Annotated in this window: 174 protein-coding genes, 3 tRNA genes and 2 pseudogenes (2 of these 179 cut by a window edge); 77 read left to right on the plus strand and 102 right to left on the minus strand. The window is 71.9% G+C overall.

The window, feature by feature from the left end; translation table 11 throughout:
* From WMF45_RS13980 to rodA, 7 genes are all read left to right on the plus strand, one after another.
* A protein-coding gene (locus WMF45_RS13980) for an RNA recognition motif domain-containing protein (RefSeq protein WP_437717394.1) crosses the window boundary here: on the plus strand, positions 1-408 show its end. It extends 537 nt beyond the left edge of the window; 408 of the gene's 945 nt are visible here — the last part of the coding sequence; its start codon lies beyond the left edge, outside the window; it ends in the stop codon at positions 406-408.
* 195 nt (positions 409-603) lie between these two features.
* Positions 604-765 (plus strand): 50S ribosomal protein L33, encoded by a 162-nt coding sequence (gene rpmG / locus WMF45_RS13985; protein WP_012235039.1) that lies wholly within the window; start codon positions 604-606, stop codon positions 763-765.
* Positions 766-878: 113 nt separating this feature from the next.
* Positions 879-1,913 carry a rod shape-determining protein gene (locus WMF45_RS13990; RefSeq protein WP_276598056.1) on the plus strand — a complete coding sequence of 345 codons (1,035 nt, stop codon included), beginning with the start codon at positions 879-881 and terminating at the stop codon, positions 1,911-1,913.
* A gap of 149 nt (positions 1,914-2,062) precedes the next feature.
* Positions 2,063-2,920, plus strand: coding sequence for a rod shape-determining protein MreC (mreC, locus tag WMF45_RS13995; RefSeq protein ID WP_437535265.1), 858 nt, complete (start codon positions 2,063-2,065; stop codon positions 2,918-2,920).
* 4 nt (positions 2,921-2,924) lie between these two features.
* A complete protein-coding gene (locus WMF45_RS14000) occupies positions 2,925-3,449 on the plus strand; it encodes a hypothetical protein (RefSeq protein WP_437717395.1) in 525 nt (174 codons plus the stop codon).
* Positions 3,446-5,401 (plus strand): penicillin-binding protein 2, encoded by a 1,956-nt coding sequence (gene mrdA / locus WMF45_RS14005; RefSeq protein WP_437717396.1) that lies wholly within the window; start codon positions 3,446-3,448, stop codon positions 5,399-5,401. Before WMF45_RS14000 ends, mrdA begins: the two co-directional genes overlap by 4 nt.
* A complete protein-coding gene (rodA, locus tag WMF45_RS14010; RefSeq protein ID WP_437717397.1) occupies positions 5,398-6,534 on the plus strand; it encodes a rod shape-determining protein RodA in 1,137 nt (378 codons plus the stop codon). The genes mrdA and rodA overlap by 4 nt, the downstream gene beginning before the upstream one ends.
* A gap of 36 nt (positions 6,535-6,570) precedes the next feature.
* Here the strand turns inward: rodA and WMF45_RS14015 are convergent, their stop codons facing one another.
* The 3 genes from WMF45_RS14015 to WMF45_RS14025 all read right to left on the minus strand — a co-directional run bounded on the left by WMF45_RS14015 (position 6,571) and on the right by WMF45_RS14025 (position 9,802).
* On the minus strand, positions 6,571-7,872 hold the full coding sequence (locus WMF45_RS14015; protein WP_437717398.1) for a GTP-binding protein: 1,302 nt from the start codon (positions 7,870-7,872) through the stop codon (positions 6,571-6,573).
* 130 nt (positions 7,873-8,002) lie between these two features.
* Complete coding sequence (locus WMF45_RS14020; RefSeq protein ID WP_437717399.1) at positions 8,003-8,704, minus strand: PA14 domain-containing protein; 702 nt, start codon at positions 8,702-8,704, stop codon at positions 8,003-8,005.
* Between the two features lie 93 nt (positions 8,705-8,797).
* On the minus strand, positions 8,798-9,802 hold the full coding sequence (locus WMF45_RS14025) for a rhomboid family intramembrane serine protease (protein WP_437717400.1): 1,005 nt from the start codon (positions 9,800-9,802) through the stop codon (positions 8,798-8,800).
* Between the two features lie 172 nt (positions 9,803-9,974).
* Here WMF45_RS14025 and WMF45_RS14030 point away from each other — a divergent pair, with 172 nt between their 5' ends.
* From WMF45_RS14030 to WMF45_RS14075, 10 genes are all read left to right on the plus strand, one after another.
* Positions 9,975-10,784 (plus strand): RNA polymerase sigma factor, encoded by an 810-nt coding sequence (locus WMF45_RS14030; protein WP_437717401.1) that lies wholly within the window; start codon positions 9,975-9,977, stop codon positions 10,782-10,784.
* Positions 10,781-11,635 carry a hypothetical protein gene (locus tag WMF45_RS14035; RefSeq protein ID WP_437717402.1) on the plus strand — a complete coding sequence of 285 codons (855 nt, stop codon included), beginning with the start codon at positions 10,781-10,783 and terminating at the stop codon, positions 11,633-11,635. Before WMF45_RS14030 ends, WMF45_RS14035 begins: the two co-directional genes overlap by 4 nt.
* Positions 11,635-12,237, plus strand: a complete 603-nt coding sequence (locus tag WMF45_RS14040; protein WP_437717403.1) for a hypothetical protein — start codon at positions 11,635-11,637, stop codon at positions 12,235-12,237. Before WMF45_RS14035 ends, WMF45_RS14040 begins: the two co-directional genes overlap by 1 nt.
* Before the next feature lie 84 nt (positions 12,238-12,321).
* Complete coding sequence (locus WMF45_RS14045) at positions 12,322-14,175, plus strand: DnaJ domain-containing protein (RefSeq protein WP_437717404.1); 1,854 nt, start codon at positions 12,322-12,324, stop codon at positions 14,173-14,175.
* 160 nt (positions 14,176-14,335) lie between these two features.
* Positions 14,336-16,165, plus strand: a complete 1,830-nt coding sequence (gene dnaK, locus WMF45_RS14050) for a molecular chaperone DnaK (RefSeq protein WP_012235052.1) — start codon at positions 14,336-14,338, stop codon at positions 16,163-16,165.
* A gap of 34 nt (positions 16,166-16,199) precedes the next feature.
* A complete protein-coding gene (locus tag WMF45_RS14055; protein ID WP_437717405.1) occupies positions 16,200-17,534 on the plus strand; it encodes a hypothetical protein in 1,335 nt (444 codons plus the stop codon).
* A gap of 106 nt (positions 17,535-17,640) precedes the next feature.
* The gene (locus tag WMF45_RS14060; RefSeq protein WP_437717406.1) at positions 17,641-19,665 is read left to right on the plus strand and encodes a M1 family metallopeptidase; all 2,025 of its coding nucleotides are present in this window, start codon (positions 17,641-17,643) and stop codon (positions 19,663-19,665) included.
* Positions 19,662-20,621, plus strand: coding sequence for a hypothetical protein (locus WMF45_RS14065; protein ID WP_437717407.1), 960 nt, complete (start codon positions 19,662-19,664; stop codon positions 20,619-20,621). The genes WMF45_RS14060 and WMF45_RS14065 overlap by 4 nt, the downstream gene beginning before the upstream one ends.
* A 145-nt stretch (positions 20,622-20,766) precedes the next feature.
* Positions 20,767-20,839: transfer RNA gene (locus WMF45_RS14070), tRNA-Phe, on the plus strand.
* Between the two features lie 335 nt (positions 20,840-21,174).
* Positions 21,175-21,660 carry a response regulator gene (locus tag WMF45_RS14075; protein WP_437717408.1) on the plus strand — a complete coding sequence of 162 codons (486 nt, stop codon included), beginning with the start codon at positions 21,175-21,177 and terminating at the stop codon, positions 21,658-21,660.
* Positions 21,661-21,884: 224 nt separating this feature from the next.
* Here the strand turns inward: WMF45_RS14075 and WMF45_RS14080 are convergent, their stop codons facing one another.
* The 7 genes from WMF45_RS14080 to WMF45_RS14110 all read right to left on the minus strand — a co-directional run bounded on the left by WMF45_RS14080 (position 21,885) and on the right by WMF45_RS14110 (position 29,893).
* A complete protein-coding gene (locus tag WMF45_RS14080) occupies positions 21,885-22,226 on the minus strand; it encodes a hypothetical protein (RefSeq protein ID WP_437717409.1) in 342 nt (113 codons plus the stop codon).
* A gap of 135 nt (positions 22,227-22,361) precedes the next feature.
* On the minus strand, positions 22,362-22,943 hold the full coding sequence (locus WMF45_RS14085; protein WP_437717410.1) for a hypothetical protein: 582 nt from the start codon (positions 22,941-22,943) through the stop codon (positions 22,362-22,364).
* 112 nt (positions 22,944-23,055) lie between these two features.
* Positions 23,056-23,970 carry an SH3 domain-containing protein gene (locus WMF45_RS14090; RefSeq protein ID WP_437717411.1) on the minus strand — a complete coding sequence of 305 codons (915 nt, stop codon included), beginning with the start codon at positions 23,968-23,970 and terminating at the stop codon, positions 23,056-23,058.
* Positions 23,971-24,040: 70 nt separating this feature from the next.
* Complete coding sequence (locus WMF45_RS14095; RefSeq protein ID WP_437717412.1) at positions 24,041-26,380, minus strand: DUF4340 domain-containing protein; 2,340 nt, start codon at positions 26,378-26,380, stop codon at positions 24,041-24,043.
* Positions 26,380-28,074, minus strand: coding sequence for a GldG family protein (locus tag WMF45_RS14100; RefSeq protein WP_437717413.1), 1,695 nt, complete (start codon positions 28,072-28,074; stop codon positions 26,380-26,382). Before WMF45_RS14100 ends, WMF45_RS14095 begins: the two co-directional genes overlap by 1 nt.
* Entirely contained in the window at positions 28,074-28,820 is a 747-nt protein-coding gene (locus tag WMF45_RS14105; RefSeq protein ID WP_012235062.1) for an ABC transporter permease, read from the minus strand. The genes WMF45_RS14100 and WMF45_RS14105 overlap by 1 nt, the downstream gene beginning before the upstream one ends.
* Positions 28,817-29,893 carry an ABC transporter ATP-binding protein gene (locus WMF45_RS14110; RefSeq protein ID WP_437717414.1) on the minus strand — a complete coding sequence of 359 codons (1,077 nt, stop codon included), beginning with the start codon at positions 29,891-29,893 and terminating at the stop codon, positions 28,817-28,819. The genes WMF45_RS14105 and WMF45_RS14110 overlap by 4 nt, the downstream gene beginning before the upstream one ends.
* A 294-nt stretch (positions 29,894-30,187) precedes the next feature.
* On the opposite strand from WMF45_RS14110, the gene WMF45_RS14115 reads away from it, so the two are divergent.
* On the plus strand, positions 30,188-30,655 hold the full coding sequence (locus tag WMF45_RS14115; protein ID WP_012235064.1) for a DUF3293 domain-containing protein: 468 nt from the start codon (positions 30,188-30,190) through the stop codon (positions 30,653-30,655).
* 129 nt (positions 30,656-30,784) lie between these two features.
* Entirely contained in the window at positions 30,785-31,225 is a 441-nt protein-coding gene (locus tag WMF45_RS14120) for a hypothetical protein (protein ID WP_437299476.1), read from the plus strand.
* A gap of 227 nt (positions 31,226-31,452) precedes the next feature.
* On the opposite strand, the gene WMF45_RS14125 is transcribed toward WMF45_RS14120, so the two are convergent.
* Genes WMF45_RS14125 through WMF45_RS14135 form a run of 3 tightly spaced genes read right to left on the minus strand, consistent with a single transcriptional unit; the run spans position 31,453 to position 34,608 of the window.
* Positions 31,453-32,157, minus strand: coding sequence for a response regulator transcription factor (locus WMF45_RS14125; RefSeq protein WP_437717415.1), 705 nt, complete (start codon positions 32,155-32,157; stop codon positions 31,453-31,455).
* 49 nt (positions 32,158-32,206) lie between these two features.
* Positions 32,207-33,238: a sensor histidine kinase gene (locus tag WMF45_RS14130; RefSeq protein ID WP_437717416.1), complete on the minus strand. Its 1,032-nt coding sequence runs from the start codon at positions 33,236-33,238 to the stop codon at positions 32,207-32,209.
* Between the two features lie 59 nt (positions 33,239-33,297).
* A complete protein-coding gene (locus tag WMF45_RS14135; RefSeq protein ID WP_437717417.1) occupies positions 33,298-34,608 on the minus strand; it encodes a thymidine phosphorylase in 1,311 nt (436 codons plus the stop codon).
* Positions 34,609-34,754: 146 nt separating this feature from the next.
* Between WMF45_RS14135 and WMF45_RS14140 the strand changes: the two genes are divergently transcribed.
* The 5 genes from WMF45_RS14140 (at position 34,755) to WMF45_RS14160 (ending at position 43,667) form a co-directional block, all read left to right on the plus strand.
* Positions 34,755-36,140: a cytochrome ubiquinol oxidase subunit I gene (locus WMF45_RS14140; protein ID WP_437717418.1), complete on the plus strand. Its 1,386-nt coding sequence runs from the start codon at positions 34,755-34,757 to the stop codon at positions 36,138-36,140.
* Positions 36,130-37,158 (plus strand): cytochrome d ubiquinol oxidase subunit II, encoded by a 1,029-nt coding sequence (locus tag WMF45_RS14145; protein ID WP_437717419.1) that lies wholly within the window; start codon positions 36,130-36,132, stop codon positions 37,156-37,158. Before WMF45_RS14140 ends, WMF45_RS14145 begins: the two co-directional genes overlap by 11 nt.
* Positions 37,159-37,458: 300 nt before the next feature.
* Positions 37,459-39,300, plus strand: a complete 1,842-nt coding sequence (locus WMF45_RS14150; protein WP_437717420.1) for an IgGFc-binding protein — start codon at positions 37,459-37,461, stop codon at positions 39,298-39,300.
* 206 nt (positions 39,301-39,506) lie between these two features.
* Positions 39,507-41,261 carry an integrin alpha gene (locus tag WMF45_RS14155; protein ID WP_437719538.1) on the plus strand — a complete coding sequence of 585 codons (1,755 nt, stop codon included), beginning with the start codon at positions 39,507-39,509 and terminating at the stop codon, positions 41,259-41,261.
* Positions 41,262-41,936: 675 nt separating this feature from the next.
* Positions 41,937-43,667, plus strand: coding sequence for an OmpA family protein (locus tag WMF45_RS14160; RefSeq protein ID WP_437719539.1), 1,731 nt, complete (start codon positions 41,937-41,939; stop codon positions 43,665-43,667).
* A 162-nt stretch (positions 43,668-43,829) separates the two neighbouring features.
* Here the strand turns inward: WMF45_RS14160 and WMF45_RS14165 are convergent, their stop codons facing one another.
* Both WMF45_RS14165 and WMF45_RS14170 read right to left on the minus strand, forming a co-directional pair.
* Positions 43,830-47,480: a PHP domain-containing protein gene (locus WMF45_RS14165; RefSeq protein ID WP_437717421.1), complete on the minus strand. Its 3,651-nt coding sequence runs from the start codon at positions 47,478-47,480 to the stop codon at positions 43,830-43,832.
* An 11-nt stretch (positions 47,481-47,491) separates the two neighbouring features.
* The gene (locus WMF45_RS14170; protein ID WP_437717422.1) at positions 47,492-48,814 is read right to left on the minus strand and encodes a porin; all 1,323 of its coding nucleotides are present in this window, start codon (positions 48,812-48,814) and stop codon (positions 47,492-47,494) included.
* 210 nt (positions 48,815-49,024) lie between these two features.
* On the opposite strand from WMF45_RS14170, the gene WMF45_RS14175 reads away from it, so the two are divergent.
* The 4 genes from WMF45_RS14175 (at position 49,025) to WMF45_RS14190 (ending at position 55,330) form a co-directional block, all read left to right on the plus strand.
* A complete protein-coding gene (locus tag WMF45_RS14175) occupies positions 49,025-50,701 on the plus strand; it encodes a hypothetical protein (protein ID WP_437717423.1) in 1,677 nt (558 codons plus the stop codon).
* A gap of 85 nt (positions 50,702-50,786) precedes the next feature.
* Complete coding sequence (locus WMF45_RS14180) at positions 50,787-52,847, plus strand: MopE-related protein (RefSeq protein ID WP_437717424.1); 2,061 nt, start codon at positions 50,787-50,789, stop codon at positions 52,845-52,847.
* 151 nt (positions 52,848-52,998) lie between these two features.
* The gene (locus WMF45_RS14185; protein ID WP_437717425.1) at positions 52,999-53,622 is read left to right on the plus strand and encodes a hypothetical protein; all 624 of its coding nucleotides are present in this window, start codon (positions 52,999-53,001) and stop codon (positions 53,620-53,622) included.
* Positions 53,623-53,851: 229 nt separating this feature from the next.
* On the plus strand, positions 53,852-55,330 hold the full coding sequence (locus WMF45_RS14190) for a WYL domain-containing protein (protein ID WP_437717426.1): 1,479 nt from the start codon (positions 53,852-53,854) through the stop codon (positions 55,328-55,330).
* A gap of 54 nt (positions 55,331-55,384) precedes the next feature.
* On the opposite strand, the gene WMF45_RS14195 is transcribed toward WMF45_RS14190, so the two are convergent.
* Complete coding sequence (locus WMF45_RS14195; protein ID WP_437717427.1) at positions 55,385-56,770, minus strand: KamA family radical SAM protein; 1,386 nt, start codon at positions 56,768-56,770, stop codon at positions 55,385-55,387.
* 251 nt (positions 56,771-57,021) lie between these two features.
* Positions 57,022-57,726 (minus strand): transglycosylase SLT domain-containing protein, encoded by a 705-nt coding sequence (locus WMF45_RS14200; protein WP_437717428.1) that lies wholly within the window; start codon positions 57,724-57,726, stop codon positions 57,022-57,024.
* A gap of 213 nt (positions 57,727-57,939) precedes the next feature.
* On the opposite strand from WMF45_RS14200, the gene WMF45_RS14205 reads away from it, so the two are divergent.
* The gene (locus tag WMF45_RS14205; RefSeq protein WP_437717429.1) at positions 57,940-58,425 is read left to right on the plus strand and encodes a hypothetical protein; all 486 of its coding nucleotides are present in this window, start codon (positions 57,940-57,942) and stop codon (positions 58,423-58,425) included.
* A gap of 83 nt (positions 58,426-58,508) precedes the next feature.
* On the opposite strand, the gene WMF45_RS14210 is transcribed toward WMF45_RS14205, so the two are convergent.
* Positions 58,509-59,522 carry a CPBP family glutamic-type intramembrane protease gene (locus tag WMF45_RS14210; RefSeq protein WP_437717430.1) on the minus strand — a complete coding sequence of 338 codons (1,014 nt, stop codon included), beginning with the start codon at positions 59,520-59,522 and terminating at the stop codon, positions 58,509-58,511.
* Between the two features lie 207 nt (positions 59,523-59,729).
* On the opposite strand from WMF45_RS14210, the gene WMF45_RS14215 reads away from it, so the two are divergent.
* The 3 genes from WMF45_RS14215 (at position 59,730) to WMF45_RS14225 (ending at position 62,999) form a co-directional block, all read left to right on the plus strand.
* On the plus strand, positions 59,730-60,098 hold the full coding sequence (locus tag WMF45_RS14215) for a hypothetical protein (RefSeq protein WP_012235084.1): 369 nt from the start codon (positions 59,730-59,732) through the stop codon (positions 60,096-60,098).
* A 229-nt stretch (positions 60,099-60,327) separates the two neighbouring features.
* The gene (gene speA / locus WMF45_RS14220; RefSeq protein ID WP_437717431.1) at positions 60,328-62,271 is read left to right on the plus strand and encodes a biosynthetic arginine decarboxylase; all 1,944 of its coding nucleotides are present in this window, start codon (positions 60,328-60,330) and stop codon (positions 62,269-62,271) included.
* A complete protein-coding gene (locus tag WMF45_RS14225; protein ID WP_437717432.1) occupies positions 62,271-62,999 on the plus strand; it encodes a heme exporter protein CcmB in 729 nt (242 codons plus the stop codon). The genes speA and WMF45_RS14225 overlap by 1 nt, the downstream gene beginning before the upstream one ends.
* A gap of 38 nt (positions 63,000-63,037) precedes the next feature.
* Here the strand turns inward: WMF45_RS14225 and WMF45_RS14230 are convergent, their stop codons facing one another.
* Entirely contained in the window at positions 63,038-64,312 is a 1,275-nt protein-coding gene (locus tag WMF45_RS14230) for a (2Fe-2S)-binding protein (RefSeq protein WP_437717433.1), read from the minus strand.
* A gap of 296 nt (positions 64,313-64,608) precedes the next feature.
* Here WMF45_RS14230 and WMF45_RS14235 point away from each other — a divergent pair, with 296 nt between their 5' ends.
* The 6 genes from WMF45_RS14235 to WMF45_RS14260 all read left to right on the plus strand — a co-directional run bounded on the left by WMF45_RS14235 (position 64,609) and on the right by WMF45_RS14260 (position 73,272).
* Positions 64,609-65,226, plus strand: a complete 618-nt coding sequence (locus tag WMF45_RS14235; protein WP_437717434.1) for a hypothetical protein — start codon at positions 64,609-64,611, stop codon at positions 65,224-65,226.
* Entirely contained in the window at positions 65,210-65,872 is a 663-nt protein-coding gene (gene nadD, locus WMF45_RS14240) for a nicotinate (nicotinamide) nucleotide adenylyltransferase (protein WP_437717435.1), read from the plus strand. Before WMF45_RS14235 ends, nadD begins: the two co-directional genes overlap by 17 nt.
* Positions 65,869-66,747, plus strand: a complete 879-nt coding sequence (locus WMF45_RS14245; RefSeq protein WP_437717436.1) for a DUF2520 domain-containing protein — start codon at positions 65,869-65,871, stop codon at positions 66,745-66,747. Before nadD ends, WMF45_RS14245 begins: the two co-directional genes overlap by 4 nt.
* A 96-nt stretch (positions 66,748-66,843) precedes the next feature.
* On the plus strand, positions 66,844-70,569 hold the full coding sequence (locus WMF45_RS14250; protein ID WP_437717437.1) for a sigma 54-interacting transcriptional regulator: 3,726 nt from the start codon (positions 66,844-66,846) through the stop codon (positions 70,567-70,569).
* A gap of 4 nt (positions 70,570-70,573) precedes the next feature.
* Positions 70,574-70,948: a hypothetical protein gene (locus tag WMF45_RS14255; RefSeq protein WP_437717438.1), complete on the plus strand. Its 375-nt coding sequence runs from the start codon at positions 70,574-70,576 to the stop codon at positions 70,946-70,948.
* Positions 70,949-71,055: 107 nt separating this feature from the next.
* Positions 71,056-73,272, plus strand: a complete 2,217-nt coding sequence (locus WMF45_RS14260; protein ID WP_437717439.1) for an ATP-binding protein — start codon at positions 71,056-71,058, stop codon at positions 73,270-73,272.
* A 77-nt stretch (positions 73,273-73,349) separates the two neighbouring features.
* Here the strand turns inward: WMF45_RS14260 and WMF45_RS14265 are convergent, their stop codons facing one another.
* Complete coding sequence (locus WMF45_RS14265; protein ID WP_437717440.1) at positions 73,350-74,432, minus strand: L-erythro-3,5-diaminohexanoate dehydrogenase; 1,083 nt, start codon at positions 74,430-74,432, stop codon at positions 73,350-73,352.
* 380 nt (positions 74,433-74,812) lie between these two features.
* Here WMF45_RS14265 and WMF45_RS14270 point away from each other — a divergent pair, with 380 nt between their 5' ends.
* Positions 74,813-75,721: a DUF4388 domain-containing protein gene (locus WMF45_RS14270; protein ID WP_437719540.1), complete on the plus strand. Its 909-nt coding sequence runs from the start codon at positions 74,813-74,815 to the stop codon at positions 75,719-75,721.
* Between the two features lie 167 nt (positions 75,722-75,888).
* Here WMF45_RS14270 and hisD read toward each other — a convergent pair whose 3' ends face one another.
* On the minus strand, positions 75,889-77,271 hold the full coding sequence (gene hisD / locus WMF45_RS14275) for a histidinol dehydrogenase (RefSeq protein WP_437717441.1): 1,383 nt from the start codon (positions 77,269-77,271) through the stop codon (positions 75,889-75,891).
* Between the two features lie 194 nt (positions 77,272-77,465).
* Here hisD and WMF45_RS14280 point away from each other — a divergent pair, with 194 nt between their 5' ends.
* A complete protein-coding gene (locus tag WMF45_RS14280; RefSeq protein ID WP_437717442.1) occupies positions 77,466-78,458 on the plus strand; it encodes a hypothetical protein in 993 nt (330 codons plus the stop codon).
* A 14-nt stretch (positions 78,459-78,472) separates the two neighbouring features.
* Here WMF45_RS14280 and WMF45_RS14285 read toward each other — a convergent pair whose 3' ends face one another.
* Positions 78,473-80,410 (minus strand): protein kinase domain-containing protein, encoded by a 1,938-nt coding sequence (locus tag WMF45_RS14285; protein WP_437717443.1) that lies wholly within the window; start codon positions 80,408-80,410, stop codon positions 78,473-78,475.
* A gap of 57 nt (positions 80,411-80,467) precedes the next feature.
* Entirely contained in the window at positions 80,468-80,956 is a 489-nt protein-coding gene (locus tag WMF45_RS14290) for an SMI1/KNR4 family protein (protein WP_437717444.1), read from the minus strand.
* Between the two features lie 243 nt (positions 80,957-81,199).
* Here WMF45_RS14290 and WMF45_RS14295 point away from each other — a divergent pair, with 243 nt between their 5' ends.
* Complete coding sequence (locus WMF45_RS14295; RefSeq protein WP_437717445.1) at positions 81,200-82,015, plus strand: uracil phosphoribosyltransferase; 816 nt, start codon at positions 81,200-81,202, stop codon at positions 82,013-82,015.
* A 70-nt stretch (positions 82,016-82,085) separates the two neighbouring features.
* On the opposite strand, the gene WMF45_RS14300 is transcribed toward WMF45_RS14295, so the two are convergent.
* Together WMF45_RS14300 and WMF45_RS14305 are read right to left on the minus strand one after the other, a co-directional pair.
* On the minus strand, positions 82,086-83,165 hold the full coding sequence (locus tag WMF45_RS14300) for a hypothetical protein (protein ID WP_437717446.1): 1,080 nt from the start codon (positions 83,163-83,165) through the stop codon (positions 82,086-82,088).
* Positions 83,166-83,175: 10 nt separating this feature from the next.
* Positions 83,176-86,013, minus strand: a complete 2,838-nt coding sequence (locus WMF45_RS14305) for a protein kinase domain-containing protein (RefSeq protein WP_437717447.1) — start codon at positions 86,011-86,013, stop codon at positions 83,176-83,178.
* 141 nt (positions 86,014-86,154) lie between these two features.
* On the opposite strand from WMF45_RS14305, the gene WMF45_RS14310 reads away from it, so the two are divergent.
* Entirely contained in the window at positions 86,155-87,741 is a 1,587-nt protein-coding gene (locus WMF45_RS14310; protein ID WP_437717448.1) for a hypothetical protein, read from the plus strand.
* A gap of 105 nt (positions 87,742-87,846) precedes the next feature.
* On the opposite strand, the gene WMF45_RS14315 is transcribed toward WMF45_RS14310, so the two are convergent.
* The 4 genes from WMF45_RS14315 to WMF45_RS14330 all read right to left on the minus strand — a co-directional run bounded on the left by WMF45_RS14315 (position 87,847) and on the right by WMF45_RS14330 (position 91,418).
* Complete coding sequence (locus tag WMF45_RS14315) at positions 87,847-89,034, minus strand: CaiB/BaiF CoA transferase family protein (RefSeq protein WP_437717449.1); 1,188 nt, start codon at positions 89,032-89,034, stop codon at positions 87,847-87,849.
* 210 nt (positions 89,035-89,244) lie between these two features.
* Entirely contained in the window at positions 89,245-89,589 is a 345-nt protein-coding gene (locus tag WMF45_RS14320) for an SCP2 sterol-binding domain-containing protein (RefSeq protein ID WP_012235105.1), read from the minus strand.
* Between the two features lie 199 nt (positions 89,590-89,788).
* Positions 89,789-90,946 carry an IMP dehydrogenase gene (locus tag WMF45_RS14325; RefSeq protein ID WP_437717450.1) on the minus strand — a complete coding sequence of 386 codons (1,158 nt, stop codon included), beginning with the start codon at positions 90,944-90,946 and terminating at the stop codon, positions 89,789-89,791.
* Positions 90,947-91,073: 127 nt separating this feature from the next.
* The gene (locus WMF45_RS14330) at positions 91,074-91,418 is read right to left on the minus strand and encodes a biotin carboxylase N-terminal domain-containing protein (RefSeq protein WP_437719541.1); all 345 of its coding nucleotides are present in this window, start codon (positions 91,416-91,418) and stop codon (positions 91,074-91,076) included.
* 217 nt (positions 91,419-91,635) lie between these two features.
* On the opposite strand from WMF45_RS14330, the gene xseA reads away from it, so the two are divergent.
* Genes xseA through WMF45_RS14345 form a run of 3 tightly spaced genes read left to right on the plus strand, consistent with a single transcriptional unit; the run spans position 91,636 to position 96,516 of the window.
* Positions 91,636-93,357 (plus strand): exodeoxyribonuclease VII large subunit, encoded by a 1,722-nt coding sequence (gene xseA, locus WMF45_RS14335; protein WP_437717451.1) that lies wholly within the window; start codon positions 91,636-91,638, stop codon positions 93,355-93,357.
* Complete coding sequence (locus WMF45_RS14340) at positions 93,344-94,330, plus strand: shikimate dehydrogenase family protein (protein ID WP_437717452.1); 987 nt, start codon at positions 93,344-93,346, stop codon at positions 94,328-94,330. The genes xseA and WMF45_RS14340 overlap by 14 nt, the downstream gene beginning before the upstream one ends.
* Positions 94,327-96,516, plus strand: coding sequence for an amylo-alpha-1,6-glucosidase (locus WMF45_RS14345; RefSeq protein ID WP_437717453.1), 2,190 nt, complete (start codon positions 94,327-94,329; stop codon positions 96,514-96,516). The genes WMF45_RS14340 and WMF45_RS14345 overlap by 4 nt, the downstream gene beginning before the upstream one ends.
* A gap of 25 nt (positions 96,517-96,541) precedes the next feature.
* On the opposite strand, the gene WMF45_RS14350 is transcribed toward WMF45_RS14345, so the two are convergent.
* A complete protein-coding gene (locus WMF45_RS14350) occupies positions 96,542-97,465 on the minus strand; it encodes a DUF4123 domain-containing protein (RefSeq protein ID WP_437717454.1) in 924 nt (307 codons plus the stop codon).
* Between the two features lie 242 nt (positions 97,466-97,707).
* Entirely contained in the window at positions 97,708-99,306 is a 1,599-nt protein-coding gene (locus WMF45_RS14355; protein ID WP_437717455.1) for a lipopolysaccharide biosynthesis protein, read from the minus strand.
* A gap of 57 nt (positions 99,307-99,363) precedes the next feature.
* Here WMF45_RS14355 and WMF45_RS14360 point away from each other — a divergent pair, with 57 nt between their 5' ends.
* Positions 99,364-100,110, plus strand: a complete 747-nt coding sequence (locus tag WMF45_RS14360; protein WP_437717456.1) for a class I SAM-dependent methyltransferase — start codon at positions 99,364-99,366, stop codon at positions 100,108-100,110.
* Between the two features lie 156 nt (positions 100,111-100,266).
* Complete coding sequence (locus WMF45_RS14365; RefSeq protein WP_437717457.1) at positions 100,267-101,511, plus strand: glycosyltransferase family 4 protein; 1,245 nt, start codon at positions 100,267-100,269, stop codon at positions 101,509-101,511.
* Between the two features lie 19 nt (positions 101,512-101,530).
* Here WMF45_RS14365 and WMF45_RS14370 read toward each other — a convergent pair whose 3' ends face one another.
* Positions 101,531-102,691 (minus strand): glycosyltransferase family 4 protein, encoded by a 1,161-nt coding sequence (locus tag WMF45_RS14370; RefSeq protein WP_437717458.1) that lies wholly within the window; start codon positions 102,689-102,691, stop codon positions 101,531-101,533.
* A gap of 355 nt (positions 102,692-103,046) precedes the next feature.
* On the opposite strand from WMF45_RS14370, the gene WMF45_RS14375 reads away from it, so the two are divergent.
* The 4 genes from WMF45_RS14375 to WMF45_RS14390 all read left to right on the plus strand — a co-directional run bounded on the left by WMF45_RS14375 (position 103,047) and on the right by WMF45_RS14390 (position 109,580).
* A complete protein-coding gene (locus WMF45_RS14375; RefSeq protein ID WP_437717459.1) occupies positions 103,047-105,884 on the plus strand; it encodes a cation-translocating P-type ATPase in 2,838 nt (945 codons plus the stop codon).
* Positions 105,885-106,009: 125 nt separating this feature from the next.
* A complete protein-coding gene (wecB, locus tag WMF45_RS14380; RefSeq protein WP_437535334.1) occupies positions 106,010-107,128 on the plus strand; it encodes a non-hydrolyzing UDP-N-acetylglucosamine 2-epimerase in 1,119 nt (372 codons plus the stop codon).
* Positions 107,129-107,307: 179 nt separating this feature from the next.
* Positions 107,308-107,928, plus strand: a complete 621-nt coding sequence (locus WMF45_RS14385; RefSeq protein WP_437717460.1) for a pilin — start codon at positions 107,308-107,310, stop codon at positions 107,926-107,928.
* Between the two features lie 11 nt (positions 107,929-107,939).
* Positions 107,940-109,580 (plus strand): pentapeptide repeat-containing protein, encoded by a 1,641-nt coding sequence (locus tag WMF45_RS14390; RefSeq protein ID WP_437717461.1) that lies wholly within the window; start codon positions 107,940-107,942, stop codon positions 109,578-109,580.
* Positions 109,581-109,694: 114 nt separating this feature from the next.
* Here WMF45_RS14390 and ptsP read toward each other — a convergent pair whose 3' ends face one another.
* From ptsP to dhaK, 3 genes are read right to left on the minus strand one after another with little or no spacing between them, the layout of a single operon-like run.
* Positions 109,695-112,142, minus strand: coding sequence for a phosphoenolpyruvate--protein phosphotransferase (gene ptsP, locus WMF45_RS14395; RefSeq protein WP_437717462.1), 2,448 nt, complete (start codon positions 112,140-112,142; stop codon positions 109,695-109,697).
* Positions 112,139-112,798, minus strand: coding sequence for a dihydroxyacetone kinase subunit DhaL (gene dhaL / locus WMF45_RS14400; protein ID WP_437717463.1), 660 nt, complete (start codon positions 112,796-112,798; stop codon positions 112,139-112,141). Before dhaL ends, ptsP begins: the two co-directional genes overlap by 4 nt.
* 3 nt (positions 112,799-112,801) lie before the next feature.
* Positions 112,802-113,803 carry a dihydroxyacetone kinase subunit DhaK gene (gene dhaK, locus WMF45_RS14405; protein WP_437717464.1) on the minus strand — a complete coding sequence of 334 codons (1,002 nt, stop codon included), beginning with the start codon at positions 113,801-113,803 and terminating at the stop codon, positions 112,802-112,804.
* 106 nt (positions 113,804-113,909) lie between these two features.
* Between dhaK and WMF45_RS14410 the strand changes: the two genes are divergently transcribed.
* Positions 113,910-114,653, plus strand: coding sequence for a YqjF family protein (locus WMF45_RS14410; RefSeq protein WP_437717465.1), 744 nt, complete (start codon positions 113,910-113,912; stop codon positions 114,651-114,653).
* Between the two features lie 28 nt (positions 114,654-114,681).
* Here WMF45_RS14410 and WMF45_RS14415 read toward each other — a convergent pair whose 3' ends face one another.
* From WMF45_RS14415 to WMF45_RS14455, 9 genes are all read right to left on the minus strand, one after another.
* On the minus strand, positions 114,682-115,638 hold the full coding sequence (locus tag WMF45_RS14415; protein ID WP_437717466.1) for a YheT family hydrolase: 957 nt from the start codon (positions 115,636-115,638) through the stop codon (positions 114,682-114,684).
* A gap of 47 nt (positions 115,639-115,685) precedes the next feature.
* Positions 115,686-117,485, minus strand: coding sequence for an MXAN_6577-like cysteine-rich protein (locus tag WMF45_RS14420; protein ID WP_437717467.1), 1,800 nt, complete (start codon positions 117,483-117,485; stop codon positions 115,686-115,688).
* 808 nt (positions 117,486-118,293) lie between these two features.
* Positions 118,294-119,670 (minus strand): hemolysin family protein, encoded by a 1,377-nt coding sequence (locus WMF45_RS14425; RefSeq protein ID WP_437717468.1) that lies wholly within the window; start codon positions 119,668-119,670, stop codon positions 118,294-118,296.
* Positions 119,671-119,897: 227 nt separating this feature from the next.
* Positions 119,898-120,965, minus strand: coding sequence for a 3-deoxy-7-phosphoheptulonate synthase (locus WMF45_RS14430; RefSeq protein ID WP_437717469.1), 1,068 nt, complete (start codon positions 120,963-120,965; stop codon positions 119,898-119,900).
* A 235-nt stretch (positions 120,966-121,200) separates the two neighbouring features.
* Entirely contained in the window at positions 121,201-121,995 is a 795-nt protein-coding gene (locus WMF45_RS14435) for an RNA polymerase sigma factor (RefSeq protein WP_437717470.1), read from the minus strand.
* A gap of 340 nt (positions 121,996-122,335) precedes the next feature.
* Positions 122,336-123,649, minus strand: coding sequence for an RNA polymerase sigma factor (locus tag WMF45_RS14440; RefSeq protein WP_437717471.1), 1,314 nt, complete (start codon positions 123,647-123,649; stop codon positions 122,336-122,338).
* Positions 123,650-123,746: 97 nt separating this feature from the next.
* Positions 123,747-124,676 (minus strand): hypothetical protein, encoded by a 930-nt coding sequence (locus WMF45_RS14445; RefSeq protein WP_437717472.1) that lies wholly within the window; start codon positions 124,674-124,676, stop codon positions 123,747-123,749.
* Positions 124,677-124,954: 278 nt separating this feature from the next.
* The gene (locus tag WMF45_RS14450) at positions 124,955-125,452 is read right to left on the minus strand and encodes a hypothetical protein (protein WP_437717473.1); all 498 of its coding nucleotides are present in this window, start codon (positions 125,450-125,452) and stop codon (positions 124,955-124,957) included.
* 554 nt (positions 125,453-126,006) lie between these two features.
* On the minus strand, positions 126,007-126,945 hold the full coding sequence (locus WMF45_RS14455) for a hypothetical protein (RefSeq protein ID WP_437717474.1): 939 nt from the start codon (positions 126,943-126,945) through the stop codon (positions 126,007-126,009).
* A gap of 795 nt (positions 126,946-127,740) precedes the next feature.
* Between WMF45_RS14455 and WMF45_RS14460 the strand changes: the two genes are divergently transcribed.
* The 3 genes from WMF45_RS14460 to WMF45_RS14470 all read left to right on the plus strand — a co-directional run bounded on the left by WMF45_RS14460 (position 127,741) and on the right by WMF45_RS14470 (position 132,538).
* Complete coding sequence (locus WMF45_RS14460; protein WP_437717475.1) at positions 127,741-128,526, plus strand: hypothetical protein; 786 nt, start codon at positions 127,741-127,743, stop codon at positions 128,524-128,526.
* A 220-nt stretch (positions 128,527-128,746) separates the two neighbouring features.
* Positions 128,747-131,860 carry an SNF2-related protein gene (locus tag WMF45_RS14465; protein ID WP_437717476.1) on the plus strand — a complete coding sequence of 1,038 codons (3,114 nt, stop codon included), beginning with the start codon at positions 128,747-128,749 and terminating at the stop codon, positions 131,858-131,860.
* A gap of 129 nt (positions 131,861-131,989) precedes the next feature.
* Positions 131,990-132,538: a hypothetical protein gene (locus WMF45_RS14470; RefSeq protein WP_437717477.1), complete on the plus strand. Its 549-nt coding sequence runs from the start codon at positions 131,990-131,992 to the stop codon at positions 132,536-132,538.
* Positions 132,539-132,565: 27 nt separating this feature from the next.
* Here WMF45_RS14470 and WMF45_RS14475 read toward each other — a convergent pair whose 3' ends face one another.
* Together WMF45_RS14475 and WMF45_RS14480 are read right to left on the minus strand one after the other, a co-directional pair.
* Entirely contained in the window at positions 132,566-132,919 is a 354-nt protein-coding gene (locus WMF45_RS14475; protein ID WP_437717478.1) for a response regulator, read from the minus strand.
* Between the two features lie 9 nt (positions 132,920-132,928).
* Positions 132,929-134,440, minus strand: a complete 1,512-nt coding sequence (locus WMF45_RS14480; protein WP_437717479.1) for a PAS domain-containing sensor histidine kinase — start codon at positions 134,438-134,440, stop codon at positions 132,929-132,931.
* Positions 134,441-134,737: 297 nt separating this feature from the next.
* On the opposite strand from WMF45_RS14480, the gene WMF45_RS14485 reads away from it, so the two are divergent.
* From WMF45_RS14485 to WMF45_RS14495, 3 genes are all read left to right on the plus strand, one after another.
* Entirely contained in the window at positions 134,738-136,327 is a 1,590-nt protein-coding gene (locus WMF45_RS14485) for an SDR family NAD(P)-dependent oxidoreductase (RefSeq protein ID WP_437717480.1), read from the plus strand.
* 265 nt (positions 136,328-136,592) lie between these two features.
* Positions 136,593-138,788, plus strand: a complete 2,196-nt coding sequence (locus tag WMF45_RS14490; RefSeq protein ID WP_437717481.1) for a cation:proton antiporter domain-containing protein — start codon at positions 136,593-136,595, stop codon at positions 138,786-138,788.
* Positions 138,789-138,793: 5 nt separating this feature from the next.
* Positions 138,794-139,663: a PTS sugar transporter subunit IIA gene (locus tag WMF45_RS14495; protein WP_437717482.1), complete on the plus strand. Its 870-nt coding sequence runs from the start codon at positions 138,794-138,796 to the stop codon at positions 139,661-139,663.
* A 27-nt stretch (positions 139,664-139,690) separates the two neighbouring features.
* Here WMF45_RS14495 and WMF45_RS14500 read toward each other — a convergent pair whose 3' ends face one another.
* From WMF45_RS14500 to rpmH, 13 genes and pseudogenes are all read right to left on the minus strand, one after another.
* Positions 139,691-140,830 (minus strand): hypothetical protein, encoded by a 1,140-nt coding sequence (locus WMF45_RS14500; RefSeq protein WP_437717483.1) that lies wholly within the window; start codon positions 140,828-140,830, stop codon positions 139,691-139,693.
* 1 nt (position 140,831) lies between these two features.
* Positions 140,832-143,654 (minus strand): TonB-dependent receptor domain-containing protein, encoded by a 2,823-nt coding sequence (locus tag WMF45_RS14505; protein WP_437717484.1) that lies wholly within the window; start codon positions 143,652-143,654, stop codon positions 140,832-140,834.
* A 4-nt stretch (positions 143,655-143,658) separates the two neighbouring features.
* Positions 143,659-146,763: an FHA domain-containing protein gene (locus WMF45_RS14510; RefSeq protein ID WP_437717485.1), complete on the minus strand. Its 3,105-nt coding sequence runs from the start codon at positions 146,761-146,763 to the stop codon at positions 143,659-143,661.
* A gap of 220 nt (positions 146,764-146,983) precedes the next feature.
* Positions 146,984-147,121: a hypothetical protein gene (locus WMF45_RS14515; RefSeq protein ID WP_437552344.1), complete on the minus strand. Its 138-nt coding sequence runs from the start codon at positions 147,119-147,121 to the stop codon at positions 146,984-146,986.
* A gap of 237 nt (positions 147,122-147,358) precedes the next feature.
* Positions 147,359-149,506, minus strand: a complete 2,148-nt coding sequence (locus tag WMF45_RS14520; protein ID WP_437717486.1) for a protein phosphatase 2C domain-containing protein — start codon at positions 149,504-149,506, stop codon at positions 147,359-147,361.
* A gap of 42 nt (positions 149,507-149,548) precedes the next feature.
* Positions 149,549-151,690, minus strand: coding sequence for an FHA domain-containing protein (locus tag WMF45_RS14525; protein WP_437717487.1), 2,142 nt, complete (start codon positions 151,688-151,690; stop codon positions 149,549-149,551).
* A 228-nt stretch (positions 151,691-151,918) separates the two neighbouring features.
* The gene (locus WMF45_RS14530; protein ID WP_437717488.1) at positions 151,919-152,740 is read right to left on the minus strand and encodes an FHA domain-containing protein; all 822 of its coding nucleotides are present in this window, start codon (positions 152,738-152,740) and stop codon (positions 151,919-151,921) included.
* 627 nt (positions 152,741-153,367) lie between these two features.
* The gene (gene rplS / locus WMF45_RS14535) at positions 153,368-153,721 is read right to left on the minus strand and encodes a 50S ribosomal protein L19 (protein ID WP_437552348.1); all 354 of its coding nucleotides are present in this window, start codon (positions 153,719-153,721) and stop codon (positions 153,368-153,370) included.
* Between the two features lie 322 nt (positions 153,722-154,043).
* Entirely contained in the window at positions 154,044-154,607 is a 564-nt protein-coding gene (locus WMF45_RS14540) for a protein jag (RefSeq protein WP_437717489.1), read from the minus strand.
* Positions 154,600-156,384 (minus strand): membrane protein insertase YidC, encoded by a 1,785-nt coding sequence (gene yidC, locus WMF45_RS14545; protein WP_437717490.1) that lies wholly within the window; start codon positions 156,382-156,384, stop codon positions 154,600-154,602. Before yidC ends, WMF45_RS14540 begins: the two co-directional genes overlap by 8 nt.
* A 318-nt stretch (positions 156,385-156,702) precedes the next feature.
* Positions 156,703-156,924, minus strand: a pseudogene (yidD, locus tag WMF45_RS14550) (membrane protein insertion efficiency factor YidD); the annotation flags it as partial.
* A 71-nt stretch (positions 156,925-156,995) separates the two neighbouring features.
* Positions 156,996-157,541, minus strand: coding sequence for a ribonuclease P protein component (rnpA, locus tag WMF45_RS14555; RefSeq protein ID WP_437717491.1), 546 nt, complete (start codon positions 157,539-157,541; stop codon positions 156,996-156,998).
* 10 nt (positions 157,542-157,551) lie between these two features.
* Complete coding sequence (gene rpmH / locus WMF45_RS14560) at positions 157,552-157,701, minus strand: 50S ribosomal protein L34 (RefSeq protein WP_012235155.1); 150 nt, start codon at positions 157,699-157,701, stop codon at positions 157,552-157,554.
* Between the two features lie 341 nt (positions 157,702-158,042).
* On the opposite strand from rpmH, the gene WMF45_RS14565 reads away from it, so the two are divergent.
* Together WMF45_RS14565 and WMF45_RS14570 are read left to right on the plus strand one after the other, a co-directional pair.
* Positions 158,043-159,728, plus strand: a complete 1,686-nt coding sequence (locus WMF45_RS14565; RefSeq protein ID WP_437717492.1) for an OmpA family protein — start codon at positions 158,043-158,045, stop codon at positions 159,726-159,728.
* Positions 159,729-159,768: 40 nt separating this feature from the next.
* On the plus strand, positions 159,769-160,026 hold the full coding sequence (locus tag WMF45_RS14570; protein ID WP_437717493.1) for a hypothetical protein: 258 nt from the start codon (positions 159,769-159,771) through the stop codon (positions 160,024-160,026).
* Here WMF45_RS14570 and WMF45_RS14575 read toward each other — a convergent pair.
* From WMF45_RS14575 to WMF45_RS14620, 10 genes are all read right to left on the minus strand, one after another.
* The gene (locus WMF45_RS14575) at positions 160,007-162,157 is read right to left on the minus strand and encodes a thioredoxin domain-containing protein (protein WP_437717494.1); all 2,151 of its coding nucleotides are present in this window, start codon (positions 162,155-162,157) and stop codon (positions 160,007-160,009) included. The two genes, WMF45_RS14570 and WMF45_RS14575, sit on opposite strands and share 20 nt — an antisense overlap.
* 56 nt (positions 162,158-162,213) lie before the next feature.
* On the minus strand, positions 162,214-163,542 hold the full coding sequence (locus tag WMF45_RS14580; protein ID WP_437717495.1) for a beta-ketoacyl-[acyl-carrier-protein] synthase family protein: 1,329 nt from the start codon (positions 163,540-163,542) through the stop codon (positions 162,214-162,216).
* 35 nt (positions 163,543-163,577) lie between these two features.
* Positions 163,578-164,453 carry an acyl-ACP desaturase gene (locus WMF45_RS14585; RefSeq protein WP_437717496.1) on the minus strand — a complete coding sequence of 292 codons (876 nt, stop codon included), beginning with the start codon at positions 164,451-164,453 and terminating at the stop codon, positions 163,578-163,580.
* The gene (locus WMF45_RS14590) at positions 164,450-164,701 is read right to left on the minus strand and encodes an acyl carrier protein (RefSeq protein WP_437717497.1); all 252 of its coding nucleotides are present in this window, start codon (positions 164,699-164,701) and stop codon (positions 164,450-164,452) included. The genes WMF45_RS14585 and WMF45_RS14590 overlap by 4 nt, the downstream gene beginning before the upstream one ends.
* Before the next feature lie 3 nt (positions 164,702-164,704).
* The gene (locus tag WMF45_RS14595) at positions 164,705-165,589 is read right to left on the minus strand and encodes a class I SAM-dependent methyltransferase (protein ID WP_437717498.1); all 885 of its coding nucleotides are present in this window, start codon (positions 165,587-165,589) and stop codon (positions 164,705-164,707) included.
* Positions 165,576-167,381: a fatty acyl-AMP ligase gene (locus WMF45_RS14600; protein ID WP_437717499.1), complete on the minus strand. Its 1,806-nt coding sequence runs from the start codon at positions 167,379-167,381 to the stop codon at positions 165,576-165,578. Before WMF45_RS14600 ends, WMF45_RS14595 begins: the two co-directional genes overlap by 14 nt.
* A gap of 479 nt (positions 167,382-167,860) precedes the next feature.
* Positions 167,861-168,937 carry a DUF4340 domain-containing protein gene (locus tag WMF45_RS14605; RefSeq protein ID WP_437717500.1) on the minus strand — a complete coding sequence of 359 codons (1,077 nt, stop codon included), beginning with the start codon at positions 168,935-168,937 and terminating at the stop codon, positions 167,861-167,863.
* A 27-nt stretch (positions 168,938-168,964) separates the two neighbouring features.
* Complete coding sequence (locus WMF45_RS14610) at positions 168,965-170,809, minus strand: GldG family protein (protein ID WP_437717501.1); 1,845 nt, start codon at positions 170,807-170,809, stop codon at positions 168,965-168,967.
* A gap of 9 nt (positions 170,810-170,818) precedes the next feature.
* A complete protein-coding gene (locus WMF45_RS14615; protein ID WP_437717502.1) occupies positions 170,819-171,553 on the minus strand; it encodes an ABC transporter permease in 735 nt (244 codons plus the stop codon).
* A 5-nt stretch (positions 171,554-171,558) separates the two neighbouring features.
* Positions 171,559-172,755: an ATP-binding cassette domain-containing protein gene (locus WMF45_RS14620; RefSeq protein ID WP_437717503.1), complete on the minus strand. Its 1,197-nt coding sequence runs from the start codon at positions 172,753-172,755 to the stop codon at positions 171,559-171,561.
* A 378-nt stretch (positions 172,756-173,133) separates the two neighbouring features.
* Between WMF45_RS14620 and WMF45_RS14625 the strand changes: the two genes are divergently transcribed.
* Positions 173,134-174,381 carry an aspartate kinase gene (locus WMF45_RS14625; protein WP_437717504.1) on the plus strand — a complete coding sequence of 416 codons (1,248 nt, stop codon included), beginning with the start codon at positions 173,134-173,136 and terminating at the stop codon, positions 174,379-174,381.
* Between the two features lie 195 nt (positions 174,382-174,576).
* Here the strand turns inward: WMF45_RS14625 and WMF45_RS14630 are convergent, their stop codons facing one another.
* The 7 genes and pseudogenes from WMF45_RS14630 to WMF45_RS14660 all read right to left on the minus strand — a co-directional run bounded on the left by WMF45_RS14630 (position 174,577) and on the right by WMF45_RS14660 (position 180,925).
* Positions 174,577-174,969, minus strand: coding sequence for a DUF4150 domain-containing protein (locus WMF45_RS14630; RefSeq protein WP_437717505.1), 393 nt, complete (start codon positions 174,967-174,969; stop codon positions 174,577-174,579).
* Between the two features lie 31 nt (positions 174,970-175,000).
* Positions 175,001-175,660 (minus strand): DUF3540 domain-containing protein, encoded by a 660-nt coding sequence (locus WMF45_RS14635; RefSeq protein ID WP_437717506.1) that lies wholly within the window; start codon positions 175,658-175,660, stop codon positions 175,001-175,003.
* Between the two features lie 18 nt (positions 175,661-175,678).
* On the minus strand, positions 175,679-176,743 hold the full coding sequence (locus tag WMF45_RS14640; RefSeq protein ID WP_437717507.1) for a pentapeptide repeat-containing protein: 1,065 nt from the start codon (positions 176,741-176,743) through the stop codon (positions 175,679-175,681).
* Positions 176,730-178,139 carry a pentapeptide repeat-containing protein gene (locus tag WMF45_RS14645; RefSeq protein ID WP_437717508.1) on the minus strand — a complete coding sequence of 470 codons (1,410 nt, stop codon included), beginning with the start codon at positions 178,137-178,139 and terminating at the stop codon, positions 176,730-176,732. The genes WMF45_RS14640 and WMF45_RS14645 overlap by 14 nt, the downstream gene beginning before the upstream one ends.
* 40 nt (positions 178,140-178,179) lie before the next feature.
* A pseudogene (locus tag WMF45_RS14650) lies at positions 178,180-178,671 on the minus strand (DUF2169 domain-containing protein); the annotation flags it as partial.
* 318 nt (positions 178,672-178,989) lie between these two features.
* A complete protein-coding gene (locus tag WMF45_RS14655) occupies positions 178,990-180,621 on the minus strand; it encodes a TROVE domain-containing protein (protein WP_437717509.1) in 1,632 nt (543 codons plus the stop codon).
* A 166-nt stretch (positions 180,622-180,787) separates the two neighbouring features.
* Positions 180,788-180,925: transfer RNA gene (locus WMF45_RS14660), tRNA-Arg, on the minus strand.
* A 345-nt stretch (positions 180,926-181,270) separates the two neighbouring features.
* Between WMF45_RS14660 and WMF45_RS14665 the strand changes: the two genes are divergently transcribed.
* From WMF45_RS14665 to WMF45_RS14685, 5 genes are all read left to right on the plus strand, one after another.
* On the plus strand, positions 181,271-182,578 hold the full coding sequence (locus WMF45_RS14665; RefSeq protein WP_437717510.1) for a hypothetical protein: 1,308 nt from the start codon (positions 181,271-181,273) through the stop codon (positions 182,576-182,578).
* Positions 182,579-182,723: 145 nt separating this feature from the next.
* Positions 182,724-183,764 (plus strand): alpha/beta hydrolase family esterase, encoded by a 1,041-nt coding sequence (locus WMF45_RS14670; protein ID WP_437717511.1) that lies wholly within the window; start codon positions 182,724-182,726, stop codon positions 183,762-183,764.
* A gap of 393 nt (positions 183,765-184,157) precedes the next feature.
* Positions 184,158-184,823 carry an RNA polymerase sigma factor gene (locus WMF45_RS14675; protein ID WP_437717512.1) on the plus strand — a complete coding sequence of 222 codons (666 nt, stop codon included), beginning with the start codon at positions 184,158-184,160 and terminating at the stop codon, positions 184,821-184,823.
* Positions 184,820-186,121, plus strand: a complete 1,302-nt coding sequence (locus WMF45_RS14680; protein ID WP_437717513.1) for a hypothetical protein — start codon at positions 184,820-184,822, stop codon at positions 186,119-186,121. The genes WMF45_RS14675 and WMF45_RS14680 overlap by 4 nt, the downstream gene beginning before the upstream one ends.
* Positions 186,122-186,411: 290 nt before the next feature.
* The gene (locus WMF45_RS14685; RefSeq protein WP_437717514.1) at positions 186,412-187,494 is read left to right on the plus strand and encodes a hypothetical protein; all 1,083 of its coding nucleotides are present in this window, start codon (positions 186,412-186,414) and stop codon (positions 187,492-187,494) included.
* 63 nt (positions 187,495-187,557) lie between these two features.
* Here WMF45_RS14685 and WMF45_RS14690 read toward each other — a convergent pair whose 3' ends face one another.
* Both WMF45_RS14690 and WMF45_RS14695 read right to left on the minus strand, forming a co-directional pair.
* On the minus strand, positions 187,558-189,801 hold the full coding sequence (locus tag WMF45_RS14690; RefSeq protein WP_437717515.1) for a type VI secretion system Vgr family protein: 2,244 nt from the start codon (positions 189,799-189,801) through the stop codon (positions 187,558-187,560).
* A gap of 45 nt (positions 189,802-189,846) precedes the next feature.
* Complete coding sequence (locus tag WMF45_RS14695) at positions 189,847-190,869, minus strand: hypothetical protein (protein WP_437717516.1); 1,023 nt, start codon at positions 190,867-190,869, stop codon at positions 189,847-189,849.
* Positions 190,870-190,988: 119 nt separating this feature from the next.
* Here WMF45_RS14695 and WMF45_RS14700 point away from each other — a divergent pair, with 119 nt between their 5' ends.
* Positions 190,989-191,714: a hypothetical protein gene (locus WMF45_RS14700; protein ID WP_437717517.1), complete on the plus strand. Its 726-nt coding sequence runs from the start codon at positions 190,989-190,991 to the stop codon at positions 191,712-191,714.
* Between the two features lie 131 nt (positions 191,715-191,845).
* Here the strand turns inward: WMF45_RS14700 and WMF45_RS14705 are convergent, their stop codons facing one another.
* The 8 genes from WMF45_RS14705 to WMF45_RS14740 form a co-directional block, all read right to left on the minus strand.
* A complete protein-coding gene (locus WMF45_RS14705) occupies positions 191,846-193,957 on the minus strand; it encodes a S9 family peptidase (protein ID WP_437717518.1) in 2,112 nt (703 codons plus the stop codon).
* A gap of 65 nt (positions 193,958-194,022) precedes the next feature.
* Positions 194,023-196,998: a hypothetical protein gene (locus WMF45_RS14710; RefSeq protein ID WP_437717519.1), complete on the minus strand. Its 2,976-nt coding sequence runs from the start codon at positions 196,996-196,998 to the stop codon at positions 194,023-194,025.
* A 161-nt stretch (positions 196,999-197,159) separates the two neighbouring features.
* Complete coding sequence (locus tag WMF45_RS14715) at positions 197,160-197,711, minus strand: hypothetical protein (RefSeq protein WP_437717520.1); 552 nt, start codon at positions 197,709-197,711, stop codon at positions 197,160-197,162.
* Between the two features lie 126 nt (positions 197,712-197,837).
* On the minus strand, positions 197,838-198,536 hold the full coding sequence (locus WMF45_RS14720) for a hypothetical protein (RefSeq protein ID WP_437717521.1): 699 nt from the start codon (positions 198,534-198,536) through the stop codon (positions 197,838-197,840).
* A 154-nt stretch (positions 198,537-198,690) separates the two neighbouring features.
* Positions 198,691-200,952, minus strand: coding sequence for a hypothetical protein (locus tag WMF45_RS14725; protein ID WP_437717522.1), 2,262 nt, complete (start codon positions 200,950-200,952; stop codon positions 198,691-198,693).
* 144 nt (positions 200,953-201,096) lie between these two features.
* Positions 201,097-201,945, minus strand: a complete 849-nt coding sequence (lipB, locus tag WMF45_RS14730) for a lipoyl(octanoyl) transferase LipB (protein WP_437717523.1) — start codon at positions 201,943-201,945, stop codon at positions 201,097-201,099.
* Between the two features lie 2 nt (positions 201,946-201,947).
* Positions 201,948-203,435 carry an HD domain-containing phosphohydrolase gene (locus tag WMF45_RS14735; protein WP_437717524.1) on the minus strand — a complete coding sequence of 496 codons (1,488 nt, stop codon included), beginning with the start codon at positions 203,433-203,435 and terminating at the stop codon, positions 201,948-201,950.
* 111 nt (positions 203,436-203,546) lie between these two features.
* The gene (locus tag WMF45_RS14740; protein WP_437717525.1) at positions 203,547-205,754 is read right to left on the minus strand and encodes a pseudouridine synthase; all 2,208 of its coding nucleotides are present in this window, start codon (positions 205,752-205,754) and stop codon (positions 203,547-203,549) included.
* Positions 205,755-206,186: 432 nt separating this feature from the next.
* Between WMF45_RS14740 and WMF45_RS14745 the strand changes: the two genes are divergently transcribed.
* Positions 206,187-207,830 carry a hypothetical protein gene (locus WMF45_RS14745; RefSeq protein WP_437717526.1) on the plus strand — a complete coding sequence of 548 codons (1,644 nt, stop codon included), beginning with the start codon at positions 206,187-206,189 and terminating at the stop codon, positions 207,828-207,830.
* Between the two features lie 27 nt (positions 207,831-207,857).
* Here WMF45_RS14745 and cyaY read toward each other — a convergent pair whose 3' ends face one another.
* The 12 genes from cyaY to WMF45_RS14805 form a co-directional block, all read right to left on the minus strand.
* The gene (gene cyaY / locus WMF45_RS14750) at positions 207,858-208,196 is read right to left on the minus strand and encodes an iron donor protein CyaY (protein WP_437717527.1); all 339 of its coding nucleotides are present in this window, start codon (positions 208,194-208,196) and stop codon (positions 207,858-207,860) included.
* A 57-nt stretch (positions 208,197-208,253) separates the two neighbouring features.
* Positions 208,254-209,702, minus strand: coding sequence for a phosphonoacetaldehyde dehydrogenase (gene phnY, locus WMF45_RS14755; RefSeq protein ID WP_437717528.1), 1,449 nt, complete (start codon positions 209,700-209,702; stop codon positions 208,254-208,256).
* A gap of 34 nt (positions 209,703-209,736) precedes the next feature.
* The gene (gene phnA / locus WMF45_RS14760; protein WP_437717529.1) at positions 209,737-211,035 is read right to left on the minus strand and encodes a phosphonoacetate hydrolase; all 1,299 of its coding nucleotides are present in this window, start codon (positions 211,033-211,035) and stop codon (positions 209,737-209,739) included.
* Between the two features lie 100 nt (positions 211,036-211,135).
* On the minus strand, positions 211,136-211,417 hold the full coding sequence (locus WMF45_RS14765) for a hypothetical protein (RefSeq protein ID WP_437717530.1): 282 nt from the start codon (positions 211,415-211,417) through the stop codon (positions 211,136-211,138).
* A 64-nt stretch (positions 211,418-211,481) separates the two neighbouring features.
* Positions 211,482-211,555 (minus strand) — tRNA-Arg (locus tag WMF45_RS14770).
* Positions 211,556-211,667: 112 nt separating this feature from the next.
* On the minus strand, positions 211,668-212,408 hold the full coding sequence (uppS, locus tag WMF45_RS14775; protein WP_437717531.1) for a polyprenyl diphosphate synthase: 741 nt from the start codon (positions 212,406-212,408) through the stop codon (positions 211,668-211,670).
* 315 nt (positions 212,409-212,723) lie between these two features.
* A complete protein-coding gene (locus tag WMF45_RS14780; protein ID WP_437717532.1) occupies positions 212,724-214,100 on the minus strand; it encodes a histidine kinase dimerization/phospho-acceptor domain-containing protein in 1,377 nt (458 codons plus the stop codon).
* Positions 214,101-214,103: 3 nt separating this feature from the next.
* Positions 214,104-214,805: a winged helix-turn-helix domain-containing protein gene (locus tag WMF45_RS14785; RefSeq protein WP_437717533.1), complete on the minus strand. Its 702-nt coding sequence runs from the start codon at positions 214,803-214,805 to the stop codon at positions 214,104-214,106.
* A gap of 128 nt (positions 214,806-214,933) precedes the next feature.
* Positions 214,934-215,521: a hypothetical protein gene (locus WMF45_RS14790; RefSeq protein WP_437717534.1), complete on the minus strand. Its 588-nt coding sequence runs from the start codon at positions 215,519-215,521 to the stop codon at positions 214,934-214,936.
* Positions 215,522-215,532: 11 nt separating this feature from the next.
* Positions 215,533-216,807, minus strand: a complete 1,275-nt coding sequence (locus WMF45_RS14795) for a hypothetical protein (RefSeq protein WP_437717535.1) — start codon at positions 216,805-216,807, stop codon at positions 215,533-215,535.
* Positions 216,804-218,027: a hypothetical protein gene (locus WMF45_RS14800; RefSeq protein ID WP_437717536.1), complete on the minus strand. Its 1,224-nt coding sequence runs from the start codon at positions 218,025-218,027 to the stop codon at positions 216,804-216,806. The genes WMF45_RS14795 and WMF45_RS14800 overlap by 4 nt, the downstream gene beginning before the upstream one ends.
* Positions 218,028-218,181: 154 nt before the next feature.
* Positions 218,182-218,961, minus strand: a complete 780-nt coding sequence (locus tag WMF45_RS14805; protein WP_437717537.1) for a tetratricopeptide repeat protein — start codon at positions 218,959-218,961, stop codon at positions 218,182-218,184.
* 363 nt (positions 218,962-219,324) lie between these two features.
* Here WMF45_RS14805 and WMF45_RS14810 point away from each other — a divergent pair, with 363 nt between their 5' ends.
* From WMF45_RS14810 to WMF45_RS14840, 7 genes are all read left to right on the plus strand, one after another.
* Positions 219,325-220,770, plus strand: a complete 1,446-nt coding sequence (locus WMF45_RS14810) for a sigma-54-dependent transcriptional regulator (RefSeq protein ID WP_437719542.1) — start codon at positions 219,325-219,327, stop codon at positions 220,768-220,770.
* A gap of 4 nt (positions 220,771-220,774) precedes the next feature.
* The gene (locus WMF45_RS14815; RefSeq protein WP_437717538.1) at positions 220,775-222,079 is read left to right on the plus strand and encodes a formylglycine-generating enzyme family protein; all 1,305 of its coding nucleotides are present in this window, start codon (positions 220,775-220,777) and stop codon (positions 222,077-222,079) included.
* A gap of 182 nt (positions 222,080-222,261) precedes the next feature.
* On the plus strand, positions 222,262-223,002 hold the full coding sequence (locus WMF45_RS14820; RefSeq protein WP_437717539.1) for a hypothetical protein: 741 nt from the start codon (positions 222,262-222,264) through the stop codon (positions 223,000-223,002).
* On the plus strand, positions 222,999-224,288 hold the full coding sequence (locus tag WMF45_RS14825) for an ABC transporter ATP-binding protein (protein WP_437717540.1): 1,290 nt from the start codon (positions 222,999-223,001) through the stop codon (positions 224,286-224,288). The genes WMF45_RS14820 and WMF45_RS14825 overlap by 4 nt, the downstream gene beginning before the upstream one ends.
* Positions 224,278-225,042 (plus strand): hypothetical protein, encoded by a 765-nt coding sequence (locus WMF45_RS14830; protein ID WP_437717541.1) that lies wholly within the window; start codon positions 224,278-224,280, stop codon positions 225,040-225,042. The genes WMF45_RS14825 and WMF45_RS14830 overlap by 11 nt, the downstream gene beginning before the upstream one ends.
* Positions 225,043-225,167: 125 nt before the next feature.
* Positions 225,168-225,587 (plus strand): hypothetical protein, encoded by a 420-nt coding sequence (locus WMF45_RS14835; RefSeq protein ID WP_157906649.1) that lies wholly within the window; start codon positions 225,168-225,170, stop codon positions 225,585-225,587.
* A 41-nt stretch (positions 225,588-225,628) separates the two neighbouring features.
* Positions 225,629-226,171 carry a hypothetical protein gene (locus WMF45_RS14840; RefSeq protein ID WP_437717542.1) on the plus strand — a complete coding sequence of 181 codons (543 nt, stop codon included), beginning with the start codon at positions 225,629-225,631 and terminating at the stop codon, positions 226,169-226,171.
* Here WMF45_RS14840 and WMF45_RS14845 read toward each other — a convergent pair.
* The 3 genes from WMF45_RS14845 to smpB all read right to left on the minus strand — a co-directional run bounded on the left by WMF45_RS14845 (position 226,149) and on the right by smpB (position 228,618).
* Complete coding sequence (locus WMF45_RS14845) at positions 226,149-227,624, minus strand: DUF362 domain-containing protein (protein WP_437717543.1); 1,476 nt, start codon at positions 227,622-227,624, stop codon at positions 226,149-226,151. The two genes, WMF45_RS14840 and WMF45_RS14845, sit on opposite strands and share 23 nt — an antisense overlap.
* Before the next feature lie 170 nt (positions 227,625-227,794).
* Entirely contained in the window at positions 227,795-228,097 is a 303-nt protein-coding gene (locus WMF45_RS14850; protein WP_437717544.1) for a hypothetical protein, read from the minus strand.
* Positions 228,094-228,618 carry an SsrA-binding protein SmpB gene (gene smpB / locus WMF45_RS14855; RefSeq protein ID WP_044968393.1) on the minus strand — a complete coding sequence of 175 codons (525 nt, stop codon included), beginning with the start codon at positions 228,616-228,618 and terminating at the stop codon, positions 228,094-228,096. Before smpB ends, WMF45_RS14850 begins: the two co-directional genes overlap by 4 nt.
* 188 nt (positions 228,619-228,806) lie before the next feature.
* Between smpB and WMF45_RS14860 the strand changes: the two genes are divergently transcribed.
* On the plus strand, positions 228,807-229,199 hold the full coding sequence (locus WMF45_RS14860; protein WP_437717545.1) for a hypothetical protein: 393 nt from the start codon (positions 228,807-228,809) through the stop codon (positions 229,197-229,199).
* Positions 229,200-229,385: 186 nt separating this feature from the next.
* Here the strand turns inward: WMF45_RS14860 and WMF45_RS14865 are convergent, their stop codons facing one another.
* Positions 229,386-229,688 carry a hypothetical protein gene (locus WMF45_RS14865; protein WP_437717546.1) on the minus strand — a complete coding sequence of 101 codons (303 nt, stop codon included), beginning with the start codon at positions 229,686-229,688 and terminating at the stop codon, positions 229,386-229,388.
* An 871-nt stretch (positions 229,689-230,559) separates the two neighbouring features.
* Between WMF45_RS14865 and WMF45_RS14870 the strand changes: the two genes are divergently transcribed.
* A protein-coding gene (locus WMF45_RS14870; protein WP_437717547.1) for a hypothetical protein crosses the window boundary here: on the plus strand, positions 230,560-230,686 show its beginning. 296 nt of this gene lie beyond the right edge of the window; the window shows 127 of its 423 coding nt (coding positions 1-127); it begins with the start codon at positions 230,560-230,562; the stop codon falls past the right edge of the window.

Consider the following 230,686-nt stretch of genomic DNA (forward strand, 5'->3'; position numbering starts at 1 on the left):
GCGGCGCGCGGCGCGATCGATGCCCTGCGCGGCGTGGACGTGCGTGGCCGGCGGCTCGTCGTCAACCTCGCTCACCCGAAGGGTGAGCGGCCGGCGCGCGAGGACCGTCCGGGCGGCTTCGGCGGTGGTGGCGGCGGCTTCGGCGGTGGTGGCGGCGGCTTCGCCGGCGGAGGCGGCGGCTTCGCCGGCGGCGGCGGCGGCGGCGGCGGCGGCTTCGGCGGTGGTGGTGGTGGTGGCGGAGCTCCTCCGCCGCCTGCGCGCAAGACGTTCGATGATCGCCGGCGGCGCGGCGCTCACGACGGGGACGGTCCTCCCGGGGCCGGTGGCGGCGCTGGTGGTGGCGGCCGGCGCAGCAACAACAAGAACTGGGATCGCGGCCGCACCGGTGACGACTGGGACGACGAATGAGCGCTCCCGGTTGACAACTGCATCGTTTCTCGTAGGGTAGCGCCCTCCAGACGGGCGGTCGGGCGTCGCTGATCCGACACACGTCCTCTGGTGCCCCCTGCCGGTTGCGGTGCTAGCGCTTCCCGTGCTGCCCGTGCCTAGGTTCAACCAGGGCCGCCTGTGGAAACAGGTCGGCCCTGTCTTCGGAGACCTCCGATGCGCGACATCATCAAGCTGACGTGCGGCAACTGTGGCCGCGCGAACTACCACACGACGAAGAACAAGCGGACGATGACGGACAAGTTCGTCATCAAGAAGTTCTGCCCGACCGAGCGCAAGCACACCGAGCACAAAGAAGGCAAGATCTCGAAGGGCTAGGCCACGCTGCACCGCTGGCCGCCGCCGCCGGGCCCGCGCAAGCGGGCGCCTGGTCGGGCTGCTGCATCCTCTGCGGTGCTCGGCTTAACCTTTTTCCTTTCTAGGGCGAAGCGATGATCTTCGACTGGCTCTACGGCCTGTTCTCGAACGATCTCGCGATCGATCTCGGCACCGCAACCACCCTCATCTACGTGAAGGGCAAGGGGATCGTGTCCTGCGAGCCCTCGGTGGTCGCCGTCCAGCGCGATGCTCGCGGCGGCAAGAAGGTGCTCGCCGTCGGCCGCGAGGCGAAGGAGATGCTCGGTCGCACCCCCGGCAACATCCAGGCGGTGCGACCGCTGCGCGACGGCGTCATCGCCGACTTCGAGATCACCGAGGCGATGCTCCGGTACTTCATCGCGCGCGCGCACAACCGCCGCACGCTCGTCAAGCCGCGCATCATCATCTGCGTCCCGTTCGGCATCACCGAGGTCGAGAAGCGGGCGGTGAAGGAGAGCGCCGAGGGCGCCGGCGCGCGCGAGGTCTACCTCATCGAAGAGCCGATGGCGGCCGCGATCGGCGCCGGGCTGCCGATCACCGAGCCGAGCGGCAACATGGTCGTCGACATCGGCGGCGGCACGACCGAGGTCGCCGTGATCTCCCTCGCCGGCATCGTCTACTCGCAGAGCGTTCGCGTCGGCGGCGACAAGATGGACGAGTCGATCATGGCCTACATGAAGCGCAAGTACAACATGGCCATCGGCGAGCAGACCGCGGAGCGCATCAAGATCACGATCGGCAACGCGTACCCGCTCGAGCAGCAGCTCACGATGGAGGTCAAGGGGCGCGACATGGTCGCGGGCATCCCGAAGACGGTCGTCGTCAACTCCGACGAGATCCGCGACTCGCTGAGCGAGCCGACGAACGCCATCGTGGACGCCGTGCTCATCGCGCTGGAGCGCACGCCGCCCGAGCTGGCGGCCGACATCGTCGACAAGGGCATCGTGCTCACCGGCGGCGGCTCGCTCCTCAAGAACCTCGACGTGCTCCTCCGCGAGGAGACGGGGTTGCCCGTGATGGTGTGCGACGACCCGATCAGCGCCGTGGTGCTCGGCAGCGGCAAGGCGCTGGATCACCTCGAGCTCTTGAAAGAGGTCACGATCAGCTGAGGGTCGTCTTCGTGTCCCGCCCGTGAGCACGCCGGCGGGGGTGTTTGCGGCGCGCGGCGAGCCGCCCCGCGCCGGGGTGGGCGCCGCGCGCGGCGTCGAGAGGGGTGGCCTCGCGGGGCGCCTCGTACTACCTGGGTCCGGGAGCCACGGTGAACCTCAAACGCTACCGCGACTTCGTGATCGTGCTGTTGGCGCTCGCGGTGCCGTTCTGGTTCCTGCGCGCCAGCATGCGCGACCCCAAGCAGAACACGGGGGCCGACCGGATCATCATCAGCATCGCGGCGCCGATCCAGTACGCGGCCGCGACGCTGGCGCGCGGGATCTCGAACCTCTGGGGCGACTACATCTACCTGGTCGACGTCAAGGAAGACAACGCCAGGCAGGCCTCGCAGATCGCCCGCCTCCGAGAGCGGGTGCGGAAGCTCGAGGCGCTCGAGGAAGAGAACCGCCGCCTGCGCAGGCTGCTCGACCTGCGCCAGAGCCTCCGGACCGACGTGGTGAGCGCCCAGGTCGTCGGCAAGAGCACGAACGATTTCTTCCGGGTGGTCCGCGTCACGCTCGATCGCGAGGCGCGGGACATCGGCTCCAACTTGCCGGTCCTCTCCGCGGACGGCGTCGTCGGCACCACGCTGAAGAGCGCCGGCGACACGGTCGACGTGCGGCTCGTCGTCGACGGGGGCAGCGGCGTCGACGTGGTGGTCGAGCGCACCGGCGCGCGCGGCTTCGTCCGCGGCACGGGCGACGAGAGCAAGTACTCCTGCAGCGTCGAGTACGTGCAGCGCACCGACGAGATCGAGGTCGGCGATCTGCTCGTGACGAGCGGCGTCGGCCGGCGCTTCCCGAAGGGGATCCCGGTCGGGACCGTGACGCAGGTCGTCCGTCGCGACTTCGGCATCTACCAGCAGGTGTACGTCGCGCCGGCGGTCGATTTCTCCCGGCTGGAGGAGGTGCTCATCGTGACGACGACACCTCCGGAGGAGACGCCCCCCCAGGCGCAGCGGAGGTGACGCGATGAGAAACTCCGCGTTCCTGGCGATGGGGGCCGCCCTGTTGATCCTTCAGTCGAACCTGTTCCGGCTCATCGGCAAGCTGAACATCCCGGGCTCCACGCCGAGCCTGCTCCTGCCGCTCGTCGTGTTCATGGGGGTGCACGAGTACTCGATCGCGCGGGGCGCCGCGCTCGCGTTCCTGCTCGGGTACCTGCTCGATCTCTTCACCGGCGCGCCGGTCGGCCTGTTCACCTTCATCACCGTCGCGACCTTCGTCGTCTCGCGGGCGGCCGGCGTGCGGCTCTCGGCGCAGACGCTCCTCACGAAGATCGCGCTGGCCTTCGTCTTCGGCCTCGTCGAGGGGGTGCTCATCGTGATCCTCACCGCCATCTTCGGGGGCGACGCGGCGCGCACCCGCGCGCTCGCCCGGCTCGTCGCGCCGCACGCCGTCTCGACGGCGCTGTTCGCGCCGTTCGTCTTCCGGCTGGCGGAGCGCGTGCACCAGGCGACGATCAACGTCCCGCGGCCAGGGGAGAGCCCGCGGTGAGCCTGCTCGTCCAGCGCTCCGACGTGAGCGAGTTCCGCCGGCGCTTCCGGTGGATCGCGCTCGGCATGGCCGTCGGATTCATGGTGCTCCTCGGGCGCCTGTTCTACCTGCAGATCCTCGAGGTCGACGAGAACAAGGCCATCGCTCGCGAGAACATCGTTCGGCGCGTGACGCTCGCGACCACGCGCGGGATCATCCGGGACAAGAACGGCAAGGTGCTCGCGGCGAGCCGGCCGTCGTACAACGTCTACGTCGTCCCGCGGCGCCTCGACATGGAGACGATCTGGCCGAAGCTCGTCGAGTACCTCGGCATCGGGATCGAGGAGCGCGCGCGGCTGGAGGCGCTGATCACCTCGATCCGCGCCGACGAGGGCCCGCGAAAGAACCAGCAAATCCTGCTCAAAGAGGACATCTCGCGCGACGCCGTGGCGACCTTGGCGACGCACGACGCCGAGCTGCCGGGGGTCGACGTGGTGCCCGTCCCGGTGCGCTACTACCCGTACGAGGAGGTCGGCTCGCACGTCCTCGGCTACATGGCCGAGGTGGACGCCGAGCGGCTCGCGTCGCTCCGCAGCGTCGGGTACATCGAGGGCGATCGCATCGGCGTCACCGGCATCGAACGCGCGTGGGAGAGCTACCTGCGCGGCACGCGCGGCTGGGAGAAGGTGCTCGTCGACGCCAAGGGGCGGCGCAGGACGGGCGGCGACGGGATCATCGAGGAGCCGCGGCGGGTGGACCCGATCCCCGGCCGCGATCTCCGGCTGACGCTCGACGCCGACATCCAGAAGGCGATCGACAAGGCGATGCGCGGCGAGCTCGCCGGCGGCGTCGCGGTCATCGACGTGCGCACCGGGCGGATCCTCGGGTTGTACTCGAAGCCCGGCTACAACCCGAACGCGCTCTCCGGCGGCTCGGGGAAGCAGGTCATCCGCGACGCGTTCCGGAGGCTCTACTCGGATCCGCTGAAGCCCGCGCTCGACAAGACGCTGTCCGGGGCCTACCCCCCCGGCTCGACGTTCAAGCCGTTCACCGCGCTGGCGGCGCTCGAGAAGGGGCTCATCGATCCCCGCCAGTCCTCGCGGTGCCGGGGCGCGCTGACGTTCGGCAAGCGCACCTTCCGGTGCACGCACGTGCACGGGCCGGTCGCGATGCAGCAGGCGATCGCCGAGTCGTGCAACGTCTACTTCTACCGGCTCGCGGCGGAGTACGGCGTCGGCATGGACGTCATCGCGGAGATGGGCCAGCGCTACGGGCTCGGCGCGCGGACGGGGCTCGGCATCAACGCCGAGGCGGGGGGCAGGATGCCCACCCGGGCGTGGATGACGCTCCGGAACAAGGGCCAGTTCCGCCTCGGGTTCGGCCTGAACGCGGCGATCGGCCAGGGCGCGACGACGGTCACGGTGCTCCAGCTCGCGCTCGCGTACGCGGCGCTCGCGAACGGCGGCACGCTGTACCAGCCGCAGATCGTGCGGGCCGTCGAGACGAGCGCCGGCACGGTCGTCCAGGAGTTCACGCCGCGCGTGCGCCGCCAGATCGACATCCGGCCGGAGAACCTCTCCCTCGTGCACCGCGCGATGGTCGCCGGCGTGAACGAGGAGGGCGGCACGGCGTTCAAGGCGCGCGTCGCGGGCGTGGAGATGGCGGGCAAGACGGGGACGGCGCAGGTCTCGCACCGGCTCACCCGCGGCGTCGAGGCCGAGCGGGTCTGGTACTTCAACCGCGAGCACGCCTGGTTCGCCGGCTACGCGCCGACGCGCTCGCCCGAGGTCGCCGTGGTCGTGCTCGTCGAGCACGGCGGCACGGGCGGCAAGCACGCGGCGCCGGTCGCCTTCGAGGTGGTCCGCGCGTACCAGGAGCTCGCGAAGGAGCGCCGCGGCGGCCCGAGCGAGGGGCCGCGCGCGGGCAAGAGCAGCGCGGGCCGCGCGCCCGCCGCGTCGGGGCGCACGCCATGATCCGGGGTGACTCTCTCTCTGCGCGCGATCGCGATCATTTCGACTGGCCGCTCTTCATCGCCGCGGTGGCCATCGCGGTGCTCGGCGTCGTCAACCTCTACAGCGCGACGAGCGTCTACTCCGGCGCGCGCGCGGAGCTCTACATCAGCCAGGTGTACTGGCTGTTCATGGGCGGCATCATCGGCGGCGTGCTGATCGCGCTCGACTACCGGCACCTCGAGCGCCTCGGCTACGTGCTCTACACGTTCGGCGTCTTCTCGCTGGCGCTCGTCTTCGTGCTCGCGCGCGACGTGCGCGGCTCCGCCCGGTGGATCGAGTTCGGCGCGTTCCGGTTCCAGCCCAGCGAGTTCATGAAGGTGTTCCTGGTCATCGCGCTGGCGAAGTTCCTGCACGACGATCCGCGCAACGAGGGCCGCACCCTCCGCGATCTGGCGATCCCGGCGGCGTTGACGGCGGTCCCTGCGCTCCTCGTGCTCAAGCAGCCCGATCTGGGGACGGCGCTCATCCTCGTGTTCGTCTTCCTGACGATCGCGGCGGTCACGCGCGTGCGGTGGAGGAGCGCCGCGCTGTTCGTCGTGTCCATCGCGGTGGCGATCCCGATCATCTGGGAGTACGTGCTGCTCGACTACCAGCGCGCGCGCGTGCTCGTGTTCCTCAACCCCGAGGAGGATCTCCTGCACCGCGGCTGGCACGCCCACCACTCGCGCGTCGCGATCGGCAACGGCGGTCTGTTCGGCAGCGGGTACCTGCGGGGCACCCAGAACCAGTTCCTCTTCCTGCCGGATCAGTTCACGGACTTCCCGTTCCCTGTCTTCGCCGAGGAATGGGGGTTCGTCGGGTGCATCGTCCTCGTGTGCCTCTACGCGTTCCTCGTCGTGTGGGGGATCCGCATCGCGTCGATGGCGAAGGATCGCTTCGGCGCGGTGCTCGGCGTCGGCTGCGCGGCGATCATCTTCTGGCACGCGGTCATCAACCTCGGCATGACGTCGGGCGTGCTGCCCGTCGTCGGTGTCACGCTGCCCCTGTTCTCGTACGGCGGATCGAGCGTGACCACGGTGATGGTGGCGATCTCGCTCCTCATGAGCGTGTCGATGCGCCGCTACTCCGGCGTCGCCTCGCTCGACCGGCTCTGAGGGCGCGGCGGGCGCGCTCCCGCCGTAGGGACCGCGTCAGATCGCGCTTTCGGCGAGCCGCGCCTCGAGGACGAACGCGAAGGCCTTGAGCGCGTCACGCTCGGTGATCTCGCCGCCCGCGCGCGCCCTGCGGACCACGGCACGAAAGCCGAGGTAGCGGCGCCCGTCCAGGCCGAGCAGCGCTGGCACCGTCGCTGGATCGCGCGCCGTGCCGCTCGAGCCCGCGAGCTCCGCCGCTTTGTCGAAGATCCCAGCGACGAGCGCGTCGCATCGCTCGAGCGCGAGGGCATACCGCTCCGCGGCGATCGTCGCCTCGATCTCCGCGATCGCCTCCCGCTCGGCGGTCGGCCAGAGCGCGACGAACGAGAGGGCCGGCTGGGCGAGGTGCCTCGTCGCCGCGGACGGGCCGTCCGCGCGCGCGGTCGCCGGGGCGTCCGCCGGCGCGGCTAGCCTCCGGGCGGCGAGCCGCAGCGACGGCGGGAGCCCGCGGCTCACCGGATCCCTGACGCCGGCGCTGCGCGGCGCGAGCTCGCCGCCAGGTGATGCGGCCACGCCGGGCGCGGCCGCACCCTCGCTCGGATCGCCGATCGTCGAGTCCGGTGGCATCGTCGACCACGGCTTGCTGGGCGGCGCGAGCCGCGAGATCACCGCGTCGAGCGGCGCCGACGGCGGCGGCGACGCGTCGCGCAGCGCGGTGGCGAGCCCGCCCTCGATCGCGTCGAACCCGCCCAGACCGCGCCCCATCGCGTCGGGCAGGCGGCTCTCGAAGGCGCGCAGGACAGCGGCGCTGATCTCCTCGAGCCCCTCGTAGAGGCCGAGCCCCGTCTTCGCCGACGTGGCCAGCGAGAAGACGCGGGACGGGTTCAACATCGCGTCGAGCTCCGAGAGCGGCAGCAAGTCGGGCAAATCGCGCTTGTTGTGCTGGAAAATGTGCGGGAGGTGCTCCAGCGCCCGCCCCTGCTCGGCGAGGTTCTCGCGCAGGTTCTCCATGCTCTCCATGTTGGCGTCGGCGCGAACGGCCTGCGAATCGCTGACGAACACGATCCCGTCGGCCCCCGTGAGCACCAGCTTTCGGGTCGCGTTGAAATAGACCTGCCCTGGCACCGTGAAGAGCTGGAGCCTCACGTTCATCCCGCGCAGCTGCGGGAGCCGGACCGGCAAGAAGTCGAAGTAGAGCGTTCGATCGACCGGCGTCGCGAGGGAGACGAGCTTGCCGCGGTACTCGGGCTTCGCCGTGGCGTGCAAGTACTCCAGCGTGGTCGTCTTGCCGCCCAGACCGGGCCCGTAATAGACGATCTTGAAGACGAGCTCGCGCGACAGTGGGTTCACCGACGCCATGGGCGGCGGCGACGATACACGAAAAGGCGAACGAGGGCGCCGCGGTGTGCGCGGGCACATGAAAACCGGCCGCGCGCCCCGCGTGCCCGCCAGGGCGGGGTGCGGCAGGGGCGGCCGGCGCGGCGCGCCGTCAGCGGAGGCCGACCAGCGGCTCGAACTTGTCCTTCTGGCCGATCTGGAGCATGAGCGCGACCTGGCCCCGCTGCGCCTGGAAGTAGTCGAGCCGCAGCCGGTGCGTCCCCTCCGTGAGGCGGGCCTCGCCGTCCACGGTCTTCGCGCTGTGGACTCCGTCGTTCGCGACCACGCGCTTGTCGTCGATGTAGAGGACCGCGCCGTCGTCCGAGGTGAGCCTGAGCTGGAACACGCCTTCCTGGGGCGCCTTGAACTCGCCCTCGAACCGGATCGCGAACCACTCGTTCTGCGCGAGCGCGCCCGGGAAGCCGCCGGTGAAGTCCTGCGACTTCACCTCGAACTTGTCCGTGAACAGCACGGCGAACGGCACGAGCCCGTCGAAGGTCGGGAGCTTCTGGGTGTTCTCGGGGATCACGTACGCGAGCCCCCGGAAGGCACCGCCCTCCCCGTTGCCGAACGCGTTCGGGGCGGTGAGGCGCGGCGCGTTGTTCGTGGGCAGGCGCCACTTCGGGGCCCTGCGCCGCTCGGGCTCCGGGTCGGGCTTGGCCGGCTTGCGCGATCGGGAGGCCTTCTTGGCGGGCGGCGGGGGCGGCGGCGAGGCCTCTGCCGGCGTGTTGCCGCTCTGGATGGTGACATGGCAGCCGCTGAGGAGAGACGCGGCAAGCACGCACGAGGCGATGTGCGATGAGGTTCGGACCATGACGTCTCCTGAGAGGGAACGGACGGATTGGCCCGCCCCCACGTGAATGCGAGGATGGCGCTTAGACGTTCGAGCCGTGCGCCGCAATCAGCGTCACGTCGCGTCAGGCGCCCCCGGCACGAGCGAGCCCGCCGGTCGAGCCCCGAGCGCCACGAGCGTGTCCTCGGGAAACCCCTTGGCCTGGCCGTGCAGCGCGGGCCCGGGCGCCTCCTGCCGCGCGTTCCCGTCGAGCGACTCCACGGCGCGCCAGACCGGCGAGCGCTGGGCGAGCGCGAGCGCGGCAAGGCAGGCGAGCACGCTGGCGAGCGCGCCGGCGTTCATCACGCCCTCGTACCGGCCCCGCGCGGGGCCCGCGTAGCTCAGCCCGAGCAGCGCGCCGCTCACAAGGCCCCCGATGTGCGCGGCGTTGTTGATGCGGACGCCCGTGCTCGACGCGTTCACGACGAAGCCGAAGAGGACGATGTAGAACACGGCCTGGAGCGCGAGGTCCTTCCATCGCGGGTCGCGGCGGCGGAGCAGCCAGCCGAGCAGGAGGCCCATCACGCCGAACACGGCGCCGCTCGCGCCCGCGGTGCACACGACCTCGGGCTGCACGAAGAGGTTCCATGCGGCGCTCGCGCCGAAGCCGAACAGGCCCGTGAGCACGTACGCGATGGCGAACCGCGCCGAGCCGACGGCGGGCTCGGCGGCGCGGGCGAGCATGCCGAGCGTCACCATGTTCATGCCGAAGTGGAGGACGCCCATGTGGACGAAGACCGCGGAGAGCAGCCGGAACGGCTCGAAGGGCACGCCTGGCGCGAGGAGGAGCGCGCCGAAGCGGAGGTAGCTCGACGTGTCCCACGCCGAGAGGAGGCCGAGATCGCGCGAGTGCGCGGCCATCAGCTGGCCGACGAACACGAACGCCGTGAGCCCGCCCAGGATCTTGGTCGCGAGCAGGCTTCGCCCGTCGAGGCGCCCTCGGGTCGGCGCGGCGTGGGCAGGAGGCGCGAGGAGCGGCGCGCCGCAGCGGATGCAGCGGCTGAAGTCGCCGCCGTTGAGGGCGCCGCAGCGCGCGCAGTGCAGCGAGCGCCTCCGTTCGTCGGACGGCCCGGCCGTCACAGGGCGGTCCCGAAGCGCTGCCCGACGCCGGGGTGTGGGGGAGACCTGAACGCTGTATCGAGGGTCACCTGGGCTCCTTTCACGCCGGACGCCCGGCGTGGAGGCCCGCACAATGTGGCGGCTCCTGGCCGTAAGGTCCACGGGTTTGGCCCGTTGTCGAGGGGTGAATGCCGTGGTCCTCCCGCGCTCGGTTCCGCCTGTCGCTGGCGAGCCGCCGCGCGCCCTCCTCGCGGGGGGCGCGCGGCGGCTCGCCGGCGGCGCGCAGGCGCTCCAGGACCGCGGGGCGCGCCGGTCCGAGAGGGGCGCGAGGCGGACACCGGTGCGCTCCGTTCTGCGTCCGGGTATCGTCGCCGCTGTGACGGCGGTGGCAGCAGCGAGGCCCGATCTCGAGGCGGAGCGCCTGCTGTGCGAGCGCGCGGCGCAGGGCGATCGCCTCGCGCTCGGGCAGCTGCTCCGCAAATACGGGCCAGCGCTGTACCGCGCGGTGCTGTTGCCCCGCCTCGGCTCCGACGCGGCCGCGCAGGACGCTCTGGCCGAGACGTATGCGCGCGTGATCGAGCGGTTCTACCAGTTCCAGTGGCAGAGCTGCGGCATTTATCCGTGGCTCCGCGTCATCGCGCTGCGCATCGCGCTCGACATGCTCCGCGCGCGCCGCCGTGAGGCGCTCTTCGAGCCCGAGGATCTTCAGCGCGAGATCGACGCCGCGGAGACCGACCTCACCGCGCGTGGAGAGGCCGAGCTCTGCGAGAAGCGCGATCTCGCCGACGCGCGGGCGCGCGTCGAGGACGCGCTCGGGCGCCTCAACCCCCGTTACGCCGAGGCGATCCGGCTACGGGTGCTCGACGAGCGGCCCCGCGACGAGGTGGCCCTCGCGCTCGGGGTCAGCGTGGCGACGTTCGATGTCGTCCTGCACCGCGCCATGACCGCGCTGAAGAAGGCGCTCGCCGCGCCGCGCGCGGAGCGCAAGGACGGAGCGCGATGAAGCCGCGGCTGCCCTCGGATCCGCGCTCGCCGCCCGCCGGCGACGGGCCTCTGGAGCGCCGCGCCGGCGCGGATCGCGGCCGGCGGCTCGCGCTCGTCGTGCCCGGCCCGGAGCCCCTCGCGCCTGCGTCCGACGACGAGTTGCGCGCGGCGCGCGCGCTCGCGGAGGCGCTCGATCGCGGCGAGGTCCCGCTCGCGGACGCGCTCAGGGCGGCGGCCCGCCCGGCCGGGCTCGACAGGGCGGATCACGAGGCGCTGCTCGCGCGCGCGCTCGGCGACGAGGGCGCGCCGCCGACCAAGGTCGAGCTGCGCGCCGCCGAGCGCCTGCGGGAGGCGCTGGAGCCCCGCGCCGCTTCCGGCAGCGGGCCGGGGCGGGGCGGCGGCTCCGGCGGCGAGGGGGCGCTCGGCTCGCCTGACGCGCGCGACGAGCTCGCGGAGCTCGCCGTTGCGCTCCGGGCCGCGTGGCGTCCGGCGGCGCTCTCGGAGCTCCCGGGGCGCGCGCTCGTCGACCAGGCCTTCCGCGCCTCGCCCCCGCGCGGCCCCCGGCGCATCGCGCCGGTGACGATGGCGGCGCTCTCGACCCTCGCCGCGGCCGCGGCGGCCGTGGCGCTGATCGTCGGCCAGATCAGGGAAGAGCGCGCCTCCGTCGCGCGCGCGCCCGCGGGCGCTGCTCCTGCCGCGGCGCTCGCCGCGCGGCCCCTGCTGATCGAGGCGCGCTCGACCGCCGCGCTCTTCGATCCGGCCGCGCCCTTTCCGCGGGAGGGCGGTCAGACGGAGCGGATCGATCGCATCGCCGCCGCGCGCGCGTCCGATCTGCGCCAGAACCGCTACGCGGCGTGGGGGGTGCGCTGATGCGGGGCTCGCACCTCGTCGCCGTCTGCCTGGGGCTCTTCGCGGCGGCGCACCTCGGCTGCGCCCCGGGCGACGAGCGGGCGCGCGCTGCCGGGGGCCCGGGCGATCCGGCGTGCGCGTGCGCCCCCGCCCAGGTCGTCGATCCCACGCTCCTCGCCTTCCTCTCCAGGGCGCGCGCGGCGCACCATGCCGCCGACGTCGCGCTCGGTGCGGGCGATCGCGCCGCTGCGCTCCGCGCCCTGGAGGGGATCATCGCCGCGCCGAGGCCGCCGGGGGCGCCGCCGGAGGTCGCCGAGGTGACGGCGGATACCTACGCCCGGCTGGCGGAGCTCCGGAGCGAGGCCGGCGAGTTCGACGCCGCGGCCCGCGATATCGACGCGGGCCTCCGGTTGGCGCCGGCGCCTTCTCATTATCAGGGCCACCTCTACGAGGTCGCTGGCGTGGTCGAGGAGCGCCGCGCGAAGGCGCTCGAAGCGAAGGGGGATCGCGAGGCGGCGACGCAGGCCCGCGCGCGGGCGGTCGGGCTGCTGGAGCGGGCGATCTCGATCCAGGACCAGGTGATCACCGAGGCCCTGACGGGCCCCGGGGAAAAGCCGCGCTGAAGGGCGCGCTCGCCGTGGTCTGCAATTGCGACGGGCGCGCGTTCGTCGCTAGACTCGAGCGGGAGGGGGCCGCCGCTCGACCCGATGACGTTCCGTGTTCCAAGGCCGAAGCCCGGGTACGATCTCAAATCGCTCCCGCTGAAACCCGCGGAGGCGTTCCTCCTGTCCCGCATCGACGGCGTCCTGACGGATCGGGATCTGTCCTTGATCACGGGAATGTCGCACGGCGACACCGTCGAGGCGCTGCGCCGCTTGCGCGACCTCGGCGCGATCCTCCTTGACGGGGAGCCCTCCGGACAGCCGCCGCCGCGGGACGCCGCGCGGCGCGCGGCCGCGGTGGATCCGGAGAAGACGATGCCGTCCGGGTCCGAGGCCGCTCCGCTCGGCCGGGACGCGCTGCAGCAGATGGAGTCCCTGCCGCTCTACGATCCTGCCGAGCTCGACGAGCCGGTCGAGCTCGCCCCCGACAGGAAGCGGCGGATCCTCGACCTCTACTACCGCCTCGAGGATCTCAGCTATTACGCGCTGCTCGGCGTCGCGGATCAGGCCGACAAGAAGCAGATCAAGAGCGCCTACTACCAGCTCGCGCCGGAGTTCCATCCGGACACCTACTTCCGGAAGCAGCTCGGCTCCTACAAGCCGAAGATCGAGGCCATCTTCACGCGCATCACGCTGGCGCACGACACGCTGACGTCGAAGCAGCGGCGCGCCGAGTACGACGCGTACCTCGAGCAGACCCACAAGAACCGGACGATGGCGGCGCTGATCGAGCAGACGCCGCGCGACATCGCCACGATAACGACCGCCGTCGACGCCACGGTGCGCGCCGCCTTCGCCGATCCGCGCGACATGGGCGCGTCGCCCGGGCGTTATTCCTCCGAGCGCGCGCCCGCAGGGCAGGGCGCGTCCGCTGTGTCCTCCGGTGCCGCCGCGCCGGTTCAGCCGTCGCCGGCGCAGCCGTCCCCAGGAGGAGGCTCGCCCGACAACGGAGGCGCGCCGGCGCGGAGCGCAGCGCCGGCCTCGCCTGTCGCGCCTGCTCCCACCGCCAAGGACCGGCGTGAGACGTTCGCGCGCAAGCTCACGGGAGGATTGAGGCGCGCTCCGCCGGGGGCGCCCTCTGCGTCGGCGGCCGCTGCGTCCGGGGCGGCTACAGCGCCGGCCGCGGTGACCGCTGCGCCTCGGGTGGCCACCGCGCCGGCAGTTGCGACCGCTGCGCCTCGAGGGGCCACCGCGCCGTCCGCGGCGATCGCTGCGCCTCGAGCGGCCACCGCGCCGGCTGCCTCGGCAGGCGCCCCTGCGGCGCCGCCGAAGACCCCTTCCGGCGTGCGTTCGCCGGAGTCGATTCGGGCGGTCGAGGCGCTCAAGGCGCGGTACGAGAACGCCCGCAACGAGGCGCTCCGGAGCCAGATCGCGCGGTACTCCGACGTGGCTCGGGCCGCGCTCGATCGGAGCGAGTTCGCGAGCGCGGCCAACGCCTACCGGATCGCCGCGTCGCTGGCTCCGGAGGACGCCGAGCTCCAGACGGCGTCGGCCGAGGTGGAGCGCCTCGCGGCGGTGGCGCTGGCGGACGGGTACCTCAAGCAGGCCGAGTACGAGGCACAGAACGGCCGCTGGGTCGAGGCGGCGCTGAGCTACGTGAAGGTGTGCAACGGCCGCCCGGACGACGCCGGCGCGCACGAGCGGGTCGCGCACGCGACGCTCCACGCCGGGGAGAGCTCGCGGCGGGCGGTGGAGTTTGCGCGGCGGGCGGTGGAACTCGTGCCGACCTCCGTGGAGTACCGGATCACGCTCGCGCTGTCGTACGCGGCCGCGGGGCTCGCGAAGAGCGCGGCCGGCGAGCTCGAGCGCGCCGCCGAGCTCGCAGGGAACGATGGTAGGCTGCGCGGTCTCGTCGCGCAGGCGCGCGAGCAGGCCAAACAGCAGGGGAAGCAAGTCTAGCGCCGGCCCTTGCAGAAGGCGCGCCGGCCTCGGGCAGGCCCGGGGCGGCGCCTTCCGCATGGGCGGCGCACGATTGGCCCGCTCGGCTCCGCGAAACGGTCTAGCATCGTGGCCTCAGCGGCCGTTCGGGCCGAAGATCACAAGAGGAGCAGCGGCATCGATGGAGCGTGTCATCGGCATTGACCTTGGCACCACGAACTCGTGCGTTGCCATCGTCGAGGAGGGCGTCCCGACCGTCATCCCGAATCGCGGTGGGTACAAGACGACGCCGTCCATGGTCGCGATCACCGAGGCCGGCAAGCGGCTCTGCGGGCACATCGCGAAGCGGCAGGCGATCACCAACGCCGAGAACACGGTCTACGCCGCGAAGCGGCTGATCGGCCGGAAGTGGTCGTCCCCGCAGGTGAAGAACGCGATCCTGACCGCCTCGTACAAGATCGTCGAGGGGCCGCACGGCGACGTCCGCATCCAGCTGCGCGACAAGACGTACTCGGTCCCCGAGATCAGCGCGATGGTCCTCCAGGAGATGAAGCTGTTCGCGGAGGACTACCTCAACGAACCGGTCTCGAAGGCGGTCATCACGGTCCCCGCCTACTTCAACGACAACCAGCGGCAAGCGACGAAGGACGCGGGCCAGATCGCGGGGCTCGACGTCATCCGCATCGTCAACGAGCCGACGGCTGCAGCGCTCGCGTACGGGTTCGGCAAGAACGTCGAGAAGACGATCGCCGTCTTCGACCTCGGCGGCGGCACGTTCGACATCTCCGTGCTCGAGATCGGCGCGGGCGGGGTCTTCAAGGTCATCGCCACGGCGGGGGACACGTTCCTCGGCGGCGAGGACTTCGACGCGCGCGTCATCGACTGGCTTGTGCAGGGCTTCAAGGAGCAGCACGACGTCGATCTGCGGCAGGACCGGATGGCGCTCCAGCGGCTCAAGGACGCGGCCGAGAAGGCGAAGTGCGAGCTGTCCAGCGTCCTGGAGACCGAGATCAACCTGCCGTTCATCATCTCGAGTGCGCGGAACGAGGCGCTGCACCTCCAGCGGACGCTCTCGCGGGCCACGCTGCAGGAGCTGTGCGAGGACCTCGTCGAGCGGTGCATCGAGATCTGCAGCCAGACGCTCGAGGACGCGCGGCTCGACCGCGACGAGATCGAGGACGTCGTGCTCGTCGGCGGCATGACGCGCATGCCGAGGGTGCAGGAGGCCGTCCGCGACTTCTTCGAGCGCGAGCCGTGCAAGGGGGTGCACCCCGACGAGGTGGTCGCGCTCGGCGCGGCGGTGCAGGGCGCCGCGCTCGTGGACGAGACGAAGCAGATGATCCTGCTCGACGTCACGCCGCACGCGCTCGGCATCATGACGTTCGGGTCGAACTTCGAGGAGCTCATCCCGCAGAACACCACGGTGCCCACGAGCCGATCGAAGATCTTCACGACGAGCCGCGACAACCAGACCGCCGTCAAGATCCTGGTCATGCAAGGCGAGCACCAGAAGGCGACGGACAACGAGCTGCTCGGCGAGTTCATCCTCACCGGCCTGCGCCGTGCGCCGAAGGGGCAGGTCGAGATCGAGGTCACGTTCGAGATCAACAGCGACGGCATCGTCTCGGTGAGCGCGAAGGATCTGGAGACGGGCCAGCAGCAGTCGATCCAGGTCACCGCGTCGAGCGGCCTCACGAAGGAGGAGGTCGGCGAGATGATGGAGGCGGCGAAGGAGTACCTCGTCGATCGCCGCGCGAGCGACCAGTTCGAGGGCGTCCGGCAGGAGGCCGAGAAGCTCATCGCAGAGATCGAGCGGATGTTCCCGCAGGTCGAGCAGATCGTGGCGTCCAGCGACTTCGGCCGCGACGCCATCGGCAAGGCGCGCGGGATCGTGGAGCGCTCGCGTCAGGCCATCGGCCGGCGCGACGCTGCCGCGGTCAAGGAGCAGATGGAGGCGCTCTCGCGCACCCACCGGATGTTCAAGGGTGTCGTAGCCAGGCCACAGGGGTGAGGGATGGCCGCGATGAGGGAAGACGATGCGGTCGGTGCCGCCTGACTCCAAGACCCTGGACTCCTCCTGGGGGCTCGACGAGGTGGACGAGCTCGAGGACACCCAACCGGTCGCCTCGGAGGAGCTCCTCGCGCTCGCCGAGCTCGCCCGCGAGGAGAGGGGCTCACCCCGCATGGAAACCCCGCCCGCCGGCACGCCTCTGCAGCCGGACGGCGAGGGCAAGATCACGCTCCCGCCGCCGATCCCGGTCAGCGACTACGTGGCAAAGATGATGACCCGCCGCTCTCACTCGAGCTCCGAGATCACCGCCCAGCGGCACCGCCCTCCGGAGGCCTTTCCGCCGGAGGGGTATCCGCCCGTCCCGCCGCCGCGCAGGACGATCCCCTGGGAGCCGCCGCCCGGCTCCTCGTTCTCGGGCAAACACGGCGCTCCCGGCCGAGAGACCGCGAGGCTCGGCCTGGAGTGCGACGAGCCCGGGGTCCCGTCGCGGCCCGGCGGGCGGATGGGGTTCGGATCGCTCGACGCCGAGCGCGACTTCGGGTCGGAGCTCGACGACGATCTCCTGCGCGAGCCGAGCCCGTCGTACCCGCGCAGCTTCGGCGAGATCGACGTCTTCGGTGGCCCGCCGGTCGATGCGCGGGACGTCCACGTCCCCCCGGCGGCGAAGGGGCGCGTGCCTCGTCCGGACGACGGCGGGCCGCTGGGCATCGATTTCCGCCTCGATCTGGGGTTCGAGGAGCCGGGCCCTCCGATGGACGAGCCGCCGATCACGCCGCCGCCCGGCACGCTCCGTTACGGCCTGCTCGTGGAGGACGACGAGCCCGCGTTCCGCGGCGGGACGGGGGCGCTCGCCGGTTCGACCTCGTACAGGGTCTCGGGCGAGGCGCAGGGCGCGGCGCGCGCTCCGCGCCGATCCGAGACCGAGCGCGCGCCTGCGGCCGTCGCGAAGGCGGACAAGGGGGTTCATTCACGCGCGACCGAGCCCCAGCTGAGCGCCCAGGGGCCGCGGGAGCAGATGCAGCACCGGTTCGATCAGGGCGATTTCGGCGGTGCGCTCATCCTCGCGGAGGGCCTGCTCGAGGAGAACCCGAAGGACCGGATGGCGCGGCAGTACGCGGACAGCTGCGTCGAGACGCTCCGGCAGATGTACCAGTCGCGCCTCGGGGACGGCTCGCGGGTGCTGCGGCTCGCGGTGTCGCCGGATCAGCTCCGCTCGCTGAACCTCGATCACCGCGCGGGCTTTCTTCTCTCGTGCATCGACGGCTACAGCTCGATCGACGAGATCCTCGACGTGTCGGGCATGCAGTCGCTCGAGGCCTTGCGGCTCCTGTACGAGCTCGTGCAGGAGGGCATCGTCTGCAGCGTCTAGGCGCCGGCCTCGCCTGACGTCGCGGCGTCGCCTCATCGCTCCGAGCGGACCGCCGCGACCCCAGACCCGCCTTTCCGCGATGCCGCAAGCTCGCTAGGTTGCACCGGTGCGCACGGCTCTCCAGGCCGCTGTCGGTCTCCTCCTCGCGCTGCTCGCCGGCCGCATGGGCGCGTCGCTCCTCTCGACGGTCCAGCCGATCGAGCCCGACGCTCCGGCTTGGCGGTCGCCGGCCGCTCCCTCCGGCGCGAGCGCCGCGACGGCGCTGGCACATCCGGCGCCCGCGCCTCCGCCGGCCGCCGAGCTCGCCCACGCCGACCCGATCGCGAGCTACACGCTGCGCGCGAGCCTCGATCCGGCGGAGCACACGATGCACGGCGAGGGCACGCTGGTCTGGCGGAACGCGTCGCGCGAGCCGCAGCGCGAGCTGTTCGTCCACCTCTACCTGAACGCCTTCAAGGACCCGCGCACCGTGTTCCTCCGCTCGTCCATCGACGGCTTTCGCGGCGGCGAACTGCTCTATGATTACGGGCATATCCGGGTGACCCGCTTCGCGGTTCGCGAGATGGAAGGCGCGGACGTGTGGCCCCGCGGGAAGCCCACGACGCCCGGCGATCCCGACGACGAGACCGACATCCGGGTGGAGCTGCCGCGGGCCGTGGCGCCGGGCGAGGCGATCACGATCGATCTCGCGTGGGACGCGGACCTCCCATCGCTCGCGCTCAGGACGGGTCACCACGGGAGCTTCCACATGGTGGGGCAGTGGTTCCCGAAGATCGCGCGCCTCGAGCCCGACGGGCGCTGGGCGCACTTCCCTTACCACCGGCTCTCGGAGTTCTACGCCGACTTCGGGGCGTACGACGTGACGGTCGACGTCCCCGAGCGCTTCGCGGTCGGGGCGACCGGCCGGCTCGTGGAGGAGCGGCGGGCCGACGGGCGAGCGGTCCGCCGGTTCGTCCAGGAGGACGTGCACGACTTCGCGTTCGCCGCGTGGGACCGCTTCCGCGAGCTGCGCGCCACGACCGGCGACGGCGTCGCGATCCGGTGCCTCTTCCCCGAAGGGAGCGAGCGCGAGGCGGCGCTGGAGGTCGACCTGGTCCGGTTCGGCCTCGAGCGCTTCGGCGCGGCGTTCGGCCGCTACCCGTACGGGACGCTCACGATCGTGCACCCGCCGGAGGGCGCCGAGGAGGCGGGCGGCATGGAATATCCGACGCTCATCACGACCGGCGGCAGCTGGCTCTGGCCCGCCGTGGGCGTGCGCTTCGTCGAGGCGGTCACGGTGCACGAGCTCGCGCACCAGTGGTTCTACGGCCTCGTCGCGACGAACGAGCACCGCTACCCGTTCCTCGACGAGGGCCTCACCACCTACGCGGAAGCGGACGCGCTGCGCGCGCGCTACGGCGACGGCTCGTGGGCGCGCCTGCTCGGGCTCGAGATCGACCTCCGCGCGCAGTACCGCGCCGACGCGCTCACGTCGGGCCACAACGGCGCCGTCGCCCAGCCGGCCGCGGGCTTCGTCGACGGAAAGGACTATCTCGGGCTCGTGTACGGGAGGCCCGCGGTGCTCCTCGCGACCCTCGCCGGCGTGTACGGCGAGGACCTCGTGCAGCGCGCCGTCGGCCGCTACGCACGCGAGAACCGGTTCCGGCACCCCGGCCCCGAGGCGCTGCTCGACGCGGTGCGGCGGGAGGTGGGCGACGAGGCGGCCGAGGCTCTCCGAGCCGGGCTCTTCGAGCGCGCGTGGGTCGACTACACCGTCGAGGCGTTCGACGCATGGCCCGCGGACAGCGCGGCGCCCGCGGCGGCCGAGGCCGGGATCGAGGCGGCGGGCTACCGCGGTCGCGCCGTCGTGCGGCGCCGCGGCTCGCTCGTGCTCCCCGTCGACGTCGCGCTGCACGGCGAGGACGGGAGCGTGCAGCGGGCGCGGTGGGATGCGCGCGAGAGCACCGCCGCGATCCCTTACGCCGGCGCCTCTCCGCTCGCCGCGGTGGTGATCGACCCCGATCACCGGGTGCTGCTCGACGAGGACCTCGCGAACAACGCGCGCCGAGCGCGCCCCGACCTCCTCGCGCCCGGCGTGCTCTCGCGCGCGAGCTTCGCCGTGGGGCTCGCGCTCACGCTCCTCGGACCATGAGCGCGCCGGCGGAGCGGGGCGCGAGCGATCCGGGCTCGCAGGGGGCCGCGGTGGCCGAGCCCGGGCGCACGCGGCGCGCGGTGGGGCGCCCCGCCGCGCACGAGCGGCCAGCCGCGGTCGCGCTGTACTTCGGCTACCGGGCGCTCGCCTCGCTCGTGGTCGCGGCGCCGCTGTCCGTCTTCGTGGCCGAGATCGTCGGCGGATACCCGCGCGGCGACGCGATCCTCTTCGATCCCGGCGGCCTGATGCTCAGCGAGCTCGCGCGTCTCTCGGCGCACGCCGCCGCTGCCCTCGCCACGCAGCTCGGCCTGGGAACCCTGCTGGCCGCCGCGCTCGGGCTGCTCCCGCTCGCGGTGCTCCTCGCCGCGCTGAGCCAGAAGGGACCGCTCTCTGCGCAGGACCTGGGAGGCCGCGCGGCGCGCGCCCTGGGCCCGCTCGCGCTGCTCTGGGGCGTCGCGCTCGCGGCGCAGGTCGCCGCTGCGGCGCTCGTCCTGCTCCCCGGGACGAAGCTCTGCGCGGAGCTCCCGATCCTGCCGCGCGGCCGCGATCTTGCGGCGATTGCCGTCGCCGTCGTCGCGCTGGTACCGGTCGCGGCCATCGGCCTGCTCCACGATCTCGCGCGGGTCGCCGTGGTCGGCGAGCTGCGTGGCTTCTATACCGCCGTCTCCAGAGGGCTCGACGCGCTGCGTGGTGCTCCGCTCGCGGCCGTCTGGGCCTGTGCGTACCGGGGCGCCCTCGCGGTCGTCGCGCTCGCCGGCGGGGCGTGGGGCATGCACCTCGCCGGGGTCAGCTCCGGCCCGCGCGTCGCGGCCGCGTTCGCCGCGCAGCTCGCGGCGCTCGCCGCCGCGGCCTACCTGCGCGCCTCGTGGCTCGCGGCCGCCTTCCGGCTGCTCGATCGCTCCGCGAGCTGGCACGAGCACGACCAGCACATCGCGCCCGACGACACGGCCGGGTGATCGCTCCGCTCCGCGCCCGCCGCAGGCGGGCGGCCCACGGGGAGCGCGGCGGAGCGCAGAAGAAATCCTTGACATTCAGCTACATCCGCGTAACGTAGCCCGCCCGTGACCGACGCTTCCGGCGTAAGCGCGGGGCCCGCAGCAAGCCCAGGTAGCTCAGTTGGTAGAGCAGAGGATTGAAAATCCTCGTGTGGGCGGTTCGATTCCGTCCCTGGGCACTACCGTTCTCTTGCTTAGACCGGCGAGCAAACGCCGCCGTACCGTCCTCACACGCTAGCGTGAGCAGCCGTTCTGCACGGCGCAGCCGCTTGTCGTGGGTTCGCAGGTTTGCGAGTAACTCCTCCTCTCGCCAGCTGGCCTCGGCGGCTCGCTGCGGGTGAGCGCGCAGCGGTCTGTTCAGGAGTACTTTCGCGGGTTTGGCCACATCGGGTGACAGTGGAACTTGGTTCCGGTGCGGTAGCGATCCTGATAAGGTGACAGGGGGATCACTCGTTGCAACCTGAACACTCGGGAGGCGCCCCAGGGAACGGCGCCTCCTCATGGAGGCTCCCTCATGGCCGATCGTCGTGTCGACTCCTCGCGAAAGAGCTCTCCGGAAACGGCCTCCGCTTCCGACTCGGCGCCGCGGAGCCGGCCGTCCGCGCCAAGTAGCCAGGCCAGCGAGACCGCTCGAAAGAAGAAGATCCTCGTCGTCGACGACTCGCTGACTTCGCTGCTGTCACAGCAGCTGACGCTCGGGGTGGACGACTACGACATCGTCATCGCGCGCAACGGCAAGGAGGCCATCGCGAAGGCGATCGCGGAGCGCCCCGATCTCATCCTGATGGACGTCGTCATGCCGGCGATGGACGGCTTCCAGGCCTGCAGGTGGCTCCGCGCGTTCGATGCGACGAAGACCGTGCCGATCATCATGATGACGACGAGGAGCGATCAGACGAGCATCAAGATCGGCTTCGCGAACGGGTGTACCGACTACCTCATCAAGCCTTTCGACAGCAATATGCTGCTCACGAAGGTCCGCACCCACCTCGGCGAATAAGCGATCTCGCCCTCTCGGCGCGCGCCGGGCGCTGCTTCGATCGAACCCTGGCGACCGGAAAGGCCCTCCGCGCGCGGGAGCAGCTGGCAGGAAGATGCGACGGTAGGCGCCGCGCGAGGCCTGCCGCAACGCAACCGCGAGCGCACCTCGCGCGAGGTGCCCTGTCACGAGGGGCGCAGAGCAGCCACGCGGGCGCGCGTGACAGGTTCGGCGCCGGCCGTCGATCAGAAGAAGAACTGGGCCACGACGGCGGCGGACACGGGCAGTCCGGCGCACTCGCGCAGGTTCTCTATCACCGTGTTACACCCGGCGATGGCGACGTCTCTGCCGTCGCACACGAACTCATCGTCGATGCAGGAGATGGCCTCGTCGAACTGGTCCTCGCAGCCGTCGTACTCCGCGGATCTCTCGGCGTCCTCGAGGGCGTCCACGCACTCCACCTGGTCTCTTTCGCTGCACGAGCCAGTGCAATCGCACTTGTCGTCGCACAGGCCGGACAGCGAAGCACCACAGCCCGGAAGCATGGCGAGCGCGAGGGCGATCGTGAACGAGGGGGCGAGCTTCAAGGGGTATCCTCCGACCTGGACGCGCAGCGCGCGAGCTACGATGACGGTGGCCCTCTTATCGCGTCCGCGGAGGAGGCACAAGCCGCACGTGCGCCAGGGAGCTGGCCAGTGTGCGATACCGTCTCCCTCTCCCTCTCAGTTCCGCTGGCCCCGTCTCGCTCCTTCGGACTGCGCCGGCCAGAGCCGGCGAAAGCCGACGCCGAGGAGGGTGCCATCGTCGCGCCGCACCAGGCCGCCGAAGCGGCACTTCTCCACCAGCGTGCCTTCGGCGAGATCGCCGCCGTCTTGAAACCGGATGCGCTGGCCCTCGCTCAGGGCCGCGAAGACGCGCGCGTCGGCCGCGATGGCGATCAGCGACTCGGGCGCAGCGACGCGCAACGGCGTGAGGTCGACAGGGCGCGCTCGGTGAACAACGCCCCGGCGGGTCACGGGGTTCGCGAGGCCCAGGCCTCGCGCTTCGTCCGGGGTGGATGATGCCGTTGTGGTGGTGTCAATCCACACATCGACGGTGGTGCCACCCCTGTACAGGACCACGCCGGGGAGCGCCTTGCCCGTGGCGGTGGTCAACAGGACCAGCTCGCCCACGCCGGGCTCGGTCGACGCGCGCCCGCCGAGGCGCTCACGCACCGCGTCCACCGTGGGCGTGGCCGACGCAGGCGCCGTCGCGCGGTCGGCGCGGGCGAGGTGGAGCAGGGGGAGCGAGAACTTGCGCGTCATCGGCCCCAACCATTCTACGCGAACCGACGCGCCCTCGCCCGGGTGCGGCCCTGGAATCCGCGCCTGAAGCCGCCTGCGCGTCTCCCCTCAGGCCGACGCTCGCGGCCCCCGGTTACAGGCCGATGGCGCCGCGGTACATCCACCCCGTCTTGCCGCGGTGCTCGATCTTGTACCAATCGTTCTGCCGGCCAACGAGCTTGACCCGAGTGCCACGCACCAGCCGCATCACCACATCACCCTCCTTGGGCGCGCCGCGGACGAGCGCAGTATCCCAGCTCACCGTGGCCAGGCCGCTCACGGCGGTCTCGCTCGTGGTCGTGCCGGCGGCCTGCTCCTGTTCGCCGCCGCCGGCCTCCGCCTTGGCGGTGTCGGACTGCGCGCCCGGGGGATAGAAGGTGGCAGTGTAAACGAGGGAGTACCGGCGGTACTTGTGCGGGACTTCCTCGAGGGACACGTTCGAGAACTCCCGCGCTGCGCACTGGAGAATGCCGCTGACCGTCGAGGCCGGCAGGCTCGTCTTCTTCCCCTTGACGACCTGGACCTCCTTCTTCTCGAAGTTGAGCTCGAAGCCGATCGGGAGCTTGCCGTCCACGCCGAGCGCCGCCGGGCACTGGGCGAGCTCCTTCAGCCGGGGCAGCGCGATCGGATCGAACTGGAGCTCTCCGCAGTCCTCGACCTTCTTGTTCTTCTTGTCGGAGCAACGCGTGATCCTGCCGGGGCCGACCACGACCTGCTGCTGGTTCTTCGCGGCGGCCTCGGGGGGCTTGGCCTCGGGCTCCGCGGTCCCGGGCGCCGCTGCCGCGGGGGGAGGGGACGCCGGCGCCGCCGTGGCCTCGGCCGTCGCCTTGACGTCGGAAGGCACGGTCGGGCCGATGCGGACGCCGGCGAGCTTGGGCCACGCGACGCCGACGACAAACCCCACCAGCGCGATCACCCCCACCCGCGACCAGACCGGCTGCTCATCGCCGGGACGGGGGATGTCGACCGTCAGCGGGCGCTGCCTCTTCGCCATGTCCGCCTTCGCCATGTCCAGCACGTCGCCTAGCACAGGTGAGCCATCAGAACGAAATAGTCCGTTCGATCGGGCCGCGGACCGCTCAGTCGCCCGCGATGCCCGCCGCCTCGAGGAGCGGTCGCACCCGGGACTGCGCGATGGCGTAGACCGCGCGCACGCCGTCGCGCCGGGCGTAGACGACGTTCGTGCCGCGGAAGGCGTCGCCGGCGCCGATCGCGATCGTGAACGACCCCGTCGGCGCCCGCGGCGGGACGGCGGCGCTTTCCTCCCCCGGGGCGGCCTGCGGCCGGGAAAGCTCGACGGTGACCCGGAGGCGCGGCGGGCTGAGGCCATGGTGCCGCTCCGGCTCGCCCAGCGCGACGGCGCTTTCGGCCCGAAGATCGGCCAGCGCGTCCCGGACGCTCGCGGCCAGCGCGGCGGCGCTCGCCTGAACGGCCGCTCCCGCGATCGTGAAGCCCTCCGGCGAGCGCTCGATCACGACCGGCTTCGCGCCCCGAGGGGCCAGCGTCACCCGCGCGATCTCGTGCGGCGGGACGAGGAAGACGTCGCGGCGGAGCAGCAGGCGACCGGCCGCGGCCTCCAGCGCCGGCGGCGCGACGAACACCGCAGCGCCGTCCCCGGCGCGCGCGAAGGAGCCCGCGCCAGCGCGTGCACCGAGCGCCACCCGGGCCGCGCGCGTCGCCGCGCCGGTGCTTCCACCGCCGGGCTCCGGAGCGGGGTCGAGCTCGGCCTCGACCACGAGCCGGGGCGCGCCGAGCCCGTAGCTCGGGCCAGCATCCTCGGCGATCCAGCGCTCGGCCTGGAGGCCGGCGAGCAGCTCGGCGAGCTCGTCCGCCAGCCCGCTGTCGGCCGCGAGGCCCTCGCCGGTCGGCTCGACGAGCCGCCAGGCGCCCTCGCCCGTCCGGCGGAGCCGCTGGACCAGGCCGGGGCGCTCGATCCGCAGCGCGATGACCTGATCGGGGGTGAAATCGAACACCTTCATGGAGCGCAGCGACACCTCGGAAGGGAGGAGCGCGCCGGCGGCCAGGGCCGGGATCTCGGCGATCGCGCCGTCCTCGAGCCGCCGGACGTGCACCACGCCGGCCTGCTCGGCGCCGATCTCGAGCGTCTCGATCCGCTCCTGCGGCTCGCCCTCGGCGACCGCGCCCGGCGGCGTCGAGACGACGCGGAGGGTGGTCCGAGGCGAGGCGAGGCCGAGCGCCGCGAGATCGCTCGCCCCGGGCAGGAGGCGCGTGGCGCGGACGTCGAGGATCGCCTGGACCAGGGCGCGGCCCGTCTCCGTGGGGACAGGCCGGTCCTGCGGGGCCCGCAGGTGCCACTCGCCGCCCGCACGCGCGAGCTCCAGCGAACGCTCGCCGGCGGCGAGCTTCACCTCGGCGACCTCGTCGAGCGGCGCGGCGACCAGCGCGTGATCGACGAAGCGCGACGCCTCCTCGGTGAGCGGCTCGAGCACGCTCGCGGGCACGCAGGCCACCGCGCGCGCGGGCTCGCGCCGCGCCGCGACGACGTGGTCGGGCCGACCCGGGCAGGCGCCGCCCACGTCGATCACGCCGCGCTTCGCCGCGGGATCGCTCGGCTCCAGCGTCAGCGTGACCCGGGGGCCGCCGGACGCCGCGGCCTGCTGCGCTTCCTCCTCGGAGAGGAAATCCTCGGCCTGCATGCGGCCGAGCGCCGAGAGCACGAGGTCGAGCGCCGGCGCGCTGACCCGGACGCCGCTGCCCTCGGGCGAGCCCTCCGCGAAGCGGAAGCCGGCCCCGCGGCCGCCGCCCCAGGGGGCGCGCGAGAACCGCCGCGATCCGCCGTCGCCGTCGAGCGTGAGGCCCGAGAGCTCCGCGGCGACGTAGGGGACGAAGCTCCGCGAGCGGAAGCGATCCGGCGCCACGTCGAGGGCCGAGGCGAGCTGCTTCGTGATGACGAAGACGCCTCGGCCCGCGACCTCGGCGTAGACCGCGCCGGGCGGCGTCGGGGAGCCGCCGCCGAGCAGCAGGCGCTCGCGGCGCGGGCCCATCGCGAGCGCGATCGAGAGCCTGGGCGAGGCCAGGCCGAGGGCGGCCGGGTCGCTCGCCTCCGCGGAGACGCGCCGCTCCGCGGTCGCGAACTCCAGCGTGCCGAGGAGCTGGTCGACCGTGGGCTCGTCGGCCGGGTAGCGCTGCCCGTCGATCTCGACGTTCCAGGGGCGCTGGCCGGCGTCGTCGACCTCGCCGCGGGTGAGCCGCGCGGTCCGCGGCGCGCCGGGCGCGGCCATCGTCACGGTGAGCTCGGTGATCTCGTCGGGCCGCCACGCCTCGATCAGGTGCTTCTTGCGGCGCTCGGCCTCGTCGGTGGACACCGAGCCCCGGTCGAGGACGAGCAGCGCGACGGCCGCCGCGGCGGCGAGCGCGACCAGGATCAGCGTCGTCGCGTGCCGGCGCAGCGGCCGCATCACGGCGATCCTTCGCGCTCGGCCTCGGCCGACGCGCCGCGCGCGCCGCGTCCGGCCGGCGCGCCGGGGCCCCCCTTGTCGCCGGGGCGGCGCTCGGAGCCGCGCCGCGCCAGGTACACGGCGAGGCCGAGCAGGGCCGCGGCGAGCGGCATGTACACGATGACGTAGCGGAAGATCCCGGCGAGCGAGTCCTCGCTGATCCGCAGGCCCGCCGTGAACGCCGGCTTGTCCGGGATGTCGAGCATGGGCGGGCTCGCCGCGAGCCAGGACAGCGCGCTCTCGACGAGCACGGCTGTCCCGCGGAGCTCGGGGCTCTGCCAGTTCGCGCCGTAGAGCACGCCGGGCGAGCCGACCACCACGACGCGCGGCCCGTGCGCTGCGCTGGACCCCGCGGGCTTCGGCAGCTCCGAGGCGCACGCGACCGTGAGCGGACCCGGGTGATCGCCGTCACGCGGCTTCGGCTCGGACGGATCCCGGGCCCAGCTGAAGAAATCGACCATGCCGAAGGCCTGGTCGCTCGTCACGAGCAGAGGCGCCGGGACCACCGGCCCGCTCGCCGTGGGCGCGAGCGAGCTCGCCACCGTGAGCACCGGGCCGAGCCCGAGATCGGCCGCCTTGATGAGCCCCTCGGTGATCGGGTGCGGCCTGATGATCGGCGCGAAGGTCTCGCCGAAGCCCTGCGTCGACCGGAGCTTCGGGTCGAGCTCGAACACGAAATCCGACCGGAGCTCGACCCCTGCCACGGCGAGCAGGCCCGAGAGCCCGAGGTCCACGTACCGCTGATCGCTCTCGTCCGGCACGGGCCCGAGCGCGATCAGCGCGCTGCCGCCCTTCTCGATGAACGCGCGGTAGCGGGCCACGTCGCTGGCCGGCACCGGCTGGCTCGGCCCGGCGAGGACGAGCACCCGGCAGCGGTCGAGATCGACCTCCGGCGCGGGCTCCGGCGGCGCGGCGAAAGCCTCCTCCTCCTCGTCGTGGCCGTGCCCATCCGCGCCGCGGCCGCCGCCGAGCGCCACGACCTCGTAGTTGTTCTTGTTGAGCCGGTCCTTCAGCGCCGCGAGCCCGCCGGCGCCGCCGGCCTCGATCGACTTCTCGCCGTGCCCGGCCGCGAAGCAGATCAGCGGCCGCTCGCTGCGCAGGACGCTCCTGAGCGCGCCGGTGAGCGCCTGCTCGAGCCGCGGGCGCGACCGCAGGTCGTCCTCGCCCTCGACCTCGACCAGGTCGCTCGCCGTCAGGAAATGGGGCCGATCGCCGCGCGCGACGATGATCGCCGCGTCCGTGACGATGCGCCCGTCGTCCGTCTTGCCCGCGACGACGCCGTAGCGCTGCTGCACCGCCAGGAACTCCGCCGGGCGCCGGTCGGGATCGGTCACCTGGACCTCGATCCGCGGGTTCTCGGCCCGGTACGCGTCGAGCAGGTGCCGCACCGAGAGCGTCAGGGGGTCGCCCTCCGAGAGCAGGACGTAGACGCGGATCGGCTCCTCGATCGAGCGCAGCGTCGAGACGGTCGCGTCGCTCAGCGTGTACAGGCCGCCCTGCGTCCAGTCCCAGCGCCTGTAGTGGCGGGCGACGAGCAAGTTGACCAGCACCGCGAGCACCATCGCCGCGATGATCCCGACGCTCGTCGAGAGCTTCTCGCCGAGCGAGGTGCCCGGCGGCGGAGCCCCAGCTTGCGCGGGCCGCTCCCCGGACATCAGCCCCACCTCCACGCGTCCACCGCGCGCACGGTCACGAACAGCGGCAGCGCGACCACCGTCCCGTCGAACACGAGGCGGCGCAGATCGACGATCCCGCGGGAGAAGTCGTTCATCTGCGTCCACACCGAGACGTAAGCGCAGAGGTCGTGGGCCGGGCCGTCCGGGAAGATGAACTCGCCGATGCCGAGGATGAACATGCCCATCACCGCCATCGTGCTGAGCACCGCGGCCATGAGCTGGCTCTTCGTGAGCGCGCTGGTCATCGTCCCGATCGCGAGGTAGCCGGCGCCGACCGCGAAGACGGCGAGGTAGCTCGACCCCACGACCCGCCAGTCGAGCTCGCCGGTCCTGCCGATGAGGACGACGTAGAGCAGCGTCGGCGCCCACATCGCGACGTACGTCACGAGGGCCGCGGCGTACTTCGCCAGCACCACGCCGGCGGAGCCGACCGGCGCCGTGAGGAGCGCCTCGATGGTGCCGCTCCTGCGCTCCTCCGCGAAGAGCCGCATCGTGAGCAGCGGGCAGACGAAGAGCAGCGGCAGGTAGATCAGGATCGTCTGGCCGAAGAAGACCTGCACCGGGCCCGTGTCGGCGGAGAGCTCCACCTCGCCGGCGAACTGCGTCGCGATCAGGAAAAAGTGCACGCCCTGCACCAGCAGGAACGTGGTGATCAGCACCCACGCGAGCGGCGTCACGAAGAGCGAGAAGAGCTCCCGCTTGAAGATCGGCCAGAAGCCCCTCACCGCTGCTCCTTCGCGCCGCCCTCGCCGCGCCGGGCCGCGCTGCCCTTCTTCTTCCGGTTCCCGGCCGCCGGCCGAGGCGCCTCGCCGCCCTCCGCCCCGGATCTGGCCGGCTCTCCGGCGCCGCCCCGCGCGCCGGCGTCGTCGGCCGCGGTCAGCTCGGAGAAGACCTGCTCCAGCGAAGGGGCCCAGGGGACGAGCTCGCGCACCCCGAGGCCCGCGGCGACCAGCGCGGCGACGAGGCGCTCGGCGGCCTCGCCCGCGTCGGCGCCGGCGTCGAACTCGACCGTGAGCCGCGCCGCTTCGCCGGCGTCCTCCGCCTCGGCCGAGCGGACCTGCGCCGCGCCGCGCGCCACCGCGAGCGCCGCGTCCGCCGTCCCGCGCACGACGACGCGCGCGCCGGACGACCGGCGCATCGCGCGGATCTCGTCGATCGAGCCCTCCGCCACGAGCCTCCCGCGGGCGATCACGAGCGCCCGTGTGCACGTCGCCTCGACCTCGGAGAGGATGTGTGTCGAGAGGAGCACCGTGCGGTCACGGCCGAGCCGGCGCACGAGCGCGCGCACCTCGCGGATCTGGTTCGGATCGAGGCCAGCCGTCGGCTCGTCCAGGATGAGCAGCGGCGGGTCGCCGACGAGCGCGTCCGCGAGGCCGACCCGCTGGCGGTAGCCCTTCGAGAGGTGGCCGATCAGGACGCTCGCGACGTCCTCGACGCGCGCGTCGCGGAGGGCGCGCGCGACGGCTTCGCCGCGCGCGCGCCGCGGCACGAGCTTCAGCTCGGCGCGGAACGCGAGGTACTCCGAGACGCGCATCTCCGGGTAGAGCGGCGAGGTCTCGGGCATGTACCCGAGCGAGGCCCGCGCGCGCATCGGCTCCTCGGTGATGTCGTGGCCGGCGATCCGCACCCGGCCGGACGTCGCGCCGAGGAACCCCGCGAGGATGCGGAGGGTCGTGCTCTTGCCTGCGCCGTTCGGCCCGAGGAATCCGACGATCTCCCCCTGGTTCACCTGGAACGAGAGGTCGCTCACCGCCTGGTGGGGGCCGTAGGACTTGGAGAGGTGCTCGACCTCGATCATCGTGGCATCGGGCGCAGGGGGTCAGGGCCGCCGGCGCGGTGCGCGCGGGCAGGCCGGTCGATCGCGCGGAACGCTTAGCGCACCGGGCGGGGCAGGGGAAGCGCGCGCCGGGCTCTGGCGTGGTCTGGCGTGGTCTGGCGACGAGCGGCGCCGGCGAGTAGCCAGAGCCGCGCGTCTCTGGTAACCCTGCGCCGTCGCGCCCGGCGGCCCGGGCGCTCACGCCACGGGCCCCTCTGCAAGGCGACGCACCCGGTGCGCCGAGCGCCGCGGCCCCCTCACACCCACCGCTGCACGATGGATCAGACGCTCCTCCGGTCGTATTTCTCGACCATCTACGAGTTCCCCACCCCGGCGGGGACGCTGCGCGTCTCGCTGGACGGCGAGATCGTCCAGGATCAGGCCGGGCTTCCCGAGCTCCTGACCCGCAAGTTCGCGGTGCTCACCGCCTACAACCCGCGCTCGATGCTCATCCCGCGCCGGGTCAACGATCAGCGCCACCACGTCCTCCGCGATCTCCTGATCCTCGGCTGTTACCGGGTGGAGCCGTGCGTCGGCTCCGAGGCGGAGCCGGAGGGCATCTGGCGCGAGCCGGCGTGGCTCGTCCACGGCATGGACCGGGACGAGGCGATCGCCTTCGGCCGCGTCTTCCGGCAGAACACGATCGTGTTCGCGCAAGGCGGGCGGCCGGAGCTCATCATCACCGATCCGACAGCCGACGACATCGGCCGAACTTTCCAGGGGAACTGGCGGGTGCGGTCCTGACCCACGCGGCGGCCGTGGACGCGGATCGCCGATTCCATGTTGAAACGTACCCGCAAAATGTGGGTTCATGCCTAGGCGTTTAGGGATGGGCGGACCCGCCTCGCTCACCACATGAGGAGACACAGCAGAATGCGCACCCAGGTCACCCTCGCAGCGCTCGTCGCGGCGCTCGGGCTCGTCGCCGGCGCTGGCGGCTGCGGCCAGAACAAGGTCTCGGAGTGCAACGCGCTCATCGAGGTCATCAACAAGGGCGTTCAGAGCATCGAGAAAGGCACCAAGGCCGGCACCGACCAGGGCGGGTCGAGCGAGCTGAAGGCGATGGCCGACGCGATGGACAAGGTGGCGGCCGACGCGGCGCAGGTGAAGCTGACCACCCCGGAGCTGCAGAAGTTCTCGGGCGAGTACCAGGCCATGGCGAAGGACGTCGCCAAGGCGGCGCGCGATCTCGCGACCGCGGCGGACGCCAACGACGCGGAGAAGAGCAACGCCGCCCAGGCGTCGATCGAGAAGGCGATCAAGCAGGAAGATCCCCTCGTCGACAACATCAACAAGTTCTGCCAAGCGCCCTGACGGGGCGCGCCCCCGGAGCGCTCGCCCTCCGACCGCCGCGGGCTCGGCCTTCCCGCCCGCCACGCGGCGCCGCCTTCAGCGGTTTCCGCCCGTATGCCGAACAGAGCGACGGTCTCCCGCACAGGAGACGGGCCCAGATCGGCGTTTTCGGCGCGCAAGCGCACTCCTGTGCGCTGAGCACCGAAAACGTCGAGGTGGGCCCGTATCCGAAGCGGGTGACCGTCGCTCTAGGGGACGAAGCGGTAGCCGACACCGCGCACCGTCAGCAGGTGGCGCGGCGTCGTCGCGTTCTCTTCCAGCTTGTTGCGGAGCTGGAGGATGAAATTGTCGATGGTGCGCGGGGTCCCGTGGTGCGTCGGGCCCCAGACCTTGGCCTGGATCTGCTCCCTCGACAGGACCCTGCCGCCCACCTCGGCGAGGCAGAGCAGCACGTCGAACTCGGTCGCCGTGAGCTCGATCAGCGCGTCGCCGCGGCGGACCTCGCGCGTCGCCGCGTTGATCACGATGTCGCCGGCGCGCAGCTGCGCCCCGTCGGCGCGCGCGATCGCGTCGCGCCGGAGCACGGCCTTCACGCGGGCGAGCAGCTCGGCCAGGCTGAACGGCTTCGTGATGTAGTCCTCGGCGCCGAGCTCGAGGCCCATCACCTTGTCCATCTCGGCGCCGCGCGCGGACAGCATGATCGCCGGCAGGGTGCGCCGCTCGTTCCGGAGCATGCGGAGCAGCTCGAAGCCGTTCAGCCGGGGGAGCATGACGTCGATGATGATGAGATCGATCCCGCCGCCGCGGGCCAGCGCGAGCCCGCGCTCCCCGTCCTCGGCCACGAGGACGCGGTAGCCCTCGGCGGTCAGGTTCATCTCGAGACCCATCGCGATGCTGGGGTCGTCCTCCACGAGCAGGACGGTCCGCGCCGGTGTCTGAGGGGTTCGGGTCATGCTGAGGAGGTCCTCTAGCATGTTCATGTCCTGACCGGCGGCGGCCGCGCTACGGCGGCGCGCTCGCGTCGGCGCCGTGATCCGACGCGTCGTTGTGCGCCGCGGCGACCGCGGGCGCCGCGTGCGCGGCATTTGGAGCGCGTCGCTCGGCGCTCGCCTTGGGCGCGCTCCGGAGCGGGAGCACGAGGGTGAACGTGCTGCCCTTCCCGGGCTCGCTGTCGACGAGGATCTTGCCGCCGTGCGCCCGGATGACATGCTTGACGATCGACAGCCCGAGCCCCGAGCCCTCCTGCTGCCGGGCCAGGAGATCGTCGACCCGGTAGAACTTCTCGAAGATCCGCTTGTGCTCCGCGCGTGCGATGCCCTTGCCGTTGTCGCGGACCGTGAGCAGCGCCGACCGCTTGAGGACGTGGGCGGAGACGCTGATCTTCCTCGGCTGGCCGCCGTACTTGTAGGCGTTCGACAGGAGGTTCACGATCGCGTCGACGAGCGCGCTGCGATCGCAGAGCACGGGCGGGAGGTTCGCGTCGATGGAGACGTCGAGGTCGACGCTCCGCTTCTCGCGCGTCGGCTCGAAGGCGTGGATCGCCTCGTCGGCGATCTCCCCGAGGTGGTGCTCCGAGAGCTCGTAGACGCGCCGGCCGCTCTCCATCCGCCCCCAGTCGAGCAGCCGATCGATGAGCTGCTGGAGGCGGGCGCTCTCCTTGGTGAGCGCCTCGATGCAGCGATCCTCGCTGATCGTGTCGCCGCGCCGGAGCGTGAGGGTCTCGGTGAACATCCGGATCGACGTGAGCGGGGTGCGCAGCTCGTGCGAGACCTTGGACACGAAATCGGCCTGGAGCTCGGACAGGTTGCGCTCGCGCCGGAGGAAGACCCACACGAGGATGACCCCGGTCGCGAGCGTCCCGCAGAACGTGAGGACGATGATCCCCATGATGAGGTTGTACTGGGCCTCGCCGAGGACGAGCAGGAGGAAGCCGACGCCCGACAGGAGCACGCCGGGGATGATCACCAGGTAGACGAGGAGCTGGATGATCCGCCGGTAGCCGAGCGTGGTGAGGTCGCGCCTCGGGGTCCGCATGCCGGCAGCTTAGTGGGGCCCCGCGCCGCCGGCGAGCCGCCGCGAGCGCCCGCGCGCGGCTATGCCTCGATCCGCTCCAGCACGAGCGCGGGCGCCTCGGCGGGCGCCGGGCCGATCCGGAAGGCGGCGCGGACGCGATCGGCCGCGGCCCGCGCGTCGTCCGCCCGGCGCGCGTGGATGCGGGCGAGGGGCGCGCCGCGGTCCACGCGATCGCCGCGCACCGCGGCGAGCTCGATCCCCACGGCGGGGTCCACGCGCTGGTCCGCGCGCGTCCGCCCGGCGCCGAGCGCGACCGCCGACAGGCCGATCTCCAGCGGATCGACGGCGGCGACGTACCCCTCGTCCTGCGCGGCGACCTCGACCACGACGGGGGCGCTGGGCAGCCGGCCGGCGTCCTGCACCACGGCCGGATCGCCCTTTTGCGCCGCGATCATCCGCGCGAGGACCTCGGCCGCCGCGCCGCTCGCGATGGCGGCCTCGAGCTTCGGCCGCGCCTCGGCCGCGCTCGCCGCCGCGCCGCCGGCGATCAGCATCTCCTCGCCGAGGGCGAGCGTGCACGCGACGAGGTCGCCCGGCCCGCGGCCGTGCAGCACCTCGATCGCCTCGCGGGTCTCGATGGCGTTGCCGACGGCGCGCCCGAGCGGAGCGCTCATGTCGGTGAGCAGCGCGGAGACGCGCTTGCCGGCCGCCGTCCCGACGCGCACGAGCGCGGTCGCGAGGGCGCGGGCGTCGCCGAGGGTCTTCATGAACGCGCCGCGCCCGACCTTGACGTCGAGCACGAGCGCGTCGATGCCCTCCGCGAGCTTCTTCGAGAGGATGCTGGCGACGATGAGCGGGATCGACTCGACCGTGGCGGTCACGTCGCGCAGCGCGTAGATGCGCTTGTCCGCGGGCGCGATCCGCGCGGTCTGCCCGATCATGCACGTCCCCACCTCGCGGACGATGCGCGCGAACGCGTCGACGTCGAGCGCGACGTCGAACCCCGGGATCGCCTCGAGCTTGTCGAGGGTGCCTCCGGTGTGGCCGAGGCCGCGGCCGGACACCATCGGGACGGGGACGCCGCAGGCGGCGACGAGGGGGGCGAGGCAGATCGAGACCTTGTCGCCGACGCCGCCGGTCGAGTGCTTGTCGACCTTCCGTCCGGGTACGCTCGACAGATCGAGCACGTCGCCCGAGTGGAGCATCGCGCGCGTGAGCGCGACGGTCTCCGCGTCGTCCATGCCGCGGAAGAAGATCGCCATGAGCAGCGCGGCCATCTGGTAATCGGCGAGCTCGCCGTCGCTGAGGGCGCGGATGATCCGCGCGATCTCGTCCTCGGACAGGCGCCCGCCGTCGCGCTTCTTCGCGACGAGCTCGACAAGGGTCTGCATCGGCGTCGAGCTTACCCGGGTTCGCCCCTATTTGTCCCTGGCGCGGGCCCCCCTATGGTCGGCGGGAGCGCGCGGACCGTCCCCGCAGGAGAGCGGACACGGCACAGGGAGCGGTCGCGCGGGAGAAGGGAGCCGCAAAGGGCCTCATGAACAGCCTCCTCTATGCCCGGGCCCAGATGGGCCTGTCGCTGGCATTTCACATGATCTTCGCCGCCGCCGGGGTGGCGCTGCCGCTGATCATGGTCATCGCGGACGCGCTCTGGCACCGGACGGGCGATCGAGACTACCTCGAGTTCTCGAAGCGCATGGCGAAGGGGACGGCGATCCTGTTCGCGGTGGGCGCCGTGTCGGGGACGGTGCTCTCGTTCGAGCTCGGGCTCCTGTGGCCGAGCTTCATGGGGACGTTCGGAGAGGTGATAGGGCTCCCGTTCTCGCTCGAGGGGTTCGCGTTCTTCACGGAGGCGATCTTCCTCGGCATCTACCTCTACGGGCGCGGCAAGCTCTCGCCGAGGCTGCACCTCCTCTCGGGCGCGCTGGTCGCGCTGAGCGGCGCGCTGTCGGCGTTCTTCGTGATCCTGGTGAACGCGTGCATGAACCACCCTGCCGGGTTCACGATGGTCGACGGGCGCCCGGCGGACATCGACCCGGTCGCGGCGATGTTCAGCCCGCCGTGGAAGCACGAGACGCTGCACGGCATCCTCGCGTGTTATCAGGCGACGGCGTTCGTGATGACGGGGATCCACGCGCTGGTGCTCCTGCGGCACCCGTCGAGCCCGCTGTTCCGCAAGGCGTTCGCGGTGACGTTCGCGGTCGCCGGGGTGACGGCGCTGGCGCAGCCGCTCGTCGGTCACTACGCGGCGGTGGAGGTCGGGACGGGGCAGCCCGCCAAGCTCGCGGCGATGGAGGCGCACTTCGAGACCTCGGCCCGCGCGCCGCTCCTCGTCGGCGGCCTGCCCGACGTGGAGCGGGGCGAGGTCGACTACGCGATCGAGATCCCGGCGGGGCTCTCGGTGTTCCTGCACGCGGATCCTGACGCGGTGGTGCCCGGGCTGGATGCGGTCCCGCGGGACGAGTGGCCGCCGGTCACCGCGACGCACCTGTCGTTTCAGGTGATGGTGGGCGCGGGCTCCGCGATGGCGCTGCTCGCGGTGGTCGGCGCGGTGCTCGCGTGGCGCCGCCGGGGGATCCCGGATCAGCGCCCCTTCCTCTGGGCGGCGATCCTGGCGAGCCCGCTCGGCATCGTGGCGATGGAGGCGGGCTGGCTGGTGACGGAGCTCGGTCGCCAGCCGTGGATCGTGCGGGGCGCGATGCGCACGCGCGACGCGGTGACCCCGTTCCCGCACCTCGCGGCGCCCTTCTGGACGTTCACGGCGCTCTATGTCTTTCTCGGCGTGGTGGTGGTCTACCTGCTCGTGCGCCAGCTCCGCGCGGCGCCGCTCGGGGTGACGGGCGGCGGCGGCGCGCCGCTCGGGGGGACTGGCGGCGACCGCGCGACGGGCGCGTCCGGGGGAGGCGAGGCCGATGCGCACTGAGTGGTTCATCGGCGGGGTGATGATGGCGGCGCTCGTGCTGTACGCGCTGCTCGGGGGCGCCGATTTCGGCGGCGGCGTGTGGGATCTGCTCGCCTCCGGCCCGCGGAAGCGGGAGCAGCGCGCCCTCATCGAGCGGGTCATCGGCCCGATCTGGGAGGCCAACCACGTGTGGCTCATCCTGGTCGTTGTGCTGCTCTTCACCGCGTTTCCTCCCGCGTTCGCGGCGATCTCGATCGCGCTGCACGTCCCCCTCACGCTGTTCCTCGTGGGCGTCGTGTTTCGCGGCTCGGCGTTCAGCTTCCGCAGCTACGATTCGCGGGGGGATCGGCGGCAGAAGCGCTGGGGTTTCGTCTTCTCGCTCGCGAGCGTCATCGCGCCGGTGCTGCTCGGCATGATCGTGGGCGCCGTGGCGTCCGGGCGGATCCGGGTGGCGTCGGGGGTGGTGACGAGCGGCTTCTTCGCGCCGTGGCTCTCCCTGTTTCCGTTCGTGGTGGGGCTGTTCGCGCTGGCGCTGTTCGCGTTCCTGGCGGCGGTCTACCTGACCAACGAGGCGAACGAGCCTGCGCTGGTCGACGATTTCCGGCGGCGCGCGCTCGCCGCGGGCTGCGTTGTGGCGGCGCTCGCGCTGGCGTCGTTCGCGGCGTCGTTCCAGGGCGCGCCGCGCATTCGAGAGGGGCTGACGGATCATCCGATCACGTGGCCGCTCCACGTCACGACGGGCCTCGCGGCCACCGCGGCGTTCTTCGCGTTGTGGACCCGCCGTTTCCGTCTGGCGCGCTTCGCGGCGGCGGCGCAGGTCACGCTCATCCTGCTCGGCTGGGCGGCCTCGCAGTACCCGTTCCTGGTGGTGCCGGACGTGACGCTCGAAGGCGCGGCGGCGAACCCGAGGACCCTGCGATTGCTTGTCTGGGTGCTGGGCGTCGGATCCGTGCTGCTGTTCCCATCGCTGTACGTGCTCTTCCGCGTCTTCGGCAGCGGCCGGGCGGGGGCTGCGTCGGACGGCGACGACGACCATTGAGCGGGAGTGGGGCCGACGTACGTGGAAGTCGCGGTGGCCAAATTTGATGCACCACCTCGACCTACCTGCAGGAGAGGCGTGAGGACGGCTGGCTGAACAGTGGCTCTGTGTCCGTCCGGGCGCTAGGGGGCGATGGCGCGATGCCGGTCGCCCATTGCCTTCCTGGGACCTGCAACCCGCTCTCGCGGCGCCCTCGAAAAAATGCGAACGCTTTCGCGAGCCTCCCCACGGCGGTCGAACCGTGTTACGCTCGAAGGCGCGAAGTTTCAGGATGCTTGTGGGGGAAGGAGCCCTGTAGAGATGGCGAACATGGCTAGATACCGTCGACACGCGATTGTGGGGTTACTTGCAGCGACAGCCGGTGTGACGGGCTCGTTCGCCGCGTGCACAGACTCGTACAGTCACGCGCTCACCGGCTCCGGCTCGGGCCCCACCGGGACCGGCGGCGGCGCCGGCACCGGCGGCGCGGGCGGGGAGGGGGGGAGCACGGGGACCTTCGGGGAGGGGGGTCGGTGCGATTCGACGTGCTCCAATGATCTGAAGAAGGTCATCAGCTGCAATGGCGTTGCGCTGGAGACTTGCGGCCCAAAGGAGGGCTGCGTCAACGCCGAGTGCGTGCCCAACCCGTGCGAGGCGGCGGAGAGGTCGAAGAGCTCGTATGGATGCGACTACTGGGCGTTGAAGACGGCCCTGATGCCGACCACCAAGGGCGCGTGCTTCGCCGCGATGCTCGCGAACACATGGGAGTTGCCGGTCAAGATCAACGTTGAACGCGACGGACAGCAGCTTCCGGTCGAAAACTTTGCCTACATTCCGACGTGGAATGAGGTCGAGAGCAAGGTAGATTACCAAAAATACAATGCGAACGACGGGCTTGCTGTCGGGCAGGTCGCGGTCCTTTTCCTTTCAAGGAAGTCTGCCGCGGCGAGCGTTGAAGACTGTCCCATGGAGGGAGCCCTCAATCTGGACAGCGGTGTGGCAGGGACCGGACGCGGAAGCGCGTTCCACATCACGACGGACTATCCCGTCGTAGCTTATCAGATGCTTCCCTATGGTGGTGGGAAGGCGGCCTTTACCTCAGCGACGTTGCTTCTGCCTACGAGCGCCTGGGCAACGAACTATGTTGCGATCAATGGGTACTCGGAGTCGGAGTCAGTGTCACCAGAGGACTACGCGGGCGCGTACCCATCGCTGGCTATCGTCGCCCACCAGAACGGTACCGACGTGACCATCCTGCCGAAGGTCGACGTCGTGGGTGGCACGAACGTCGAACCTGCCAGCAGCGGGGTAGCGAAGACGTACACGTTGAACGCCGGCGAATTCCTGCAGATAACTCAGAAAGAGGAGTTGACCGGGAGCCCCATCGAATCGACCAAACCTGTGGGCGTCTTCGGCGCCCATGCTTGCATGGTCGTGCCGAACACCACCGGCGATTGCGATTCAGGACAGCAGCAGATAGCGCCTGTCAGGGCCACTGGCAACGAGTATGTGGGGGTTCGCTATCGGAACCGCATCGCGGATCGCGAAGAGTCTCCCCCCTGGCGAATCGTGGGCATGGTCGACGGTACGGAGCTCACCTGGAAGCCGTCCAAGCCGGAGGGCGCTCCGGATGTCGTCAATCTCGGCGAGGTATATCAATTTGAATCCGGTGAGCCGTTCGTCGTCAAGAGCCAGGGGGTGAACGCTCCGTTCTATGTTGGTCAATATATGACGGGCGGGGACGCGTACATGACGATCGGCGATCCAGACTGGATCAATGTGGTTCCGCCGTCTCAGTTCCTGGATTATTACGTGTTCTTTACAGATCCGACCTACCCGGAGACGAGCCTCGTCGTCACCCGTACCCGGTCGAAGCTGAATGGCAATTTTGCCGACGTGGCTCTGGATTGCGTGGGCACGCTCAGCGGATGGAAGCCTATCGGCGACTACGAGTACACCATCGTCGACCTCACGACGGGGAACTTCGAGCCGGTCGGCGGCTGCGTGAACGGCCGGCACGAGATGCGGAGCGATCTTCCGTTCGGGGTCACGGTCTGGGGGTGGGGAGCAATCCAGCAGAATTACCGTGTGTCCTACGCTTACCCCGCCGGTGCTGGGTTCCTTCCGATCAACGACGTCGAGATACCTCCGACGGCAAACTAGTCGTGGCAGGTGTACCCAGCCTGCATCGGCATCAGCGATCGTTTCATTCTACAACGTACGACCGCCGAGCGATTGTCAGTTGGCCGAGCAAGCAGCCCTTTCTGCTCGAGCCAAGAGCGTCGGACACATTCATTCTGTGAAAACTGGGATGGCGCCTGCTTCTTCTGCTTGCGCAATACAGGGGACTGTGTTCCTCCTTGATTTCTATGGAAGCACGCAGGCGCGATGGCCATCTGTTCTCGATGAGCCTATCGATCGCGGTAATCATCTCCGTGTCCGGATGCGGTACGATCCTCGGCCTGGATGAGTTCTCTGATGCCGACCGCTCATCAACGGGCACCGGCGGCGGCGCAACGGGCACCGGCGGCGGCGCGATGCAAGGATCCGGTGGTTCCGGTGGTGGAGCAGGGACGTTTGAGGCACCGACAATGCCGATCCTCCGGCTTCCGCTAAATGATGCATATGTAGGCACCATGCGGAAGAATGGGTCCAGGCGGCCCACGTTCGTGTGGGAGGCCTCGACGGTGGCGGGCGACGTGCCCATCGAGTACGAATTGCAGTACAGCAGCGATCCGGCGATGACTCACGCCGTGTCGGTCGTTACTGAAGAGGTCGTACACAGGCCGGAGGCGGACTTGGAGGGGTCGCTGCTTCCTCCTGCCGGCCAGCGTTACTACTGGCATGTGCGCGCTTGCTCGCAGCGGCGGTGCTCGGATTTTTCTCCTGCTCGCTGGATTAACGTTGGCCGAACCAAATGCGATTTCAATGCCGATGGGTTCGATGACGTCGCGGTGGGCGCGGTCGGTCTGACCACGACGGCAGGTGCGACCTATTTCTACTACGGGGCGGCTGAGTCTCAGTTTGGTGGGCAGCCCAGCGGGGTAGTTTTCAGCCCCGATGGGGCGGGGGATGGCTTCGGCGCTTCTCTTGCGTGTGCAGGGGATGTCGATGGAGATGGCTACGCCGATGTCGTCGTAGGAGCTCCCCGTGGGGAATCCGGCAAGGCGATCATCTACCGGGGGAGCGGTCGTGACACCTTTCGCGGAGAGATCATCGCAACGCTTCCTGCTGCGGGGACTTACCTCGCCTCCGCCGGTGACGTCAACGCTGATGGTTTCGGTGATGTGATCGTCAGCAGGGAAGATCCTCCCTCCGGGTATCTCTATTTTGGTGGACCATCGGGGATCGAGAATCTGTCGAACCCCGTAATTTTGGAGGCCGACGTTGATGCGGGCACACAACTGTCCGGGGTAATCGTGTCGGCCGCGGGAGACGTCAACGGTGATGAATTCTCAGATGTGATCCTGGCGGTCGCAGCTCATGGACTTCGCGTCATTCGCCTGTATTTCGGGCATCCAGGTCAAGGGTTCGATGTCTCGCCGGCCGTCGAGCTTGAGGCGCCCCCTGACGATCCCGAGTTCTTTTCGTCGATCGCCGCGGCGGGTGATGTTAACGGTGACGGCTTCGGAGATGTTATCGTTGGGTCTTCAACGGCCGATCGCGCATACCTCTATTGGGGCGGCCCCGAAGGCATAGCCTCTACCCCGGATGTCACGCTTGTCGGGGGATCCCGTACTCGCTTTGGTACTGCTGTGGCCTCGGCGGGCGACATGAACATGGATGGCTTTGACGAAGTGGCTGTGGGGTCGTCTGACGCTGCATCTCGTCCAGGTGTCGTGTATGTGTACGAGGGCGGCCCTGGGGCAGCGTTTGATGGTGTGCCAGATGTTGCGATGTACAGGCCTGGTGACACGCAGCGGGGCTTTGGTAGCGTTCTGGGCTCGTCCGGCGATGTGAACGGCGACGGCTACGCGGATCTCACGGCAGGGGCTCCGTTTGCCAGTGTCGCGTATATATACTTCGGAAGGTCGGATCTCGTGGCTACTCCGGAGGCAGACGCGTCAGTGTCGCAGCCTCATGACTCTAGCCGGCCCTTTGGCGTGGCGGTGACGAAATGGTGACGCTGTAACTGCTGGACCAGCGATGGCCTCTCGCTGCTGGTTGCTCAGCGCTTCGGGGTCGACCCGCTCGGTGCGTAGCTACCTGTGTTCAGGCTCCGGAGCGGCTCCTGGACTCGTCTGATCACTCCATCGGCCCTTTGCTCAGACTGGCGTCTCTCCGCTGCAAGGCCGCTGGTGAACCCACTCCCCGTCTGCACACTGCCGGGGCGTATCGCCGACGCAGTCGCGCTCGCCGTGCGCGCAGCCCCCGGCGCCCGAGCTCGAGGCGCTGTCGCCGCCGGCTCCGCCTCCCCCAGCATACGCCCGCGGCGCGTCCTTGAAGTCGTCAAGCCCGAGCGCCAGGCCGCAGCTCGTCATCCCGGCCGCAATCGCCAGCGGAGCCATCCGCGCGCCCGCACCGTGGCCCGCTCGCCGCTTTTTCTCCGTCGCCACGCGGCCCACGCTACACACCGTACCGAGGACGCGGAAGCTCTGCGCGCCAAGCCCGCCGCCCCAACCCCGCGCGCCCTGGACACAGCCGCCCGCTTCCGCGGCGGTTCTCGCACCTCCTGGTTCGACCCAGGAGACATCCTCCCCCGGCCCGAGTAGGCTCCCGCCCGGACGCCGGCCCGCATGCGGCGGAACGCCCGCGTCAACCTCGTTTTTCGAGCGTTGCTTGGAGGACAGCTCACCGTGATGGATCGACGAAACCTGCCGGGCCGTGCGCCGCGACGCCCGTCGCGCCTTCGCTGCGCGCTGACCGCAGCGGCCCTGGCCGCACCGGCCCTCGCCGCGCTGGCGCCCTCCGCCGCCCGCGCGCAGGACCGGACCTTCTACCTCGATCGCCTCAGGATGGCCGGCGCCCCCGACGACGGGATCGGCGTCTGGCGCCCGCACATGGGGGAACGGACGCGCTTCTTCGGGCAGCTCGGGCTGGGGGTGTCAGTCCACCCGCTCCGCGACGACAACTACGTTGACAACCTCGCCCTTGAGGAGCGGCTCGAGGGCGACGGGCCCGTCACCTCCCAGCTCATCACGTACCTGAACGCGGGCGTCGAGATCCTCGGCCGCGGCGCCCTGCAGGTCGGGTTCCCCATCGTCCTGTTCCAGGACGGCAACCAGACCTACCACCGCGAGCTCGGCCTCAACCAGAGCGTCGACCTGAAGACCGCCACCCCGATGGACCTCCGGATCGACGCGCGCTTCGTCGCCCTGGAGCTCGACGAGCGCCGCTTCCGGCTGGGCCTCACCGGCGCGGTCTTCGTGCCCATCGGCAACAACTACTCCTTCGCCGGCGACCGGGGCGTGAGCAGCTCGTTCGGCCTCGGCGCCGAGTACGACTTCAAGGATTTCTTCGTCACCCTGAACACCGGCGTCGCCATCCGGCCGCGCGTGCAGCTCCACGAGCTCGTCGTCGGCAGCGAGCTCACGTACGGCGTCGGCGGCTACGTCCCGCTCCTCGACGGCAAGCTCCGCCTCGGGGCCGAGATCTTCGGCTCGTTCGGCCTCCTCAAGGAGACCGCGGGCGAGCTCGATGCCTCGCCCATCGAGTGGCAGCTCAACAGCAAGATGTTCCTCACCAAGGACAAGGCGGTCTACGTCGGCGCCGGCGTCGGCACCCGCATGAGCGGCGGCTACGCGCCCGATTTCCGGGGGGTCGCCCTCGTCGGCGGCTCGTTCGGCATCGCCGACTCCGACGCCCGCTCGCCCGGCTTCAACTACGTGATCACGGCGGAGAAGGACGCCGACGGCGACGGCTACCCCGACGTCATCGACCTCTGCCCGGAGGACCCCGAGGACGGCAAGCAGCCCAAGCCGAGCGACGGATGTCCGGACATGCCCGACCGCGACGGCGACGGCATCCCGGACGTCGTCGACAAGTGCCCGGACGACCCCGAGGACAAGGACGGCATCGACGATCGCGACGGCTGCCCCGAGGAGGACGCGGATCAGGACGGCATCCCCGACGCGCAGGACAAATGCCCGAAGGAGCCGGGGCAGGTCGTCGTCGAAGACCCGGAGAAGAACGGCTGCCCGTTCTACATCCGCAGGATCACGGGCTCCGCCGAGATCGAGATCATGAAGCAGGTCGAGTTCGAGTTCGACAGCTCCAGGATCCTCCCGCAGAGCTATCCGATCCTCGACGAGGTCGTGCGCCTGCTCAAGGCGAACCCCGAGATCAAGCTGCTCAGCATCGAGGGGCACACCGACAACCAGGGCACCATCGACTACAACGACCGGCTCGCGCACAACCGCGCCATCGCGGTCAGGGTCTACCTGATCAACAAGGGCGTTCAGTCGGAGCGGCTCACCTCCGTCGGCTATGGCTCCCGCCGGCCGCTCCTGTCCAACGACACGCCGGAAGGCCGGCAGCGCAACCGGCGCGTCGAGTTCCATATCAAGTCGCAGTCGATCGAGGGCCGGTAAGCTCCAGCCGGAGCGGCTGGCCGCTCCTCCCCCCGAGATCAAGCGACGTTTGCGTGCACGTGCCCCGGCGTGTGCACGCAAACGTCATCTCCTGCGAGCCGGCCGGATTCGGCCCGGCCACGCGGGCGCGTCCCACGCAAGCGCGCTCCCGGGGATCGGCGTTCAGTCGTCGCGGTGCGCGAGCGCCGGGCGACTGTGGTCGCACTTGCCGGGGATCGGAAAGCCGCAGACCGCCTCTTCCGTCAGGCAAACCTGCTCCGCGGGACACTGCTCCGGATCGAGGACGCCGGGATCGCAGGGACGAGAGCAGAAGTCGGGCCTCGCCAGCGGGGCGTCGTAGCGGCCGTTGCCATCGACATCGATGTATATCGGGTTGGTGATCGCGTAGGGCGGGACCGGCGACCAGTCGGGCACCGTCGGCGTGGGCGCGAACAGGGCGCTGAGCGCGGGGATCCTGCCGAACGCGTCGCCGGCCAGCCGGGAGAGCTGGATCTCACCGAAGGGGACGTCCAGGGAGACAGGGCTCATGAGGTTCCTGTCCTCGAGCCCCATGGCGATGATCACCACCCACGAGTCGCGATCCGGCGCCGTGAAGGTGACCTTGCCGCGCACGTCCACGATCGCGCTCGGCGGCATGGCCGGCTCCAGCAAGCGGACCATCCCGCCGTTCAGGTAGATCTCCACCCGATCGACGCCGAACCAGCTCGCCGTCTGGACATCGAACAGGAGCTCGAGCGACTCCCCGGCGCTCGCCGCCGCCACCTCACCGTACGTCTTGCCGCGGATCGTCGCGCGGATGAAGGGGCCGTACGTCGCGAAGGCGTGCGCGCCCCGCAGGCTCTCGACCGCGGCCGGCGTCTCGAGGGCGGCGGGGGAGTCGGTCGCGCTCCGGAAATAGGTCCGCGGGAAGCCCGGCTCCTTCGACCCGTCGTGGCTGTCGCTGCTGGCGATCTGCGCCGGGGCGAAGCCCCGCTCGAGGTAGCGGAAGTAGTCGTCCACCTGGCCCGCGCGGTACGTGCACGGCGCGTCGCGCGCGTCCTCGGGGACCGGATCGCCGCCGAGCGCCGCGGGCCCGCAGAGCTCCTGGCTGTCGGAGGTCGTTCCGGAGAAGCCCCAGTCGTTCGCCTGCTCGTCGGGTGTTCGGGCGAGGATGCGCTTCATCAGCGCCCACGCGAGCTCGGTGCGGGCGCGGCGCTTGCAATCGGAGTCGGAGACCGAGAGCGCGATAGCGGCGGCAGACGCGCCTGCGCCGGGGGCGCCGCCCGCCGCGGACGTCGCCGCGCACGGCGCGCGCAGCCAGCCCGCCACCTCGGGGCACGCCGCCTCGATCTCGGCGGCGCTCCCGGCGGCGTTCAGCCGCGCGAGGCAGCGGTTCCAGTCGACGACCTCGGCCACGCTCGGCGTGCGCACCAGATCGAACCGCTTGCCGTTGATGACCTCCATCGCGTCGAACGCGCAGCTCGCGGTCCGGAAGACGGGGTTGTTCTCCTCGAGGAACGTCGGCGTCCGGCCCATCGTGTAGGTGTCGACGCCGAGCTGGTCGATGTAGCCGAAGAAGCCGTCGCGCGGGTGCGCGACGATCGTCAGCGGCGCCACGGTGCCGTCGCCGGAGGCCCGGATGGCGTCGAGGATCGCCCCGCCGGGCTCGCACGTCCAGTCGTGCGCTCCGTGGCCCGGGACGTCGAGCTCGTCGTACCCGAGCGGGAACCCGATGAAATGCCCCTGCTCCAGCGTGGTGATCTCCGCCCCGATCGCCGTGGCGAGGTGAGGCGCGAGCCCGAGCGCGCGCGCTGTCGGCTGGTAGTCGGTCTCGACGTCGTGGTCGGTCGACACAGCGAGCTCCACGCCCTCCGCCGCCACCGTGGCCACCCGCCGCGACAGCGCCATGCCGCTGTCGAAGCTCGGCTCGGAGTGGAGGTGCATGTCGGCCGACATCCACCCGCTCGTGTCGACCTCGCGCACGAGCGTGGCGTCGAGATGCAACGTGCGGCCCGGCGCGAGCGTGACGTCGCGCTCCACGTAGATGCCGTACTCGATGCCGCGCGACACCGTGATCTGGTATCGCCCGGGCTCGATCTCGACCTCTCCCTCGCCGGTGGCCGTGATCTCGACGGCGCGGTTGCCGTTCCCGAGCCGGCCGTCGCCGAGGTAGACCCTGCGCCGGCCGTCGCCCGGGAGCCTCCGCCCCGCCTCGTCGAGCGAGGCGAAGGCGAGCTTGGCCGGCACCCGCTGGCCCGCCTCGTCCGCGACGCGGTAGCGCACCCTCGCCGGCGCGGGGAGGCGCGGCGACACCTCGACCTCCTGTCCGGCCCGCAGGCTCACCCGGATGGGCGCCGACATCGCCGTCCCCGCAGCGTTCCTCGCCACGAGCAGGTAGCTGCCGGGCGGCAGGGCGCCGCGGAAATCGCCGTCCTCGGACGGGTCGAGGCCGAGATCCGCGTCGATCTCGTCGACGAGGCCCACGTCGCCGCGCGCCTCCCGGTTGGCCGCCACGAGCTCGTCCAGCGAGGCGAAGGGCCGCGCGGGATCGGGATCGGCGAAGACGAACACCCGGGCGTCCGGCGCGCCCTCGAGGGTGTCCTCCCACAGCACGTGGCCGCTGACCGCGCCCGTCGCGGTCCCGCGGAGCCGGTGCATCACGCCGGTCACGCTCGAGACGTCGCCGTCGCCCACGGCGAGGTAGCGCTCGTAGCTGAACGCGCGGTGGGCGTCGCACGCCGCGTCGTCCTCCTCGCTGAACAGGCACGATCGGCTGGCGGACACGAACGCCGTCGCCGCGCTCGCGAAGAGGGGCACGTTGACCACCGATGGCGCGGCGCCCTCCGCTGCCTTCGTGAAGTAGCCGTAGCTGACGTCCCCGCCCGCCGCGGCCACGAAATCGAAGGTGAGCGGCGCCTGGAAGGAGTTCCGCCCCGCGTTCCACGCGTCCTGGACCGCCGTGTCCTCGTCGAAGCCCGCCCCGGGCGCGAAGACGTCGTTCTGGTTGCCGAAGAACACGAAATCTCCGGCGACGATGCCGGCGCGGCGCGACGACGCCTCCTGCGCAGCCTCCGGCGGATCGCCGAGGACGCCGCCGAACACCGAGACCGGGGCCGTGGCGTTGTCCAGCGGCAGGACGTCGCTGCACGCGCAGGTCAGGCAGCCGCCCGGATCCTGCCGATACCCGTCCGGGCACGGCTCGCAGCTCCTCTGGGGCTCGCAGCCGGGCGGCGGCCTGTCGTCGAGCAGGAGGACCGTGCGCACCGTCACGAACCGATCGCCCGGGTGAAGGAGGTAGTCTGTCCGGAAGCGGATCCTGGAGCGGACGCCGGGGAAGAAGAGGCCGAGCAGATCCTCCTGCGCCCGGAGCAGGCCTATCGCCTCGAACAGGAACTCGCCGTCTCCCTCGACGCGGATCCCGGCCTCCGCGCCGTCGGAGCCGTCCGCGAGCACGGAGACGTCGGTCGCCGTCGGGTCGGGCACGATGAGGTTGGCGAGCGAGAACATCTCCGCGAACCGGTCCCGCCCCTGTCCGCCCTCCTCGCCGATCCGGCCGCGCCGCCGGTCGACGTCGACGATGGCCCCGCCGAAGATCCCCGGCCCAGGCGAGTCCCGCCCGCCCAGGATCGCCACGCGGATCTGGTCGTTCTCGAGGAGGAAGTCGCCGATGTCCGCCATCGCCACAGGGCCGCCGACGAGCTCGGCGCGCTGCTCTATCCGCTTGGCGCGGAGCAGCCGATCGCCCCCGCAGCTCGGCAGCGCGGGGGCGGCGAGCGCGGCGGCGGCGAGCGGGACGAGCGCTACCCGGGTGAGCCAGCGGAGGGTTGGCCGCACAGAGATCTCTCCTACAGCGAGAGCTGGAGTTGCAGGAGGAGCACGTCGTTCGAGAGCGACAGCCCGCCGAGCTCCTCCCGGTGCGTGACCTCGATCTGCGCCTTCACCAGATCGTCGTATGCGTGGTAGCTCGCGCCGCCGGTGAGCACGACGTTGTCCCCTTCATCGTCGATATCCAGGTTGGGGTCGATCCACTCCACGCGACCCGAGACACCGAGCTTCCGGGCGATGAGCATGTAGCCTGCCTCGAAGACGAGCGCGAGCGACGAGACAGAGGTGATCTGCGCGATCGGCTGGGTGGGCACCGCCTTGGGGCTCGCCCCGGTCCAGAGCACCTCGCCGAGCGCGTGAAGCCCCGCGGCGTGCACCAGGACATCGGCGCTCGCGCCATAGAGCGTGCGCGCGCCGCCGTCGCTGAAGAAGCCGTCGGCGCCGACCCCGAGGCGGAAAGGCGAGCGGGCGACGTCCTGGAGCGTACGGCCGAGCGGGCCCCGCGGCTCGGTGGCGACCCGCCCGGCGACGGCGATCCCCTCGAAGCGGTTGCCGAGGGGGGCGAGGCTCTCGGAGGGACCTGCGTAGAACTGATCCGAGCGCTGGAAGGCGTTGTAGACGCCCGCGTGACAGCTGAAGGCGCGGTCCTGGAAATGCCCTTCGGCCTGGATCCCGACCTGCGTGAACGGGGCGATCGCGCGGACGGCGAGCGGCCGCTCGGCGAGGGCGCCATCGCCGGCGCCGGTCATCGCCGAGCGAGAGAAGGGTACGGTGCGCGCGCCCGCGATCACCTCGAGCGCGCGCGCCGCCGTGACGCCGGCCCACGCCTCGTGGATGCGCGCCGTCCCCGCGTCGTCCCCGGCGAGCTCCGTCGAGATGGCGAACCGCACGAGCCCCGCGACGTCGCCGCGCAGCCCGGCGCGGACCCGGCGCAGGCGGAAGCCGGGCTGCTCGGCGCTGTCGCCGGCCTGGCTCAGGGCGTCGTCGCCCACGTAGGGCGCGGCTTGCAGCGCGAGCAGCGCGATCGGCGCGATCTCGAGCGGCCCGAGCGCGACCCGCACCCGCTCCCGGAAGCCCGGCGGCAAGAGGTCGCCGCGGTCGCCGCTCGCGGGCGCCGGAGACGCGGGCGCTGGCGCCTCGCGCGCCCCCGGCTCCCGCGCCTGCGCGCTCGCCCGAGCGGCCGGCGCCGCTGCGCCTTCCGGCTCGGCGGCCACCTCGACCCCTTCTGCCTGCGCGTCGCCCGAGCTCACGACCGCGGCGGCGGGCTCGGGCTCCTGCGCGCGCGGCGTGGCGGCGGCGAGCAGGACTGCAGCGCCGCCTGCGACGCGAGCGAGGTGCCTCATGGATTCGGGTCTCCTGGAGGGCTGCGTGGAGCGCCCCTGCCGCTCCGGCTGGCCAGTGGTCGTCACCTCGTGCCGTGTCCACCCGGCGAGGTGCCCGGGAAACTAGAGGAAGACACGCGGCGCTGCAATCCGCGCGGCGCGCTGTGCTAACGCTCGCGGCCTGCCCGCTCCTCGCGCAGCAGCGCAGGGAAGGGGAGCGCCACACTTCTCATGGAAATGCCCGTTTCGAGCCCGCCCGACAGCGATCCCACGCCCCGGGCCGGCGCGCCCGCCGCTCCGCCGCCCCGACCTCCCGGCGCGGAGGCGCCTCCCGCGGTCGGGAGCGGGGATCGCTGGCCCTGCGACAGGGCGTTCGTGGCGACGTTCGTGCTCCTCGCCGTCGCAGCCATCGTGCCGATATGGCGAGTGCGGTTCCTGCCGCTGCTCGATCTGCCGAACCACCTCGCGGCCGTCCATATCTGGCACAGCTTCGATGAGCCGTGGACGCGCTTCAGGGACTTCTACGAGCTCAGCCTCCGTCCGGCCCCCTACGGCGCCTATCACATCCTGACGCACCTGATCGCCTATGGCGTCGGCCTCGAGAACGCGAATCGCGTCGTGCTCTCCGGTTATGTGCTCGCCATCCCCGCGGCGGCGCTCGGCTGGGCGCTCCGGACGCGGCGCAGCCCCTGGCTCTCGGTCCTCACCTTCCCGCTGGCCTTCACCCTCTCCTGGGCGTGCGGCTTCCTGCCGTTCCTCGTCGGCGTCGCGCTGCTGCTCGCCGGCGTGCTCGCGCTCGACGTCTACCTCGATCGGCCGAGCCCCTTGCGCGGGGCCGCCGTCGCGCTGCTCAGCGTCGGCTGCGGCCTCAGCCATCCGCTCATCCTCTTCGGCTACTACGTCTGCGTCGCCGTGCTGTTGCTCTGCCACGTGCCCCGGTGGTCGCGGATCGCCGTCGCGCTGCCGCTCTTCGCGCCCGCCGTCGCGCTCGTCCTGTGGCAGCTCGCCGCCTTCAAGAGCCCCATGGTCGATCTGCGGAGCGGCCCGCGGTTCCAGGGCGTCTGGGTGCCATGGCACGAGATGCTCCGATCGTTCCCCGAGTACACGCTCGACTCGGTATCGGGCGATCTCGACACCCGGGTCTTCTGGGTGCTCCTCGCGGTGGCGTCGCTGCTGGGCCTCTCTGGCGTCGCGCGCGTCGCCCGGCGCTTCCTCCTTGGCCGCGGCCTTCCCGCGCGCGAGCCAGGCCCGCCTGCCGGCTCGTTCCTCGACCGTCTGCATCGCCATCGCTCTCTCGCCCTCTGCGCTGCGATGGCGATCTGCTATTTCCTCGTGCCGCTTCACCTGGCTCGCCCCTTCGACTGGTGGTTCGTGAGCGGGCGCTTCTCGCCGTTCATCTGCTTCTTCGGCTTCCTGGCCATCACGGCGCCGCTCCAGGGCCGCTCGCGCCTCCTGATGGCCCCCGCCGTGGCGGCCGCGCTCGTGCTGCCGCTCCACCTCTCGGAGAAATACGCGCGCTTCGACGAGCGGGTCGCGCCGTTCGCCCGGATGGTGGAGCGGATCCCGCCGGGCGCCGAGGTCCTCTTCTTGACCTTGCCCCCACGGACCGATGAATCGCTGATCATCGAGGGCACGAACCACTTCTCGTCGTGGGTGCAGATCATGCACGGGGGCTTCAGCGCGGACGGCTGGCACAACGTGGGTTTCCCCTTCACGCTGAAGCGTCGCCTCCCCGCGCCGCCGTCGAACCGCGGTGAGTGGTTCAAGCCGGATGTCCATGGCGTCGCGTACGATTACGTGATCCTCCGGAACGAGCGGCCCGATAAGCCGGTGTTCACCGCGGCGCACCCCTCGTTTCGCCGGATCGAGCGCGATGGCGCCTTCACGCTCTACGAGCACACGCGTTGAGCGACGCCACCGACCGGGTAGTCTACGATCCTCGTGGTCGGCCACCCCTCGGGTGCGTCGCGCCGAGGAGGGGAGCCGCTTGCCGATGTCGACAAGAACCCGCGCAGTCCGTCGCCGCCCTCTGGCCTGGAGCGGAGGGCTCGCCGCCGTGGTCGGCCTCGCGCTGGCGTCCGGCGTGGCGCCGTCCTGCGCCGGCGCGGCAGGCCCCGACATCCCGCGGGGCGCCGGAGGCGAGGGCGCTTCCGGCTGTCCGGCCGACTGCGCCGCGGACCCGAGCGCCCCGCTGTGCGACCCGGAGACGGGCGACTGCGTGGCCTGTCTGCCTGGCCCTCTGGCGTGCCCGCCCGGTCAGTACTGCGATCCCGAGGCGAAGCGCTGCCTTTCTGGCTGTGAAGCCGAGTCCGACTGCGCAGCTCCGCTCACCTGCGATCCCGCGAAGCACGCCTGTGTTGCCTGCATCGTCGACGGCGACTGCCCCCTGGGCGCGCTGTGCACCGGAGAGGGCGAGTGCGTTCAGGGCTGCTCGGCGGCGCACCCGTGTGAGAGCGGCGCGGCGTGCTGCGATGGTGTCTGTCGCGATCTCCAGACGGACGCGCTGAGCTGCGGCGCCTGCGGTCGCGCCTGTCCGGAGCTCTCGCACGCCGGGATCGCCTGCGTCTCGGGCGCGTGCGCGCTCACCGCCTGCGAGGACGGGTTCCTCGACTGCAACCACGACCCGGCGGACGGGTGCGAGCACGACGAAGCGGAGCGCGGGCGCTGCTCGTGCACGCCGGGCGACACGAGGGTGTGTTACGAGGGACCGCCGGGCACCGAGGGGGTCGCCGCCTGCGCCCCCGGGGTCTCCACGTGCAGGCCGAGCGGCCTCTCGTGGGGGCCGTGCCTCCACCAGGTTTTGCCGGCGCTCGACGTGTGCGCCGACGATGTCGACAACGACTGCGACGGCACCGTCGACAACCCACCTGATCAGGACGGAGACGGGTGGACGATCTGCGATGGCGATTGCTGCGACTCCCCGTCGGACGGGTGCGGCACCCCGGCCCTCGTGAACCGCGGCGCGTTCGAGGTGGCGGGCAACGGGATCGACGACGACTGCGACGGCGTGGCAGACAACACCGCGCCTTGCGACGCCGGGCTCGCGAGCGACTCGCCGACCGCGCTCGATTATGCGAAGGCGATCGACCTCTGCGTCACCACGACGGCGAGCCCGCCGTCGCGCTCGCGGCGCACGTGGGGTGTCCTCTCCGCGAGCTTCCACCGTGCCGACGGCGCAAGCGCGCCGGCCGCGGCCCAGCGATCGATCCGCCAGGGCTTCGGCTCCGGCATCGCGCCGCTCCGGGGCGCGCGGCTCGCGGTGCTCTCGACCGGCGTCGCCGCGGCCGAGGCGGCGCCGAACAACACGAGGCCGAGCTTCGCCCCGTTCCAGGGCGGCCAGGACATGGGGACGTCGAGCAGGGTGCCCGCGGACTGGCTCGACGCGAACGGCGACAACCTCCCGAACGCGCCCGGGTGCCCTGACCCGCAGGGCGGCGCTACGGTCTACGATCCCGTGATGCTGAAGCTGCGCGTCCGCGTGCCGACGAACGCGAGCGCGTTCAGCGTCTCGACGTTCTTCCTCTCGTCCGAGTATCCGGAGTGGGTGTGCAGCCGCTTCAACGACTTCTTTCTGGCGCTCCTCGACTCGACGTTCGAGCCCTTTCCAGGCGAGACGGCGAACCCGGCGGACGGGAACCTCGCCTTCTATGACCCGCCGCCCGCCGGGGCGCCGGTCTACCCGCTGGGCACGAACCTCGCGTTTGGCGGCACCGGGCTCTTCACCCAGTGCGTGAACGGTCCGACCGGGTGCGGCGGCGGCGCCACCCCCGGCACGACGACCTCCTGCACGAGCATCACCCAGCTCCGCGGGACGGGGTTCGATGCCACCAGGCCGCCCGCCCACGTCAGCGGTGACCCTGGCTGGTGCGGATCGAGCGAGCGCGCGGGCGGCGGGACCGGATGGCTGGTCATGAGCGGCAATGTCACCCCAGGTGAGGTCATGGAGCTGCGCTTCGTACTTTGGGACACCGGCGATCCCTGGAACGATTCCGTGGCCCTCCTCGACAACTTCCAGTGGTCGACGTTTGCGTCGACGCCCGGCACGCGCGAGTGAAGCGCCGCGCAGGGCGCCCCGACCGAGGCGCGCGACCGCAGCGGACGGACGGCGACCCGATTACACTGCGCGGCGCACAGAGGACCGCGGCACGCATCCCTCGGCCTCGCGCTCGTCATGAGCGCTTCCGTTCATCACCCAAGGAGACTGCATGAGGAGAACGATCACGCCGCTCGCGCTGTTGCTCGCGAGCCTGTCTTTCGCCACGCTCGGTTGCGATAGCAAGGGGAGCGACGCGACGGCCCCCGGAGCGGTGGCCGAGGGCAAGCCGACCGAGAGCGCCGCCCCTGCGGCGACGACGGCCGCGCCGGCGGCGACGGCGGCCGTGCCGGCCGCGGCGACCGCCGAGCCGACGGCCGCTCCGGCGGAGACGGCAGCGGCGACCGCCGAGCCGGCGGAGACGGCCGCGCCGAAGGCGACGGCCGCTGCGTCTGCCGCCGCGGCCGCGGGGCCAGCGTCGACCGGCGCTGCGCAGGCGGGCGAGAAGAAGTTCGAGTGCGGGGCGAAGGGCCAGAAGCTCTGTCCGATGCAGGCCTGGATGAAGAGCACGATGGCCTCCGCGACCTCGAGCGGCGACGCCGCGAAGATCGCGACGGCGCTGCAGTACGTGGCCAGCAAGCCGCCGCCCGGCATGGGCAGCTGGGTGGCGATCACGAAGGCCGGCATCGCGAAGGCGAAGGCCGGCGACGTCGATGGCGCGAAGGCGAGCTGCAAGCAGTGCCACGACCTCTACAAGGAGCAGTACAAGAAGACGATGCGCGATCGTCCCTGGTGAGCCGCCCGCCGGCGGCGAGGCGTATCCGCTCCGGCCCGCGCCGCTCGCCGCTGCGTCCCCGCGGCTCGCTGCGGCGAAATTCCCGTAACCGAACGACATTTTCGCGGGCTCACGGCGCCGTGGCGAGCGCTGAGCGCCGCGAGCGGCGAGCGTCGCCGCCGCGCGCCCGGTCGGTGATCGCTGCTCGGTCGGCAGGGCGCGGGACAAACATCTTGGACGGGATGGGGTGATGCGATACAGCGCTGAGCTGATGGCGCGCGCTGTTCGCACAGGCCCTGGGGGTGCCCATGCGCCTGCCACCTCGTCGTCCACCCGCGCGCGAGGGGCCGGCAAATCGAGCGGGGCAGCGGCTGGTTCGCGCCCGCGCGTCGGCCAGACCGCCGACCCGTTCTCGAGCGGCGCGACGCCGCCCTCGAAGCCGCGCGCGGGCGCGGCGCCGCGGCTCACGGGGGACGCGGCCCTCGACGTCAGGTCGAGCACGGCGGCCCCGAGCGTGCGCCCTCCAGCGGCCCAGTCCGCGCCGAGCGTGCGCCCTCCAGCGGCCCAGTCCGCGCCGAGCGTGCGCCCTCCAGCGGCCCTGCCGCGGGCGGACGCGGGTGCTCCTGCGGCCGCCTCGAAGAGGCCTCCTCCGCCGGACGACGACGACGACGACGATGACGACGCGCCGGGCGGCGCGCAGCGCGGCCGGCCGCGCGGCCCGTTCACCCAGCACCGGCGGCTCGACTCGCTGCGCAGCCTGCTGCAGAAGCACCCTGCTGGCCTGACGATCTACGATCTCGCGCGCGAGCTCAACGTCACGCCGCGCTCGCTCCGGCGCTACCTTGTCGAGGTCAAGCGCGAGCTCGATCTCGTGTCGGTCGCCACGCGCCCCGGGGGCCCTCGCCTCTGGCGTCTATCTCCGAGCGAGGCGCCCCGGCGCGTCGAGGTGCGGCGGACGCAGGCGTACGCCCTGCTCGCCGCCCGCCGGCTGTTCGAGCCGATGCGCGGCTCGACCCTGTTCGAGGAGATCGACCTCGCCGCGCAGCGCCTCCTCGGCGTCGCGCGCAGGCCCGGGCGAGGGCCGAACGCCGGCGTGGCCGACGCGCGGCTGGAGGAGCGCTTCCTCTATCTCCCGTTCGCCCCGAAGGACTACGCCGCGCGCACCGAGGAGCTCGACGACCTGTTCCAGTCCGTCGCCGATCTGCGCCCCCTGCGGTGCCGCTACCGCCGCTCGCGGGACGGGCGTGAGGAGCGGGTGCTCATCCACCCCTACGCGCTCGTCCTCTACAAGGACGCGATCTACTGCGTGGGCCTCCACGTGGGGCGCGGCGAGGTGCGCACGTTCCTGCTCGATCGCATGCGCGACACGGAGTGCGCGGTCACCGAGCGGTTCGAGCTGCCCCCGGATTTCTCCATCGACGACTACTTCCAGGGCCAGTTCGGCATCTGGCGCGGGGGCGAGCCCCGGCGCGTCGTGATCGACTTCGACGAGCGCGTCACCGAGTTCGTGCGGACGCGCAAGGTGCATCCGTCTCAGGAGATCACGCCGCTGTCCGGCGGCGGCGTGCGGCTCACGATGCTCATCGGCGACATGACGGAGCTCGCGACGTGGGTCCTCGGCTTCGGCGAGACCGCGCGCGTCGTCGAGCCGGCCGACCTCGTGGACCGCGTGAAGCGCGAGCTCGCCGGCGCGCTCGCTCGCTACGAGGAGCCGCCGGCCGAGGCCTAGCTCCGCGGTCCAGCGATCCCGGGTGGGATCCCTGAGCCACGGAGCTGGCCCGCCTCAGCGCGAGGCCTGGAGCGCCTCGTCGATCATCCTCTGGTGCTCCGCCGGGTCCGCCCAGCGGGCGCGCCCCTCGGGCGGGAGCTGATCGATCGGATCGAAGTACGTGTACCGCTGCCCCGGCTTGACGCTCGGCGCCTCGAACACCGAGATCCCGGTCGTGCGGTCGTAGTGCTCGAACGAGTGCGCGTCGCGCTTGCCCCCGCCGCCGGGCGCGTCGACGACGAACGTCGGCGTGTTGAACCCGGCGGTCGAGCCGCGCACGTACTTCTCGATCGTGAGCCCGGTCGCCAGCGTGGTCCGGAGGTCCTCCACGCCGCGGACGAGGTCGTGGATGTAGACGTAATAGGGGTGCACGTGCACGTGCCCCAGGCGCTTCACGAGCAGCTTCATCGTCTCGGGCGTATCGTTCACCCCGCGCTGCAGCACGGACTGGTTCCTGACCGTGATCCCCCGCTCGAAGAGCTTGTTCATCGCGTCGCGGGTGACGCCCGTGATCTCGTTCGGGTGGTTGAAGTGCGTGTGGATCACGACCTCCTTGTGCAGCTTCCGGCCGAGCTCGACCGTGCGCGTGACCGCGTCGATCCACTCGTCGTCGGTCAGGATCTTCTGCGGCATCACGGCCGGGCCCTTCGTGGCGAGGCGGATGCGCTGGATGTTCGGCATCCTGAGGAGCGTCTCGCCGATCGCGCCGAGCTGCTCCGGCCGCAGGTTGTACGCGTCGCCGCCGGAGACGACGATGTCCTCCAGCTCGGGGCGCGACGCGATGTACGCGTACGCTCGCTTCCAGCGCTCCTCGTCGACCTTGAAGTGGGTCTTCTCGACCTCCTCCGTGTCGATCCCCACCGCGTAGCTGCGCGTACAGAAGCGGCAGTACACGGGGCACGTGTCGAGCGGCAGGAAGAGCGCCTTGTCGGCGTACCGGTGCGTCAGCCCGGGGACGGGCGCGTCCGCGCGCTCGTGCAGCGAGTCGAGCCCGAGCTTCGGGTGATCCGGCAGGAAGCGCGAGGCCAGCGGGATGAACTGCGTACGGAGCGGATCGCCGTACGGATCGTTCCAGTCGATCAGAGAGAGCATGTACGGCGAGACCCGGACGCTCATCGGCGCGCGCGCGAAGCCCTCGGTCGCGTCCCGGATGAAGTCGTCCGACACCATCCCGCGCAGCGTGTCGAGCAGCTTGTCGGGGCGGGTGATCGACTTCTTCGCCTGCCACCGGTGGTCCATGAACTGCTCGTCGGTCACGTCGGCGTAGGCCGGGATCCTCCGGAAATCGGGCAGCTCGAGCAGGTTCGCGTGGTGGAGGGACGCCGGGTCCACCGGCGGCTTGAGGGGCGCGATGTCGTGGCTTCGCTTGCTGAGTTCGATGAGGCTCGAGGTGGTCGTCATGTCGTGGACCCTTGCTCGCGCGGAGCAAAGAGAGCGTCGAGGGATGGCCGCGTGCCTGCGCCTGCGCGTCTCGGGGCCTGCCCGGGAGAGGCTGCGGCAGCGGTTCCTGGGAGCGTAGCATCGCGGTACCCCGTCGGGGGCGATGTGCGCCGCTTGTCGCCGCGCGGCGCCTCTGGCGGGCGGGCGGGGGGTTGGCGAGCGCGCTCGCTGTTCGCGGGCGCGCGGGCGCGATTGGCGGGCGCGCGAGCCGGTCAGGGTTCGATCGATGCGACCGTGGTGTCCCGGGTGGTGCGGTAGCGCGCGTAGTAGGTCCGGACGCGCGTCACGTAGGCCTGGGTCTCTTCGTACGGCGGGATGCCGCCGTGCCTCATGACCGCCCCTTCACCGGCGTTGTAGCCGGCGATGGTGAGATCGAGATCTCCGTTGAAGAGGTTGGCCAGGATGCGCAGGTACCGCGTTCCACCGAAGATGTTCTCGCGCGCGTCGAACGCGTCGCGCACCTGCATGCGGAGCGCGGTCTCTGGCATCAGCTGCATCAGCCCCTGCGCGCCGACGGGCGAGACGGCCCGTGGATCGTAGTCGCTCTCGCACTTGATCACCGCGCGGACGAGCTCCTCGGGGATCTGATAGAGCGCGGCGGCCTGCCGGATCCACGCGTCGTAGCGGCTGAAGCGCTCGAGCGATTTGTCGCTCGGCGCGACGGGCGTCACCCCTGTGCGCGTCGTCGAAGAGCGGCGCCCGTCGCCCTTGATGTACAGCTTGAACCGCGCGTCGCCGGTGGGGCGGTTCGCGAAGTGCACCGTTCCATCCGCGTCGGTGTACGTGAAGATGTCGGCGAGCGCGCTGCCCGGGTGCAGCGCGAGGACGGCGAGACCGAGCGCGGCGGCGAGGGCGCGCAGGGGCACGCGAAGGGAAGGCCCGGAGGTCGACGGGGCAGGCATCTCTCGGTTCAGCATAGGTTGCGATCGTCCGCTCGCGCAAACCGCACCGTATCGGCGGAAATCGTGCCGGTGGAATCGGAGGAAGCTGAAGCTGGATTGGAGAGCAACGCTCCGGGCACGCGCCGTCATCCCGAGGACGCCGTCGTGAGGCGATCCGGCGCGCCGCTCCCCCGTCGTGGAAGCTCGGTCTGGTGAGCACGTCCCGGGCGCTGTAGTAAGGCGGGCGCCATGGAGATCGGCTGGCGGCATGTGCTCGCGGGGGTTGCGGCCCTCTTCATCCTGTTCCTCATCGTCAAGATGCGCCCTGCCCGGCGGCGTCGGGACGCGCTGAGCGCCGAGGTGCAGGCCGCGCGGGAGCGCGCGCGGCGCGCCGCGACCCCGCGCGAGCGGGCCGAGGCCCTGTGCGACGCTGGCGTTCAAGCGATGCACGGCGGCCGCCGCGTCACGGCGGCCGTGGGGTTCTTCGTGCGCGCGATGCGCGCCGATCCGACCTCGGCTCGGGTCATCGAGCTAGCGAGCGGCGCGCTGGCCAGGCGCAAGCCCCGGCTCCTCGAGAAGATCCTCTGGCGGAGGCTCGCGGTGCTCCCCTGGGACGGCGAGCACCGCGACGCTGTGCGCGCGGCCGCCGGCGGCCTGGAGGCGCTCTACCGGCGCGGGATCCGTGACCGCAGCCGGGCAGAGATCATGCGCAAGCTGACCCGGACGCTCGGCTGAGCCAAGGCGTGAGGGGGCGTCATCGGGCGCGCCGCCGGCCGGCCGCGAAGACGTGCGAAGACGTCAGACGACGTCAGACGACGTCACGTCCCCCAGAACGATCGCGGCAGCGCGCCGCGGTTCGACAGCGCGACGAGGTCCATGAGCAGCGCGATCGTGACGTGGACCAGGAAGCCCGAGTAGATGCTCTTCGTGCGCATCGCAAGCGAGCCGAGCGCGATCCCGGCGACCACGGCGCCGGCGGCCTCCAGGTACGGCTTGCCGAAGTGGATCATGCAGTAGGGCACGATCATCGCGAAGATCGCGCCGGAGCCCAGCGTGTGCCGCAGGCCGGCGAGCCAGAAGCCGCGGAAGAAGATCTCCAGCGCGAAGAACTGGGCGAAATACATCGTCTCCCAGGCGATGAGGTCGAACCAGGAGCGGGAGGACTGCTTGTAGAACGGGTAATAGGTCCCGAAGTCGGGCGCGCTCGCGACGACGAACACCGCCGGGACGACGACGGCGAGGCAGAGCAGGTAGATCCACGCGTGCTTCGCGAGCCCCCGGACGCGCAGCCCCATGTCGAGCAGGCTGTCCTTCGGGAAGCAGGCCTTCCACGCGACCATCGGGATGGCGACGTAGCCGAAGACGCGGGTGAACGACCACCAGACGTAGCCGTAGAGCTCGTCGTAGCGGCGGATCGAGATGGGCAGCAGCGTCCCGGCCGGCGAGAGCGTCTGGGCGAGCTCGAGCTCGCGCAGCCACGGCCGGATGTGCTCGTCGTAGACGGCGCGGCCGCCGTAGTACTGCTGCAGCATGAGCACGACCGCGGTGATGGTGAACAGGACCGCGGGGCGGCGGTCGTAGCCGCCGGCGGCGAGGGTGCGCCGCTGGTGCTCGTGGGCCTCGACGTCGAGCTCCCGCCAGGTGCGCCGGAAGAAGAGCCAGAGGACGGGCGCGAGCGCGATGAACGCGACGACCGGGAACAGGGCCTTGAGGACGGTGCTCCCCAGGGCCGACGAGGGTGCGGCGAGGGGCGAGCTGACGTCCGAGAGGGGCGGCTTCAACGGTCGGAGCCGGTCGACGTGCGCCACGAGCCAGCTCCCCAGGTTGAGCATCGGCGCGCCGTGTACCACGATCCGCGGCCCAGCACAGCGGCGACACTCGGGCGACGCGGGATCTCGACCGCCGCCGGCGCCGCCCCTCCGCAGCGCGGCCTTGCGGCGCCCCGCCCTGCTCTGCTAGATCGCGCCCCTCTTCAAAGCCGCGCGAGTCATCTCGCGCATGTCCGGCGCAGGCCTCGCCTGCCCGTGGGAGTCTCAGCAATGGCCAGCAAAAATCCGCTTGCGATCGTGAAGGAGCGCTTCGGCGACAAGGCGAAGCTCGTCGAGGCCGTGAAAGGGTTCGCGACCGAGGACCTCTGGCTCGGGCGCGTCAGCTCCGATCGGGGCGGCACGAAGGGCCTGGATCACGTCTCGAACGCCAAGCTCCTCCGCCTCCACGCGACGTTCAGCGTTGTAAAGGAGAAGTTCGGGACGCGGGCGAAGCTCATCGACGAGACGTTGACCGTCCTGAACCGGTCGAAGGACCAGGGGTACAGGAAGCGCCTCGAGGCGTACCCCGTCCCGCGCCTCTACGATCTCTACCAGTCGGCCTCGAAGCGGGCGAAGGCGGCCTCGAAGGCCCAGGCCTGAGCGCGCGCTGCTCGGAGCCCCCCTCCCGCCGGTTGTGACCGGGCTGCCTGCCCTTGAAGGTCAGGCGTTCCTATCGTAATGAGCCGCGTCGCCAGCGCGCGGCGTCCCGCCGTCCTGCGTCGGACCGACGATCTGACGTCCCCCTGATGAGCCAGAAGCCCCCTCGTGGGGGCACTCCCAGAGAAGGTGTGGGTGCCGCCGGCCGCGGCCCCCGCCAAGGAGAACGACCGTGAGCAGCGCGCACGAGACCGAGACCGACGTCTGGACGACCGAAGACGCCAAGTCGCTCTACATGATCGACCGCTGGGGTCGTGGCTACTTCGACGTGAGCCCGGACGGCAACCTCACGGTCGCGCCGCTCCAGGAGCGCGGCAGCAAGATCGCGATCCGCGACGTCGTCGACGCGGCGCTCGAGCAAGGGCTCCGCACGCCGCTGCTCATCCGCTTCCAGGATCTCCTCCATCACCGGGTGCGGGCGCTCAACGAGGCCTTCAACAGGGCGATCGCCGAGAGCAAGTTCCGCGGGACCTACCGCGGCGTGTTCCCGATCAAGGTGAACCAGCTCCGGGAGGTCGTGGAGGAGATCCTCGACGCGGGAAAGACCTACCACTACGGCGTCGAGGTCGGCTCCAAGCCCGAGGTGTTCGCCGGCCTGTCGGTCCATACCGACCCCGAGTCGCTGATCGTCTGCAACGGCTACAAGGACGACAACTTCATCCGGACGGCGCTGATCGGGCGCAAGCTCGGCAAGAAGGTGATCCTCATCGCGGAGAAGCTCTCCGAGGTGCGGATGATCACCCGCGTCGCCAAGGAGATGAACGTCGAGCCGATGATCGGGCTCCGGGTGCGGCTGCTCACCGAGGGCGCGGGCAAGTGGAAGACGTCGGGCGGAGAGAACGCGAAGTTCGGGCTCTCCACCGCCGAGATCCTCGCGGCGATCAGGATCATGGACGAGGCGGGCATGAGCTCCTCGTTCAAGCTCCTCCACTTCCATATCGGCTCGCAGGTGCCGGACATCCTGATCATCAAGCGCGCCGTGCGCGAGGCGACGCGCTACTACGCGAAGCTCCGCAAGATGGGGCAGCGCATCGAGTACATCGACGTCGGCGGCGGGCTCGCCATCGATTACGACGGCTCGCGCTCGACCTTCCACTCCTCGATGAACTACTCGGTCGAGGAGTACGCGCGCGACATCGTGCACAACATCGCCGACATCTGCGACGAGGAGCGGGTGCCTCACCCCAACATCGTCTCGGAGTCCGGGCGAGCGATCGTCGCGCACCACTCGGTGCTGGTCGTCCAGGCGTTCGGCTCGATCGAGAAGACGCCGATGTCGCCGATCGACATCCAGACCGAGGAGCACAAGCTCATCCAGAACCTCCTCTACATCAAGGACAACATCTCCGGGCCGAACCTCGGCGAGTCGTGGCACGACCTCCTCCAGATCAAGGAGGAGGCGCAGAAGATGTTCGAGCTCGGCCTCCTCAACCTCGACGTGAAGGCCCGGGTCGAGATCCTCTTCTGGGAGATCGCCGAGGCCATGCAGAAGATCGCGTCGTCGCTCGAGCCGGAGGAGGTGCCGGACGATCTCGGCGAGCTCCGCAAGCAGCTCGCCGACCAGTACATCTGCAACTTCTCGGTGTTCCAGTCGCTGCTCGATCACTGGGCGCTCGGCGCGCTCTTCCCGATCGTGCCGATCCACCGGCTGAACGAGCGCCCCGCGGCCGACAGCACGCTCGTCGACATCACCTGCGACTCCGACGGCAAGGTGAGCAAGTTCATCGATCTCAACGACGTGAAGGACACGCTCCCGCTGCACCCGATCTCGGGCGATCAGCCGTACTACGTCGGCATCTTCTTGACCGGCGCGTACCAGGACATCATGGGCGACATCCACAACCTCTTCGGCCGGGTCAACGAGGTGCACGTCTTCCTCGATGAGGACGAGGAGAGCGGGTACTACATTGAGGAGACGATCGCCGGGAACAAGATCCACGAGGTGCTGGCGCTGACCCAGTACGACAACCGCGATCTCGTGGGGAAGGTGAAGGCCCAGGTGGACGGCGCGATCAAGCAGGACCTGCTCAAGCCGACCGAGGGCATGCGCCTCCTCGCCGACTACGAGCGGGGGCTCAAGGACCAGACGTACCTGAGCCTCACCTCCGCGACGTGATGTCGGAGAGCACGGCGCCCGCGGTCCGCGCGTCGCTCCCCCGGCGCCGGCCCGGGTGGGCGCGCCAGGCGGCGCTCGTCGCGAGGAAGGACCTCGCGATCGAGCTCGCCACGGGCGAGATCGTCACCACGAGCGGGTTCTTCGCGGTGCTCGTCGCCGTGATCGCGTCGCTCGCGTTCTACGCGGGCCAGGACGCGGCCGAGCGGGTCGCGCCCGGGGTCATCTGGGTGAGCGTGGCGTTCGCCTCGGTGCTCGCGCTGAGCCGCACGTGGCAGCGGGAGCGCGAGGACGGCGCGCTCTCGGGCCTGCTCGTGCTGCCCATCGCGAGGAGCGCGCTCTTCGCCGGCAAGGCGCTCGGGCTCTGCGCGTTCGTGATCGCGGTCGAGGTGATCATCATCCCGGTCGCGGCGCTCCTCTTCGCGGTGGATCTCGTGAAGACGGGCCCGGGGCTCGCGCTCTTCTGCCTCGCGGCGACGCCGGGCATCGCCGCGAGCGGCACCCTCTTCGGGGCCATGACCGTGCGCACCCGCGCCCGCGACCTCGTGCTCGCGAGCGTGCTCTTCCCTCTGCTCGCGCCCACCTTGCTCGCCGCGGTCGCGGGGACGCGGGAGCTCTTCGGCGGCGCGTCGATCGGCGAGCTCACCGACTACGTGGCGCTCATGGGCGTGTTCGACGTCGTGTTCCTCGCGGGCGGGCTCGGCCTCTTCGATCTGATCATCGAGGGCTGAGCCGCCGCGGATCGATCTCGACGTGCGCGCCCGCTGGCTCACGCGGGCGCGCCGCGCGCCGCGAGCACGTCGTCGGCGAGGATCGTCGCGGCCCGCTCGATGCCAGCGAGATCGAGCGAGGCGCCTGTGCACTCGCCGATCGCCCACACGCCGTCGCCGGCCTTGCCGCGCGCGTCCACCTGCACAGCGTACCCCGCGCGCGGGTCGATCTCGACGCGCGCGCCCGCCTGAGCGGCGACCTCGAACGCGGGCGCGGCCGGCGCGTCCACCGCGACGGCCACGACCCGGACGTCGCCCGTCGGGCTGGCGGGGGTGAACGGCGCGTCGCGCACCGTCACGCTCTTCACCTGCGAGATCCCGTTCACCGCGGCGAGCGCGGCGAGCGGGATCCGGACCGCGATGCGGTCGCCGAGGGCGCTCGCGAGCTCGTCGGCCCAGAGGCCCTCGCCCGCGAGCGCGACGGGGCCGGTCGGCTCGACGCCGCACGCGAGGAGCCGGCAGAGCGCGCGCGCCGAGAAGACCCCGGGCAGATCGTTGTTCGGGAACGCGGCGACGCCGTCGTGCGCCCCGGTGGCGAAGACCTTGGCGGGCGCCCTGATCACGGTCGCGCCCGCGTCGCCGGCGACCAGGAGCTCGCCGAGGTAAACGCCGGCGGCCACGTGACGGCGGAGCACGCGGACGCCGTCGAGCGGGTATCGCGCGAGGAGCTCCGCCGCGCGGCGCGGCGCGCCGGCGAGCGACCCGCCGGGGGCGAGCCCGTCGTCGACCAGCGCCACGCGGACGCCGCGCGCCGAGAGCGCCGACGCGGCCGCCACGCCTGCGGGCCCGGCGCCGATCACGGCCGCGTCCACGTCGAGCCGCGCGGCGCGCTCGGGGGGGAGCGCCGCGCTCGGCAGCTGCCCGAGCCCCGCCAGCTTGCGCGCGATCGACTGCATGATCCCGGACAGGCCGGGGACGCCCGCCATCAGGTGGTGGTGGTCGAACCCTTGCGGGAAGAACCAGTCGGTCACCTGGAGCAGGTCCGCCTGCCGCGAGCCCACGACGTTCTGCACCTCGATGCGCTCTCCACCGGCCGCCGGCCGCAGGCAGGTCATCACGTTGGGCACGCCATCGACCCGCGCGAGGCAGCCGTCGCAGCCTCCGCGCAGGCAGGTCGGCGCCCTGGGACGGTGCAGCTTCGGGCTCCGCGCGAGCGTCACGCGCCCGGAGGCGATCAGCGCCACGGCCAGGGGCTCTCCCCGCTCCGCCGGGACGTCCGCCCCGTCGAGGGTGATGGTGACCGGATGCTGGAGCGCGCGAGCTCGCCGAAACATGGGCGGACGCTAGCAGACGCGCGCCGCGCCGGCAGAGGAGGGCGCCGGAGCAAGCGGGAGGAGAGAGACGGAGAGAGGCCGGAGCAGGGAAAGACAGACGATCGCCGGCGGCATGAGCCCGGCGCGCGGAGGCGCACAATCACGGGAGGTGCGGGAGGCACGGGAGGCACGGGAGGCGCGGGAATCATGGGAGGCAAGGGGAGGCAATGGGAGGCAGCCGAGGCGCGGGTAGCGCGCAGAGCGGGCGGAGTGGAGAAGGTGTCCTCACCTTCGCGCGGTGATCTATGCTGTCCTCGATGCGCCTCGGCGTCCTCGGCCCTGCTCAGGGTGATCTGCCCGCGCTCGCTCGCGGCGCGCAGCACCTGCTCGACGAAGGCCACGCCGAGCGGGTCATCTACGTCGCCGAGGATGACGCGCTCGACCGGGTCGTCGTGGGCTGGGCGCAGCGCCTGGTCGGCGCGGACCCCACCGAGGGCGCGCTGTTCGATCGAGCCGCTCGGTGCGCGGCCGCGACCCCGGACCAGATCGACGCCTTCGTGGCGTCCGAGCGCGCTCGGATGCGCCTCCGGGTGCTGATGAGCCTGCCGTCGGGCCGGCGCACCATCGAGATCCTGGACGGGCGCGTCGCGCTCTTCGTGTTCGACAAGGCCGCGCTCGACGAGGAGGACATCGTGGCGGCGTCGCTCCTGGTCTTCGGCAAGAGCCCGGAGCCGCTCATCAAGAAGGTCGGCTCGCGGACGTTCTTCTCTCCGGGGCCGATCGGCTCCGACGGCGGCACGGCGCTCCTCGACGACGGGCAGGGCGGCGTGCGGATCGAGGTGATGAACGCGAGCGGCGCGGTGACGGCGCGCGAGCTCGTGGGCCCGTCCGCCGCCGGCCCCAGGCTGAGGGTTCAAGGTGGCTCGCACGGTTGATGCGCCCGCCCGCGCCCCGGCCGCGCGCGCGCCCGAGGCGCGCCGCGTCGCCATCTTCGGGGGCAGCTTCAACCCGCCCCACGTCGCGCATGTCCTCGCGGCCACCTACGCGATCTCCATCGCGCCGATCGACGAGGTGCTCGTCGTCCCTGTCTACCGCCACCCCTTCTCGAAGGAGCTCGTGCCGTTCGAGCATCGTCTGGCGATGTGCCACCTCGCGCTCGGGTGGCTCCCGGGCGTGTCGGTGTCACCCGTCGAGCGCGATCTCGGCGGCGAGAGCCTCACGCTGCGCACGCTGGAGCACCTCGCCGAGGCGCACCCGGACTGGGCGATGCGCCTGCTCGTGGGCGCCGACGTGCTCCCCGATCTACCGAGGTGGCATCGCTTCGACCGCATCGAGCAGCTCGCCCCGCCGATCGTCCTCGGCCGCTCCGGCGTCGTCGCGCCCGCCGCGGAGCGCCTCGATGCGGGGCAGGCCGATGCTCGTCCTCACCTGCGCCCCGCGGACGTGGAGCTCCCTCGGATCTCGAGCAGCGACATCCGCCGGGCGCTCGCGGCGGGCGATCATGAGGCCGTCCACCAGCGCGTGCCGCGCGCCGTGCTGGACTACGTGCTCGCGCACCGCCTTTACGGGAGCGACCCATGAGCGAGATGGACAGCACGCGCCCGTCGCCGGTGCACCCGGAGGACAACGCCCTCCTGGAGGTGTTCATCTACGGCGGCGGCAAGGTGGGCCGCGGGCTCGCGCGCGCGATCCGCGACGCGGGGCTACGGGTGACCCTCCGGCCGGCGCGGGACGGCCTGCCGTCGGAGCGCATCGAGGCGAACTTCGTGATCCTCGCCGTGCGCGATCGGGATATCGCGCCGTGCGCCGAGGCGCTGCGCGACCGCGGGCTCGTCGGCCACAGGGACGTCGCGGTGGTCCACTGCGCAGGCGCGCTCGGCCCGGAGGCGCTCGCGGCGGTGCGAGGCGGCCGCGTCTCGGTCGCCCAGATGCACCCGATGATCTCGTTCGCCTCGCCCTCGTTCGCGCCCTTCCTCGAGCGTGGCCAGCTCCACATCGACGGCGATCCGACCGCCGTGCGCGCCGCTCGCTCGCTCGGGGTGTGCCTCGGCATGACGCCGCGCACGTTCTCCGGTCTCGACCGCGTCGCCTACCACGCGGCGGCGGGCCTGGTCGCCAACGGCGCTGCCGCGCTCGCCGCCGCCGGCGTCGACCTGCTCGAGCGCGCGGGCATCGATCGGAGGACGGCGGCCGAGATGCTCGGCCCGCTGCTCCGCACGGTCGCGGACAACGTCGAGGTCCTCGGCGTGCCCGACGCGCTGACGGGGCCGGTGCGCCGCGGCGACGCGGCCGGCGTCGCGCGGCACCTCGAAGCGCTCTGTCGGCTCGCGCCGCACCTCGTACCGTTCTACGTCGCCGCCGCCGCGACGCAGCTCCCGCTGGCCCGCGTCCTGGGCGAAGCACCTGCGGATGCGTTCGACGCCATCCAGCGGGTCCTGGACGGAACACAGCAATAGAACTGTAATTTTCTTATGATGAGGTAAGCGCTTCATTATCTTCAACGGCGGGATCCATTGATGCGAGGTCCGGCGGAGAGGTACGCTTTTGTTGCCTTGGGATCCGTTGCCGCAGCCCGCGTTTCTTCTGTCATCACGAGCGACTCCGGGGGGTTCCGGGCGCTCGATGAGCGCGTCCGTGATGCCGCGTCGCGTGGGGTGCTCCACGTCCATGGACAGCGGCCGGTCCTGGACGCCGTTTGTTCCCACCTCGCGCGCCGCGCTCGAGGTGTTGGACGCTCGCTGATCTCGGCCGCGCACGCCGCGGATCGGGATCCCTGGCGCGATCTCGCGCTTCGCTGCGCTGTCACCTCCGCCGATCCGGCCGCGGCCGCGCAGGGCATCAGCGCCGCCGCGCAAGGCGCGATCCTGCTGGTCGCCGAGGGAGAGGCCACCAGCTGGGGGAGCCTGGTGCTGGATGAGGTCACGCGCCTCATCGCGGAGGGGTCGTGCTCCGCGCTGGTCATCGTGTGCAGCGACGGCGCGACGCGGCCCTGGACGAGCGCGCTCACGATCGACGGCATCGCGTCGCCGGACGATCTGCACCGCTTCTGGGACGCGTTCGCGGCGGACGCGGAGCGCCGGGTCGTCGCCAAGATCGAGCGGCTCGACGCGCTGGAGGGCTGGTGCTCCGCCGTGCTGGCCGCGCCGCCCGAGCAGCGCCCCGCGCGGCAGCCGCCCAGCCGCGAGGCCGCGCGCCTGCTCGATCGGCTCGCGCTGGGCCAGCGGCCCTGGCCGTTCGCGCAGCTCCGCCAGCTCGCGGCGCGGCGCGCGGAGCCCGGGCCGGGGGACGCGGCGTGCCAGGGGGTCGCCCAGGAGCTCGCCGCCCTCGGTCTGATCGAGGTCGACGATCGAGGGTGGGTCGCCGCGCGGCGCGCGGTCGTCGACCCGGCCAACGTCGACCGCGAGGATGTGTTCGCGATCGCGGCGGCGCTCGAGGAGCAGTCGTCCGACCCGTGGAGCCTCTCGCGCGCGAGCGAGCTCCTCGCCTCGCTGGGCCAGGACGACCGCGCCGAGGCCGCGGCGATGCTCGCGATCTCCTCGGTCGGCGAGCCGTCGGCGCGCGCCGATTTCTGGCAGCGCTGGGCCCGGACGATGCGGGCGCTCTCCGGCGGGAGCGCGGCGTCGGGCGAGCGGCTGCTCCGCGCGGCGGAGCTCGCGCTCCGGCTCGGCGACATCGAGTTCGCCATCGACTTCTCCTCCGCGGCCCAGCGCGAGCGGGAGACGTTCGCCGCGCTGCTCGTGCGCGGCCGCGCGACGAGCGCGCGCGGCGACCTCACGACCGCCGCGATGGTGCTCTCGCGGGCGCTCTCGCTCGCCGCCACGCCCGAGGAGCGGGTGCGCGGCGCCGTGGAGATGGCGGAGCTCTGCTGCAAGACGGGCGACCTCGCGGCGGCCAAGGCGCGCGCCGAGGAAGGGCTCGCCGGCGCGGGGGAGATCGCGACGCGCCTCCAGGCGCGCAACATCCTCGGCAAGCTGCTCCTCGCGCAGCAGGCCTGGGCCGAGGCGGAGCTGCACTTCGCGGCCGACGCGTGGGAGGCGGCGTGCGCGGGCGAGCACGTGAGCGAGCTGCGCGCCCGGCTGAACCGCGCCATCGCGCTGCTCTCCAGCGGGCGCCTCGACGAGGCGCGCACGATGCTGGCCGGCGTGCTCGAGGAGGGCGAGCGGCGCGGCGAGCGCGCGGCGACCGGCTATGCGCTCACGAACCTCGCGGTCATCGCCCACCTGAAGCACGAGTACCCGGAGGCCTTGCGCCTCTTCGAGCGCGCGATCGAGATCTTCCGGAGGATCGGCGACAAGGTCGCGCTCGTGAACCTCATCACGAACCTCGCCGAGATCCGGCTACAGCTCGGGCTGATCGAGGAGGCCGAGCAGGCGCTCGCGTTCGCGCGGAAGGCCTGCGGCCACGTCATCCCTGGCGTTCGGATCACGCACGTCGCCTACGTCGCGGCGCAGATCCACCTCGAGTGCCGCCGCACGGTGGACGCCTGGTCCGAGCTCACGGCCGCCTTCGCCTGCGGCGCCGGCTCGAAGCTCGGCGAGTGCTACGCGATCGCCGCGCGCATCGCGCTGCACGACGGCGACCTCCTGCAGGCCGGCCAGATGATCCAGCGGGCGCGCGCCGAGGCGACCTCCGACCGGCACCGCGCCGAGATCGCCCTCCTCGAGGCGATGTGCTCGCGCGCCGCCGGCGCGCCGTTCGGGCAGATCGCCGCGGAGGCGCTCGCGCTGTCGCGCCGGGCCCACAGCCACGAGTGCGCCCTGGAGGCGCACGTGCTCCTTCACCACGCGTCGTCCGCCGGGGACCGCGCGTCGCGCGCCCCCGAGGACGAGCCCATGGCGGCGCGCTCGCACCTGGAGGCGGCGATCGACCTCCGCGATCGCATCGCCGAGTCGCTCCCGCCCGAGATCTCGCGCAAGTTCCTCGCGCGCCGGAGCTTCGCCGAGCTCGCCCGGCTGGAGGCGTGCGCGCGCAGCGCCGCCGAGGCGGAGCCGAGGGGCTGCGAGCTCTGCGGCTCCAGCGCGTGCGCGGGGTGCGCCAGGGGGGCGGCTCGCGCCCCGCGGCCGGCGAGCGCGGGCCCCGCGATCAAGCGGATGGTCGGGACGACGCCGGCGCTGCTCAGCCTCATCCACCAGATCGAGAAGGTCGGCGCGAGCGACGCGACCGTGTTGATCCACGGCGAGAGCGGCACCGGGAAGGAGCTCGTCGCCGAGGCGATCCACGAGGTGAGCGCGCGGCGCGCGGGCCCGCTGATCAAGGTCAACTGCGCCGCCCTGGTCGAGACGCTGCTGCTCTCGGAGCTGTTCGGCCACGAGAAGGGGTCGTTCACCGGCGCGGCGTCGCGCCGCCGCGGGCGCTTCGAGCTCGCCGAGGGGGGGACGCTCTTCCTGGACGAGATCGGGGACATCTCGCCGCGCACGCAGGTCGCGCTGCTCCGCGTCCTGCAGGACAAGACCTTCGAGCGGGTCGGGGGTGTCACGCCGCTGCGCGCGAACGTACGGATCCTCTGCGCGACCCACCGCGACCTGCGTGCGATGGTTGCCCGGGGCGAGTTCCGGGAAGATCTCTATTACCGGCTCCGGCAGGTCGTCCTGGAGGTCCCCGCGCTGCGCCATCGGCCGCGGGATCTGCCCGCGATCGCGGCCGCGATCCTGGAGAGGATCGGCGGCGAGCGTGGCGTGGCGCCGAAGCGCCTGTCCAGCCGGGCCATCGAGGCGCTGTCGCGGCACTCCTGGCCGGGCAACGTGCGCGAGCTCGAGAACGCCCTGCGCGCCGCGGCGATCTTCGCGGACAGCGAGGTGATCGATCTCGAGGATTTCACGACGAACGTCGAAGGGCTGCGGGAGCTCGACGCCGCGGAGCTCGTGAGCGCTCCGATGACGCCGAGGGCTGGCATGCACCCTGCTTTAGAATCGTCGAGAGAATCGTCGAGAGAATCGTTGAAAGAATCGTTGAAAGAATCGTCGAGAGAGTCGTCCAGAGACGCGCCCAGAGAGCCGTCCAGCGGGCCACGCGCGTCGGCGCCCGATCAGGCGACGCTGGTCGCACATCCCCCGTCGATGCCTGTGGATCGCACGCCGCTGGAGCTCGCGTACGCTCATGTCCGGGGAGGGGTCAGCCTCAGCGACATGAAGCGCGAGATCGAGCGCGAGTGCGTTGCCAGGGCGCTCGACGAAAGTCGTGGGAACATCACACGCGCCGCCGTGCTCCTGGGCATGAAGCGCCCGCGGCTTTCCCAGCTTGTCAAACAGTATGGCTTTGGCGGGACTTCGGAGGATTGAAGTGATGCGAGGTTGCTGGAGGAGTTGGCTCTCGGGGGGCTTCGCGGCGCCTCTGCTGCTGGCGGGCTGCGCGATCGCGTCCCCAGAGCACGAGGAGCAGAGCGCCGAAGCGTGGAGCGATCTCGACCCGATGATCTCCGAAGAAGCGTCCGGATCGAGCGATGGCATCGACGGCGATGTCGTCGTACCCGTCACCGACTTCGTCACGCCTGCGTCGCTCCCGCCCCGCGACGTTGCGCCGCCGTCCAGCGGTGACGGCGCGCCCAGGACGATCGAGGTGCGATCGCAGGAGCGCTGCAACCCGGACCCGCTTCCCTGGAGCCCCAGCAGCGCGGACAGACACGACACCGCTCCCTCCGAGAGCGACGGGACGCGCTGAGCCGCGCGCCCGGGCGGCCTGAGCGCGTCCGCGCCCCGGCGCCGCCCGGCCCCGCTCCCCGGCGCGTTTTGCGGTCGCCGCGCGGCTCGCCGCGGTAGCCTTCGCGCGTGGCGCCGCTCGGGATCGATCTCCGCACACGGACGACCCTGGTCTGCGGGGCCCTCGCCCTCGCCATCGCGGCGTCGACGCTGCTGCGAGGTCGCGTCCGCCGCGTCCACCTCTTCTTCGCCGCGTTCGCCGCCGACGTCGGGCTCTGGTACCTCTCGCAGTCGCTCTTCGGCTTCTTCCAGGCCTCGATCTGGGAGCGCTTCACGGCGATCCTCGCCGTGCTGCTACCGCAGTTCGCGCTGCAGCTCTTCGAGGCGATGATCCCCCATGACCCGGATCGGCGCTCGCGGCTGCTCCGGTTCGCGGGGGTGCTCGTCATCCCGCTGTTCGTCCTCGTGCTGGTGAGCCGGGAGCCGGGCTCGTGGCTCGACTGGCTCACGCGCGGCTGCATTTTCCTCTACGTCTTCGCGCTGCTCACAGCGGGGCTGTACACGCTCGGCCAGCGCGGCAAGCAGAGCTCCTCGCGCGCGACGCAGCGCCGCGTGCGGTTCCTCGTGGTGATCGGCGCGCTCGCCGGGCTCGCCAGCGTCGCCGACTTCGCCTGGTTTCTCGGCGCGGAGCCGCCGCCCGTGGGCGCGGCGCTCTCGATCGTGTTCCTGTTCGTCCTCGCCCAGGCCCTCCGTCACGAGCGCCTGCTCGACGCCTACGAGATGCTCGCGCGCCTGCTCGTCGCCACGGCGGTCGCGTTCCTGATCGCGCTGATCTTCTATCTCCTGCTCACGTTCATCGGCGGCTTCAACACGATGTACCTGAACGCGGTGCTCGCCGCGATCGTCATCCTGGTGCTGTTCGACCCGCTGCGGGAGCGCGTCGAGGAGCAGCTCCAGCGCCTCTTCTTGCGGGAGCGGTTCGATCTCGACCGCTCGCTCGCGGAGGCCCGGCGGCGCCTCGTGCACACGCTCGAGGTGGACGAGATGGGCTCGATCGTGATGAGCGCGCTCGAGCAGTCGCGCCGGGTCACGGCGGCGGCGCTCTACCTGCGCGATCAGGACGGGACGGGCTTCGACCGGCTCGCCTCGCTCGGGCCGCGGGTCCCCGAGCGGATCGAGGTGGCGACCGCGAGGGCGCTGCTCGATCGCCTCGACCGCGGGCCGCTCGCGATGGAGGAGCTGGAGCGGGAGGCGCGCGAGCGGCGGGCGCGCCGCAGCCAGAGCGACGCGGACGACGACGGCAACTTCGCGCGGCGGACGGAGGTGCGGCCCCAGGTCCCCGAGGACGCGGTGCTCGCGGCGGCCGAGGTGCTCGGCAGCCTCTGCTCGGGCGTGGTGCTGTGCGCGCGCGACGAGCAGGGCGAGCCGATCGGGCTCCTGGTCGTGGCGGACACGCGCGTGCGCGACGCGTTCTCCCCCGAGGAGCTGACCCTGCTCGAGACGCTCGCCGCGCAGATCGGCGTCGTCCTGGAGAACTCGCGGCTCTACGCGCAGATGAAGGAGCGCGACCGGCTCGCGCTCCTCGGCCAGATGGCGGCCGGGCTCGCGCACGAGATCAGGAACCCGCTCGGCGCGATCAAGGGGGCGGCGCAGCTGCTCGCCGACCCCGTGCCGGAGGCGCAGATCGACGCGGCGTCGCGCGAGTTCCTCGGGATCATCCTCGAGGAGGTCGATCGGCTCGATCGCGTCGTGGGCTCGGTGCTCGATCTCGCGCGGCCGGCGCAGGGCTCGGTCGTCCCGACCGACGTGAACGCGATCGTGCGCCGCACCCTGCAGGTGCTCTCGATCGAGCGCAGGAACGACCAGCTCGAGGTCGAGGTCACGCTCGATCCCGATCTCCCCCGCGTCGCCATCGATCCAGAGCAGCTGCGGCAGGTGCTGATGAACCTGTTCCGCAACGCCGTTCAGGCCATGAAGGGCCGGGGTAAGGTGGTGATCTCGACGCGCGTCCGCTTCGGCCGAGGGACGCGGCCCGGCTCGGGCTCGGACGAGCCGTTCGTCGAGCTCAACGTCACCGACAACGGCCCCGGGATCTCCCAGAAGGTGCTCGCGAACATCTTCCTGCCGTTCTTCACGACGAAGGACAAGGGGACCGGGCTCGGCCTGTCCATCAGCCAGCGCATCGCGCAGAGCGCCGGCGGCCGCATCGAGGTCCGGTCGTACGAGGGGAAGGGGAGCACCTTCGCCGTGATCCTCCCCGCCGCCGTCGACAAGCTGAGCGCGCAGCAGCCGTCGCCCGCGGCGCTTTCGCCCGCCGAGCCGGCCCCTCAGGAGCGGCCCGGCTGAGGACGGTGACCCCGGAGGCGCCCGCGTCGTCTGGGCGCGTGCGCGCTCCGCGCGTCGCGTTGCGTCGTGCGGGGCGCTCAGCCGTAGCGCGAGGTCATGAGCCGCTCGAGCGCGGGATGCTCGCGCACGAGCGCGAGCGTGTGCTCGGCGTGTCCGTGCGCGTAGCCGTTGCCGATGTAGAGATCCACGTCCTTGCCGATCCCCTCGGCCCCCAGGGCGGCGGCGGTGAAGCTCGTGCTCATCGCGAAGAAGTACGTCTTGCCGCGATCGCGCGTGGCGACGATCGCGCTGAGCTCCACGCCCGGGACGTTCACGCACGAGAGCGTGAGGTCAGCGCCCGCGTCGCCGGTGAACGGCAGCACGGCGTCGCGCACGGCGAGGGGGTCGCGCGCGTCGAGGACCGCGACGTGGTCGCAGATCGCGAGCGAGCGCAGATCGGCGGCGAGCCCCGGCGACGCCTCGATCCCGATGACGCGCCCGGCGCGGCCGACGCAGCGCCGCGCCTCGGCCGCGCAAAGGAGGCCCGATTTTCCGCCCGCGCCGAGCACCACCACGCTGTCGCGCGGGCCGGCGAGGCGCGCCACCTGAGGCGCCGCGCCGGCGACGTCGAGCAGCGCGAGGGCGAGCCGCTCGGGCATGTCGGTCGGCATCCGGGCGAGCGGCGCCGACCCGAAGAGGATCGCGGTGCCCTCGACGTCGATCTGCGCGGACGCGGGCCGCACGGCGAGGATCCGGCGGAGCGAGAGCGGCGTGAGCGAGAGCGACGCGAGCGTCGCGATGCGATCGCCGACGGCGACGCCGCGGTGCTCGGCGAGCGAGCCGACCCGACGCACGACGCCGAGCAGCATCCCGCCCGAGCCGGTGACCGGGTTGTGCTGCTTGCCCCGGCGCGCCACCGTCTCGAGGACGAGCTGCGCGACGCCGTCCGGGCTGCCGCCGGAGGCCTCCTCCATCTGGCGGAAGCTCGCGGCGTCGATGTTCAGCGTCTGCACCTCGACGACGATCTCGGTCTCGAAGTGGCGCGAAGCGTCGGCGTCCAGCCGCTCTGCCGGCTGCGGCATGGCCCCCGGTGGATCGAGCACGCGGTGCGTGCCCAGCGGATCGCCTGCGGAGAGGGTGGGTCGCGTCGCTTCAGAGCTCACGCCGAGGCCGTTCAACATGCCGGGCACGAAAGCAAGGGCAATGAGCCGAGCGACCGCGGGATTCCTCGCTGAGCCGGCCCGGCGCACCGGCCCGGTAGGGGACCCGGCAACCGGCGGTGCCGAGCGTTTCGATGGAGTCGAACGCCCTCTTTCCCTCAAATCGGATACACTTGCGTGCGCCGAGGACGTCGGCCCGTACCCCCGCGGCGCGCCTCTGTGGCGGCCGAGGGAGGGGGGCCAGCGCGTCGCGTCAGGATCGAACGAGCCGACTCATTTGAAAGAACGGACCGGATCTCTTGACCACCTTTGCTCGGTGAAACTAAGCTTTGCCCCCTGCTGGCGCTCTCGTAAGCGCTCGAAGGTTTTTACTCCCTGCGATGGATAACCACGCTCCCAAGGTGTCGGCAACGCGGCAACTAGCGTTGCGCTTCATCTCCGGGAAGTACCAAGGCGGCGAATTCCCCCTCGGGGAGCAGCAGGAGATCGTCGTAGGTCGCTCCAGCGACCTCGACATGGTCCTCGTAGAGGACATGGTCTCCCGGCGCCATGCCCGGATTGCCTGCACCGAACAGTCGATTGTGATCGAGGATCTCGGCTCGACGAACGGAACGTTCGTCAACGGCGAGAAGATCAAGAAGACGACCCTGAAGGAGGGCGATCGGGTGCTCATCGGCACCAGCATCCTCAAGGTCGTCTCCACCGACCCTGGCGCGCCGCCGGCGCGGAAACGGATGGACGAGCCATCGCTGAGGAGCGGTCAGACCCGGTCGATGTCCGGGTCGATCGACGAGATCCCGCTCCCGGATCTGCTGCAGCTCTTCGGCACATCGAAGAAGAGCGGCGTCCTCGTGGTCCGCTCCGACGACGACGTCGGCAAGATCTACCTGCGCAAGGGCATCGTGACCTTTGCGACCATCAACGATCTGACCGACGTCCCGCCGCTGAAGAGCGTCTACCGGATCCTCACCTGGGTCGGCGGGACGTTCGACCTCGAGGCGGCCGAGGAGCGGGTCATGACCGGCGAGATCAGCGCGACGGTGCAGGAGCTCCTCATGGAGGGGCTCCGGCAGATCGACGAGCTGAACAACATCCGCCACCAGCTTCCGGACCTGTCGGCGCGGCTGATCATCCCCCAGCCGCTCAAGCCGCAGCTCCGCGATCTCTCGCCCGTCGATCTCGACGTCCTCCAGGTCGTCTACAACCACGGGCACCTCGCGATGGTCCTCAACAAGAGCCCCGCGACGGATCTGGAGACCGCGCAGTCCGTGTTGAAGATGATCAACGCGGGCTACCTCCGCGCCGAGTGAGCCTGGCGGGAGCGCATGGCGTCGCGAGGCCGCGCAAGGCGGCCGAACGCGGCGGCGCGCGCTGCGCTCGGCTGAACCGAGATCGGTAGATCAGGGGAGCGCGGTCGACAGCGCGTCCTCGCGCGCCGCGCTCCCGAGGGCGCGGCGCGCCGGGCGACAGCGCGGCGTCAGGACTGCGACGTGCCGCGCTTCGCGGGGTCGAGCGCCTTGCTCGCGAGGCGGAGCGACACGGCGCGGGCGTGGGCCTGCAGGCCCTCGGCGAGGGCCAGCTTCTCGATGATCGGGCCTTGCGCCCGGAGCGCCGCGCCCGAGTACCGGATGAGGCTCGCGCGCGTCACGAAGTCGTAGACCCCGAGCGGCGCGCCGAAGCGGGCTGAGCCGCCGGTCGGGAGGACGTGGGACGGCCCCGCGAGGTAGTCCCCCGCGGCGACCGGGGTGAGGTCGCCGAGCAGCGCGGCGCCGAGCGTGCCGATCTCCGAGAACAACCCCTCGGCGTCGGCGACGTGGAAGGCCACGTGCTCGACCGCGAGCTGATCGGCGATCTCGGCGAGGCGAGCGCGCGAGCCGACGACCAGCGCCGCCGCGTGCGTCGAGAGCGACGCCTGCACGATCGCGCGACGCGTGAGCTCGGGGAGCGCCGCGTCGAGCTCGCGCGCGACCGCCTCCGCCAGCTTCGCGGAGGTCGTCGCGAGCAGGGCGTAGGACGCCTCGTCATGCTCGGCCTGCGAGAGGAGATCGGCGGCGACGAGCCGGGGATCCGCGGATTCGTCGGCGAGCGCGAGGATCTCGCTCGGCCCGGTGATGCCGTCGATCGACACATCCCCGAAGACCAGCTTCTTCGCGCAGGCGACGTAGGCGTTGCCGGGCCCCACGATCTTGTCGACCGCCGCGAGCTCCGGGAGCCCGTAGGCCATGGCCGCGATCGCCTGCGCGCCGCCCGAGTCGAGCAGGGTCGTCACGCCGGAGAGGTGCGCCGCGGCGAGCGTGGCGTCGTCGGCCGACGGGCTCGCGAGGACGATCTCCTGGACGCCGGCGATGCGCGCGGGGATGGCCGACATGAGCACGCTGGAGGGGTAGCGGGCCTTGCCGCCCGGCGCGTAGACGCCGACCCGGCGCAGCGGGCGCACGCGCATGCCCAGCAGGACGCCCTCCTCCTCGTAGCTGAAGCCGGCCTGCAGCGCGGGCCCGTTCGCCGTCACGTTCGCCGGACCGAGGTCGCCCGCGTCGCGCTGCCGCTCATGGTAACGCGCGATCCTCGCTGCCGCGGTCTCGAGCGCGGCGCGGACCTCCGGCGAGAGCCTCGCGAGCGCCTCGGCTCCGCCGAAGCCGCCCTCCGCCTCGGGGCCTGCGTGGCGGACGAGCGCCTTCGACGTCCTCCGCTCGAACTTCTCGATGTAGCCGAGCACGGCGGACGTCCCCCCACGCCGCACGTTGTCGATGATCTCGGTCACGGCCGGCGTGACGTTCGCGAGGTCGCCCGTGCCGCGGGTGCGCAGGGCTGACAGGGTGGACTCGAACTGAGGCGAACCTTCGATGTAGATGGGCAGCATGGCTTGATATGGACCGGCGCGGTGGAATCTCCGCGTCGACGGCGACACCCCGTACCACACCACCCCGGCCGCTGGTACGTCGGCCGCGCGGCTGCGATCGCGGCGCGCGTCGCGGCCGCGGCAGCGCATCGCGGCGGCTGCCGCGCGTCGCTCCCTGAGTTCCCCGGCCCGAGCGGATCGAGTAGGGTCGCCCGATGCGGTCCGGCTCGTTTGGCCTCGCCTCCACCGCGCTCTCGGTCGTGCTCCTCGCGCTGGCGCCTGCCGTGCTCGTCGGTTGCCCGGAGAACTCCTGCTTCCTCAAGATCTGCCAGGGCAGCAGCTGCCGCTGCTCGATCTCGTCGTGCAGCGACGGCGCCGGCTTCGACACGAAGCAGAACCGCTGCCGATGCCTGAAGGGTTACCTCTCGGTCGCGGGACAGTGCCTCACGCCCCAGGCGGCGAACGCCTACTGCGGCGTGGGTCGCCACTACGAGGCCGGCGGGTGCGCTCCCGATCGCTGCCGGCCTGGCGACGAGATCGACCAGAGCACGGGCTACTGTGTGTCGCGCGAGCAGGTGGCGACCAACATCGGCGTCGCGGTCGGCGCCGGGCAGAAGCTCGGATGCCCGCCCGGCCAGGAGCTCATCGTCGACGGTCCGACCGCCGCGTGCGTACCGCTCTCGCAGACCTGCGCGCGCGACGAGGTCTGGACCGGGCAGGCGTGCGCGAAGGTAGGGCGCTGCCCAACGGGCGCGATGTGGGATCCCGCGCTCGCCCAGTGCGTCCAGTACGCGCAGGGCTCGGGTGAGAGCGGGCTCACGGTCAACGTCGGGCAGTGGGCGTCGGCGAACTACGGACCCGACGGCGGCATGGGCACGAGCGGCTTCTGCGGCGCTTTCGCGAAGAAGCCGTACAGCTTCGGGATCGTCGAGGGGGCCTCGGCCTACGTCCGCGCCACGGTGATGATGTCCTTCCCGGACGGCGAGATCGCCCGCGGCGTCGTGCAGGCGGTGACGGTGTTCGACGCGAGCGGGAACCCGGTGCCGCCGCGCGGCGCCGCGGAGGTCGATGCGGCGGCGCGCAACATCTTCGGCACGCTCGTCCTGGGTGGCGGGCGTGCGAGCGCGCCGACGTCGTCGACCACCGTCCGCTGCGCGGTCATCCACGCCGGAAAGCCGCAGCCGGTGCCCGCCGTTGGTGGACTTTAGCGAGGCCTGTCGGGCTACATCCGCGACAGCGTGCTCACGACGCGCGTGGCGGGTAGGGCGCTGAGGCCGACGCAGCTGACGACCTTGCCGCGCTCCACCACGAAGTTGCTCGTGGAGGGCTCGATCTTCGCGAACTCGACGCTCAGGCGGGCCCCGTCGAAGCTCGCTCGCAGGGGGTGGCCCTCCACCGCGCTGCGGACGTCCTGGCAGGTGCCCCTGGAGCGGGCCGGATCGAACTTGCGCGACTCGGGGGCGATGAAGCGGAGCCGGTCCTCGACGGCGAACACCCCGGTCTCGCCGGGGATCTCGCGCAGGGAGAAGCGGGCCTCGCCCTCGGCATAGTCCTGGGGCGCGAACTGCTCCGGGCGGCGGACCCGGAACTCGAGCGACTCGCCGGCAAGGACGGCCTCGAGCTCGCGCCCGTTGCCGACCCACAGCCCGGTCAGGCCGGCGAGCGGCGACGGCTGCGGCTGCTCCGCGCTCGCCGCCGGGGTGGTGCTGCTCGCGCTGGCCGCCGGGCGCTGCTCCCTCGACGAGACGGCCCGCCGGCGACCATCGCGCGGCCTGTCGAGCACGCCCAGCCCGAGCAGCGCGGCGGCGCCGCCGAACATCACGAGGGCCCCGGCGCCGATCGCGAGCCACGAGCCGCGTGCGCGCTGCGACCCCGCAGGCCCACTGGCCAGCGCAGCGCCCGACGGCGATCGCGGAGCCTCGCGGACCTCGTCGAGCGTCGTGGCCGCGGGCGGCGGCGGGCGGCTCGACGCGCCGAGCGGCGCGGCGGTCGCGGCCGGCGCAGGGTGGGCGATCGCGTCGAGCGCAGCGAGCAGCTCCTCGCAGCTGGCAAAGCGATCCGCCCGTTCCTTGGCGCACGCCTTCTGGAGGAAGGCGTCGAGCGCCGGAGGGACATCGTGACGCACGGCGCTGACCAGGGGGAGCGGCACCTCCGCGTGCTGCCGCATGATCTCGATGTCGCTCTCGGCGTCGAACGGCACCTGCCCCACCAGCATCTCGTAGAGCACGACGCCCAGCGCGTAGATGTCCACCCGCTTGTCGAGGTCGCGGCGCCCGAGGACCTGCTCCGGCGACATGTAATAGAGCGACCCGATGATCCCCTTGGTCAGCCCGCGCCCCGCGAGCGCGTCCGCCTCGGCCTTGGCGATGCCGAAGTCGGTGACCTTCGCGACGCCGTCCTTGCCGCGGATGAGCACGTTCGCCGGCTTGAGATCGCGGTGGATCACCCCCTCGCGGTGCGCGGCCGCGATGCCGGAGGCGATCTGGCGGAAGATCGAGAGCGCTTCGGGCAGGGGCATCCGCCGGCGCTCCTCGGCGTACCTGGCGAGCGTCTGCTCCAGGCTCTCGCCGTCGATGTACTGCATGACGAGCCAGAGGTCGTCTCGCTCCGCCACCACCGCCTTCAGGTGGACGACGTTCGGATGATCGATCTGCGCGAGCGCGCGGCCCTCGGCGAGCGTCCTCGCGCGCACGTCCGGCCGGTGCCCGAGCTCCTGGCGCACCGCCTTCAGCACCACGTGCAGGCCGGTGTGGACGTCCCGAGCGAGGTAGACGACGCCCATGCCGCCCTCGCCGAGCACCCGCTCGACCACGTACTTCTGATCGACGAGCGTCCCCGCCGGCAGGTGGCCGCCCGGGCCGCGCCGCGGCAGCGAGCCCGCCAGCGGCGCGGGGACGACATGAGGCGCGGGGACGTTCGCCGCGGGCCCGCTCGCGCCGCCGGCCGCGAGGGCCGAGAGGCTGGCCCTGTGCGCCGGCTCCTCGGGCACCAGCGCGCCCAGCAGCGGCTGCCCAGGGACTGTCGTCGGCGGGCCGGGCGCAGGAGGCGCCGAGGTCGCCGCGCCGACGCCCGCCTCCTTCGCGGTCATCGACGCGCCGCACGCCACACAGAACCGGGCGGAGCCCGGGTTCTCGGCGTTGCATGAAAGGCACCTGGCCATGGCGCTGTCAGCTCGATCCGCGGCGCGCCCGGCGAGCAGCGCGCCGTGGAGGCTACGTCAGGTCCAGTGGCCCGCGCGGAGCGCCGCGGAGTCGATGGTCTTGATCTTCGGGGCGAGCGCCTCGCGGAAGATGGCCTCGTCTTCGTCGTCGAGGCCGCTCTCTCCGAAGCCGGACGCGACCTCCATCGCGGTAGCGAGGATGCGCAGGAACTGCTGGAAGCTCGACGCACAGAGCTCCGGCTTGAGCGACTCGGTCCCCGTCATACAGGTGAACACGGGGCAGTCCCCCTCGGCGTCGAGCTTCGAGATGTCGAGGAAATAGGGATCTCCCAGCAGGGCGCTGCGAGCGATGAGGATCCAGCTCTTGCGCCAGCCCGGGAGGGAGCTGTCGCCGCCGTTCGCTTGCTGCTCGGCCGCGAGCTTCTCGGAGGGGATGAGGCGCACACGCTCGACCGGAGTCACCGTCTCGACGTCGAGCGGGTCGGCCTCCTGCAGGAAAGCGCGGTACCTCGCGGGCACCCGCAGCGTCTTGCGCAGCTCTTCCACCGCCGCTGGAGCCGCCTTTCCGAACCTCGCAGGGATGCCTCTTCGGACAAAGGCATCCTTGAGCGCCGTAACCGACTCGGCAAGGTCGCTATCCACCGAACATCCCTTCCTTTGCAAGTCCACCGGGACAGCCCGCTGGGCGGGCGCCCTCATCGCTTCGAAACCACTCCGCTCCCGGGGAGAGCACCGGCGCGCACCCGGAGGAATACCCCGCGCCGGGCCAGGTAGTGTAACAGAAAAACGATGGTCGACGTTGCGTACGCTGAGAGTCGATTCCGGCCCCCCGAAATCGCCCACCGGTACGGTCCGGGCGTGCACCTGCTCGATGACCCGCTCTCATGGACTCTGCTGGCTCGAGCCTGCTCCCCGGAGACGGTCCAGCCCGACGTCGGGCGTCTCGTCGGCGTTCTCTACCAGAACCTGGCGCGTGCCGTCCTCGCCGCCGAGCTGGGGCGCGCGCGCGTCGACATCCCGACCCGGATGATCTCCTCCCACCCGGAGGCCGTGTATCGCGGCGCCGCGCTGTCGCGCGCGACCAAGGCCGTCACCGTGGGCATCGCGCGCGCCGGGACGATGCCCTCTCAGGTCGTCTACGAGCTCTTGAACGAGGTCCTCGACCCCGCGCTGGTCCGGCAGGATCACCTGTTCATGAGCCGGCAGACGAACGAGCAGGGCGAGGTCGTCGGCGCGACCTGGCACGACGCCAAGATCGGCCGCGACGTCGAGGGGCGTCACGTGCTCTTCCCCGACCCGATGGGCGCCACCGGCTCGTCCATGGTCAGCGCCATGACGTACTACAAGACCGCGCTCGAGGGGCGGCCGGCCAAGTGCATCGCCATGCACCTCATCGTCACGCCCGAGTACATCCGCCGCGTCACCGAGGCTCACCCGGACGCCATCATCTACGCGCTCCGGCTCGATCGCGGCCTCTCGCCGGCGCGCGTCCTCAAGACCGAGCCGGGCACGCACTGGGACGAGGAGCGCGGCCTGAACAGCATCCAGTACATCGTCCCGGGCGCCGGCGGCGTCGGCGAGATCCTCAACAACGCCTGGCTGTGAGCGCGAGGGCGTCGCCGTGGCGGTGCCCCGCCGACGCCGGGGCCGGCGCGGCCACCTCGCACGCCCGCTGTCAGCGGCCGCGCTTCGAGCGGCGGTTGTGGCCGGCGGCGAGCGCGCGGTAGTCGATGTCAGCGTGCGGCCGGCTCACGGCGGGGCGCAGATCGCTGCAGAGCCGCGTGAGCTCCGCGACCATCGCGCCGAGATCACTCGCGCCCGCGGCCCTGCGCTGCGCGAGCTCGCCGTAGGCGGCCGCGAGGGACGCGATGCCCTTGCCGGAGACGTGCCCGCGGCGCGACAGATCGACGTAGCTCCGCGCGAGCGCGACGCTGTCGAAGTTGTGGGCGACGACCAGCGACTGCGCGACGCGGAGCACCGCGTGCGCCGCGATCCGGCTGTCCTCGTGGAGGACGAACGCCGCCTGAAGGTAGTTGTAGAAGGGGACGACCCGGTCGCCGAAGATCCGGAAATCCGAGGGCGAGGACTGGCGGTCGAGGTGGATCAGGATGCGCTCGACGACGGGGCCCTTCTCGACATAGCTCGCGAACCGGATCGCATCGACGATGGTGTCGTCGTACGCGTGCCCGAGCCGCATCACCTCGCCGAGCTCCAGCGGGGTGACCCGGCCCTCGCAGACGTCCGCGTACAGCGAGTAGACGAACGCGTCGGCCTCCGCGTCGTCCCCGAGCAGCACCTCGCGGATCAGCGCGCCGCTCTGGTCGCGCTGATCCGCGAGCTCGCAGCGCCGCTGGAGCAGCGCGGGCAGCTTGTAGCCGAGCTGCCCGCGCAGCGCGCGGAAGCGCAGCCGGAGGATGTTCTGCAGGTTGGGCTTCAGCGTGAGCGACGCCCAGCGCGCGCCGTCGAGCCGCAGCTTCTGCTCGATGCGGGAGCGGAGCTGCTCCGGGCTGCCCGAGAGGATGTGGGTCTCGACGCCCGCGCGGCCGAGTTCGCGCAGGAGCGACCCCGCGCCCGGCACGGTGCGCTTCTGATCCGGCCGCTCGATCGCGGTCCGCACGAGGTCGCGCAGCGTGTCGAAGTCGGTCCGGAGGTAGGTCTTGTCGAGGTCCCACCGCGCGATGAACGGCGCGCGCGGCGGCGACGCCGCTGCGTTCGCCGGTGATCCGGCCCCTCGCGATCGTTCCTCGTCGTTCACCGTCTCTCGCTCAGCGCGTCATCCACTCGCGCCGCATCTTGTCGAGCGACTGCACCACGTCGCTGTCGGCGCCCTGCCGGGCGAGGTCCATCGCCTCGCGGAGGTACATCGACGCCTCGCCCGTGCGATCGCGCTGGTGCGCCACGTGCGCCAGCGCGCCCAGGACGAGCGCGCGATCAGGCCCGCCTGGGCCGGCGAGGTCGAGCGCCTCGCGCAGCACGCCGTCGGCGTCGGTCAGATCACCGGCGCGCGCGAGCGCCTCGCCGAGCTTCCGGCTGAAGATCAGGACGGCGCGCACCGGATCGTCGAGCTCGCCCCGGAAGATCTCCCGCCGCGCCAGATCGAGGCCGCGGCGCAGCGCGAGCACGCTGCCGGCGCTGTCCCCGCGCGCGGCGGAGCGGTCCGCCGCCTGCTCGAGCAGCATCAGCGCGACGAACGCGTTCTGCGCGTGGTAGGCGTGGATCGCCTGCACCTCGAGCGGCAGCGCGAGCGGGTCGCCCGCGCTGTCGAACGTCGCCTTGGCGTGCAGATCGCGCCGGACGCCGGCCGGGATCGTCGCGAGCGTCACGTCGCGGAGCAGCGGGTGCGCCGTGCGGATGCCGCTCGAGTGCTCCTCGATCATGCCCGCCGCCGCGAGCTTGCCGAGCAGGTCGTCGAAGGCGCGGATGTCCGGGAGCAGGCGCTGCAGCGTGGCCCGGTCCGCCGCGTCGCCGATGACGGCGAGCGCCTGCAGCGTGCGGCGCGCGTCCTGCGGCAGCCGCTCGATCCGCGCGGCGACGAGGTCGGCCATCCGCGCGGGCGGATCGCTGCCCCCCTCGAGCGTGTAGCGGACCAGCTGGTCGATGTAGAGCGGCGGCACCGTCGCGGCCTCGCCGCCGAGGACGGCCGGGCTCGCCGCGCTCGGCGGCAGGGCCAGCGGGGTTTGATCGGCCGCGCCGTCCGACGGGTGGCGCCGCGGCGACAGCCGCAGGCCGCCCATGCTCGGCGGCGTCTTGCGGGCGGCGCGGTGGTCCAGGCCCACGCTGCTGCGGAGGAGCGAGAGCGCGATGTCCTTCGGCAGGCCGCCGAGCGCGCGCACGGCGCCGCCCCACTCGGGCTCGAAGCCCGGCGTGTGGCTGGCGACGATGAGCAGCGCCGCGAGCGGCGGCTCCGCGATCACGTCGGCGAACGCGTTCCGGCTCGCGCCGTCGACGGCGTGCAGGTCGTCGATCGCGAGCAGGACCCGGTGCGGGAAGGCGGTCTGCTGCGCGCGAGAGAGCGCCCAGCGCAGGGCCTCCGCGGCGATGAAGCGGCGATCGTCGGGCGACAGGCCCCCCGCCGTCGGCTTGTTCCAGGCGTGCCTGCGCACGTCGCTCCCGCGGTCGCCCTTGCCGAAGATCTCGAGCAGCCCGCGCCGCGCTTCCGGCGTCGCGCCGCTCCAGTTCGACGCGTTGCCGCCGTCGGGCGGGAGCTCGGCGAGCCCGGCGATCGCCCAGCGCAGCGCGTAGTAGCCGACCTCCGCGCCCCACGGGTCCGGGCCGGTCTGGATGACGATGTCGCCCCGGCTCGCGGCGACGTCGAGGAACTCGCGGAGGAGCCGGGTCTTGCCGACGCCGTGCTCACCGACGATGCGCGCGGCGACGACCGAGCCCTCGACGTCGGCGAGGCAGCTGTCGAGCCACGCGAGGTCGTCCTCGCGCGCCGCGAACGGGAGCGGGAGCGTGGGAGCCGAGGGGGCGCGATCGCGCCGGGCCGCCTGGGGCGCCGCTCGCGGCGCAGGGGCGGGCGAGTGCGCCTGCGCGATCCTGGCGCCGCACTCGCCGCAGAACTTCTGGCCGCGCGGCACGATGGCCCGGCACGAGCCGCAGATGACCGTCGCGTCGGCGAACGAGAAGCGCCCCGAGGGGGTGTCGAACGTCCCGAGCGCCGCGCGCAGCGCCGCCGCGAACTCGTCCGCCGACTGGTAGCGCCGCGCGGCGTCCTTCTCGAGCGCCCGGAGCGTGACCTCGACGAGCGGCTCGGGGATCTCGCGCTCCGGCGCGAGCAGGGCGGGATCGGGCGGCGGCAAGGAGAGGTGCATCAGCACCACCTGCGTCGGCGATTCCGCCTCGAACGGGAGCCGGCCGGTCAGCAGCTGGAACAGGATGACGCCGCACGCGTAGAGGTCGCTCCGCGCGTCGATCGGATCGCCGCGCCCCTGCTCGGGGGCCATGTAGTCCGGGGTCCCGCAGACGATGCCCGGGCTCGTGATGTTCGTCGTCGCGACCTCCCCCTTCAGCTTCGCGAGGCCGAAGTCGACGACCTTCACGAAGTCGCCGCCCGAGCGCATCGGCTCGAGCACGATGTTCTCGGGCTTGAGATCGCGGTGGATGATGCCGAGGTGGTGCGCCTCGGCGAGCGCCGCGAGCACCTGGCAGAGGATGTCGACGATGCGGCGGAACGGGAGCGGGCCGTCCTCGTAGACGACGCGGGCGAGGTCGCGCCCGCGCAGGAACTCCATGACGAGGTAGAGCTGCCCGCCGTTCTTACCGAAGTCGATGACCCCGACCGAGTTCGGGTGGTTGAGGCGGCTGGCGGCGCGCGCCTCGGTGATGAACCGGACCGACGCGCTCTCGTCGCCGAGCAGGTGGGGATGGATGATCTTGACGGCCACGGTGCGCCCCAGGGCCTTCTGCTCGGCCCTGTACACGCGGCCCATGCCGCCCACCCCGACGAGCTCCAGGATCACGTAGTTGCCAGGGAGCGTCGTGCCGATCAGCGGATCGTCGGACGTCCGGTTGAACTCCGAGATCGGGAAGCCGCACACCGGGCAGAATTTGTGCGCCTGCTCGCACGGATTCGCGCATTGCGGGCAGACCACTGTGGACACGCGCGGGACCTTACCACGTTCGGGATAGCGATTGGAGTCGAGGTCTCCCTCGGCCCGCGGGGGCGCCGTCTGGAGGGGGCGGTGGGGCTCGTCCAGCCGTCTGTTAGGTCCTGGATCCTTCTTGGGGTAACCTCGGGCGCGATGGTTACGCCTCGCCTACGTCTCGGTCAGCTCCTGGTCGACGCGCGGATGATCACCCAGGACGCCCTCGAGAGGACCCTGGAGCAGCAGCGCACGGATGGCCGGCGGCTCGGGACGCTCCTTGTCGAGCAAGGGCTCATCAACGAAACCCAGCTGACGCAGATCCTGTCGCACCAGCTCGCTGTCCCCTGGGTGTCGCTCCTGCACATCGAGTTCTCGCGGCAGCTGCTCAACCTCGTCCCGCACGACGTGGCCGAGCGCTACTGCCTCGTCCCGATCTACGTTCGCCACGTCCGCAACCAGGGCGAGACCCTGTACGTCGCGATGGACGATCCGACGAACGAGGACGGCATGAAGGAGTGCATGGCGTTCTCCGGCCTGCCCGTGCGCGCGATGATCGCTCCGCCGAGCGACATCCGGAACGCGATCCGGGTCTATTACGGAGCGCGCGCCCGCTCGGCGCCGCCGCCCGCGCCCGCGGCGAAGCAGGCCCAGGTGAGCGAGCCGCAGTCGCGGGCGCGCCCCGCCGACCCGCCGCCTTCGTCCGAGCTCTCCGGAGCACCCGAGACGGCGCGCCTTGCCGATGAGCCATCGTCGACGTCGACACCGATGCCGACGTCGACGCCGGAGCCCTTGCTGCTCACCAGGCCCGCGATGCGATCCGGGGCGCGGCTGGTCGAGGACGCGGGGCCGGCGATCGAGACCTCCGATGTCGACCCCTCCGACGTGGGCGTCATGGATGACGAGCTGGCGTGGGAAGCGCCTCGCCCCGTGGCCAAGGAAGTCCGCAGCTCCCCGGAGGAGCGGCAGATCCGCGGCCGACCGGACGAGCGCTCGCGGCCGACGTTGAAGGTCGCGCCGACGCCCGAGCTGCTCGCGGCGGCGCAGGCAGCACGAGCCGCGCAGCCCGCGCAACCTGCGCAGCCAGCGCAGGCGCAGTTCACGCAGGCGGCGCAGACGCAGTCCACGCAGGCGGCGCAGGCGCAGGCAGCGCAGCCGGAGCGCCGGAAGACGATGCGCCCGAGCTCCGCGCCCGGGCCCGTCGCGGCGTCCGCCGGCGACGCGGCGCCGAGCATGGACGGGGCGCCAGCGTCGAGCACGCCAGCCGCGGCCCTCCTCGGCGCGGTGCTCGGGCGCGCCAGCGTTGCGGCGCGCACCGTCCCGGAGAGCGTGCCCGACTACGGCGACGAGCCCCCGAGCGAGCGCGAGGTGCGCAACATCCCCGCGCCGCAAGGCCGCGGTCGCCGGCGGATGGTCTCGCTCACCCTCCTCGACGGGACGACGATCACGCTCCCCGCGCGCGGGTCCAAATCCCAGCAGCAGCAACCGCAGCAGCGGAAAGAAGCCCCATCCCCCCGCGCCACCGCGCAGTCGGAGCCGCCTCCTCCGCCCACGGCGGACGATTCGGGCCTCACCGCGCGCGATCTGGTTTCCGCGCTGCGCGCGGTGTCGCACGGCGCCGACGCGAGCGAGATCCTCGGCAACAACGTGCGCTGGGAGGCGATGTTCGCCGCGCTCCTGTCGCTGATGCTCAAGAAGCACCTCATCGCCGACTGGGAGTTCGTCGACGAGCTGAAGAAGATCTGACGCGAAGCAGGAGCTCGGTCGCCGCTGCCGGCGCGCCGCGCGCATCTTCAGCGTGGCGCGCGGCGCGTTCAGCGTCGCGCGCGGCGCGCTCGCGAACGGCGGCCGTCAGCGTGCCTCCCGCGCCGCGCCAGCGCGGATCAGCGCGTCGATCTCCTCTTCCGAGAAGCCCGCGTCGCGGAGCACGGCGCGCGTGTGCTCGCCGGCGCGAGGCGCCGGCGTGAACGCGACGCCCGCCGGCGTCACCGGCGTCCTCAGCTGGGGGATCCGACCGCGTGGCGAGGCGATCTCGAACAGGAGATCGCGCGAGGCGAGGTGGGGATCCGCCGCGGCGCTCCGGGGATCGAGGACCGGCTCGAGGCAGCAGTCGCGCTCGGCGGCGAAGGTCTCCCACTCGGCGCGCGTCCTCTCCCGAACGACGGCGGCCAGCTTGCGCTTGAGCTCGGCCTGGTGCGGCCCGGGGACGAGCGCGCTCGGGTCGGGCTCGAGCCCGGCGCCCTCGCAGAACGTGGCCCAGAACTTCGGCTCCAGCGCGGCGAGGGCCATCGCGTGCCCGTCCTTCGAGAGGTAGGTGTTGTACGGCGCGAGCCCGCCGGTGAGCGGCTCGCCGCCCGCCGCGCGCGCCGTTCCCCTGGCCGCTTCTCCTCCGCTCGCGAGCGCGGCGGCGAGCGTGGGAAGGGCGAAGCCGAGCACGCCGTCGGTCATGGCGATGTCGAGCACCGCGCCCTGCCCGGTCCGCTCCCGCTCGCGCAACGCGGCGAGGACGGCGATCACGCACCACATCCCGCCGCTCATGTCGGCGATCTGGAAGCCCGGTACCTGCGGCGGCCCCTCGGCGGGCCCCTGTGCGCCGAGGACCCCCGCGCGCGCGATGTAGTTCAGATCGTGCCCCGCGCGCGCCGCCAGGGTGCCCGTCTGACCGTAGCCGGTCAGCGCGCAGACGATGAGCCGCGGGTTGTCCGCGCGCAGCGCCGCGTGACCGAGTCCCAGCCGATCGAGCACCCCTGGGCGGAACTGGTCGAAGAGCACGTCGTAGCTGGCGACGAGCCGGCGGAAGGCCCCGCGACCCTCAGGCGTCTTCAGGTCGAGCAGGGCGCTGCGCTTGCCGCGGTTCAAGAGCTGGAACGCCGCGGATTCTCCGGCGATCTGCGGGGGGAGCTGGCGCAGGAAGTCCCCGCCAGCGACGTCCTCGATCTTGTCCACCGTGGCGCCGAGATCCGCGAGTACGAGGGTCGCGAAGGGGCCTGGCAAGAGCCTCGAAAGATCGAGGACACGCGTGTCGGTGAGCGGGCGCACGGCGGCTTTGCTGTCGTTGCGCGAGATCCGTCGAGGGATCGAGCGATCGAGGAATGATGGGCGAAGGGCGCGCCGCGCGCAGAAGTCACCCGAGGTTGGCTGGGGTGGACGCACGGGCCGCGATCCACCCGTGGGCCGTTCGCCCAGTGAGCCGTTCGCCCGCGCCGCGCGCGGCGGCGCAGGTGGGCTCGCCCCCCGCCGGCGCCCGGATCAGCCCGCGTTGAGCTGGAACAGCTTCGGGAGCTTCATCGCGAGCATCTGGTTGCCCGTGACCTTCAGCTTGCCCGCGAAGAAGAGCTGCATCGAGTTGGCCTGCGGGTTCTCGTGCAGCTTCTGGAAATCCTCGCTGCTGAGCGAGATCGTGACATCCGCGTTGCCAGGGTTGCCCGAGGAGAGCTTGGGCCCGCTGTCGGACAGGTCGATCAGCCACTCGCCGCCGCCCTCACCCGTCACGTTGATCTGGTACTTCCCGCCGATCTGCTTGGCCGCGTCCGAATGCTTCACCAGCGCAGCGGGCAGCTCCTCGTTGAACAGTTTCTGGATATCGACGGCCATGGATCGCCTCCGGATGTCGTGTGGGACGTGGTGACTCGAAATCGCCTGGATACCAAGCGCGGTTTACCCGTGCCCGCGCGCGGGAGTCAAGCGAAGCACGACGCCCGCGCGCTGTCTCCTCGCTCCGTCAGGGCAGCCCTGGCGCGCCGTCTCGTCGACCCATCAGGACAACCCTGGTGCTGGGTTCACCGTGGATGAGTTATGCGCGCGCGCGCGGCGCCTGCGCGGCGGGTCGGGGCGCCTTGTCCAGCGCGGATCGGATCGGGACCATCAGCAGGCGATCGATGGCGACGCGCTGATCGGCGGGCGGCGGGCTCTCCGGTATGCCCTGCATCAGCCGGAGGTCGCGGAGCGCGCCGCGATCGAGCGGGCCGAGCGATGCCCCCAGCCCGTCGAGCGGCGGCGTCATCGCGGGGAGCAGACAGACGAGGGAGATCTCGTTGGTACCCTGGCGTACCCACGTTCCCTGGTACACCGCGATCGCCTGCCCGAGCGCCTCCTGGAACACGAACGCGCGCCACTCGAGCGGCGCCGTCAGATCGAAGACGCGACCGCCGGCGCGGAGCTCCCGGCTGTCGAGGCCGAGGGCGGCGCCGCGCGCGTCGGTCAGGAGGAAGCGATCGAGGCACCCGGGAGAGCGCAGCGTCAGCTCCTCGAGGAGCGCGGCGAGCGCCGCGGGGCTGAGCGAGATCGGCTCGCCGTCCGGGCCGATCGCCTCGAGCCCGACCTCGTCGGAGCCCACGACGGACGCGTGGTCGAGCAGCGCGGCGAAGGTGCGCCTCGAGGCGCCGTCGAAGCCGGCCCCGATGGAGGACATCCCTGCGCTGGAGCTGAGCAGGGCGACGATACGATCCCGGCGCGGCGTCGCGAGGAGCGTGACGCCGAACCGCTCGCGGGTGGTGAGCAGCACGTGAGGAGCAGCGCTGCCCTGGCTTCGAAGGAGCAGCTGCTCGCCCTCGAGGCTCAGCCCGCGCCGGCTCACCTGCGGAGGGGGCACGAGCTGCCGCCGTCCCCGCGCGAGCAGCGTGACCGCCGCCGTCACGAGGGCGACCGGCAACAGCGCACGGAATATCAGGCCGCGCGCGGTCACGACCAGCACGAGCGCGGCCAGGAAGAGCGGGATCGCCCAGCGCCGCCGGGTGTCCGCGCCGCCCGCCGGCGTCACATCGGGAGCGGTCGCGTCGAACCACCGGGTCTGTGGGAAAGGCGTCACGGCGGCATCGCTCGCCGGCTCGCCCGCGCGCTGCGTCGCCGGCCTGCCTGTCGCAGAGGGAGGCTCGTGGGCTCGGACCTCGATCGACGGGACCATCGCGACGGACCCAAGCGGGTCCTTCTGGCCCTTCGCCTCGCGTCCCATCGCACCTCCACCCCGGCCGAAAGTTGGCGGTAGAATAGCATTGACCGAGGCCGGAGCGAGGGGACTTTGGGACAACGCGCTGCGTAGGGTGCTGCGCGTTGTTGACGACCCGCTCTGTTGCGACCTGTTACGACCGGTTACGACCGGTTACGACCTGCCGAGGACGTCCCCGGCGGGTCGCGGATGGCGCGCGCTGCGACGTGTCACGCCGCGTGGCGACCCCTCCTCGGCGACGAGGTACCCGACGAGGTCCGCTCGCATGCTTCCTCGAACTCGCGGTTTTCCGTACCCGAGTATGGATAGCGCTCGCCCCGGAACGCCTGGTGACGCGGCGGCTCCGGTCGAAGCGGAGGTAGCTCTCGGCCACAGGCGCGGGGCCGATGGCGTACGACGCGCTCGCGAGGCGGACATGGAGGTTGTCGCCGCCTGCGTCGCTGCGGACGGCGATGCCCCGGAGGCCGGCCTCATGCAGCGATCGGAGGACTCACACCGCGATCTCTCCGCGGTTGGGGAAGAGGACCTCGCGGATCACGAGCCGGCCCTCTCACACGAAATCGCCTCCGCGAACGGCCCGTCTCTCCGCCGCTCCGCGCCGAGCCTCGTCGCGCGCCCGACGGCGGGCTCGCCTGACGCGGGATCAGGCCCGCGAGAGTCTTTCCACAGGCCGAGCAAAAGGGTACGTCTGCCCTGTGCAGCGCCGCGATATCCCGCCCGAGCTCTCGTTCGCGGCCCTTCCCGTCGCCGAGCCTCGCGAGCTCACGGGCTCGCCGCCCTCGCGCCGCCAGCGGGGCGCCGAGCCGGAGGTGGTCTCGGTCGCGGAGCTGGATCGCCGGCTGAAGCGGATCCTCGAGGGGTCGACCGCGGACGTACGCGTCGAGGGCGAGATCTCGGGCCTGCGCGTCGTGGGCAGCGGCCACGCCTACTTCACGCTCAAGGACGAGAGCGAAGAGGCGGCCATCGACTGCGTGATGTACAGGACCGCGGCGCCGCGCGCGCGGAAGCTGCTCGCCGACGGCGCGCGCGTCGTGCTCACGGGCCGCGCCACGGTCTACGTGCCTCGGGGCCGGCTCCAGTTCTCCGCGGACGACGCGCGCCTCGCAGGCCGCGGCGCGCTCCTGGAGGCGCTCTTCCGCCTCAAGGAGAAGCTCGCCGCCGAGGGGCTCTTCGCGCCGGAGCGCAAGCGCAAGCTGCCCGTCGATCCGCAGATCATCGGCGTCGTCACGAGCGGCGACGGCGCGGCGATCCACGACATCGTGACCGTCGCGTTCCGCCGCGGCGGCGCGCGGCTGATCCTGGCGCGCACGCCGGTGCAGGGCGCCGGCGCAGGGCAGCGGATCGTGCGCGCGATCGCGCTGCTCGAGGAGTTCCCGGGCATCGAGGTGATCATCGTGGGGCGCGGGGGCGGCTCGGCCGACGACCTCAGCGCGTTCAACGAGGAGATCGTCGTCCGGAAGGTCGCGGCCGCGCGCGTGCCGATCGTGAGCGCCGTCGGGCACGAGATCGACGTCGCGCTGACCGACCTCGCCGCCGACGCGCGCGCCGCCACGCCCTCGCAGGCCGCAGAGATGCTCGTCGCGGACGCGGCCGCCCGGCGCGCGGCGCTGGAGCACCTCGAGGCCCGCATGCGCCGCGCGCTCGCCCACCGCCTCCGGGGCGCTCGGGCCGATCTCGACCGGCAGCGCGCCCGGCTCGGCTCGCCCGCGCAGATCCTGGCGGAGCCCCAGCAGCGCATCGACGACGCCATGGCGAGGCTCCGGCGCCGCATGGAACGCATCCTCGTCGAGGACGGCGCCGCGCTCCAGCGCTTCGAGCGGAGGCTCGCCGCGCGCCACCCGCGCGCGGTGCTCGCGGGCGCCCGCGGGGCGCTCAGGCCGCTGTCGGTGCGCCTCGCCGCCGCCGCGCACCGCCACGTCGCCCTCCTGCGGGAGGGCTTCGCGGGCGACGTGGCCCGGCTCGAGGCGATGTCGCCGCTCCGCGTGCTCGCGCGCGGTTACGCCATCGCGACGGACGCGTCGGGGCGCGCGGTCCGCGATCACCGCGAGGTCGCGCCGGGCGATCCGATCGCGGTGCGCGTGCACCACGGCGCGCTCCTCGCGCGGGTCGTCGTCACGGCAGGTCCGGACGAGCCGCTCGTCGCGGGCCACGCGCCGGCGCCGGCCGCAGCAGCGGCGGCAGCGGCGGCGCCCGCGCCGCCTGCGCGCCAGGGCGGCGGCCCGCGCGCCGCGTCCGGCCGCGCGCCGAGGCGCAAGAGGACGCAGCCCGGCGCGCCCCCGTGCGAGCAGCTCGGGCTCGGCTTCGCGGCCGAGGAGCACGCCCCGACCCTCGGTCGCGCGGGCGCTGTCGGCCAGGTCTCGGTGGGGCAGGGCGGCGCGGAGGCCGGCTCTGAGGAGAGGCACCATGTCGAACGCTGAGCGGCGAAGGTTCGGTCTCGTGGGGCACCCGGTGGGCCACTCGGTCTCGCCGGCGATGCACTCGGCCGCGTTTCGGGCGCACCACCTGCCGCACATCTACAGCGCTTTCGACGTGCCCACCGGCGCGGAGCTCGCGCGCTTCGTCAGCGACATCCGGAGCGGCCTTATCGCCGGCGCGAACGTCACGATCCCGCACAAGCGCGCGATCATGTCGATGGTGGACGACGTGGACGCGAGCGCGGCCGACGTCGGCGCCGCGAACGTCCTCTGCGCGACGGAGGCGCGCCGCGTGACGGCGTACAACACCGACGTGGTCGCGCTCCGCGACGAGCTCGCGCTGCTCCTGGGATCCGCCCCGCCCCGCGGGGACGATCCGGAGGGGCCGTACGGCGCGCGCTCGAGCCCGCGCCAGCGCGCGGTGATCATCGGCGCGGGCGGCGCGGCGTTCGCGGCGATCGCCGCGTGCAAGCTGCTCGGCTATCACCTCATCAGCGTGACCACCCGCTCGTGGACCAGCACCGAGGCGATGCTCGAGTCGCCCGCGGGGCAGCGCGCGTCCGAGCTCGGCGCGCTCACCGCGCCCTGGCCGATCCCGACCGACAGGTCGATCAGCAGCAAGTCCTCCGTGGCGCTGCGGCTCAACTGGAGCGAGTTCACCGTCGCCGCCGACCTGATCATCCAGGCCACGAGCGCCGGCATGCTCGGGGGGCCGCCCGGGGAGGAGGTCACGGGCATCATCCCGTGGGACGCGCTCTCGCCGAGCGTGTGCCTCTACGACCTCGTCTACAACCCCCCGGTGACGCCCTTCCTCCGGACGGCGCGCGAGAGAGGGCTCCGCGCCGAAGGCGGGCTCGGGATGCTGGTCGGCCAGGCGGCGCAGTCCTTCACGCTCTGGACCGGCCTCCCGGCGCCGGTCGAGGTGATGCGCGCCGCCGCCGAGGACTCGCTCAGGAAGGCAACCGGCGGTCGATGAGCTCGGACGGATCCCGGCGGAATTCCCCGACCCACGACGCGCTGTCGTCCACGCCCGCGGCGCCCCGCGGCCAGGGCGCCGCGCTCGAGCACGCCTCGCCGTGGCCGCACGTCGAGGTGCGGGGCCAGTTCTCGATCGCGCGCAAGGAGTGGCTGCACACGAACGGCGCGGGGGCCTACGCGAGCTCGACGATCGCCGGCATGCACACCCGCCGTTACCACGGCCTGCTCGTCGCGGCCCTCGACCCTCCGCGGCGCCGGCACGTCATGCTCTCGCACGTCGACGTCTGCGTTCGCCCGGTCCGGCAGCAGGGCGCGCCGTTCGAGCGCCGCGCCTCGTGGCCGCGGTGGGACCTCGCCAAGCACCAGTTCCCGGGCATCGATCCGGAGAGCAGCTCGTTCTACCTCGAGCGCTTCGATCAGGATCCGCTCCCGCGCTGGGCGTACGCCGTCCCGGGCGGCGAGCTCGAGGTGACGCTCGGCCTCGTGCGCGGCGAGAACGCCGCCGTCCTCCGTTATGCCTGGAGCGGGGCGGATCCGGTGATGTTGACGCTGCGCCCGCTCCTCGCCGCCCGCCACATTCACCAGCTGCTCCGCGAGAACGGCGGGATCTCCCAGAAGGTCGAGCTGCGCGCAGGGGCGGCGCGCGGCGAGCCCGGCTCGGGGCGAGACCGCCCCGTGATGGGCGAGGTCCGGGTGCAGCCGAACCGCGCGCTGCCGAGGATCTGCTTCCGCTACCAGGGCACGTTCGTCGGCTCGCAGGACTGGTGGCGACGCTTCGAGTACCTCGGCGAGCAGGATCGGGGCCTCGACTTCCTCGAGGATCTCTGGACGCCGGGCCATTTCGAGACGGTGATCGGCGCCGAGCCCGTTCACCTGCTCGTGGCGGTGGGCGCGCTGCCCGACGACGAGCCGGAGAACCTCCTCGCGGCGGCGAGCGCGGCGATCCGCGCCGAGGACCCGGGGCCCCGGCGCCCGCTCCTGGAGCGGAAGCTCTCCATCGCGGCCGAGGCGTTCCGCGCCGACGCGGCCGCGCGGCCCAGCGTCATCGCGGGCTACCCCTGGTTCGAGGTGTGGGGCCGCGACGCGCTGATCTCCCTGCCCGGCCTCTACCTCGTGCCGCGCAAGACCGAGGCCGCGATCCGCGTCCTCCGCGCGATGATCGACGCGATGCAGGACGGCCTCGTGCCGAACCGGCTCCCCGACGCGGGCGAGCCGGCGGACTTCCACGCGGCCGACGCGACCCTCTGGCTGTTCGAGGCGGCTCGCCTGCTCGCGGACGTGGTCGGCGACACGCACCCGTTCGTGGCGGGCGAGCTGCTCGGCGCGCTCCGCGACGCCTTCGAGTCCGCCGTGCGCGGGACCCGGAACGGGATCCACGTCACGGCCGACGGCCTCTTCGCCGCCGGGCGTCTGGGCGAGGGCGCCGTCGATGGGCTCACGTGGATGGACGCGCGCGTCGCGGGCCGCGCGGTCACCCCGCGCGCCGGTTGCCCGGTCGAGCTCACGGCGCTGTGGGCGAAGGGCTCGGAGACGCTCGCGCGCCTCGCGCGGGCCGCCGGCGACGCCCGCCTCGCGGGGCGGGCGGAGGCGGCCGCGAGCGCAGCGCGCCGGGGCTTCGCCGCCCGCTTCTGGTGCGAGGCGACCGGCTACCCGTACGACGTCATCTCGGAGCACGCGGCGGGGGAGGGCGCGTTCCGCGACGCGTCGATCCGCCCCAACGCGCTGATCGCCGTCGCCGTGGATCCCGCCTGCTTCACGCCCGAGCGGGCCGCGTCGCTGCTCGATCGGGTCCGCCTGGAACTCGTGACCCCCGCCGGCGTGCGCACGCTCTCGCCGGCCGATCCGGCCTACGCGCCCCGGTACCAGGGAGGCCCCGAGGCGCGCGACAGCGCCTACCACCAGGGCACGGCCTGGCCGTTCCTGCTCGGGTTCTACGCGCGCGCTGCCCGGCGCTTCTCCACGCTCGGCGAGCACGTGATCCCGCTGCTGCACCGGCTCGCGGCCTCCGCGGCCGCGAACGAGATCGCGCTCGGCCAGGTGCCCGAGGTCGCGTCCGGCGAGCCGCCGCACCACCCTGGTGGCAGCTTCGCGCAAGCCTTCAGCGTGGCGGAGCTCCTGCGCCTCATCGCCTGGGACCTGCCCGCCCAGGACCCAGGCAGCGCCGCGGGCGCGCCGCCGCGCTGATCCGCGCCGGCCCCGGCGCGCGCCTTCAGCCTTCGCGTTCCAGCGCCGCCTCCTCGCGCAGCGCCTTGCCGCCCCGGGCGGTGAAGCGGAGCAGCTTCCCCGGGTCCTCGGCCTCCATGGCGAAGGCCTCGACCTCCTCGAACAGCGCCTCGATCTTTCGAGGACCACACGTGGGCAGGAAGCCGCGGAGCACGCGCGGGTCGTAGAACCGGAAGTACTGCTGCTTGCCTGTCCCGTTCTCGACGAGGAGAAATCGGCGGAGGTGCTTCCGCACGTCGCCGAACGGGCGGTCGCTCGTGAGGAAGACGCCCCAGCAGTCGCCCCAGCCGCCGTCGACCAGCGCGTCGAGCAGCCTGGACCCGTGCGGGAGGTGCACGAGCGTGGGGCCGACGTCCGCGAGGATCTCGCCCTGGAAGCCGGTGTAGAGCGAGGCGGTCTGCTCGCCCGCCTCGCCGAGCAGCAGCCGGATGCGCGGGTCGCGGGCGGCGTCGACCACCGCGAAGAGGGGCGAGCGCTCCTGCCGGAGCCGCGCCCGCGCCGACGCGGCGAACGGCGCCCCGGTCGCGAGCACCGCGGCCCTGCGCGCGCGGCGCGAGGGCGGCGCGGGCTCGGTCGGCGCGTAGCGGCGGTTCACCTCGCGGCGCGCCACCGCGAAGAGGGTCCCCCCCGCGCGGATCTCGTCGCCGTCCCGGAGCGACACCTCGCGCGCCCGCTCCCGGTTGACCTGCGTCCCGTTGCGGCTCCCCAGGTCGCGGAGGAGATAGCTGCCGTCGATCTGCTCCACCGAGAAATGCAGGGCAGAGAGCTCTCCGTCGCTCGTGATCGAGAGATCCGACTCGGGCGCGCGGCCGACGAGCAGCGGACGGTCGCCAGGGATACGCGCCGTCTGCCCGGCCAGGGGGCCCGAGATGACCCGGAGGACGAGCCCTGCTTCCTGGTCTTCGCTCATGGTCGTCTCCATCGCACAAGGCGCCGATGAGGCCGGCAAGTAAGCCTAGAACACCGCTCGGCGGGAAATCCACCCGAAGGCGGGCGCCACGCGATGGACGATCGGAAGATTATCAAGCATTTCCCGCGTTCCAGGCGAGGCCTTCCAGCCGAGCCGCGCTTTGAAGCGGCATGCGCGGATTCCGCGTCCGCAGCCCTCGTGTCGCCGCCCGAGACAGCGAGGGTGCGACGTGCGCGGGCGCATCAGCCGTGGCGGCCGCGCAGCGGATCGAGGCGGAGCCAGCGCGCGACGAACGCCCGGTCCTCGGGGGCGAGCAGGCCGGTGATCCGCGCGGCCACGAGGTAGAGCCCTAGATAGAGCGGGGCGCCGAGCGCGAGGCAGAGCGCGGGGCGCCTGTCGGCCGCGCCCGTGAGCAGGAACGCGGCGAGCGGCGCGGCGGCCACGATCGTGGTGGCCGCGACGCGCCCGTAGTGGCCCCACGGGAAGACGCCGCGGAGGCCGACGCCGGAGAAGCGCGCGATGCAGACCACGGTCGAGGTGATCACGACCACCTGGGTCAGGACGGCCGAGAGCGGCGCGCCGACCATCCCGATCGTGGGCAGGAGGGCCAGGTTCGCCGCGGCGTTGAACACCATCGACAGCACCTGGACACGCAGGATCATCGACGTCTTTCCGAACGCCATCAGCGGGATCGCGTACGCCGTCACGCGCAGCGGCAGGAGCGCGGAGTAGATGCGAAACGGGACGGCGGCGCCGGCGTAGGCGTCGCCGTAGATGGTGCGCATGAGCGGCTCGGCGAGGAGGAGGAGGAACGCCGCGACCGGGAGCATGATCAGCGTCGTCTTGCGGATGCCCGAGTGCCACAGGTCGATCGCCGCCCTCGCGCCCTCCGCGGGCGTCCGCGCGTTCTCGACGCGGGCGACGAGGTCGGGGAGCATCGTCGAGGCGACGGAGTAGGCGAGGACGCTGACGAGCGGGAGCTCCTGCGCGCCGACGGCGAACTCCGCGTAGAGCCCCGCGCTGAAGAAGAGGCCGATGACGAACTTGTCGAGCTTCTGGTTGAAGAGGCCGGCGAAGCGCGTCACCGAGAGCGGGAACGCGTAGGCGAGCTGCGCCTTGACGCCGCCCGGGAACGGAGCCGCGGCGACGTCCTGGAACAGCCGCGCATAGAGCCGGTAAGAGAGCCAGAGCCGGAGGGCCTGGGCCGCGCACTGGGCGGCCAAGATCCAGGCGATCGAGCACCCGAACGCCGCAGGGACGATCGCGCCCGCGGCGTTCGAGAGCGTGACGACCAGCGCGACGCCCGCGGACTTGCGGTGGTTGTTCGTGGCGATGAAGAGCGGGCCGAAGACGCTCGCCGGATAGGCGATCATGCTCATGAGGCCGATGAGCAGGAGGAGCTGCGTGACGCCCTCGCGGCCGTCGAGGAAGACGCTGGGGACCAGGGCGAAGGCCGAGAACGCGAGCGCGGAGAGCGCTCCGAGGCCGAGCAAGAGCAGCATGCTCTGCCGCACCAGCCCACGGAGCTCGGCGCGGGTCACCTTCGGCGCAAAGTAGAGGAACGACTCCGGCAGGTAGAGCTGCGCGAGATCGCGCCCCGTCATGAACAGCATCGTCGAGAACGCGAGCGTGCCGTATTCGGCCTTGCCGAGCAGGCGCACGACGAGGACACCCTGCACGAGGATGATGAGGGTGCTCACGAACTGCCCTCCGACGATCATCCCGATCCGGTCGGCGAGCGACGTCCCCTGCGCCTCGGCTGGCCCCGGCGCCTCCCGGGCGGCCTGCGGCGCGCTCGACGGCGCGCCTGGATCGACCCGGGCCGGCTGCTGGTGCTGCATGGCGGCTCGGTAGCACATCCTTGCCTGCGCGGTGGCCGCCGTGGCATGCGTGCCGCGATGCCTGATCAACTTCTCCAGGACGGGGAGGGCGGCGGCTTCGAGCGGGATCTCGAGGCGATCAACCGGTACTACGCCGAGCGCTTCCTGCCGGCGAACCCCTGGGCGAGCCTGCTCAATGCGTACCCGTACCTCGTCGCGCGCCAGCGGCAGCGCCGTATGCGAGACGCGCTCGTCGCGTGCGGCGTGCGCACGCCCGAGGCGCTGCGCGAGATGTCGGTGCTCGACGTGGGCTGCGGAGCGGGCTCCAACCTGGCGTGGCTGGTCGAGCTGGGCGCGGACCCCTCGCGCCTCACCGGCATCGATCTCATCGCGCAGCGCACCGACGTCGCGCGATCGCGCTTCGCCGGCATCCGCTTCATGGCGGGCGATTTCCTGAAGGCCGATGTCGGCGGGCCGTTCGACATGGTGATGATGCTCGCCGTGCTGTCGTCGGTGACCAACGCAGAGCTCAAGCGGCGCCTCATGGACAAGGCGATCGCCCAGCTCAAGCCGGGCGGCATCTTCTTCTTCTACGACGTGATCTCGCGGCGCCACGTGCCCGGCACGCCCGAGTACCAGCGCCTCACGTTCGCGGAGCTCGAGGGGTACGTCGCCCCACGAAAGATGCGCTACTTCCGCAAAGATCTCCTGAGCCGCGGCGTCGCGGAGCGGCTCCTGCCGCGCGTGGGCGTGACCGTGACCGAGCTCGTCCAGGCGACGCGGCTGTTCAACATCGACGGGACCTTCGCCTATATGCGCGGCTGATCCACCGGATCGAGGGGTCGGGCAGCGCTCCGCGGCGGAGGCCCGGCTGGCCCCCGGCGCGTCGGGGCGCCACGGCAAAGTGGCGAGCCGGGGCGTGGCACCTCGAGAGCGGCGCCATCGGGCGGGGCCGTGTGTTATCACGCGCGCGGTTCCGACATGCCGCAGCGCCGCTTCCTGTTGATCAGTTACTTCTACCCTCCGCACGGCGGCGCGGGCGTGCAGCGCGCGCTGCACCTCAGCCGGATTGCCCCCTCCCTCGGGTGGGAGCCGGTGGTGCTCGCGTCCGGCGAGCGCGGCACGACCGCGATCGATCGCTCGCTCCTCTCCAAGGTCCCGCAGGGGGTCCGCGTGGAGCGCACGCGCGCCGCGGTCGGCTTCGGAACGCTCTTCGGCGCCCTGCCGGTCGACGCCTACCTCGGCTGGTTTCCCTTCGCCCTGCGGCGGCTCTCGACGATCCTCCGTGAGGAGCGGTTCGATCTCGTGTTCAGCACGTCGGCGCCCTTCACGGCCCACCTCCTCGGGGACCGCGCGCGGCGCGCGCTCGGCGTCCCCTGGGTGGCCGATTTCCGGGACCCGTGGACCGACAACAACTTCCTGCCGCTCTACCGCGGAGAGGGCCCGATCGCCCGGATGCGCCAGCGCGTGGATCGGCGCGTCGAGGAGCGCATCTTCGCGGGCGCCGACGCGGTGCTGGTCACGGCGGACCCGTTCCGCTCGCTGCTCGTCGAGCGGCGCGGCGTCCCCGAGGGCAAGGTGCGCCTCGTGCGGAACGGCTTCGACGCGGAGGATTTTGCCGAGTCGTACGCGCCCCGGCCGGACCGGGGCGGCCGCTTCCGCCTCCTGTTCGCGGGCAACATGTACGGCGACTACAACCTCGCCTCGGTGTTCCGCGCGGCCGAGCGGCTCCTGTCGCGGCGCGCCTTGCCGGGCTTCGAGCTCTCCATCGTGAGCCGCGCGGTCGCGTGGGCGGAGCGGGAGGGCAGGAAGTACCCGCACCTCCGGCCGCACCTCCGGATCGAGGCGCCGGTGCCGCACGACCAGATCGTGGCCCGCTACCGGGACGCCGACGCGCTCGTGCTGTGCGCGCTGGATCCGCTCTCGACGCCCGGCAAGCTGTACGAGTACATCGCCGCAGGCCCGCCGGTGCTCGCCTTCGTGGTGCCCGGGACCGACGCGGCGCTCGTGCTGTCGCGGACGGGGGCGGGGGAGGCGGTCCCCACGGACGACGTCGAGCTGGGGGCGCTGGCGATCGAGCGCGCCTACGATCGCTTCCGCCGCGGGGAGCTGCCCGCCCGGCGCGAGGACGAGATCGCGAAGCTCACGCGGCAGACGCAGGTCGCCGAGATCGTCGCGCTGTTCGAGCGCCTCGCCGAGGGGCGGCGCGGGGCGCAGGCGCGCTGAGCGCCGCGCGCGCCGGCCGCTACGCGTGCTGGCCCGAGGTCGCCGCGGCGGCGGCGACGGCGGCGCGGTAGAGCGCCTCGAACTGGTCGACGCACCGCTGCCAGTCCGCGCGCTCCACCGCCCACGCGCGCCCGCGCTCCGCGAGGCGCGGTCCGAGCTCGGGCTCGTCGAGCAGCCGGTCGAGCGCCGCGACGAGCGCCGCGTGGTCCGCGGCGGGGACCAGGAGCGCGCGATCGTGAGCGAGCACGCCCTCGTAGGCCGGCAGATCGCTCGCGACGATCGGCACGCCGAGCGCCGCGAGCTCGCAGAACGTGGACGGCACGCCGTCGACCTCCAGCAGCGAGACCGCCGCGTCGGCCATCACGTAGAGGCCAGGGAGCTCGCTGTACAGGCACGGCTCGGCGAACCTCACGCTGTCGCTGACGCCGAGCTCGCGCATCATCGACGTGAGCGTCTGCACGTACGGGAGCTCCTCGGATCGGCCGTGCAGCTTGATCACGAGGACGCCCTCTTTCGCCCAGCGGCTCGCGGCGAAGGCGCGGAGGATACGATCGACGTGGTAGTGCGGCTTCGTCTGCCGCGGGCTCAGGAGGACGCGTTTTCCGGGCTCGATCCCGAGCGCGCGCCGGAAGCGCGCCGCCCCGGCGAGCGACCTTTGCCGCTCGTACGTCGCGAGATCCACGCCCCAGAGCACGATCTCGCAGGGGACGGCGCCGGCGCGCTCACCCATGCGCGCCCGCGCCCTCGCCAGCAGGGGCACGCTGTCGGCGCTGACGGCCGAGGCGTGGGACAGCACGTGGTCGACCCTCCGGACCGTCCGCCGCGACTTGTGGAGCACCTCCGGGTTGATGTCGGATCCCCACGCCGTGGCGACGATCGGCGGGCCCCCCCGCATCCTCGACCAGAGGTCGTGCCAGGGGCGCAGGAAGTTCAGGTGCACCACGTCGACGCCGAGCTCGCGCACGCGCCGACGCGCCCAGAGGCGCCGGATCGCCTGTGGGATCAGGGAAGAAACGAGCCTCAGCTCCTCGCAGCGCTCCCCGTACTCGCGCTGGATGGCGGCCGCGACCCCGGGCGCGTCGCAGACGATGACCCGGTGGCCCCGGGCGGCGAGCGCGGCGCCGAGGCGGGCCTGCTGCGGGGCCCTTGGATCGCCGTGGAGGAGCACGGTCAGACGCACGCGGCGCGTGTACAGGAAGGCCCCGCCCGCGTAAAGCGTCGCGCCGGTGCTCGGTCACCCACGACTACCCACGACGCGCTGGTCGTCGTGGGTGACGCCAGCGTGCTCGCCGGTCGAATGTTCCGCGCGCGGGCGAGACAAAATTCCCCACCCGGGTGAAAAGGTCCCGCGGAACGTCGGCATGCGTGCTGCTCAGGGCGCTGAACAGCCCGGTTCCACCCTGGCATGGTCTGGCATGAGACATGCCAAATGGCAGGGGAAACCAAGCGCCAGCCACGTGCAGAGCACGTGATGAGCAGCCACAGCCGGTCGGAACAGCGCGCACAGCGCGGCTGCCACCGCAGGAGATGACTCCATGTCCCAACGCGTCCTCCCCCCGTCGGTCGCGATCGCCTGGCACAGCCTGCCTGCCCCCGATGTGCTCTCCAGGATCGAGAGCGCCGAGGCCGGCCTCGCGGGTGACGAGGCCGCCAGGCGGCTCAAGGATGTCGGGCCCAACGTGATCCAGCGCGCGAAGGGCGACGGCCCGCTCAAGCTGCTCTTCCGTCAGATCAACGACCCGCTCATCTACGTGTTGCTCGCGTCGGCGGCCCTCGCGATGGCCATGGGCGAGGCGATCGACGGCGCGGTCGTGCTGGCGGTCGTGGTGCTCAACACGGCGATCGGCTTCGTCCAGGAGCTCCGCGCGGGCAAGGCGATCGAGGCGCTCGTCGACATGGTGCCCCAGACGGCCACGGTCGTGCGCGGCGGCCAGCGGAGCGTGATCCCCGCCGCCGACGTGGTCCCCGGCGACGTGGTGGTGCTCGACGCCGGCGACAAGGTCCCCGCCGACGCCCGGCTGCTCTCGGTGAAGAACCTCCACGTGGACGAGTCGGCGCTCACCGGGGAGTCGGTGCCGTCGGACAAACACGTCGCCGCGGTCCCCGAGGACGCCGGCGTCGGCGACCGCAAGAACCTCGCCTTCGGCGGGACGCTCGTGACCAGCGGCGCGGCCACCGCGGTGGTCGTCGCCACGGGCGCCGCGACCGAGCTCGGCCGCATCTCCTCGATGCTCCACGAGGCGACCGAGATCGAGACGCCGCTCACGCGCTCCATGGCCAAGGTCGGCCGCGTGCTGACCATCGCGATCGTCGCGGTCGCGCTGCTCATCGTCGGGGTCGCGCTGCTCCGTGGCTACCCGCCGGTCGACGCGATGCTCGCGGGCATCTCGCTCGCGGTCGCCGCGATCCCGGAGGGGCTGCCCGCGATCATCACCATCTCGCTCGCCATCGGCGTGCAGCGGATGGCTCGGCGCCGCGCGGTGATCCGGAAGCTGCCCGCGGTCGAGACGCTGGGCAGCACGGGCGTCATCTGCTCGGACAAGACCGGGACGCTGACGCGGAACGAGATGACGGTCCGGGCCCTGTGGACGCCCGCCGCCGGCGCGCAAGGGGAGGCGGCGCTCGAGCAGGCCGGAGCCGCGCTCGAGGTGACCGGCGTCGGCTACGCGCCCGAAGGCGAGCTCCGCCGCGACGGCGCGCCGGTCGGCGAGGTGCCCGAGGCGGTGCGCGCGCTGCTCCGCGCGGGGCTGCTCTGCAACGACGCCCGCATGACGCGCGAGGGGGACGCCTGCGGCATCGAGGGCGACCCGACCGAGGGCGCGCTCGTCGTCGCGGCCCAGAAGCTCGGCGTGGACGTCGAGGGGACGCGGCGGGAGCACCGCCGCGTCGATGTCGTCCCGTTCTCGTCGGAGCGGCAGCTCATGGCGACGCTCCACGAGGCCCCCGGCGGAGACCGGGTGATCTTCATGAAGGGGGCGCCCGAGGCGGTGCTCGGCCGCGCCGCGATCGGCGAGGCGGGGCGGGCCCAGGCGATGGCGCAGGTCGAGCAGATGGCGGCGCAGGGCATGCGCGTGCTCGCCGTGGCGTCGCGGCCGGCGGGCCGCGACGTGGCCTCGCTCGACGAGGAGCACCTCCCGGAGGGGTTCGAGCTCCTCGGCCTGGAGGGGATGATCGACCCGCCGCGTCCCGAGGCGATCGACGCGATCAAGGCGTGCCACGCGGCCGGGATCACCGTGAAGATGATCACGGGCGATCACCTGGCGACCGCGCGGGCGATCGGCGGGCAGCTCGGGCTCGTGCCCGACGGGGCGCGCGCGATGAACGGAACGGAGCTCTCGCGGCTCTCGGAGGGCGAGCTGCGCGCGGCGGCGACGTCCACGCACGTGTTCGCGCGCGTCGCGCCGGAGCACAAGCTCCGCCTGGTGAAGGCGCTGCAGGCCGAGGGGAAGGTCGTCGCGATGACCGGCGACGGCGTGAACGACGCGCCCGCGCTCAAGCAGGCGGACATCGGCGTGGCCATGGGGATCACGGGGACCGCTGTGTCGAAGGAGTCCGCCGACGTCGTGCTGACGGACGACAACTTCGCGAGCATCCGCGCGGCGGTCGAGGAGGGGCGCCGCGTCTATGACAACCTGGTCAAGGCGCTCGCGTTCGTGCTGCCGACGAACCTGGGCGAGGCGCTGATCCTGCTCGTGGCGGTGATGAGCTTCCCGATCGTCGGGGGCGCGCCGCTCATGCCGATCACGGCCGTCCAGATCCTCTGGGTCAACCTGGTCGCCACGGTCGCGCTCTCCCTGCCGCTTGCGTTCGAGGCGATGGAGAAGGACGTGATGAGCCGCCCGCCCCGGGATCCGGACGAGCCGATCCTGAGCCGGTTCGTGCTCGTGCGTACGGCGATCGTCGCGGTCCTCATGACGGCCGGGGCGATCGGGCTGTTCTTTTACGAGTACATCACGGAGGTGCGCGGCGGCGTCGTCTCGGAGATCGCCTACCGCGAGGCCCAGACCGCGGCGGTCACGACGGTCGTGCTGTTCCAGATCTTCTACGTGCTCAACTGCCGGTCGCTGCGCGACTCGATGCTGAAGATCGGGCTCTTCTCGAATCCCTGGGTCTACGTCGGGATCGGCGCGCTGCTCGCGCTGCAGCTCTGCTTCGTCTACGCGCCGTTCATGCACACGCTGTTCGGCTCGGCGCCGCTCTCGCTCGACGCGTGGGTGAAGTCGACGCTGGTGGCGATGTCGATCTTGCCGGTGATGAGCGCCGAGCGGTGGTGGCGCACACGCCGGGCGCGGCGCTCGGCGGAGCGCGAGCGCAGGTCCGACGCGTCCGACGTGGGCGGCGTCGCGGGCGCGATGGCCAACCGCGGCGCCTAGGTATCGCAATCGTAATCGTCATTGTAAGCAGCGAGGATGGTGAAGATACCGAGCGCCGGCCGCGCCCGCGGCTCCGTTAAAACGCTGGTGCTGCGCCGAGTACCACGGCATCATCCTCGGTCGAGATGATCTACCTCGTCGCCGCGACGCGCCCGAACTTCATGAAGCTCGCCCCCATCTGCCGCGCCCTCAAGGCGCGCCGTCTACCGATGCGGCTGCTCCACACGGGGCAGCACTTCGACACGACGATGAGCGATGTGTTCTTCCGGGATCTCGGCCTGCCGACGCCGGATCACACGCTCAAGGCAGGCGGCGGCTCGCACGCCCAGCAGACCGCGGCGGTCCTCGTCGGCGCCGAGGCCGACATGATCGAGCACCGGCCCAAGGTGGTTGTCGTCGTCGGGGACGTCACCAGCACGCTCGCGGGCGCGCTCGCGGCGTCCAAGCTCGGAATTCCCGTCGTCCACGTGGAGTCCGGGCTGCGCTCGCGCGACTGGACGATGCCCGAGGAGATCAACCGCATCCTCACCGACCAGCTCTCCGATCTCCTGCTCACCCCCTCTCACGACGCCCACCCCAACCTGCTCGCGGAGGGCATCCCGCCCGAGCGAATCCGGTTCGTCGGCAACGTGATGATCGACTCGGTCCACTACGCCCTCAAGCGCCAGACGGACGCGCTCTCGCGCTTCGGGCTCGAGCCGAAGAAGTACGCGATCGCGACGCTCCACCGCCCGGCCAACGTCGACAGCGCCGAGCGGCTCGCCGAGACGCTCGACGCGCTCGAGGCGATCGCGCAGCGCCTGCCGACCGTGTTCCCCGTCCACCCGCGCACCGTCGCCCGCGCCGAGTCGTTCGGGCTCTCGGCGCGCCTCCGCGAGACGAAGGGGCTCCGGATCATGGAGCCGCTCGGATACGACGATTTCGTGACCGTGATGGGCAATGCGCTGCTCGTCGCCACCGACTCCGGCGGCATCCAGGAAGAGACGACCGCGCTCGGGATCCCGTGCCTCACGATGCGTCAGGGCACCGAGCGGCCCATCACCGTGACGCAGGGCACGAACATCGTCGTCGGGCTCGACGCCGCGCTCATCGCGCGCGAGGTGGACGCCATCCTCGACGGCCGCGCCAAGCGAGGCTCCGTGCCTGAGGGATGGGACGGCAAGACCGGCGAGCGCATCGCCGATGCGCTGGAAGCGTTCCTCGCCGGGGATCCGCCGCCCAAGACCGCTGGCCCGCGCGCCTGAGCTCACCGCCCACCCGCGCTCACCGCGCAGCCACATCGCTTCTTCCGTGGCCTACGTGGGAGTCGCGTTGCCCGCACGACCACACTCCCCACAACCCCCGACCAAACAGCGTTCCATGGCCCGGAGCGCTCTGGGTTGTGCTTGTTTATCGATGAACAGCCCCGGTATATAGTTGTATCGTGGCAAGAAATTTTCGACCTGGCGTGGAGTGGGCGGCTCGAGGGCGAGGTCAACGAGGTTTCTCGCTCGTCGAGGTGATGGTCGCGGGCGGGGTCGTGGCGATCCTGGCCGCCCTGGGGACCCAGGGGGTGTCCAAGTACCTCGTGTTCGCCAAATCGGCCGAGGCCAAGCAGACGATCGGCGGCATCGCCAGGGCGGTCGTCGGTTCGGCCGAGCGCCTCCAGGCGATGTCGGGCACCACGGCGACCCAGCCGCTCTGCAGCGATGCGGTCACGGTGCCCAACGGGTTCTCTCGTGTCCAGGGGAAGAAATATCGGCCCGACCCCAGCCCGAATGTTGACTACAACACCGGCAGCCCGACCGTTGGCTGGAAGTGCCTCGCGTTCTCGATCAGCCACCCTCAGTCGTACCAGTATCGATATCGACTCGGCGGCTCTCCGATGCCCGTCTCCGTCAACCACTTTCCGGCGGATGTGCCGGAGGATCGCAGGTGGGCCGCCTATGCGCGAGGCGACCTCGACGGGGACAATATTCACGCGTGGTTCGCGCTGGACGGCTACATGAAGGACGGGCAGGTGGTGTTCGCCAGCACGATCGGCACCATCGACCCGGACGAGTAGGCGGCGCCGCCATGGACACCGCAGCTCTCCACACGCTCTTCGGTGCCCTCTCGTCGCGCCGCGGCGGCGAGAGCACCGCCATCGAGCTCCCCGGCGCGGACCTCGCGGCCGCGCACCTGCGCTGCGCCGACCTTCAGGGCGCGAACCTCGCGGGCGCGCGCCTCGACGGGGCCAAGCTCACCGGCGCGAACCTCGGGGGGGCGCGGCTCGACGCCGCGTCGCTCGTCAACGCCGACCTCACCGGGGCCGACCTGCGCTGGGCCGATCTCTCGGGGGCGCTGCTCGGCGGGGCGCTGCTCGCGGCCGCGGACCTGCGCGGGGCCAAGCTCCCGCGCTCGTTCTCCTCGGCGGGCTCGCTCGTGGGCGCGCGCGTCGATCCGTCGGCGTGCGCGCGATCCGGCTTCGACGAGGAGGCCATCCTGGCGCTGGCGAGCGCGGGCGCGTCGTTCGACGACGTCGCGTCGTTCCCTTCGCCGCTGCGCGACGCCCTCGCGAGCGCCGACGCGGTCCCCGAGAGCGCAGCGCGGAGCCGTCGCCCGGCGGCGCCGGACTCGCGGCGAATGGAGGCGGCGCCGGACTCGCGGCGGGGGGATGCGGCGCCGGACTCGCGGCGGGGGGATGCGGCGCCGGACTCGCGGCGGGGGGATGCGGCGCCGGACTCGCGGCGGGGGGATGCGGCGCCGGACTCGCGGCGGATGGATGCGGCGCCGGACTCGCGGCGGATGGAGGCGGCGTGGTCATCGCAACGGATCTCGGCGCCACCCGAGTCGCAGCGGATACCCGAGTCGCAGCGGATACCCGAGTCGCAGCGGATACCCACCGCGACCGACGTTCCCCGCCAGGGCGTGGCTGCCAGCGCCTCGCGCCGCGCTGCCGGTGAGCGCGAGCCTCCGGCGGTCCGCCGCGCCGCCGTGTCCGGTGGCCCTCGGAGGGCGCCGGACGCGCCCCAGCTCGCGCGGTCGACCGAGCTGCGCCTCGCGCTCGCCGGCGGCGCATTGCTCCTCGTCCTCGTGGCCGCCGTCGCTCTGGCGAAGATCCCTCCGCGCGGCCTCCTCCTGGCAGCGCACGCCGGCAGCGCGCTGGGCGCGGCGCTCTTGACGTTCGCGCTGCCTCTTGTCGGCACAGAACGCAACGCCCTGCGCTCCCTGGGCGCCCGCCTCGTGCTCGCCGCGTTCGCCGCGACGCTCGTCTACGGCCTCGATCCGTCGCGCCTCGCGGTCTTCCGGCTGCGCGCCACGCTCGCCTCGGGCGACGCCGCGCAACGGTCCACCGCCGTACGCCTCCTCGCGCGGAGCGGTCACCGCAGCTTCGACGGGCTGGATCTGTCGGGACTCGATCTCTCCCGCGCCGATCTCAGCCAGAGCAGCTTCCGGAGCGCGCGCCTCGCCGGGGCCGACCTCTCGGGCGCCGCGCTGATGGAGTCGACCTTCGGGACCGCCGATCTGACCGCTGCCAACCTCCGAGGTGCCGACCTCACCGGGACCGACGCCGAACAGGCGACCGGCTGGGAGCTCGCGGCGTGCGATGCGGCGACGGAGCTGCCCGAAGAAGGCGTGTGCCTGCTGGGACACCCGGCGCGGGCAAATCAGCCCTCGGGCGACACCGCCGCGCGCTCCGCGCACGAGGGCGCCGCGCCGGCGGGGGCGCTGTAGCGAGCGGCGTATCGACGGTCGCAGCCCGGAGCGCTCGCGAGGTCGGGCGCCGGACTGACCAGACGTCTGGCTGTTCCTGGCCAGGCGTCTGCCCGCTCCGTCACCGCACCGACGTCAGCCCGGACGCCGCGCCGCCGCGCGGGCTGCGCGGGCCGCCGCCGCGTCGTCGACCGCGAGCGCCTCCTCGGCGACGGCGGCGAGATCGGCGAACGAGGCGCCGGCGAGCGCGTCCTCCACCGCGTCGAACGCGGAGGCGCACATGCTGAGGCGCGTGATCCCGAGCCCGACGAGGAGCGGCGCGACGCCGGGATCGCCGGCGGCCTCGCCGCACACCGAGACCGGCCGCTTCGCGGCGTGCCCCGCCTCCACCACCCCGCGCACGAGCCGCAGCACGGCCGGGTGCGCCGGATCCGCGAGCGCGTGCAGCCGCGGGTGACCGCGCTCGGCCGCCAGCGTGTGCTGCGTCAGATCGTTGGTCCCGATGCTGAAGAAGTCGGCCTGGCGCGCGAGGCGCTCGGCCATGAGCGCCGCCGACGGCACCTCGACCATGATGCCCGTGGCCACGGGCCAGCGGTGCGCCGCGCCCGTCGCCGCGAGCGCCTCGTGCGCGCGCTCCAGCGCGGCGCGCACGGCGCTCACCTCCGCGGCGGTCGAGACCATCGGGACCAGCACCCGGATGTCATGGCCGCGCCCCGCGACAAGGATCGCGCGGAGCTGCGCCTCGAGCAGCGCCGGCCGCGCGAGGGAGAGGCGGACGCCGCGGACGCCCAGGCTGGGGTTCGCCTCCGCGTCGAGCTCGAGGTACGGCAGCGCCTTGTCCCCGCCGGCGTCGAGCGTGCGGACCACGATCGGAGCGCCGGCGAACGCCGCGAAGATCTCCGCGAGCAGCTCCGCCTGCTCGTCCTCGCCAGGCTCGTCCACGCGGTCCAGGAACAGCATCTCGGTGCGCAGGAGCCCGATCCCGAGGGCGCCTGCCGCGCGCGCGGCGCGCGCGTCCGAGGGGCCGGCCACGTTCGCCCAGAGCTCGACCTCGCGGCCGCAGGCGAGGCGCAACCGGCCGTCCCGGGCGCCTGGCGGCCGCCGTGACGCGCGGAGGGCCGCCTGCCGCCGCTCGAGCTCGATCGTGGTCGCGGGATCCGGGTCGAGCCACACCTCGCCGGTCGTCCCGTCGAGGCCGGCGCGCGCGCCGCCCGCGTCCGGCACCAGCGCCGCGGCCCCGGCGACCGCGGGGATGCCGGCGCTCCGCAGCAGGATGGCCGCGTGCGAGGTGGGACCGCCGCGCCGGTCGATGACGCCGAGCACCCGCCTCGTATCGAGCCGCGCGGCCTCCGACGGCGTGAGGTCCTCGGCCACGACGACGGCCGGCGGCCCGTCGGGCAGCACCGCCGCGGCGCCGCCGAGCAGGGCGCGCACCACGGCGTCGCCCACGTCGTGAACGTCGGCCTCGCGCGCCCGCAGGTACGGGTCGTCGAGCCGCCGGTAGATCGCGGCCGCCGCGTGGATCGCCTGGCGGAAGGCCCAGGCGGCGTTGCAGCGCTCCCGCTCGATCCGGGCGATCGCCTCGTCGACGAGCGCCGGGTCGCAGAGCAGCGCCTGATGCGCGTCGAGGATGTCGGTGCCGCGCAGCGCGCTGCCGAGGTCCTGCGCTGCCAGAACGAGCGCCCGCCGAAGCCGCTCGGCCTCGGCTGCAGGATCGTCGACCGTCGTCTCGGGGACCTCCGGCATCGACCGCACCAGCCGGACCATGGGGCCGAGCGCGACGCCGGGCGCGACGGGGATCGCGTGGCACGACGCGGGGGGCGCCGTGGGCGCGGCCGCCGGCGCGTCGCGCTGCAGGAGCGCAGCGAGCGCCTCGACCGCCTCGACCGCCTGCCGCCCGGTCGCGCGCACGCGCAGCACGTCGCCCCGGCGCGCCCCGAGGGACGCGAGCGCGATCAGGCTCGAGGCCGGCACCGGACCGCGCGCGGCCGTCACGTTCTCCAGGGTGATCGCCGCGTCGAAGGCCACCGCGCGCGTGATGAGCCGCGCGGCAGGGCGCGCGTGCAGGCCGCCCGGATCGGTGATCGCGAGCTCGACCGCCGCGGCCGGCGCGGCCGCATCGGTCGCGGCCGCCGACGCCGCCGCGGGGCGCTCCGCCTCGCCGAGCTGCTCGGCCTTGGGAACGAGCGCCTGCCGCGCCTCCGCGGCGACCTGATCGAGCGTGCCGCCCGCCGCGGCCCGCACGGCCGCCGCGACCGCCCCTTCCACGATCGGCCCGCCGGAGAGGCGCGTGCGCGCGGCGATGGCCGGATCGATGAGCTCGAGCGCCGTCTCGGCGCTCAGGATCGCGCCGCCGATGTCCATCAGCACGACGGCGCCGGCCGGCCCGCAGACGCGCTCGAGCGCCGCGGCGATCGCGGTCGCGTCGGTGCCGAGCTCCGCGCCGCCGTCGCCCGCGCCCGCCGCGCACGCGATGGCGACCGCTTCGCCGGTCATCTGGCGGGCCAGCGCCTCGGTGGCCTCGGCGAGCTCCCGGCTGTGCGAGACCAGGACGAGCCCGACGCGGCCCGCCGCCCCGCTCATACGCCTGCCGTCGCGGCCAGGCTCCGCAGCAAGAGCGAACACGACGCGGCGCCGGGGTCCTGGTGCCCAGCGCTGCGCTCACCGAGGTAGCTCGCCCGGCCCTTGCGAGCGATGAGCGGCACGGTCGCGAGCGCGCCGGCCTGCGCCGCCTCGGCGGCGCGAGCGAGCCCGTCCATGAGCGGGGAGCGCGCCGGCTCGCCCGTGGGCGCCGGCGCGCTCAGCGCGGCCTTGAGCGCGTCGACCGCAGGGGAGAGCGCGTCGACCATCGTCTTGTCGCCGGGCGACGCCTTGCCTCGCCGCCTCACGCCGTCGAGGCCCGCCTCGAGGCACCCGGCCAGGGCCGCGAGATCGAGCGCCGCGGCGCCGGCCGCCCGCTGGCCCGCGTCGCGGAACAGCGTGCCGTAGAGCGGGCCGCTCGCCCCGCCGACGGTCGACAGCAAGATCATCCCGACGCCCTTCAGCAGCGCGCCGACGTCGCCGTGATCGAGGCTGCCGAGCCGGACGCGCGCCGCCGTGAAGCCGCGCGCCATGTTGGTGCCGTGGTCGCTGTCGCCGATCGCCGCGTCGAGCTCGGTCAGGAGCACCTTCTCGCGCTCCATGACGTCGGCCGCGCGCTCGATCCACGCCGCGATGTGCGCGCCGTTCAAGGCGTCCATGGCTCAGGCCCCCCAGCGCAGCGCCGGCGTGTGCACCGGCGCGTCCCACCAGCGGAGCATCTCGTCGTCGAGCTTGAGCAGGGTCGCCGACGCGCCGGCCATCTCGAGCGACGTGATGTACGACCCTACGAGGGTGCGCGCGACCTTGAGGCCGCGGCCCTGCGCGATCGCGCGCGCCTTGCGGTACACGACGTAGAGCTCGAGGAGCGGCGTCCCGCCCATGCCGTTGACGAACAGCAGCACGTCGTCGCCCGGCTCGAACGGCAGGTCGTCGAGGATCGGCTGCATCAGCATCTCGGCCACCCGGTCGGCCGGCTCCAGCTTGGCCCGCCGCCGGCCGGGCTCACCGTGGATGCCGATGCCGACCTCCATCTCGCCCGGGCCGAGCTCGAACGACGGCTTGCCGGCGTGCGGCACCGTGCAGGCGGAGAGCGCGACCCCCATGCTGCGGCCGCGCGCGTTGACCCGTCGGCCGAGCGCCGCCACCTCCTCGAGCGGGCGGCCCGCCTCGGCGGCGCCGCCGCAGATCTTCTCGACGAGGACGGTCGTCCCCACGCCGCGCCGTCCGGCCGTGTACAGGCTGTCCTCGACCGCCACGTCGTCGTTCACGAGCACGCCCTCCACCGGGATTCCCGCCTCGCGCGCGAGCTCGGCGGCCATCTCGAAGTTCATCACGTCACCGGTGTAGTTCTTGATGATGTGGAGCACGCCGGCGTCGCCGTCGACTGCCCGGGTCGCTTCGAAGATCTGGTCGGGCGTCGGGCTCGTGAACACGGCGCCGGGGCAGGCGGCGTCGAGCATGCCGCGCCCGACGAACCCGGCGTGCAGCGGCTCGTGCCCGCTGCCGCCGCCGGAGAGGAGCGCGACCTTTCCCTTGCCCTTCGCCTCCGCGCGCGTGACGAAGCGCGGCGCGGCGTTCACCCGGAGGAGCTCGGCGTGCGCGAGCGCCATCCCCTCGAGCGCCTCATCGACGAGATCGTCCGGCGCATTGATGAGCTTCTTCATCCTGCCTCCGCTCCGTACCCGTTCGGCCCGCGCGCAGGATATCCCCATGCCATTGCCCGCCGCGAGAGGAGATCTTCTGACCGCGCCGTCCTATGATGAGGTCGCCGTGGATCGAATCGCCCCCACGCTCCGCCCCCCTGGCCGCCCGGCAGGCTTCCAGCGCTGGAGAGAGCTGCTCTTCCTGCACTGGGAGACGCCGATCGCCGCGCTGCGCGCCGTCGTGCCGCCTGCGCTCGAACTCGACACCTTCGAGGGCAGGGCCTACGTCGGCGTCGTCGCCTTCACCATGCGCGACGTCAGCCCCTGGTGGTCGCCGAGCGTGCCCGGGATCTCGAACTTCCACGAGCTCAACGTCCGCACCTACGTTCACCAGGAGGGGCGAGCGCCGGGCGTCTGGTTCTTCAGCCTGGACGCGGCCAAGGCGATCGCGGTCGTCGCGGCCCGGGTCGGCTGGCACCTGCCCTATCACCACGCCTCGATGGAACTCGAATCGAGGGACGGGGAGGTCCGTTACCGCAGCGAGCGGCGCTGGCCGGGCCCCGTGCCCGCGCGCTTCGAGGCGCGTTATCGCGTCGGCGCGGCGATCGACGGCGGCGCCGCGGCGCCGGGGACCTTCGAGCACTTCCTGGCCGAGCGTTACCTGCTGTTCGCCGCGAGCGGCGGCGCGCTCAGGATCGGGCAGGTGCACCACGCGCCCTATCCGCTCCGCCGGGCCGAGGTGACCCACGTCGAGGAGAGCGTCGTCGCCGCGGCCGGCCTGCCCGCCCCGGCGGGAGCGCCGCACGTGCTCTATAGCCCGGGCGTGGACGTCGACGTCTACGCGCTGACGCCCGCCGCGCCGCGCGGGTGACGCCGCCGCGCCGCGGCCGCGCACGCGCTCAATGCCTCGTGAGCCAGTGGATGACCTGGGACTCGAGGCCCGGCGCCGCCCCGAACCCGAGGCTCAGCGTCCGCGGGAAGCCCACGTGCCCGCCGTGCCGGAGCCACTGCACGTCGAGCAGCGGCGAGCGCGGGCAGGCCTCGATCGCCGGCCGCACCGTGTCGAGCGGCACCATCGGATCGGCCTCCGCCGCGACGATCAGCGACGGGACGTCGATGTCGCGGAGGCGCGGGGCGGCGCTCTCGCTCGCATAGTAGGCCTCCGCGCTCTGGTAGCCGAAGCGTCGCGTCATGATGCGCCGGTCCCATTCGCGGATCGTGCGAATGGCGAGCGCCTCGTCGAGGGGCACGGGCACGGCGCGGCGCGAGGCGACGGCGGTGTACATCTCCTTCAGCCCGGCCATCACGTGCCTGCGGTAAACCCACCGTTCGGGCTGATCGATGGCGGCCACGGCTCGCTCCAGGTCGAGCGGCGGGCAGACGGCCGCCACGGCGTGGACGCGCCCGTCGAGCGAGCCCGACGCCGCGTAACGGAGGGCGATATGCCCGCCAAGCGAGTAGCCGAGCACGAGCACGCGCTCGTACCGGTCGAGCTCGGGGGAGGTGATGGCGGCGTGGAGATCGGAGAACAGGCCAGCGTGGTAGATGTCGTCTCCGTCGCCCCCGGCGCCGCGCAGGTTGATGCGCAGGCAGGCGAGCCCGGCGCGCTCGGCCGTCAGGGCGGCCTCGACCACATAATAACTCTCGCTCGTACCGCCGAGCCCGTGGACGACGACGAGGATCGAGCCCGCGTCATCTCGATGGCGGACCCTGCCGAGCAGCCGGACGGGCCCGGCAGGAGTCTCATCGACGTGGACCGAGAAGGGGGAAGACGGCGCGAGCCGCGGGGCGCGAATCTGATGCTTGAGCCAGGGAGCGACCGTCCAGAAGTGGCCGTGGAGGATGCGCTGCATCATCCCGTTCGTAACACGGGCGACGCAGCGTTTCTATTTCACCCGCCCGCTCAGCGGCACACGACCTCCGGCGAGCCGCTGCAATCGTTCCGGCACACGTCGCAGAGGGCGCACTGGAGCATCGCGTCGTAGAGGGCCGCGCTGGCCGGGTCTGCCGTCCTGCAGGCCTCCTTGCAGGCGGCCGTGTCGCACGTACGGAAGCAGCTTATGTACTCCAGGCACAGCGTGCTTGCCGTGCACGCCGAGAGCTCGTCCTCGCAGCTGCTCTCGAACGCGCACCGGATGCACCCCGAGCTGCCGTCGCCGCAGGTGCCCGAGCCGTCGCATACCGGCGGCGGGACGGCCCGCTTCACGTGGAGCGTGAACGCGCCGTCGCTGGTGTCGTTCGAGCCGTCCACCACGATCACGACGGTCTGACCCGCCGCGAGCGTCACCGTGACCTCCGACTGCGCGACGTCCGTGTCGTCGTTGCACGCGAGCTGAGTCCCCCCGCAGGTCGCGTCGTGCACGTGGAGCATCGTGTCGAACGCCGATCCGAACGTATCGAAGGTGTAGTCGCCCGCGACCGGCGCCGTGAACGCGTATCCCGCGTCGGGGCTGCCCGATTGGCGGCAGGCCGGCGTCACGGTCGGCCGCACGCTGTTGGGTCGGCCGATCGTGCTGCCGGTGATCGTCTGCGGCACCGACGAGGCGAGGGTCCCCGCCGGGCAGCTCGGCGCGCTCGCCCGCGTCACGCTCAGCTCGAAGGTGCCCGCCTGGCCCTCCGCGCCGTCGACCACGATGTAGACGGTCTGGCCCATGGCCAGGTCGGCCGTGATGACCGCGCTCGGGTCGGCGCTGCACGCGAGCTCGGAGCAGCCCGTCGCGTCGAGGAGGGCGAGGACGACGCTGTAGCCGGAGTTCGTGCTGTCGAACGAGTAGACGCCCGCGGTCGCCGCGGTGAACGAGTAGATGCGCTCGCCCGCGCTCGTGGCGGAGCACGTCGGGGAATACGTGTTCGCCTGGCCCGCGGTCGTGCCGTTGACGATCTGCGGCACGGCGCTGCCGAGATCGTTGCCGGGGCTCACCGTGCACGCGCACGCCCCGGCCTGGCAGACCTGCGAGGCGTTGCACGCGGCGCCGCACTCGCCGCAATGATCGGCGTTGGTCTGGAGGTCGACGCAGACATCGACGCCGCGGCAGGCCGTGAGCCCGGAGCCGCAGCCGTCCCGGCATTCGCCGGCGACGCACGTCTGGTCGTTCGTGCACATGGTGCCGCACGCGCCGCAATTCCCGGCGTCGTTCCGGAGGTTGACGCAGGCGCCGTCGCAGTCGGTGAGCCCCGTCGAGCACTCGCCGTCCTGGCACTCGCCGGACTCGCAGGTCTGGCCGTCCGTGCACGCGGCGCCGCACTCGCCGCAGTTGTCCGGATCGGACGTGACGTCGACGCACGTGCCGCCGCACTCGGTGCGCCCCGCGGGGCAGCCGCCCTCGTCCTGGCACGCGCCGGCCTCGCAGGTCTGCCCCTCGTCGCAGGCGTTGTTACAGCGGCCGCAGTTCGCCTCGTCGCTCTGGGTGTCGACGCAGCTGTCGCCGCACGACGCGAGGCCGTCGTCGCACGCGGCCACGTCCACGCACTCGCCGTCGCGGCAGGTCTGATCGCTGCCGCACGCCGTGCCGCACGCGCCGCAGTGGCTCGTGCTCGTGCCCGTGTTGATACAGTTGCCGTCGCACTCCGTCTCCGGCGCGACGCACGCGCTCGTGCTGGGGCCGCCGTCCGAACACGATGCCACCGAGGCGAGCGCCGCCGCAGCGAGCCAGAGCAGGGTATACGTCGGCGCGAGCCTGAAGCGCGATTTGAGCTTTTCCATGAACCTTCCCTCGGCAGAGTCGCCGACGACGGGGGTCGTAACGCGGAGCTACCGGGAGGATACGACGATGGCCTTCCAGGATGTCAATCCTTGCAGCCTGAATCCAGCGCGTGGATCGTCGGTCGTCGTCTGCGCCGGCGCTCGCGCGCGCCCCATTTTGCCACCGTCACACACCTTGACCACAGGGTGCGCTGCTCGGGCTGGCCTGGCCTGGCCTGGCGGCGCGTGACCAGGCCGCCAGCCCGCGCCGGCGCTCTCCGGAGGGAAGGGAGGCAGCGCGGATTGCCCTGGCGCGGGAGGCGGTCCACGGATGGATGGCGCGCGCGAGGGCCTGCCATGACGCAACCGCTCCTGTCACCGACCGATTTCCCCCTCGGATCAAGTACATCATCGGAAACGAGCGGCGCGAGCGCTTCAGCTTTTACGGGATGAAGAACACCTTAACGTTCTTCATGATCAACACCATGTTGATCCACGAGCATGTGGCCGAGGCCAATGACCACCTGTTCGTGAGCGCCTGCTATTACCCCGAAGACGCTGGAGTGGTGGGGGCCGAGGGTGGCTTTCGGGATCCCGGGCGCGCTCATGTTCATCGCGACGCTCGTGTTCCGGACAGGGCGCGACCGGGTCGCCGGCGCCGCGGCGCTCGACGTGTTCACGGGCGCGCTTCAATACCTCTTCTTCGCGGCGCTCATCCCGATCGCGGCCGTCGTCTTCGGCCTCCTCGCCCGGCGCTACGTGGTGGTCGACCACTTCCAGCGGAGGCCCCGGGCGCGCCCGTCCCTGCGTCCTGACGGGTCGCGCCGGTTCAGCCGTCGCCGCGCCGCTCGTCGTCCTCGGGCTCGCTCGGATGCGCGGGCGGGATGCGGACCCGCACCGTGCGGATCTGCCGCGGGCTCGCGTCGACGATGTGGAGCTCCGCCCCGTCCGGGGTCGTCACGACGTCGCCGGGCGCGGGGATGCGCCGGGCGAGCCCAAGGCAGAGCCCCGCGACCGTCGACCAGCGGACGTCGTCCGGCAGCGCGATCGCGAGCTGCCGGCTGACCTCGTGGACCGGCATGTCGCCGGGCACGAGCGCCGACCCGTCCGGCTCGCGCCGGATCGTCTCTGCGTGGGGCGGGTGCGCCTCGTTCTCGGCGAAGATCTCGCCGACGAGCTCCTCGACGAGGTCCTCCATCGTGATGATGCCGATCATGCCGCCCTGCTCGTCCACGACCACGGCGAGCTGGAGCCGGCGCCGCTTCAGCTCGGCGAGGAGATCGACGGCCGGCATCGACCCGACGACGAAGTACGCCGGGCGCAGGATGCTCTCCAGCGAGAACTGCCCGTCGCCCCACAGGAGCGCGAGCACCTCCGGCATCGTGACGTAGCCGATCACGTTGTCGTTCGACCCCTCGTAGACCGGCATCCGCGTGTGGCCGTGCTCCAGCACGGCGCGCTGCACCTCCGGGGCGGCCGCGTCGCGCGGGAGCGCCACGACGCGGCCGCGGGGGAGCATCACCTGGAGCGCGGTGAGCCAGGCGAAATCGATGGCGCGGGACGCGATCTCGCCGGCGCGCTTGTCGACCGAGCCCGCCTCGGCGGCCTCGTCGACGATCTGCTGGATCTCCTCGGGGGAGAGGCGCGCCTCGACGAAGTTCGTGCGGTCGCCGAAGAGCCTCAGCACCAGGTTGGAGCTGGCGGTGAGCAGCCAGACGAGCGGGCGGGCGAGCGACGAGAGCCCGCGGAGCGGCGGGCCGACGAGCATCGCGTACCGCTCGGAGGCGCGGAGCGCGAGCGACTTCGGGACGAGCTCGCCGAGGACGAGCGACAGGAAGGAGACGAGCGCGACCACCGCGGCGAACGCGAGCTCGTCCGCCGCGTCCCCGACCCACGGCACCGCGCGGAGGACCGGCGCGAGGTCCTTCGCGAGGGTCGACCCGCCGAAGGCGCTCGCGGTCGCGCCGACGACGGTGATGCCGATCTGCACGGTGGCGAGGAAGCGCTCCGGGTTGCCCCGCAAGCGCTTCACCGCCCACGCCCGGCGGCTCCCCGACTGCACGAGCTGGTCGAGCCGCGTCTTGCGGACCGTGACGATCGCGATCTCGGCGCCCGAGAAGACGCCGTTCACGAGCACGAGGGCCAGGATGATGAGGATTTCCGAGAGAATGGAGGCTCCCTCCGCGGCGTTCCCGGGTGCAGGCATAGCGTGTCGCTCGCCCGGACGGCAGCGGCGCCGGGCCCGCGGCGCACGAAACCCAGGCGGCCGTGGCTGCAGCGTGCCGCGGGCCGTGAATTACGCTCATGATGAAATTTTCTGAAGGGATCCGCCAGGCGCGGCGGTCGGCGCGTCGCCAGGCGCGGCGCCGTCACGCACGGCCGCCGTCACGCACGGCCGCCGTCACGCACGGCCGCAGGCGCTGCGCGGAGGGCTCACGCCGCCTTGCTGGCTCGCCGGTCCCGCACCGCCTGCGCGAGCAGCTCGAGCACCGGAACGGTGTCGTTCCAGCCGAGGCAGGCGTCGGTGATGCTCTGGCCGTAGGTGGGGAGCTTGCCCGGCGCGAGATCCTGCCGGCCTCCCACGAGGTGGCTCTCGATCATCACGCCGAGGATGTCCCGCGAGCCCGAGCGCAGCTGGTCGGCCAGGCTCTCGGCCACGATCCTCTGGCGCGACGGATCCTTCTGGCTGTTGCCGTGGCTGCAGTCGACCATCAGCCGGCGCGGCAGGCCTGCCTTGGTCAGGCGGTCGGCCGCCTCGCGGACGTGCTCGGCCGCGTAGTTGGGCCCGCGCTGCGAGCCGCGCAGGATCACGTGACACGACGCGTTGCCGCGCGTCGCCACGATCGCCGAGATCCCCTGCTTCGTCACGGAGAGGAAATGGTGCGCCTCGCGCGCGGCCCGCACGGCGTCGACCGCGATCTGGACGTCGCCCTCGGTGCTGTTCTTGAAGCCCACGGGGCACGAGAGCCCGGAGGCGAGCTCGCGGTGGATCTGGCTCTCGGTCGTGCGCGCGCCGATCGCGCCCCAGGAGATGAAATCCGCGATGAACTGCGGCGAGATCGTGTCCAGGAACTCGGTCGCGCTCGCCAGCCCGAGCTCGGCGATGTCGCGGAGCAGCCCGCGGGCGACGCGGAGCCCCTTGTTGATCGAGAAGCTCCCGTCGAGGTCGGGATCGTTGATCAGCCCCTTCCAGCCGACCGTGGTGCGCGGCTTCTCGAAGTACACGCGCATGACCACGAGCAGATCGTCGCTCAGCCGGTCGCGCGCCTCCCGGAGCTGCGCGGCGTACTCCAGGGCGGCCTTGGGGTCGTGGATGGAGCAGGGGCCCACCACCACGATGATCCGGTCGTCGTCGCCCGAGATCACGCGCTCGGCGGCCTTGCGCGTGAAGGCCACGGTCTCGGAGGCCGCGGGGCTGACGGGGATCTCTTCGATAAGGATCGCGGGGGGGATCAAGGGCCTGAGCCCTGCAATACGAAGGTCGTCGGTCGAGTAGTACATCGTTGAGGCTCCAGCATAGCGCGACGACATACGCCCCGACTACCCGCGCGTGGGCCGGAGGCGCTTTCTGGTCGCTGTACGGCGCCCCGTACTCCCTCCCGTACGGCTTGCGATCGGCCTGAAGATTTGTCTCGCAGGCGCGGGCGGGCTATCGGGTCACGGGGGGCCGTCGGATCCGGGGGGACGCTGGCGTTCGCGCGAGCGCTGGCCCGAACGCGCTGGCGGCCTCCGCCGGTCATAAGCGCGCTGGCGAGTGCGCCCGCTCCCCGCCCGGTCGCCGCAGGAACGGGGTGCCCTTCGGCTGCGCGCGGCAGTGCGCCGCCGGCCGCTTCGTGCCCGCTGTGGGCGAGCGGACGGGTCGCTCCGCAAGCGCCGTCCGGCGTGGGGGGTTCACCGAGCGTGCGGCGCTCGCCGAGCGCGCCGCCTCGGTGACGTCGCTCGCGGTCGGTCGCGGCGGTCGGCGCTGCCTGCGCTCCGCGCGGGGCTCCTCGAGCAGCGCGCGCAGGGACGCGAGCGCGCGCGTGCGCCACTTGTACGCCGTCGACAGCGGGATCCCGTGTTGTTCGGCGACCGTCGCCATCGGCACGCCTTCGATGTCGTGCGCGATGAGGATCTGCTGCTCCTCGGCCTGCAGCGATCTGAGCCGCGAGAGGATGAGGGAGCGCGTCTGCTCTGCGTCGATCTGCTCCTCGGCGTTCGGGCGCTCGTCGGCGACGCGGCGCGGGGCGTGGCCGGAGGACAGCTCTTCGCGCCGGTGGTGCGCGCGGTCGCGGTAGTGGGCGGCCACGTGGACCGTGATCCTGTTGAGCCACCGCTCCGGTCGCGCGCGGAGCGGGTCGTACGACGGGAAGCTCTGGTATCCGGCGAGGAACACATCCTGGAGGATGTCTCGCCGATCACGGCGTGGGACCCCGAGCCGCCTAAGCCAATTCCATACGGAGTCGTAGGTCTTCCCCCGAAAGAGCCGGACGAAGGCCCGCTGTCTATCCAGCGGCATCGACGGTGCGAGAGTGCGATGCGGTTGTCCCATGCTCGCTTAATTAGGAGGAGCTGATCTCCCATCTCAAAAAAAAGCCATCGGCTCTGAAAAATGATCTTCTGTGCGCGCGCGATCCCCTGCATCTCGCCCCCAGGCGCCGAGGACGGGAGAGCAGGGCTCTGCGGCGGCTGCGCTGGTGAAGGTATCCTGTGCAGGGGAGCAGCACTGAAGTCGTTGGGAACTGAACGGGGGAATCGCTCTCGACGAGCTCTCGGTTGCGCGTGCTGCGGCGGCTCGGAGAGAAGAGGCGGACGAGAGGTCGAGAGGGGCCAGAGCTCCACGCTCTCTCGGTGTCCTCGGCGGTTCAAAGCCTTGCCATCCGAGCAGTGCTCTATAGAAGCGGGCGGGGCCCGGCTGCAGCCGTCCTCGCGCGGAGCGCGCGCAGCGCCGCGTTCCTCTCGGCGGTGAGGCGGCCAGCTGGGAACCTCATCCGGTGCTCGATCAGGCGGCGCTTCGCCTCCGCATAACGACCGCGCGACAGCGCCGTGATCGCGCCGTCGATGAGGGTGCGCTCCGCGGCGATCTCCTGATCGTTCGACGCCCCAGACGGTCCCGCGGAGGGCAAGGTCGCTCGGCCCGACGGACGGGGCGCGGCCTTCTGCGCGGGCAGCGCCGCGCTGGTCGCTCGCGAGTTCCCGGCGCCCGCGATCCGGCCGCCCTGCGGAGCGTCCGACGCTACTGCTGCGCCGGGCGGCGGCAGCGGCGCGGCCGGGGAAGGCAGCGATAGCGCGGCCGGGGAAGGCAGCGATAGCGCGGCCGGGGAAGGCAGCGATAGCGCGGCCGGGGATGGCGGCGGCGGCGCGGGCGGGGGCGGCGGCGTCCGGATGACCGCCATGGCGAGCCCGGTCGCGGCGCGCGTTCCGGCGGCGGCCGGCGTGGAGGCGGCGCGCAGCGCGCCGAGGGTGAGCGCGATGACGGCGGCGGCGCTCGCCAGCGGGACTGCGATGCTCGCTGCGATATGGAGCGAGCCTGTCCGCGTCGGCGCGCTGCCCTCGATCGGGAGCTTCCATGGCCACGGAGAGAACACCCCGCGGACGCTGCGGTACAGCCTCGTGAGCAACGTCGGCGCGCCCTCGCCTCCCGTGCGCGCCTCCTGGACGAGCGCGCCGGCGCTGAAGGGGATGAGCGCGAGGCCGCGGCCGCGCTGCCGCGCCTGCCAACGACGCATCGCCGCCTCGATGTCGACCCAGGCGAGCCGGTGCCGGCTCCACGCGGTGCTCAGGGGGATCGACAGCTGCTGGGCGATCTCGGCCATGTCGATCTCCTCGAGCTCATGGGCGACGAACACGCAGCGGCGCTCCATGGGCATCTCCTGGAGCAGCTTGTCGAGCACGCAGCGCCGGTCCCTCGCGATGGCGTGCTGCTCGGAGTCGGGGGTGACGTCAGGCAGCGCCGCGAGATCGTCGAACGGCCGGAGGCGCTCGTGGCGGCGGTGAGCCCGTCGGAAATGGTTCGACGCCTGGTGGGTCGCGATGCCCATGAGCCACGACCGCACGGTGCCCCGGCTCGGGTCGAACCGCGGCAGCGCACGGTAGGCGCCGGCGAGGACCTCCTGAGCGACGTCCTCGATGTCCTGCGCGCGAACCCCGAGGCGGGCGAGGTAGCGGGCGATGAACGAGAAGTGCTCGTCGGCGATCTCCGCCATGCGGGCGTGGGAAGGCTCTGCGGATGTGCTCTTGCGTGACGGTGACCCCATCTCTGTTCCCCCCTCGAGCGTGGCGACGGCGTCGTCGCGAAGCTTGTCAATGCGCTGCCTCGGCACCCCGAGGGAGGGCAGCGCGACGCGCGGGCGCCTCGCTCCGCGGATCGAGATTGACGTCCAGGCGGAGGCCCACGAGCCCGCCGTAGGCGGGCGGGGTCCAGAGCACACCTTCCTGGCTCTCGACGCGGAACTCCGAGAGGCGGAGCACGATGTCACCATAGAACTGGATGGCGAGCCGATCGGAGATCGGCATCTCGATGCCCGCGCGCGGCCCTGTGGCGAGCCAGAGCGACGAGGTGTCGATGAGCCTGGCGTCGGTGCTGGAAGTGGTCACGACCCCGACCGACGCGACGGCACAAGCGAAGAGGTGACGGCGCTGCGAACACGGCATCACGTTGGCCGCCGCCAGCCAGGTCGAGATGCTCGTCGCCTCGTCGAGCTGAATCGTGACCGGCCATTGAACGTGGCCTTCCAGGCCGAGGGTGAAGGATGGATAGCGGAGCGAGACATGGAGCGCCGTCCCGGCGGTCGTCCCCTGCAGGGTTCCGAACACCGCGGACCCCGCAAGGCCGACCCTGACGTCGGGCCACGCCCGCCGCGCGGGCGCGGCGGCAGCGGCGTCGGGCGGGGGCGGGGCAGGGGAGGGCGGCGGCGGGGGCGCGGCGGGCGGCACGTGGAGGCTCGGGTCGAGCGCGACCCGGAGCGAGAGCGCCATGTTCATGACAAGCTCTTTGCAGTCGTCGTGATAGACGACCAGGTGCCGAGACCATGCGATCGATCCATCCGCGTCGTAGAGATCCATGGTCGCGTGTATCTCCCTCCCTGGACCGCGGAAGACAAGGGCTTTGGCCTGCGCGGCCGCCTCGGGCTCCACCGGGTCATAGCCGAGCTGCCTGGCCATCTCCTCGCGCAGGAGCGCCTCGCCCGGGCAGCGCTCGGCCCCTGGCGCGCGCCGGTACTCGAGCTGCACTGCGGCGCGGGGCGGCGCGGCGCCGGCGCGCCAGGGCCACAGCAGGGCCGCGGCCGCAGCGACGAGCCACCACGGCGCTCTGACGCTGGTTCCGCCTGCCCGAAGTCCGGCCAGGAATCGCCGACGCGCGGAGCCGGGTCGGTCGTGCGTTGCCGCGCCAGCCCCGGTGTCTCTTGCTGATGCTGCTGACATGGTGCTCATGGCGGTGTGGTGACCGCTTGTTCAGGCCAGGTGTCATCGGCCGCATTCCCGTCCAGGGGGCGGCCTGGGTGACTCGCTCAGAAGGCATCCACGGGGAGCACGAGCCCCACGCCGACCACGCCGGAGAGCGGAGGGACCCGCCATACCTCTCTGTTGTTCACCCAGAGGGACGGACGGCTGTGGTTCGTGTGCAGCTCGGCGAACCCGCGCAGGAACAGCTGCTCGGAGAAGCGCCAGTCGCCCGCGACCCGCAGGCCGACCGAGCTGACCCAGGGCTGGCGCGCTTGAATGCTGACGCCGGGGTCGCTCGTGATCCGCAGCTCGCCGGCGTCGAAGACGGCGCACACCGACAGGACCCCTCGATGACCGCAGATGTCGAGCGTCGGCATCGCAAGGCTCGCATGGACCAGGACGCCGTCCGCGAAGGTGTCCGCCAGGGAGGTGAACATCCGCGCCTCGACGCCGATCGACAGGCTGGGCCAGCGGAACGCCGTGGCGAAAGAGGCCCCTCCGCTGAGCGCGGGCAGGAGGCCCACCGCGAGCAGCGGTGACGCGGAGATCTCGCCGCGGAACATGTGGTCGTCCTCCTGAGTCTCCCGTCCCGATTCAGACCGAGGCGTATCCGCGTGCACCGGGGTCGTCGCCATCAAGACAACGAGCACGGCGGCACAACCGGCGCGTCGCATCGGCGTCCCGGCTAGGGCGGGATCGGTGCGGTACGGAGCGGAGTGGACACCTCGACCCGATGCACGCCGCTGTCTCCCGTCCGGCCGCAACACCCCGCCATGTGGCCCCCCTCTTCAACGTCTCCGGCGCCCGTAGGACAGTGCACCTCTGCCGCGTGACGGAGGCCGGCTCGACGTCGCCGCTCCCACGTCGTGATCCTGTAGATACTGACTTTGGAGCGCACGTAAAGGCTTTTGTGTGCGCTCTCGAGCGCGCGGGTCGCATTGTGTTTTGGCTCGTCAATTTCTCCCTATCGAGAGATTTTTCCGTCATGCCCACGGATCCATCTACTTGGCGCCTTTGCCTGACATCGCAGGTTCTGGTCAAGCCCGACCGTGGTTCAGGAGAAGCCCGAATCGTGTGGCTCGGGCGGCGCTGCGCCGCCCTTTGCGGTGCGTGACCGTCACCCGTTCTCGCCTGGACGTGTCTGGCAGCAAAACGTGCTCGGACCGGTGAGGACGATTTCGCCTCGCAGCTCTCCGCCGCTCGGCTCGCAGCTTCCAGGCTGGTTGACCTGCCAGATAGCCTTCATGCTCTTGGGCGTTTTCCCGGGGATTGCAGCGACGCAGCCCGGGGCATGGCTCGAAGCGGTGCCGGCGGTGATCAGCTCGCCGCACGCGCCGTCCCGGAAGGAAAGGAGCGCCAGGGAACACTCGCTGTCTGTCGGAGGACCGCACTCACACGGCGTGCAGTGGCGTTCGTCCCTCATGCCGTCGTAGAGGACGACGTCCTCCGGGTAATCTTCCGGGCAGGTCACCTCGCCCTCGCCGAGGTACATGATGCACTGAGCGAAGCCGCGCCCCTGATCGGGCGACACGCACGTCTCCGACGGAGAGGCGCACGTGGGTTCCCGCGGGACGCCTCCGCACGCCACGCCGGAACGAGACCACCGCAAGGTGAACTGTGGCACCGGGGGGGGCTCGATGCTGGCTTCGCAAGGCGTCACCCGGGTCGCGCCGAGGACGATCGATTGTTGATCGTTCACCTGGGCGTCGCTGGGCACCACGCAGGTGCCGTTCAGCATGTCCCGGGGCTCATGCACCGAGACCGCCGGGCCACCGCACTTCAGCGAGGCGGCCGTCCGGAGATCGTCGGGCAAGGCGCAGGCTGGCTCGCCGCACCGACATGGGCTGCACGCGAAGGGGAAGTCAGGGGTCTCGTACCCCCTGTACACACCGATCGGGGCGCTGCCGGGGCAGTTCGGCTCGTCCACCGTCCTGCCGACCCAGAGCAGCGCCGGGCCATAGAAGCCCTCCGGAGCCGGCTGGACACACTGGTCGCCGCTGCACGTGTCGTCGCATGCCGAGATGCACGCGTCGCGGTCGGGCTGGTTTCTACACACTTTCGCGCATGTCCGACATTCCGCGATGCAATCCCAGCGTTCGGGTCCGTAGGGCTCGCTTTCACATTGATCCACGCACGTCCCGCATTCCGCTAGACATGCCTCCTGGTTGGGCACGTCCTCACACTCGGTGTCGCATGTCTCGTAAGTTACTTTGGTGTAGAAGCAGCCTGGAAGGCACACGGTGAACAGCAGCGCAAGCGCGAGAACGGTAGTCTTCATAGACCTCCTGTCGGGAAGAGCTCGCAGCCGGCTTTACTACAGAGGCGACCGTTCCAAGCGAAGATGGACCGGAATACACCAGGAATGACCTCGCTGGACGCATTGCGCTCAGCGCCGGCAAATTCCAAGAGAACGCCAACGGCGGCGATTTTTGTCAGCGCAGCCCGGGCTTGAGCGCAGCGACGCACCTCGTGAAATGAAGACACGCCGGGCCACGTAAGCGCTCTGTGTCGGAGTGCACCCTCGACCCAACCCCTGGGTGACCGAGCGCGCTCCTGCGCGACCCTGCGCGACCGAGCGCAGGTCGCGGCGCTCAGGCGCGAGCCAAGGCGACCAGGCGCACCGCGTCGGAGGGGGTCGGTTCAGCTCGGATGCGCCCGCGCCCGATCGCAGGAAGGCGAGCCGCGTGTCCCAGGCGGCGCACTGGGACCGGGCTCAGACGCTTGAAGCAAGCGTCGAAAGCGCTCGCGGGGCGTGCGCTTGCTGCGTTAGGCTCCGATCCTGATGAGTGCGGATCCACCCGATAGCGAGCGCGGGCTGCATCAGGCCGGGCTCCGTCCTCAGGAAGAAGAGATGGGCTCGCGGGGGGCAGCGAGCGGCGCGCCGGTCCCCTCGGCGACCGTCTCGCTCTCCTCCGGGCGGCGCTACGAGATGGAGGTGACGTCGGCGGGCGATCGGCTCGTCGTCCGCGGAAGGACGGGTGAGATCATCCTGCAGATGGAGATCACCGACGCCGGTCCGGTGCTGTCGTTCGCGGCGCCCGACGGCGAGCGCGCCGGCTCACGGCGAGGCGGCCGGGGGAGCGCCTCCTCCGCGCCGCCGCGGCGCGCGGCCTCGCCGCCGCAGTCGGTGATCGTCCCCATGTCGAGCGGAAAACGCTCCCCCTCGGAGGGCGAGGCCGACGAGACCGTCGAGGTGCCGCGGGCCCTGCCGCTGCCCTCGATCAAGCTCCCGCCGGAGGCCGAGCCGCTGGAGCTCGATGGCGGCAACGCGGGGCCGGGGGTCACCCTCCGGCGATCTCCCGGCGAGCTCGACGCGAGCGGCGCCGTGCCGGCCGCGTCCGCGGTGGCGACGCCGAGCGTCGCGGCCCCTGCGCCCGCCTCGCGGAGCGACGTTCCGGGCGCGCGGAGCGCGCTGCCCTCGCTCAGCCTTCAGCAGTACGCGGTCCTCTGCGCCGAGTCGTCGATCGGAGCGGCCTCGTCGTTCGACCAGGCGCTCCTGCGCCACGGCATCGCCGACCGCGACCTGTGGAAAGCCGTCGATCGCAGCTGGCAGGATCGGCTCGAGCGCGAGCCGATCCTCACGTTGCGCTGGATGGAGCTCACGACGCGCTACCGCGAGCACCTGACGCGCCGGTGAAGCTCGCCGCGTGATGCCGCGCGGATACCTGCTACAGCAGCGCCCCGCTCATGCCGGGCAAGCTCCCGGAAACTGGAAGACGAGGCAGCCGAAGAAGAGGAAGAAGACGCCTGAACCTCTTTCCGTCATCTTCGTCTTTCTGTGAACATCCCAAGAAGTGGCGCTGGTCCCGGGAGAGCGCGCGAGCTACCGCGGCCAGCCGTCGGTGTCTGGAGTCTCAGTGCAGGGTCTTCTCGAAGCCATCAGGAAAGCCTGTCTTCCGGGCCTCTGGTCCCAGGGCGTCAAGCTCGCCCGTGAGGGCGCTGCCTTCGGACGGGAGGATCGCGGCGATGCCATCGTGGTCCGCATCAAGGCGGCCGGGCAGCCCGTTGCACCAACCGTCACCCTCTACCCAGCGGACGCCGAGTGGACGTGCGACTGCGGTGGAAAAATCGACCCCTGCGCGCACGCTGTCGCGGCGACGCTGTCACTCTCGCAACCGGTCGCGCAAGGCCAGCCGGCTGCGCAGGGCCAGCCAGCGGCGCAGGGCCAGCCGGCTGCGCAGGGCCAGCCAGCGGCGCAGGGCCAGCCAGCGGCGCAGGGCCAGCCGGCCGCGCAAGGCGGCGCGACCGCCGCGGCTGCGCCGCCGGCGCGGCTGCGGTACCGGCTCCGGCGCAAGGGGCTCGTGCTCGCGCTCGAGCGGATGATCGTGCACGCGAGCGGCGCCGAGGAGCCGCTCCGGGTCTCGCTCGCCAGCCTCGCTGGCCGCGCCGTGCGGGCTCCAGCGAGCCCGGAGCGGCCGGGGCCGAGGCTGCCCGAGCTCTACCCGACGCACGAGGACCTGGCGATCGACCGCCTCGTCGGCATGAAGCAGCACGGCTACTTCCCCTCGGATCGCCAGCCCGAGCTCTTCGCGGCGCTGGCGGGCGTCGCGGACGTGGAGCTCGACGGCGCGCCCGTGCGCGTCTCCAGCGAGGCGATCGGCCCTCGCGCGGCGGTGCGCGATCACGACGATGGCGCGGCGCTCGTCGTGGAGCGGGACCCGCGCGTCGACGAGGTGATCGCGTCGGGCGTCGTGCGGTGCGGCGGCACGCTGCACCTGCTCCGGGAGATGGACCTCACGGGGCCGAAGCTCGAGCGGCTGCCGCTCCGGCGGGTGTTCCCGCGCGGGGACCTGGGCAAGCTGGTGACCGACGTCCTGCCGGAGCTGACCAAGCGCGTCCCGGTCACGATCCAGAGCCAGCGCCTGCCCCGCGCGGGCGGCGCGTCCAGGCCGCGGATCCTCCTGGAGCTCAGCCAGAAGGATCACACGCTCTCCGTCGTGCCCAGCCTCGTCTACGGCGACCCGCCGGAGGCGCGCATCGAGAACGGCCGGCTCGTGCACCTGTCCGGCGCCGTGCCCGTCCGCGACGAGCCCGCGGAGCGCATGTTGCTGATCCGGCTGCGCGACGAGCTCCACCTCATCCCGGGCCGCCGGGTCGACTTCGACGGCGTCGAGGCGATCCGCTTCGCCTCGCGCCTCGAGTCGTGGGACACCCGCGCCTTCGCCGACGCGCGCGGCGAGATCTTCGGCAAGGCCGCGCTCGTCCCGCGCTTCGTCATCCAGGACCGGGCCTTCGACGTCGAGTTCGAGCTCTCGGCGGGGCGCGACGACGGCGCGGGCGACGAAGGCGACGGCGCCGGCGCGCCCCCGAAGCGCGCGGACGCGACGGCCGTGATCCGCGCGTGGCAGGACGGCCTGCCGCTCGTGCCGCTCCTCGGCGGCGGGTGGGCGCCGCTGCCCTCGGCGTGGCTCGACAGGTACGGCGCGCGCGTCGCCGATCTGCTCGCGGCGCGGCGCGAAGACAAGGAGGTGCCGCCCGCGGCGCTCCCGGCGCTGGCCGCGCTGTGCGACGAGATCGAGTACCCGCGCCCGTCGGGCTTCGACAGGCTCATGCCGCTGCTCGACGGCTTCGCGTCGCTCCCGGAGGCGCCGCTGCCCTCCGACCTGACCGCGACGCTGCGCCCCTACCAGCGACGCGGCGTCGACTGGCTGTCGTTCCTGCGAGACGCCGGCCTCGGCGCGGTGCTCGCCGACGACATGGGGCTCGGCAAGACGCTGCAGACGCTCTGCTCGCTGCGCGGGCGGACGCTCGTCGTGTGCCCGCGCAGCGTCGTCCACAACTGGGCCGACGAGATCCGGCGCTTCCGCCCGGGCCTCCGGTTCGCGATCTACCACGGCACGCGGCGCGCGCTCGATCCCGCGGCCGACGTCACGCTGACGACCTACGCCGTGCTCCGCAACGACGCCGAGCTGCTCGCGGCGCAGGCCTGGGAGGCGGTGGTGCTCGACGAGGCGCAGGCGATCAAGAACCCCGACAGCCAGGCGGCGCGCGCGGCGTTCGCGCTCCGCGCCGAGCTGCGCGTGGCGCTGAGCGGCACGCCGGTCGAGAACCGGCTCGAGGAGCTCTGGAGCCTGCTCCACTTCACGAACCGCGGCCTGCTCGGCGGGCGGAGCGCCTTCCAGGAGCGCTACGGCCGGCCGATCGCCGAGGGCGTGCAGGGCGCCGCGGCCGAGCTGCGGCAGAAGATCCGCCCCTTCGTGCTGCGGCGGCTGAAGGGCGAGGTCGCGCCGGAGCTGCCGCCGCGGTCGGAGATGGTGCTCTACTGCGAGCTCGAGGAGGCAGAGCGCGAGCTCTACGATGCGGTGCGCGCGGCCACCCGCAAGGACGTGGTGGAGAAGCTCGCGGAGGGAGCGAGCGTCATGGCGGCGCTGGAGGCGCTGCTCCGCCTGCGCCAGGCGGCCTGCCATCCGGCGCTGATCCCGGGATCGAGCGCCGGCGGCGCGGCGCCGGCGGCGCGGAGCGCGCCCTCCTCCAAGGTGACGCGGCTGATCGAGGCGCTCGAGGAGTGCGTCGCGGACGGCCACAAGGCGCTCGTGTTCTCGCAGTGGACCTCGCTGCTCGACCTCGTCGAGCCGCACCTCAACGCGGCGGGGATCCCGTGGAGCCGCCTCGACGGCGGGACACGCGACCGCGCCGGGGTGGTCAACGAGTTCCAGTCGCCGGGCGGCCCGCCGGTGATGCTCATCTCGCTCAAGGCGGGCGGCACCGGCCTGAACCTGACCGCGGCGGATCACGTCTTCCTGCTCGATCCCTGGTGGAACCCGGCGGTCGAAGATCAGGCGGCCGATCGGGCCCACCGCATCGGACAGCACCGGCCGGTGATGGTCCACCGGCTCGTCGCCAAGGACACGGTGGAGGAGGGGATCCTCGCGCTGCAGGAGCGGAAGCGCGCGATCGCGGGCGCCGCGCTGGGCGAGGCGGACAGGGCGGCCTCGCTGACGCGGGAGGATCTGCTCGCGCTGCTGGGGTAGCGCACATCGATCGCGGCCTTCCGCGCAGCGCTCCCCGCCGTGCCGTCGCTCGCGGGGCGGGCGCATCGCCGTGGCCTCGGGCGGCGCACGCGTTGCGCGTGTTGAGCCTCCATGGGATGAGCGGGTGTGATGCGAACATTCATCCTGCCCCTCGCCGCGCTGCTGGCGCCGCTCGCTGCGTGCACCGTCAACGGTCCGCGCGAGCCGGCGCCCGAGCCGTCATCCCCCGTGGAGCCCCCGGAGCCGCTGTCCACCGCGGCGCCGGGCACGCCCGCGCCGCAAGCTTCGGCCACGGTCACCGCGACGACCCAGGCGCCGGCCACGACAGCGCGGACCGCGCCCGGCGAGGAAGCGCTGTTCGGCACGTGGAGCTCCGCCGCGTGCGGTCCGCGCAAGTACGAGCGCCGGCTCTCCCTCGCGAAAGACGGCAGCTTCGTCGCCGAGGATCGCGTCTCTCCCTGCCCGCCGAACGTGGCGTGCGTCTGGTCGGGCATCGTCCATCGCAAGGGGGCGTTCAAGCGCGCCGACAGGACGCTCCTGCTCTCGGTCTCCGAAGGGTCGCAGGGGCCTGGCGCTCACCCGTTCCCGACCACGCTCACCATCGATCCTTCGACGGGCGCCCTCGCCGAGACCGGAGAAGGCGGCGCTCCCTGCCCCTACGCGCCCGCCGGCAAGTAACGTCCTCTGTGCGCGAGCGCACCGCTCTCAGCACCCGCACGCCTTCTGGACCGCTCCAAGGAGGGCCTCGTAGCGGATCGGCTTCCTGAGCAACGGTGTTCCGGGCGGCGGGGACGTGATCGACGCGGCCGACAGGACGACGACCGGGATGCCCGCGAACCGCGCGTCGCGCCGCATCCGGTCGATCAACTCCACACCGTCCATGACGGGCATCAACAGGTCGATGAGCATCATACTCGGCCGCTCGCCGCGCTCGAGCAGCGCGAGCGCCTCCGCTCCGTTTCCAGCCGTCATGACGCTGTAAGCACCGTCTTCCTCCAGCGCGTCGCGGAGCGAGATCTGAATATCCTCGTTGTCCTCCACCAACAGGATGTGCTTCATCGTGTCAGCTTAAGGAGATTTGGTCTCGGTGTCATCGAGGTTCCCACGTTGTCGAGGCAACTCGACAGTGAAGGTCGAGCCGACGTCAGGTTCACTCGCGACGGACACCGTCCCACCCATGGCCCCGACGACCTGCCGCACGATCCACAGCCCGAGCCCGAGCCCGCCGTAGTGCCGCTCCGAGACCGCGCGCTCGAACTGGTTGAAGATGATGGCCTGGTGCTCGGGCGCGATGCCGATGCCCTGGTCCGTGATCGTGAGCCACGCGCGGACATCGCTTGACCACACGGTGATCGTGATCGGACGTCCACGGCCGTACTTGAGCGCATTGGTGAGGAGGTTGTTCACCACCTGGTCGAGGCGCCTGCGATCCCAGCCGCCCGTGGCGTCGGCGGCGAGCTGGAGCGACATCGAGTTCCTGGCGAGGTCGTATTTGTGCTGCTCGACCACCTCGCACACGACCTCCGCGAGGTCGACCTCCTGTATCTGAAGCTCGATCCGTCCAGCGGCGATGCGCGAGACGTCGAGCAGGTCGGAGACGAGCCGCTCCAGGCGATCGATCTGCCGCTCCACGACCGATAGCTTGATGACCAGGCGCTCGGGCGTGAGGCGGTCTGCGCGCGCGGCGCGCGCCGCGCGAAGCACGCTCTCCACCTCGGCGCGCAGCGGCGTGATCGGTGTCTTGAGCTCATGGGCCGCGACGGCGAGGAAGATCTCTCTCGCCCTCACGGCCTCTCGCGCCTGCTGGAGCATCACCTCGCGCTCCTCGGCCGCGATCTTCTGCTCCTGGATGTCGGTGCAGGTGCCGAACCACTTCACGATCCGCCTTGTCGTATCGTGCAGGGGCAACCCGCGCACGAGGAACCAGCGGTAGACCCCGTCGCTGCGCCGGATCCGGTACTCGATCTCGTAGGCGTCTCCGCTGGCGAAGCTCTCCTTCCAGCGCGCCACGACCCGATCCGCGTCCTCGGGGTGGATGGCGGCCGTCCAGGCCGCGCCGCTGGGCAGACGCTCGCCGACGTACTCCGCGAAGCGCCGGTTGACATAGTCGAACTCCCCGTCCGGCGTCGCGGTCCATACGAGCTGGGGAATGGCCTCCGCGAGCGCCTCCCGTGTGTTCTCGTAGAGCGCCGAGAGCTGGCGGTTCAGCTCTTCCTTGCGGAGCTCGTCCTCGCGTGTGGTGCGCGCCGCGCCCGCCATCGCGACCACCCTGGGGAGCAGCGGAAAGAGCAGGATCGCGGTGCCGACGGAGGTGATCGCCGTGATGGCCCGGAGGGCCCCATCCAGCCAGTACAACGGCTGCCAGATGACCCACACATCCATGAAGTGCGTGAACCCACAGGCAACGATGAAGGTGCCGAACGCGAGGTACACCCACTGGAAGGGGATGTCCCGGATGCGCCGGACCAGATGCGCGAGGGTCAGGGAGATCGAGAGATAGGCGAAGCCGATCGCCAGGTTGGTGATGACCTGCAGCCAGACCATGCCCGGCTGCCAGAAGTAGCAATGGCCATGGGGCATGAATTCCGTCGCGAACAGACTGTGTGGCGACTCGAGCATAAGGTCCTCTGCTGGAGTTTCCGAGCGCTCAGGGGGATGTGCGGACGTAGTGTACAATCCTCAGCAGGCGAACAGGACGCGGCTCGCGCGACTCGTCCACGGGGCTCTGGGCACGGCGCGCGCGGCGCGGCCAGGGGGTGGAGCGCGGCTGGGCTGGGCCAGGCGTGGTGCGTGGTGCGTGGTTCGTGATGCCGGCAGGGCCCGAAGCGCCGCTGCGGTTCGCGCGCGGTCTCCCGCGTGCTATGCACGCACGCTTCGATGAGTCCCGACCGCGAAGCCGCCGGCGCAGGCCGGCCGTTCACTGCCGCCGATCTCGACGCTTGCCTCAAGGTGCTGGAGGCCTTGGCCATCGATCGCGCGCAGCTCGCCGCCATCAGCTCCGAGGACCGCCGCCGCCTTCTCCTGGCCGCCGGCCGCGTCTCGCGCCCCGAGCGCGCCGAGCAGCGAGAGCTCGCCAGGGCGTTCCGCAAGCGCGACCGGCACGCGCAGAAGTCCGCCGACGCCGCCCTGCTCGATGCGGTCGGCATCCGCGTCGCCCGTCGAGAGCCGGTGTTCCGCACGCCGGACGCGCTCGCCCCGGCCGCGCCCCCGCTGTCGTGGGCCGACCCCGCCGAGGAGCCCGTGGCGCCGCCCGAGGCCACCGAGGAGCCCGGGCCGCCGGTCGAGCCGGGCGCGCCGGAGCTCGCGCGGCCGCGCAAGTGTTACGTCTGCAAGGCCGAGTTCCGCAAAGTCCACTTCTTCTACGACGCGATGTGCGCCGCGTGCGGCGACTTCAACTACCGCAAACGCAGCCAGACCGCGCCGCTCGACGGCCGCGTCGCGCTCGTCACGGGCGCGCGCGTCAAGATCGGTTATCAGGCGGCGATCATGCTCCTCCGCGCCGGCGCGCGGGTCATCGTCACGACCCGCTTCCCGCACGACGCGGCTCGCCGCTTCTCGGCGGAGCGCGACTTCGACGCCTGGGGATCACGGGTCGCGATCTACGGCCTCGACCTCCGACACACGCCGAGCGTCGAGCTCTTCACGCGCCACCTCCTCCACACGCTCGACCGGCTCGATTTCATCATCAACAACGCGTGTCAGACCGTGCGGCGACCGCCGGGCTTCTACGGCCACCTCATCGAGGGCGAGACCGCGCCCGTCCGCTCCCTCCCGCAGGGCGCTCAGCCCCCGCTCCGCGAGTACGACGCGCTCCGCGCGTGCGGCACGCTCCCCCTCGTTGCCGGCGCCGACCCCACCGCGGGCCTGCGCGAGCCCGCCTTGCTCTCCCAGATCCCGGCTCCGGGCGATGAGCGCCTCGACGAGCTGCTCTTCCCCCAGGGGCGCTACGACGCCGATCTCCAGCAGGTCGATCTCCGGACGCTGAACAGCTGGCGGCTCACCCTCGCCGAGGTCCCGACCGTCGAGATGCTCGAGGTGCAGCTCGTCAACGCGGTCGCCCCCTTCGTGCTGAACTCCCGGCTGAAGCCGCTCATGATGCGAGGGCCCACGTTCGACAGGCACATCGTCAACGTCTCGGCGATGGAGGGGCAGTTCTACCGCCGTTACAAGACGGACAGGCACCCTCACACCAACATGGCCAAAGCCGCGCTCAACATGATGACGCGCACGTCCGCGCCCGATTATGTGAAGGACGGCATCTTCATGAACAGCGTCGATACCGGGTGGGTCACCGACGAGGACCCCGCGGCGCTCGCCGCCCGCAAGCTCGAGGAGCACGGCTTTCATCCGCCGCTCGATATCGTCGACGGCGCCGCCCGCATCTGCGATCCTATCTTCTCCGGACTGCTCAGCGGCCAGCACGCGTACGGCCAGTTCTTCAAAGACTACATGCCGACCGATTGGTAGCCGCCGCCGCCTCCGCCAGGGCGCGCTCCTCCTTCGCTCAACAACCGCCCGCGAGAGGCACCCGGCGACGAGCTGGTCCGTCTAGGCTCGCTCGCCCGCTCGCGCGGTGCACCTGCTCGCCCGCTCGGCCTGCCTGACGCGCTGTCTGCGCGCCTCCGACGTCCTGTTCAGGCCGCTTGACGCTGCGCATCCCTTTTCTTGACAGCCGAGACAGCCCGCTGATAAGCGATAACTTAACACTTACCACCAGGAGGGAGCGCTCCCCATGGAGACTCTGATCCACAACTCGCTGAGCCGCTTCCTCATCCAGGCGTTCTTGATCATCGCCTGCGCGCGGCTCGTGGGCCTGGTGGCCCGCCGGATGGAGCAGCCGATGGTCATCGCCGAGGTCACGGCGGGCATCCTGCTCGGCCCGTCGCTGTTCGGCTGGCTCTTCCCCGAGACGTCGGCGGTCCTGTTCGCAAACGATTCGCTGCCGCTCCTCAAGCTGGTGAGCGAGGTCGGCCTCATCGTCTTCATGTTCCTCATCGGGCTGGAGCTCGACCCGAAGCTCTTGCGCGGTCGCGGCCACGCTTCGGTCATCATCAGCCACACGAGCATCGTCGTGCCGTTCGCGCTGGGTGGGCTCCTCGCGCTCTACCTGTACCCGCGGCTCTCCGACAGCTCCGTCCCGTTCTCGTCGTTCACGCTGTTCATGGGCGTGGCCATGAGCATCACGGCGTTCCCGGTGCTCGCGCGCATCCTCACCGAGCGGCGCCTGCTGGGCACGAAGGTCGGCGCCCTCACCATCACGTGCGCCGCCGTCGACGACGTGACCGCTTGGTGCATCCTCGCGTTCGTCGTCTCGATCGCGCGCGCCACGGGGCTCGTGGGCGCTGTCTGGACCACCGTCTTCGCCGTCGCCTACATCGCCGGCATGCTGTTCGTGGTCCGCCCCTTCCTCGCCCGGCTCGGCGAGCGTGGCTCCAGCAAGGAAGGGCTCTCGCAGGACCTCGTCGCCGTCACGCTCCTCCTGCTCATCGTCTCGAGCTGGATGACCGAGATGATCGGCATCCACCCGCTGTTCGGGGCCTTCATGCTCGGCGCGATCATGCCGAAGGGCACCGGCTTCGCGCAGAGCCTCGCCGAGAAGCTCGAGGACTTCGCGGTGGTCTTCCTGCTCCCGCTGTTCTTCGCCTACAGCGGCCTGCGCACGCACATCGGGCTGCTCAACTCGGCCGACGGCTGGATGATGTGCGGCCTCATCATCGTGATCGCCTGCGTCGGCAAGTTCGGCGGCAGCGCCGTGGCCGCCCGCTTCACCGGCCAGAGCTGGCGGGAGGCCAGCGCGCTCGGCATCCTCATGAACACCCGCGGCTTGATGGAGCTCATCGTCCTGAACCTCGGGCTCGATCTGGGCATCATCTCGCCCAAGCTGTTCACGATGATGGTGCTCATGGCGCTGGTCACCACCTTCATGACCACGCCGCTCCTGCGCTGGATCTACCCGCCGGAGGAGCTCGTCAAGGAGCTCGCCGACGTGCCGGAGCGCACGCCGCTCCCCGCCGCGGCGGACGTGTTCACCGTGCTCATGTGCGTCTCCTACGAGCGCTCCGGCCCCGGCATGGTGACGCTCGCGAGCGCCCTCGCCGGCACGGGCCCCGAGGCGAGGCGCCTCTACGCCCTGCGCCTCATCCCGCCGACCGATCGCGGCTCGTTCTACCTCGATCAGGGGCCCGAGCGGCAGGGGGCGGCCGCGCTCGCGCCGCTCCTGTCGCGGGCCAAGGAGCTGGGCGCCGAGGTCCGGCCGCTCTCCTTCGTCTCGCCCAAGCCGAGCCACGACATCTGCAACGTCGCCGACGTGAAGCAGGCCGACCTCGTGCTGGTCGGATGGCACAAGCCGCTCCTCAGCCAGACCGTGCTCGGCGGCACCGTCTACGAGGTCATGCGCGGCGCCCACACCGACGTCGGCGTGCTCATCGATCGCGGGCTCGCCGCGGTCCGCAAGCTGCTCGTGCCCTTCCATGGCACGTTGCACGACAAGGCGGCGCTCTCGCTCGCCCGCCGGCTCGCGCAGCAGGTCGGCGCCGACGTCACCATCCTCCACGTGGTCAAGCCGAAGCGCAGGTCCGACGACGCGCTCGGCGCGCAGCAGACGGTCGACGAGGTGTTCGAGGGCGAGGAGGGCGGCGCGCTGCAGAAGTCCAAGGTGCTTCTCAAGGTGGTGGAGCACGACTCTCCCGCGGACGCGGCCCTCGAGGAGGCGAAGCGCGGCTACGATCTCGTCCTCGTCGGCGTCGGGCCCGAGTGGGGCCTCGCGCAGCGCCGGTTCGGCATCCGCGCCGAGCACATCATCCAGGGGTGCCCGACCTCGCTGCTCGTCGTGCGCCACTACGAGCCCGCCGCCGTGTCCGCCCCAGCCACGGCGCCCGTCCCGAAAGTCCTCCCGACCGCCCTCGCGGTCGAGCCCGATCGCTCCTGAAGCCCATGCCAGCGATGTCCGACGCTGACGGCGCCGCGCGCGCCCGCGCGGTCGCCGAGTTCGGGGCCGCGCTGCGGCTCCTCCGCGTCGAGGCGGGCCTGAGCCTGCGCGCGCTCGCGCACCGCATCGGCGTCTCCAGCGCCTACCTGAGCCGCGTCGAGCACGGGCACGACGCCATCCCCACGCCCGACCGGCTCACGGCGATCGCGGGCGCGCTCGAGCTCCCGCCGGCGGTGCTCCTCGAGCTAGGCCACCAGGTCGAGCCGCTCGTCTCCCGCTACCTCGACCGCGTCCCGTCCGCGAAGGCGCTCTGCGTGGAGCTCGCGCGGCGCAACCTCAGCGGCCCGCAACTCGCGCGCATCAAGGCGTTCATCGACGCCGAGTTCCCGGCGAGCGCGGCCTTCGGGGGGCGGCCCCCGCGGCGGCTCTGCGAGCTGCTCACGCCCGAGCGCGTCGTGCTGCACCTCTCGTGCGCGGACATCGAGGACGTCATCGACGTCGCGGCGTCCCGGCTCGCGCCCCCCGGCAGCGTGCTCGCGGCGAGCGCGCTCGCGCAGGAGATCCTGCGGCGCGAGCGCGAGTCGTCCACGGCGCTCGGCAACGGCGTCGCGGTCCCGCACGCGATCGTCCCCGGCGCGAGCCTGGCGGCCGTGCTCGCGACGCTGGCCGAGCCGCTCGCGGTGCCGACGCCGGGCGGGGCGCCGCTCCGGTTGTTCGTTGTCCTCGTCTGTGCCGAGGGGGGCCGCGCGCACCTCGAGCTGCTCGCCCAGGCGGCCAGGCTCGCCAGGCTCGGGGCCGCCGATGCGCTGTGCGCCGCCCGTGACCCCGCGCAGCTCATCGACCAGCTCTCGCAGATCGAAGCGGGCTGCGGCTGATCGCCGCGGGGGGCCGCGGGGCCGCCGTCACTCGACGCGGACGAGGCGCTGCACCACGGACGAGCCGCCGCGCGCGTCGCGCAGGACCGCGGTGAGCGTGGCGACGCCCGGCTCGGCGGGCGGGATCCATCTCACGGCGTGATCGCCGATGTACCCGTCGTTCGCGTCGCTCACGAGCTTGATGCTCCCGTCGAGATCGCCCAGATCGGCGAAGTAGTCGACCCAGACGATCTCCTTCAGCGCCTGCTGCTGCGCGCTGGGATCGTCCTCCGCCACCGTGTCGGGGTCGACGATCGCCTCGAGCTCGTAGGCATCGCACTCGACGAACGGATCCTCCGCGCTGCAGCCGGCTTCGCGCCGCGCCTCCGCGCTCACGCGGCAGCGCTGGACGGTGGGGATGTCGGCGAAGTCCTCTGGCAGGGGCTCGCCGTCGAGCGTGAGCCCCTGCACCTCCGGGTTCGCGTTCTCGCGACCCCCCTCGAAGGCGTAGATCTGCGTGTAGCCGGGCACGAAGCTGTCCGGGCCGAGCCGGCGCCCGCCGCTGAAGCAGGCGGCGGGGAACGTCCCGGCGCGGCCGGTGCCCTGGTCCTCCACGAGGCCGAGCTCCCCGGTGCAGGCGACGAAGAAGACGAACGCGCTCCCGAAGGCCGGACCCCCGGTGGTGGGCGGATTGCGGCCGGTGAGGATGTCGTCGCTGATCGTGATCGTGTACGTGTCCCCGAAGCCGGGGCGCACGCCGTTGAGGTCGGGCAGCGGGACCGTCGGGTCGCCTCGCTCCACCCACGCCTCCATCTCGGAGGCGATGCCTTCGAGCTGCGCGTAGCAGCCGTAGTAGTCGTCCCCGACGGGGTTCTCGCACCCGCCGAACCAGTAGACCGAGACAGGGCGCGACCCGTCCTCGGGGCCGCCCAGCCCGTCCTGGTAGTGGATCCGGAAGGTGACCTGGTCGCCGGGGTTGGCGTACGGCTTGTCGGCGACCACCGCGAGGACGCGGAGCCCGCTCACGAGGCTCGGCGGATCGAAGCCCGCGACGCACCCCGATGCGATCGCCGGCGACGCGATCGCCGCGAGCGCGAGCGTCCCCAGCACCGCGCGCCGCCACCGGCACCCGCGGCGCTCGGGACGCTCGCGCTTCGGCGCGCCGTTCATCACCTGCGCCCCGCGCATCTCAGAACTCTCCTCGCATCCCGAAGCTCGGCAGGATGGGCAGCCCCGTGACGTACTGTCGGGCTGTGAAGTTGTAGTTGTACTGAATCGCCTCGCTGTTCGCGTTGTTGTAGACGTTCTGCACGTCGAGGTAGGCCGAGAGCCGCCAGGTCTTGAACTTCCACGTCTTGTCCAGGCGCAGGTCGAGCTGGTGGAACGCCGGGAGCCGCTCGCTGTTCGGGCCGGAGAACGGGATGGGCGTATACGTCCCGGTGGGCGCGTAGAAGAGCGCGTTGGTGCGGTACGGGTCGCAGCTCTGCTCGTTGACGTTGCACACGTTGGGCGTGACCAGGTTGCCGGAGACGAGGCGGAACCGGGCGCCGAACTCCCAGCCGTCGCCCAGGCGGTAGCTGCCGAGCACCGTCAGGATGTGGGTCTGATCGAACGGGACGAGCCGCTCCGGCTCGCCGGGCTCCGGCACCCGCGTGCTGCGGGACAGCGTGTACGCGGCCCAGCCGAAGAAGCGATCGTCGGGCTTGTACTTGAGCAGGAACTCACCGCCGATGACCCTGCCCGATCCGACGTTCTGGTAGTCGAGCTGGATCGACCCGGGTCGGTTCACGCCGACGACGAGCTCGTCGAGCTGCTTGTAGAACCCCTCCGCCGACGCCTCGATGTGCCGGGTCAGCTCCTGCTCGACGCCGGCCGCGTAGTGCAGCGCGCGGGTCGACTTCAGGCCGGGGTTGCCGAGCGGCGGGATCACCTCCTGGAACTGCGGCGGCTGATGGAACACCCCGAGGCCGCCCTTCACCGTGGTCCGCGGGAACCCGGGGACGACGTCGAAGCGCCCGTTCACGCGCGGGCTCACGGTGACCTGCTGGTTCAGGTCCTGGTAGTCGACGCGCAGGCCCGGGACGATCTTCGCCCGAGGGGTCGGTGCGAGCTCGAGCTCGGCGTACGCCGCGGGGTAGAAGAACTCGCCGTCGCGCGAGACCTCCTGGAGGGTGCGCGTCGAGAACGGCTGGTTCGGCGGCTCGCCGGGGCGGTTCGGCCCGGGAGCGCGGAGGTTCACGGCGTAGAGGCCGGCGAAGACGTCGAGCCCCGCGTTGAACACCGTGCCCTTCGAGATACGCCGCGCGTACTCGAGGCGGCCGGAGATCGTCTTGAGATCGAGCTGGAAGTAGATCGGCCCGATCCCGAAATCGGCGTCGTCGCGCGCGATCGCGAGCACGCCGTCGAGCCGGTCCTTGTCGGTGAGCTCGTGATCGTAGCGGAGCTGGAGCCGCTGAAACGCCGTGTGCAGCCCGACGTTGCCGGAGAGGGCCGGCTCGTTGGGCGCCGGGTCGCTGAGCAGCAGCTCGAGGGCGTCGTCGGAGCCGAAGAACGTGAGGCGGAGCCGCGCGGAGGGCGTGGGCTCGGTCTCGAGGAGGACCTGGTAGTCGTAATAGACCGGCGCCTGCGTGACGCCTGCGCCCGCGGCCTCGAGCACGGGGCCGAACGACTCGCCGATGTAGCTCCGCCGTCCTGCCACCATGAAGCGGGTGTTCTCGAGGAACGGCACGGGGCCCTCGAGCAGGACGCGCGCGTCGATGAGGTCCATCTGCGCCAGGCCGTGGAGCTTGCCGTCCTCCTTGGGCGAGCGGAGCGCGACGTCGACGATGCCGCCCTGCACCCGGCCGTACTTGGCGCTGAAGTTGCCGGGGTAGAAGTCGATCCGATCCAGCATCTCGGTCGGCACGACCGAGGAGAGGCCGCCGAAGTGGTAGATGAGCGGCACCTGCGTGCCGTCGACGAAGGTCTGCGTGTCCTGCGGGCCGGATCCGCGGACGATGAGCAGCCCCGCGATGCTGGGCGGGCGGGCGACGCCCGGCAGGTTCTGCAGCGAGCGCAGGGCGTCGCCGTTCGTGCCGGGGATCCGGTTGATCTCGCGCTGCTCGATCGTGCGCTTCGTGACCTCGCGCGGCGGCCGCTTGCCGCGGACCGTGACCTCGAGGCCGTCGCCTTGCGGCAGGAGCCGGTACTTCACCTCGAGCTGCTCCCCGGGGGCGAGCGCCTCCTCGACGGAGAGCGGCTCGAAGCCGGGCGCCGCGATGGTGACCTGGTAGCGCCCCGGCGGCAGCGCGGCGAAGGCGAAGGCGCCGCCCTCGTCGGTCGTGAGCTCCGGCGGCGCGGCGGTCGTCGCCGAGCCCGCGCCCGCGCCCGCGCTGGCGACGCGCGCGACCGAGACGGTGGCGCCGGCGAGCGGGACGTCGCCCCCGCTGGCGAGCACGGTGCCGCGGAGGCTCTCGGCGGGCTTCGCGGGCTCGCCGGCGGCCGGCGGCGGCGAGGCGGTCTTCAGGGTGAACGAGTAGCGGTACAGGATGCGGGCCGGGGCGGGGGTCCCGTCGGCGCGGCGGGCGGGCTCGAACTCGAGCTTCTGGGCCGCGGCCAGCGCCGACTCGTCGAACCCGTGCCCCGCGCTCTCGACGACGACGGCGTGCTTCACGCGCCCGTCGCGGTCGATGTCGAGCTGCAGGGTCACCGACGCTTCGCGCCCCTGCTTCTCGGCCTCCGGCGGATACTCCGGCGGCGTGTAGTTGAGCGCCCGCGGCGGCGTCGCCTTCCCCGCCGGCGCGGCCGTGGAGGCAGGCGGCGTGACGATCGCGCCGCCCGGGCCTCGGGGCACGGCCGCACCGCCCTCGGGCGCCTGCCCCTCCTGGCCTTGTTGCTGCGCCTGCGCCTGCGCCGGGGAGGGCGAGAGGGCGGCGAGCAGCGACGAGAGGAGCGCCGCGGCGGCCGGCCTGCGATCGCCGCGCGGGCGCCGGTCAACGATGCGGATGGAAGCGACGGGCTCCTGCGCGGTCACGACGTCACACCGGATCGCGCCGCTTCAGCACCGCGCAGAGCGTGACGAGGATGATGAAGGTCATTCCGGCGAGCACCGCATAGGGCATCCAGGTCTGATCGTACGTGGTGAAGCCCCACGCGCCCGCGTAGTTGTCCGCCGCCATCTGCGCGATGGCGCACTTGAACTTGCCGCCCTCGATGAAGTCCGCGGCGCTCGTGTCGGTGCGGTGCAGATCGATGACCCATGCTGGATCCTCCGCGGTCGCGAGCCGCTCCGGCGCGATCGCCCCCTCGAAGCCCCAGCGCGCCGGGATGATGTACATGAGCGGCCGGAGGTGCGGCACGGTCGTCATCGGCACCATGAGCCCGCCGAGGACGACCTGCGGGATGAGCGCGATCGGCGTGAGCGCCATCGCCGCCTCGGACGAGGCGACCACCGTGGAGAGGAGGAGCCCCATCGCGACGGCGCTGAGCGAGGTGGCGGTCAGCGCGGCGAGCTGCATGCCGAACGCCTGCATTCCGCCGTGGAAGCCGAGGGCGAAGAACACGATCGCGAGCAGGACGGTGCACTGGACGAGGCAGAAGCCGGCGAGCAGCAGGTACTTGGAGAGCACGTAGTTGACGAGCCCCAGGTTGACCATGCGCTCGCGGAGATAGATGGCCCGCTCGCTGACGATCTCGCGCGCCGCGTTCGAGGTCCCGAACCAGACCGCGGCGACGACGAGGAAGAAGATCGCCGCGGTGTGGTCGGTGGTGACCTCCATGCCCTTGATGACGTCGGTGCTCTTGTCCGCGCCGCCGGCGCGGCGGCCGAGCTCCTGGAGCGCGCCGAGGCACCACGCCGGGATCGCCTTCTCCTGCCCGCCGAAGACGATCGCGAGCAGGATGCCGATGATCGGGGCCTGGAGGAGCATGATCAGGGTGCCGCCGATGTCGCGCTTCTTCACCTTGAAGTAGCGCGACAGGAGCAGGCCGAGCTGCCCCTTGGTCGTGGCGCGCCCGGCGGGGATGCCGCGCTGCCCCTGGCCGGTGCCGATCTCGCGCCGGCCGGAGTACATCCGGCGGTACGTCGGGTTGCCGTCGCTGAAGAACTCCTTGCGCCACTCGATGGCGGCGAGCTTCCTGGCGTCGCCGCGCGACGCGTTCGGGTCCCGCGCGCGGAGCTGATCGAAGATGGGCCGCTCGCGGAGCGCGAGCATCTCGAACATGTCACGCGGGTTGTCGACGTCGTTCTGCTGTCCGTGCCGCTCCTTCCAGCTGCCGAAGAAGCGGTACGCGTCGGGCCGGGTCGGCCCGAAGAACATCGGGATGCCGCCGTAGCCCAGGATGAGCGCGTGGCTGAACTTCTCGAACTCGTCCTTCGCCGGCTGGTGGATCGTCATGATGATCGTCTTGCCGGTGGCCTTCGTGAGGTCATGCAGCAGGCTGATCAGCGCGGTCGTGTCGTCGGCGGCGAGGCCCGAGGTCGGCTCGTCGAGGAAGAGGATGACCGGATCGGTCACGAGCTCGAGCGCGATGTTGACGCGCTTGCGCTGCCCGCCCGAGAGGATCTTGTTCTCGGGCTTGCCGATCTGGAGGTTCTTGACGCCCTCGAGGCCGAGATCCTTGATCGTCTGCTCGACGCGCGCGTCGATCTCGGCCTCGGTGTAGTCGGGCGGGAGGCGGAACTTCGCGCTGTAGCGGACGGCCTCGAAGACGGTGAGCTCCGGGTGGACGAGATCGTCCTGCGGCACATAGCCGATGGATCCGCGGAGCGTGTCGTAGATGTTGTAGAGGTCCTCGCCGTTGATGCGGACGACGCCGCTCGTCGGCGGCAGGTAGCCGTTCAGCGTGAGCAGGAGCGTCGTCTTGCCTGCGCCCGACGGCCCCATGAGCGCGATCATGTCGCCCGGCAGCGCCTTGAACGACACGTTGTCGAGGAGGGTCTTCTGCTCGTTCGGGTTGTCCCGGTCGGGCACCTGGAGGGCGAGGCTCCACGCCTCGATCTCGTAGAGCGGGCGCCCTGCCCACCGATCGGCGGAGTACTCCTCCTGGACGACCTCGACGGCGCCCGCGCCCCCCATCTCGATCTGGAGGGGCATGGGCCCGATGTAGATCTTCTCGCCGCTCTGCACGGCGATCTTCTGGCCGGGCGCGATGCGGTTGCCGCGGACGTAGGTCCCGTTCGCGCTGCCGCGATCCTCGACGTAGAGCTGCCCGTTGATCGAGTGCAGGAGCGCGTGGTGGCTCGACACCTGGGGGTGGGCGAGCACGATGTCGTTGTCCGGCGTGCGGCCGATCTTCTTGACGTTCGATCCGCCGCCGGAGAAGTCGAGCTGGCCGAGGACCGTCTTGTTCTTCCTCCCGGGCGCGCCGGCGGCGGGCACCGAGGACGCCGCGTGCGCGGGCTGCTGCGGCGGCGCGTAACCGCCGGCGACGCCTGGTGGCGCGTAACCCCCGGCGCTGGGCTGCTGCTGCGGCGCGTAACCCCCGGCGCCGGGCTGCGGCGGCGGCGCGTAACCGGAAGCGGCAGGCTGCGGCGGCAGGACGCTCGCCGCGGGCGGGGCGCCGGAGGCGGCCGGCAGCGCGGATTGCCGGGCGGCCTGCGCGAGCTGGACGAGCAGGCTGATCTGGACCGGGACGGGCCCGAAGGCGATGGCGCCTTGCGGATCGATGGGCGTCGGCGAGCCAGCGGCGATGCGCTGCGCGCCCACGTACGTGCCGCTCGTCGAGTTGTGGTCGATGACCATCATGCGATCGAGCGTCACGGTCGCGTGCTGGCTCGAGACGCTCGGGTGCTGGAGCACCAGGGAGGCGCGCCCGGGGTCTCGTCCGATCACGACCTGGCCGGGCGCGGGCGCGAGGTTCCCCGGCGACGCCAGCATCAGCGTGATGGCCGGATGGTTCAGCGGGACCGGCGTCTGCGCGACCACGAACTGGGTGCGGAAGTCGAACGGGACCTGCTCTCCCGGCGAGATGGGCCGCCCGTTCGCCGACGCCGGCCCTTGCCCGCAGGAGAAGAGCAGCTTGCCACCCCCCTGGTTGACGATGCGCGCGTGCTCGGGCAGGACGCCGGGAGCGACGAGCACCACATCGCAGGTGGGGGCGCTGCCGATCGTGATGCTTTGTTTGCCTAGCCCCGGGATCATGCGGGCCGCGTTTCACCACAGGCCGTCGGGGAGGGCAAGGGAAGAGGCGCGTCCCGTGCGTCGCCTCGCGCCACGCTGGCGCGGTGCCGCTCGCGGGAGAGGAGCGCGCTTCTGCACGCGCGCGGCGATGGGCGCCGTTCGTCGGGAGGCTCTCGCCCGCTGGACGAACGGCGTGTCGCCGCGGAGCGTCGTGACTTCCGGGAACAGGGGGTTCAGCGGGTCACAGATCGAGCAGCATGAAGCCGGCGCGGGCCTCCTCGAGAGAGGGTGTACGGGTCGACTCCGGCACCTCTTCTTCCAGATCCTCAGGCGCGCCATCCATGTCGTCGCCGTGCTCGAGCTCTTGGTCGCCAGGCATGGAGGGACCTCCGGAAAGTTAGGCTAATCCGGAATCCGATCTTTCTTCAATCGCATTCCGCGAGCCGGGCCGTTGCGCGGCGGTCATCTGGGTCGAGCGAGCCGAGCTCGGTTCTCGTCCTCCATCCTCGTTCTCGTCCTCGTCTCGGTCGCGGTTTCCGCTGATCCGTGCGGGGCGGTGGGTGGGGGCGGTTTTTGCGCGCCTTTCCGCGCCTTTCCGCGCCTTTCCTCCCCGCGCTCAGCTGCCGAGGAGCCTCCAGAGCAGGAAGACGAACAGCACGAGGAGCACGGCCGAGGCCGAGGCGATGAGGGCGATGTAGACGCCGCGCGGGGCGCGCACGGTGCTCGGCACGCTCGATGCCCCGGAGGACGAGACGGGTCCGGAGAAGCTCGGTGCTGGCGCGGGGCGCGGGCCGGTCGCCGCGTACGCGTGAGCATGCAGCGGCGCGGGCGCGAGGTGGGGGGGCGAGGCGGCGGCGACCGGGGGACCACCGGGCGCTGCTGGGTTGTGCCCCGGGAAGGCCACCGAAGGCGGCGGAACATCCTGCTCGGTCGCGTGAAGAGGTGCACCATAGGCGGCGCCGACGTGAGGCGGTGCACCGTACGCGGCGCCAGGATGGTGCGGCGTACCGTACGGGACGCCAGGAGGGGGCGGCGCGCCGTAGGCGGCGCCAGGAGGATGCGGTGCGCCGTAAGGGACGGCGGGGTGGGGCGGACCGCCGTAAGCGGCGCCTGGGTGAGGCGGCGCTCCGAACGAACCAGGCTGAAGGGCCGCGACGCGGCCCATCGGAGGCTGCGCGGGAGCGCTCAGGGGAAGGGGAGACAGCACGGCGGGCGCGTCGGGCGCGTTCGGGTAAGCCACCGGGGGAAGGGCGCCCGGCACGGTTGGAGGCAGCGCCAGCGCGGAGTCCATCGGCGTGGGCGTCATGGCCGACCCGCCGTCGGCCGCCGTGGGGCTCACGGCCTTCGCGCTGGGGGCAGCGGCCGGAGCCACGGGAGGCAGCTCGTCGGTGGCCGTGGGGCTGACGGCCGGCGCGCTGTCGACGGTGGTGGGGCGAAGCGCCGGCGCGCCATGGGCAGCGCCAGGTGCGACGGCCGGCACGTTGTCGGTGGCCGTCGGCGCGCCATGGGCAGCGCCAGGTGCGACGGCCGGCACGTTGTCGGTGGCCGTCGGCGCGACGGCCGGCGCGTTGTCGGAGCCCGTCGAGGCCGCGGCCGTCGCGGAGCGGGGGGACGCTGGACGCAGCCCAGGCGCGCCGGTGGAGCCTGCCGGGACCACGGTGACCGCGTCGCTGGTGGACGCAGGGCGCGGCGTGTCGGGGGAGCCCGTCGGGACCACGGTGATCGCGTTGTTGATGGACGCCGGGTACGGCGCCGGCGCGTTTCCCACGGCCGCCATGCCCGCCGCCGCGCCGCTCGCGGCCGCAGGAGCGCCATGGCCGTGGGGGAGCGGCGTGCTCGTGGCGAGCTGCTGGCCGATCGCCGCCGCCTCGGACCGGGTCATCGCGACGGTCTCCTGAGGGCGCGAAGCGCGCGCAGGATTGACGCCGTCGCCCGGGCCAGCCGCCCCTGGTGGCCCGTGCGCGATGGTCAGCGAGCGGCTGCCCGTCTCGAGCACCCGGACCATCTGGACGGTGATGTTGTCGTGACCGCCGCGGTGGTTCGCGAGCTGCACGAGCATCCGGCACGCGTGATCGACCGAGCCCGATGCGAGCGCTTGCCGCGTGCACCCGAGGATGTCGCCGGGGAGCACGAGGTCGGTGAGCCCGTCGCTCGACTGGATCAGCACGTCTCCCGGGTAGAGCTCCATCGGCTCGGGTCGAACCTCGACCTCCACCTCCGGCCTCATCCCGAGCGCGCGCGTGATCTTGTTCGCGTCGGGGTGGCCGATCGCCTGCGCCTCCGTGATCATGCCCGCGTCGATCATCCCCTGCACCATCGAGTGGTCGCGCGTGAGGGGGTAGATCTGGTGGCTCCGGATCACGTACGCGCGGCTGTCGCCGACGTGCGCGACGTCGATGCCGCGATCGTGGAGGACCATCGCGACGACGGTCGAGCCGGGCCGGACGCGGTTCTCCGGCGGCCCGCCCAGCTGGTAGACGCGGCGCCCCGCTTCCTCGATCGCGGCCTTGAGCGCCCCGCTCGGATCCACGGTGGCCGGCGTGCGCTCGATCATCTCGAAGATGGTCTGGATGGCGGTGCGGCTCGCCTCGCTGCCGCCGTAGTGTCCGCCCATGCCGTCGCACAGGACGCACAGGTAACCGAACTTGGTCTCGGCGTAGCCGCAGGCATCCTCGTTGACCTGCTTGTTCGGGTCCCGGCCAGCATCGCTGGCCTGGGCGAACTCGATCTTGAGGTGCGGGGAGGACTCGGTCGGGGGCATCATGGGGGGGCGTCGCTCGGGGCGCGAGAACAGGCCCCGGACACGCTACTCCAAACGGACGCTGAACTCGACGGGGCCGAACCGCAACGACGCGCCGGGTGGCACGAGCGTCCACACGGCCGCGGCGATGCGCTGGCCGTTCACGTAGGTCCCGTTGTTGGAGGTCTCGTCCCGCACGAACAGCTGGCCGGCCTCGAGCTTCACGCTCGCATGGGTGCCGGACACGCGCGGCTCCGACAGCGCGATCAGGCACGAGGCGCCGTCGCGCCCGGCGCGCACCTCGGCGCCGGGGTGCACGGTGAAGATGCCCGCCGGGCCCGAGAGCGTCGCCCGGCTGGCCCCGCCCATGGGAGGGCCCATCATCGGCCCGCCGCCATAGCCGAAGTCGCCCGGAGGCGGCGGCGCCGGCGCGTAGGGCGGAGGCGGCCCGCTCCCCGCCACGATGGGCCTCGGGGGCGCGGCCGCCACCGTGCCGCCGCGTCGCTTCCCGCCGCCGCGGAAGATGGAGACGAGGAGCAGCACGATGACGACGCCGCCGAAGGTCACGCCGCCGATGAGCAGGTACGGCAGCGGCGCCTCCTTCGCCTTCAGCGTGAGGATCTTGTCGGCAGTGACCGCGCTCGTCCGCCGCGCCTGGTTGTCGTAGATGATGAGGCGCGCCGTCGTCTGGTCGCCCTTGCCGACGAGGAACTTGTCGGTGTCCGGGAGCTCGAACTCGACGACGCTGTCGCCGGCCGAGATCGCCTTGCCACGCATCCCGCCCTCGATCAGCGTCCGCTGGGCCTTCTTCGCGTCCTCGAGGTTCCCGCCCTGCAGCGACTGCGGCGCGGCCTGGTTCTTCGGGACCATGTAGATCTCGGCCCGCTGCGCGTTGCCACCCCAGCAGAAGTTGCCGAAGATCTTGACCGTGCCGCCGGGATAGATCGGCGTCTTCTTCGCCGCGCGGTCGGTCGCGTCGCGGTCGATGTCGAGCGGCCACGCTGTCGGATCGATGCCGACGGGGACGTTCTGGAAGGTTGCGTCGCCCGCGATCGGCGGATCCGTGTTGATGAAGGCGAGCTTGAACGTCTGCGTGATGCTCGGCGCGACGCACGAGACCCGCCACTTCACGATGTGCATCTTGTTGAAGCGGGTGCGGATCGCGTTGACGATGTTGGCCGCGCGCCGCTGCTGGCCGTCGCGCACCACGCTGAAGAAGCCGCCGATCTCGGTGTTCGCCATCCCCTCCATGAACTCGCGGGCGTTCGCCGTGAACTCCTCGACGAGCTGGCTCGGGAACCAGATCGAGATGACGGGCACCGGGGTCTTCGGCAGGACGTCGTTGTTCTCGGGGAATCGCCCCTTCGTCAGGTACTCGCGGAGGAGGTTCGACGCCGCGGCGGTCGAGCTGGGATCAGCGCCGGCGGAGCCGTTCGAGAGGACCACCATCGCCTGGTGCATCGGCACCTGGACGCCCTGACCTGCGTTGCCGAGCTCCTTGAACGCGTCGGTCGCGGCGTTCTTGATGATCGTGAAGAGCGGGCGCGTGCGGCCCTGCGTCGGATAGGTGCGCGCGACGCCGGCGATCGCCTGCGCCGCCGCCTGCTTGTTGCTCACCCACTTCGAGTCCTCGACGATGCCGCGATCGTTGAAGAACATCACGTCGACGATGTCGTTCGGCTGCATCGCGTTGACGAACGCGCTCGCGACAGCCTTCGCCTCGTCGAAGCGGTTGCCCATGCTCGACGCGGCGTCGATCAGGATGAGCCACGCCGTCCCGACGCCCGGTTGACCGGCGCTGTCGCCCCACCGCGCCTTCGACTCGAACTTCGCCGGCAGATCCGTGCCGTCGACCGTGACGGAGAGGATCGCGTTCTTGTCCGGGAAGTCGAACGACGAGTAGAGCGCCGACGGCTGCTCAATCGCATCGGCGACGCAGTCGAGGTTCGCGTTGCCTGTGAGCGCGGCGCAGTTGCGGGTGAGGTCGCTGAGGCGCTTGTTCTGCACGACCTCGAGCACGGTCGTGAGCACGGGCGAGCCGTCCACGGTGCTCGCGCGCGGGTCGATGCGGAGCACGTGCGCCTCGGGCGCGGCCTCGGCGCGGCGCTGTCCGGCGAGGAGCGCGAGGACAGCGGCCGCGAGCGCGAGGAGCCTCGCGCAGCGCAGGGCCTTGCCCTCGCGCCTGCCGCGACGGGCGGAGGCGCTCATGGTGTGGATCGGGCGAGTCGCGTCATGAGAGGGAGTCATGCGTGGGGATCTCCAGCGGGCGCGAGGGAGCCGAGGAGCGCTCCCTGCGCGAGCGGGGCGGCCGCCGCGCGCAGGCGGCGGCTATCCGGTTGGTTTTCACGCAGCCCGGCCGGGGCGCCAGGTGCCGGTCGAACGTCGCGGGGGAAGGGGGCCAGGCTCGGCAACGCCTCTCCTCGTGCGATGGGCCCGTCAGGCCCGCGCTGCCACGCTGAGCAGGATGACGCTGAACCCGCCGAAGCGGATCTTGTCGCCATCGCGCAGCTCGCGCCGGCCCTGGAAGCCGATCGCCTCCTCGTTGTGGAACGTCCCGTTGGTGGAGCCGAGGTCGGCGAGGACGAGTCGACCGCCGTCGATCTCGACCGTCGCGTGATGTGTCGAGGTCGTCCCGTGCGCTATCTCGATGTCGACCTTCTGCCCTGTCTCGGCGCGTCCGATGATGTTCTTGCCTTGCCAGAGCGGCCAGAACCTGCCGAGCGCGTCGTCCTGGAAGCTGACGAGGAAGCCGGCGAGGGTGCGGCGGCTCTCCTGCCCAGCGGCCCTCGGCGGCGCCGGCGTCGGCGGGCGCACCGCGGGAGGAGGCGGGATGTACGCGGGCGGCGGGCCCGGTGGGGCGATGTTTTGCTGTGGCTGCGGCGGCTCGCCGTAGGCTCCGCTGCCGCTCGCCTGCGGCATCGGCGGCGGCGCGGATGCTCCTTGCTGGTTGGGCGCATAGGCCGTCTGGTTGAAGGGATCGCCGCTCATCTGGATGCCGTCGAGGGCGATCGGGTGGCCTCCCTCCATGCAGAACGAGCCGCCCGCCGGGATCGCGTGCCCCTGCACGCAGCGCGCGCCCTGCGGCTGCGGGGGCGGACCGAACCCGGGCTGCGGGGGCGGGCCGAAGCCGGGCCGCGGGAGCGGAGGGCCGGGATAGCTGCCCTGCTGCTCCGGGAAGCTCGGGGCCGAGCCATAGCCGCCGCCCGGCGCGCCGTAGATCGGCGGCTCCGGCGGGAACGGCGGCGGTTTCAGCGGCACAGGAGGAGGCGGCTGGGGCGCCCCGTAACCACCAGGCTGCGGTCCGAAGGGCGGAGGCGGACCGAAGCCGGCCGGGCCGCCCTCGGGCGCCGGCGGGAACCCGGGAGGCGAGCCTGGAGGAGCCCCGAAAGGCGCCGGCGGGGGCGGACCAAAACCGCCGCTCGGCGAGCCATAGTTCGGGGGAGGCTCGGGGGGCGCCCCGAAGCCCGGAGCAGGAAACGGCGGAGGAGGCGGCGGCGGCGGAGGAGCCCCGAACGCTCCAGGCCCGGACGGGGTGAGCGGCGAGGCGCACACAGCGCAGAATTTATCGGCGGGGGTCGCGGGCGCACCGCAACGCGGACAGAGCATGGTGATCCTTCTCGGGTTTCGCGGCGCTGGGGCACCGCCGCCGCGAGCATACCGTGGCCGCTCGGCCGAGGATCAAGGAAGAAGTATGCGGGAACCCTTGCTACAGGCCGGCAACGCGGTGCGTGCGCGCGCATGCAGGCGTCATCGCCCGGCGCGCAGCTGCTTCCGCGCTGTGCCATGGATGCTTGAGTGCACAATCGAACCAGGGAGCCGGCTGTCCCCCTGGCCATCTGCTCTGCGGGAGTGCTCTCCTCGCGGCCGGGGTGCCGGCCCGCGGGATCAATCCTTTGCGTCGCGGACGCGAGCGGCCTTGCCTGCCAGGTTGCGCAGGTAGAAGAGCCGCGAACGGCGGACCACGCCGCGCGAGACGATCTCGACCTTGTCGATGCGGGGGCTGTGGAGGAGGAACATGCGCTCGACGCCGACCGTGAAGCTCACCTTGCGCACGGTGAAGGTGCTCCGGACCCCGGCGCGGTGGCGCTTCAGAACGACACCCTGGAACACCTGGATGCGCTCCTTCTCGCCCTCGACGATCTTGTAGTGGACGCGCACCGTATCGCCGACCCGGAAATCCGGGATCCCCTCGCGGAACAGGGGAGCTTCGATCTTCGCGAGGATGTTCGAGGTCTGCATGGTCGGTCAATCCTTCAAAGGGTCGGGGATCCGTCTTCGCGGTCCCGTGCCCGTGCTCAAGGGGGGCTGGGCCGCCGCCGTTCGTTGACTGCGTCCGGCGGAGCGGGGGCCGCGCGCGGCCCTCGTGCTTCACGCGATGAACGCAGATGGAACCCGGTTGCGGTTCCGGGAGAACATGGGCGCGAGCGCGTGTCCGCGCACCTCCCCGGGGGGTACCGGAGAGGTGCGGCATTATGCATGCGGGCGATCCGGTGTCAACGCCGGCAGCGGCGCAGTCGCGCACTCGTTCTTGATGCGCGCGCTTCGTGCCGGGCCTACTGCCTCAGCGGCGGACGGGGATGATTTGCACGCGGCGGGCCTCACCCTCGCCGTCGCTCTTGGTGACGACGCCCGGGAACTTCGCCAGCGCCAGGTGGACGACGCGGCGGTCCTGCGGGTTCATCGGCTCGAAGGTGATGATCTTGCCCTCCTCGACCGCCTGCTTGCCCAGCCTGCGCGCCATGGAAGAGAGCGTGTCCTCGCGCCGCTGCCGGTAGCCCTCGGCGTCGATGATCACGTGACGCCGCTTCTTGCCCGGTCGGTTGATCACGCGGTTGGCGAGGAACTGCAGCGCGGTGAGCGTCTGCCCCTTCTTGCCGATCACGCGGCCCGCGTCCTTCCCCTCGATCTCGAGCCGGATCTCCTCGGGCGGATCCTCCTCCTCGTTCTCGAGGAGGTCGACGGTGCAGTCCATGCCCATCGCCGCGAGCACATCGATGACGAAGTCGAGCGCGACGTCGGCGCGCCCGTCCTCCTCGAACTCGGCCGCGTCGCCAGCGCCCTGCGCCTCGGCATCGACATCGACGTCCGCTGCGTCGATTCCCCTTTCGGCAACTTCACTATCCACGGACACGTGCTTTTCCCTTTCCGAGAGCAGGGGCCGACTTGTCGTCGTCGCCCGGAGTCTTCTTCATCGCGGATTGGGGCTCCGCGCTCGCGACCTCTCGCACCTGGATGCCGCCGGCCCGTTCGTTCTTCGCCTTCAAGTAGCGCTCGACGAGCACCTGCTGCCCGATGCCGAGCCAGGTGTTCGTCAACATGTAAACGCCGAGGCCGGCCGGGAGGAAGAGCATCATCGCGGTGAAGATGCCGGGCATCAGGTACATCATCATCTTCTGCTGCGCCGGGTCGCCCTGCGGGGGCATGAGCTTCTGCTGGATGAAGCTCGAGCCGCCGAGGACGATGGGAATGATGAAGTACTTTCCCGGGGCCGACAGGTCCGGAATCACGGGGCCGAACGGGGTGTGGTAGAGCTCCACCGCGGTCTGGAGCGCGGTGTAGAGGGCGAACCATACCGGCATCTGGAGCAGCATCGGGAAGCATCCGACGACCGGGTTCGCGACCTTGTTCTTGCGCCAGAGCTCCTGCATCGCGAGGCCGCGCTGGGCGGCGTCGTCCTTGTACCTCGCGTTGATCTCATCCATCTCCGGCTTGAGCTTGCGCATCGCCGCGGCGCTCTTGATCTGCTGGATGCTCAGCGGGAAGAGCAGGAGCCGGACCGTCATGGTGAGCAGGACGATGGCCCAGCCCCAGCTGCCCACGGCGCGGTGGAGGACATAGAGGTACGAGACGAGGAGCTTCGCGATCGGCGAGAACCAGCCGAGGTTGATGACCTCGCTCGCCCCGTGGTCCACGGCGGCGAGCAACTCGCGCTCCTTGGGCCCGGTGAAGGACAGGAGCTTGTAGGTCACCGCGCCGCCGGGCGCGAGCTCGTGCTCCGGATAGGCGAGCCGCGCGCGATAGATGTGCCCGTAGCTCGGGTCCTTGCTTTTGTCCTGGAACTTCGATGTATCCCAGACGTCCTCGATCTGCGTCTCGGCCGTGGGCTGCCCTGGCCCTTCCAGCGGGATCGCGATCTTGCTGAAGTAGCTGCTCGAGACGGCGGCGAACCGCGCGTTGCCCGGGGTGCGCCGCCAGCGCTCGGCGGTGAACTCCGGGTCCTTGAAGTCGCCGGGCTCGAAGGCGTCGGGGTGCTGACGCTCGGTCTTCTGGTCGGTCGCGGCGACCGTCTCGGTGATCCACTCCGAGATCAGGCCGAGATGACCCTCCGTCTCCTTCTGGGTCCGCCACGCGGTCTGCTCGACGGCGAGCCGGTGCTTGCGCGGCTCCTGCGCGAGGTTCTCGACCGTCATCTGCACCGAGAGCTCGAAGGGACGCCCCGTGGCCGCGACGACCTTGGTGAGCCTCGTCGCGCTGTCGGCGTAGGTGAACGTGCAGCTCTTGCCGTCCTGCGCCGAGAGCTTCCAGTCGAGATCGTCGAACGGCACCTGCGGCGCGCTGCCGCCAGGCAGGTGCAGGTCCGTCCTGAGAGGCATCCGCGACTCGAGCGAGGTCGTTACCAGGTCCATCGGCCTGCGCTCGCCGTTCCCCGTCGTGTACTTCGGGTCCGTCATCCAGAGGTGCCGGAGCGACCCGCCGTGCGTCGACAGCTCAGCCTTGAAGCGATCTCCGTCGATGACGCACATCTCCGGGGGAGCGCGCTCGGCGGGGGCCGTGCTGTCGTTGACGTCGAGCGGCTGCAGCTGCGGCGCGCCCTGGCCGAAGAGGAGCGGCTTGCCGAACTGGAAGAAGAGGATGATGGCGAGGCCGAGGAACAGCCATTTGGCGATATTGCTGCGTTCCATGAAGTCCTTCGTCGATCCCAGGATCTCGAGCCGCGCCCTTCGCTGCGGGCGTCTCGTGACGCCTCACGAGGCTGCCCAGGGGCGCTCCGTGCGGGCTTCGCTCCGCGGCGTGTCGGGCGCCGTGCCGCAGGGGGCCTTGTCGATGGCCGAGCGGGATTAGTCCATGAGGGTGACCCGGCCGCTGAAACCCGCTCGACAAGGGGATGAGGCGTGCGAGGCGAGCTCCGCGCCAGTAGACGAACAGCGTGTCGTATCCCGCGGGTCAGCGTCCCGTTGACGCGGCATCCGGGCAGCCGCGGCACGGCGAAGACGAGGTGGTGGCGGAGGGTCGAACCCGCCTGGATGAAACGGGTGACACCTACACAGTCGCTTGAGCGAAAGCAAGCTCCCCCGGAGCGCCCCGTGGTCCACGATGCAGGCGGCGGCGTAGCGCGAGCAGGAGGGCTCGAACCGACAGACCGGGCCCATCAACGCCACGATGAGCCTGGAGAGCGTCATCTGGTAGGCGCGGATCAGCGCGAGGAGGAGCGTCGCCAGCATGTGGTGAGCCGTGAGAGAGCGAGGAGCTTGGGGCCCAGCGCACCACGGCGCAAGGTATGCCGCGCCATCTTCTAGCCGTCGCTCGGGTCGGTCTGGTCTGGCGCGGGCGCTGGCGGATCGCCTGCGCTGCGCTCGGCCATGACCTCCGTTCGCGCGCGCGACGCGGCGGTGAGCGCCTCCTTCGCCCGGCGGCGGAGCACCGGGACCACGCCACGAAGCTCCGCGAGGACGTCATCGAGGCCGAGCGAGCCGGCGCCAGTGCGGAGGATCACCACGATGTCGACGCGCTCCGGGAAGAGCTCCGGGAATCTCCGGAACGCCTCCCTGAGCAGGCGCTTCGCGCGGTTGCGCGCCACAGCGCCGCCCACCTTGCGCGAGGCGACGAGGCCCAGGCGAGGCGCCCTGGATGGGACAGGCGCGGCAGCGCTCTTCGTGCCGCGGGGGGCCCCGCCGCGAGCGGCGCCCTCGGTGGGGGCCGCGACGAGGATCAGCAGGTGGCGGGTGCTGGCGCGATGGCCACCGTTCTGGATGCGGACGAATTCTGCCCGCCTGCGAATGCGGCGCTCGCGCGGGAACGAGGAGGAGGACGCCGACGAGCGCGGGGGCGCTGGCGCCATCACCGCCGCGTTACTTCTTGTAGATGGTGGGCGCGAGCCGGGCGCGGCCCTTGCGGCGGCGGTTGTTGATGACCTTGCGACCGCCGGCGGTCGCCATACGCGCACGGAAGCCGTGGGTCCGGGCGCGGCGGGTGTTATGGGGCTGGTAGGTGCGCTTCATGGCTGGTGGTCCCTCGGTCTGGACCGCAAACGGCGGCAACCTGGCCGCACGTCAAGCGGGCGCGCAAGAAAGCACGGCATTTGGCCCAGGTCAACACCAGACGACGAGGTGACGCATGGTGACGGATGGTTGCGCGCCTTGCCCACGTTCGCCGTTCTCTCTCACCTTTCTAGAGGCCTGGGTTAGCGTGTAGCCTCCGATCGACCGCAACGGTCGTTCAAAAGCGGGTCACAGGAGGGAATTTGACGCGCACCGGAGGACATGAGGGGGAAAAGCAGCACGCGCCCGCACGGGGCGTCAAGCGACGCGCGCTGACGGCGGCTGCGGCGGGAGCCTTGTTCTTGAGCGCGCTCCCTGTGAGCGCCCAGACGAGAACGTTCTACCTGGACCGGCTCTACATGGCCGGCGCTCCCGACGACTCGATCGCGCTCTGGCGACCGCAGGTGGCGCCGGAGACGCGCTTCTTCGGGCAGTTCGGGCTCGGCCTCGGCCTCAATCCCTTCCGGGTCGAGAACATGCTGAATGACGAGCAGGCCGCGGGGCGGTTCAGCAGGGAACACGGCTCGCCGGTGTCCTCGCAGCTCATCGGCTACTTCAACGGGGGCGTCGAGCTCCTCGACCGCTTCTCGTTCCAGGTGGGGCTGCCGATCATCGCCCTCCAGACGAGCAACCCGACGAACGACCCGAGCGTCGCCGGTGCAGAGGACGCGGCGAGCCCGTCGACCGCCGCGCTCATGGACATCCGGCTCGACGGGCGGGCGATCCTGTACCGCACCGAGGATCGCTTCTTCAAGCTGGGCGCCAACGCGACGGCGTGGGTGCCGACCGGCAGCAAGCTCTCGTTCTCGGGCGACAACGCCGCGAGCGCGATGATCGGGCTCTCGGGTGAGATCGATCTCAAGTCGATGTTCTTCGTCCTGAACACCGGGGTGCACTTCCGTCCGTACTCATCGCTCAACGACTTCGCCGTGACGAACGAGTGGAGGTGGGGGATCGGCGGCTTCCTCCCGCTGCGGAACGGGGCGCTGCGGCTCGGCGCGCAGATCTTCGGATCGACGGGCCTCGGCCGCGGCACGACGTTCAGCGGCGACAACACGCCGCTGGAGTGGATGGCCGAGGGGCGGCTCGCGCTCGATCAGCGGAAGAAGGGGTGGCTCGGGGTCGGCGCCGGAACGCGGCTGTCGGGCGGCTACGCGCCGGATTTCCGGATGGTCGGGGTCATCGGCTACTCGTTCGGCATCAAGGATGTCGAGCCCGTGTCTCCTGGCAGGCGCTTCCAGGCGGTCCCGCCGCGCGCCGCGGATACGGACAAGGACGGGCTCCCGGACGACATCGATCTCTGCCCGACCGATCCCGAGGACGGCAAGCCGCCGAACGCCGACGACGGCTGCCCGGCGCTGCCCGATCGCGACGGCGACGGCATCCCCGACACCAGCGACAAGTGCCCGGATCAGCCCGAGGATTTCGACAAGATCAACGACGCCGACGGGTGCCCGGAGGATGACGCCGACGAGGACAGCATCCCGGACGCGAAGGACGCCTGCCCCAAGGAGCCTGGCCAGCCGAGCCCCGAGCCGACGAAGAACGGCTGCCCGCAGTTCATCCGTCGCATCACGGGGTCGAGCGAGATCCAGATCTTGAAGCAGGTGCAGTTCGCGACCGGCAGCGCGAGGATCCTGCAGAACAGCTACAGCATCCTGGACGAGGTCGTCCGGCTCTTGAAGGTGAACCCCGAGATCACGCTCGTCGCGATCGAGGGCCACACCGACAACCGGGGCCCGGACCAGCTCAACGAGAAGCTCTCGAACGATCGCGCTCACTCGGTCAGGACGTACCTGATCGAGCGGGGCGGCATCGATCCCGCCCGGCTCACGGCGGCGGGCTTTGGTCCGAAGCGGCCGATCGACGACAACAACACCGAGGCCGGGCGCCAGAAGAACCGGCGCGTCGAGTTCCACATCCGCGAGAGCAACACGGGCGGGAGCAAGGCTGGCGGCGACAAGGGTGGCGGCACCGTCACGCCGTAGGTGGCCCATCCGGGCGGCGCGCGCGGGAGCCCTGCTATGCGTGGTGCTCTCGTCGGCGTGCCGCCCTGAGCAGGGCAAGCCCTACCGCTGCAGCTGCACCTTCGTCACGGACTTCGACGACGACTCGAGGCTCGACGTGGAGGTCTGCGCTCCGAGCGACGCCCGCGCCGAGGGCGTCGGACGTGGATGCGCGCAGACCCACGCGCCGGGCCCGGTGTCCGGATGCACCTGCGGAGGCGCCCCGGATCGCGGCCCGTGCGAGCTCGGCGCGTGCCACGTTACGCCAGCAGCGCCTTGAGGTCGGCCGCCGTCGTGACGGGCGCCGAGCACGTCCGCCCGCGACATGCGTAGGCCACCGCCCCGTCAGGGCGCGCTGGCTTGCCCTCGGCGACGACCTTCACCGCCGCGGCGCTCTCCGGCCGAGCCGGATCCACGAGCACGATCGCCCGGTTCGGCAGGTACGCCTTGAACGCCTCGCGCGCGAGCTCGGCCGCCGACGCCGAGCCCGCCTCGCCGACCACCATGACCGTCACTGCACCGCGCGTCAGGCGGTCGAGCACGCACACGGTCTGGCCGAGACCGAAGGCGTTCTCGAGCGCCGTCGGCGCGAGGACGCCCAGCTGCCGCTCTGCCGGTGAGAGGTAACGCTCGTCGGCGATCTCGGAGAGGCGCAGGCAGAGGAGCGCCGCCATCGAGGCGGCCGAGGGCGCGGCCTGGTCATAGATGTCCTGCGTGCGCGCGATCAGCGCGTCGCCGTCGTCCGGCGTGAAGAAGAACCCGGGCGCGGCCTCGTCCCAGTGGTGCGCGATCATCGCGTCGGCGATCGCGCGCGCGACGTCGACGTAGCGCGGGTCGGAGGTGGCCTCGTACAGGTCGAGGGCCGCGTTCCCGAGGTACGCCTGGTCGTCGAGGAACCCTGGCCGGACGTCGCCCACGGCCGCCCCGGAGCCGCCGTGCTCGCCCTTCGCGCCTGCAGGCGCGCCGTCCTTGAGATAACGGCCGACGCGGCCGCCGCGGATGAGCTTCCGCTCGAGCAGCGCGAACGCGCGCGCCGCGGCGTCGACCCAGGCGGGCTCGTCCAGCGCGCGCCCGGCGTCGGCGAGCGCCCCGATGAGCAGCCCGTTCCAGCTCGCGAGCACCTTGTCGTCGCGCGCCGGCCGAGGCCTCGCGTCGCGCGCGGCGAGCATCGCGACCCTGGCGCGCGCGAGCGCGTCGCGGCACCGATCGAGGTGGGTCGAGGAGCCTCCTCCCGCGCCGTCATCGATGACCGCCGCGGCCTGCTCGAGCGTGCGGTGCTGCGAGAGCACCGTCGCGCCGCTGTCCTCGAAGTTGCCCTCCTCGCTGATGCCGAAGACGAGGCGGGCCACGTCGTACGCGAGCTGATCCTCGCCGACGGCGTCGCGGAGCTGATCGAGCGTCCACACGAAGAACTTGCCCTCGCGCCCCTCGGAGTCGGCGTCCTGCGACGCGTAGAAGCCGCCCTCCGGGTCGCGCATCTCGGCGAACAGGTAGCCGACGATCTCGCGCGCCGTCTCGGCGTAGATCGGCTTCTTGAACGCCCGGAACCCGTCGGCGTAGAGGCGCAGGAGGAGCGCGTTGTCGTAGAGCATCTTCTCGAAGTGGGGCACGAGCCAGCGCTCGTCCGTCGAGTAGCGGTGGAAGCCGCCGCGCAGGTGATCCCAGATGCCGCCGTCCCGCATCCTGTCCAGCGTGAGCTCGACGCCCTCCGCCGCGACGCGATCGCCCTCCAGCACGCCGCGGCGGAGCAGCACGTCGAGCGCCATCGTGTTCGGGAACTTCGGCCGCGATCCGACGCCGCCGTGGCGGGGGTCGAGGCGCGCAAGCAGCTGCCGCGACGCGCGCCGGAGCAGATCGGACGACGCGGGCGCGACGACGCCTGCAGCGCGCGCCGGCGCGCGCTGAGCGCGCTCGATGGCCTCGGTGATCTCCTGCGCCTGCTGCTCGACGTCGTCGCGCCGGTTCCTGAAGGCGTCGGCGATCTTGTCGAGCACCTTCGGGAAGCCGGGCATGCCGAGCGCGTCCTTCGGCGGGAAGTACGTGCCCGCGAAGAAGGGGCGCTGGTCCGGGGTGAGGAACACCGTCAGCGGCCAGCCGCCGCTCCGGCCCATGAGCTGCACGACGAGCTGGTAGATGTGGTCGAGATCGGGCCGCTCTTCCCGGTCGACCTTGATGTTCACGAACAGGTCGTTCATGTGCCGGGCGATCGCCTCGTCCTCGAACGACTCGCGCTCCATCACGTGGCACCAGTGGCAGGCGGCGTAGCCGATGGACAGGAGGATCGGCTTGTCCTCTCGGCGAGCGAGATCGAGGGCCTCGGCGCCCCACGGGTACCACGCGACCGGGTTGTGCGCGTGCTGCAGGAGGTACGGCGACGACTCGCTCGCGAGCCTGTTCTTGTGGGCTGCCATGAGCCCCACGTAGAGCCGGGCGCGGGGGGCCGCCAGCCGTGGCGCGGTCGCCGGCGCTACGCCCGCTCCAGCACCAGCGCGCAGTTGTGCCCGCCGAAGCCCGCCGAGCACTTCACCGCGTGACGCAGATCGACCGCCCGCCGCTCCCTCACGACGTCCAGAGAGAACTCCGGATCGAGCTCATCCACGTTGATCGACGGGTGCAGCAGCTGGTCGCGCAGCGAGCACACGACCGCGATCGTCTCGACGGCGCCGGCGCCGCCGAGCAGGTGCCCGATCATCGACTTGGTCGCCGAGACCGGGATGCGCGCGAGGCGCTCGCCGAAGACGCGCCGCAGCGCGAGCACCTCGGCGGCGTCGCCCTGCGGCGTCGAGGTCGCGTGCGGGTTGATGTAGCCGATCGCCTCCGGCGCCGTGCCCGCCCTGGCGAGGGCGCGCTCCAGCGCGAGCGCGAGCCCGAGCCCCCCCGAGTGCGGCCGCGTGAGGTGCTCCGCGTCCGTGGTCATCCCGAAGCCGGCCACGACGGCGAGCGGCTTCGCGCCGCGCGCGAGCGCGTGCTGCTCCTCCTCGAGCACGAGCGCGCCTGCTCCCTCGCCCATCACGAAGCCCTGGCGGCGCCGGTCGAACGGGCGGCTCGCGCGCGCCGGGTCGCCGTCGACGGCCCTGGCGAGCGCCTTCGCATTGCCGAACCCCGCGACGGTGTTGAGCCGCGTCGCGGCCTCGGCGCCCCCCGCGACCATCACGTCGGCCTCGCCCGCCTCGATCATGAGGGCCGAGGTCGCGATCGAGTGCGTGCCCGTCGCGCACGCGCTCGCGAGGTTGTACGACGGCCCCATGAGCCCGTATCGCATGGAGATCAGCGCCGCCGCGCCGTTCGGCATGACCCCCGGGATGAAGTAGGGCGACACGGCCCGCGGACCGCGCGCCGCGCTCCTGCCGACCTGCTCTTCGAAGATCTCGACCGACCCCATGCCCGTGGACATCAGGCACCCGACGCGGGTCCGGTCGATGCCGCTCGCCGGCGCCGCGGCGGCGAGCGGCGGCGCGCCCTGTGCCCGCGCGCCCGCGCGCTCCGCCGCCTCGTCCTCCGCGCCAGAGGCGCGCTCGATCGGCACGATGCCGGCCTCGCGCAGCGCCTCCACCGCGGCCGCGAGGCTGAAGTGGGTCACGCGGCCATAGATCTCCGCCTCCTTGGGCGACAGGTACCTCCCGACATCGAACCCCTTCACGCTCGCTGCGATGTCGCTGCGGAGCCTGTCGACGGGGAAATCGCGGATGTAGTCCACGCCGGATCGGCCGGCGAGGAGGTTTTGCCAGGTGGTCGCGACGTCGTTGCCCAGCGGGCAAACGGCGCCGATCCCGGTCACGACGACGCGCCTTCGCATCGGACTGCTCTTGCTCGTTGGGGGAGGTGGAAGGTTCAGGCGGACAGCGCCTGGGGCGCAGTGTTGTCCAGGTTGGGAGCGCTTGCGAGGCCCTCGATCGAGGGGTCACGGCGCTCACCGCCGCGGCGAAGCTCGAGCGCGGTGCGCTGGGCGGCGAGCATCTCGTGCCGGTTCACGCCGAGGTACTTGAGGATCGGCATGTAGACCTTCTGGATGAACACGTTCCGGTCGACGCCGGCCTCGCGCATCTTCAGGATGCGCGAGTCGTAATCGGGGACGATCCCGACGCCCGGCATCTCGAAGTTCGCGAACACGTGCGCCATGTCCGTGAGCGTCCCCGGCCGGTCTTCCTCGAGCAGGACCTTGACGACGCTCTGGTAGAAGCGGCAATGGGCGATCTCGTCGCGGGCGATGTAGTCGTAGATCGTCCGCAGGCACTCGTCGCCCTCCGTCGCGGCCCGCTCCCGGTGCTTCACGTAGATGACGAACGTCGCCATCTCCTGCACGCAGCCGTAGAACGTCATCTGCCGCGGCGTGTGGAACGGGAGGTCCCACTTCTTCGCGAAGATCTGGTGCTGCAGATCGCTGAGCTGCTCCTCCGTGCGCTTGCCCGAGCGCAGGAGGTACTGCATCAGCGTGAGCGAGTGCTTCGACTCTTCATACGCCCAGTTGGCCTGGAACCACGCCTGGCCGAAGTACTTCCGCACGAGGTTGATGCCGTTCGACACGTAGTCGGGCAGGTACATCTCGACCGAGCAGAAGGTCTCCGCGCACAGGGCGAGCTCCTCGCTCGCCTCCTTGTTCACGCGCTCCCACGGGATGTCCTGGAAGACGTTCCAGCGGCGCTCGCGCTCCGCCTTCTCGAAGAACGTCATGTACTCCTGGAAGATCTTCTCCTCCAGCCGGCTCATACGATCGCCTCCAGCCGCTCTCCGACCTTCTTGCAGAGGTCGCCCACCGTGATGAGCTCGACCAGATCCTCGTCCGGAATCATGATCCCGAGCTCGGTCTCCATCTCTCCCACGATCTGCATCATCGAGAGCGAGTCGATGCCGAGCTCCGTGATCACAGACGTCGCGGTGACATTGGGGAACTCGCGCTTGTCCACCCGGGCGGCAACCGTCTTGAAAATCTCGAGCAGATTGGTCTTGTCCGTCATGGTTCAGTCGATCCTGCGAAGCTCGTATTGAGCGAGGGAGCTGTAGTGCTTGTCGAACGCGTTCACGCACGTCGACAGGTAACGATCGTAGTCGTCGAAGACCTTGTCCCCCCACGTCGACCGGATGGTCTTCTCGTTCAGCTTGAGGCGGCGGAGCCACTCCGCGGTGGTGCGCTGGTAGTGCTCGCGCCGCGTGTTGACCTGCATCACCTCCCAGTAGGGGTTCGCCGCCTGGATGATGTCCTCGAGCCGAGGGTTCAGGCCGCCGGGGAAGATCTCCTTCGTGACGAAGTAGATGTCCTCCAGCTCTTTCCTCGTGCCGGCGGGGAGCCCGCCCCAGGGCGTCATCCGCGGCGTCCGGTTGCGGAGGATGGTCTGGAGGCCGAACCAGGCGCCCTTGTTCGTGAGCTCCCAGGCCTTCTTGAAGTAAGCCCGATAGATGTCGATCGCCTTGCCCTGGCGCGCCTCCTCCGGCGAGCACAGGTGATCGATCATGCAGATCGAGATGAGGCTGTCGAACCGTTCGGCCGTCGCGAAGGTCCGGAAGTCGCCGCCGATCACCTCGACGCCGGGGATCTTGCGCGCGTTCACCTCGGCGGCCTGCGCGGTGGACAGGGTGACGCCGACCGCGCGCGTCACGCCGCGCGCCGTGGCCACGTACTCGAGCGCCGCGCCCCAGCCGCAGCCGATGTCGAGCACCTTCCTCCCGGGCCCCGCCTTGGCGAAGTCCGACAGGATCCGGAGCTTGTTCAGCTGCGCGGCCTCGAGCGACTGCTCGGGGGACTCGTAGACGGCGCAGGTGTAGTTCATGCGCTCGTCGAGCCAGAGCCTGAAGAACTCGTTCGAGACGTCGTAGCTGACCTCGACCTCGGCCTTACTGGATCCCATCGATGACTCCTTCGACACGTGCCGGGGCGCCGCCCGCGCGGCCCCCTTCGGTTCGCGACACAGGGCCGCTCGCGCGGACCACGTCGCCATGGGGTGAGGGCGTCGCGCCCTCGTCAACGTCCGAGGCGACCTCGAGCTCGCCGGCCTCGAAGCGCCGCTTCATCTCGCGGCGCCGCACCTTGCCGCTCGACGTCTTCGCCAGCGTCCCCCGCTTGATCAACGCGACCTCGGACAGCTGCACGCCGAGCTGGGCGCGCACGGCCTGGGTGATCGCCTGCGCGACGCCGGCCACGCTCCGCTTGGCCTCGGCGACGACGATCGCGCGCTCGGCCCCCTCGGCGGTGAGGCACGAGAACGCGACGCAGTGGCCGTCGCGCACCCCCTCGACGGAGGACGCGATGCGCTCGATGTCCTGGGGGAAGTAGTTCTTGCCGCCCAGGATGATGAGGTCCTTGGAGCGACCGCAGAGGTACACCTCGCCGGCGACGGTATAGCCGAGATCGCCTGTCCGCAGCCAGCCCCCTCCGAACGCCGCCTCGGTCGCCTCTGGCTCGTTGAAGTAGCCGGCGGCGACGCTCGGGCCGCGCACCCAGATCTCCCCGACCTCACGCGGGCCGAGCGGCGAGCCGTCGGGGCCCGCGATGATGAGCTCGTGGCAGGGGAGGGGGCGACCGCAGGAGACGAGCTCCAGCGACGCGCCGCCGTTCGCGGGCCATGCCTTGCCGGCCTGCATCGCCTTCGCGTCCACGCGGTCGGTGGTGAGCTGGGCCTTGAGGTCGCTGAACGTGATCGCCAGCGTGGCCTCGGCCATGCCGTACGAGGGAAGGACGCTCTCCGGGCGGAGCCCCCGCTCGCTGAAGCGGCGGAGGAACGCGCGGAGCACGTCGGCCTGGATCGGCTCGGCGCCGCACCCGAGCGCGCGCACGCAGGAGAGGTCCCAGTTGCCCGCCTGCGCGTCGGTGACGGCGCGCGTGGCGAGGGCGAAGGCGAAGTTCGGGGCAAAGGTGATCGTGCCGCGGAACCTGTGGATCGCGTCGAGCCAGAGCGACGGGCGGCGGATGAACGCCGTCGTCGGCAGGAACATCACCGGCACGAGCGCGTAGAGCGGCGCGATGACGAAGCCGATGAGCCCCATGTCGTGGTAGAGGGGCAGCCAGCTGACGCCGCGATCTTCCGGCGTGGAGCGCAGCCCGTCGAACATGATGGCGTGGCTGTTCACCGTCAGGTTGCGGTGGGTCACCATCACGCCCTTCGGCCGCGAGGTGCTCCCCGACGTGAACTGCAGGAACGCGAGGTCGTCGAGGGACACGCGCCAGGGCTCGGCCGCGTCGAGCTCGTCGCCAGCGCGCAGATCGCGCTCGAGGACGACACGCAGGCCTGGCAGGGCCTCACGGCTCTCTGCGTTTGCCCCGAGGTAGGCGTCGATCATCTCCTTGAGCTGCTCGTTCGTGACGAGCACGCTGGCGCCTGACGCCTCGAGGATGTGCTGCACCGTCTCGCCGTACGCCTCGAGCTTGGCCAGCGACTGCGGCGGGTACATCGGGACGGCGACGATGCCTGCCGTCAGCGCGCCCACGAAGGTCAGGACGAATTCGTCGGCCTCCGTCAGGATCAGCGCGACGCGGTCGCCCTTGCGGAGCCCGAGCTTGCGAAGCGCGTAGGCTCGGCGCCTCGCCTCGAGCCAGAGCTCGGCGTAGCTGATCGCCCGCTCCTCCCCGGAGCTGCGAACGAACGTGACTGCGCGGTCGGCGTGCACCGAATTCTGCTGAAGGACTTCGACGAACGTGCGCATAGGCTCTCTGGCGGCTCAGGTCGGCCGGACGTCGTGATCCGTCCTGTAAGGACAGCGGGGGGCCTGAGTGAGCGCAGCCATAAGCGAAAATCGAGCCAGGGCAAACAGAAAACACGGGAATCCAGGGTTTGGGCTTGATTCCGCCGTGAACGCCTCTGATTGAACCGGGCGCGAGGGTCATAGGTGACGAAAAATCGTGCGCAGAGTGCGTCGAATATTCGTCACATCGGCCCCTGAGTGCGAATCGAGATTCGCGTGGCGTGGGAGCCACACCGGGCAGATTGCGCCGACCCAGGTTGAGGTTTCCGGCACCGACCCAGGTTGAGGTTGGCGGCACCGACCCAGGTTGAGGTTGGCGGCACCGACCCAGGTTGAGGTTGCCGGCTGAGACGCCGACGCGGCTTCGGGAGGCGGGCGCACAAAATGCAAGGAGGCGCTGGTCTCCCAGCGCCTCCCGCTCTCACACGCGACGTCGCCTGCTACTCGCCGTCGTCCAGGCCCATGTGGCCCGCCGCCTCATCTTCATGGGCGTCTTCGCCCTTCTTGTCGTCCTTCTTCTCGGTCTTCTCGAACCTCTTCGGCTCTGCGAGGGCCCAGTCGGCCGACCACGACGACAGGACGTAGATCGTGCCGTCGCCGCCTTCCTTCGTGGCGTAGCGGCTCGACCCCTTCGCGGTCTTGCCCACCTTGACGGTGAAGTCGCCCGCGTTGTCCTTCAGCTTGATCGTGATGATGCCGCCGTTCGAGGCCGCCGCGTCGAGCCCGGTGTCCGACTTCTCGTCGCCGAAGTCCTCCGCGCCGAGGTTCTTGTAGGCGCGCAGCAGGTCCTTCAGCTTGGCCTCGTCGAACTTCTCCCACTTCGCGGAGGGCGCGCCCAGCTTGCCGCCCTTGTCGCGCTGAGCGAACGTGCCGGCCCACTTGTCGCCGTTCTTCGAGAAGCTGAACAGGCCGTTCTTGTTCTCGACCGAGACCTGGATGGCGTTCTCGTCCTCGAACTTGAGGATCGACGTCTCGCGCCAGTTCTTCGGCTCCCGCGTGTAGAGGTAGCTCGAGTAGCCGCCCGCGACGTAGACGCCGTCCTGCCCGTCGACGCGCGCCATCTGCCCGCGCGAGCCGCTCTTGCCGAAGTACAGGTCGAGCGCCTTCTCCTCGCCCTTGTACGCGACGACGTGGACCGCCTTCTCGTCGGTGAGCTCATACTGAGGGTACGTGCCGCTCGTCCGGTCGATGACCTCCTTCAGCTTGAGCTCCTTCAGGTTGTCGAGGAGGCTCCGCACGTTCGCCGCGTTCGCCTTGGCGTTGACGGGCTTCGTGACCTCCCACGTGTCGCCCTTCTTCTCGATCGTCACGTCGGACTTGTCGGCGTTCTTGATCGAGATCTTCGTGACCTTCTCGACGTCTTCCTTCGAGACGCCCACCTTCGGCAGATCCGCCGTGGCGGCGGTCGCCGAGTGCGCGGCGAGCTCGTCCTTCTGCTTCTTCTGCGTGAAGTACACGCCGAGGCCGAGGAGCGCGAGGACGGCGAGGGCGATGTAGATTCTGTGCTCGGTCTTCATGGCTCTTTCACCCGATGGGGCTCTGGCTCAGTCGAGCGTGATGTTCTCGCGGGCGCTCTCGCGACGCCGCCACCGGATGAGGCCGAACACGGCGAAGAGCGCCGCCGGCAGGAGCGTCAGCGTCCACTGCACGCGCTGCTGCACGGTCTTGCGCTCCGCCCGGTACTCCTCGGCCTTCTTGGCCAGGGTGGCCTCGTCGTCCGTGGCCTCCTGCTTCGGCTTCTCGATGCCCGCGTAGGTCAGGTTCGTATCGCCGAACATCTTCGCGGTCGCGGCGAGCAGCGTGCTGTCCCCCGCCATCCAGTCGAGGGTGTTCTTGAACGCCAGGATGGTGGCGGTCAGGTACTTCTGCGCGTACGGCTGCGAGAGCATCAGGAGATCCTCGTCGCCGCCCATCCCGCCCATCATCGCCATCTGCGGCGGCATGGGGGGCGGGTTGCCGGAGCGGGCGAACGGGTTCGCGAGGAACTGCGACGCCGAGAGCACGAGGATCCGGCCCTTGTCCGCGCTCTCCGCGGGGGCGCTGATCCCGAGCCCCTCCTGGCCGCCGAAGGCGCTCTTGAGCTTGCCCTCGACCGTCACGGCGATCGCGCGCTGCGCGTACTCGCCCTTCGGCTTCCATTCGGCCGAGAACTTCATGTCGATGGCCTCGGACACGTCGACCGTCGTCTTCGGCGTCGAGCGCGCGACGACCTTCATCGTCGCCTCAGGCTGCTTCTCCGGGTGCGGCACGAGGGTCGACGGGAAGGGGAAGGCGAGCTCGGGGAGGCGGAAGAAGCCGGGGAACGACGAGTCGAGGATCTGCTCCTTCTCGTCGAAGCGGCTGTCCTCCTGGAGCTGGAGGATGCCCGGCGCGCGGAACCACATCATCTGGCCCGACTGCGTCTGCACCGGGATGGCCATCGAGCGGCTCCAGTCGAGGATCGCCTCCTTCTTCATCTCGACGCCGTAGCCGTCGAGCAGCTTCTCGAGGCCCCAGGTGTTGAGCGACGCCTTCATCGCCGGGTCGGACGCCTTGAGGTTCACCGCGCCGGCGAACACGGCGAGCGCCTTGTTGCCGAGCATCATGAACTGGTCGATGCGGCGCAGCTCCTTCTCGGTGAACTCCTTGCCCGGCTGCGTGATCACGAGGCCGGCGAGCTCCTTGTTGATCTCGCTGTCGCCGCCCTTCAGGTCGACGTCCTCGAACTTGTAGAACGGGAAGTGGTGCTCGAGCAGCGCGCGCATCGACGGGCCGCCGCCCCGGCCGCCCTGCGACGCGACGAGGTTCGCGTCCGTCAGCTTGATCTCATCCTTGCCGGTCACGACGCCGATCTTGGTGTCGATGGCGTCCGCCTTGTCGCGGATCTCGCGGATGGTGTTCGTGATCCAGAACTCGAGGCCCTGCGCCTGGTCCGGCGAGAGCATCGGGATCGCCTCCTTCTCGCTGCCGTACTTGAAGGCGATGCCCATGAACCCGCGGGTGATCGTGGCCTGATCCTGGCCGGTCTCGCTCCCCTCGCCGAAGGCGGCCTCCTGCAGGCCCGCCTCCTTGGCGGCGGCGCGCTGCTCGTCCGTCTTCGCCTCGATGATCGCGTAGTGGAGCTTGCCGTTCGAGGCCTGCTCGTACTCGTTCATCAGGTCGGTGAGGTCCTGGATGAACGCCTCGTGCTTCGGGAGCCCCCGGGTCACGTAGACGTCGATCTGGAGGTCCTGCTTGAGCCCCTCGCGGACGAGGTGGGCCGAGCCCTTCGAGAGGGTGAACCTCTCGGTCTTCGTCATGTCGAAGCGCTTGTAGGCGCCGTACGAGATGACGTTGGCCACCACGAGGATGGCGGCCACGATGGCCAGGTAGAAGCCTGTCTGCGTCGCGGCTTTGGCTTTCCGTTCCATGGTTGGTCCTTACGCCCACTTCCTGCGCTCGAGCGCCCTGAACGAGGCCATGAGGCTGCCCGCTGTGATCGAGAGGAAGAAGACGATGTCTCGGGTGGACACCATGCCGCGCGCGAACGGCGTGAGGCGGGTGTCGAAGCTGATGAAGGAGAGGACGTCGCGGATGAGCGACGGGGCGTAGTCGGCGAGGTTGTCCACGCCGTGCAGGAAGCCGAGCACCAGGAAGGTGATGAAGAACGCGATCACCTGGCTGTCGGTCAGCGACGAGATGAGGAGGCCGATCGACACCGCCGCCGCGCTGTACAGCACGAGGCCGATGTACCCCGAGAGCACCGGCCCGCTGTCGAGCGCGCCGAGGTGCCAGGGCCACACGAACATCATCAGCGGGTAGAGGATCGTCGAGAAGACGAGCACGAGGACGAGCCCCCACGCGCCGAGGAACTTACCGAGGACGACCTCGTGGTCCTGCACGGGCAGGGTGATCAGCATCTCCAGCGTCCCGCTCCGCTTCTCCTCGGCGAGGAGCCGCATCGTGATGACGGGGATGATGAGGAAGGAGAGCCCTATCGGCGCCCAGCTGAACAGCTGCACGAGCGAGGCGCGGTCCGCCTGCCAGAAGCCGCCGTTCATCAGGAAGAAGATGACGCCGAGCGCGATCAGCCCGAAGCAGATCACGACATAGGCCAGGGGGGAATCGAAGTTGGAGCGGAACTCCCGCTTCGCGATGGTCAGGGTGGTGCTCATACCGTTCAGCCCTTCTTCTTGGCGGGCGCTTCTTCCTCTGCGCCTTCGTCCTCGCCGCCGTCGCCGCCGTCCTTGGCTTCGTCGCCGGCGCTGTCGTCGTCCTCGTCCTCGTCGTCCTCGTCGTCCTCGTCGTCCGCCGGCGCGCTCGCCTCGTCCTCGTCGTCGAGGTCGTCGGTGATCAGCTTGCGGCCGCGGTCCTTGCGCTCGTCGCCGCGCGTGAGCGCCTTGAACACGTCCTCGAGGCTCTGCGAGTCGCGCCGCATCTCGAGGAGGAGCCAGCCCTTCTGCACGACGAGCTGGAAGAGCTCGGGCCGGATGTCGCCGCCGAGCGCGCCGAGGAGCTGGAAGCTGTGGGCGCTGTCGCCGGTCGGCAGCTCGGTGACGCTGGTGACCCCGGGCAGACCGGAGAGCGCCTCCTGGACCTCCTGGGCCGTCGGGGGCTTGCGCGCGCCCGACCGGTAACCGTCGCCGCCCTCGAAGACCTTCTTCTCGTGGACGGTGACGATGTACCGGACCTTGCCGCTCTTGGCGCGGATCTCGTCGAGCGGGCCGTCCGCGACGACGCGCCCCTTGGAGACGACGATGGCGCGGGCACAGGCGGCCTCGACCTCGGAGAGGTTGTGGGTGGAGAGGAGGATCGTCCGCTCCTTGCCGATCTCCTTGATGTAGCGGATGACCTCCGCCTTCTCGTTCGGGTCGAGATCGCTCGTCGGCTCGTCGAGGATGAGGATCGGGGGGTCGTGGACGAGCGCCTGGCCGAGGCCGACGCGCTGGCGATAGCCGTGAGAGAGCGTGCCGATGTCCTTGCCGAGCACCTGGGCGAGGCCGCACACCTCGACGATCCCCTTCATCCGCTTCTTGAAGAGCGATTGATCGAGGCCGCGCATGTCGGCGACGAACGAGAGGTATTCCCAGACGTTCATCTCGCCGTAGAGCGGGGCGCGCTGGGGCAGGTACCCGAGCTTGCGCCGGACATCGAGCGGGTCGTCGAAGACGTCGTACCCGTGGACCCGCGCCGTCCCGGCCGACGCCGAGAGGAAGCAGGTGAGGATGCGCATCGTCGTCGACTTGCCGGCCCCGTTCGGTCCCAGGAAGCCGACGACCTCGCCGCGATGGACCTCGAAGCTCACCTTGTCGAGCGCGCGCAGCGACCCATAGCGCTTGGTCAGCGAGCTCGCCTCGATCATCACATCGCTAGCCAAAATGACCTCCTTAGATGGTTCCTTGAGAAGCGGAGCGCTCTGCTCCGTCATTCGCCCCTGGCGATCCCCCCCCGACCTGGCCGGCGGGCGCGCCGTTGTGGCACCCTGGATCACCCATTACCCAGGCCAAAGGCGGCGCCATCGTAGCGGCGGGTGGATCTCTGTCAACAGCGCCGACCCGAAGCGGCTGAACCTGAGGTTTATTCCCGGCGATCGGGGCTGCTCCGGGCACGGTTGTCCGGGCTATCCCCGGTTTGGCGGCGTCGTAGCGGCTGCTCCGCGACGTGTCGTGCGTGGGACGGGCTCGCCCGGCGCGCGCGGCTATCGAATTTACCCTTGACCTGGGCGTCTGTGTTGGACTAGTTGGCCACACCTCGCGTGAGCCTCATCGTCCAGAAGTTCGGCGGCACGTCCGTCGGGTCCATCGAGCGCATCCAGCGGGCGGCCGCGCGGGCGCTCGCCACACAGCAGGCCGGTCATGACGTCGTGGTCATCGTCAGCGCGATGTCGGGCGAGACGAACCGGCTGCTCAAGCTGGCGTCGGACATCGCGCCCGTGCCCGACGCGCGGGAGATGGACGCGCTCGCGGCGACCGGCGAGCAGGTCTCGGCCGCGCTGATGGCGATTGCGATCCAGGCGCAGGGGGGCAAGGCGCGGAGCTTCCTCGGCCACCAGCTGAAGATCCTGACGGACAGCGCCTATACGAAGGCGCGGATCAAGGCGATCGACGCCCAGCGGCTGCACGAGGCGCTGGCCGGGGGGAAGATCGCGGTGGTCGCCGGGTTCCAGGGCGTGGACGACGCGGGCAACATCACGACGCTCGGGCGAGGCGGCAGCGACACGAGCGCCGTGGCGATCGCGGCGGCGGTGGGCGCCGAGTGCGAGATCTACACGGACGTCGACGGCGTTTACACGACGGACCCGAACATCTGCAAGACGGCGCGGAAGATCGAGCGGATCAGCTACGAAGAGATGCTGGAGCTCGCCTCGCTGGGAGCGAAGGTCCTTCAGATACGGAGCGTGGAGGTTGCGATGAAGTACGGTGTCCCGGTGCATGTGCGGTCGTCGTTCTCGGACGTGCCGGGCACGTGGGTCGTCAGCGAGGAGCAGTCTCTCGAGAGCGTCACGGTGACGGGCGTGGCGCTCGACCGGAACGAGGCGCGGGTCATGCTCGTCGGCGTCGACGACAAGCCGGGCGTGGTGGCGCAGATCTTCGGCGCGCTGGCCGAGGAGAACATCAGCGTCGACATGATCATCCAGAACGCGCCGAGCTACGGCCTGGAGACGCGCGGCACGTCCGGCGAGGTGAAGGCCGACGTCACGTTCACCGTCGGCAAGGCGGATCTCCCGCGGGCGAAGCTCGTGATGGAGAAGGTCGCCAGCTCCGTGCGCGCCGTGAGCATCCGTTACGAGGAGGACATCGTGAAGGTGTCGATCGTCGGCCTCGGGATGCGGACGCACGCGGGCGTGGCGGCGCGGATGTTCCAGCTGCTCGCGGCGGATGGGATCAACATCCAGGCGATCTCCACGAGCGAGATCAAGATCTCGTGCCTCGTCTCGACGAAGTATGCCGAGCTCGCCGTCCGTGCGCTGCACGATGGCTTCGGGCTCGGCGGCAAGGCCTGATCGAACCCGTGCCACCGTCGTGATGCGCTCGCCGTGAGCGGCCCCCACCCGGTCGGTGAGGCTGCTCGCGGCGCGTCGCATTGTGGCGTCGGTAGCGGACAAGCTCCATCCCATCGGCGGAGCGCAGAGCGCCTGTCATAAGGGGCCAATCCGATGTGCCCCTGATACGGCCCTCGCGGTCGCCACGCCGGCCCCTCAGGGCGCCAGCATCAGCACCTTCACCTGACTCGGCACGACGCGCACTCCGGGGCAGTTCGTGCTGTTCTGGAGCGACATGCTCGTCAGCCTGCTCGCCGGCATCCCGCGGATCAGCACCGAGAATGCGCCGGTCAGGTGGCGGCTCGGCCCCATTACCGTGCCCGACGCGACCCCCATCGCCACGCCGGCGTTGTCCCCGTTGGTCAGCGGGATCGTCGTCGCCAGGTTGTGCGCCGGCGCGGCCATGAAGAGCACGTTGTACACTGCCGGCACGCCCATCGGCCCGGCGGCGATGTTGGGGTAGGGCACGGGCACCGGCGCCGGGGTCGGCGTCAAACACACGTCCGGGAGCCCCATGTCGATGCCCATCATCTGCGAATTGGCAAACATCGTTCTTCTTCTCCCGTTCCTCTCGTGAGGCTCAGCCGAGGTGGATCTGCGCGCCGTCGAGCTTGACCAGCTCCTCGGCCGTCACGAGCGTGTTCTCGCCGCGCAGGCTCATGTTCTTCTTCGCCACGTAGTCGACGCGCTCCGCCCGGAGCTGCTCGAACTCCTCGACGAAGCGGTACACCCGCTTCAGCCGCTGCGTCACCCGCTCGAACGACGCGTCGAACGCCGCCGCCTTCACCTTCGCCTTCTCGATCTCGGCCTGCACCGCCGTCCCGAGGTACGACAGGCTCTCCACGAGGACGCTGCCGCGGCGCGCGTTGACCTTCACCTCGCCGGCCACCACCGCGACCTCCTTGCCCGACGCGAGCGTCACGCCCTCGGCGGCGCCGAGCACGAACCGCCCTCTCGGCAGCTTCACGTGCAGGTCCCCATCCAGCACCACGCAGAGGTCGCTCCCCTGCCGCTCCAGCACCGCCAGGATGTAGGCGCCGCGCTCCGGCAGCACCGAGACGAGCACCACGTCGCCCGCCGCCGGCTCCACCATGCAGCTCACCGCGCGGCGCGCCTCGACCTCGGCGGAGCCGGTGGCCACCACGAACGCGCCGCCCGCGGCGCGCACCACGCGCCCCGCCTCCTGGGTCGTGGCCTCGGGCTCGATCGTCTCGATCTTCCTCGCAACGTTGTTTCGCACCGCGCCTCCCGCGCCGGCTCAGCCGGCCTTGCCTCGAAGCCTGTCCTGCCACGCCTCCGCCTCGGCGAGCGGCTCGTCGTCGCCCAGCGCGAGCGCACGGCTCGTGAAGATCGCCCCCTCGTCCCGCGTCCGGTGGAAGCGCGCCCGGAAGAGCGCCGCCCCCGTGAAATCCGCCCCTCGGACGTCGGCGTGGGAGAAGTCGGCGTACGTGAGCTCCGCGCCAGGGAAGCGGGCGCGCTCGCAGCGCGCGCGGTGCCAGATGCTCTGCTCGAGGCTGCCCCTCGCGAGGTCGGCGCCACCGAGCGCGGCGTCCACGAAGATCGCCTGCGTCAGCTGCGCCCCGCGGAGGCTCGCGCCCGTCAGATCGGCCTCGACGAAGATCGCGTTCGGCGCCCTGGCGTCGTCGAGCCGAGCGCCGGTGAGCTTCGCGCCCTTGAAGCCGCACTGCGTGAGGTTCGCGCCGCTCAGGTTCGCCCCGGAGAGATCCGCCTCGGTGAACTGGCTCAGGGTGAAGTCGAGCCCTGAGAGGTCCATGCCCGCGAACCGGGCGCCGATGAAGACGACGCTCCGGCAGCGCGCTCCGGCCAGCGCCACCGACGTCATGTCCGCCCGGATCAGGTGCGTGAACTCGAGCCGCGCGCCCGAGAGATCGAGCGCTTCCACGTTCGCGTCGACGAGCACCGTGCGATCCAGGTTCGCGCGCGCGAGCCTCGCGCCCGCGAAGCGCGAGTTCGCGAACGCCGCGATGACCAGGTCCGCCTCGGAGAGATCGGCGAGCGACAGATCGGACTCGGCGACCTGCGCCGCCGCCCAGGTCGTCCGTGCGAGCTTCGCCTGCGCGAGCGTGCACCGGTGCATCGCGACGTGGTGCAGGTCGGCGCCGGTCAGATCCGCCCCCGTGAGGTCGCACGCGGTGAGGATCGACTCCTTGAACGTGGCCCCGGCGAGGCGCGCCCCTCGGAAGCTCACCTGCTCGAAGAGCCCGCCCGAGAGGTCGGCGCCGCCGAGGTCCTCGCCGTCGAGGCAGGCGCCCTCGATCGTCTCGCCGCCCTTGATCTTCGCGATCAGCTCAGCCCTGTCCACGCGGCCTCCGCGGCACGAAGCGCACCTCCCGGAGGTTCGCCTCCTCGAAGCGCGTCCGATCGTCGCCGAGCACCTTCGCAAGATCGGCGCGGAAGAGGTTGGCCCGCGTGAAGTCCGCGCCCATGAGCTTCGCCTTCTGGAGGACGCCCTGCATCAGATCGGCGCACGTCAGATCGGCGTCCGCGAGGTCGGCGCGGACGAACCGCGCTTCGCGCGCAGCGATCCACGCCATCCTGGCGCCGCGCAGGTCGCACTCGCTGAGATCGCTGCCGTTCATCCGCGCCTCGGTGAAATCGGCGCCGGCGAGGCTCGTCCCGCGGAGGTTCGCGCCCGTGAGCGTGGCGCCGTGGAAGTCGGCGCCGTCGAAGTCGCACTCCTTGACCATGCGCAGGTTCTCCGCGAAGGCGCCCCGGAGCACGGCGCCTCGGCCCTCCGACGAGAAGAACGCCGTCGAGATCAGCCGGGCGCCCGAGAGATCCACGCCGCCGAGCTTGCACTCGATGAAGGTGGACCGCGAGAGATCCGCGCCGGCGAGCTTCGAGCCCGCCAGGTCGACCCGGAGCAGCGTGAGCAGCTGCGCCAGCGCGTCGGAGAGATCGTTGTCGCGCAGCGTCGCCTCGGACAGGTCGGCCAGCGTGAGCTCCGCGCCGCGGAACGACGCGCCCGTCAGATCTGCCTGGTAGAGCACCGCGCCCGACAGGTCCGCGCCGGAGAGATCGGCGCCCACGAGCTTCGCCCGACCCAGGTTCGCCTCCTCGAGCTTCGCGCCCCGGAGCGCGGCGCGGGAGAGGTCGGCGCGCGCGAGGACCGCCTTCTCCAGGTCGGCGCCCGTGAGGTCGGCGCCCGCGAGGCTCGCGCCCTCGAGCAGCGCGCCGGTCAGCGTCGCGCCCCGGAGATCGAGGCCCGAGAGATCCGCGCCGGTCAGGTCGCGCCCGGCGAGCGAGCGCCCCGCGCGGTGCGCCTCGATCACCTCCTCGCGGAGGCGCCGCGCGGCCTCGCCGGCGAGCCGGCCGGCCTCGGGGCCGAAGTGCGCGGTCTGCCGGTATCCCTCGATCACCTGCGCCTCCATCTGGGCGAGCTTCCGATCGAGGGCCGGATCCGCGAGCGTCTCCTCGAGCTCGGCGTTCGGGTACCCCGCGTTCGCGAGCAGCATCGCGAGATCCTCCAGCCGCTCGCGCTCGGCCTTCGCCGAGAACCTCGGCGGGCCGGCGGCCTGCTTCATCGCCTCTTCCTGGAGCGCGTCGTAGTCCATCCCGGCCGCCGCGTAGGCCGCGCGCGCCTCGGCCTCGGCCTTCGCCCGGCGGCCCTCCGCCTCGGCCTGCTCCCGCTCCGCGCGCGCCTCGAGCTCCTCGACGAAGGGCCCCAGCTCCTCGATGTCGGGGATGGCCGGCTCCACGGCGAGCTCCTCCTCTCCTTCGAGGCCGAACTGCGCCCGGCCTCGGCAGCTCGATGTTCGGGAGCGGGTGGACCTCGCCCCGTTCGGTCTCGACCGGCTGGGCCCCCTTGCCCACGGGGTTCTGAGCGAACTCCGGGCCGCCGAAGGCGCGCTCCCAGGCGATGGGCATCTCGGTGAACGGCTCCGGCTCGGTGGGCACCCCGCGCCGCCAGATCCGGTCGCCGATGGCGTAGAGCGTCTTGTCCACCGCGCCGAGCCGCGCTCGCACCGCGCAGGCCGGCGCGCGGCCCCCGGGCGGGTACGCCCGTCCCGAGATCAGGAGCTCTCCCCGCGGCTTGGGCATCCCCATGTCGAGCACCGCGTCCTTGCCGAGCTCGGCCGCGGTGAACTTCCAGAGATCGATCTCGGAGAGCAGGGCTGCCGGCGGCCCGAACGAGAAGAATGCGAGGACCGTGACGGACAGATAGCAGTCGCTGCCGTCCTCGAAGACCCTGTGGAGGAGGCCGAGCTTCTGGGGCTTGATCGTCTTCATCGGGGAGGGGTTCGCGCCGCCAGCGCGCGGTCCACGGCCCCGGGGACGACGTCGCCCGGGGCCGCGGCGCACTGTCTCCGAGCGGCTCGCGTCAGTCAACGCTCGCCTCCGTCGACGATCGCGCGCCTAGTACCGCGGGTCAGAGAACCTGCCAGGGCTCTGCCTCGCGAGCCGAGCGAGATTTGACGCAAAGACGCCAAGAGCGCAAAGACGCAACAAGGCAAGGCAAGGTATTTGTTCTCTATTGCGCCTTTGCGTCTTTGCGCCTTTGCGTTGAAATCTCTCCCCGGATCTCTCGCTGGAGTCCTCTGCGTGGAGCTAATCGTTCGCCATCGCCGCGGCGAAGCGCAGCAGCCCCTCGCCCCAGCCGCCGAGGATGTACGTGCGGTCGTAGAACTCGGGCACGAGCGTGTCCTGGTACCCGGCGACCTGGACCAGGAACACGCGCACGTCGCGGTTCACCCGCGCGCGGTACGTCGCCACGAGCTTCGCCACGTCGATGTAGTGCCCGTTCCAGGCGAAGTCCGCGTAGTCCTTCGGCCGCGTACCGTACAGGCCGCCGTGGCCGGCCTGCATGTCGCTCATCACGAACACCGAGTCCCAGCGCTGCCGCTCGCGGATCGCGCGATCCCAGAAGAGCCACACGCCGTTCTCGGTCGCCGTCCCGATCGTGCGGGCGATGTGCTCCGCCTTCTCGAGCTGCGAGAACACGCTCTCCTGCTTGCGCACCGCGAAGCTCTCCAGCCGGTCGCCGAACACACCGAGGTGCCCGTCGCTCGCGCGCATCCCGGCCACGACCCCCGTGAGGTTCGCGATCGTGGAGATCTGCATCGTCCCGAGGCTGCTCGTGGTCGTGCCCTGCGCGGAGCCGCTGTTGTCGCAGAGCACCATCACGCGGCCGGGGAAGTACGGCACCTGGCCGAGCGATCGGCTCAGGCACTTCTCCACCGCGTCGAGCACGGCGCCCGGCGCGCAGCCCTTCACGGCGCGGTAGGCGCTGTAGTACCGGAACGGCAGCTGCTTGCCCTCCGCGGCCGTCTCGACGAGCTTCGGCAGGAACTGGTCGAACGGCACGCCTGCCTCGATCAGGTTGCGCAGGTTGCGCAGCAGGGCCATGTGGCCCATGACCGGCAGCGCCTTGCGCCACGCGCACCGGTTCGAGCCGCGCGCCGAGACGATCGCCTCCCAGGTGCGGCCCGTCGCGCGGAGGGCGCCCTTCGCGAGGCGGTCCACGCTGGGGCTCTTCGGGTGCACGAGGTTCATGACGTCCACGGTCTTGCTCCCCTTGCCCTCGAGCCGGTACTTCGCGAGGGCGTGATCGTCGAAGCGCTCGAGCGCGTCGCGCAGCGCGCGCTTCAGCGCGTTCGGCACCGGCTTGCCGAAGCGGTAGAGCTGGTACGCGAGGGCGACCGCCGGCTCGTCCGCTCGCTTCAGGATGCGCGGCGCGTAGCTGCGCACGAGGCCCGTCCCGCGCACGGAGGCGGTGTTCGCCGCGCGCACCAGGATGACCTGGGGCGTCGTGCGCATATGCTCCTCCTCGCGCAGCCGCGCCGCCTCGGCGAGCGTCGCCTCCGGATCGGCCGCGAGCGCCTCGTCGATGGCCTTCTCGATCAGCGCCGCCGGCGAGAGCTTGCGCCACTCGGCCGGGTCCACCGCGCCGAGCGTCTCGCGCAGGCGCCGCACCTCGGCGTCCGAGAGGCGCGCGCGGGCGGCCGCCTTCTTCGCCGCCTTCGCCGACACCTTGGCCTTCGCCGCGTTCACGGCCTTCGCCGGGCGCGGATCCGCGGGATCGAGGTGGTAGTACATCGGCTCGCCGAAGAAGCACGACGAGGCCGCGAGGCGGAGGCGCTTCAGCGGATCGGCGATATCGAAGGAGCGGCCGCCCATCCAGTTCAGGTGCGAGTCGGCGCTGCGCTTGTCCTGACGCTTGAGATGCTGAAAGAACGCCATGATGACACCTCCATCCTCGACGCACGCGCGGCGAGGGGTCGAGAGCGGGGCGCAGATTCGAGCTGCGCCCAGCTCGTAGAAAACGGGCGCAGCGCGGAGGATGGTGGTCACGGGGTTGGTCGTGTCAAAACGAAGGAACCGTGACGCTCACTGCCGCGCTGCACCCTGGTGCCAGAGGCGGGACTCGAACCCGCGACCTCGTCCTGAGAAGGGAAGTAACCCCGGATCTCACTGCCGGCGCTCATCGCGCCGGAGAACACCGTCCGGAGTTGTTTTCGCGCTCTAACCGCTGAGCTACTCTGGCGTGGACGCTGGGGGGTATTGCAGGGCGGATGCCAAGGCGGTCTCGGCCGGCGCCGACCGCAGAAACCCCGGGGGAACGGGCGAGAGCGAGGGCCGCTGACGTCTCTCGCCGGTCCAGTGTCTATCCCATGAGATAAAATCCTAGATGAACCGATAAATTCGAGCGATCGCCGTGGTCGCCGCGCCAGAACGGGACGCGCCGCCGAGGACCGCGCGCATAGAGCGAGCAGGCTGCGACGTGGCACAGGGGAATTGGCGCAGACTGGCTCATCGGGCAGGGCGATGAGCGAGATCCTCGAGGGTTGGCTGCGTTCCGTGGCGGCACCGGGTTTGCTGGATCCGCCTCATGCTCACCAGAACGCGGGGCTTCCTTGTCTTGGCCACGTGCCTGTCCCTCTCCGGCTGCGCCACCCTCGTCGACGATCGGAGCGCGTCGAACGATCCTCCGGGGGGCGCGGAGGGCACGGGGGACGCGTCGAGCGGCGCTCCGGGCGACCCGAGCATCGAGCCCAGGCCGGCTCCGGAGGGCTGCAGCGGTATCCTGGACGTGCCGGATCCAGCGCTCGCCGCGGGCTTGCGCGAGCAGCTCGGCCTCGGCGCCGGCGAGCCGATCCCGGGGGCGGCGGTCGCCGCGCCTGACATCCTCTTCCTCGCCGGCCTCGGCATCGAGGACCTGAGCGGCCTCGAGTGCGCCAGATCGGTCGAGCAGCTGTTCCTCCAGGGCAATCGGATCGAGGACATCTCGGTCCTCGCGCGCCTGCCGCGGCTCTACAACCTGCACCTGGACGGGAATCGGATCGTCTCGCTGGGCGCGCTCTCCGGGCACCGGGGGCTCATGACGCTGTACGCGAGCGACAACCTGGTGTCGTCGACGAGAGACCTCAACGACCTTCCGGAGCTTCAGAACCTGCTCTTGTCGGGCAATCCGCTCGAGGCCCTCGAAGGGCTGGACGGTACACACGCCCTGTTCCACCTCTCGGTCGACCACACCGACGTCGCTGAGCTCTCGAGCCTCTCCAGGTTTCCCGCGCTGGACAACGCGAACTTCACCGACACCAAGGTGACGAGCCTCGCGACGCTGCCGGGCCTCCACTCCCTGACGACGCTGATCCTGGATGACGCGGAGGTCGAGGACGTGAGCCTCGGAGCGGTCCTTCCGGCCCTCGCGAACCTGCACCTGAGCGGCAATCACATCGCGTCGATCGCCGGGCTCGACCCCGCGCGCGTGCCCGCCCTGCAGCACCTGGGGCTCGCTCGCAATCCGCTGGCGGACACGTCCCTGCTCGCCACCTACCCGCAGCTGAGGGGGGTGATGATCAGCGAGATCGGCGCGAGCGGCGCGGATCTGAGCTGGGTCACGGGGCTCGCGGGTCTCAGCTGGATCGAGGCGCGCTCCGATTCCATCACCGACCTCACGCCCCTCCTGGGCGTAGAGCGCATCGGCATCCTGGATCTGTCGGACAACCTGATCGAGGACGCGTCTCCGCTGAACGACGTCGTGTTCGACCGCTGCGCGCGGGTCTCGCTCTCGGGGAACCCCGGTTACAGCTCGTTCGGCAGCGTGCTGGACGCGCTCTGCGCGAGGAATATCGTGGTCGGCGGCCACTGCATGCCCGCTGTTTGCGACCCTTGCGCGAACCTGGCCTGCGATTGAGCGCCTCGGCTCGACGGAGCTGACCCAGGGCGCCGAGCTCGGACCGCCCTGCACCTCAGGGTCCCCATCGAATGGACAGTGGTACACTCCACAGCCTGCGGGTGATGCGAGGCATGTCCAGCGTGTGGAAGGGGCGAGGTGGCTCTTGAAGTACCAGCTTGGTGATGGCGTCGTTTCGGCGATCGCGCTGGCTGCCCTCGTCGGCAGTTGCGTGGCCGCGTGCGGCGGAAGCGGCGGCGCGAGCGCCAGTGACGGCGAGGCTGGCGGCGGGGGCTCCACCTCCGGAGGGACTTCGGGGGCGGCGGGCGGCTCCGGCAGCCAGGGCAGCGGCGGTAGCAACGGCAGCTCGAGCGGCCAAGGGACGTCGACCGGCGGCTCGACGAGCTCGGGCGGCAGCGGCGGCAGCGGCCCGGCGACGGGCGCTGGCGGCAGCGGCCCGGCGACGGGCGCTGGCGGCGGCGACCCGAGCGACGGCTGCGCGACGCCGGGCCAGGCAACCGAAGGTTACAGGTCGATCGAGGTGGGCGGCACGACCCGCCGCTACTATCTCGTTCCCGCGACGACGACGACGCCCGCGCCGCTCGTCATCAGCTTTCACGGGCACAGCGGCACGGGTCAGGGAGACGTGTCCACCTTCGCCCTCCGCGACACCACGGGGGGGCAAGCCGTCCTGATGTTCCCCGATGGCGTGCCGCAGGATTGGTACGGCGATGCCGTGGGATGGGACAATCGCAGCACCACGTCCTCCGACGTTGCGTTCACCAAGGCGCTCATCGACGAGGCCGCGGCGTCGCACTGTATCGATCGTTCGCGCGTGTTCCTGGTGGGCTTCAGCTGGGGTGGCTGGATGTCGGCCCAGGCGGGCTGCGCGCTGGGCGATCAGGTGCGCGCGCTGGTCTCCGCCGCGGGCGGGCCGCCCGCAGGTAACTGCGCCGGACCGGTGAGCGCTCTCATCGTCCACGGCGCGGCGGACGACGCCGAGCCGCTCGACTCCGGCATCCAGAGCCGGGACGAGTTCGTGGCGTTGAACCAATGCGGGTCCGGCACTTCGCCCGCGGGCTCGGGCTCGTGCGTCGCCTACGAGGGCTGCACCAAGCCGACGTGGTGGTGGCAGCACGAGCTCGGTCACACGCTTCCTGAGGATTCACAGAGAACGATCTGGGAGTTTCTGCTCGCTGCGCCGTAACTCCACGGCGTCGATTTCTTGGGCGAGCTCCCGGGGGGGTGATGCAGGGGGCGCAACCAGCATCACGACGCAGGGATGGGAGCGTGTGCGGCGGGGGCCTCGGCTGCGTAGGACAGGAGCTTTAGAACCAGCGCCGCGTCGCCAGATGCAGAGTGGGGATCCGGAACGTCGCGACCGTGGCGCGCGCTCATCACCGTGGGGCGTGAGAGTGGCACGATCCAGGGCTCGGTAGAATTTTGAAGGTACGCCCGGAACCAGGTCTGCTCGATCGTCACCGCCGGCGCGCCGAGAGGAAACCGGCGGCGATCTCGGTTGTGTAGAGTGCCAGATGACGGCGCGCGTGGTCGGCTCATGGTGCATCGCGGCGGACAGGTCCCTCGCGCCGAGGCTCCCATGAACCTCGCCGCGCGATCCCGGCTCGGCCCGCAGGCCGGGGCCGAGGAGCTGCTCCCCCGTCCCGCGGACGGCGAGCGGTACGACCCGCCCGAGCACATCGCCCCCATGTCGTCCCAGGACCTCCCGGCGTCCAGGGTCCGGGCCTCGGGCGCAGCGGCGCTGGACGCCGAGGCGCTGTACCGCCGCCACCATCTCCTGGTGTACCGCCTCGCCCTCCGTTACGGCCGCGGCAACGTGGCCTGGGCCGAGGATGTCACGCAGGACGTGTTTCTCGATCTCATGAAGGCGCTCGCGACGCTGACCGATCGAGACAACCTCGAAGGATGGCTGTACCGGGCGACCTCGAATCGCTGCCTGAACCGCCTGCGGCGGGACCGGTTCCTCGACCTCGCGCCCATCCGCTGGCTGCTCGGGCAGGACGAGGCCGATCCGCGCCCGATGCTGGAAGAGGTGGCCATCGCGCGCGACGATCTGCGCCGGGCGTTCGAGGCGCTGGGCACGTTGCCTCCCAAGGAGCAGGTCGCGTTCTCGATGTTCTATCTCGACGGCAAGGAGCAGGAGGAGATCGGGAGCGTCCTTGGCCACTCCAAAGGGTACGTGTGCAAGCTGATTCAAAGGGCCGTCGCGCGGCTCCGCGAGGCCGGGTGGGAGGTGGCGCCATGACGCGAGACCGCGACCTGCTCGCGTTGCTGCACGAGGTCGATGCGCGGCTCGCGGCGGCGACGCCATCGCCCCGGCTCACGGCGCGCCTCAACGCGCAGCTCCGCGGGGAGCGCCCGTCCCTCGCCCGGCGTGTGGGGCGCCCGCTCGCGCTGGCCCTCGCCGCCGGAACGGCCGCGGTCGCCCTCGGCGCCGCCCTTCAGCGCACCGCGACCCCCGAGGTCTCCGCGCGCAGCCCGGAGGTCGATCCCGCGATCGGGATCGTCGGCGATCGCTCCCGCGCGGACGGCGGGGTCCCGGAGCGCACGCCGGCCGAGGGCCACCCACCGGCGCCGCCCCGGATCCTCGCCCCGCTCCTCCGGGAGCCGCCCCGCCGGCTCGCTCCGCCGCCGAAGCCCTCGCCCCCTGCGCCGCACAGCTCGGCAGCGCCGCCGGACGCGCGCGACGCGCCCGAGGGCCAGCGAAGCAGCGAGCTCCCCGAAGGCCGCACCCCAGCCTCGCCGTCGCGCGCGCGCGCCCAGCCGCCGGCCGTCGCGCTCCCGTCGAGCCCGGGGTGGGTCGACGCCCTGGAACGTCCGCCGGTCCACGCGTCGCCGTTGCGCGGCCAGCTCCCCGCGTGGAGCAGAGGCACAGACGGCGCCAGCGCTCCGGCGGAGGCAGCTGGGCAAAAGGGCGAGCGAAGCGCCGAGAGCAGCGCCGAGGGGGCGGACGGCGCGGCGACCGCGGGGCCCCACGAGAAGCCGACGGGTCCGCAGGAAGAGGCGAGCTGCCCGACGGCGGAGGATTTGATGAGCAAGGTCGAGGCGACGTGCGACGCGCAGGGCCTCGTCGTCGGCGACGTCAAGCTGCTCGATCCGTGCAGAGACGGCGGCTACCTCAGCGTCGAGCACACGTGTGTCGGCGGTGAGCCGACCGAGTGCTGGCGAGGCCGGCTCGGCGATGGCCTCACCTGTCATGGCTACGGCGATCTGAAGGATCAGGCTTACATCACGTGCAGCAACCAGGGCGCGGATCTCACCGAATTCACTTACGAGCAGGGCGTCGCTGGGTGCGGGCCCAGCGAGACGACCGGTGCCGTCTATGCGTGCTGCCCGGCGGCGGAGCCGCTTCCGTCGCGCCTGTGCTGGACGACCAAGATCGACCACGCGGACGTGTGCGTGGCGCAGTCGACGCTCGGTGACGAGGCCAGCGTCCTGTGCGCAGACGCCGGGCAGCGCATCTTCCGCATCTGGTACAACTCCGGCACCGCGATCTGCCCCGAGGCGCACGACACGAGCGCGCTCTTCACCTGCTGCCCGTGAGCAGCGGTCGAGGGCCTGCCTGTCCGAGGGGCCGGCAGGCCGGCCAGCGCGACAGCGAGCCCGGAGAGCGCCCGACGGCGCGGGTCGCCAAGGCAAGGCTGCGAGAGGGCGGCTCGGCCAACTCGAGGCGCCGGCGGCTGCTGCGATCGCGCTGACGGCTGGAGCCACGGAAGCCACGGAGCGTGTCAGGGGCAGCGCTTCGTGCGCCGGGGCAGCGCTCCGTGTTCCGGGGCAGCGCTTCGTGTACGATGCACGCAACGCGCTCCGAGGCGCCGTCGACCCAGCATAGGATGAGCACTGCGACCGTCGAGTTTGCCGGCATCGAGCTCCTGAGCCCGTGCCCCCACTGCAGCGCGCCGATGGCGGTCAACACGCTGACCGACCGGTGCCGCTGCTCGAGCTGCCTCATGGAGTCGGCGCTGCTGCCGTCGGTGTGGGACGAGGCGCTGGGCGGCGTCGAGAAGGACGTTGTGCAGTTCGCGAACGGGTACCTGCGCCACGGCCCGGTATGGGGCGAGGGCGGCCCGCCGCCGGGGCCGCACGTCGAGTGGCAGCGCGGCCACGACGCCCCGCCGTGTTCGCGCTGCCAGACGCCGATGCGCCTCGCGCCGCAGGGGGGCTGCGTCTGCCCCGCGTGCGGAGCGGGGCGGGCGATCTTGCCGAAGCCGCCGTGGCTTCCGGAGAACAGCCCTGTGCTGGGCTTCGTGAGCGACGAGCCGGCGGTGGCCGAGGAGCGGCAGCGCGAGCCGGTGCACGTCGCCTGCACCCAGTGCGGAGGGCCGCTCGTGGCGGACGGGTCGAGCCGGATCGTGCCGTGCGGTTACTGCTCGGCGCGGGTCGCGTTGCCGGATGCGGTCTGGGCTGCGCTGCACCCACCGCGGATCAAGAAGCGGTGGTGGCTCGCGGTGCACGTCGTGGACGATCCGCGGCGGGAGCCAGCGCGGACCCACCTGTTTAGCGAACCAGCGCTCTGGGCTATCCTCATCGCGGTGCTGGGGATGCCCTGGCCCATCGGGCTCCTCTTGGCGCTATTTGATTGGCGAATCGAAGCGATCGTCGCGTCTCTCCTCACGGTGATTGCCATTATCGCCGCCTTGTGGCTCCGAGGGCGCTGGCTGTACCGAACTATCTGCCGTCCCGAACACGAAGTCGTGGGCCGCCTGGTAGACCCTTGGTCTTTGCAGCACAAGGCCGGCGTGCTTCTCACGACGCCGCATCAGCCGGAGATTGTACTGGCACGCGCAGTTCTACGGCACATCAGCGCCGAGCGTTTCGCTGAGCTCGGCGGCGCGGGTGGTAAAATCCGCGCATGGATGGCGCCCGGAAGAACTGATCGGACTCACGTTGAGGCGGTGCCTTCTGTGCTGGAATAGTTGCCTGGATTTGTTTGGGCTGTCACCAGTGGAGAGCGGCTCGCTTCGTCGAGAGATGCGGCTTCATGCGATCGAGAAGATGCCCGCGAGCGTCGAGTGAAGAGCTTCCTTTTTGACAACGGTGCCGACGGTCTTCATGTTGACGGCATTGTTCTGCATCTTGAAGGCGGCGAAGTCGATCTTGAAGCCGGTGATATCCAGCTTTTGAATGCCGATATTAATGCTCCGGCCGAAGGTCTTCGTTTCGACGATCACCCCTTTTACATCAAGGCCGATGAACGCGAATTTCTGCCAAGTCCTGTCATTCCAGCTCGCAATCACCGTGTCTACGAAGCCCTTCGTTTCCTTATGGCTCCCCGCGTTGGTGACCTTGAACTCCGGCGCGTCGATGACGAAGCTCGGCGCCTTGATGTAGCCGCTGCCGCTGAGCGTCCATTTGAGCTCCCCGGTCTCCCACCCGAGCGCTCCGACGTTCCAGCCGACTTTCCCGCCCTCGAGCTTCATCGTCCCGAACTTCTCTTCGTGCAGCGCCGCGACCGTCGTCTTGAGGCTCGCGAAGTCCTCGTCCACGGCGCCGGCCTTCGTGTGCTTCTTGCCCGCCATCTCGGTGTCCTGGCTGGCGTAGCGCTCGATCACGTCCTTGGCGGTCGTCTCCTGCTTCCCGCCGATCGTCGTCGTTAGCGAGGTGTCGTAGTCCTCCTTGACCGCGCCCTCGACGTGGTCCTCGCGCTTGCCTGCGACGTGGACCTTCTGGTCTCCGCCCACGTCCACGGTCTGGTTGGCGCCGGCGGTGACGAGGTTGTCGCGGTGGGCGTGGAGCTCGAGCAGCTCTTCGCCCTTCTTGTCCTCCATCATGATCTGGTTGAATCCCTCGCCGCCGGGCGAGGTCTTGCTCTTCCAGATCGAGCGCGTCTTCTCGGCCGGGAGCTTGAGGGGGGCGACGCTCCAGGCGTTGTGGAGGCGGCCGACGACGACGGGCTCGTCGGGGTCGCCGTCGAGGTAGGCGACGATGACCTCCTCGTTGACGCGCGGGAGCATGACGAAGCCGTAGTCGAGCCCCGCCCAGCCCTGAGAGACGCGGACGAAGCGGGTGGGGTTGCCCTCGTGCAGATCGCGGCGATCCCAGCGGAACTCGACCTTGACGCGGCCGTGCTCGTCGACGTCGATCTCGTCGACGCCGGCCTTGTTGCCGACGACGAAGGCGGTCTGCGTGCCGAAGATGCGCGGCTTGGGGCGGCGCGCGGGGCGCCACGGATCGCCGGCAGGGACGCAGACGAGGACGTTCCGGCGCACCGGGCGGCCGTCGGCGCCTTCGGTCACGGCGCAGCGGGAGCGGATCACGAGCAGCTGACCGTTCACGTCGGCCCGCGGGTGCCCCTCGACGGTGAACCGGGCGCCGGCGCCGAGCGCGAAGCTCGTGTGGCACTCGAAGGTGCGCCGCTCCGATCGGGCCTCCTCCAGGTACTGCTTGGCCAGCGCCTCGCCCCGCTTCTCGGAGGCCGCCGTGAACCGGTTCGTCGAGAACTCGTACCGCTCGAGCGTCGCCTCGCGGACGAACGCCCGCTGCGAGGTCTCGGCGCGCTGATCGAGGACGTACTCCGGCTTCTTGAAGTCGTAGTCCCGCACCGTGACCATCGACGTCTCGATCGACGAGGTGATCGCGATGAACGAGACCGCCGGGCCCGCCGCGTTCATGCCCGCGTCGACCGGCGGCACGAACGGCGCCCGGGGCGCGCCGTCGTCCGTGAACGCCGTGTCCTCGGAGAGGACCCAGTCGCTCCCGCCGGGCCCGTGATCGAAGTACGAGACGAGGCCCTCCTCCGCGAGCGCGCGGAACATGAAATCGAAGTCGGTCTCCCCGTACTGGACGCGGTACTCGCGCGCTGGCCGGTCCGGCGACGCGACGAGCGAGCTCGGCGCCGGGATGCGGCCGCCGTACGCGCTCGCCACGACCTTGCAGACGCCGTCCGCCGTGAGGCCCTGGAAGATGCGGTGATCCGCGCTCCGCGTGGCGAGCCAGAGGGGCGGGACCACGGCGAGCTCGTACCGCGACACGCCGCTGGGCTCCGCGGAGACCTGCCGCACCCGGCGCACGATGCCGTGAACCTTCTTGAGGAACGGCTCCGTGCTCAGCTCGACGACGATCTCCTCGCCCACCACGCTGGAGAGATCGATCTCCGGATCGGTGCTCACCACGTCGAGCGTCAGCTCGAAGAGCTCGTTGAGCGCGTCCCGGTACTCGATCTGGTGGACCTCGAAGCCGGTGACTCCGGAACGGGGGAACGTCAGGCTCACGTCGATGGCCATGGTCGGGTCTCCTCGGTTGGCGCGCGCGACGACGCCGCGCGGCGATCATCTCGGCTCGTTGCGGCTCTCCCCGGCGGGAGCGGAGCGGGAACGGTGCTGCGAGTAAAGCTCCTGCCAGCGCCGGTGCGCGGCCGGGTCGCGCGCGAGGCGATCGCGCCAGAAGGCGTCCACCGCGGCGCGCTCCTCCGGCCGGCCGAGCCCGTACCGCGCGAAGAGGGCCTCGGCGTCGCCAGGAGAGGCGGCGAGATCGGCGCAGAGCGACGCGTACTGCTCCAGCGAGAGCGCCGGCGCCGGGCTCGAGGGAGCGGCCGGCGCGGCGCGGGGGCCGGACGCGAACGGCAACGGCGCGCCGGAGGGCGCTCCGGACGTCGGGTGCGTCCCGCTGAGGCTGGTGAAGCCGCGCATGCCCTTCGGCACCAGGGCAATCGCCGCGGCGGGATCCGCAGGCTCCGGCGGGGCAGGGAGGGCGGGCAGGACCGCGGTCGGCGGGGCGGGGCGCGCGGGCTCAGGCAAGGCAGGGGGGCCGAACGGCAGCACGGGCGCGCCGGAAGCGGCCGAGGAGGTGGGCTGTGTGCCACGGAGCTCGGTGAACCCCCGCATGCCCGGCGGCACCAGCGACGCTGCGTCGACCGGCGCAGGCGGCGAGCGGAGCGGCTCGGAATGCGCCGTGGACGTCGAGGCGTCGCCCACCTTGAAGGGCAGCGCCGGGCCCCTGGGAGCGTCCGAGGAGCCCTCCGTCCCGTGGAGCTTGAAGTGTCGCATCCCCTCCGGCACGAGCGAGAGCGACGCGGCGGCGGGCGAAATCGACGCGGCCGAGGGCGAGGGCGCGTCCGTCGCTGCGCGCAGGTAGCTCGGCACCGCCGGCGCGCGGCTCGCGGCCGGCTCGCCGGTCGGCCGCGGCGCGTGCGCCTCGCTCGGCTCGGGCGGCGCAGGCGCCTCCGCGCGAGCAGCGCCGGCTGCGTCCGAAGGGGCGCGCGCCGCTGCCGCGGAGGTCGGCGCGCCAGGCCGGGGTCGCGGCGCGTTCGGCGACGGGATCATCAGCAGGCTCTTGAGCTGTTTCGTGATCATCGCCGTCGTCGACCGCCCCGCCGTTCCCACTCTCGCGAGGTCGACTCCTTTCGTCAACGCCGGCGACAGGTATCATGGCGCCCGCCCTGAACGCGCCCGCGCGCGGTGGAGTCGCTCCCATGCCCGATCCCTACATCTACCAGCGTGACATCGAGACGTACGGCCGCTTCACCACGTTGCAGATCCAGAAGCTCGTCCTGCCGGTCGACGCGGGGTTCGGGACGGCGCTGCGCACCGTCACGGCGCGCCTCGACGCCGCGACCGAGGCCCTGCGCAACGCGAAGCTGGACGCGATGGCCGCTCCTGTGCCTCCCAGCGCGTCGCGCGGCTCGAGGGGCGGCCGGGCCAATCCGGTCGCGGCGGGCCGCGGCCTGCTGCGCCGCATCGTGGAGCACGCCGCCTCGCGGCCCAACGGGGTCGCGCTGGCCCGCGAGCTCCTCCAGGGCCAGTCGCTCGCCACCGTGCTGCGCCGCCGCCCCGCGGCGCTCGCCGCGGCGCTGACCCACGCGATCGAGGTGCTCGAGCGGCACGAGGGGCAGCTGCCCGAGCGGGAGGCGTGGACGGCCGGCCTCGAGCGCTCCCGGGACGCCCTCGAGCCGCTCATCAGGAGCGTGCGCAAGACCCGGCTCGCGCGCCGCACCATGACCCCGGAGATGAAGGCCGCGCGCGACGAGTGGCTCACCACCTACGGCGCGGCGAAGCTCCTCGTGGAGTGTGTGCTCCGGCTCCACGGCAAGACGTCGTTGATGCCGGAGATCTTCGGCGATCTCCCGCGCGCACCTCGCGCCGCAGCCGGGACCAGCACAGCGCGACGCCCACAGGCCAGCGCGTCTGCGCTCGCGTGACGACTCCGCTGCTCACTCCGGAGCTTGACGGGTTGAAACCGCCCGAAGAGAGCAGAATTTAGAACCGCCATGAACACCGTGGACGCCAAGGAGAGAAAGAATCTTGGCGTCATGGCGGTTCATTTCTCTCCTTACCTGCCGTCTCCGCCCCCGAGGTGCGCCCGGAAGAAACGCACGAGGTGCCCATACTGGAGCACCTGGTTGTCCCGCTTCTGCGCGCCGTGCCCCTCGTCGGCGAACAGGATGAGCTCGGACGGGATCTTCCTTGCCTCCAGCGCCTGCTGGATCTGCACCGATTCGCCCGCAGGGACCCGCGGATCCGACACGCCCTGCACGATCAGCAGAGGCGCCTTCACCCGATCGAGGTGCGTGATCGGCGAGAGCTTGAGCAACGCGTCCCGATCCTTCTCGGGATCACCGTACTCGGAGATCCGGAGGATGCGCCGGTAAGGCGCCGTGTTCTGGAGGAACGTCACGAGGTTGCTCATGCCGACGACGGCGGCGCCCGCGTCGTAGGCGCCGGCGAACATGGTCATGCCGATCAGCGAAGAATAGCCGCCATAGCTGCCGCCGAAGATGCCGACCTTCGGCGGCCGGCCCTCGTGGCCGAAGCTCGCCTTGACGAACTTCGCGGCGTCCTCGATGTCCGTGATGACGTCGAGCCGCTTCGCGCCGTCGTCGGCGTGCAGCCATGTCTTGCCGTAACCGTCGCTCCCGCGGACGTTCGGCTCGACGAACACGAACCCGGCGTCCACGAAGATCTGCGCCCGCGCGCTGAACCCAGCCCTGCTCTGGACCTCCGGGCCGCCGTGGAAATGGACGATCACAGGACAAGGCCGCTCGCACCGGGCAGGGCGGCGCACGAACATCGGGATCTGCGCCCCGTCGCGCGCCGGATAGGACTCCAGCGTGGCCGCCGAGAACGCGCCCGGCGCCATCTCGGGCATGCTCGGAGCGTGCCACTGCGAAAGCTTGCCAGTCGTCCAGTCGAGGACATGCGCCGTCGCCGGCGACGTCGAGGTCTCCAGGAGCAGCGTGGTGAAACGGCCGTCCCGCGTCGTCGAGCCCGGGATCACGTGATCCGCCGCCGGGAGCGCGGGCAGCTTGATCTCGCGGTGCGACCTCGCGTCGAGCGCGCGGAGCCGCGTGTAGCCCCGCTCGTTCACCGTGTAGAGGATCCGCCTCCTCGCCCGATCGATGGAGAACGCGCTGACGTCGAAGGGGATCTCCGGCGAGATCGGCGTGAGCTTCCCCGCCTTCCAGCTGTAGAGCCGGCGATATTCCCCGAGGCGCGGCGTGAGGACGAGGACCTCGCCGGGGGCCGCGCCATAAAGGGCCCTGTAGTCCTCGCGCTCGCCCTGCCCGAAGAGGGGAGTCAACGCGTCGGCGCCCGGAGCGGCCTTCGCGAGAGGCGCCCACTCGAAGAGCTCGCTCATGTTGGAGCCCACGTCCTTCGCGAGCAGCAGGCGGCCGTCGCCCGTGGCGTCCACGGCGCGCCAGATGCCCTCGCGATCAAACACGACCTCTCGCTGCCTCGACGCGATGTCGTACCTGTAGATGACGTACGCGTCTTTCTTGACGTCGTTGGCCCGATAGTAAACGTGCCGCCCGTCGTCGGAGACGAACTGGAGCTGCGTCTGCACGCCGGGCATGTGCTGGATGGCGACGAGCGGGCCGCCCCTCGCGTCCTGTAGGTAGAGCCCGGGGTTCTCCTCGCCCTTCCGGTCGCGCGAGAGGACGAGGCGCGCGCCGTCCGGCGTGACGTCCGCAACGACCGTCGGATCCTCGCCGCCTGTCAGCTGCAGCGGGAAGCGCTGCGGCCCGTCGAGCCGGAAGACCTGCCTCGTCCCCGTGATCGTCCAGGTGAAGTAGAGCGCCCTGCCATCCGGCCCGAGGACGCCTCCGGAAGGAGAGCGCACGTCGAGCATGGCCTGGATCCGGCGCGAGACGTCGTCCGGGAGCGGCGGCGGCGCGTAGCGCGCCAGGATCTCCGGAGAGACGCTCGCCGCGCCGTGCCCCGCGTACCCGGGCCGCTCCGGCGCGGGCGCAGGCCGTGGCGGTCCGGCGGGCGAAGGCGGCGCCGGAGGCGCGGACGCGACAGGCCGAGGCGCAGCCGCCGGAGGGACCGGCGGGGCCGGCGCGCACGCCGCGGAGAGGGCGAGGGAGCCGAGCAAGCCGAGCAAGCCGAGCAAGGAGCGCCGCGCGGCGCCATGGCGCCCGCGCCGCGTCGAGGAGGACGACATGCGGCGCATTTCGCCGGAGCGGGCGCACGCCGGCAAGGTCAAAGGCCGCGCGGCGCGGGCCCGCCTCAGTCGGGCTCGCTCGGTAGCCTCGCGCGGCCGAGGGCCGCTTCCGCCGCCGCCAGCTGCGCCGCGAGCTTCCGCAGCTCCTCGGCTTCCTCGCCCTGGAGCGAGATGTTCGGGACGAGCGCGTTCAGGGCGCGGCGGTTGTACGCGAGCCCGAGCGGCGAGCCCTTCTCGAGGTTCATCACCATCGACTCGGCCAGCACCGCCAGCGCCTCCCGGTGCAACCCCTTCGCCGAGAGCACCTCCGCGAGCGCGGCCGTCGAGCGGGCCAGGCCGAGCAGGTCGCCGAGCGCCTCCTCGGCCTCGATCGCCGCGGTCAGGCGCTGCGTCGCGCGGTCGAGGCGGCCGTTGCGGAGCTCCAGCCGGCCGATCGTCTCCCACACCCGGGCGAGCTCCCGGGCGTCGCCGAGCTGCTTGTAGGCGCGCTCCGCGGCGAGCGCGTGGTCGAGGCCCATCGACAGCGCGTCGGACTCGCGCCCGGGGCGGGCGGGGACGTGGAGCGGGATCCGCGCGAAGAGGTGGTCGGTCTCGGCGAGCTCGACGCGCGCCGACGGATCGACCCGGGCCCGCTCCTCGAAGGTCCGGCGCGACTCGATCAGGAGGTGCGTCGCGCGGACGGGATCGCCCATGCGCACGTGGACCGCCGCCTGATCGTTGAGCAGCCGGGCCGCGCCGAGCGCGTCTCCGGCGTCGAGCAGCAGGCGGCTCGCGGTCGCGAGCTCCTCCAGGGCGCGCTCCAGCGAGCGCGCGTCGCCGATGTCGTAACAGACGCTCGCGATGAGCGCGGCGACCTCGGCGTGCAGCTCCGGCGGGTCGCCCTGCGCGAGGAGCGCGCGCGCGGCGTCGAGCACCTCGAGCGCGCCCGCGAGCGTGCTGGCGGGGTCCGGGCCGGCTGCCTGCCATTGCACCCGGGCGATGCCCGCGAGCGCGCCGATGCGGAGCCGGCGGCGCGCGGGCGTGGCCGGCATGCCGTCGAGCAGCGAGAGCGCCTTCCGCCCGTAGCTCAGGGCCTGGGCGTACGCTCCCATGGCCGCCGCCTCGACCGCGGCCGCGCAGTAGCGCTGCGCCGCTTCCTCGTGCTCGCCCGCCTCGGTCAGGTGCGCCGCCGCGCGCACGTCGTGGAGGTGGCGCCCAGCGCCGTGCGCCACCGCGCTCGCGGCGCCCGCTGCCTCGGCGCGATCGGGCGCCGGGTACATGGACGCGCCGAGCGGCGCCGCGGCGCGCAGGGACTCGGCCGCGGCGCGCCCGGCGACGGAGTCGGCCGCCGCCCGCCAGGAGAAGGCGTGGCGGGAGCCGGAAGACGATCGCTCGGACAGCGCGGCAGGGACGCGCAGCGAGGCCCCACGGGCCGAGCGGCTCGGCTCGTCCGGGAAGGCGCCGCCGAGGGACGCGAGATCGCGGGGCACCCGCATCGGCCCCGGGATGGGCGCGTCGAGCGAGTCGGGCGGGGCGTCGAACATGATGGACTCGGGCGGCTCCGAGACGCGGCGGCTCTCGGGGCTGCGATGGAACAGATCGGCGTAGGGCCACGCGGGATTGCCGGGCCCTGCGGAGGCCATCGGCGCGGGCCTGTCCTGGGTGACGCGCGGCGGCGCGCGGCGCGTGTTGCTCATGGACGCGCCGCTCGCATAGGCCACGGCAGGCGGCGGCCTCAGCGTCTCGGCCGCCCGCGGCACCCCGCTGCGCGCCACCGAGAGCGTGGGGTCGGCGGTCTTCTCCCACTCGTCCACGTTCGACGCGCCGCCTGCTTCGGGGGTCGGCCCGCCGGCGACGGGCGCGCCGGGCGAAGCGGCGGCCATCGTGCGCGGCGTCGCCATGGCCGGCAACGACGGGGACGGCGGCGCGGTCGAGAGCGGCGGCGCCCCGGCCTTCGCCTGCGCGGCGGCGGCCCTCGTGGTCGGGTCGTCGCCGCGAGGCACGCCGAGGTTCGCTCCGCCGATGACGTGCCGCTCGACGGTCGACGTGAGGATGGCCGCGCTCTGGGTCGGCGGCGCGGCGGCATGAGCTGCCGCCGCGGCATGGGCTGGCGCCGCCGCGGCATGGGTCGCCAGGTGATCGGCCGCGACGACGCCCGACGCGGCGCGCGGCTCGCGCGCGGCCGGGGCGTCCGGCTCGGTCCGCTCCTCGATGAGCAGCGTCGCGAGCCGCCGGTGCCACACGCGGGCGAGCGACGGGAGGATCGTGCCGCGGAGCGCCTCGACGGTCTCCTGCGGAAGATGGAAGCGCCCGTCGCCGCGGTCCTCGACCGGAACACCCGCGTCCGCGGCGCGCTGCAGCGCCTCGAGCACGTCGAGCGCGTCGACGCGGAGGAGCGCGGCGACGAGCTCGCTCTCGAACCCCGAGCCGACGATCGCGCCGGCCCGGAGCACCCGGAGCACCTCGCCGGGCAGCTCGCGCACCGCGACCTGCGGCGGCGGCGGCGGCGGCGTGGTCGCGCTCGTCAGCGTGATCGCGCCGTCGGCCGGCCGGAGGAGCGCGTCGGCTCCGCAGGCGGCGCGCATCGCGTCGACCAGGCCGCCGGCGGGGCCGGTCGGCGCGTGCAGGCGGAAGGAGAGGACCAGCGCGACGCGGAGCGCGTCGGGCCGGGACACCACCCGGCGCAGCACGTCGAGCGTGGCAGGGTCGGCGTGCTCGACCGCGTCGAACACGATGGCCCACGTGCGATCCGCCTGCTGCGCGAGGCGGTTGGCGGTCTCGATGAACTCGGCGTCCACCATCAGCTCGTGCACGTCGCCGAGGAGGCGGCGCCGGAGCCCCGAGGCGGCGCGGCTGCGCGCCTGATCGAGCGTCGGCTGCGCCCCGCCGGCGAGGCGCTCGATCTGGGTCCGCGCGTCGCGCAGCGGCCCGAGCGTCATCTCGGGGACGTCGCAGCGCACGCGCACGATCCGCAGCCCGAGCCGCGCCGGCGGATCCCCGGGGACGATGTTCAGCAAGGCCGTGTGCCGGCCCTCGGAAATGCGCTGCCAGAGCTGTTCCACGGTCCGCTCCTCCTCTCTCCAGGCGCACACGGCCCAGAGCGGGGCGCATCTTCGTGCGCTACGGGCTCATCCGCCGCGTTCGGCTCGCTGCGGCGTACTTTCGTACGCCTCGCTCGCCTGCCTAACGGCTGAGCCCGCATCCCACGATACCTGCACCCGCCCTAGTATCCCCAGAGGAACTCCGCGCGGGCGAACGCCGTGAAATAGCTCCCCGGACCGTCGCCCGCGCCAGGGAGGAGCAGCGTGTACTTGCCGGCGAAGCCGGCGGCGAACTCGCGATTGAACGCGTAGTCGATGCCGAACGGGATGGAGACCCCGAACTGCCCCCGGTGGCAGCCCGGCTGGCCAGACGAGCCGCAGGGCGCGAGGCGCACACTGTCGTATGCGCCGGTCATGAGGCCGACGTAGGGGACCCACTGCAGAATATCGATGACGTACGTGGCGCCGGCGGATGCGCCGAGGAGCATGAGATCGCCCCCCGGGTGGGACGCGGTGTTGACCTCGGCGACCGCGTTGAAGGCGTCCGTGAGCCCGTAGGCGAGGTGCAGGCTGCCGCCTATCCCCGGGTACGTCCCGCCGTCCGCGAGGAGCGCGTACCCGACGCCGGCGCCGGCATGCCATTGCCGTTCAAAGGCGTCGGTCCGCGAGGGGGCCAGGAGCGCGAGGAGCGCGAGCGCAGCGGAGGTCAGCAGGGCGACAGGGGGGCATCTCATGGTCGGTTGCGGCGAGCAGCCCGGAGCGCCCCCGCGACGAACCATGGATCGAGGGCGACGACGGCGCGCGCCGGGCGCTCGATGGGCGCGCGCGGCCGAGGCTAGCACGCGCGCCGCAGGACATGTTCAGCGGAGCTGCTCGCGACGACGGGGGGCGCGCGACGCCCCCGCGTCCTCGTCCTCGAGCTCGTCGGCGTAGATGCGCGCCGCGGGGTCGGCCGCGCCCTCGCCCGGATCGATGCGGAGCGACGGCCGCGGAAAGCGGACGGCGGCCGCCCCCGAGATCCCGGGGAAGGTGTAGAGGATCTCGCCGCGCTCGCCGATCTCGACGCCCACGTCGCCGGGCCGCTCCTTGGCGAGCTCGGTGAGCAGGGCGTCCGCCTCCGGGGCCGGCAGGTCGAGCGCGACGCCGACCTCCTGCGCCGTGAGCGGGCGGCGGCGGTGCGACGCGAGCGAGAAGATCGCCTGAACCTGGGCGTCGCGCGAGGCCTTCGCCCCGGAGCGGGAGAGCTTCCGTCCGCCCAGCAGGAGGAGCAGGCCGAAGGCGAGGGCGACGAAGCCGATCGGCAGGCCGATCGCGAGGCCGGCGATCGACCCCGGGAACAGGGCGGCCGCGCCCAGGCCGAGGAGGAGCGCCAGCGCGATCCCGCCGATGAGAACCAGCCAGCCGAGCACGCCGGCGACCGCGCCGCCGACCCTGGACGGCTGCCCCGCCAGGCTGACCGATTTGCCCGCGAACGGCAGGCGCTCCCGACCGCACGCGGTGCAGTACGCGGCGAGCCCGCGGTGGATGACGGGCGCGTTCTTTCCGCAATGAGGACACATGAGGACTCCCCCGCGAGCAGATCTTCGCGAGCCAGGCCGTAGCGTAGGAATGAAGCCCCTCCGCCGCCAGGTGTGCGGCCGCGGGATCTCCAGGTTTTTCGCGGGCACGCCGCGCGGCTCGGCGTCGGCCAGCGTCGGTCAGCGTCGGCCAGCGTCAGATTCCGAGGTAACGCGCGATCTCGGCGCGGGCCGGGTCGGAGGCCACGGCGCGCAGGGCGTCGTACCGGCGTTGCCACGCGGCCGCGCTGCCTTCATCTCCACGCCATCGCGCCGCCTCGGCGCGGGCGAAGGCGTAGCGCCGGAGCGAGAAGCGCGAGGCGTCGAGCGCGAGGAAGGCGTCGAGCCACACCTCGGGATCGCCCTCACCGTCGCCGAGCAGCTGGGCCGACAGCGCGGCGTACGGGACGAGCGCGGGCGGCGCGTCGCCGCGCCGGCGGAGGGCGGCGTAGCGGAGCGCGCGGCGCGCGGGCGGCGGCGCATCGCGCGCGGCGCTCCAGGTGGCGAGCGCGCGCGAGAGCGCCGGCTGGCCGTCGCGCGCCCAGGGCGCGTCGAGGCTCGCGAAGCCGACCCACGGCCAGGCGGCGGCGTGGTCCGCGGGCAGCTGGGCGGGCGGGCTGCCCTGGCGGAGCGGCGAGTCGCCCGGAGGGAGCGCGAGGGAGAGCCGGGTCCACCGCGATCGCGCGTCGAGCAGGGCGAGCTCCGCGCGGGCAGGCATCGCCTCGCCGGCGGGGTCCACCGCGCGCGCGGCGGCGGCCTCCTCGTCGGCGAGCACGGCCGCGCGCGCGGCGTCGCGCCGGCGCCCGCGCGAGGCGAGGAGCTCGGCGCGCTGCAGGAGCACGGCAGCGCGGAGCGCTGGCGGCGCGGCGGCGAGGTCGACGCGCTCGACGAGATCGAGCGCGCGATCGCGCTCGCCGACGAGGGCCCACGCGCTCGATCGCGCGAGCGCGCGGGCCGCCTCCGGCGCGAGCTCCGGGGCGAGCGGGCCAAGGCGATCCAGCGCGTCGACCGCCCGGGGCGCGTCGCCTTCGAGCGCGAGCTCGCGGGCGGCGCGCAGCGCGAGCGCGCTCGCGGCGGCGCGCAGCGCGTCGGCCTGGGACGGCGACAGCTGGGGGGCGGCGGCCAGCTCGGCGGCGCGCGCGGCGGCGCGCGCGCGCAACGACCCGGCGATCGCGGGCCTCGCGAGCCCGCGCTCCGGGAGCCAGTCGAGCGCGCGCAGCGAGCTCGCAGGCAGCCCCGTCGGCGCGCGGGGCCCCGAGCGCGCCGGGGCGCCGTCGAGGCCTGCCTCTCCGGCCGCGGGCTCGTCCCCATCGTCGTCCAGCCGCGCGAGCGCGGCGGCTTCGGCTGCGTCGAGCGCCTCGTCCTCCGCCAGCACGACGGCGAGCAGATCGCCGCGGGCCTCGGGATCGAGCGCGGCCGAGGTGCCGAGCAGGTCGCGGATCGCGCGCGTCGCGCGCTGCGTCGCCTCGGCGGCGTCCTTCCGGGCGGCGGCGAGGCGGGCGCGCTGCGCGAGCCGCACCTCCACGGCGTCGGCCACGCCGGCCTCGGGGGCTTCTGGCATCGGCGGAGGCTCCACGCCGGCCCGGGCGGCGCAGGCGACGAGGACGGCGCGGACCTCGCCCCAGTTGCGCGCCATGCCGGCGTAGCGCCTCGATGCCCGGTCGTCCTGGGTGAGCGTCAGGAGCTCGATGCCGCGCTTCGCCTCGGCGCTCGCGCCGAGGCAGAGGATCGCGCCGGTGGTCGTGCGCAGATCCTCGTCGCGGGGCTCCATCGCCGCGTACTTCTTGGCGATCGCGAGAGCGCGCTGCAGGTCGCCCTCGGTGAGCGCCGCGCGGAGGGTGTGCACGCGCACGTGCCAGTCGGTCCAGCGGTCCGGCTGCGAGAGGAGCGTGCGGCGATCGCCGAGCCTCGCCGCCTCGCGGCCGAGGCTCGGCGCGCCGCAGGCAGGCCCGAGCTCATCGAACGTGACGCGCCCGGTCCCGGCGGCGACCGTGGCCTGGGCCGTCGCCACCGCCTCGGTCGCGTCGGCGAGCGCCGCGCCATCCGGCCGGCCGACCGCGGCGTCGGTGTAGTCGGCGACCGCCGCGCGCACGCCGAGCTCCTCGGCCAGCGCGCTCGCCGCCCTGTAGGTCCAGGGAAGCCGTGACGGCAGCGCGAACCAGCGGATCTCGGGCCTGCAGTCGGGCAGCGCCGGGCCGCGCGGCGCCTCGATCGAGGCGAGGCAGGCGGCGGCGGTGCGCGTGCCCACGAGGACGGCCGCGACAGGGCCAAGGAGAACGAGCGCGGGTACGGTCACGGCCGCCGCCGCGAGCGCCAGGGCGAGGGGACGCCGCCAGGGCGGCCGCGCGGGCGAGGCGTCGCGGTGGAGCGGGGAGCTCCCGTCGCGCTCACGGGGCCGTGGGGTGGGCTGCGCGCACACGGGACGGCTTTTAGCCCACGGCACGGCCGAGCGACACTGCCTCCGCGACGCAGCGTGTCCCGCGTCCCGGGAGCCGGCGTCACCCGCGGAGCGCGCGCCGTGCGACGTCGGCGCGCTCCTCGCCCCGGAGGCCGGCGTGCGCGGCTAGGGCGCGCTCCGGCCTTCGGCGGCGCCGGCCTCCGGGGCGAGGAGCGCGCCCGCGAGATCCGAGACCGCCGACAGATCCTCGACGCAGGCGACGTCGAGCTCGAGCCCCCGGGCGAGCTGCGGCGCGCTGGCGAGGGCGACCTCGGCGACGGTGAGCTTCCGCCCGGTGAGCTGGTGGAGCGACGTCACGCCGTGGTCTCGGATGCCGCAGGGCACGATCAGCTCGAACGCCTTGAGGTCCACCGCGATGTTGAACGCGAAGCCGTGCATCGTGAGCCATCGCGACAGGCGCACGCCGATCGCGCCGAGCTTCGCGATCTCGCGCGCCCACTCGGCGCCGCCCCACGCCTCCGGGGCGGCGCGATCGACCCAGACGCCGATCATGCCGTCGACCACGCCGCTCTCGACGTGGTGCTCGCGCGCGAGCAGGATCATCACCTCCGCGAGCGAGCGCACGTACCTGCGCACGTCGCAGCGGTCCGGCCTGAGATCGAGCAGCGGGTAACACACGAGCTGGCCGGGGCCGTGGTAGGTGACGTCGCCCCCGCGCCCCGTCGCGACGAGGTCGATGTCGCGCTCGTCCAGCGCGCGGGCGTCGAGGAGCACGTTCTCGGGGTTCGCTCGCGGGCCGAGCGTGATCACGGGATCGTGCTCCAGGAGCAGGATCGTGTCGCCGATCCGCCCCTGCGCGCGCGCCTCGACGAGCTGCTTCTGCAGATCGTGGATCGGGGCGTAGCGGCGCCGGCCGATCCACACGGCGCGCGCGCGCCTCGGCCGGGGCGCCTCGACGGACGTCGTCTGGCCGTTCGCGGGCTGGAGGAGGTCGCGGAGCGAGTGGGTCGGCATGGCTACTCCGGGATCTTCTCGCCCCGCGCCCGCCGCTCCTCGCGGTAGGCCTCGATGTGCGTCGTGAAGGTGGCCGCGACCTCGGGGTCGAACTGCGAGCCCGAGCACCGCTCGATCTCGGTCACCGCGACCTCGTGGGGGAGCGCGCGGCGGTATGAGCGGTCGCTCGTCATGGCGTCGTACGTGTCGGCCACGGAGATGATGCGCGCGATGATCGGGATCTCGTTGCCCCGCATCCGGAGCGGGTAGCCGCGCCCGTCCCAGCGCTCGTGGTGCAGGTGCACGCCGGGGATGAGCGGGTGCAAGAACTTGATCGGGTCGAGGATGTCGCGCCCGTAGGCGGGGTGCCGCTTGAATACCTCGTACTCGTCGTTCGTGAGCTTGCCCGGCTTGTTCAGGTTGAGCACGCACCCGATCTTGCCGATGTCGTGCATGAGCGCGCTCTGCCGGACGATCTCGATCTCGTGCGGGCCGAGGCCGAGCCGCTGCGCCAGCAGCACGGCGTAGACGGCGACCCGATCCGAGTGGCCCGAGGTGTAGCGGTCCATCTTGTCGATCGCCTTGGCGAGGCCCTCGATCGTCTGCTGGAACGTCGCCTGGAGATCCTGGTAAAGGCGCGCGTTCTCGATCGCCGCGGCGGCGCGCGAGCCGATGATGCTGAGCAGCTTGCGCTGCCCCTCGTCGAAGCGCCTCGTCCGCGTGAACGACGCGACGGCGAGGAAGCCCATGAGCCGCTTCTGGATGCGGAGCGGCACGGCGACGAGCGACTGGAGCGGGAGCGCCGGCTCCGCCGCGAAGAACCTGAGCCCCTTCATGCCCTGCTCGAGCAGCTGCGCGTCGGGGCGGAAGTGCTCGAGCACCAGCGCGGGGTCGAGCCGCCCGAGGTCGGCGTCCGCCGGGATGGACGGGCCGCGGAGGTGCTGGCGCTCGAAGAAGCCGCCCTCGCCGTCGTCGAGCCAGGTCGAGATGAGATCGCCGCACACCTCGTGGAGGCAGCTGTCCGCGACGGTCTCCAGCACCTGGTCGAGCGAGAGGCTGGCCGCGATGGCCTCGCTCACCTTGTAGAGCGACACCGCCTCACGCAGCCGGATGTTCTCGGCGGCCATCCGTTGCTTCTCGATCCCGCGCTGGACGACGTGCACCACCTCGTCCAGCTTGAACGGCTTGAGCACGTAGTCGTAGGCGCCGCGCTTCATCGCGTCGATCGCGGTCTCGACGGTGCCGAAGCCCGTCATGATGACCGTGAGCGCGTTCGGCGCTGTCTTGCCGATCTCGTCCAGCAGCGCGATGCCGCCCATCCGCGGCATCTTGAGATCGCTGATCACGAGGTCGTAGTGACCCTTCGTGAGCTCGTTCAGCGCGCTGGAGCCGTCCTCCGCCGTGCGGACGTAGTAGCCCTCCATGCCGAGGAAGTCGGCCAGCATGTCGCGGATCACCTTCTCGTCGTCCACGACGAGGATGCGAGGGCGGTCTTCTGGAAACGTGGACATGCGGCCGGTAAGCCTACCAGATCCGCTCGCAGCGCATCGCACCAAGGTGGGCGGGTCGAGCACAGGAGCGGACCCGCCTCGCCGGGGTGGCCGAGCGGCGGTGCGCGCCGCTCAGTCCTCGTCGCCGGTCGAGATGATGGGGTGCCGGATGGTCCGGGGCGACTCGTCCAGATCCGGGACGCGGATCGAGATGGGCCCGGGGCTGCGGATGGAGGGAGGAGGCGCGGACTCCGCGTCCTCGGGGCGGAGCGGGATCATCCTGCTGCTCGGCGCGGGCTCGTCGCTCGCGGTCGTCAGGACGGGCACGGCGCGCTGCTCGCCGAGGGCGTGCTTCTGCTCGAGGAAGCGCAGGACCGAGGGGCCGGTCGAGCGCTCCAGCGCGGAGCGCAGATCGCCGGGCAGCGTCGACTCGATGATCATCTTCACCCCGGTGCGGGGGTGCTCGATCTCGATGCGCACGAGGTGCACGAACGAGCGATCGAGACCGTGCTTCTCCTCGAAGTACCGGTTCGTGGGCACGTGGCCGTAGCGCTCGTCGCCGAGGATCGGGTGCCCGATCGCGGCGAGGTGCCGCCGGATCTGGTGCGTGCGCCCGCCGTCCGGGATGACGCGGAGGATCGAGTGGCCCGAGGCGACCGCGAGGCGGCGGTACCGCGTGCGCGCCGTGTACGTGCGCGTCCCTTCGCGGAGATCGCGGGTGATCGCGCCCTTGCCCGGCGTGACGCCCTTGGCCGCGGCGAGGTAGATGAGGCGCCCCGTCTTGGTGAGCGCCTCGCCCCAGCGCTGGGCCGCCTCCTCGCTCCGCGCGAGCATGACCAGGCCGCTCGTGCCCGGATCCAGCGGGTGCACGATGATGGGCGTCGTCGTGTTGCCCGGGATGCGGGCGCACCGGGCGAGCAGCGAGCCGAGGTACTCCGGCTGCGTGGCCACCGGCTCGTGGGGGCCCTTCTCGACGACCAGCACGCCGTCGTCGTCGTAGATGACCTTCGGTGCGGGCGGGGGCGTCCGGCGGAGGGCGGCGATCGTCTCGATCTCCTCCGTGAGCGGGATCATGTCGAGCGGCGTGAGCTCTGTCGACGAGTACCCGAGGCGGCAGAAGTGATCGAGGTCGCGCGCCAGCGTGTCGGGATCACACGAGACGTAGACGAGCAGCGGCGCGCCGAGGCGCGCGATCGCCTCGCGCGCCGTCGGGGAGACGCCGCGGCGCGGCGGGTTCACCACGATGCCGTCGAACTTCTCCGAGCTGTTGACCAGGGAGCTGACGATCTCCGCGACGTCGCCGGTGCGCACCTCCACGCGCTGGCTGAGGCCCTGGGCCTCGGCCGCGGCGCGGGCGTTCGCCGCCGCGGGCGCGAAGGACTCGACCATCAGGACCCGGTTGCCGCCCTGCGCGAGGGCGAGCGAGATCGCGCCCGAGCCGCCGTACAGATCGAGGATGCGCGGCGGCTCCTTGCGCCGGGAGGCGGGGCCGAGCGCGGCCTCTCCCTCGATGACGGGCCCGTCGTTCTCGAGCGACGCGATCTCGCGGAGCAGGAGGGCGTGCACGCGCGCGGCCTGCGCGCGGTGCGCCTGCACGAACGAGCCGAACGCGGCGATGTGGTAGGTCTGCCCGATCCGGTCCTCCGCGTGCGCGGTGCCGTCGAGCACGATCGTCTCCGGCCCGAGGATCTGCGGCGCCTCCGCGTCGTGGAAGTTCGCGGCGAGGCCGATGACGCGCGGGAGCATCGGGCGGATGGCGCGGCCGGCCTCCCGCAGCTCGTCGCGCGTGCACGCGCGCTCGCGCTGCAGGACGAACGTGACAAGCACGAACGCCGGGTTGTCCTCTGTCGCTCCCGCCTCCGCGAAGAGCGGCGTCCCGGGCGCGAGGTGGACCTCGCGCAGATCGAGGGCGCGGAGCACGCCGCCCCTCGCCGGGTCGTACGGGAGGAGCAGCGGCCGGACCTCCGGCGGCGGCGACGCGATCAGCTCGCGCAGCCGCGAGGTGACCGCGGCGAGGGCGGGCGTGAGGACCCGGCAGCCCGGGATGTCGACGACCTCGTGGTGTCCCGTGCGGCCGTACAGCCCGATCGCGCCGGAGGAGGCGACGATGAGCTTCGCTCGACCGCGATAGCCGGTGATCGGATCGGCCGGGATGACCGAGCTCGTCTGGAGCAGCCCGAGCGATGGGTAGTGCGCGGCTGCGGACACGACCCGAGCACGCTTGGTGCCGAGCTGCTCCGCGTAGTCACCCGCGATGAGCGGACAGCCCGCGCACTCGACCGAGTGCGTGCACTCGATCAGCGTGTTCGGGATCTCGCCTGCCTTCAATGTGCGTCGCACGGGCCCGGACAAAACACCGCCGCCCGATCCCTCTGCGCTGGTGCTCTCGCCCAGCCCGTGCGGTCCTTCGATACCTGCGCCGGAAGCCATTCCGGGGGAGCTTACAGGGGCTCTCGGTCAGCGTCGAAGGTGTAAAGCGGAATCCGTCGAGCTTTTCGTCTGCGGCGCTCGGCGCGCCGGGGAGCGCTCTCGGATCCTGACGACATCCCGCGCTTTCGCCCGGGTTTGCGGTATCTGCCCGGACGGTGGGCGGTCCAGGCCCCGCTCGCTCCGTCGAGCCAGCCGCCTGGCGACGCAGGGGCCAATGTGGGCGATCTCTGACGCTGCTCCTTACACCTCGGGCCGCGCCGTTCGCGACATCCGTGGTCGTAGCGTCGCAGCGCCCGGTCCGTCCCGCGCGCCTCGCGGGGGCAGTGGTAGACTGAGCGCCTCTTGCGTCTTCCGATCGCTTCTCTCTTCGGCCTCCTGGCTGTGCTGCTCGCCCCTCCGGTGTTCGCCGGACCCGGCGACAAGGAGGCGAACCAGGGCATGAACGCAGCCAGAGGCGGCTTCTGCAAGCGGGCGATCCCGCTGCTCGAGTCCGCCGAGAGCCAGCGGCATCGCCCGAGCTCGGCGGTTCCTCTCGCCGACTGCTACGTCAAGCAGGGCGATCTGCTGAAGGCGAGCGACATCTATCACAAGGTCGCGAGCGAGAAGAAGGCGCCCGGCTACAACGCGCGGGATGTCGCGGCCATCACATCGGCCAAGAAGAAGGCAGCTCAGCTCGATGCGCGCATCCCGACGCTCGTCGTCACGCCGGCGGAGCCGTACGAGGGGCTGGTGGTCGAGATCGACGGGGAGGTGATCAGCGAGCCGTCGGCGCCTCAGCGGTTCGATCCGGGCGAGGTGCTGGTGATCGTCGCCAGGGCCGAGGGTCACGAGGAGACGTCGCAGAAGATCACGCTCAAGGAGAAGCAGCGGCGCGAGATCAAGCTCCGCCTCAAGCCGAAGCCCGGGGGGAAGAAGCCGCCGGAGAAGCCGGTCGCGAAGAAGCCACCAGAGAAGCCGCCGGAGAAGCCGGTCGCGGAGAAGCCGCCGGAGAAGGAGCCGCCGGAGAAGCCGGTCGCGGAGAAGCCGGTCGCGAAGAAGCCGCCGGAGAAGAAGCCGCCGAAAAAGCCGGTCGCGAAGAAGCCGCCTCGCGCGGCCGAGAAGCCGGTCGCGAAGAAGCCGCCTCGCGCGGCCGAGAAGCCGGTCGCGAAGAAGCCGCCCCGCGCGGCCGAGAAGCCGGCCGAGGACACACCGCATGTCGCGACGGGCGCCCACGAGAGGCCGAAGCCCGCCGTCGAGATGCCCGAGCCCACGCCGCCCAGCTCGCGCAGGCAGCGCGACATGTGGCTCGGCGCAGGCTTCCAGGGCTTCTTCATCCCTCAGCTCATGTTCGGGCTCCTCGGGGAAGGGGGGCGGGACGTCCTCGTCCCCGGCGGAGACATCTCGCTGTCCACGCGGCTCGGGCGGCGGTTCGATCTCGTGTTCTCGGTCGCCTACGCGCGCTTCTGGATGGACGAGACGCCGTTCAAGCCGAAGGGACACCCGGACACCGACTACGAGATCGTCGAGAGCGATCTCCAGGCGCTCCAGGCGGGCGTCCGACTGGTCTGGAACATCCCGCTCGATCGGGACGAGCTGTTCGCCTTCCGCGTCGGGGCCGGCCTTGGCGTGGGCTGGACGTTCATGGGCGACCTCTACCGGACCCAGGCCTATCCCGGCGACGCCGTGCCCGGCGACCCGGGCTCCTTCGTGCCGGGGGACCCGTACCGCTATGTGAAATGCCGCGGACCCAACAACCCGGTCGGGAGCTTCCGGTACTGCAACCAGCTCGATTACGACGCGGATCACTACCCTGGCTACGTCGAGCCGAGCTGGTTCACCCGTCCCAAGGGGCGGCCTCAAGGCCTGCGGCCGCTCGTCTATCCGTGGCTCGTCCTGCCCGAGATCGGGCTCGCGCTTCGCCCGTGGGACCGCGTCGCCTTCGACCTCCGGGTCGGCGCCTCCGTGACGGGCCTGCTCGGAGGGCTCGGCATCCGCTTCGCCCTGTGATGCACCTCGCCCCGCGGGCCGCGCGGCTCAGCGAGCGAGCTTCACAGCGCGGCCGAGCTTCCGGGCCAGCACGGCCTCGAGCGTGCTCCAGAGCTCTTCGCCCGACTTCTGGGCCACCCAGCGGTCCTCGGACGGCCGGTAGTCGAAGTGCCACGCGGCCCGCTCGGCGGCCATCCAGATCTGCCGCGCCGCGCGGTGGCTGTTGACGACGTACTTGATGCCGTCCTCGAACTCCAGGGTGAGGATGCCGCTCTGCAGGTCGGCCTCGACGCCGTCGGGGATCTCGTTGATCGCTCGATCCAGCGCGCGCAGCGACCGATCGGCCACGTCGTCGAACTCTCGCTCCGATAGGGGCTCTCCGCTCATGCCGATCCGCTTACAACGGCGCGCGCCCAGGCGGTACGGGGAAGCGCCGGCGCCCCCTCACTCCCAGGGGACGGTGTACAGCTTCACGTTGGTCATCGCCTTCATCGCCTCGACGACGCCCTCCTTGATCCCGATGCCGCTGTCCTTGATCCCTCCGAACGGCGACAGCTCGGACCGGTACCCCGGCACCTCGCGCACGTTCACCGTGCCGCAGCGGAGCTCCCGCACGAGCCTGTGGACGCGCCCCAGGTCGTTCGTGCAGACGCCGGCGGAGAGGCCGTAGCTCGTCCCGTTCGCCACGGCGATCGCCTCGTCGATGTCCCTCACCCGCAGGATGGGCGCGTGCGGGCCGAAGGTCTCGTGCTGCACGGAGGGGGCGTCCCGCGGGACATGATCCATCACGGTGGGGCCGTACAGGGCCCCGCGGCGATCGTTGCCGAACAGCAGCCGGGCGCCCCGCGCGAGCGTGTCCTCGGCCGCCGCCTCGAGCTGCCGCGCCGCGGCCTCGGAGATCACCGTCCCCATGTCCGTCGCCGGATCGAGCGGATCGCCCACCTTGATCTGCGCCGACGCGGCGGCGAGGCGGCCGGCGAACTCGTCGGCGACGCGCTCGCTCACGATGAGCCGCTTCACCGCCGTGCAGCGCTGCCCCGAGTTCCTGTAACAGCCGTACGCCGCGAGCCGCACGGCCTCGTCGAGATCCGCGTCGTCGAGCACGATGAGCGGGTCGTTGCCGCCGAGCTCGAGCACCGCGCGCCGGTAGCCGAGCAGGCCGGCGATGCGCTTGCCGATCTCGACCCCGCCGGTGAAGCTCACGAGCTCCACGGCGGGGTGGGTCACGAGCGCGCGCCCGATCTCCGCCGGATCGCCGGTCACGACGCTGAGCATGCCGGGCGGCAGGCCCGACTCGTGCAGCACGGACGCGAGGTAGATCGCGGAGAGAGGCGTCTTCTCCGACGGCTTGAGCACCATGGAGCTGCCGCTCGCGACGCTCGGCGCGACCTTGTGGGCGACCTGGTTGAGCGGGTGGTTGAACGGGGTGATCGCCGTCACCAGGCGGAGCGGCTCGCGCAGCGTGTACCCCCGCCGGGGCTTGCCGTTCGCCGAGATGTCGAACGCGAGGCACTGGCCGTCGTCGCGGAGCGCCTCGTACGCGGAGAAGCGGAGCACGTCGAGCGCGCGCCGCACCTCGTAGGCCGTGTCCTTGAGGCAGAGCCCGCTCTCCCACGTGATGAGCCGCGCCACCGCCCCCGCCTGCGCCTCGATGTGCGCCGCGGCGCGGAGCAGGATCTCGCTGCGCTCGTGGCGAGAGAGCCGCGGCGGGCCGGAGGACACGCTCGCGAGCGCCTCCAGCACCGCCCCCTCGTCGAGCCTCGGCACGCTGCCGATCACCTCGCCCGTGAACGGGTAGCGCACGAGGATGACCTCGTCCCGGCTCACCGGTCTTCCCCCGATCAGGCACGGAAAATGGAACGCTGGTCGATCGATTGAGAGCATCGAGCCCATCCCTGTCCCCCCTTCAGGCGCTCGATCGTCGGCGCTAGGCCACGGCGGTCGAGAGTCGGTTGAGCACCAGATCGAAGACGTCCGCGTTCGACAGTGCGCTCGGCCGGCCGTGCGCAGCGCCCGCGTCGGCGTCATCGGCCGCTTCCGCGCCGAGGAGCCAGGCCCGCTCCCCGGGCCGGAGCGGGTGGCTCGCGAGGATCGGCACCTCCGCCTCGTGCAGGCCGCCGTGGGACCTGAGCCCGCGCTGCACGGCGGAGAGGTCGTGGTAGGCCGCGCTCTTGCCGAGCACCGTGCTCCGATCGCCGAGGACCACGAGGTCGCCGATCCGATCCGGCGGCAGCGCGAAGCGCCGCGCGGCCTCCTCCCGGGTCAGGACGAGCTCCACGCCCGGGAGCCGCTCGAGGACGTGAGCGGCGCGCGCGCCGTCGTCGGGCGCGCCGATGTACACGGTCGCGTACGACCCGAGCGCGCCGTGGTGCACGACGTACGGGTCGGTGATCGGCAGGAGCACGCGGAAGCCCGAGAGGCCGGCCTCGCGCAGCGCGTCGTCCAGGTAGCGCACGTTCGGCGAGCCGTCCTGCGTGGTCTTGTCGTTCATGCCGTGATCCGCGGTGATGCCGCAGACGAAGCCGGCGTCGAGGTACTCGCCGAAGAGGGCGTCGAAGCGGGCGTAGAACCGATCGGACATCGGCCCGCGCGGCGGCTCCTTGTGTTGCACGTAGTCGGTCAGCGACACGTAGAGCAGCGTGGCCGAGAGCCGCTCGTGCAGCGCGAGGCCCATCTCCATGGCGTAATGGGAGATGTCCCAGTCGTAGATCGACGGGTTCTCGCGGCCGACCGCGGCGGTGATCGAGCCGATCCCGTGCTCCGGGATGGCCTGCTCGTGCGCCTTCTCCGCCGACAGCGAGATCGGGCGAGGGCCCCCCTCGCGGCACGCGCCGAGGAGCGCGCGGAGCTTGTCCTTGGCCGTGACGCAGAGGGTCCTGACGCCCGCCTGCTCCATCTTCTCGAAGAGCGTCGGGACGCGCAGGAACCGAGGATCGTTCATCGGCACCTCCTCCCCCGTGGCGGCGTCGAGGTAGGTGTTGCCCGAGATGCCGTGCACGCGCGCCGGCTGGCCGGTCACGATCGACACGTTGTTCGGGTTCGTGAAGCTCGGGACCTGGCCTCGGCCGCGCACGTACAGGCCGCCGGCGGCGAGCGTGCCCGCGAGCCGCGGCATCAGCCCGTCCGCGAGCGCCTGGTCGAGGTACTCCGGCCCGCAGCCATCGACGCAGAACACCACCGTCTTGCGCGCGGGCAGCGCATAGCGCCGGTCGCCGAGTTCGATCATGCCGAACGCTGACACGCAGCGCGCGGGCCGAGAAGGGCCGTCGCTGCGCCGCCACGGGCGCTCCTCCGCCTCGAACGGCGGGCGGGGGAGCGGCGGTGCGTCAGTAGCCCGGCCAGGGATCGGCCGGCTTCGGAGGCGCCGGGACCGGCCGCTTGAAGCACATCACGCCGGCGTCGAGCGCCACGAGCTCCCAGCCGCCCTCGCCCCGCGCCTTCGCGATGGCGCGGGCCTCGTCCACGCCGTGCGCCTGCTCGCAGTCCTGCTCCCACCGCGGTGGGGGGACGTTCGGCATGAGCCCCTGGGCGCGCACCCGCCCCGCCGCGAGCGCGACGGCCGCGCCCAGCACCAGACCGCCCAGCACGAGCACGACCCTCTTGTCCATGGCGTCAGGGACATGGTGGTCCGCGCCGGGCAGCACCGTCAAGCGACGCACCGAGGACGTTCGGCACGCCCGGCAGGATTCGAACCTGCGACCCGCGGCTTAGAAGGCCGCTGCTCTATCCAGCTGAGCTACGGGCGCTTGGACGACAAGCTCATCTCTCGTACTGCATCGCGGACGCGGAATCGAGCGTTACGAGCGTTACGAGCGTCGCCAGCGCCGTGGGCGCGGCGAGCGCCCCGGTGAGGTCCGCTCAGGTCGACGCGACCAGGCGGCGGACCTGCTCGCCGGTCCGGCCGTAACGCCGCTGTCGCCGGCTGTAGGTAGCGACCGCCTCCTCGAAGGTCGCCTCGGTGAAATCGGGCCAGAGCGTGTCGGTGAAGAACAGCTCCGCGTACGCGGCCTCGAAGAGCAGGAAGTCGCTGAGGCGCTTCTCTCCGCCGGTGCGGATGATGAGATCGGGATCCGGCATCGAGCTGGTCGTCAGGAAGTTCCGGAGCGACTTCTCGTTGATCTCCTCCGGGATGACCAGCCCGGCCCGCGCGCGGACCGCGAGCGCGCGCATGGCGTTCGCCATGTCGCGGCGACCGCCGTAGCTCAGCGCGAGCGCCAGGGTCATCTCGGTGCCCCCGGCGGTGTCCTCCACGAGCTTCTCCATCGCGCGCCGCGTCGGCGTCGGGATGTCCTCGAGATCGCCGACCACCTGAACCGCGATCCCTCGACGGATCAGCTCGTCGTGCTCCCCCTCGGCGAACTCCTGGCAGATGCGCATCAGCGCGTCGATCTCGTCCTTGGGCCTCGACCAGTTCGCCACGCTGAACGCGTAGAGCGTGAGGTACGGGATCCCGCGATCGCGGCAGGCGCGCACCGAGAGGCGCACGGCCTTCGCCCCGTGCTGGTGCCCCTGCATGCGGGGGAGCCCCCGCGCCGCCGCCCAGCGGCCATTGCCATCGAGGATGATCGCGACGTGCTTGGGGAGAGTGCTGGACGTCATGGGCTTTCCTGGGTGGGGACGACGAAAGACTCTGCGCCGAGCATGGGCGCGGTGGGGGGGCCGACGGTGATGCGATCGTGGAGGTTCTGTGGAGGATGGCGCGGGAGAGCTCAAGGCGCTCTGGCCGCTGACGGGTGCGCGAGCTCTTTGACACGCACACGCACACGCGCACGCGCACGCGCTCGCTCGCCCGACGACCACCGCCGCGCCTTCGCACCACCGATCCGGCGCGCTGTCAAACCGAGGAAACCTCCCGGAAACCAAGAGGGGCGCCGGGAGGGGCGGCATGGCGAGAGAGCTCATCCTTTCACAGGATCAAGCCCCCGGCAGCGAGAGCTTGAACTCGACCTCGGGCGGCCCGCGGTGGGTGCACTCGGCCGAGCCGCTGTGGGCCTCGGCGATCGCCTTGACGATCGCGAGGCCCAGGCCGGTGCCGCCCCGGTCGGCGCGAGTCGTCACGAAACGGCGGAAAAGGCGGCCTGCGACGTGACGCCCGATCTCGCCGCGGTTGCGGATCGAGATCGCGACCTGTCCGCCCATGCGAGACACGGCGATCTGGACGGGGGCCGCGGCGTCGCCGTGCGTGCGCGCGTTGTCGAGCAGGTTGTCGAGGGCGCGCGAGAGCCACTGCTCGTCGCCGCGCACCGTCGCCGAGCTCGGCGCGTCGAGCTCGACGCGGCTGCCGCGCTCTCGCGCCCGCGCCGCGGCGGCCTCTGCGATCGCGACCAGGTCGACCACCGCGGCGTGCTCCACGCCGCGCGCCTCGAGGCGCGCCAGCGACAGCAGCTCCCCGAGGAGCGCCTCGATCCGCGTGGTCGCCTCGCGGATGCGCGCGACGAAGCGGGCGGCCTCCTCGGGGTCGTCGAGCGCGCCCTCGGAGAGCACCTCGGCGCTCGCGCGGATCGCGGCGACGGGGTTCTTGAGCTCGTGCGAGAGATCCGCGGCGAACGTCTCGACGAAGGGGCGGCCCTCGATCTGGCGCCGCATCGAGTCGATGGCGCGCGTCAGCCGCTGGACCTCGCGGCCCTGCGCCGGCGGCGTCGCCGCGCGCACCTCGCCCTCGCTCACGCGCACCGCGAACTCGGTGAGCGCCTCGATCGGCGTCGCGATGGTGCGGCCGATCAGGAACGACGAGATCGCCGCCGCGGCGCCGAGCACCGTGCTGAGCACGAGGATCGGCGGGGCGAAGTCGGCGACCATCCGCTGCACCACGATGGTCGGCTTCACGACCTGCACGCTGCCGACGCGCTGGCCGCGGACCTGGATGGGCGCGGTCACGAAGACGGTCCCGGGCTCGCCCGGCGAGGCGCCGCGCGCCCGGAGCACGCGGCCTTCGGGATCGAGCAGCGCGATGCTCTGGGCGGTCGGGCCCTCGGCCTCGCCGTCGAGCGCGCGCACCGCCGCGAGATCGACGCCGCGCACCTCCATCTCCATCGCGGCGACGGCGGCGAACGCGGCCGCCTCGTCGCGCGCGCTGCCCTCGGCGAGCAGCGTCGCGCGCGCCTCGATGCGATCGATGACGAGCAGCCCGAGCCCGAACGCGAACGCGCCGACGATGCCGCCGAGCGCGATGAAGATCTGCATCCGGATGCTCATCCCCGCCGTCCGGGCGCGGACGAGGCGGGAGGCGAACAGCGCGACGAGCAGGATGAGCGAGACCGCCGCCGCCGCGGTGACGACGAGGCGCAGCATCCGTCAGCCGCCGCCTTCCGCGGGGCCCGGCTTGTCCGCGACGCGGTAGCCGACGCCGCGCACCGTCTCGATGAGATCGGCGTCGCCGCCGGCCTCGACGACCTTCTTCCGGAGCCCCTTCACGTGGGAGTCGATGGTCCGGTCGGTGATCGCGAACCCGTCGCCCCAGACGCGATCGATGAGCTGCGCGCGCGTGAAGACCCTGCCCGGCGCGGCGAGCATGCAGGCGAGCAGATCGAACTCGACGCGGGTGAGGTCGACCTTCTGGCCGCTCACGTACGCGCGCCGCGTGGACTCGTCGACCACGAGCGGCAGCGGCGCGGGCGCGGCGGCCGACGGCGAGGGCCGCGCGGCGCGGCGCAGGACGGCCCGCACCCGCGCCACGATCTCCCGGGGGGAGAACGGCTTGGTCACGTAGTCGTCGGCGCCGGTCTCGAGCGCGGCGACGCGGTCGGCCTCGCTGTCGCGGCTCGACAGGACGATGATCGCGGCGCGTGCCGCGCTCCGCCGCGCCTGGCCGATCAGGTCGAAGCCGCTGCCGTCGGGGAGCATGAGATCGAGGATGATGAGGTCGGCCTTGTCGATCTCCCGCTCCGCGGCCGCGAGCGTGGTGGCGACGGTGGCCGCGAACCCGTCGCGGCGCAGGAAGTAGGCGATCGACTCGGCGATGGCCGGCTCATCCTCGACGACCAGGACCTTGGCCATGGCCTGGGAGCCTAGAACGGGGCGGTGGACGCGTCGACAGGGCTGGCCGGCGGGGCTGGTCAGCGGGCCTGGCCGGCCCCGCCCCTGCGGTGGCCCGCGGGCGTCGCGATCGCCGCGTTCGTGCGCGCTCAGGCGCGCGGGATCGCCGCGTTGACGAGCTCGCGCACGACGCCGAGCAGCCGCTCGTAGTGCTCCGGGATGGGCCGCAGGCCGGCGCAGTGGACCACGAGGCCGCCGGCGCGGAGCTCGAGGTGCCCCTGGAAACCGCGGCGGGCGAGGAGCTTGCGCAGCCGCGGATGGAACGCGCCTGCGGCCTCGCGCTGGGAGGCGGCGAAGGTCGTCACGTGGGCGTCCCAGAGCGCATCGTCGAGGGTGACCCGGGGTGGGGGAGGGCTCTCGATGAAGGCGACGCGCGTCAGGAAATGCTCGCCGACGCGCATCGAGGCGCGGCGCTGGAGCGCCGGGTGCGCCGCGAAGCCGAGCAGCGTCCGCTCGAGGGGCTCGGCTTCGCCCTCGGCGTACCAGGGCTCGGCGATCACCGCGTGCCCGGGGTTCACCGTCCACGTGCACGCGGAGAGGTACGCGGAGGGCGGCGCGATCGTGTCGTAGGGCTCCCAGCGGCGGAACCAGGCCTCGTCAGGGCGCGCGGTGAAGGCGAGGCCGCGCCGGGCAGCCCACGCCGCGATGTGCTCGTCGGATCCCAGCGGAGGCGGCATGGATGGCCAGGTTAGTCGGCGCGGCGTCGCCTCGGAAGCCTCCGGCGCCATGCGACAGCGAGCGCCCCGGCGCCGAGCGACAGCCAGGACGCCGCGCCCGCGGCCGCGCCGTTCCCGGGCGCGTCGCAGGAGCATCGGCCGTAGATGCCGACCGTCGTCTCGTCGTCGTGGTCGTCGTCGTTGCCCAGCGGGGCTCCAGCGCCTCCGTGGCCTGCGGTCGTGAGGGGCGCGCCGCCGGCGTCACCAGCGTCGCCGCCGCTCCCGGCTGCGCCGCCGCGGCCGCCCGAGCCCCCGCCTTCACCGCCGCTCCCGTCTTTTCCGCCGCCGCTGCCACCGCCGCCAGCGCCGCCATCGCTGCCATCGCCGCCAGCGCCGCCGCCGCCCGTCTCGCCGCCGTCGTCCGCGCAGCGCGTGAGATGGAGGGGACGTTTGCGCGTGCAGTCCGTCGGCGACGCGCAGCGGGGATCGGAGAGCGCGGGCGGCGCGCCTGTGCCGCCGATCTCGCCCAGGTCAGGGTAGGCGACCTCGGTCCTCTCCCAGCGCCCCCCGGTGTGCTCCATCCAGCCGAACACCCGCTCCTGGTACGGAACGGCGCCGCCGATCGCCGGGTCGTAGACGCCGCGGCCCGCGTCGTAGTTGGGGTTGTTCGGGTTGTTGACGTATGCGAGCCCGTTGTAGGCCCACACGGCGCTGTACCAGTGCTCGATGAACGCGGGTTGCCGGTCGCCGACGCAGCGCGTGGCCCTCCACTTCGAGGCCAGGATCTGGGTGCCGGTGGCCGCGTTGTAGGTCGGCTCCGCGGCCACGCGGCGCGGATCGAAATCCGGGCTGTCGCCGCGCCGCATGCCGCTCGTGATCTGCGAGGCGCCGTAGCCGCAGTCGAAGGAGATGATCGTCCGCGAGCTCTCCCCCGCCTGATCCATCGGCCGGTCCGGCGCGCAGAACTGCTGCCACCCAGACTCCTGCATGGCGATCGCCTTGAGCAGCTCGCAGGGGAACGTGGCGGGAACGTCGCGCCGCGCCTCGGGCAGATCGCAGCCCTGACCGAGGTTGAAGGCCGGTGGGCCGGCGTCGCCCCAGGCCTCGGGGCCCCGCGAGACGCGGTCGAAGATGGCGTTCCACTCCGCGACGGAGGGGTTGATCCCGGGCGCGGCCTCGATCGCGCAGCCGCGATCGTTGTACGCGCTCGACGCGGTGAAGCAGGGGCAGTACGCGGCGCGCGCGGCCGGCGCGACCAGCGCGGCCGCGGAGAGCGCCGCCGGGATCAGGAGAAGGCGGCCCGTCACGGCTCCTCCTTCGCGGCGGTGAAGCCGGCGACCGCGATGCGCGCCCCGGGGGGCGCGGGGATCGCGGCGACCTCGCCGCTCTCCACCCGGATCGCGAAGGGCACGGCGAACGCGGACGGGTTCGTGTGCAGCGCCGCCACCCACGCCGCGTCCTGCGAGACGGCCTGGATGGCGTCGATGCCGGGGCCGAGCGGGCTGCGGACCGCGGCGCGCGCGCCGACGACGGACAAGCCGGCGGCGCGCTCGGGCGTGTACGCGATCCCGCCGCCCGGCCAGGCGTACGGGGCGAGGGCGTGGCTCGCGCTCGCCCCGAGCCGGGTGCGCTTGCCCCGGGCGAGATCGAGCCGATCGATGACCCACAGGCCAGGGTCGGTCTCGTGCCGCTCCTGGAACACGAGCGCGCCTGCCGCGGCGTCGATCGAGAAATCGCGCGCGAACGGCGGGATCGACGGGGCGATCACCCGCGTCGCGCCGGAGTCGGGGTCCACGAGGACGATGTCGGCCCTCGCCGGGGAGACGCGGTAGAGGACGAGCTCGCCGTTCCACGCGCCGGCGAGGAAGGCGAGGTGCCCCGTGTGTCGGTGCACGGTGCGGATCGCGCCGGTGGCGAGGTCGACCTCGTCGATGGTGAGCGCGTCGACCCGGAGCTGCGCGGGGTCGTTGTCGGGCTGCGGCTCCGGGCCGGCGACGCCGCGTGAGACGAAGACGCGCCCCTCGGCGGTGACGAGCGGGCGGCTCGCGTGGACCACGCCGTCGCAGAGCGCGACGGGCTCTGCGCCCGGCTGGATCCGGAAGAGGCGCGCGTTGAACGAGCGGTCGCTGGACGGGCTCGTCTCGGCGGTCGCGACAACGAGCCGCGTTCGCGGGACGACGCGGGCGCGGACCACGGCGTCGCTCAGGTGCCGGAGCGTGGCGAGCGCGGGACCGGCCTTGGCTCCGCCGATCGGCGCGATGTGGAGCGTGGTCCGGGCCGCCCCCGGGGGCGTCGCGAGGATCGCGACGCTGGGTGGCGCCGAGGAATCGGCGGGCGCCGCTGGCGCCGCGACGGCCGTGGGCACGAGCAGACGGCCGACCCGCGAGAGCGCGGGCGCAGGGGCGTCGCCATCGGCGAGCACCGCCGTCATCGTACCCGTGAGCGCGGCGAGCAGCGCGCAGGGGAGCGCGATCCTGTGCAGACGGCGCCGTGTCAGGGGCGAGCGGGCGTAGGAGCTGAGACGCACGACAGGAGCGTAGACGATGCGCCGGTGAGCGCCCGCTCGCGAGGCGGCGCCGGCGTGCCAGCCTCTGCCGCCCCGCCGTCCCGTGCGGTCGGGGCGCCCGACCACGTCGCCGTCGCGCCCGGCGAAAGGCAGCGGGTCGCCGGGAAGCCGGCCCTCAGAAGCGGCCGGCCATGCCGAGCCCGGCCGCGCCCGGTCCAGCGACCGGCGTCAGCTGGATCTTGCTGGGCCAGGGCTGGTTGAACCCGAGCTCCCAGATGAGGCCACCGGCGACGCCGGCGGCGCCCAACCCGAGCAGCACGCCGCCGACCGTCGCGTGCGTGCGCCCCTGATTGCCCCGCTCGGCCACGTCCTCCGTGCAGCCCTTGCGCGAGGGGCAACGGTCCTCGGCCGCGCCGATGTCCGCGAAGCCGCTCGAGGTCAGGATCCCGCCGACCAGCAGCGTGACGACCCCGGCGCCCGTCGCGACCCACGGCGAATAGCCGTAAGGAGGCTGCGGCGGAGGCTCCTCCTTGGGGCGCTCCGGGATCGCCGAGGCGGTGGGGGCCGTCGGGAGCACCGCCGGCGCCGACGCGGACGCGCTCGCGCTGGCGCTCGGCGCCGGTCGGAGGGCGTTCTTGAGGTTCTGGATCTTGTCCTGGATCGTCTGCGCGTCGCTCGCGTCCGGCGTGCGGGCCAGGTAGGTCTCCAGCGCCGTGACCGCCTCGGCCCGCTCGCCCTTCTTCTCGTAGGCGTTGGCGATGTTGATCAGCACGCCGTGCGCCGAGCAGTCGAGCTGGTAAGCGTCCTTCCAGTACTGGATGGCGCGATCGTAGTCAGCGCGCTCGTAGAACTGGGTGGCGGCCTTGTGCGCCCCCTTGGCGCCTTCCAGGTCGGCGGGGGTCGCCGTGCGGTAGCACTCGGGGTATTCGATGGCCGGATCTCCTGCTAAGGCCAACCCCGCGGCGAGGAATATCCCCGCGCCGAGACCGACCAGCCAAGTCCGAAGCACACGCATCCGAGCCGCCCTCCGAGAAGTGGCCGCAGCATACTGATCCGCTTCGCCGGCAGCGAGAAAAAGGAACTATTACGGACCTCGAGGCAATGCGTTCGGCCTGCCGACCGGCATGGCGAACGCCGAGCGAAGCGGCGGCCAGGGGAGCGGGACAGGAGCGCCGAGCGAGGCGGCGGCCGCGGGGAGCGGGAAGGGAACGTCGCCGGCGCGCCCGCGCGGCGCGTGGGTGGCCGACCGGCCGACCGGAGCGTCGAGGGACGGTCCCGTCGCTCGCTTGGTTTCCGGTTCTGCTAGTCTCGCCCGGTGATGCTCCCCGAAAAGAAGCAGATCCTCGTCGTGGATGACGAGGCGAACCTCCGGCGGGTCCTCAGCGCCCAGCTCGGCCGGGATGGCTACGAGGTCCACACCGCGGAAGACGGCGAGGAGGGGCTCGCGTTCCTGAAGGAGCACCACATCGATCTGGTCATCACCGACCTCCGGATGCCCAAGGTCGACGGCATGGACCTGCTCCGCGCCGCGCTCCGCGACGACCCCTCGCGGCCCGTGGTGCTGCTCACGGCGCACGGGACCGTCGACAACGCCGTCGAGGCGCTCAAGACGGGCGCGTTCGACTACATCACGAAGCCGTTCGATCAGAACGAGGTGCGCGTCGTCGTGAAGAAGGCGCTCCGCACCCGCGATCTCGCGAGCGCGGACGCGACGCGGGACGTCTCCGCGGCGCAGCCCCGGGGGGGCTCCGATCGCTTCGGCATCATCGGCGAGAGCCCGCCCATCCAGGAGCTCTACGCGATCCTCGAGCGGGTCGCCGACACGCCGACCACGGTGCTCATCAGCGGCGAGAGCGGCACCGGGAAGGAGCTCGTCGCGCGGGCGCTGCACGAGAACTCCGGCCGTCGCGACCGGCCGTTCATCAAGGTCAACTGCGCGGCCATCCCGAAGGACCTCATGGAGTCGGAGCTCTTCGGCTACGAGCGCGGGGCCTTCACCGGCGCGGTCGCCTCCAAGCCCGGGCGCTTCGAGCTCGCCTCCGGCGGGACGCTCTTCCTCGACGAGATCGGCGAGATCCCGAACGAGATGCAGGTGAAGCTCCTGCGCGTCCTGCAGGAGAGCGAGTTCGAGCGGGTCGGGGGCATCAAGACCATCCACGTCGACGTCCGGCTCGTCGCCGCCACCAACCGCGACCTCAAGCGGGAGATCGCGGCCGGCACGTTCCGGGAAGACCTCTTCTACCGGCTCAACGTCGTCCCGATCGCGCTCCCCGCACTGCGCGACCGGAGGAGCGACATCCCCCACCTCTGCGCCCACTTCGTGGCGAAGTTCAACGCGCGCCTCAAGAAGAGCATCGAGAGCATCGAGCCCGAGGCGCTCGAGCGCCTGGCCTCGCACGCCTGGCCGGGGAACATCCGCGAGCTCGAGAACGTCGTCGAGCGGGCGCTGCTCTTCGCCGACGGCGCGCGCATCCGCCTCGACGACCTGCCGGAGGAGATCCGCGGCGGCGCCACGTCGGCGCCCGGCGCGACGCTGCCGCTCGCGGCCGCCGCCGCGGACACCTCCGCCGCGCCGTCGACGCCCGACGGCCTCAAGGAGCAGGTGAAGGCGGCGATGAGCAAGCTCGAGCGCGACCTCATCGAGCGCGCCCTCAAGCAGACGCACGGCAACGTCACCCACGCCGCGCGGCTCCTCAAGATCTCGCGCAAGGGGCTCCAGCTCAAGATGAAGGAGCTGAACCTCCGCGAGCGCGACGCCGAGTGAGCCCGTGGGCCTCGGCGAGCAGCGCTCCGTCCGCGCACAGGGCCGCGCGCCCGGGGGGAAGGCCCTCGCCGTCGCCGCCTCGCTCGCCGGCCTCCTCGCGGCCTCTCCCGGCTGCGATCGCGGCGGCGCCCCGCAGGGCACGGACGCCGATCTCGACGCCGCCCCGCCCTGGGACGTGAGCCAGACCGAGCCGGAGCCGCGCCCCGGCATGGCGTGGATCCCGAAGGGCGTGCTCATCGCGGGCACGCCGCCGGACCGCCTGCCGCGCATCGCCGACGAGGAGATGGCGGGCGCGCAGGTCGTGATGCACGGCTTCTACATCGACATCTTCTCGTACCCCAACGAGGTCGGCGCGATCCCGACCACGAACATCGCGCAGGACGAGGCGCGCGCGCTGTGCGAGGCGCAGGGCAAGCGCCTCTGCACGGAGCTCGAGATCGAGCGGGCCTGCAAGGGGCCGGACAACACCACGTACGAGTACGGCGACACGTACAAGGCGCCGGTCTGCGCGACCGGGCAGAGCCGGGTCCTGACGCCCAACGGGGTGAACGCCGGGTGCGTGAGCGCGTTCGGGGTGCACGATCTCCATGGCGGCGTGTGGACCTGGACCTCGAGCCAGTGGCAGCGGGACAGCGGCAAGCCGGGGCTCGTCACGCTGCGCGGAGGCAACGGGCCGACGGGCGAGCTCGTGGGGCGATGCGCCCACGGGCGCGGTGCCAAGCCGGACACGCGCCGCCCCGAGGTCGGCGTCCGCTGCTGTGCCGGCGAGGTGAACAGCTTCGAGGTGGTGCTCGAGGTGACGCGCGATCGCCCGCTCCGGCTGGAGCCGCTCGTCGATGCGCGCGCGGCGGCGCAGCTCGCGGCGCTCGCGCCGGAGGAGGTGCGCAACGCGCCCCGGGTCGGGTCGGCCGAGGGGGCGTTCCGCGTGGAGCGCATGTGGACCTGGCACCCCCGGGGCAACGAGGAGCTCGTGCTCGGCGGCGGCTGCGCGCGGCCGGCCGGGGTGAACGGGGCGCCGCGTAGCCGCACCAAGCGCGCGAAGCGGTCGCGCCCGGGCGACGGAACGACGTGCGGGCTCCTCATCAGCCGGATGCGCATGAGCGCGCCGGCGCTGCTCGCGTTCGTCCCGTCGGATCTCTGGGAGCCCACGATCGGCGAGACGGACTCGCCGCGCGAGCTCTTCCTGTACGGCGGCGATGCGCTGGGCGCCTTCCGCCGTCGAATCACCTACGAGTGGGGCAAGATCGGCGTCGCCGACAAGGAGCGCAAGCGCAAGCACAAGGGCCGCCGCGGGCTCTCGTACGACTGAGGCCCCTCGGCGTCGCGACGAGCGCGCCGGGGCTCGCGGTCGCGACGGGTGGCGCTGGCGCGCGGCGGCACCACATTCCGGCGGCGCGCTCCGGCCGGTGGTACATTCGCCTTGCGCCCGGGCGCCTGGAAGGGCAGCGCTAGCAGCGCGCGTCGCCGCCGCGCCGTCCACACGCTCCTCCGATGACCCGCCCGCACGACCCCGAACCGCGCGACGCGCCGAGCAAGCGTCCGGACGATCCCGCGCGGCGGCGCGCGGCCGCGCGGCGCTCGCTGCGCGCAGCGGTCGCGCTCGGCTGCGCGCGGCTCCGCGGCGCGCGCGGCGGGCGGCTCGGCCTCGCCATGGCGGCGCTCATCTCGCTCGGGTGCGGCGTCACGGCGCTGGTGCTCCGGCTGGACGACGGGACGACCTCGCTGGAGGCGCTGCTCGGGTCCGCGGCGCGCGGGCTCGCGTGGGCGGCCGCTGGCCCCATCGCCCTCGCCGCGGCGCACGATCGCCCGGGGGCCGACCGCCGCGACGGCGTCGAGGCGCTCGCCGCCGCGCGGGGGATCTCGCGGGCCTCGCTCCACGGCGTGCGCAGCCTCGCCGCGATGCTCGAGGTCGCGCGCGTCGTCGCGCTCCCGCTGGCCGCGCTCTCGGTGCTCGCGGCGCTCCTCTCCGGCTCGCTGCTGCTCGGCCTCCAGCACCTCGCGTACGGCGCCGCGCTCGCCCTGTTCGGCGTGGTCGCCGGTGTGACGCTCGGCGGCCTCTCCGCGGCGAGCGGCCGCGTCGCCGGGGCGCGAGGGCGCGCCCTGTTCCTTGTGCTGACCCTCGTCCCCTGGGGGCTCGCCGATCTCGCCGGCGACTCGAGGTGGTCGATCCCGGGAGCGCTCGGCGCGTTCCTCTCCTTCGCGGCCCGCTCGGCGGGAGGCCCAGCAGGATGAGCCCTGGCGCTCCTGTCGTGGTGCTCGAGGGCGTGCGCGCGCGCGACGGCGCCGGCGAAGAGGGGCGCCCTCGGGGGGGCCTCTCGGGCCTGTCCTTGGCCCTCGGCCCGGGCGTGCACGCGGTGCTCGGCGCCCCGGAGGACGGGACGCTCGCCCTCGCGGAGGTGCTCGCAGGGCGCGCAGCCCCCCTCGCCGGCCGCGTCCTCGTGGCGGGGCGCGACCCGTGCCGGAGCGCGGCGACGCGGGCGCAGATCGGCGTCCTGGCCGCCACCCCGGAGCTGCCCGACGGCGCGTCGGTGGCGTCGTTCATGTCGGTCGCGCTCCGGGCCCGCGGCGCGCCCGCGAGCGGCGCCGCGGCGCTCCTCGAGCCGCTCGGCGTCGCGCCGCTCCTCGCCCGCAGCACGGCCTCGCTGAGCTTCTCCGAGGCCCGGGCGGTCGAGCTGTCGCTCGCCCTCGGGGTGCCGCGGCCGCTCCTGCTCTGCCTCGTCGAGCCGTTCGCCGACGTCGCCGTGCCGTCTCCGGAGCCGGTCCGAGAGCGCCTGCGCGCCATCGCTGCAGCTGGCGCCTGCGTCGTGCTCGTCACGTCCTCGACCGCCGACGCGAGCGCCCTCGCCGATCGCATCCACGTGCTCGATCGCGGCGTCATCGCGCGCACCGAGCCCGGCGCCGGCGACCGCCTCGCCGCTGCCCCGGGCGCGGCCCTGCCGGGCGCGGGGCGGCCCGAGGTCGAGATCCACGTGCTCGTCCACGAGCGGGCGCCCGGCGCGCCCGGCGCTCGCGCGCTCGCCGCGGCGCTTGCGAGCGCTCCCGCCGTGCGCGCGGGCGCGTGGGAGCAGGGGCCGGCGGAGGCGTCGTCGACGCTGCGGATCCGGGCCGCGGACAGGGAGGCGGCCGCGCTCGCGATCCTCGACGCGGCCGCGAGGGAGGACGTCACGCTCATCGCGATCTCCTCGCCGCCCCCGTCGATGCACGACGTGCGGGCGGCGACCGCGCTGCACCTGGCCGCCGTTCGCTCGCGCCGTCCCTTCGGCGCACCTGCGATCGAGAGCGCCGCCCCGCTGCCGGGCGCGCCCGAGGGGCCGTTTGCGGTGGCGGCGTTCGACGCACCGGCGCTGCTCGGCCCGGCAGCGCCGCTCAGCGGGTCGTCGGACGGTCCCTCCACGCCCGCCGGTGTGCCGCTGGCGGCGCACGGCGATGCCGCTGCCGGCGGACGGATCGGGGCCGACCCGCCGAGGGCCGACGGTTCGCCGCACGCCACGGAGACAGGACGCCACGATGGTGGGTGAGAGCGCATCGAGCGCCGCAGCGCGGCCGCTTCCTCCCGCGGAAGGGGGGGCCGAGCGGGGCGGGCGCGCGCTGACGGGCGTCCGCCTCGGGATGGAGATGACCCTGAGCCGCCTCCGCGCGCGGCGTCCGCTGCTGGCGTTCGGGCTCGGCGCCGCGCTCGCGGTCGCGGCCGCGGTCATCGAGATCGCGTTCGGGTCTTCCGGGGCCGTGGACCGGGCGCTGCTCTCCACGTTCCGCCTCGCCACGCCGCTCACGATCTTCGCCCTCGCCGCCGACGCCGCCGATCGCACCACGCTGCGCGACGCGGCCTGGCCGGTGGCACGCTTCGGCGCCTCGTCCCACCATGTCGCGCTCGGCATCGCCCTGGCCACGGCCCTCGCTTCCGCCCTCGTGGGAGCGCTGCTCGCCGTCGTCGTTGTCGCCGCCGCCCAGGGCCCTGGTGCTGCGCCATTCGTCCGAGACATGCTCGTCAGTGGGTGGATCGGCGCGCTCACCGGAGCCGCCTACGCTGGCTGGTTCTCGCTCGGTGCGACCTTTTTCCGGCGCGGCCTCGGCCGCTTCGTGCCGCTCGCGGCCGACCTCCTGCTCGGTGGCTCGGCCGGGGTGATCGGCGCACTGTTGCCCCGGGGCAACGCCGTCAACCTCCTCGGCGGCCCGTCGCCGCTCGGGCTCGGGCAGCCCGCGAGCGCCGCCTTGCTCGCGTCGAGCGCCCTCGTCCTCGCGCTCGCCGCGGCGGCTCGCTGCAGGGAGTAGCGCGCGGGCCGGGGCCGCGGGAGCTCGGCTCGCCTTGCCCCGACCGGCTGCTTGACGTCCACCGCGATGGCGTGAGCGGCTCAAGAGGGATGGCTTCATCCGCTCGTTCACGTACTCTTCGGGGAATGACTCAGGAGCACGGGGACGACGAGGCCACCAAGGCGGTCAACGCGCCTCGATCGGTCCTGCTCGTCGGCTCGTCCGAGGCGCTGGCGACGCGCTGCAGGGGGATGTGCCTGCGGGCTCGCGTCATGCTCATCGTCGAGAGCGACCTGGCGGCGCTGACGAACACGGCCGTGGAGCGGAAGCCGCTCGCGCTTCTGTTCCCCGACGACATCTACGCCTTCGACAGCGCGGAGTTCGACGCCCTGGCGCGCGACATCCAGGCCGCGGTGGTGACCCTCGAGCCTGGCGTCACGGACGAGGTCATCGAGGCGCGGCTCGCGGAGGCGCTGCTCCGAGCCGAGCTCCTCCGGCAGCCCGAGCCGTCGTCGAGCCGTTACGTGCTCGTGCCCGACGGCCCCCGCCGTTCCAAGCGTCGCTGACCGGCGCGCCCTTGCATGATGATGAAAAGGAGCTCCATCCGATGAGTGAGCTGCACCTCGATCCGAACGCGTCCCGCCTGACGATCCACACCCGAGCCGTGGGGATGCTCGCGCGCCTGGCGCACGACCTCGAGATCACGGCGTCCGAGCTGCGCGGTCGCGCGCGGCTCGACGGCGAGTCATGGACCGCCGAGCTCGAGGTCCCCGTGGCCAGGCTCTCCGTCGCGGGGGTCCTGCGCGGCGATCGCGTCGATCCCGACGCGCTTTCCGCGGGAGATCGCGGCGACATCGAGCGGCGCCTGCGGGGCGAGGTGCTCGCGGGGACCGAGATCGTGGCGGTGCGCGCCTCGGGCGCCACGCGTGACCGCGCCGAGGTGCGCATCCAGGTCGCCTCGGGGAGCGCCTCGCTTGTGGCGCGGCTCTCCTCGCGCGATCGCGGCGACGGCGCGATCGGGGTGACGGGTACCTGTCAGCTGTCGATGGCTGCGCTCGGCGTGCGCGAGGTGAAGGGGCCGCTCGGCGCCTTCAAGGTGCGGGACGAGCTCGACGTCCTCTTCGATCTCACTCTGCGGCCTGCGAGCTAGGCGGCTCGGACGGGAGCTCGGGCGCCGCGTCGCCGCGCGAGCAGGCGCCGTGGACCTGGTAGGGCTTGCCGGCGATCCGCTTCGCGAGCGAAGCCCCGCGCCAGGCGACGTACGCCTTGTTGAAATCGAGCAGCTGGTCGGGGGCGAAGTACGGGTTCTTCGTCTTGCCCAGCGTGACCAGCGTGAGCACCTGCTCCGCCACGCTCACGGGGCAGCCCTCGAGCCGGAGGGTGGTCTCGTTCCGGGCCATCGCGAGCTTCGTCGTCACCTTCACCATCTTCGCGAGGACGTCATCGTGCTTCGCGGTGTAGGGGTCCCGCGCGCTCCGCTCCCGGTACAGGCTCTCGACGCTGACCAGCTGATCGCCGATCTTCCCTTTGTACGTCGCGCAGTCGCCGATGAAGATCACCTTCTCGCCCGGCTTCGCGTCGATGGGGCCCTCGTAGGCGCCGAACACGACGTGCATCCGCGGCATCTTCGCGTCGCACTCCTTGTCGTACTCGCGCAGGATCTCGATCGCCTCCTCGATGGCCCCTGGACAGCCGCCCCAGCAGTAGTCGGTGCGCTCGGGCTCGGGCGGCGAGCCCGCGTAGGCCGTGATGTTCGTGCCCTCGAAGTACTTCTCGACGCGGACGAGGCCCACCTTGAACCCCTTGGCCTTGTGCTTCGCCTCCTCGAGCGTCACGTCCCCCGTGATCTCGATCTCGCCGAGGTCCATCGGGCCGAAGCCGCGCTCCGACGCCAGGCGGATGTGCTCGACGCTCCTCGGATCGACGCCGATGATCTGGCAGCAGACCGAGTCGAACGCGACCTGGTTGTTCCCCATGATGATGAGGCCCAGATCGAACGGCGAGGGCGTGAGCATCCGCCCCTCGCCCGCGGTGATGGCGTCGATCGCGATGAACTGCGGCTGCACGATGTACTGGAGATCGGCGACCTTCTCGTTCAGCCGGTGATCGTGATCGATGAGCCTGTGCCGATCGTCCTGGATCCCGATGTAGTTCTTCATCGAGAAGGTCACGGTGGTCCAGGGGTGCGACTTGAACTTGGGGCAGTTCACGAAGAAGTCGGCCTTCGCGACGGGCTCCGGCGTGAACACGTAGTCGCGCAGCCGGCCCTCGTGCGTGAGCGGGATCTCGACCTGCTGCTCTTCCTCGAAGTGGTAGTGCTTGACCCCGGTCCGGCGGAACATCGGGTAGTAGCCCGCGCTCTCGTACGTCATGCGGGTCGGGAGCGTGATGCCGCACCGCTCTCCGACGGCGAGCTCTCTCACGCGCCCGTCGTCGCGATCCTTGAGCGCGCCGATCACTCCCTCGATGAACTCGGGCCGCGTGTACGCGTGCGGAAAGTGCGCTCCCGACGCGACGACGTTGGGCTTGATGAGCGTCCGGCCGTGCGGGCGCAGCGAGAGCTCTTCGAGACCGCTGCGCACGATGCCGCGGATCTTCGCCACGTCATACGTCGAGCAGCGGCGCAGAATTACACGAGGGCGCGACGTAATTTTCATAGAAAGACAGCGTATGGGCCGCGCTGAGCCATCGCAACACTCGCCGCCGGACGAGCCGCGGCGCGCAGCCGCTGCAGAACAGCCTGGGCGTTCGTTGCAGGACGGAACGTCGTGGTTCAGCCCGTGTGTTCGCCGCCGACGAGCCGCGCCAGCTCGGCGCGGACCTCGCGCGTCGCATCGATGAGCCGGCCTTCGAGCTCGTAGGTGCGCTCACCGGGCGCCGCGCCGCTGGGCTCGGTGGGTGTGCGCAGGCGGCACCGGGCGACCTTCACCCGGATCGCCGTCCCTGTCGGCTGGAGCGAGCCCTCGACGCGCGCTCCTGGCGCCGAGGAGGCGGTCGAGTGGAGCCGCACGCGATCGCCGTCGATCTCGACGAGCTCTGCCTCGCCGCCCTTGGACCAGGTGAGGTGCGACGTCATTCCGGCCTCCGCAGCCCGGCGCTCCGCGCGCGGGCGGCGCCGCCGCGGGCCCGCTCCATCGCCGCGCGGGCTTCGCGGGTGGCGTCCTTCTCTTTCAGGCTCTCGCGCTTGTCGACGGTCTTCTTCCCCTTCGCGAGGGCGATCTCGGCCTTCACGCGGCCGTTCTTGAAGTAGAGGCGGGTCGCGATCACGGTCATGCCCTCCCGCTCCACGCTCTTGCGGATCGCCTCGATCTCGCTCTCGTGCAGCAGCAGCTTGCGCGGGCGCTTCGCCTCGTGCCCGAAGGCGGCGCCGGGCATCACAGGGATGTTGACCCCTTTCAGGAACGCCTCCCCGTTCTCGATGGCGCACCAGCTGTCGGTGAGCTCGGCCGCGCCGTCGCGGAGCATCTTCACCTCGCTGCCGAGCAGCACCAACCCTGCCTCGAACCGATCGTCGAGGGTGTAGTCGAACGTCGCGCGCTTGTTGCGCACGATGAGCTTCTCCCCCTCTCGCTCCTTCTCTTTGCCAGCGCGGCTCACGCGGTCGCATAGCGCGCGCGCCGCCGCCTGTCCACACCGCTTCACAGGGCGGCGCCCGCGCGGCCCCGCTGCGGGGCGCAGCTCGCGTGGCGTGTCCCGCTGCGGTGGCGGCGTCATCGCTTGACGCCGATCGCCGCCGCTCGTCCAATGGTCCTTTCGCACGACGTGCCGTCGGCCTGGAGGACTCAGTGAACCGCGGACTGCGCTTTTCGGCCTGGCTCGGGGCGATCGTGGTGAGCTCTGCGCTGATGCCCGGGTGCAGCTGCAGCTGCGGCGTCGCCACGGACTCCGGCACCGTGGACGGCGATGGGGGGTGGGGCGGCAGCGGGCAGGGCGGCAGCGGGCAGGGCGGCGATGGGCAGGGCGGCGGCGAACAGGGCGGCGGCGGGCAGGGCGGCGGCGCGCCGACTCCCAGGCGCGTCGGGGCGACCGAGACGGTGACGGCTGGCGAGGTCGCGAGGAGCTCGCGCTACCGCATGGTGTTCACGCTCGGGCAGCCGACGCAGAACCAGGGGACGTCGACCTCACCCAAGGTGCGGATGCGAGGAGGGCTCATCGGAGCCGACGGGAGCCTGCCATGACGAGGAGCTGGCGATGAGGACGTCGATGATCGCGCGATGCATGATGGCATCCGCCCTGGCGGCGAGCGCGGTCGTGGTCGCGGGGACCGCGACTGCGGCGGTCCCGGCGACCATCACCCACCAAGGCCGGCTCTACGACGAGCGCGATGTGCCCATCAGCGCGACGCTCGATGTCGTGTTCGCCCTTTACGACGAGCGCGACGCTTCGACGCCCCTGTGGAGCGAGGTCCACTCGATCACGTTCGAGGACGGCTTCTTCTCGGTGCGCCTCGGCGCGATCGTCCCGTTCGAGCAGGCGATCTTCGACGGCGCCGAGCGGTACCTCGGCATCACCGTGGGCGACGATGTCGAGCTGGAGCCGCGCGCGACGGTCGCGAGCGTGCCGTACGCGCTGCTCGCTGGAAATGTGAACGGCGACATCACGCCGACCTCGGTCACGGTCAACACCACGAGCGGCAACACGCTGGTGCTCGGCGAGCGCGGGATCATCGTGAACGGCGTCCTCGTGATCGACGAGAACGGCGAATGGGTCGGCTCGCCGACGGGGCTTCAGGGCCCGCAGGGGTTGCCTGGAGCGATCGGTCCGGCCGGTGCAATGGGGCCGGCTGGACCGACGGGGCCGGAGGGGAGGGTCGGTGCGACTGGGCCTGCGGGTGCTGCTGGTCCGACAGGGCCAGCCGGGCCGATCGGGCCGACGGGCGCTGCAGGCCCCACCGGGGCCACGGGGCCGGAAGGCGTGGCTGGACCTAGGGGGCCGGAGGGCCCGGCAGGGCCCGCAGGCGCGGCAGGGCCCATGGGGCCAGAAGGCCCAGTGGGCGCAATCGGACCGGAGGGTCCGATTGGACCGGAAGGTCCGATGGGACCAGAGGGCCCGATGGGCGCGACCGGACCGGAGGGCCCGATTGGACCGGAAGGTCCGATGGGACCAGAGGGCCCGATGGGCGCGACCGGACCGGAGGGCCCGGTGGGACCAGAAGGTCCGATGGGCCCGAGGGGACCCGAAGGTCCAGTAGGCGCGATCGGGCCCGAGGGGCCAATGGGCCCGAGGGGACCCGAAGGTCCAGTAGGCGCGATCGGGCCCGAGGGGCCAATGGGCCCGAGGGGACCCGAAGGCCCGGTAGGCGCGATCGGGCCCGAGGGGCCGATGGGCCCGAGGGGACCAGAAGGCCCGGTAGGCGCGATTGGAGCGGAGGGTCCCATGGGGCCAGCGGGCCCTACCGGTCCCATCGGGCCGGCGGGCTCTATCGGTCCGACAGGACCGGTGGGCCCTACCGGTCCGACAGGACCAGCGGGCCCTACCGGTCCGCAGGGGCCACGCGGGTTTACCGGCCCTGCTGGTCCGACCGGGCCCCAGGGGGTCGTGCTGACGTTGACGGTCCAGGGCGTCGGCCCGCACACCGCGCTGCCGGCCGGGAGGCCGGTCGACTTTTTCGGGCCGACAGCGTTGGTGGCGGTCTCGTCGACGAGCCAGTCGATCTATGCGACCG

The sequence above is a fragment of the Sorangium sp. So ce448 genome (assembly GCF_051520915.1).
In the GTDB taxonomy this organism is placed as follows: Bacteria; Myxococcota_A; Polyangia; order Polyangiales; family Polyangiaceae; genus Sorangium; species Sorangium cellulosum_B.

What these genes read in the sequence shown, in the direction of transcription:
- WMF45_RS14850 (WP_437717544.1), bottom strand. Translation starts at nt 228,097, where the DNA reads ATGACGTCGCACCTCACCTGGTCCAAGGGCGGCGAGGCAGAGCTCGTC.
- WMF45_RS14280 (WP_437717442.1), top strand. Translation starts at nt 77,466, where the DNA reads ATGCGGTCCGGCTCGTTTGGCCTCGCCTCCACCGCGCTCTCGGTCGTG.
- WMF45_RS14440 (WP_437717471.1), bottom strand. Translation starts at nt 123,649, where the DNA reads ATGGCGGAGATCGCCGACGAGCACTTCTCGTTCATCGCCCGCTACCTC.
- WMF45_RS14690 (WP_437717515.1), bottom strand. Translation starts at nt 189,801, where the DNA reads ATGGCCATCGACGTGAGCCTGACGTTCCCCCGTTCCGGAGTCACCGGC.
- WMF45_RS14820 (WP_437717539.1), top strand. Translation starts at nt 222,262, where the DNA reads ATGACCCGCCCGCACGACCCCGAACCGCGCGACGCGCCGAGCAAGCGT.
- WMF45_RS14345 (WP_437717453.1), top strand. Translation starts at nt 94,327, where the DNA reads ATGAGCTCGGACGGATCCCGGCGGAATTCCCCGACCCACGACGCGCTG.
- WMF45_RS14020 (WP_437717399.1), bottom strand. Translation starts at nt 8,704, where the DNA reads ATGGTCCGAACCTCATCGCACATCGCCTCGTGCGTGCTTGCCGCGTCT.
- WMF45_RS14430 (WP_437717469.1), bottom strand. Translation starts at nt 120,965, where the DNA reads ATGTACTACTCGACCGACGACCTTCGTATTGCAGGGCTCAGGCCCTTG.
- WMF45_RS14235 (WP_437717434.1), top strand. Translation starts at nt 64,609, where the DNA reads ATGCGCCTCGGCGTCCTCGGCCCTGCTCAGGGTGATCTGCCCGCGCTC.
- WMF45_RS14195 (WP_437717427.1), bottom strand. Translation starts at nt 56,770, where the DNA reads ATGACGACCACCTCGAGCCTCATCGAACTCAGCAAGCGAAGCCACGAC.
- dhaL (WP_437717463.1), bottom strand. Translation starts at nt 112,798, where the DNA reads ATGGACGCCTTGAACGGCGCGCACATCGCGGCGTGGATCGAGCGCGCG.
- WMF45_RS14375 (WP_437717459.1), top strand. Translation starts at nt 103,047, where the DNA reads ATGTCCCAACGCGTCCTCCCCCCGTCGGTCGCGATCGCCTGGCACAGC.
- WMF45_RS14355 (WP_437717455.1), bottom strand. Translation starts at nt 99,306, where the DNA reads ATGCAGCACCAGCAGCCGGCCCGGGTCGATCCAGGCGCGCCGTCGAGC.
- WMF45_RS14100 (WP_437717413.1), bottom strand. Translation starts at nt 28,074, where the DNA reads ATGTCCGGGGAGCGGCCCGCGCAAGCTGGGGCTCCGCCGCCGGGCACC.
- WMF45_RS14780 (WP_437717532.1), bottom strand. Translation starts at nt 214,100, where the DNA reads ATGCTGCGCCTCGTCGTCACCGCGGCGGCGGCGGTCTCGCTCATCCTG.
- WMF45_RS14425 (WP_437717468.1), bottom strand. Translation starts at nt 119,670, where the DNA reads ATGCCTGCACCCGGGAACGCCGCGGAGGGAGCCTCCATTCTCTCGGAA.
- WMF45_RS14470 (WP_437717477.1), top strand. Translation starts at nt 131,990, where the DNA reads ATGCGAACATTCATCCTGCCCCTCGCCGCGCTGCTGGCGCCGCTCGCT.
- WMF45_RS14230 (WP_437717433.1), bottom strand. Translation starts at nt 64,312, where the DNA reads ATGTTTCGGCGAGCTCGCGCGCTCCAGCATCCGGTCACCATCACCCTC.
- WMF45_RS14610 (WP_437717501.1), bottom strand. Translation starts at nt 170,809, where the DNA reads ATGGAACGGAAAGCCAAAGCCGCGACGCAGACAGGCTTCTACCTGGCC.
- WMF45_RS14120 (WP_437299476.1), top strand. Translation starts at nt 30,785, where the DNA reads ATGCGCACCCAGGTCACCCTCGCAGCGCTCGTCGCGGCGCTCGGGCTC.
- WMF45_RS14735 (WP_437717524.1), bottom strand. Translation starts at nt 203,435, where the DNA reads ATGTCCACGTTTCCAGAAGACCGCCCTCGCATCCTCGTCGTGGACGAC.
- WMF45_RS14045 (WP_437717404.1), top strand. Translation starts at nt 12,322, where the DNA reads ATGACGTTCCGTGTTCCAAGGCCGAAGCCCGGGTACGATCTCAAATCG.
- WMF45_RS14595 (WP_437717498.1), bottom strand. Translation starts at nt 165,589, where the DNA reads ATGGGATCCAGTAAGGCCGAGGTCGAGGTCAGCTACGACGTCTCGAAC.
- WMF45_RS14510 (WP_437717485.1), bottom strand. Translation starts at nt 146,763, where the DNA reads ATGATCCCGGGGCTAGGCAAACAAAGCATCACGATCGGCAGCGCCCCC.
- WMF45_RS14065 (WP_437717407.1), top strand. Translation starts at nt 19,662, where the DNA reads ATGAGCGCGCCGGCGGAGCGGGGCGCGAGCGATCCGGGCTCGCAGGGG.
- WMF45_RS14145 (WP_437717419.1), top strand. Translation starts at nt 36,130, where the DNA reads ATGCGCACTGAGTGGTTCATCGGCGGGGTGATGATGGCGGCGCTCGTG.
- WMF45_RS14615 (WP_437717502.1), bottom strand. Translation starts at nt 171,553, where the DNA reads ATGAGCACCACCCTGACCATCGCGAAGCGGGAGTTCCGCTCCAACTTC.
- rnpA (WP_437717491.1), bottom strand. Translation starts at nt 157,541, where the DNA reads ATGGCGCCAGCGCCCCCGCGCTCGTCGGCGTCCTCCTCCTCGTTCCCG.
- WMF45_RS14310 (WP_437717448.1), top strand. Translation starts at nt 86,155, where the DNA reads ATGGTTACGCCTCGCCTACGTCTCGGTCAGCTCCTGGTCGACGCGCGG.
- WMF45_RS14320 (WP_012235105.1), bottom strand. Translation starts at nt 89,589, where the DNA reads ATGGCCGTCGATATCCAGAAACTGTTCAACGAGGAGCTGCCCGCTGCG.
- WMF45_RS14460 (WP_437717475.1), top strand. Translation starts at nt 127,741, where the DNA reads ATGGGCTCGCGGGGGGCAGCGAGCGGCGCGCCGGTCCCCTCGGCGACC.
- phnA (WP_437717529.1), bottom strand. Translation starts at nt 211,035, where the DNA reads ATGATCGAACTCGGCGACCGGCGCTATGCGCTGCCCGCGCGCAAGACG.
- WMF45_RS14785 (WP_437717533.1), bottom strand. Translation starts at nt 214,805, where the DNA reads ATGGCCAAGGTCCTGGTCGTCGAGGATGAGCCGGCCATCGCCGAGTCG.
- WMF45_RS14255 (WP_437717438.1), top strand. Translation starts at nt 70,574, where the DNA reads ATGCGAGGTTGCTGGAGGAGTTGGCTCTCGGGGGGCTTCGCGGCGCCT.
- WMF45_RS14680 (WP_437717513.1), top strand. Translation starts at nt 184,820, where the DNA reads ATGACGCGAGACCGCGACCTGCTCGCGTTGCTGCACGAGGTCGATGCG.
- WMF45_RS14190 (WP_437717426.1), top strand. Translation starts at nt 53,852, where the DNA reads ATGCGATACAGCGCTGAGCTGATGGCGCGCGCTGTTCGCACAGGCCCT.
- WMF45_RS14630 (WP_437717505.1), bottom strand. Translation starts at nt 174,969, where the DNA reads ATGTTTGCCAATTCGCAGATGATGGGCATCGACATGGGGCTCCCGGAC.
- WMF45_RS14415 (WP_437717466.1), bottom strand. Translation starts at nt 115,638, where the DNA reads ATGATGCAGCGCATCCTCCACGGCCACTTCTGGACGGTCGCTCCCTGG.
- WMF45_RS14590 (WP_437717497.1), bottom strand. Translation starts at nt 164,701, where the DNA reads ATGACGGACAAGACCAATCTGCTCGAGATTTTCAAGACGGTTGCCGCC.
- WMF45_RS14225 (WP_437717432.1), top strand. Translation starts at nt 62,271, where the DNA reads ATGTCGGAGAGCACGGCGCCCGCGGTCCGCGCGTCGCTCCCCCGGCGC.
- WMF45_RS14350 (WP_437717454.1), bottom strand. Translation starts at nt 97,465, where the DNA reads ATGAGCGAAGACCAGGAAGCAGGGCTCGTCCTCCGGGTCATCTCGGGC.
- WMF45_RS14035 (WP_437717402.1), top strand. Translation starts at nt 10,781, where the DNA reads ATGAAGCCGCGGCTGCCCTCGGATCCGCGCTCGCCGCCCGCCGGCGAC.
- WMF45_RS14865 (WP_437717546.1), bottom strand. Translation starts at nt 229,688, where the DNA reads ATGATCCCGCGCTCGCCGAGCACCAGCGTGTTGCCGCTCGTGGTGTTG.
- WMF45_RS14135 (WP_437717417.1), bottom strand. Translation starts at nt 34,608, where the DNA reads ATGCAGACCCTTGTCGAGCTCGTCGCGAAGAAGCGCGACGGCGGGCGC.
- WMF45_RS14125 (WP_437717415.1), bottom strand. Translation starts at nt 32,157, where the DNA reads ATGACCCGAACCCCTCAGACACCGGCGCGGACCGTCCTGCTCGTGGAG.
- WMF45_RS14090 (WP_437717411.1), bottom strand. Translation starts at nt 23,970, where the DNA reads ATGGCGAAGGCGGACATGGCGAAGAGGCAGCGCCCGCTGACGGTCGAC.
- phnY (WP_437717528.1), bottom strand. Translation starts at nt 209,702, where the DNA reads ATGGGCTCGATGCTCTCAATCGATCGACCAGCGTTCCATTTTCCGTGC.
- WMF45_RS14175 (WP_437717423.1), top strand. Translation starts at nt 49,025, where the DNA reads ATGGAAATGCCCGTTTCGAGCCCGCCCGACAGCGATCCCACGCCCCGG.
- WMF45_RS14825 (WP_437717540.1), top strand. Translation starts at nt 222,999, where the DNA reads ATGAGCCCTGGCGCTCCTGTCGTGGTGCTCGAGGGCGTGCGCGCGCGC.
- WMF45_RS14150 (WP_437717420.1), top strand. Translation starts at nt 37,459, where the DNA reads ATGGCGAACATGGCTAGATACCGTCGACACGCGATTGTGGGGTTACTT.
- WMF45_RS14365 (WP_437717457.1), top strand. Translation starts at nt 100,267, where the DNA reads ATGCCGCAGCGCCGCTTCCTGTTGATCAGTTACTTCTACCCTCCGCAC.
- ptsP (WP_437717462.1), bottom strand. Translation starts at nt 112,142, where the DNA reads ATGAGCGGGGCGGCGGGCCGCGTCGGGCTCGTCCTGGTCTCGCACAGC.
- WMF45_RS14705 (WP_437717518.1), bottom strand. Translation starts at nt 193,957, where the DNA reads ATGTCGTCCTCCTCGACGCGGCGCGGGCGCCATGGCGCCGCGCGGCGC.
- WMF45_RS14000 (WP_437717395.1), top strand. Translation starts at nt 2,925, where the DNA reads ATGAGAAACTCCGCGTTCCTGGCGATGGGGGCCGCCCTGTTGATCCTT.
- WMF45_RS14390 (WP_437717461.1), top strand. Translation starts at nt 107,940, where the DNA reads ATGGACACCGCAGCTCTCCACACGCTCTTCGGTGCCCTCTCGTCGCGC.
- WMF45_RS14040 (WP_437717403.1), top strand. Translation starts at nt 11,635, where the DNA reads ATGCGGGGCTCGCACCTCGTCGCCGTCTGCCTGGGGCTCTTCGCGGCG.
- WMF45_RS14715 (WP_437717520.1), bottom strand. Translation starts at nt 197,711, where the DNA reads ATGAGATGCCCCCCTGTCGCCCTGCTGACCTCCGCTGCGCTCGCGCTC.
- rpmH (WP_012235155.1), bottom strand. Translation starts at nt 157,701, where the DNA reads ATGAAGCGCACCTACCAGCCCCATAACACCCGCCGCGCCCGGACCCAC.
- WMF45_RS14325 (WP_437717450.1), bottom strand. Translation starts at nt 90,946, where the DNA reads ATGGGACGCGAGGCGAAGGGCCAGAAGGACCCGCTTGGGTCCGTCGCG.
- WMF45_RS14285 (WP_437717443.1), bottom strand. Translation starts at nt 80,410, where the DNA reads ATGGCCAGGTGCCTTTCATGCAACGCCGAGAACCCGGGCTCCGCCCGG.
- WMF45_RS14095 (WP_437717412.1), bottom strand. Translation starts at nt 26,380, where the DNA reads ATGCGGCCGCTGCGCCGGCACGCGACGACGCTGATCCTGGTCGCGCTC.
- WMF45_RS14835 (WP_157906649.1), top strand. Translation starts at nt 225,168, where the DNA reads ATGACTCAGGAGCACGGGGACGACGAGGCCACCAAGGCGGTCAACGCG.
- WMF45_RS14265 (WP_437717440.1), bottom strand. Translation starts at nt 74,432, where the DNA reads ATGTTGAACGGCCTCGGCGTGAGCTCTGAAGCGACGCGACCCACCCTC.
- hisD (WP_437717441.1), bottom strand. Translation starts at nt 77,271, where the DNA reads ATGCTGCCCATCTACATCGAAGGTTCGCCTCAGTTCGAGTCCACCCTG.
- WMF45_RS14485 (WP_437717480.1), top strand. Translation starts at nt 134,738, where the DNA reads ATGAGTCCCGACCGCGAAGCCGCCGGCGCAGGCCGGCCGTTCACTGCC.
- WMF45_RS14015 (WP_437717398.1), bottom strand. Translation starts at nt 7,872, where the DNA reads ATGGCGTCGGTGAACCCACTGTCGCGCGAGCTCGTCTTCAAGATCGTC.
- WMF45_RS14655 (WP_437717509.1), bottom strand. Translation starts at nt 180,621, where the DNA reads ATGGCGTTCTTTCAGCATCTCAAGCGTCAGGACAAGCGCAGCGCCGAC.
- WMF45_RS14360 (WP_437717456.1), top strand. Translation starts at nt 99,364, where the DNA reads ATGCCTGATCAACTTCTCCAGGACGGGGAGGGCGGCGGCTTCGAGCGG.
- dhaK (WP_437717464.1), bottom strand. Translation starts at nt 113,803, where the DNA reads ATGAAGAAGCTCATCAATGCGCCGGACGATCTCGTCGATGAGGCGCTC.
- WMF45_RS14200 (WP_437717428.1), bottom strand. Translation starts at nt 57,726, where the DNA reads ATGCTGAACCGAGAGATGCCTGCCCCGTCGACCTCCGGGCCTTCCCTT.
- rplS (WP_437552348.1), bottom strand. Translation starts at nt 153,721, where the DNA reads ATGCAGACCTCGAACATCCTCGCGAAGATCGAAGCTCCCCTGTTCCGC.
- WMF45_RS14130 (WP_437717416.1), bottom strand. Translation starts at nt 33,238, where the DNA reads ATGCGGACCCCGAGGCGCGACCTCACCACGCTCGGCTACCGGCGGATC.
- WMF45_RS14075 (WP_437717408.1), top strand. Translation starts at nt 21,175, where the DNA reads ATGGCCGATCGTCGTGTCGACTCCTCGCGAAAGAGCTCTCCGGAAACG.
- WMF45_RS14420 (WP_437717467.1), bottom strand. Translation starts at nt 117,485, where the DNA reads ATGGAAAAGCTCAAATCGCGCTTCAGGCTCGCGCCGACGTATACCCTG.
- WMF45_RS14765 (WP_437717530.1), bottom strand. Translation starts at nt 211,417, where the DNA reads ATGGACAAGAGGGTCGTGCTCGTGCTGGGCGGTCTGGTGCTGGGCGCG.
- WMF45_RS14435 (WP_437717470.1), bottom strand. Translation starts at nt 121,995, where the DNA reads ATGGGACAACCGCATCGCACTCTCGCACCGTCGATGCCGCTGGATAGA.
- WMF45_RS14830 (WP_437717541.1), top strand. Translation starts at nt 224,278, where the DNA reads ATGGTGGGTGAGAGCGCATCGAGCGCCGCAGCGCGGCCGCTTCCTCCC.
- WMF45_RS14160 (WP_437719539.1), top strand. Translation starts at nt 41,937, where the DNA reads ATGGATCGACGAAACCTGCCGGGCCGTGCGCCGCGACGCCCGTCGCGC.
- WMF45_RS14210 (WP_437717430.1), bottom strand. Translation starts at nt 59,522, where the DNA reads ATGCTCAACCTGGGGAGCTGGCTCGTGGCGCACGTCGACCGGCTCCGA.
- WMF45_RS14585 (WP_437717496.1), bottom strand. Translation starts at nt 164,453, where the DNA reads ATGAGCCGGCTGGAGGAGAAGATCTTCCAGGAGTACATGACGTTCTTC.
- WMF45_RS14340 (WP_437717452.1), top strand. Translation starts at nt 93,344, where the DNA reads ATGTCGAACGCTGAGCGGCGAAGGTTCGGTCTCGTGGGGCACCCGGTG.
- WMF45_RS14525 (WP_437717487.1), bottom strand. Translation starts at nt 151,690, where the DNA reads ATGAGCGCCTCCGCCCGTCGCGGCAGGCGCGAGGGCAAGGCCCTGCGC.
- WMF45_RS14170 (WP_437717422.1), bottom strand. Translation starts at nt 48,814, where the DNA reads ATGAGGCACCTCGCTCGCGTCGCAGGCGGCGCTGCAGTCCTGCTCGCC.
- WMF45_RS14700 (WP_437717517.1), top strand. Translation starts at nt 190,989, where the DNA reads ATGCCCGATCCCTACATCTACCAGCGTGACATCGAGACGTACGGCCGC.
- dnaK (WP_012235052.1), top strand. Translation starts at nt 14,336, where the DNA reads ATGGAGCGTGTCATCGGCATTGACCTTGGCACCACGAACTCGTGCGTT.
- lipB (WP_437717523.1), bottom strand. Translation starts at nt 201,945, where the DNA reads ATGCCGACCCACTCGCTCCGCGACCTCCTCCAGCCCGCGAACGGCCAG.
- wecB (WP_437535334.1), top strand. Translation starts at nt 106,010, where the DNA reads ATGATCTACCTCGTCGCCGCGACGCGCCCGAACTTCATGAAGCTCGCC.
- WMF45_RS14475 (WP_437717478.1), bottom strand. Translation starts at nt 132,919, where the DNA reads ATGAAGCACATCCTGTTGGTGGAGGACAACGAGGATATTCAGATCTCG.
- rodA (WP_437717397.1), top strand. Translation starts at nt 5,398, where the DNA reads ATGATCCGGGGTGACTCTCTCTCTGCGCGCGATCGCGATCATTTCGAC.
- yidC (WP_437717490.1), bottom strand. Translation starts at nt 156,384, where the DNA reads ATGGAACGCAGCAATATCGCCAAATGGCTGTTCCTCGGCCTCGCCATC.
- WMF45_RS14495 (WP_437717482.1), top strand. Translation starts at nt 138,794, where the DNA reads ATGCCAGCGATGTCCGACGCTGACGGCGCCGCGCGCGCCCGCGCGGTC.
- WMF45_RS14480 (WP_437717479.1), bottom strand. Translation starts at nt 134,440, where the DNA reads ATGCCCCATGGCCATTGCTACTTCTGGCAGCCGGGCATGGTCTGGCTG.
- WMF45_RS14205 (WP_437717429.1), top strand. Translation starts at nt 57,940, where the DNA reads ATGGAGATCGGCTGGCGGCATGTGCTCGCGGGGGTTGCGGCCCTCTTC.
- WMF45_RS13990 (WP_276598056.1), top strand. Translation starts at nt 879, where the DNA reads ATGATCTTCGACTGGCTCTACGGCCTGTTCTCGAACGATCTCGCGATC.
- WMF45_RS14695 (WP_437717516.1), bottom strand. Translation starts at nt 190,869, where the DNA reads ATGATCACGAAACAGCTCAAGAGCCTGCTGATGATCCCGTCGCCGAAC.
- cyaY (WP_437717527.1), bottom strand. Translation starts at nt 208,196, where the DNA reads ATGAGCGGAGAGCCCCTATCGGAGCGAGAGTTCGACGACGTGGCCGAT.
- WMF45_RS14515 (WP_437552344.1), bottom strand. Translation starts at nt 147,121, where the DNA reads ATGCCTGGCGACCAAGAGCTCGAGCACGGCGACGACATGGATGGCGCG.
- WMF45_RS14180 (WP_437717424.1), top strand. Translation starts at nt 50,787, where the DNA reads ATGTCGACAAGAACCCGCGCAGTCCGTCGCCGCCCTCTGGCCTGGAGC.
- WMF45_RS14520 (WP_437717486.1), bottom strand. Translation starts at nt 149,506, where the DNA reads ATGATGCCCCCGACCGAGTCCTCCCCGCACCTCAAGATCGAGTTCGCC.
- WMF45_RS14490 (WP_437717481.1), top strand. Translation starts at nt 136,593, where the DNA reads ATGGAGACTCTGATCCACAACTCGCTGAGCCGCTTCCTCATCCAGGCG.
- WMF45_RS14450 (WP_437717473.1), bottom strand. Translation starts at nt 125,452, where the DNA reads ATGTTCCGCGGCGAGATCTCCGCGTCACCGCTGCTCGCGGTGGGCCTC.
- WMF45_RS14665 (WP_437717510.1), top strand. Translation starts at nt 181,271, where the DNA reads ATGCTCACCAGAACGCGGGGCTTCCTTGTCTTGGCCACGTGCCTGTCC.
- WMF45_RS14840 (WP_437717542.1), top strand. Translation starts at nt 225,629, where the DNA reads ATGAGTGAGCTGCACCTCGATCCGAACGCGTCCCGCCTGACGATCCAC.
- WMF45_RS14685 (WP_437717514.1), top strand. Translation starts at nt 186,412, where the DNA reads ATGAGCACTGCGACCGTCGAGTTTGCCGGCATCGAGCTCCTGAGCCCG.
- WMF45_RS14810 (WP_437719542.1), top strand. Translation starts at nt 219,325, where the DNA reads ATGCTCCCCGAAAAGAAGCAGATCCTCGTCGTGGATGACGAGGCGAAC.
- WMF45_RS14720 (WP_437717521.1), bottom strand. Translation starts at nt 198,536, where the DNA reads ATGTGTCCTCATTGCGGAAAGAACGCGCCCGTCATCCACCGCGGGCTC.
- WMF45_RS14085 (WP_437717410.1), bottom strand. Translation starts at nt 22,943, where the DNA reads ATGACGCGCAAGTTCTCGCTCCCCCTGCTCCACCTCGCCCGCGCCGAC.
- WMF45_RS14600 (WP_437717499.1), bottom strand. Translation starts at nt 167,381, where the DNA reads ATGCGCACGTTCGTCGAAGTCCTTCAGCAGAATTCGGTGCACGCCGAC.
- WMF45_RS14115 (WP_012235064.1), top strand. Translation starts at nt 30,188, where the DNA reads ATGGATCAGACGCTCCTCCGGTCGTATTTCTCGACCATCTACGAGTTC.
- WMF45_RS14675 (WP_437717512.1), top strand. Translation starts at nt 184,158, where the DNA reads ATGAACCTCGCCGCGCGATCCCGGCTCGGCCCGCAGGCCGGGGCCGAG.
- WMF45_RS14245 (WP_437717436.1), top strand. Translation starts at nt 65,869, where the DNA reads ATGAGCGAGATGGACAGCACGCGCCCGTCGCCGGTGCACCCGGAGGAC.
- WMF45_RS14215 (WP_012235084.1), top strand. Translation starts at nt 59,730, where the DNA reads ATGGCCAGCAAAAATCCGCTTGCGATCGTGAAGGAGCGCTTCGGCGAC.
- WMF45_RS14575 (WP_437717494.1), bottom strand. Translation starts at nt 162,157, where the DNA reads ATGGCAGCCCACAAGAACAGGCTCGCGAGCGAGTCGTCGCCGTACCTC.
- WMF45_RS14155 (WP_437719538.1), top strand. Translation starts at nt 39,507, where the DNA reads ATGGAAGCACGCAGGCGCGATGGCCATCTGTTCTCGATGAGCCTATCG.
- WMF45_RS14185 (WP_437717425.1), top strand. Translation starts at nt 52,999, where the DNA reads ATGAGGAGAACGATCACGCCGCTCGCGCTGTTGCTCGCGAGCCTGTCT.
- WMF45_RS14580 (WP_437717495.1), bottom strand. Translation starts at nt 163,542, where the DNA reads ATGCGAAGGCGCGTCGTCGTGACCGGGATCGGCGCCGTTTGCCCGCTG.
- WMF45_RS14110 (WP_437717414.1), bottom strand. Translation starts at nt 29,893, where the DNA reads ATGATCGAGGTCGAGCACCTCTCCAAGTCCTACGGCCCCCACCAGGCG.
- WMF45_RS14790 (WP_437717534.1), bottom strand. Translation starts at nt 215,521, where the DNA reads ATGCCGCCTCCGCTGGGATCCGACGAGCACATCGCGGCGTGGGCTGCC.
- WMF45_RS14605 (WP_437717500.1), bottom strand. Translation starts at nt 168,937, where the DNA reads ATGAAGACCGAGCACAGAATCTACATCGCCCTCGCCGTCCTCGCGCTC.
- WMF45_RS14140 (WP_437717418.1), top strand. Translation starts at nt 34,755, where the DNA reads ATGAACAGCCTCCTCTATGCCCGGGCCCAGATGGGCCTGTCGCTGGCA.
- rpmG (WP_012235039.1), top strand. Translation starts at nt 604, where the DNA reads ATGCGCGACATCATCAAGCTGACGTGCGGCAACTGTGGCCGCGCGAAC.
- WMF45_RS14500 (WP_437717483.1), bottom strand. Translation starts at nt 140,830, where the DNA reads ATGCGCGGGGCGCAGGTGATGAACGGCGCGCCGAAGCGCGAGCGTCCC.
- WMF45_RS14295 (WP_437717445.1), top strand. Translation starts at nt 81,200, where the DNA reads ATGGTCGACGTTGCGTACGCTGAGAGTCGATTCCGGCCCCCCGAAATC.
- uppS (WP_437717531.1), bottom strand. Translation starts at nt 212,408, where the DNA reads ATGACGTCCAGCACTCTCCCCAAGCACGTCGCGATCATCCTCGATGGC.